Genomic DNA, 184,645 nt, shown 5'->3' with positions numbered 1-184,645 from the left:
CGATTGCTTCGCGGGCGAACTCATCGTCACCCAGGAATGTCGGGATTGACACAGCACCGATCTCCAATATTTTCTAGTTGATAACACAACAACATGCCGCGCCTGAGCAAACGATTCGAACGCGTCGATCTCCGGGTTCCACCTCGAAGCGGACGGCGCTCAACCTGGCAACGCAACCGGTCCTGCCGCGCCGGGCAATACCGGCATGCGCGCCACGTTCATAGACGGCCGCTTTGTTTCCGGGGGAAACACCGACCACGAACCATCGTCGTGGCGGAAGAAAAAAATCGACAGCTCACCGGTCGCCCGCCTCGACGCCACGCACACATAACGCCACCGGCCGGCACGGGAGTGACTGAAAAGCGTCACCCGCGCCCGCATTTGCGATTCAGGTCCAAACCACTTTTCCACGAGGCCGCGCAACGATGTTTCCCGGGTATTCACTGTCTCTCCTCTCATGAAGGCTGACACGGATCGGAACCGCGATCCCGCTCGATACTTCATGGACTCACAGTAAGGCAATGCGCTTCCCGTGCCACCACCCCAGTGGGGTAGAACGCCGTTCCTCCGCGGCAACACCGCATGAATAACGGGACATTTCCCCATCCAGGGCAACAAGGTTTTCCCTAGCCTACCTGTTCCGGGTGGTTGCCCACCCTCGCGCACCCTTTACCGTGGCGCTACAAAGTCCGCATTACCGGCCGGGACAGCGAAGTCCGCCGGGAGCAGGACTACCGGAGACAACCTATGACCGCTTCCCCTGATTTCCAGGCAAAGTCCGCATGGACGATGACCTTCCTGCTGACGGGGCTCGCCCTCATCAATTTCCTGGACAAGATCGTGCTCGGTCTCGTGGCCGTGCCGTTGACGGCCGAACTGCACCTGTCTCCGGAAAAATTCGGACTTGTCGCCGGCAGCTTCTTCTGGCTCTTTTCCATTTCGACTGTTCTGGTGGGGTTTCTTTCGAACCGCGTCCAGACCCGCTGGCTATTGCTGGCAATGGGTCTCAGTTGGGCGGTACTTCAATTGCCGCAGGCCATGGCGACGAGCGCGCTGGGGCTGCTCATCTGCCGCGTGATCCTGGGCGCCGCCGAAGGCCCGGCGTTTCCGGTTTCCGTGCATGCGTTGTACAAGTGGTTCCCCGACCGGAAACGCAATCTGCCCGTCGCCATCATCAACCAGGGCGCGGCTTTCGGCATGCTGCTGGCCGGCCTGCTGATTCCGCTCGTCACGAGACAGTGGGGATGGCGTATGAACTTTCTGCTCCTCGGCGCGATAGGCGCGACGTGGAGCGTACTGTGGGCATGTTTCGGGCGCGAGGGCGGCCTCGGTAAGCAGCAAGCCGCGCCGATCGCGCGAAACCGCGCGTCGCGGCTACCGTATCGGAGAATCCTCACGGACCGTTCGGTCCTCTCGGTGTTCGCGCTCGGATTCACCGCCTACTGGACCTTGGGCCTGAGCCTGACCTGGATCCCCACCTACCTCGAAAAAGGGCTCGGATTCAGCGGTGTCGATGCGGGTCGTTGCTTCGCCGTGGTGGTCGCGACAGCGACTCCGGTCAACGTGGGCCTGAGCTGGTTATCCCAACGCATGCTCGGACGCGGCGTGTCCACACGCAAGGCGCGTGTCCATCTGATCTGTTTGTCGGCGGTTGCCGGGGCTCTGCTGTATATCACCCTCATGCTGCTTCACCTGCCGCCGTTGCAGAAAGTGGCGCTACTCGCGGTGGCCGGCGCATTGCCGACGTTGAGCTTCACGCTGGCTCCCGCGCTGCTCGCCGAAATGGTCCCGGACATTCAGCGCGGGGCGCTCGTCGCCATCCACACGGCACTCGCAAGTCTTGGCGCCGCATTCGCACCGGCCGTGATGGGACGGATCGTACAGGTCTATGGCGGCGGCAACAGCCATGCCTATGAACTCGGCTTCACGGTCAGCGCCGTCCTGCTAATCGCGGCCTCACTCGCAGCCGTGCGCTGGCTTCATCCTGATCGCTCGCACAGAACACTCAATCACTTCGCCACGCAAGCCGCGACTTGATTGATCTGGCTATGGCAGCGGCGACAAAGACAACAGCCGCTGCGCGTGCACACATCCCTTCCAACGAACAGAGGCGCCATGATCAGAACTGGTAACAACGCTCGCAACAGCATGATCGCGGCCGAGTACGACTATATCGTCGTCGGCGCAGGCTCCGCAGGCTGCGCGGTGGCCGCCAGACTGGCGGAGGACACATCGGTCACGGTCGCCCTGCTCGAGGCCGGCCCGCATGACCATCACATGAGCGTATGGGTGCCGATCGGTCTGGCATCGACCGTGCAAAAGGCCGGTCCGCGCAACTATGCTTACCTCACCGAACGTCAGCCCGGCCTTAACGAACGCCCGTCCTTTCAGCCACGCGGACGCGGACTGGGCGGCAGTTCGTCAATCAACGGCATGGTCTACATTCGTGGACATCGCAACGATTACGACGAATGGGCCGCTCTGGGTTGTACGGGTTGGGGCTACGACGACGTCCTGCCCTACTTCCGCCGCAGTGAATGCAACCAGCGCCACGCCGGACGTACTGACGATCCGTGGCACGGTGGCGACGGTCCGCTGCACGTGAGCGACCTGCGCACGCCCAACCCGTTCTCGCATCGTTTCGTCAATGCCGCGCTGCAAGCCGGATTGCCGCTGAACACGGACTTCAACGGCGCGGAGCAGGAAGGCGCCGGCCTTTATCAGGTCACGCAGTTCAATGGCGAACGCTGGAATGCCGCGCGTGCCTACCTGCACAACGGCAATGCGAAAGATCCGGACCTGAACGGCGGCCGCCCGAACCTGCACGTGCTCCCGGACACGCAGGTGTTGCGTCTTGTCATCGAGAACAAACGCGCGCGCGGCGTCAGCGTGGTGCGGGCAGGCGTCGAGCAAACGTTGCGGGCGCGGCGCGAAGTCGTGCTCAGTTGTGGCGCCTTCAATTCGCCGCAGTTGCTGATGGCCTCGGGCATCGGTGCGGCCGGGCATCTGCGCAGCCACGGTATCGAGGTCGTGCAGGATCTGCCCGGCGTGGGCGAGAATCTGCAGGACCACCTCGACGTGATCGTCAACAAACAGGTCAAATCCAACGACCTCTACGGCTACTCCGCAGGCGGCTTTCTGCGGCTCGCGTCCGGCATGTGGCGTTACCGGCGCGATCGCAGCGGCATGGTCAGTTCCAATTTCGCGGAGGCAGGCGCCTTTGTGAAAAGCCGCCCCGACCTGGTCATCCCGGACGTGCAGTTAGCTTTCGTTCTCGCCCTGCTCGGCAATCGTAACGTGGCGAAACGCCGCAAACTCGGACATGGCTATTCCTGCCACGCTTATATTCTGCGCCCGCAGAGCCGCGGTCACGTGCGCCTACGTAGCGCGGACATGCGCGACGCGCCGTCGATCGATCCACGCTTTCTGTCAGCGGAGGCCGACATGGAAGCGCTGGTCGCCGGTGTCAGAATCGTCCGCCGTATTTTCGCGCAGCCGGCACTGGCCGAAGCGGGCGGAAAGGAACTGTTGACGGACGATTTCGGACCGGACGATTCGAACGAAGAAGCGATCCGGGCGTTCGTGCGCAGCCATGCCGACAGCGTCTTTCACCCGGTGGGCACCTGCAAGATGGGAATCGACGCAATGGCCGTGGTCGACCCGAGCCTGCGCGTGCGCGGCATTGAAGGGCTGCGCGTGGCCGACGCGTCGATCATGCCGACGCTGATCGGCGGCAACACGAATGCACCGGCCATCATGATCGGCGAGAAAGCCGCTGATCTGATCCGCGCCGACAACCGCTAGACGGCCGCCCCGCGCGCTGAAGCGGCGCGCAAACGGCGTCGCACGAAACCAGAACCCGGCATACGCGCACCGCGTGCGCCTGTGGAACCGTCCCAACTGCCGCGAGCCCAATGCGCCGCGGCACATGCGGGCCCTGACAAATGGAGACATGACATGCAAGCAACAGAGATCGCGCCCGATTCGACAGCGGTGCACGCCAATTCCGACAACGCCTGGCCGTTCGCCGTCGAACGCTATACACCGACTATCGGCGCGGAAATTCGCGGCGTCGATCTGCGCGATCCGCTTGACGACGACACTTACGCTGCATTGCGCCGCGCACTGCTGAAGTTCAAGGTTCTGTTCTTTCGCGACCAGGATATCAGCCCGGCCCAGCACGTCGCCGTGGCAAAGCGATTCGGTGAACTGGAGATCCATCCCGCGTTTCCGCATCACCCGGAGCATCCGGAACTGGTGATCCTCGGCCGCAACGATACCAAGCGCGGCCGGGAGAACCTGTACCACTCCGACGTATCGTGGCGCGAGATTCCCTCCATGGGCTCCATGTTGCGATGCGTGCAATGCCCCGAGGTCGGCGGCGACACGATGTGGATCAACATGGTCACGGCCTACGAGAATTTGTCCGACGACGTGAAGGCTAAAATCGCCAGCCTCAAGGCGGTCCACGACTTCCTACCGCTATTCGGCATTGCGGTGCCCGTGGACCAGCACGCAACGATGCGCGCGAAGTTTCCGCCCGTCGAGCACCCGGTCGTGCGAGTCCATCCTGAAACTGGCGAGAAGATCCTCTACGTCAACGAAGCGTTTACCACGCATCTGTCGAATTACGGCCATTTGACCGCGAAGGAGTATCGCGTTGGCTTCGACTACAAGCTCGCCGAAATGGAACTGCTGCAGTACCTGTTCCGCCAGGCCCAGGCGCCGGAATATCAGGTCCGCCTCAAGTGGCGCCCGAACACGATCGCCTTCTGGGATAACCGCTCGTGCCAGCACTATGCGGTCCAGGACTACTTCCCGGCGCCGCGCCACATGATGCGTGCGACGGTGATCGGCGATCGTCCGGTGGCAGCCTGAGTTCGACGCGCCCCACAGAATCCCAGGAAACGAAATGAAAACGCTGAACACCTTCTATATCGGCGGCCAATGGGTCGAACCGTCCGCCGGCAGCACGCAGACGGACATCATCAATCCGGCCACCGAGACGCTGACCGGCCAGCTCACGATGGGAACCGCGCAAGACGCGGATCGCGCCGTCGCCGCGGCGCGAGCCGCCTTTCCGGTCTGGTCGGAATCGAGCCGCGCCGAGCGGGTCGCGCTGCTCGAGCGGATCATCGAATGCTACCGCGCGCGGCTCGACGACATTGCCGAGGCGGTCCGCATCGAAATCGGCGCGCCCATTACGCTGTGCAAGCATCTGCAGGCCGCGATCGGCCTCTCGCAGCTTCAGGCCGCAGTGGAGACGTTGCGCCATTTCGAGTTCGAGACTCAACACGACAAGAGCTACGTGCGCCGCGAAGCGGTCGGCGTCGCGGCGCTGATCACGCCGTGGAACTGGCCGTTGAACCAGATCGCCGCCAAAGTCGCGCCGGCCTTGGCAGCGGGCTGCACCGTCGTGCTGAAGCCTTCCGAAATCGCTCCGCTCGACGCTGTGATCTTCGCGGAAATCATGCACGAAGCGGGCACGCCGCCCGGCGTCTTCAACATGATCTTTGGCGAAGGGCGCGTCGTCGGCGCACGGCTGTCGTCGCATCCCGACGTGGACATGGTGTCGATTACCGGCTCGACGCGTGCCGGCGTGGAAGTGGCCGTCAGCGCCGCGCCCACGGTCAAGCGCGTGGCGCAGGAACTCGGCGGCAAGTCGCCTCTGCTGATTCTCGACGACGCCGATCTGCAGGCCGCAGTGACGAGCGGCGTGGCCCAGTGCATGGTCAATTCCGGACAGACCTGTGTTGCGCCGACCCGCATGCTGGTGCCACGCGAACGATACGACGAGGCCATGGCGATTGCCGCGGCGGTCGCCAATGGGATCGTTGTCGGCGATCCCGCGGACCCGGCCACCAAGATGGGCCCGATCTCGAACCGAGCGCAATACGAGAAGGTGCAGCACATGATCCGGGCCGGCATCGAGGAAGGCGCGAGGGTCATTGCCGGCGGCCCCGGCAGGCCCGAAGGAATCGCGCGGGGCTTCTACGCGCGCCCTACTGTTTTCGCGGATGTTCGCAACGACATGAAGATCGCGCGCGAGGAAATTTTCGGACCGGTGCTGGTGATGATTCCGTACGACAGCGAGGAACACGCCATTACGATGGCCAACGACACGGAATACGGACTCGCCGCCTATATCGCCACCAGCAACCCGGAACGCGCCCGCCGTGTGGCCGCGCGCCTGCGCGTGGGGTCGGTGCGGATCAACGGCGCGATGCTGGACATTACGGTTCCCTTCGGCGGCTACAAGACATCCGGGAACGGACGCGAGTATGGTCGAGAAGGGTTGGCCGAGTTTCTCGAATGCAAATCGGTGACAGGCTAAAGCCCTGAACAAAGGGCCCGCTCACACACCGCGAGCGGGCCCCGACCTCACTGCAGGAACGCGAGAAATACGCTTTACAACGTGGATAACGTCAATGCGTTCGTGACTGAGGCCACGCCTTCAACCCCTTCAGCAGCCTGAGTCGCCAGTCCGACCTGCGACTGTTCCGGCACTGTTCCTTCCAGGATCACCACGCCGTTATGCGCCCGCACCGTAATTGTGGTGGCCCTCAGCCCTTTCGTTTTGCTCAGCGCGCGAACCACGTTCTTCTGAAGCGCGCGGTCGGCGGCCTTGACGGCTTTCGCGTCCGACGCATATGAGCGGCCGGATGCAGGGGCCGCAGCGCTGCTCTGCGCGTGCACGTCGAGTGATGCCAGAACGAGCAGCGCGCTGCCTACCAGCGTGAATACCTTGTTTTGTTTCATGGATGTTTTCCTGTTGTGATATCGGACCCGCTGAAAACCGTGACACAGTGCTCACGGACGACGCCGCCTCGCGGCGTCTTTCGTGAACGCATGCTGTCGTCAGAAACGATGTGTCATGCCGAGCACCGCAAGAACCTGCTTCGAACCGCTGGCGACGCCCGTCACACCAGGCCAGCTCATGTTCGCACTGCCGTTGTTCTTCAGGTAGCCCGCGCGCATGTAGAGACTCGTACGCTTTGACAGACTGTGGTCGACGCCGACTTCGATACCCGGCGTATTGTCGTGAACGCCACGCACATCCCGTTCGATGCCGGCGATTTCGATCACGTCCGCGGGTGTGGCCTGGATCGTCGCGCCCAGCTCGATAATGCTGTACGAGTGAACCAGCGAAGCGAGCGGCAACTTGACTGCCGGCGTGATGGTGACGAGCGAGCCGGCAGGTGCATCCTTCGGCCGGTTATACGAATAGTTGAACTGGAAATTCACGATGCCCAGCCGGTATGCCAGCGCGCCGGTGAAGTGCTCCGTTCCCATCAGATCGAATGTGGTCAGCAGCGTCGGCGCGGTGGGCACCAGCGGCGCACTCTCCTGCGATCCATGCTGATACTGGTAGCCAACGCCCGCATAGAAGCCGTAGCCCGAATAGTTCGCGGCCACGTCGACCATCGCGCCGGAGCGCACGGGCACGGGTTGCGTGACGGTGCCTGGCATCGCGTACATGGCGTAGACGTGCACGCCTCGCATGTCGGGTGACGAATAGAAGATCGAATTGCTGGTTCGCCCGGACACGTACTGCGTTGCAAGCGTGGAGCGGTCGGTTGCGCCGGCGAGGTCGGCCGCTGCCAGCGGCGACATGACTTCGTTACCGCGGAACGGGTCGGTGAAGTAGACAGCCCAGAAGCTCGGTTGATACTGACGCCCGAAACTCAGTTGGCCATACGAATCGTGCTTCACGCCCACCCACGATTGCCGGTAGAACATCGCCGTGCTGTCCGCGAAGAAGCCTCCGTTGTTGATGTTGAAGCCGGTTTCGACGTCGAACACCGCCTTCAGACCGTTACCGAGGTCTTCGGATCCCTTCAGGCCGAACAGGGAACCCGTGGAGCCGCCACTTCGTTCGGAAAACGAATGTTTTCCGCCGTTATCCAGGTACTGGACGAATACGTCCGCCACCCCGTATAGCGTCACGCTCGACTGGGCCGCCGCTCCTCCGGCGGCGAGAATCAATGTAGCTCCGCAAATGCTCTGACTCATGAAACGCATGCATGTCTCCTCTTTGTGTTTGCCGTGCCCCACGGACACGGGTAAAGCAAACTCATGCAGATGTCCGACGGGACGACGGCCGGCACCAGCCCGGCCGGTCGTCGCGAGCCCATATTGCAGGGACGTCCGGGCAGATGACCTACCCAAACAGAGGGGGGACGGGAATACCCCGAGCGGTGAAAGATGTAGCGACATGCATCGAACCCTCCCCCCCGATGCAGGGGGCGGCTGGCGTTCTGCGCTCAAATAGGCTCGGTGATATCGATCGCTCGAGGGCCGACGTGCTCCTCTCGCTGAACCACGAGATGTCCGTGTGTTTCGATCGACACCCGGCCTGATTCGTCTTCCATCAATCGAATGACTGCTTCTGTCAACGAGGTACCTATGCCTGCCATCCCATTGAATCCTTCAACGCGGCGGCTCGTTCACACCCGCCGGGTCGAGTGCATGGGCTTCGAACGAAGCGACGGCCTGTTCGATATCGAAGGTCGCATCCGCGATACGAAGGCGGAAGATGCCGATCTGCTCTTCAAGACCGTGCCGGCCGGCTCACCGATTCACGACATGCGCATCGTGGTCACGATCGATTCAAATCTCCTGATCCATCGCATCGAGGCGCATACCGACTCGTCACCGAGCCGCTATTGCACGGAAATCAACGAGGCTTATGCCGGCTTACAGGGCGTGACCATCGGCGCGGGCTTCATGAAGGAGGTCAAGAGCCGCCTTACCGGTCCGAAAGGCTGCACGCATCTGACCGAGTTGCTCGGCCCCATCGCCACGACGGCTATCCAGACGTTGATGGGTTGGCGCAAAAGCGCCCCCGCCAACGGCGAGTCCGCCGACGGGGCAAACAACGTTCAGCCTCATCCCATGGTCGACACCTGTTATGCGTGGCGCGCGGGTGGCGACGTCGTGCAATTCGTGTCGCGGCGCAAGCAGGAATCCGTGCGCGATACAGCACACACCGCCGGCGCGACCCACCTGCCGGACCCAGGCTGATCCGGGAAGACACTCCCCTGTCCAACGTGAAAACGCTGCGAGCGCTGCGCTACAATGTGCCGATTATCATTTCGTCCTTTGGCCCTCGCCGACCCGGCGCGAAGCCAGGGCGCGCAAGGCGCAGGTCACGATGTCGCAGAATTCCCCTCCCGTGGACCCACGCCGCTCCCAAGGCGGCTCCGCGGACTCCCGAGCCGATCCCCGATTGATTCCGCCACGTAATACCGCCCGCGTCGTCGCGCGCGAACGTCTGCTGGCCCAATTACTCGACGCCCGGCGCAACCGTTGCGTCGTGCTTCAGGGGCCGGCCGGCTGCGGCAAGACGAGCCTGCTGATCGCGTGGCGCGAAGCCTTGCTTTCGCTCGGGTTCGACATCGCCTGGCTGACACTCGCACCTGAGGACAACGAACTCGCGCACTTTCTCGACTACCTCGTCGCAAGTCTCGCCCAGGTCGACCCGGCGATGTGCCATGAAGCGGCCTTGCTAGGCGGCCGCGGTATGGACGACGAAGCGGTCGAGCGCACGATCATCGCGCTCGTGCGCGGTATCGCCGCTCATTCGAACGACGTCGTGCTGGTGCTGGACGACCTGCATCACGTTGCCAATGCGCGCAATCACGAAGCATTGCAATGGCTGCTCGACTACGCGCCGGCGAATCTCCATCTCGTGCTCGTCTCGCGTGGCACCGTGCCGCTTTCGCTGGGACGCCCGCGCGACCAGGGCCTCGTCCTGGAACTGGACATGCGCGATCTGCGCTTCACGGCCGCCGAATCCGAGGCGTTTCTCAAAGCGCAGTTGGGCGAGATCGGCCAGCGCGAAGCGCGGCACATGCATGAACTGACCGACGGCTGGGTGGCGGGACTGCAACTCTTCGCCATGCGTCTGAAGAGAAGAAAACAGGGCGCAACGGACCTCGCGCCGTCAGACCCGCTCGCGAACGCACAACTGCTGGACGCCCGCGGTTTTGCAACGTATTTCGAACGCGAGGTGTTGTCGCGCCTTGCGCCCTCCGAAGTGGAAATGCTGGTCCGCATGGCGAGCTGCACGCGCGTCTGCGCGCCGCTGTGCATCGCCTTGATCGGCGACGAGCAGTCGCCTGCCGAAGTGCGTGCGTTGCTGACGAGACTGGAAAACGACAACCTGTTCATCGCCCCGATCGAGAGTTCGGGCAGCGAGACGTGGTATCGGCTGAACCCGCTTTTTCGCGAGACACTGCTCGAGCGTTTTCGCGCGCGCAGCGAACTGCATCAACGCGAGGTGCATCTGGCGGCATGGATCTGGTTTCGCGACCACCGCCAGCACGACGACGCCGTGCGGCACGCCTTACTCGCGGGCGAGTCGGCGGCGGCCGCCGATCTCGTGCTACGCGTCGCGCGGACCATGCAGATTGAAGGCGACCTGCGTAAGCTCGTCGGGCTGATCCGCCTGCTCCCGCTCGCCGAAGTCCAGGCGCGCATCGGATTGCGCCTGTGGATGGTGCACCTGCAACTGTATGCACGCGAATTCGACGCGTGCGCCGCGGCTATCGCGCGCCTGCAAACCGATATCCCCGAAAGCGATGCGAATTCGCGCTATCGCCTCATCCTGTTACGCGCAGCGCTCGCCGTTCAGCGCGACGACACGGACGAGGCGATATCGGTCTTGCCGGACATGCGGCAAATTCCCGCTCACGCCGACAGCCTCACCGTGGGCGGCCGCAACAACCTGCTCTCGTGGATTCACATGCGCCGCGGCGAGTACGACGAAGCGCGGCGTGTTCAGAGCGAGGCGCCGCAACTTCTCGTGGACGGCGCGCCGCTCATGGGCACCTCGGCCGGCACACTGAACGGCCGCTGCATTGCGGGGTTCAGCTATGCATTGGAGGGCAAATTCATCCAGGTCGAGCGCATCAGTCGCGACGTGCTGTTCGAGGCGGATCAACACGGCAGCGCCACCGCCGAAGCGGCATGTTTCGCGGCAGCGCTGCTCGGCGAAGTGCTGTACGAATTCAACGAACTGGACGCGGCCCGCAAACTTCTGGAGGACCGCGTCGACGTGCTCGAACGCGTGTCCATTCCGGACTCCGTATTGCGCGTCCTGACCGTGCTGTCAGCGGTCCATTGGGCCGCGGGACACCGGCTCGATGCCTTCGCCTATCTCGAACGTCTCGAAGAATACGCGACCCAATACGGTTTGCAGCGGCTCATCGCGCACAGTGTGGCCGAGCAGATTCATCGCCATCTGCTGAGCGGTCAGTTCGACGCAGCGGAAGCCGGGCTCGCGCGGCTCGACATGATCGTGGCGCGCGTGGTGAGCACACCGGTGGCCAGCACGGCGGGCACCGCTGCGGAAATCCACGCGATGGCGGAAAGCTCGCACATCAACTGGTGTATCGCTCACGAGGATTTCGAAGGCGCCGCGAGCCGTCTTCAGGCGCTGATTCCGTTCTGCGAGGCGCGCGGCTGGCAACGGCACCTTGCGCACTTCCAGATGCAAGCTGCGGTGGTCGACGCCCGTCGAGGCCGGGCCGAAGCCGCGCGCGAAGCCGTGCTCGCCGCGTTGCGCCGGGGCCACCGGCTGGGTCTCGTCCGCAGCCTGCTCGACGCCGATCCCGGCGCGCTGGACCTCATTACCGCCGTGGTGCAAGGCGAAGCGCACGATCCGGTCTTGTCCTTCTATGTGAGCCGGCTCCACACCGCCCACAAGGCCACCTCGGCAAGCGACGCGGAACCGGCTGTCAAACCCGCCAACCGTAACTCGCAGCCCACCGCCGCCGAAACGCTGAGCGAGCGCGAAGCCCGGGTTGTGGGCCTGCTTGCGCAGGCGTTGCCCAACAAGAAAATCGCCCGCACGCTCGGCATTTCGCCTGAGACCGTCAAGTGGCATCTGAAGAACATCTACGGCAAACTCGGCGTGACCAGCCGTGACGAAGCGGTCGCACGCGTACGCGACCTCGAACTGGGCTCGACGCCCGTTGCCGGCGAAGGGACCGACTGACGCACTCGCGTCTTGACGTGCCCCGCCGGCTCGTCCTTCCTCGTTCGGCTCCATCCCTCCTCGCCACCCACCTCGGGTGGTTCGCTCGTCGCCACGAGCCACTATGCTCTAAGTCAAGGGGTCGCGCGCAGCCGTTCACGGCGTGCGCGCCTCACACAACAAACGCCGGTGCGCACCCTGTCGCGCGCTGAAGCTCAGGAGACAAGCGTAATGAGTACGCTCATGGCTAGTGAATACACGGCAGCCCCTTACCGTCCCGTACGCTTTCCCGAACGGCGTCCGCTCGTCGAACGCCGCGCCGACGGCACGTTGATGCTGAGTTCCGCCAGTCCGCCCCCCGATATCGCACACAACAGCTTTGCCGATTTCATCCCCGAATGGGCCGAGCGCCGCGGCGATAGTCCGGCATTCTGCGAACGCGATAGCAGCGGCGCCTGGCGCACGATCAGTTGGCGCGACCTGTGGCATCAGGTGGAAGCGGTCGCTTCCTGCCTGCTGGAAATGGGCCTCGGCCAGCAGCACCCGCTGGTTCTGCTCTCGGGCAATTCGATCGAGCAGGCCGTGCTTCTGCTCGCAGCCGAGTATGTAGGCATTCCCGCTGCGCCGGTTTCGCCCGCCTATTCCACGCTCAGCAAAAACTTCGCACGTCTGAAGGGGGTGCTCGAACTGGTGCCGCCGGCGGCGGTGTTCGTGCAGGACGCGGCGGCGTTCGAACGCGCGCTCGCGATCACCGAACTGGCGACGACGCCGGTCATCGCGGCACGCAACGCGCAGCCTTCGCAACACGCATGGACCGACCTGCTTGCCGTCGACATGACGCCGCCGCGCGCCGCCGCCGTTGCCGCGGCGCACGCGGCGATCCGCAGGGACGATACCGTGCGCGTCCTCTTCACGTCGGGTTCGACCGGAACGCCGAAAGGCGTGCCGCTCGCTTACAGCAACTTCAAGGCAGTCGCCGCCTATTACGCCGACAATCTCGGCTGGCTGGGCGAATCGCAGCCGGTGTTCCTCGACTGGCTGCCGTGGCACCACGGCCTTGGCGGCGTACTGAACATCGGCCGCTCCGTCCAGTTCGGCGCAACGCACTATATCGACGACGGACGCCCGCTGCCTGGCATGATCGAGCGCACCGTGCGCAACCTGCGTGAAGTGTCGCCCACGGTCTTTACCAGCGTCCCCTCCGCATGGGCCGTGCTGGCCGGCGAACTCGAGCGCGACCCCGTGCTCGCGCGCAGCCTGTTCGCCAATGTGCAGTACTTCGGCTACGGCGGCGCAAGCTTGCCGACGGACGTGTGGCATCGCATCCAGCGCGTGGCGGTGGACACGATCGGCAAGCGCATCGTCTTTTCGACAGGCCTTGCCTGCACCGAGACGAGCGGAATGGGCACCTACTGCGGCTGGCCCGCGACCGATCTCGGCAACATCGGCGGCCCTGTGCCGGGTTCGGAAGTGAAGCTGCTGCCGCTCGAAGGCGGCGACGGCCGCTACGAAATCCGCATGCGCGGCGCGAACGTGTTCGGCGGCTACATCGGCAATGCGGCGCTCACCGCCGCCGCTTTCGACGAAGAAGGTTACTTCCGGCTCGGCGACGCCGTGCGCCTCGCGAATCCGGACGATCCGGCGCAAGGCCTGCTGTTCGCCGGGCGGGTGGTCGAGGACTTCAAGCTGACGAACGGCACCTGGGTTCGAACCGGCGCGGTGCGGCTCGGTTTGCTCGATCAATGCGCCCCGCTCATTTCAGATGCCGTGATCTGCGGCCATGACCATGAATTTCTCGCCGCGCTCGCCTGGCCTAACGTGGCCGCCTGCCGGCGCCTCGCGCCCGAACTCGCCGAGCTCGACGCGGCTGCGCTGGTCGAGCATCCGCTCGTGGTCGCCGCGCTGCGCGAACGCCTCGCCGGCCACAAAGGCGGCGGCGCCAGCCGCACGATCGAACGCCTGATGCTGATGGCCGAGCCCCCTTCGATCGACGCCAATGAGATCGCCGAGAAAGGCTACGTGAACCAGGCCGTGACCCGCGCGCGCCGCGCTCATCTGATCGAACAGCTCTATCACACCGAACCTGCGGCACATATCGCCTGCGCGCGATAACGCCATCTATCCGCTCATGCCGCACTCATCCTCAGGAATTTAGTGATGCAAATTACCCGTACTGTTTTTCGTGACGATCATGAAATGCTGCGCACCACGGTGCGTCGCTTCCTGGAACGGGAGTGCGCTCCCAAACAGGCCGAGTGGGACAAAGCCGGGCGCGTCGACCGCGAGACGTGGCTGAAGGCAGGCCGCGAGGGTCTGCTGTGCCTGACGCTGCCGACCGAATACGGTGGTGGCGGCGGCGACTTCGGCCACGCGGCGATCCTCAATGAGGAAACCAATCGCGCCGGGCTGAGTGGACTCGGCTTCGGCGTGCACTCCGACGTGATTGCACCGTATATCGCGCGCATCGGCAATGAAGAGCAGAAGCAGAAATGGCTGCCGAAAACGTGTACCGGCGAATCCATTCTCGCGATCGGCATGACCGAGCCCGGCACCGGCAGCGACCTGAAGGCGATCCGCACCACCGCCTTGCGCGACGGCGACGAGTATGTGATCAACGGCAGCAAGACCTTCATCAGCAATGGCCTGAACGCCGACCTCATCATTCTGGTGTGCAAGACCGATCCTAGCGCGGGCTCCAAGGGCGTCAGCCTGATCGTCGTCGAGGCGACCCGTGAGGGATTCCGCCGTGGCCGCAAGCTCGACAAGGTTGGCATGCACTCGCAGGACACCGCTGAGCTGTTCTTCGACAACGTGCGCGTGCCGGTTGGCAATCGTCTCGGTGAAGAGGGCAAAGGCTTCGCTTATCTGATGGGCGAACTGCCGCAGGAGCGTCTTTCGATTGCGATCGGCGCCGCCGCAAAACTCGAAGCCTGTCTCGAGCACACGATCAATTACGTCAAGGACCGCAGGGCCTTCAATCAGACCGTGTGGGACTTCCAGAACACCAAGTTCAAGCTGGCCGACATCAAGGCGCAGGCAACCGCGGTGCGCGTGCTGGTCGACCACTACCTCGCCGAACACGTGCGCCGGCGCCTCACTTTGGAGGAAGCCGCGATCGCCAAGCTGTTCGCCACGGAATCGCTCGGCAAGGCACTCGACGACATGGTGCAACTGCACGGCGGTTACGGCTACATGCTGGAGTACCCCGTGGCCCGCGCGTTCGCCGACGCACGCGTCAACCGTATCTATGGCGGCACGAGCGAGGTCATGCGCGACCTCATCTCCCGCAAGCTGTAATTCGAACATTCCATTTCCAAGGAGCAGTGATATGACTCGTAACGTGTTCGTCGCCGGCGTCGGCATGATTCCGTTCAAGAAGCCCGGCACCAGCGACCCGTACGACGTGATGGGCGCGGGCGCCGTGCGCGAAGCACTGGCCGATGCCGGAATCGACTACGCGGATGTGCAGCAGGCCTACGCCGGCTATGTGTACGGCGACTCGACCTGCGGTCAGAAAGCGCTTTATCACGTCGGCATGAGCGGCATTCCCGTCATCAACGTGAACAACAACTGCGCGACGGGTTCGTCGGCGCTGTTCCTCGCGCGTCAGGCGGTGCAAAGCGGCGTGGTCGATTGCGCGCTCGCCGTCGGATTCGAATTCATGCAGCCGGGCGCGCTGTCGTCGAAGTGGAGTGACCGTGCGCCGGCGCTCGAACGTGCGCTGAATCTGGTCAACGAACTGGTGGATCGCACCGATCTGCCGAGCGCGATCCGTCAGTTCAGCGGCGCGGGCCGGGCTCACATGGAAAAGTACGGCACGAAGCTGGAAACGTTCGCGAAGATTCGCGCAAAGGCGAGCCGGCACGCGGCGCGCAATCCGCTCGCCGTGTTCCGCACCGTCGTAACGCCGGAAGAAGTGCTCGCCTCGCCGATGATCTGGGAAGGCGTGCTCACGCGTCTGATGGCTTGCCCGCCGACCTGCGGCGCGGCCGCGGCCATCGTGGTGTCGGAGGAATTCGCCCGCAAACGCGGCCTGCGCACCGACGTGCTGATCGCCGGCCAGTCCCTCACCACCGATCTGCCTAGCACCTACGACTCGCGCGACATGATCCGCGTGGTCGGCTTCGACATGACGCGCGCCGGCGCGAAGCTCGCTTATGAGCAGGCCGGCGTCGGCCCGGAAGATATCGACGTGATCGAACTGCACGACTGCTTCGCGCAAAACGAGCTGCTGACCTACGAAGGTCTGGGTCTGTGCGGAGAAGGCGAAGCGGAAAAACTCGTCAACGACGGCGACAACACGTATGGCGGCAAGTGGGTGGTCAACCCGTCGGGCGGTTTGCTGTCGAAAGGGCATCCGTTGGGCGCGACCGGTCTTGCGCAGTGCTACGAACTGACACATCAGTTGCGCGGCACGGCCGAGCAACGGCAGGTGGAAGGCGCGAAGGTCGCGCTTGCGCACAATCTGGGGCTCGGCGGAGCATGCGTCACGACCGTGTACAAGGCCGCGTAGTGCGCCACCTCTATCGGAGTGTCCGACATGATCGATAAAAAACACATCGGTAAAGTCATTCCCGCGTTTCGCACCCTGACCGACGCGGCCCGGCTGCGGTTCTTCGCCAAGGCAACCGGCGAAACCAACCCGGTCTACTTCGACGAATCCGCTGCCCGCGACGCGGGTCACCCGGGTCTGCCCTTGCCGCCCACGTTCCTGTTCTCGCTCGAACTGGAGCAGCCGGACAAAAGCTGGCGCGACGAGATCGGCATCCAGGTTGCGCGCATCCTGCATGGCGAACAGTCGTTCACCTATCACCGGATGGCCTACGCCGGCGACGTGCTGCTCTTCGAATGCCACATCGCCGACATCTACGACAAGAAAGGTGGCGCGCTCGATTTCGTGGTGCGCGAAACGCGCGTGACCAACCAGAAAGGCGAGCATGTGGCCGACATGCGCAGCGTGCTGGTCCACCGCAACGGCTGAGAGGAGACACGAATGAGCACATTGAGCTTCGACGACGTCAAGGTGGGCGACACGCTGCCGCCGCTGACGCTCGCGCCGATCGACCGCACGACGCTGGCGCTCTTTGCCGGCGCTTCGGGCGATCACAACGCGGTCCACATCGACCTCGACTTCGCGCGCCGCAGCGGCATGCCCGACGTATTCGCCCACGGCATGCTGTCGATGGCGTATCTCGGACGCTTGCTGAACGCCTGGGTCGATCAGCGGCAACTGCGGCAATTCGGCGTGCGCTTTGTCGGCATCACGCATCTCGGACACCGGATCACGTGCAGTGGCCGGGTCGTCGAGAAGTTCGAAGCCGAAGGAGAGCGCCGCGTGAAAGTAGAGATTCGGACGGCCAATCAATATGGCGAACCGCGCGTCCTCGGCGACGCCGTGATCGCCCTGTAACCTGCATCAATCAAGGAGACAACACATGGGAAAGCTTGACGGCAAGGTGGCGCTGGTCACCGGTTCGGGTCGCGGCATCGGCCGCGCGATCGCCGAGAAACTGGCGAGCGAAGGCGCACGCCTCGTGATCAACGACCTCGACGCCGATCCGGCGCACGAAACGGTCGAAGTGCTGAAGAAGATGGGCGCGGAAGCAGTAGCGTGCCCTGGCAACGTAAGCGCACCGGATTTCGCTGAGCGTTTCGTCAACACGGCGATGAGCACGTTCAAGAGCATTGACATCATCGTCAACAATGCGGGCTATACGTGGGACGACGTGGTCCAGAAGATGACCGACGAGCAGTGGTACGCGATCATCGACTGCCACATGACTGCACCCTTTCGCATCCTGCGTGCGGCGTACCCGCACATCAAGGCGCTGCATGCCGCCGACAAGGAAGCCGGCCGCGACGTGTACCGCAAGATCGTCAACATCTCGTCGACGTCCGCGCTTAACGGTAACGCCGGGCAGATGAATTACTCGTCGGCCAAGGCCGGCGTGATCGGCATGACCCGCGCGCTGAGCCGCGAATGGGGGCGCTTCAACGTCAACGTGAATTGCGTGGCATTCGGTCTGATCCACACCCGCATGACCTCGGCTGATGCGAAGGCAGGGGCGACGGTCTCGATCGAAGGCCGGGATATCCGCGTCGGCCTGAATCCCGAATTGCTCAAGTCGCACGCGCAGCGCAATCCGCTCGGTCGCGGCGGCACGCCCGAAGAAGCAGCCGGCGGCGTCTACCTGTTCTGCTCGCCCGAGTCGAACTACATCACCGGTCAGACCATCGCGGTCGCAGGCAATCTGCAGTAATCCCACACGGTCCCGGCACTCGACCGGGCCTCGTCTGCGCTGGCATGTGTCGTCACGCATGCCGGCGTTTGCATTTCAACGACCGGGTGTACGGACTTCGCGCCGTCTACTTACTCGCCCTGTCGACTGGCCGACGTCTTCCGGAGCCAAACCAATCATGACCGATGACACCCGCGTCGCGCCGACCGGTAGCGCGCTTCCTTCCGTGAGCTATCCCTTCGAGTCGCCGCCAACGTCCGGCAACGTGTTGGAGGTTGCGCCAGGTGTGCAATGGATTCGCATGCCGCTGCCCTACTCGCTCGATCACATCAACGTGTGGACGATCGCGGACGGTGACGGCTGGGCTATCGTCGACACGGGAGCACGCACGGATGCCGCCACGGCCTTATGGCGTCGCCTTTGCACCGAGTCTTCCGCGAGCCGCCCTGTCACGCGCGTGTTCGTCACGCACATGCACCCCGATCACGTGGGAATGGCAGGCTGGCTCACGCGGACTTTCGACTGCCGTCTGTGGATGACGCGCCTCGAATACCTCAATTGCCGCGTCGCCGCGTCGGACACCGGCCGCGAGGCGCCCGACGACGGCGTGGCGTTCTACCGCCGCGCCGGCTGGAGCGCGGCGGCGATCGAACTCTATCGCGCACGCTTCGGCCGCTTCGGGCAGCATATTCATGCGCTGCCGGACAGTTTTCGGCGCCTGCATGACGCGGAGGAAATCGTGATTGGCCGGCACACGTGGCGGGTGATCGTCGGCACCGGCCATTCGCCGGAGCACGCGTGTCTGTATTGCCCGGAGTTGAAGGTGTTGATTTCCGGCGATCAGGTGCTGCCGCGAATCTCATCGAATGTCTCGGTGTATCCGCTCGAACCGGACGCCAACCCGATGGCGGACTGGTATGCATCGATCGCAAAACTGAAGGAGCAGGTCCCGGACGACGTGCTCGTGCTGCCCGCCCATAACGACTGTTTCCGCGGCCTGCATGCGCGGCTGGATCATCTGCGACGCAGCCAGGACCGCAGTCTCGATCGGTTGCGGCAAGCGCTCAGCGAACCGCGGCGCGCCGTCGACGTGTTCGGTGCGCTGTTTGCGCGCAGGGTCGGCGAAGAGGATATGTCGCAGATGAGCCTCGCGACAGGCGAGAGCCTCGCGTGCCTGAACTACCTGATCGGGCGTGGTGAAGTTCGGCGCGAACTTCGTAATGACGGGACCAACTGGTATTCGCTGGTGTCGTAAAAATGCAGAAGGGGGCATCGCCGTGCGACGCGGCGATGCCCCCTTCTTGCCTTCCATGCTGCGTTGAGAAGCCTCAGATCGCGCTGACCAGTTGCGGCACGGCATCGAACAGATCGGCTTCCAGGCCGTAATCGGCAATGCTGAAGATCGGCGCCTCCGGATCCTTGTTGATCGCGACAATGACCTTCGAATCTTTCATGCCCGCCAGATGCTGAATCGCCCCCGAGATTCCGCACGCCACATACAGTTGCGGCGCGACGATCTTGCCGGTCTGGCCCACTTGCCAGTCGTTCGGCGCAAATCCCGCGTCCACCGCCGCGCGGCTCGCGCCCAGCGCGGCACCGAGCTTGTCGGCGAGCGGTGTGAGGACTTCGTTGAATCGATCGCTGCTGCCAAGCGCCCGCCCGCCGCTCACGACGATCTGTGCACCGGCGAGCTCCGGCCGGTCGCTTTTCGCGACCACGCGTTCGACGAAGGTGGACAAACCACTGTCCGCAACCGCGTCGACCGTTTCAATGTGCGCCGCGCCGCCTTCGGCCGGCACGGCATCGAATCCCGTCACGCGCACGGTCAGCACCTTCACCGGGTCGCTGCTTTGCACCGTCACCAGCGCATTGCCCGCGTAGATGGGACGCTGGAACGTGTCCGGACTCACCAGCCGAACGATATCCGAGACCTGCGCCACGTCGAGCAGCGCCGCGACGCGCGGCGCGACGTTCTTGCCAGCGCTAGTGGACGGAAACAGGATATGGCCGTAACCCTCTGCGAGCGCGACAACCTGGGCCGCGACATTTTCGGCGAGACCGTCGCCGAGATGCGGCGCGTCTGCGTGAAGCACGCGCGCAACACCTGTGATCGCAGCGGCGGCTTTTGCCGCACCGGTTGCTTCATGTCCGGCTACGAGCACATGAACCTCGGCGCCGCAATGCAGGGCGGCCGCAACCGTGTTCAGCGTGGCGGTCCTGATCGAAATCTGGTCGTGTTCAGCCACGACCAGCACTTGATTGGATGCAGTCATATCGATTCCCTCAGATGACTTTCGCTTCGTTCTTGAGCTTCGCGACCAGCGCCGCGACATCGGGCACCTTCACGCCTGCACTGCGCCCTGCCGGCTCCGTCGTGCTGAGCGCCTTAAGACGCGGCGCGACATCCACGCCGAGTTGTTCCGGCGTGACGACATCGAGCGGCTTTTTCTTCGCCTTCATGATGTTGGGCAGCGTCGCATAGCGCGGTTCGTTCAGGCGCAAGTCGCTCGTGACCACCGCCGGCAGCTTGAGCCGCAACGTCTCGAGCCCCCCATCGATTTCGCGCGTCACCGTCGCGCAATCGTTCGACACCTCCACCCGGCTTGCAAACGTGGCCTGCGGAAAACCAGCGAGCGCCGCCAGCATCTGCCCGGTCTGGTTGCAGTCGTTATCGATCGCCTGCTTGCCGAGAATCACCAGCTGCGGTTGCTCCTTGTCGACCAGCGCCTTCAGCAGCTTGGCGACGGCGAGCGGCTGCAACTCTGCATCCGTCTCGACCAGAATGCCGCGATCCGCGCCGATCGCCATCGCCGTGCGCAAAGTCTCCTGAGAGGCGCTCGTGCCGCACGACACCGCGATCACTTCGCTGACCACGCCTTTTTCCCGCAGACGCACCGCTTCTTCGACGGCGATTTCATCGAACGGATTGATGCTCATCTTGACGTTCGCCAACTCGACGCCAGAGCCGTCCGACTTGACTCGAACCTTGACGTTGAAGTCCACCACGCGTTTCACCGCGACCAGTACTTTCATCTTTTGTCTCCAAACCCAACTTGTCTTTTCTGATGGCGCTTTACGCTTCAGGCCGGTAGCCCAAGCCGTGATCGCGCATGCGTGCAACAGCGGCTTCGTCGAAGCCCCAATCGCGTAATGCGGCCAGGCCGTGTTCACCGCGCTGCGGGGCCGGCTTCGCGATCGTCGAAGGCGTCGCGGAAAAGCGCGGCGCAGGCGCCGGCTGCACGACACCCGCTACCTCGACGAAGCTGCCGCGAGCACGGTGTTGCGGATGCGCCGGCGCTTCCGAGAAGCTCAACACCGGCGCAACACATGCATCGCTGCCTTCGAACACCTCACACCATTCGTCACGCGTGCGCGTGAGAAAGGCCGCTGCAAATCGTTCGCGCAGCACGGGCCAGCCGCTGCGATCGTGCTGTGCCGGCAGGCCCGCTTGCGCGAGGCCGAGCTTCGACAGAAGCTCCGCGTAAAAGCGCGCTTCGACCGCGCCAACCGCCATGTAGCCGCCGTCTTTCGTGCGATAACTGTCGTACCAGGGCGTGCCGCCATCCAGCAGATTGCTGGCGCGCTCTTCCCGCCAGTTACCCGAGGCGAGCAGACCCCAGATCACCGAGCCCAACTGCGCCGCGCCTTCGATCATCGCGGCGTCGACGACCTGGCCCGCGCCGCCGCGCTGCACGTTGAACAATGCCGCCACCACACCCAACGCCAGCAGCATGCCACCACCGCCGTAGTCGCCCACGAGGTTCAACGGCGGCACGGGCGGCTCATCGGCGCGGCCAATGCCCGACAACACGCCGGACAGTGCGATGTAGTTCAGATCGTGGCCTGCCCGCTCGGCTAGCGGACCCGTTTGCCCCCAGCCGGTCATGCGCCCGTACACAAGGTGCGGGTTGCGAGCCAAAGCGGCTTGCGGTCCAAGCCCGAGACGTTCCATCGTGCCGGGGCGAAACCCTTCGATCACGACGTCGGCGCGCGACATCAGATCCAGCGCGGCCTCGACCGCCTGCGGCTGCTTCAGATCGAGCGTGACCGAGCGACGGCCGCGCCCTGTGACGTCCGCACGCTTGCCGTTGGTCTTCGGCCCCAGATCGGCAGGTGGAAGCGGCCGGTCGATACGCAAGACATCTGCGCCCATATCGGCCAGCAACATGGCGCCGAAGGGCCCCGGACCGATCGCCTCGAATTCCAGCACGCGAATACCGCTCAAAACACCCATCGTCCCTCCACTCTGCGTTTTGCATGACGGTGCGCCGCGCGCACCGTTATTGGTTGGCACCCACCGTTGAAGTCGGCCCTGCCTGAGTAGAAGTAAGCCAGAATGCGCGCAAACCGGCACCACCCCGGTCGGGTAGCAGGGCGGGTCAATCTAACGGCCACTGATATAGCGCGAGCTCTTTTGACAAGACGCTGAACCGCCGCTGTCGCTAGCTGACCTGACGATCCTGACCCACCCAGTACTTTGCGCGAATGGCTTTCTTGTCGACCTTGCCGATCGCCGTCAGAGGCAAAGCAGTTTCGAAGAATAGAGTCTTCGGCGCCGACACGACGCCCTTGCGCGCAGCAACGAACTCGATCAACGCGCGTGCGCTCACCGTCGCCTGTGGTTTCAGCACGACCACGGCGGTCACGGCTTCGCCCCACTTCGGATCGGGCACACCAATCACGGCAGACATGGCCACCGCCGGATGGAGCGCGAGACAGTTCTCCACTTCGCTGGAATAGACGTTGAAACCGCCGGAAATAATCATGTCCTTGGCCCGGTCGACCAGATACACATAGCCCTCTGCATCCCTACGTGCCATGTCGCCCGTGTGCAGCCAGCCACCCGCGAAGGCTTTATCGGTTTCGTCAGGCCGGTTCAGGTAACCCGACATGACCAGCGATCCACGCACGCAAAGCTCGCCGACCTCGCCGGCCGGCACTTCCGCGTGATCGGCGTCGAGCAGTCTGACTTCGTTGCCGGGAAGTACACGGCCACAAGAAGCCAGCAGATGCGGCCTCGCAGGATCGTGCTCGTCCGAGCGCAGATAGCTCACCGTCATGGGGGCTTCCACCTGACCATAAATCTGCCCAAAGATCTGACCGAACTTCTGCAGTCCCTCCTGCAGACGCGCGGGCGTGATAGGAGACGCCCCGTACCAGAGGCGTTGCAGACTCGCCAGGTTGTAGTCGCCGAGGACCGGCGACTCGAGCAGCCCGTAGATCTGGCTGGGAACAAGAAACGTGCAATTAATGCCGTGGGTCTGAATAGTCTCGAGGAATCGCTCCGGGTGGTACTTGTCCATAAAGAAGACCGTGCCGCCGCGTAGAAAGGTGGGCAGGATGAACGCGCCCGCTGCGTGGGAGATCGGCGTTGCCGCGAGGAAACGAGGCTGCGCCGGCCATTCCCAGCACGCCAGTTGCTGCAGTGTCATCGTTACGATTGCGCGATGCCGTTGGAGCACGCCCTTGGATTGCCCAGTTGTGCCTCCGGTATAGGAGATCTTGGCAATGTCGTCGGGCTGGGCGTCATATTCCGCTTCGGAAGGGCCCATGCTGGCCGAGGCCACCTGGATATCTGTGCCAAACGCAGACGGACCCAGCGTGAGCACGTGCCCGACGATACCGAGGCGTGCCAATGCGGCCCCGCGCTCGGCATAGCGGGCGGTGTCCACCACCAGCACTTTCATTCCGCTATCGCGCAGCACATACGCATGATCATCCTCAGAGCCAAGCGGATGCAACGGGATAAGACGCAGTCCGAACAGTTGCGCGGCGATCAGCACGACCACCGCATCAGGACTGTTGCCTGACAATAGCCCGATGCCATCCTGGGGGCGAACTCCGACGGACTCGAAATAAGCCACCATACGCTTGCAACGGCAAGCAAGCTCTTCATAACTTAGCCGCACGCCATCACCCACGAGGGCTTCGCACGACGCAAAGGCCTTAAAGACCGAACGGTACAGCGCGCCCACCGTGGCGCCTTCATGGGGGGCAATCTTGCTGGGCATTTCAACGTCCTTTTTGCTGTAGTGCTCGGGCACACGGGAGCTGACCGGTGCCCGGGATCGTTGCGCTGCCTCGCGCGAGGCAGCTTATACAATCGACCCACGCCTGAGCGCGCGACGGTTCACGCGAGGTTCACGCGAGATTCGACGGGTATTCGACCGGTGCGGAGCCGTCGGTTACGGAACGTTTCAGCCACAGCGCCACCGCCTGGATCAACAGTGGAATCGCCAGCAGCGAAAACACCGTGCTCACGTCGAGGTTGAATTTCAGCATCAACCCGCCTGCAACCGGACCCAACATACCGCCGAACCGGCCCATGCCGGTCATCCACGACACGCCGGTCGCGCGGCCGCTGGTTGGATAGAACGACGCAGCCAAAGCCGCCATCGACATCACCGCGCCATTCACGCACACGCCGGCAGCAAACGTACTGACCGCGAGAAGCATGAGACTGCCCTTTTGCTCGCCGAGTAGCCAGATGGCCAGCGCCCCGCCGGCAACGGCAATCGCCACGACGCTGTTCTTCTCGAAGCGCCCCATCAACCACCCCAGGCAAAGGGTGCCTGCCATACCGCCTAGCGAGAACAGCCCGGTAATGAAGGAAGCCTGACTAGTGGTAACGCCGCTGCCCCGAAGCAACAGCGGCATCCAGCCGTTCAACAGGTAATACACAAACGCAGCACAGAAGTAGGCGCACCACAGCATCAGCGTACCGAACCGGAAACCGCGCGACAAAATCACTGACACGCCCTGCTTTCCCCGGGTTTCCACGTCCTCTGAAATCACGAAGTGAGCCCCGTCGAAGGATGTATCGGGGGCGATGCGTCGCAACACAGCTGCCACGCGCTCTGACGGCAAGCCTCGCGATACCATGAATCGCAGCGGCTCGGACAGCACGAATATCGACACTACGGCGAGGACGAGCGGTACCACGCCGCCGACGACAAAAATGCTCGCCCAGCCAAACGCGGGGACCAGGACCGCCGCAATCAGTCCACACGCCGCCGCGCCCAGCATGACGCCACAATTCACAAAATTGACGAGAAGCGGACCGCGGCGAGTTGGGGTGTATTCGTACACAACCGTTAACGCCACCGGCATCGCCGCCCCCAACCCCAAGCCGGTGATAAAGCGCAGTGCCGCGAGTGCGGCAACGCTGCCGGCCAACGCGGTCAGGATGCTCCCGATTGCGGACGTCATCATCATGAGGATCAACACCCGTTTAGGGCTGCTCCAGTCTGAGAGCGCCCCCCCGAGCAGCGCGCCAGCCGTCATTCCCAGCACGCCGGAACTCATTGCAGTGCCCAGTTGGGCTTTCGTGATATGCCACTCGCCAATGAGTGATGGCGCCGCATAGCCGATGGCGGCAATGTCATACGCGTCGACTGTGAGAATCAGAAAACACAAGGCGATGACGAGCCATTGATAGTGCGAGAAGCTTCGGTTGTCGATGAACTGCTTTACGTCTATTGTCTGCGATGGCAAATGCATGCCCGTCTCCTATTCTTACCGGTCCGCAACATTCACGGAGTTTTAGAAATATCGTCATTCATGCCACGCGGAATGAGTGAACTGCCAACCTCATTCGAGTGCTACCGGGAACATCAAGCAGGCAATTCGATTCCGCCTGGAAGGTTTGTCGCATCCTTAGATCCACGCCCGTCGCTCCGCTTGCCATGTCCATCAGCGTCATTGACAGAGCGACTTCCTCACAGATTTTCCTCCTTTTGTATTAGTTATACTTATTTAAAAAATAACAACTCAATCCATTCGGTATGGGTAGTCCTGGTGTCCTCAACCACATCGAACGCCATGGCGCGGGATGGCGAGGCTGGTCAATTAATGTTGCGTTGCCTGCCCGCCCAGTACGGCGCACGGATGTCCCGCTTCAGAACCTTGCCGGCAGCCGACAGCGGCAGTTGCTCCCGGAACTCGACGGTCTTCGGGCACTTATAGGCGGCGATGAACAGGCGGCAATGTCCGCGAATATCGTCTTCGCTGAGCGTCTCGCCAGGCTTGCAGACCACCACGGCATGCACGGCCTCGCCCCACGTGTCGTGCGGAATTCCGATGACCGCGCAGGCGGCGACCGCGGGATGCCGCGCGATCACGCTCTCCACTTCGGCGGAGTAAACGTTCTCGCCACCGCTGACGATCATGTCCTTGATGCGGTCCACGATGTAGAGATAACCCTGCGCGTCCATGTACGCGCCGTCGCCGGTGTGCAGCCAGCCGTCGCAAACGGCCTGCGCGGTCTCCTCAGGCTTCTTCCAGTAGCCGGCCATGACGTTCGGTCCGCGCACGACGATCTCGCCGACCGTGCCGCGCGGCACTTCCTCGCCGTCGCTATCGACCACCTTCACCATCAGTCCCGGCAAGCCGCGACCGATCGAGCGGTACAGGCCGCTTTTGCGGCCCGCTTCATCGTGGTTGGAAGGTGAGTTCGCCGAAATGCTCGGACACGCCTCGGTCATCCCGTAAGAATGCGCGAGCTGCAGATTTGGCAAGGCTTCGATCAGCCGGTCCAATAGCGTTTCCGGGATCGGCGACGCGCCGTAGGTGAGGCGCTTCAGGCTGGTCAGATCGGTGCGGGCAAAGTCGGGATGATTGAGCACCGTCTGGATCATGGTCGGCACGAGCAGCGTGTCGCTTACGCGCTCCTCGCCGATCGCCTTGAGCACCTCGTCCGCGTCGAAGGCCGGAATGACGACGTGCGCCTCGCCGGCGATGAACTGCACGAGCGCGCGTCCGAGCCCGGCGACATGGAAGAACGGCGCCGCATGCAAAACCGCGCTATCGGGTAAGGGCGCGGACTCGGCAATCCGCATGATGCACGACGACCAGACGTTCAGATGCGTCTGCATCACGCCCTTCGGAAAGCCGGTCGTGCCACCGGTGTACATGATGCACGCGAGATCGGCGCCACCACGGCCGGCGTCAGGCATCGGCGCAGCGGCCGCGATCAACGCGTCGAACGAGAGCATGCCGGGCGGCGCCGCGCCGTCGCCGGCATGAATCAGGATCGGCGCGGTCCGGGCGAGCGCGCACACTTCCGGCGCGATATCGGCGAAGTGGTCGTCGACGATCAGGATGCGCGTGTCGCAATCGTTCAGCGAATAGGCGATCTCCGCCACGCTCCAACGAATGTTGACCGGGTTCAACACGCCACCGCCCCACCACACGCCCATTACGTATTCGAGGTAGCGGTCGGAATTGAGCCCGAGCATGCCGATGCGATCATCCGCTGCCATGCCGATTCCACGCAACGCGGCCGCCAGACGCGCGGCCCGATCCGCGAACTCGCGAAACGTCCGCCGACGTCCCTTGAACGAAATCGCCACCCGGTCCGGGTTCTGCTGAAGCGAGCGATGCAGGCCCTGGGTCAGATACATGCTGGTCTCCTTGGCTGTGTATGAGCGTTTAAGGCCGCCGTGCTGCGAACCTCACCGGATCTCGCGCACGCACGCGAGGCAAGAGGTGTTCAGGCCACGGACATGGACGCAGGACACGAGCGCGCGTCCGCGCCGACAACGCGCTGCGCGAACGCGTGTGCTGCCTGCGCCGCGTCGCCGATCAATTGCTCGACGATCTGCGCGGCCGGAACAATCGCGTCCGCGAAGCCGCCTGCCGGTCCGAGCGACACGATGCCGGCCTCCACGTCGCCGTCCTGATAGACGCGTTGCCGCGTCCGCGACGACAGGATCAGATCGCCGAAGTCACTGTGCCGGCGAGCACCCGCGGCTTCGAGCCGCTGGACCTCGCGCGCCGCCTCGTTATCCAGCACGCGCCAGGTGTCGCCGAGCGATGCGAGGATCGCGGTCGAGCAATGCGCGTCGGCGGCGACAATGCGCTGCTTCAACGCATCGTGTGCGGCGATTTCCGAGGCGACCATGAAGCGGCTGCCCATCACCACGCCGTCGGCGCCTAGCGCAAGCGCGGCGGCAATCTGACGACCGTTGCCGATACCGCCGCCGAACACGAGCGGAACATGAATCTTCTCTAGCGCATAAGCCCCGTTCACGAATGCGGAAAGCTGATTGGCGCCGGGATGGCCGCCTTCTTCAAGGCCGACCAACGCGAGTGCATCCACGCCGAGGCGCTGCGCGCTCACGGCATGGCGCACGCTCGGGCATTTGTGAATCAACACACCGCCGCCCTGTCGAATCGGCTCTACCAGTTGCTCGGGCGACGCGCCCGCGCTTTCAAAGTGACGCACGCCCTCTTCGAGCGCGATCCTGATCCAGTCGGCGACGTCACGATTCAGTTCGGCGCGGCGCGACAACGTCAGATTCACGCCGAAGGGTCGGCCCTCGGTCAGCGTTCTGCAACGGCGTAGATCGCTGCGCAGTGCATCCGCACTGCTGAACGAGCGCGCGGTGATAAAGCCCATCGCACCCGCGTTCACCACCGCCGCGACAATGCCCGACTGGCCGAGGTGATGCATGCCGCCGAGCAGGATCGGATGGCGAATGCCGAAGCAATCGGTAATGCGTGTGCGAAAGCGCTGCGTGGTTGCCGGCTCGCGAGCGCCGTCGCATGCCAGACGATCGGCGGTCGCTCTATCCATTGAACGACGGCGACCGTTTCTCGATGAACGCCGCAACCGCCTCGCGATGGTCTGCCGTTTGATGCGAGAGCGCCTGATAAGCCGCCGACATTTCCAGTAGCGTATCCAGCCGGCAATGCATGCCTTCGCGCAGTAAGCGCTTGGCCAGCCGCACTGCGTGAGGCGGGTTGGCGGCGATCGAACGCGCGAGGCCTTGCGCGACGGTGAGGAGTTCGCCGTGTGGCACGACGCGGGAAACCAGGTTCCATTCGAGCGCCTGTTGCGCGTCGATCATCTGGCCCGTGAAGGTCAACTCCGCGGCGCGCGATAAACCGATGATGCGCGGCAGCAGCCACGCGCCGCCGTCGCCGGGAATGATGCCGAGCTTGACGAAGCTCTCGGCGAATTTTGCAAGCTCGGACGCAATGCGGATATCGCACATGCAGGCAAGGTCGAGTCCCGCGCCGATCGCCGCGCCATTCACGGCGGCAATGACCGGCACCTCCAGATTGAACAACGCCAGCGGAAGTTGCTGAATACCGCGCCGGTAGTCCTGGCGAATCTCCATGCCGGGCAGCGTGCCCGACGCATGCCGTTCCATGTCGTGGATATTGCCGCCCGACGAGAACGCCGTGCCGGCGCCCGTCAGGATGACGGCCCGCACGGAACGGTCGGCTTCGATGCGCGCGGTCGCCGTCAGAAACTCCTCCACCGCTGTGTTGCCGGTGAGCGGATTGCGTCGTTCCGGTTCGTTCATCGTCAGCATGACGATGTGTCCGTCCTGTTCGTACTTCAGAAATTGGCTCATAGAATGTCTAATCGTCTCCGCTGCTGTATAGGTTTTCCGCTGACGCCGGAGCGGCGTGAGCAGATGCGCTCTCTGCCGTTCGCCTCTTCATGCGGCGGCGCATGGCGCGGTTCGCGCGAAGTCCGCGAACGTGCCGTGCTGCTGCGCGAGCACCGCGTTCCCCACCATGCGATTCCAGAATGCCTCCGAGCCGTCCGCCATGCGCCATTCATGCAGCCTGCGCGTATAGAGCTGGAGATCGTATTCGGCGGTGACGCCGATTGCGCCATGCAACGCATGCGCCGTCGACGCCACCAGCGGCACCGCCATGCTCGTGCGCGCTTTGGCGATCGCTGTCGCGAGCCGCTCGGGCACGGCGCCCGCGCCTGAGAACGCCAGTTCGGATGCCATCCCGGCCGACGCCACGTGCTGGGCCATCACGCTCAACTGATGCTGCACCGCCTGAAATTTGCCAATCGACTTGCCGAATTGCGAGCGATCGTTGCAGTACTGCAGCGTCATGGCGAACACGCGATCCATCGCGCCGGCGATAGCGGCCGCATGGATCGCAGCACTGAACCGCAGCACCTCTTCGCCGTTCGCGCCGAGCGGCGCGGGCACGGCATCGATGCCCCAACGCAGCGTGCCGCTAAAGCTGCCGTGCACGCCGCAGGGTTTGCGTTCGGCTCGCGCGGCGTCGAGCAGCAGCAAATCACCGTCGACATTGGCCAGTACGTGGTCACAGGTCATGCCGAACGGCACCTGAGGCGCCTCCAACGCGCCATTCTCGCCACTGCGGCAAGCGCCGGCGAGCGTCGTCATGTCGGCAGGCGCTGCGACTCCGGTGCCGCGCAGAAGCGCGCGCGCCGCGATGCTCTGTGCGAGCGGCACGGGGACCGCATAGCGTCCAAGGGCCGTGAAAACCGGCGCGCTTGCCGGCAAGGACAGTCCGGCGCCGCCGTCGCTTTCCGGCGTCAGCAACTCCAGAAAGCCGGCCTCCCCCACTGCGTTCCAGATAGACGCGGGCGCGCCGCCGTTCTCGATCGCGCGGATCGCTTCGGGGGTTGCGCGGTCGCGCAGAATAGCTTCAATGGCTTCGGTGAACATGCAGGTCTCTTCCTCGTCCAGATGGGTTAGCGCAAACCAAGACCGCGCGCGATCATGCCGCGCAGCACTTCGCGCGTGCCGCCGCGCAGCGAGAAGGTCGGCGAGATCTGGCTGAGGTAGGCCACCGTGCGATACAACTCGGGATCGATGGTCTGGGCAGGGTCGGCGCTGATCGCCGCTTCCAGTTGCGCGGGAATGGCCTGTTCGAACTCGGTGCCGATGTCCTTGACGAGCGCCGCCTCGACCACCGGGCTTTCGCCATGCGCGAGTCTCGCGGTCACCGCGATCGACAGGCAGCGCAGCGTGGCCAGTTGCGTTGCGAAGCCGCCGAGCAAGGCGAGGTCGGCGTCGTTCGCGCCGTGGCGGCGCAGTTGCGCGCGCCAGCAGTCGAGCAGCACCACGCTCGAATAAAGCCGCTCAGGGCCGCTGCGTTCGAAAGCCAGTTCGGCTGTGACCTGCTGCCAGCCGGCGCCTTCGTCGCCGATCAACGCATCGTCGGCTAGGAATACGTTGTCGAACGTCACTTCGGAGAAGTGGGCGTCGCCAGTGAGATCCACGATCGGCCGCACGTCGACGCCGGGCAGCGACAGATCGACGATGAACTGCGACAGCCCCTTCTGCCGATCCTCCGGCACGCCCGACGATCGCACCAGCGCGATCATGTACTGGCAATGCTGCGCGTTGGTCGTCCAGATCTTGCGCCCGGTCAGACGCCAGCCGCCGTCGCAGCGCACCGCACGGGTTCGCACGCTCGCGAGATCGGAACCCGAGTCGGGCTCGCTCATGCCGATGCAAAAGAACGCGCTCGCAGCACAGATGCGCGGCAGGTAGAAGTCCTTCTGCGCCTCGGTGCCGTAACGCAGAATCAACGGCCCGCTTTGACGGTCGGCGATCCAGTGTGCCGCGACCGGCGCACCCGCGGCCAGCAGTTCCTCGACCAGCACGAAGCGTCGGAACGCGTCCATGCCCGCGCCGCCGTAACTCGCCGGCAGGGTCAACCCGATCCAGCCGCGCGCCGCGAGACGTCGGCTGAACTCCGCGTCGAAGCCCATCCAGGAACGGGCACGAACATCGTCCGGCGCCGCTGGCAGGTGCTCGTCAAGAAAGTGCTTCACGTCCGCACGGAACGCTTCGGCCGCGGCGGGCAGCGCCGTCAGGTGGAAAGCATCCAACAGGTTGTTCACGTCTCACTCCAGATTTTTGTAGTCGCCTCGCCGCTGCGCGTCTGCGGGTTATGAATCCGCACGCTCCGCTCGTGCGTCATAGCGCTCGCGCAGTGCCTGCTTGTACAGCTTGCCGGTAGGCAGGCGCGGCATCGCGTCGATGAAATCGATCGAGCGCGGCACCATGTAGCGCGCCACTCGCGTACGCAGGTAGGCCAATAGCCGTTCCGCGAGCGCGTCCGACGGCACCACGCCGGGCATCGGTTCGACAATCGCTTTGACCTGCTCGCCCATCTCGGCGTCGGGCACGCCGATCACCGCCGCATCCTGCACATCGGGATGCACGGCCAGCGCGTCTTCAATCGCTTGCGGATAGATGTTGACTCCGCCGGAGATGATCATGAACGCCTTGCGATCGGTCAGATACAGATAGCCGTCGCTATCCACATGACCTATGTCGCCGACCGCCGTCCACGCCGGATAGCGGGGATGTTGTGCGGCACGGGTCTTGTCGGGATCGTTGTGGTAGTGGAACGGCAACTGGTCCCGCTCGAAATAGACGGTGCCGGTTTCGCCGACCGGCAACTCGTTGCCGTCGTCATCGCAGATATGAATGACGCCGAGCAGCGGGCGGCCCACCGAACCGGGATGCGCGAGCCACTCCTCGGTGCTGAGCGTGGTCACGCCATTGCCCTCAGTCGACGAGTAATACTCCTCGATGATCGGCCCCCACCAGTCGATCATCTGCCGCTTGACCTCCTGTGGGCACGGTGCGGCCGCATGAATCGCCACCCGGTGGCTCGACAGGTCGAATGCATCGCGCAGCGAGGGGCCGAGCTTGAGCAGCCGGATCAGCATGGTCGGCACCCACTGGCTGTGCGTGACGCGATAGCGCTCGATCGCCCGCAGCGCTTCGAGCGGATCGAACTTCTCCATGAAGACCACGGTGCCGCCGCCGAACTGCGTCTCGATGCCGTAGCCGAGCGGCGCGGTGTGATAGAGCGGCGCCGGCGACAGATACACCGTTTGCGCGTCAAAACCGTAGCGCTCGAATTGCGGGCGGCGCGCGGAACCGGAACCTTCGGTCACCCGGCCCTGAGGCTGCGCGCGAATAATGCCCTTCGGACGGCCGGTCGTGCCCGAGCTATAGATCATCATGGCGCCCAGCCATTCATCGTCAAGACGACTGGCGGGATAGCGGCCGGTCATGGCTTCATAGCTTTCCCAGCCGGCAATGGTGCCGTCGACCATCAGCCGCAGACGGCACGTCGGCATCATGCTGGTCAGTCCGGCCGCGAGCTCGCGCATTGCATACGAACTGACCACCACTTGCGCGTTGCTGTCCTCGATGATGCCGGCTGCTTCCGCCGCGGTCAGGTAGCGGTTGACCGGCGTGATCATCAAGCCGGAACGCAGCGCCGCCCAACACACCTCGAAGCAGCGCATGTTGTTCTCGAGCACCATCGCGATATGGTCGCCGCGCCGCAGCCCCGCTGCGTACAGACACTGCGCGAAGCGATTCGAACGCTCGTCGAGTTCGCGATAGGTCAACACCTCGCCGCTCGTGCTGTTGATCGCGGCGGCCTTATCCGGTGTCAGTTCGGCATGGTCGCCGAGGTATTTCGGGGTTCCGCTCATGCAGACTCTCCTGCGATGCGTGAAGGTTTCGGGCGCTTACGCTACCGTCTCCGGAATTTCGCCGGAGGTCAGCGCATTCGGCGCGGCCTGCTCCACCAACCCCGGTATCAAAGCACCGAGTTCCGCCGCATCCCAACGCCCGTCCTTCTCGATGCGCGGGCCGGCATGCCAGCCTTCGGCCACCGTGATACGGCCACCGCGCACGCCAAACACACGCCCGGTGATACCGCTCGACGCACTGCTGCCCAGCCATGCCACGAGGGGCGCGACATTGCCGGCATCCAGCGGATCGAAGCCCGGTGCGGCGCCCGCGGTGAATTCGTCGCGCCGCTTCGCGAAGATGTCTTCGGTGAGGCGGCTCATTGCGGTCGGATAGATCGCATTCACGGTCACACCATAGCGCTCCAGTTCGCGAGCCGCAATCACCGACATGGCGGCGATACCGGCCTTCGCCGCGCCATAGTTGGCCTGGCCAGGATTGCAGTACAGACCCGACGACGAACTGGTGTTGATGAGCCGCGCCACCCGCTCGCGACCCGCCTTGGCCTCCTCGCGCCAATATGCGGCGGCGTGGCGTGACGGCGCAAAAGTGCCGCGCATGTGTACGCGAATCACCGAGTCCCAGTCTTCCTCGCTCATGTTGACCAGCGTGCGATCGCGCAGAATGCCCGCGTTGTTGACCAGCACGTCGAGTCCGCCGAAAACGGAAATCGCCGTGTCGATCATGTTCTTCGCGCCCTGCCAGTCGGCCACGTCGTCGAAGTTCGCGACAGCTTCGCCGCCGAGCGCTTCGATTTCGGCGACCACATCAAGCGCGGGGCCGCTCGCCGCGCCCGAACCATCTCCCTTGCCGCCGAGATCGTTGACGACGACTTTCGCCCCCTGACGGGCGAACTCCAGAGCGTATTCACGTCCGAGGCCTCGACCGGCGCCGGTGACGACTACAACGCGATTCTTGCAAAGCTGCTGCATGGGAAATCCTCAGTGCTGTTTGCTATCCAGACGTTTGCGCAGGAAACGACTTGCCGCCGGCCTGCGCTCACGCGTTCAGTGCTTGCCGTACAGCGTCACGACACACGCGCCGCCCAGGCCCAGGTTGTGTTGAAGCGCGAGCTTCGCGCCTTGCACCTGGCGCTGGTCAGCGGTGCCGCGCAACTGGTGGGTCAACTCATAACACTGCGCGAGGCCGGTCGCGCCCAACGGATGCCCCTTGGAAAGCAGGCCGCCCGACGGATTGACCACCACCTTGCCGCCGTACGTGTTGTCACCGTCGTTGACGAACTTCTCGGCGCCGCCTTCCGGGCAGAACCCAAGCGATTCGTAGCAGATGACTTCGTTGTGCGCGAAACAGTCGTGCAGCTCGCACACGTCGATGTCTTCCGGTCCGATACCGGCCTGTTCGTAGACCTTGTTCGCGGCCGAACGCGTCATGTGCGTGCCGACGTAGTTCAGCATCGACGGCGGATCGAACGAAGCCGGCGGATCCGTCGTGAGGGATTGCGCAACGATCTGCACACCGGTGCGCAAGCCATGCTTCTTCGCAAACTTCTCGGAGACGAGGATCGCCGCCGCGCCGCCGCATGTCGGCGGGCAGGCCATCAGACGCGTCATCACGCCGGGTATCAGCACCGTGTCGTTCATCACGTCTTCGGTCGTCACCTGTTTGCGGAACAGTGCGAGCGGGTTGTTGGCCGCGTGGCGGCTCGCCTTCGCGCGCACCGCGGCGAAGGTTTCCATGCGCGTGCCGTAACGCTGCATATGCTCGCGGCCCGCGCCGCCGAACGTGCGCAGCGCCTGCGGAAGATGCGCGAGGTCGGCGGTGAGGCCGTGCATGATCGGCACGAAACGCGCACGCGTCACCGGCCGGTCGTCCCAGTGCGATTTCAATGCACCCGCCTGCATCTGCTCGAAGCCGAGCGCGAGCACGCAGTCGGCGTCGCCGGTCGCGATTGCCTGGCGCGCCAGATAAAGCGCGGTCGAACCCGTCGAGCAATTGTTATTGACGTTGACGATCGGAATGCCCGTCATGCCCACTTCGTACAGCGCGGTCTGGCCACACGTGGAGTCCCCGTAGACGTAGCCCGCGAATGCCTGCTCTACGAGGTCGTACGCAATGCCCGCATCGGCCAGCGCGCGGCGGGTCGCTTCAGCGCCCATTTCGGTGTAGCTCTGGCTCGCGCCGGGTTTGGCGAACTGGATCATGCCGACGCCCGCTACCAGTACTTTTTCGCTCATGATGCTGCCTCAAAAGGTAAGGAGACTTAAAGCTTGCGCGAGATCAGATCCCGCAGAACCTCGCTGGTCCCGCCGAAAATGCGCGTGACGCGCATGTCGGCAAAGGCACGGGCAATCGGATACTCCAGCATGTAGCCGTAACCGCCATGCAACTGGACCATTTCGTCGATGCACTTCCACATCGCTTCGGTCGCGAAGAGCTTGGCGATGGCCGCTTCCTGCAGCGTGAGCTTGCGCTCCATGTGCTCGCGGATGTAGTAATCGACCAGCGTGCGGACCGCGACGGCTTGCGCCTTCACATCGGCCAGCTTGAATTTGGTGTTCTGGAAGTCCCACACGGTTTGATTGAAAGCGCGACGGTCCTTCACGTATTGCAACGTCAGTTCGAGTTGCCGCTCCAGCTTCGCGGCGCAATACACCGCGATGATCAGGCGCTCTTGCGGCAACTCTTCCATCAGGTGAATGAAGCCGCCGTTCTCGTTACCGATCAGGTTGCTTGCCGGTACGCGCACGTTGTCGAAAAAGAGTTCGGCAGTGTCAGCCGCGGCCTGCCCGACTTTCTCGAGCTTGCGGCCACGGCGAAAACCGGCGCGGTCGGTTTCGACCATGATCAGGCTCACGCCCTTCGCACCCGCCGACGGGTCGGTCTTGCAGACCACCACCACCATGTCGCAGTTCAGGCCGTTGGAGATGAACGTCTTGCTGCCGTTGATCACGTAGTCGTCGCCATCGCGCACCGCGGTGGTACGGATCGACTTCAGATCGGAGCCCGTGCCGGGCTCGGTCATCGCGATGGCGAGAATCTTTTCGCCGCGGCAAATGGGCGGCAACCAGTTGCGTTTCTGCTCTTCGGTGCCGAGGCGCACGATGTACGGCGCGGTGATATCGGAGTGCACGGAATAGCTGAAACCCGACACGCCCGCACGATGCAACTCTTCCGCGACGATCGCCGAATGACCGAAATCGCCGCCGCCACCGCCGTATTCTTCCGGGACGGTCACACACAGCAGACCTTCCCGCCCCGCCTTCAACCACGTCTCGCGATCGACACAGCCGGCCTCGTCCCACTGCGCCTGACGCGGCAGGCATTCCCGTTCGAAGAAACGCCGCGCGGTTTCACGCAGCATCTCGTGATCCTCGCGATAGACATTACGTTTGACTTCCACCGCACGCTCCTTATCGATTGAATGCGTTGGCAGCGCGGACCGGGTTTGCCGGCCGGCTGCTTCCATAAACGCATTGTGCGTGGCGGGGGTGGGGAGCGAGCCTACCCCCGTAGAGTGGGGGTAGGCGGATGGAGGACTGCGGATGAGACGGCGTTTATCGCGCGCCCGCGTCGCGCATCCTGGCGACGGCGCCATCGCGGCCCGACACTTCGAGCTTTCTGTAGATGTTCTTCAGGTGCCACTTCACCGTATCGAGCGAAACGTCCATGACCCGCGCAATCTTCTTGTTGGGCAATGCAAGTGCAAGCAGACCCAGTACCTCGTTTTCGCGTTCGCTGAGCGACTGGATCGGCACGTGCATCGCAGCCGTCTGTGGCGCGGCAGGCGCCGTTGCCTGCCCGGCTTCGATCAGCCGTTGGGCATAGAAAGCGAGAACGGGGTCGAAGCCCGGTTCCGACGGCAGCGGGTCAAGAATCTGCCGGCAGGGTCCAAGCTCGTCCAGCAGGCTGCGCATCAGCCCCAGCCGATGCCCGAGACGCAGCGCCTCGACCAGATGCTCACGCGCCGCTCTCTCGTTGTGGCGCCCCATCTCGGCAATCGACATCTGCAACCGCAACCCGGCTACGCGGCACCACCGCCCTCCCGCTTCGGACAGCGCGCTGAGGGGCTTGAGCCGATTCATCGCGCCGTCGAAATCGTTCAGATGCAGGCACATGCGAATGCGCGCAAGATCGGCGCAGACGCTGATTTCCCATGCCGTGCTGCGTGCCGCGCCGGCATAACGCGCCGCGAGCGCTTCGCAGCGCAGCAGCGCCGCCTCGGCTTCATCGAGACTGCCTTCTTCCAGCAGCCAGCGGGAGCGCAAGCAGAGTGCGTTGGCGAGTAGACGATCCACACCATGACGCTTCGCGTAGTCTTCGAGTCGATCGAGATAGTCGCGCGCCTCGAGCCGACGGCCCGCGAACCAGTGCGCGCCGGCGAGCACCACCAGCGCTCGCAACACGGTGTCCGGAATCGACACACGCTCTAGCACGTCGATGCGTTCGTCCAACAGACCGAGTGCGGCATCGACATCGTTCAGTTCGTAGAGCGCTTCGCCAAGCAGCGCCGCGGCCATACACGCAATGCCGACGTAGGCCGGCCCCTGTTTTTCCGCTTCCGCCAGCACGTCGCAAAAGACCCGCTCGGCGAGCAGCACCTGCCCCTCGGCGGCGTGCGTCATACCGCTCATGCACCGGCCAAGCAGGATGCCGCGCGGCGCGCCGCCATGCGGCGCACCTTCCTCCAACACCTTGCGCGCCTGTTCATATTCACCACGATGGATGAACATCCACGAGAGGATATTGCCGCGACCCGCACGGGTGAAATCGTCCGCGTCCGCGGGGACGCGCTGCAGTTCAGGCAATAGCGCGACGACCGAATCCGTGTCGTCGCGCTGTAGCGCGAGGCCACCGCGAAGCAGCGCGAGCGCGTAGCGCTGACGCGGGTCCGGCCGTTCGCTGCGCGACGCTATCTGCTGGATGCTCTGCATGAGCGCATCGGTTTCCCCCGCATACATTTGCAGATAGGCGGTGATCACGCGCAGATCGAAACGCGCGGCGATCTGCGCCGGAGGCAACCGGCGCACCAGGCCCGCCAGCTGCCGGAGTTCGCCGCGCGCGAGCAGATCGTGCGCGCAGCCCTCCACGAGGTCGGCGGCAGCCTGTGCGTTGTCGGCCAGCACGGCGTGGTGCACGGCTTCGTCGACATAACCTTGCTCACTGAGCCACTGCCAGGCCGCCGCATGCAGTTCGCGCAATTCCGCGGCCGGCAGCCCGGCGACCCGGCGCTGCAGCACCTCGCGCAGCAGAGGATGCAGGCGATACCAGGTTTCGCCGTCCTGCCCGACACCAATCTGGCTGATGAACAGATTGTCGCCCTCCAGGCGACTGAGTCGGGAGGCGACGTCTGCAACCGCGTCTGCATGCTGCATCAAGCTCGCGCAAAGGCGTGCGCAAAATCGTTCGCACAACGCCGCGCGAGTGAGCAGAAGCAGATCGTCCGGCGCGAGGCGCACCAGCACTTCGCGTTCGAAGTAGCGGGCGAACGTCTCGGCGTCGCGCACCGTTGCAGGCGCGAAGGCCGCGCCTTTGCGGGTCTTCAGGTCGATCGCGAACAATTGCAGGCCCGCCGCCCAGCCGTCGGTCAGTTCATGCACGACCTGCGCGTCCCGTTTTGCGATGTCGCCGAGTTGCTCGCGCAAGAACCGCTCTGATTCTTCGGCCGAAAAGCGCAGATCCCGTCGATCGAGTTCGGTCGCGAGACCCTGCGAGCGCAGGCGCGCCAGCGAAACGGGCAGCGCCCGCCGCGATGCCAGCACGACATGAAGCTGCGGTGGCGCGTAGTCGAGCAGCCAGCGCATCGCTTCGAGAATCCGGGCGTTCTGAAGGTAATGAACGTCGTCTAGCATCAGCACGAGCTCGCGCTTGCGGCGCGCAATCCCGCGAACGAGCGTGATCACCCAATGCTCGACCGCCGTCTCGTCGCTTTCACGGCCGACCAGCAGTTCCGCTTCGCGCGCGATCGCCGGATCCACGCTGGCAAGGCTCGCGAGCAGACCGTGAAAGAACGCGGTCAGGTCGTCGTCCTCAGGCGCGAGCGACAGCCAGGCCACGTCGAAATCCAGCGTCAGCATGGCTTGCCGCAGGGCCAGCATCGTGCTGGTTTTGGCGCTGCCGGCCGGCCCCTGAATCACCACGCAACGCTGCCGCCGCGCTTCGAGCAGGCGCGCCATCAAGGCTTCGCGCGGCATGAGCTGGCGCGCCGCCCGAGGCGGAATCAATCTCGTACCGGTGACGGGCTCGATAGCGAGTCTGGGGGAGACGCGCACGTCTCCTGAGTGTTCATTGGATTCGGACATACGGGGAAAGCTGAGAGACCGGATAACGTGAGAGAAGTCTCGCGACGCGTACCGTCACGCCGGAACGCGCTTTGCCGAGTATAGGAGTGCGACGCCACCCGTCGGGCAATTTAGCGCCCACCTACCCGATTCGGGTGGGTAAAAGGCGCAGGGAGGGTTCGACTCTATGGAAGCCGTGGGTCGCTTGTGCCGCGCTCAGTGAGCCAGCCATCCGCCGCCGCAGGCGCAATAGCGCACGCTTCTTGCTTCGGCAATGTGCTTGTCGGGAAGGCGACGCGCGATCATCCCGCAACGTGGCCGGACCTCCCCGCCAGTTCAGGGAGAGTCGTTATGCGAGGAATGAATGACACGGTACGCGCTGCAATTTTTGCCGTCGCGGTCTCACTACTTTCGGCGTGCGGTGGGCACGATGGCAGTTCGAATAATGGCAGCACGGCGACGCCGGCAGGCGGCGTCCATCTGCAAATTGTCTCGTTCGGAGACAGCCTTTCGGATGTCGGAACCTACGCGCCAATCGCCGGCGCGGTTGGCGGAGGACGTTTCACGACCAATCCCGGACAGGTGTGGACTCAGAATATCGCGCAATACTACGGCGACACGCTAAATGTCGCGTACACCATCGACATCACGCATAAGCTCAGCGCGCAAGGCGGCCTCGGCTATGCGGAGGGTGGCGCCACGGTGGCGACGCCGGCAAACCAGTCCGATTTTCTGACCAGCGTGATCGGCAACATCGAAATGCCGGTGAATCAGCAGGTTTCGAGCTATCTGGCCGCTCACGGGAGTTTCAACTCGAATCAACTGGTGCTCGTCTGGGCGGGCGCGAACGATGTGCTCCGCGCCGGGGCGCTGCCAGCTGCTGCGCAGACGATCAACACGGCGGCTGCGACCCTCGCTCAGGTTGTCGGTCAGATCGTCCAGAACGGCGCCACGCATGTCGTGGTGGTCAATCTGCCGAATATCGGACTGTCGCCGCACGGCATCGCCTCGTCCGATGGCGGGGCTAACTTGACCCAGTTATCGCAGCTGTTCAACAGCAGCCTGAACGCCGCGTTGCAGACCGATGGCCTGCAGGGCAAGGTCATCCAGATCGATTCCTATACCTGGCTGAATGGAATCATGGCGAATTTTCAGGCCAACGGCTTCGCCGTGTCGAACACCGGCGTTGCTTGCGACCCCAAGAAAACGCCCGACGACACGGCACTGCTGTGCTCGCCGCCAACCTACGTGAGCGCCAACGCGGACCAGACGTACATGTTCGCCGACGACCTTCATCCGACCACGCACCTGCACGCGCTATTCGCGCAGTACGTGGAGCACCAGATCGCCAGTACCGGCCTGGGTCATTGACGCAGCGCCCGGAGGCTGTCGATCTGATGAGCGCGGAGAAGTCCGCCGCGCAGCCCTTTTCGCCGATGCCAGGGGGAAGCCGCTGGCCGCGAGAGACCGTTCCCGGCCAATGTGCCAAAGCGGCCCGGTCGAATCGTTACAATGGCCAGATGACATCCCCTAACAGCATCAAGTGCCGGACATACTGACTTCCCATTTCTGGAGTGGCGACGCCATTCGCAGTCGACGCGTGAGCGACATCGTGCTCTCAGGCTCGCTCGACGTGCCTGTCCCACCTGTACGCCTGCTTGCGGATTGGGAACGGGAGATAGCGTCGCGCATGGTCCTCGAACCCGGGGACGTCGAAACCATGCCTCTCGCGCGAGCGCGGATGCGCTGGCCCGACTATTCGCGCTGCGTGCAGGCCGTGTCCGACTGGACGTCAGCGCTAGGAATGCCCGCGGTGCTTGCCGCCAGCGACGTCGCCCTGATGGCCTGCTGCGGCGCGCGGTATCACCATGACGCCGAGCAATATGGCAGCGCGGCCTTCTGCAATCTCTTCATGAGTCAGGACAAGGGGCTGGACCTGCATTTCCCGTCTTTGGGCCGGCGCATTCCTCTCTCGCGAGGAACGGTCGTGATATTCGACACGGGCCAGCCTCATGGCGTCATTCAGCGCCACAGCAGCGGTTTTGATGCGGCCGAGTTCGCGCCTGATCGGGATTGCACCCAGATCTTCCTGACCTGGGAGCTTCCCATCGAAAATACCCATGTGGCGCATGCACTGGGTGTCACCTTCGACACCGCCCCTTCGACCTCATTGCACCTGGATGCGGAACAAATCCGGGTGAACGGCGAACAGGCCATTGTGTGCCCCGATTCCGGCCGCTGGTGCCGGGCTGACTGATCGTCGGGGCCAGACCTCAGCGGTTTCGCGGCGAATTATTCGACGGCCCCGCCTGGGGCAGCATGCGTTGCAGTACGTGGTCTTTCAGAACAACGCGATGGAACACCGCCGCGGCCACATGCAGCGCAATCAGCGCGAAGAGCACCCATGCGAGAACGCCGTGCACATCACCCATTTCGTGGCCAAAAGCCGAGCCCTGTTCGCTGAGTGCCGGATATGGCACAAGGCCCAGCAAACTGACTGTCCAGCCGCGTGAAGACGCGTTGATCCAGCCAAGCAGCGGCACCACCACCAGCGCAGCGTAAAGCAGAAAATGCGTGATGCGCGAGACGACGCTCAATAGCGGCGGCAACTCGTCCGGCGTCGGCCAGTGAGTCAAACGCCAGATCACTCTAATCACCATGACGGCGATCAGCGCCGAGCCGACGCCGAGATGCCAGGCAATCAGGCCAACGGGCTGTGTGTCCTTGTGTATGTCCGGCATCGTCCATCCGATCACGAACTGCACCGCGATCAACAGGACAGTTAGCCAATGTAGCGTGCGTGCGACTGCGTCATAGGCCGGACGCGTACCTTGCAGAACTTTAGCCACTCCCTCTCCTCGATGTTTCCCGTACCGCATTGAATTGATAAAACGCGTGGCGGCAACCCAGATCGACTGCCGACAAACAGATATCCATTCTAAACAATGCTAACGACCTTATCTTAAGGAAATCTGATGCCGCGCATGGAACCGGGAAATTGGCCAATGCCGCGTCCTGCCACCTGATAGGCAGGCTTCTTGCTGCACAGCTTTGAGCAGCATCCCCAAAGCCGATCGCCAAGAGAAAAAATGCGCCTATTCAAACGTCTGGTAGTTTTACTGATCTTGCCGCTGACCGCGTGCGCGATCGGCCCATCGAGTTCTGCTGATAACGGTTTCGGCGCCTCGCCCGCCATGCCGGCTCCGCAATCGACGCTGCTTCCGATGGTCAACATCGCGCCTGTTCAGGCGCGCCCAGATGGCTCTATGCCGAGCGCCCCCGACGGTTTTTCCGTCACCCGGTTCGCCGGCGGCCTCGCGCACCCACGCTGGATTTACACGCTGCCCAACGGTGACGTGCTCGTGGCGGAAAGCGATGCACCGAAAGAACACGACGAAGGAAGCGGCCTGTTCGGCTGGGTCAGACGGCAGGTAATGAAGCGCGCGGGCGCGGGCGTGAGCAGTCCCGATCGTATCGTGCTACTACGCGACGCGAACAACACGGGCGTTGCCCAGATGCAAACCGTGTTTATTGGCGGCCTTCATTCGCCGTTCGGAATGGCGCTGATTGGCAATGAACTCTACGTGGCCGATACGGACGCTCTCCTGCGTTTCGACTATGCCGAAGGCGCCACACAGATCACCGGCCCCGGGGTCAAGGTCGCCGATTTGCCAGCCGGTCCGATCAACCACCACTGGACCAAGAATATTCTCGCCGACCGCTCGGGCAAGCACCTCTATATCACGGTGGGATCGAATAGCAACGCGGGCGAAAATGGCATCGACGCCGAGCAGGACCGCGCACGGATACTCGAGTTCGACGTGAAAACCGGCGGTTTGCGTCCGTATGCGACGGGACTGCGCAATCCCAATGGCCTCTCGTGGCAACCCGACAGCGGCGCATTGTGGACGGCGGTCAACGAGCGGGACGATCTGGGCAACAACCTCGTACCGGACTACATGACCGCGGTAAAAGATGGCGCGTTTTATGGCTTTCCCTACAGCTACTACGGCCAGCACGTCGACCAGCGAGTCAAACCGCAACGTCCCGACCGCGTTGCTGCGGCGATTGCACCGGACTATGCGCTGGGCAATCATACGGCTTCGCTAGGTCTCGTCTTTTACGACCGAACGCTGTTTCCCGCGCACTATCGAGGCGGCGCATTTGTCGGCCAGCACGGCTCGTGGAACCGCAAGCCGCACGCTGGTTACAAGGTTGTGTTCGTGCCTTTCGTCGACGGAAAACCTGCTGGCGCTCCTGAGGATTTCCTGAGCGGCTTTCTGACCGCGGATGGCCACGCGGTAGGACGGCCCGTTGGCGTCGCACTGGATGCGCACGGGGCGTTGCTCGTGGCGGACGACGTAGGTAACACGGTCTGGCGAATCGCGCCACGTAGCGGCATGTGACGGATGCGCACTTGTGCGAACGGGTTTCGGGAACGGCCAAGGTCGATGCTGACGTTCAGCCGTGCCCGATTTACAGCCCGATCGCATTACCCATGTCAAACCAGTTGATCCTGGTCAACCGCCTCCAGCGCCCAAGGCGCCAAATAGACGTTGATGACCCCATTGCACTGTCTGCCATGTCTCTTTCGAAGATCGGGGCCGGAGATTGGTCGCCAATGGCCGTCAATCCGCGCTACTAGCGGATAGAAACTTTTCTTTGACGCCTTGACCTTCTGGAGGTACCAGCATGAAAAGAATTCTCCCGGCCCTATTGATTGCGCTCGCGTCTGTCGGCACGACGCAGGCTTTGGCTCAAAACGCCGCACCGTCCGGTGCACCGGGCGCTGAATCCAGCGACACCATTGTGCAAATGAGAAGTGAAATCCGTGCCGCAAATGAGACTTACCGTGCGAAAGTACGCGCGGCGAACAAAGTCCGGGATCGCGAAGTTGCCAAGGCGCAAGCCGAGCGGACCAAAGCCATCGAGGCCGCCCACTCGGGAGGAGGTAGTAGCTGAAGTGGCCGGAAGCCGACTCTGGCGTAGGCCACAGTCGGCTCGCAGTCGGCTCGCAGTCGGCTGTTTCCTTGCTCCACTTCTCGTCCAAGCCAACGGAGTTCCCGTGGAAGAGCGGATACAGCATCTCTTGAACCAGATCAGCGTACTGGAATCCGAACTGCAAACGGAGCTGCATCAACGCGAAATCAAGCTTTTCTATCGAATCACCGGCAAACGTGTCGAATTCGACGAAGCGGTGGGCAAGGTCCACCGGGAATTGAAAGTGGGCATTGTTAGCTGGATTCTTTCCAGCCGTCCACAGAACTTCCTCGCGGCTCCGTTCGTCTATGGGCTCGTTTTCCCTTTGCTATTTCTCGATGTTTGCATTTCGGCTTACCAGGCAATCTGCTTCCCGATCTACGGCATCGTCAAAGTCAAACGTGCGGACTATATCGTGATGGATCGCTGGCAACTGCGCTATCTGAACTTTATGGAGCGATTCCATTGCGCATATTGTGAATATGCCAACGGCCTCATCGCTTACGCTACAGAAATCGCCGCGCGCACTGAGCAGTACTGGTGTCCCATCAAACACGCTCGCAAAGTGTTAGGCACTCATGCAAGGTATGAGCGATTTCTGACTTACGGCGAAGCGGAGCAGTATCAGGCACATCTTGCGCAGTTTCGCGACGCACTGCGTAAGCAGGAGTGATAGTGCGTGGTGGACTGGCCTCCTGAATTGTCTGGACGGCTCAGATTGCTTCGAGACCGCCATCCTCAAAGAGGTTGTGGTGCACCGCGTATCGCACAAGGGCCGCGTCGTTAGGAAGGCTCGATTTTTCCAGAATCTTCGTCCTGTGGGTGCTGACCGTTTTCGCGCTCAACCCTAGTTTCTCGGCGATAGCAGTCACGGATTCGCCTGCCGCGATCAGAAGAAATACTTCGAATTCCCTCGCCGACAAACGCTGGTGAGGCAATGCGGAACCCGTATCGGCGAGGCCGTGGGCGAATTGATCGGCCATTGCAACACTCACATATATACCGCCTGTCCCAACCTTTCTCGCGGCGTCGAGGAATTCCGCGGCCGAGCAATTTTTGGTGATATACCCGGATGCTCCCGCTTTGAATGCACGGGCCGCAAACGATTCCTCGGCGCGCATGGTGACAACGAGAATGCGCAGCGCGGGATTTTCGCTCTTGATCAGGGAAATGAGATCGAGTCCGTGGACGCCAGGCATGAGCAAGCCGAGCGTCAAAACGGCCGCATCAGTTGTTCCCGCAAGCAAGAGCGTGCTTGCGCCATCAAAGGCCTCGCCAACGATGCTGAAGTCCCCCGCGCAACGGAGAATCGCGCGTAAACCCTCCCGCACGACGCCGTGCGCATCAGATATTGCCACCTTGATCATGGAAACTCTCATGGAAAGGGAGCGAGATTGCCCTTTCATCATGTTCCGTTGACTGCGCATGTCGAACGCTATTTTGTAACTGTCCGGACCTTCCGGTTTATTTCTTGCAGAGAGCGGATTTCACCTGTGAGTGCCTGGAACTGGGTACTTATGATTTAGAACGTCACAGCTTTGTCCGTGATGTGTTGAAAACACGTCTCGAACGAATCGTATGTCAAAGGCTAATGAACCGCTATCGACCCGGCCAGGACGCTCAACCTGAGCGAGTCGACTGTTCTTCTTCTGCTCATCGGCGACGAGATGCCAGTAAGGTTGCCCCCACGCTACCGCTACTCAATCATCTGCCAGCGGACTGCGCGACGTCTCCTTACTCGCGAGCATCGCCACGAGTGCAACGCCTGCCGCACCTACCAGATACCACGCTGGCGCAAGCTTGTTGCCCGTCACGCCAATCAACCACGTGGCGACCAGCGGCGCCGTGCCGCCGAATAGCGCATTCGCCGCATTGAAGCAGAACGCAAAGCCGCTGTAGCGCACGCGCGTCGGAAAGATCTCGGACAGAAAGCACGGCAGCGTACCGTCGTTCATCGTTAGCAACGCGCCGAAGGCAATCTGAATCATCACAATCGTCACGAAGTTTGCGCCAACCAGGCTCTTGAAAAGCGGCACGGTCAGCACCGCGAACAGAATCGACGCGCCAATCAACATCGTCTTGCGGCCGACGCGATCGGATAGCGCCCCCATCAGGAAGATGAGCCCGATGTATGCGGCAAGCGAAATCGTTGCGGCGATGAACGACTCCGTTTCGCCCACGCCCATTTCCGTCGACAGATACGTCGGCATATAGCTGAGCACCAGATAAAACGCCACCGCATTCAGGCAGGTCACGCCGAAAGCGACCAGCATCTTGCCGCGATGTACGCTCATCAACTCTTTTACGGGTGCGCGCGGAACGTGATGGGACGCTTCCAGCGCCTTGAACTTTGGCGTGTCTTCGAGACGCACGCGAATATATCGCCCAATCAGTCCGAATGGCGCGGCAAGGAGGAACGGCAAACGCCAGCCGAATGAGTGCAGTTGTTCTGTCGTCAGCACGCCGTGCAACACCGCCACGAACACCGAACCGAACAGCAGTCCCGCCGCGGTGCTCGCCGGCACGATGCTCGTATAGACGCCCCGTTTGCCCTCGGGCGCGTACTCGGCGAGGAAGGCGGACGCACCGGCATATTCGCCGGAAGCCGAAAAGCCCTGCACCACTCGAACCAGCAAAAGCAGGACCGGCGCGAGCACGCCGACTTGCGCGTACGTAGGCAGAAACGCGATGACGAATGTCGAGCAGGACATGATCAGGATAGAAAGCGAGAGTGCCGTTCTACGCCCGATCTTGTCGCCGAAATGGCCCCAGACTATGCCGCCAATCGGCCTGACGATAAATGAAATCGCGAACACGCCGTACGCGGCAAGCAGTCCTGTCGCCGAATCCGTCTTCGGGAAAAAGACGACCGCAATGATCGTCGCAAGATAGCCGTACGACGCGTAATCGAACCATTCGACAAAGTTGCCGATAAAGCTCGCCGTCGCCGCGCGTTTAAGCAGACGTCCGTCGGCATGGTTACGCCCCTGCGCGGCGCCCGATCCTTGCAATGGAGCGACGCCACCTGGCGCCATCACGCCGGCACCTGCTGAATGACCTGAAACCGCTTTTCTGGTACTCATCTACGATCTCCAAACGTGAAAGCATGAAACTGCCTGGTTGTGTTGACGACTCTTGCGACGGTCTCTACGGGTCTCGTTTGCTCGACACACGCGTAGGCCGTTTGCGCCCACATCGATAGCCAAGTGCGCTGTGGCGCCTGTCAGCTTGACGCCGAGCGCCCGCATCGGTTGGTAGGGTTGGCGTCATTGAATCCGGGCAGGAGCAAATTCAAAAGTGCTGCCGTTCACGGCTTAAGCTCAGAAACCCGCATACACGGGAAAGCGTGCGCACAATTGCGACACCTGTTCGCGCACACGGTTTTCGGTTTCTGCGTCATTAAGGTTGTCGAGCAGGTCGCAGATCAGCGTCGCGGTCAGTGCCGCTTGCGCCTCTCCGAATCCGCGCGTCGTGATCGCGGGTGTGCCGATGCGGATGCCGCTTGTCACGAAGGGCGACTGCGGATCGTTCGGCACCGCATTCTTGTTGACCGTGATATGCGCGCGCCCAAGCGCGGCGTCCGCGTCTTTGCCGGTGATGCCGTTTGCGATCAGGCTCACCAGGAACAGATGATCGTCGGTCCCGCCGGACACGACGTCGTAGCCGCGCTCGTTGAATACGGTCACCATCGCACGTGCATTCGCCAGCGTTGCCTGTTGATAGGCCCTGAATTCTGGGCCCGACGCTTCCTTGAACGCCACCGCCTTGGCCGCAATTACGTGCATCAATGGGCCACCCTGCGTGCCGGGAAACACCATCGAGTTCAGCTTTTTCTCGATCGCCTCGTTCGCCTTCGTGAGAATCAGGCCGCCACGTGGCCCGCGCAGTGTCTTGTGCGTGGTCGTCGTGACCACGTCCGCAAACGGCAGCGGGTTCGGATAAAGGCCTGCGGCAACGAGTCCCGCCACATGCGCCATATCGACGAAAAGATAAGCGCCCACGCGATCCGCAATCTGCCGGAAACGCGCAAAGTCCAGTACACGCGAGTAGGCGGAGAAGCCGGCCACGATCATTTTCGGCTGATGTTCGACGGCCAGACGTTCAATCTCGTCGTAGTCGATCAGACCGGTTTGCGGATCCACGCCGTATTGCACGGCGTTGTAGAGCTTGCCCGAGAAGGACACCTTCGCGCCGTGTGTGAGGTGGCCGCCATGCGCGAGACTCATGCCGAGAACCGTGTCGCCGGGTGCGAGGAGTGCCAGATACACCGCCGCGTTGGCCTGAGAGCCGCTATGTGGCTGTACGTTTGCATAATCCGCGCCGAAGAGGAGCTTGGCGCGCTCGATAGCCAGCGACTCGACCACGTCCACGTGCTCGCAGCCGCCGTAATACCGCTTGCCCGGATAGCCCTCCGCGTACTTGTTCGTCAGCACCGAACCCTGCGCTTCCAGCACACGCGGGCTCGCGTAGTTTTCCGACGCAATCAGCTCGATATGCGCTTCCTGACGCTTGCGCTCGAGGCGCATTGCGTCGGATAACTCCGGATCGAATCCGGCGATGGTCTGTTCTTTTGAAAACATCGAAACGTCTCCTGCAACATCATGTTTACGCCTGCGGCCCCAGCCGCAGGACCAGGTCGCGACTGATCCGGTTCAGCCCCTAGCGAGCTTTGATGATGTTGTGGTCCGGGCCGTACTTGAAACCAGTGATGTTGGTCGCTTCTTTTTCGCCCACCACCAGGATGTCGTGCTCGCGGTAACCGCCCGCACCGGGCAAGCCTTGCGGCACCATGATCATCGGCTCCATTGAAACGACCATGTTCGGTTCGAGTACGGTGTCGATGTCTTCACGCAGTTCGAGCCCCGCTTCGCGGCCGTAGTAGTGCGAAAGCACACCGAACGAATGGCCGTAGCCAAACGTGCGGTATTGCAGCAGGTTGTACTCCGCGTAAATCTTGTTCAGTTCGTGAGCGATATCGCTGCAACGGGCACCGGGTTTGAGCAGCTTCAGACCCGCTTCATGCACTTCGACGTTGACCTTCCACAACCGCAAATGCGCATCGGAACAGTGATCGAAGAACATGGTGCGCTCGAGCGCCGTGTAGTACCCGGCGATCATCGAGAAGCAGTTCAGGCTGAGAATGTCGCCCTTCTGCACTTTGCGCGTAGTGACTGGATTGTGGGCACCGTCCGTGTTGATTCCGGACTGGAACCATGTCCACGTATCCATCAGTTCGGAATCGGGGAAACGTTTGGCGATTTCGCGCACCATCGCCTGAGTCGAGGCCAACGCGACTTCATGTTCGGGCACGCCTTCGTGTACGGCCGCCGCGAGGGCCGCGCCGCCCACGTCGCAAACGTTGGCACCGTGCTTGATGACTTCGATTTCTTCGGCCGACTTGATCATGCGCATGCGCATGGTTTGCGCGCTGATATCCAAGAACTCCACGGACGGAAGCGCCGCTTTGAGTTTTTCCAGCACCTCCACCGGCACGTGATCGAACTCGATGCCGACGCGCCCCCTGTTAGCGATTTCCTGCTGCACGCCGCGAAAGAAGTTGTCGCGCTGCCAGTCTGTATAGACCACGTTGTAGTCGCCGACCGTTCGACGCCATGGCTGGCCACCGTCGATATTCGCCGAGATGGAGACCACTTTCCCCGGCGTCACGACGAGCCCGTACTTACGGCCGAACGAGCAATACAGGAAGTCCGCGTAGTAGTTGATGTTGTGATACGACGTGAATAGCACGGCGTCGATATTCTCGTTGGCCATCAACGCGCGCAGCTTGCCTTGGCGGTTCGCATATTCCGCATCCGAGAAGGTGTGCTTTACCTTTTCGCCATTCTCGATTCGAATCAGATTTTCCAGTTTCATGCGCTCGCTCCTTGGTGAAAACGCCAGTAGGTGTGAGCGAATGGTAGGAGTTCGGTGGTTTCGAAAGTTTTCTAAAGCGACACTACATTTATTGATTTCGACATCGAGGGTTTACCACGGCGGGGGGCTTTACAGCTTTAGAGTGCGCTCTGGTAGCGCCGGCGGTCCGCCATCGGCGAAATCTGGAACTGCGCCTTGTAGCGCGTCGCGAAGTGCGTCATGGAAGCGAAGCCAGTGCGCGCGCACACTTCTTCGAGCGGCTTGCCGGTGCGATAGAGCAACTGCCGGGCACGCAGCAGCCGAATCTCCAGATACGCCTGAGCCGGTGTCTTGCCGAGCCGCTCACTGAACCAGCGTTCGAGCTGGCGTTGCGAGACGCCCAGATAAGAAGCGACTTCCGCCACGGAGAGTGGCTCTTCCACGTTGCTCTCCATGATTTGCAGCGCCTCGTCAAGCTTGACATGTTCGGCGCCCATGTATTGCCGCAGCGACGTACGTTGCCGTTGCTCGTGACTGCGCCGCTCGGCAACCAGCAATTCGAGCACGCGCGCAGCAAGTGACCGGCTGCCGGGCGGCATGCCGAGCAGATGCACCATCAGGTCCAGTGGCGCGACGCCGCCGCTGCAGGTATAGCGGTCACGATCCACCTCGTAGAGACGGTTGGAGACGATCAGTTTCGGGAATTGCCCTAGCAATACATCCTGATCTTCCCAGTGAATCGTGCAGCGGTAGCCATTCAGCAAACCCGCACGGGCGAGAAAGTAGCTGCCCGTGTCGAGACCGCCTAACGCCGTGCCGCTGCGTGCGTGCAGACGGAGCCAGTCGAGCACCGCGCCAATGCCTTTGCGTGGAATCGGATTGGGGCCGACCACGAACACGGCGTCGAACGACCCCGAGTCGGCGATCGTTGCATCGGGCAGGACCTTGATGCCGTCGCTGGACTGCGCATAGTCCCCGCCCGTTCCGATCAATTGATAGTCGTAGACTCTGCGTCCAACGATCATGTTCGCGATTCGCAAAGGATCGACTGCGGCGCCGAGCGCGATCAGGGAGAAATTGCCTAGCAGCAGAAATCCATATTTTCTGACGCCGAGGTCATGCAGCCCGTTCGGGTTGGATTCTTCAGACGCGACCACAGTGGCTGGCATAAATGGAATGCGGACGGGACGAACAATGGAAGGCGCTTGATGGTGCAGCCACCATCATAACGGCGTTTCCTTCGACTGCCGCAGAGATCAAAATCCCCGCCGAACAAGGCCTCGGCGCTTTCTGTCAATCTTGTAATCAAGCGGTGGGCGTCACGTCACCTTCAAAGTCGCAATATGGTGTCCAGACGTTCACGGAAAGCGAGCCCGGAGCGCCTCTCTCCGAAGACAGTCCGACATGCAGCCCCAAGTATTCTCGCAAAATGCTCGCCAATTAAACATCGCATTTATTTAGGAGTATCAAATCATGAAGAAAGCTCTTGTTTGTCTCGCCCTCGCCGCAAGCGCCCTGTCCGCACCGATGCTCGCCCTCGCGCAATCAAACGCGCCGGTGACACGCGCCGAAGTTCGCAGCGATCTCGTGAAGATTGAAAAGGCAGGCTACAACCCGGCCGAACGTGATGACGCTACCTATCCGGCCGATATCCAGGCCGCAGAAGCGAAGGTCGTGGCGCAAACCAGCCAGCAACAGGCGACGCAGGGTTATGGCGGTTTGGCGCACAGCGGCAGTTCGTCCTCGGGTTCGCGCTCGTACGCCGCGACGCATTCCAACTGCGTCGGTCCGGCCAGCTTCTGTACGCCGTACTTCGGCAGCTGAATGGTGCCGTCTCAGGTCTCTTTCAGGTCTCGAGCCGTCACTGCGCGCACGGGGCCTGACTGGATCCTGATGTGATCTTCGCCATTTGATTTTCACCACCACTCACTCGCTTTAGTCGAAAACGGAGTCTCTCGTGAGATTGATGCCTCTCTTAGCCTCAGCCTTGTCATTGTCAGCCGGTCTTCTCGCGTCGAGCGGCGCAATGGCACAAAGCGCCCCGCCCAAAACCGCTGCAATCAAGAATATCGTTCTGGTGCACGGAGCGTGGGTGGACGGATCCGGCTGGAAACCGGTGTACGACATTCTGACCAAAGACGGCTACCACGTCAGCCTTGTGCAGGAACCGCTGACGTCACTTGAAGACGACGTAGCCGCAACGAAGCGCGTTCTCGATTTGCAGAACGGCCCGACCATCCTCGTGGCTCACAGCTACGGCGGCTCCGTCATCACGGAGGCGGGCGTTCATCCGAATGTGGTCGGACTGGTCTATGTCGCCGCGCATGCGCCGAACATCGGCGAAGACGAAGCGGCGCTCGGCAAAGGCATGCCCAGCTACACGTCGCAACAGGCCGGCGCGATCAGGAAAACCGACGATGGCTACACGTACCTGAACCCCGCGGATTTTCCGAAGGACTTCGCCGCCGACCTGCCGCTCAAGACAGCGACATTCGAATCGAATGCTCAGATCCTGACTGCGGCGAAGGTGTTCTCGACCCCGCTGACGGCCGCCGCCTGGACGACCAAGCCGAGTTGGGGCATCGTGGCCGCCGACGACAAGATCATCAATCCCGATCTCGAGCGCTGGTACTACGCGCGAGCGCATAGCCACACGACGGTCATTCCCGGCGCGAGCCATTCGGTGTATGAGTCGCGTCCGAAGGAAGTGGCGGCAGTCATCGAAGACGCCGCACGGCACGCGCACGACTAACGCGCGACAGGGTCGGGAATCCGCACGCAATAGGCGTCCGGACAGCACGTCCGACCGTCCCTCGCTGCCCGCGTCCCGGCAAGGAACGCGTGCACGCCGCACTCCGCGCCTATACCCCCGCCAGCGCAGGCAGATCTATCTCGAACGAAACGCTGTCGCGTCGGCCGCTTACCTCATGCGGACGTGTCACCTGCGTCGAACGCGGCGCGTCCTCCATACGTCGTGGCAAAGGCGCTGGATAGCGCGCGCGTTTCTTTCCGAGAATGGCCTGACTCAGAAACTCGGCGCTATAGGCGTTCAGCAAGTGCCCATGGTGCGCTTCGATATACGCGGCGATCTGCGCCTGTTCGCCGTCGATCATAGCCAGCGACGCCAGCGTTTGCGCATCCCAGCGGAAGCGCAGGCCGAGTTCGTCGAAAGCGGCGTTGTAAGCGCATAGTTGCGCCTGGATTTCAGCTTCATGCGCGCTGTCGCCAGCGTTAGATTGGGCGGGATTCACGGTCTTCTCCTTCAGGCAGGTAGCAGGACGAAGAGTAGAAGCACGCACGAATAAACAACAGTTAAAGTTATTTCGAAAAACAATAACCTATTGTTTATATTTTGGTTTACCCCAACCCGCAAAAAGCGATCGAAATCCGTCCGTCCGCAGAGGGATTCCCACCCCAGATCGCCCTATGGATAAGGGCTGCGCCCCATCCATTATGAATACCTAATGTAAACCATAAAATGTTTTAACTTTCCCTTATTCCTGTTCTCGCGCAGCATCTTCTCAGACGTGCTGCACCTACGATTAGGGTTTTCATTGGTGCAGTTCTTTCTGGCCGACCATTGGCGCTTCACTGCCTGACAACCAACCGGCGACGAAGCGATTCGATCATGTAAGTCCAGCGTGCCGCTCGAGCGCGACGGAAGAGACAGGAGACGGAGACATGGGACATTCCGACGTATCGGACAGAGGCCGTACCGCGTTCACACATCACCGCTGGGTGCAACTCGCCATCGGCATTGTCTGCATGGGGCTCGTCGCGAATCTGCAGTATGCGTGGACGCTGTTCGTCGTGCCGATGGACAACGCCCACCATTGGGGACAAGCGGCGATCCAGAGCGCGTTCACGATCTTCATCGTTACCGAAACCTGGCTCGTGCCAGTCGAAGGCTGGCTCGTCGACAAGTTCGGGCCGCGCCCGGTTGTGATCGGCGGTTCGGTATGCGCGGCGCTCGGCTGGATCATCGACGCGCATGCCAGCAGTCTGACCGCGCTGTACGTTGCAGCGGTCATTGCCGGCATCGGCGCGGGCTGCGTGTACGGCACGTGCGTCGGCACGGCGCTCAAATGGTTTCCGGACAAACGCGGTCTCGCGGCAGGCTTGACCGCGGCGGGTTTCGGCGCAGGCGCGGCAGTCACCGTGATTCCAATCGCCGACATGATCCAGCGTTCGGGCTACGAGCACACGTTCATGTTCTTCGGCATTTTCCAGGGTGTTTGCATCCTGTTGCTCGCCACCATGCTGATTCGGCCGAAGCCGCCCGCCACCGCGGTCGTCGCCAGGCGCGTGGTGGCAAGCAAGATCGACTACACACCTGGCGAAATGATCCGTTCGCCGCTCTTCTGGGTGCTGTATCTGATGTTCGTGTTCGTCGCCGCCGGCGGCATCATCGCGACCGCGCAGCTCGGGCCGATTGCGAAAGAATTCGGCTTTGCCAAGCTGCCGGTGAGTCTCATGGGCATCACGCTGCCGCTGCTCACCATGACGCTCTCGATCGACAACCTCTGCAACGGCTTCACCCGTCCCCTGTGCGGCTTTCTGTCTGACCGCATAGGCCGCGAGAACACGATGTTCATGATCTTTCTCGGCGAAGGGGTCGCGTTGCTGGGATTGATGCAGTTCGGCCATAACCCCTACGCATTCATGTTCTTCGCAGCCGCCGTGTTCCTGTGCTGGGGCGAGATCTTCTCGATCTTCCCCGCCACCTGCGCCGACACGTTCGGCAGCAAATACGCCGCCGCCAACGCCGGGACGCTTTATACCGCGAAGGGCACCGCTTCGATGCTGGTGCCGATTGCCTCGGTGTTGTCGGCGAACGGCGGGTGGAGCACGGTGTTCATCTCGGCTGCCGTGGTGTCGATCGCGGCAGCCGTGTCCGCCAAGTTCGTCCTCGCCCCCATGAGAAAGCGCTGGATCGAAAACTCGGGTGCGCGAGCCGGCGTGGTCATCGCCGAAGCGCGGCTGCAGCCGTCGTCCGGCGGCTCCCCCGAATAACCGACACCGTGAGCATCCAGCTCGCGACACACCCCACAACGCCCCGCCAACAAGGAGAGATGTCATGGCAGAAGCCGACCAGCCCACAACAGACGAAACGTTGAAACAACAGGCGACCGAAACGACCGACGGATTCCATCTCGTCATCGATGCGCTGAAACTGAACGACATCGACACGATCTTCGGCCTGGTCGGCATTCCGATCACCGACCTGGCGCGGCTAGCACAAGCGGAAGGAATGCGTTTCATCGGCTTTCGCCATGAACAGCACGCGGGCAACGCGGCGGCTATTTCCGGCTATATGACGCAGAAGCCGGGGATTTGCCTGACGGTCTCGGCGCCGGGCTTTCTGAACGGCCTGACCGCGCTTGCCAACGCGACCACCAACTGCTTCCCGATGATCCTGATCAGCGGCTCCAGTGAACGCGAAATTGTCGACTTGCAGCAAGGCGATTACGAAGAAATGGATCAGTTGAACGCGGCCAAGCCTTATGCGAAGGCCGCTTATCGCGTGCTGCACGCGGAGGATATCGGCATCGGCGTAGCGCGGGCGATTCGAGCCGCCGTGTCAGGACGACCCGGCGGTGTGTATCTGGACTTGCCCGCCAAGTTGCTCGCACAAACACTGGATGCCGTGAAGGCGCAGCAGTCGCTGGTACGAGTGGTCGACGCGGCGCCGCGCCAGTTGCCGGCACCGGAGTCGGTCAAGCGCGCAATCGATGTCCTCAAGAGCGCCAAACGGCCGCTGATTCTGCTCGGCAAGGGCGCCGCATACGCACAGGCTGACGCGGAGATTCGCGCGTTCGTTGAAGAAAGCGGCATTCCGTATCTGCCGATGTCGATGGCCAAAGGCCTGTTGCCGGACACGCACGAGCAGTCCGCCTCGGCGGCGCGATCGTTCGTGCTGCAGGAAGCCGACGTCGTCGTGTTGATCGGCGCGCGTCTGAACTGGCTGCTGTCGCATGGCAAGGGAAAAACGTGGGGCGCGGCACCGAAGAAGTTCGTTCAGGTGGATATCTCGCCGACCGAAATCGACAGCAACGTGGCGATTGCCGCGCCGGTGATCGGCGATATCGGTTCGTGCGTAGCGGCGCTGCGCGCCGGCATCGCTGCGGGTTTCACGAAGCCGGCCACGGAGTGGACCGGTGCAATCGCGGAGCGCAAGAACAAGAATCTCGCCAAGATGGCCGCGACGCTCGACAAGAACCCGTCGCCGATGAATTTCCACAGCGCGTTGCGCGCGATCCGCGATGTGCTGAAAACACGCCCTGACATCAACGTCGTGAATGAAGGCGCGAACACGCTCGACTACGCGCGCAGCATCATCGACATGTATGAACCGCGCAAACGCTTCGATTCGGGCACGTGGGGAATCATGGGTATCGGCATGGGCTTCGCGATCGGCGCGGCGGTCACGAGTGGCAAACCCGTCGTCGCGATCGAAGGCGACAGCGCATTCGGCTTCAGCGGCATGGAGCTCGAAACCATCTGCCGTTACGACTTGCCGGTCTGCACGATCGTATTCAACAACAACGGCGTGTATCGCGGCACGGACGTGAACCCGACCGGCGGCAAGGATGTCGCGCCGACCGTGTTCGTGAAGAACGCGCGCTACGACAAGATGATCGAGGCATTCGGCGGCGTCGGCTATCACGCCACCACGCCGGAAGAACTGACGAAGGCGCTGCTCGAATCGATCGCCTCAGGCAAACCGAGCCTGATCAACGCCGTCATCGACGAAGCGGCCGGCACCGAAAGCGGTCGACTGACCAATCTGAATCCGCAAAGCGCGGCAATGAAAAAGTAATCTGGGCAACCACGGAGATTTCAACATGACCAAACCTCTCGAAGGCATCAGGATCATCGACTTCACCCATGTTCAAGCCGGTCCCGCCTGCACCCAGTTGCTCGCCTGGTTCGGCGCGGACGTCATCAAGGTGGAACGGCCGGGTTCGGGCGACGTGACGCGCAATCAGTTGCGCGACATTCCCGACGCCGACGCGTTGTACTTCACAATGCTCAACAGCAACAAGAAGTCGCTGACGTTGGACACAAAGAAGCCCGAAGGCAAGGAAGTCCTCGAGAAGCTGATCCGCGAGTCCGACGTGCTGGTGGAGAACTTCGGCCCGGGCGCGCTGGACCGGATGGGTTTTTCGTGGGAACGCCTGAACGAACTCAATCCGAAGATGATCGTCGCCTCGGTGAAGGGCTTCAGCGACGGTCACCACTACGACGACCTGAAAGTCTACGAGAACGTGGCGCAATGCGCGGGCGGCGCGGCCTCCACTACCGGCTTCTGGGACGGTCCGCCGACTATCAGCGCGGCCGCGCTCGGTGACAGCAATACCGGCATGCATCTGGCCATCGGCATTCTGACCGCACTTCTCGGCCGCGACAAAACGGGCAAAGGCCAGAAGGTCGCCGTGTCGATGCAGGACAGCGTGCTGAATCTGTGCCGCGTGAAGCTGCGCGACCAGCAGCGGCTGGAGCGCGTCGGCTATCTCGAGGAGTACCCGCAATATCCGCACGGCGAATTCAGCGACGTGGTGCCGCGCGGCGGCAATGCGGGCGGCGGCGGCCAGCCGGGTTGGGTGCTCAAGTGCAAAGGCTGGGAAACGGATCCGAATGCGTACATCTACTTCACGATTCAGGGCCACGCGTGGGAGCCGATCTGCAAGGCGCTCGGCAAGCCCGAGTGGATCGATGACCCGGCCTACAAGACCGCGGAAGCACGTCAACCGCATATCTTCGATATCTTCCAGACCATCGAAGCCTGGCTCGCCGACAAAACCAAATTCGAGGCGGTCGACATCTTGCGCAAGTTCGACATTCCGTGCGCGCCAGTGCTGACCATGAAGGAACTGGCCAACGACCCGTCGTTGCGCGCGAGCGGCACGATCGTCGAAGTGCCGCACAAGAAACGCGGCACGTATCTGACTGTCGGCAGCCCGATCAAGTTTTCGGATCTGAAGCCGGAAGTCACCGCGTCGCCGCTGCTCGGCGAACACACTGAGGAAGTGTTGGCGAGCCTCGGCTACAGCCAGCAGCAAATCTTCAACCTGCGCGAAGTCAAAGCAGTTTGATGGTGCTACGCAAGCCCGGCCATCGGCTCGGGCTTGCGGATACGGCGTCGCTGGCGACGCCGTATCCCATTCAGGCATCCGTGTTTTCACAATCGGGGGGCGTCATGCAACATGCCATCGACTTCGAGCAACTTGCCAACGCAATCGGCGACGCGATCGTCATTTCGGATGCTCAAGGCAGCATCACATTCTGGAACCCCGCGGCCGAACGCATGTTCGGGTTTGCGCCAGGCGAAGCGCTCGGCAAGTCGCTCGACCTGATCATTCCGGAACGGTTGCGCGGCCGCCATTGGGACGGCTATCACAAGACCATGGCAACGGGCGAAACCCGCTATGGCAACGACGTGCTGCGTGTGCCCGCGGTGCACAAGGACGGGCGGTCCATGTCGATTGCCTTTACGGTCGCGTTGCTGCATTCGCCGCAACACGAGCTCACCGGCATTGTCGCCGTGATCCGTGACGAAACCAGCCGCTTTCAGGAGGATCGTCTGCTGCGCAAGCGGCTCGCGGAACTGGAGGCGTCCGCCGGCGCATGAGCACGCGCATTGGCACACGCACACACGCATAATCCGATACCCACAGACCCACTGAAGGCCGGCGCGAGCCGCATCACCTGCGCCGGCTTCAAACCGTTCTCGCCGCTGCCCGCGTCCACGCTGTAAACTCTGCCGAATCCCGCTCTCAATCACGCCCGGATCAGGCAACATGGACCGCATCGACGCAATGAAGGTGTTCGTCGCCACGCTCGACGAAGGGAGCCTGGTCGGCGCGAGCCGTCGACTCGGCCGCTCACCTGCGGCGGTGAGCCGGGCTATCGCGTTCCTCGAAGAACATGTCGGAACGGCTCTGCTGCATCGCACGACGCGGACGATCAGACTGAGCGAAGCCGGCGAACGATACGCCGCCGCTTGCCGCCGCATTCTCACCGACCTGGAAGAAGCCGATCTGCTGATCGCCGGCGAGCGCTCCGCACCGCGCGGGCTGCTCACGATCACCGCACCGGTGGCGGCCGGTCAGGACATGCTGCGGGCGATCATCGACGATTTCATCGATCGCTATCCGGCCGTCTCGGTCCGGCTGGATATGCTCGACCGCCCAGTGAGCCTGATCGACGAAGGAATGGACGTGGCGCTGCGCATCGCTCACCTGCCCGATTCGACGCTCGTGGCGATCCCGGTGGGCGAAACGCGGCGGGTCGTCACGGCGTCGCCTCGCTACCTGGCCAAGCACCCGCCGATCGTCGAACCCGCCGATCTTGCCCGGCATCAGATCATCTCCATGAGCCACTTCGGCCTGGATTCATGGAGCTTTCCGCCGCCGAATGGCTCGACGATTCCACGTGTCGTGCAGTTCACTCCGCGCTTTATCGTCAACAGTATTCAGGCGGCCGTGGCTTCGGCCGTCGCGGGACATGGCGTCACCCGCATGTTTTCCTATCACGTCGCCGAGCAGGTCAAGGAAGGATCGCTCGAGATCGTCCTGAGCGACAACGAACCCGCCCCGCTACCAGTCCACCTGTTGACGCCGCAAGGGCGTCTCGCGGTTCCCAAGGTGCGAGAATTCGTCGATTTCGCGGCGCCGCGCCTGCGCCGCCACTTCACGCAACCCCAGCGGACTACGAAGCGCAATTGAATCGACTCCCGGAAGAATGTCTGCCGATCAGCGTGGATTCTCTCTGCAATCGGTTCAATCTAGACTGTGTTCAGCGAGATTGCACAGCTCACGCCTTCGGGCCGTACCGGCGAATTCACTGACACGCCCCTCCCCGCACCCGACTCGAACCGGCATTCCTCGTAACGGGCATCAGCCCACGCATAGACGGCGGCAACGGCGTCGACGCCCAAGGCACTGCTGTCACGTTGCAACTCATTGTGGATTTGATTTGTGATCCTCATGAAATGCATGGCGAGCTGTGAGTTTCGCGCTTATCGCGTCGCGGCCGCCCGGCGGCCGGGTCGGCGCGTAACGGAACAGTGGAGGCAGTCATGCAACGAGCAGTCGCCAATGGATCGATCGCGCCCGCATTCAATGTCTGGCGCGGCACGCTGGCGGGAGCCAGCGCGAGCCTTGTCGGGATAGGCCTCGCGCGTTTCGCCTATACCCCGTTATTGCCGGCTATCGTCAGCGCGCACTGGTTTCCGGCGTCGACTGCAGCCTATCTCGGCGCAGCCAATCTCGGCGGCTATCTGGCCGGCGCGCTCGCAGGCGGCTGGCTTGCGCGGCGATTCGACGCCGCGTCCGTGCTGCGCGCGATGATGCTGCTCGCGACCGTTGCGTTCGTCGCCTGCGCCTTTCCGGTTTCGTTTCTCTGGTTCTTCGTCTGGCGCTTCGCATCCGGCTTGTCGGGCGGTGCACTGATGGTGCTGGCCGCGCCGACGATCCTCGCTCATGTGATCCCATCGCGCAGAGGCTTTGCGAGCGGCGCGATTTTCAGCGGTATCGGTTTGGGTATCGCGGCGTCCGGGACAATCGTGCCGCTCCTGCTGCGTCAAGGTCTGAGCCAAACGTGGCTGGGTCTCGCCGCGCTCTCTCTGGCGCTGACAGCCGTCGCATGGAACGGTTGGCCCGGGCGGGCCGAACCCGCTGTGCAGCACGCGGCGCCTCACGCCGGCCACAGCCGCGCCTATCCGGCGGCCTCGATGCGCGCGCTGTACGCCGAGTATGCGTTGAATGCCGCGGGCCTCGTCCCCCACATGATCTTTCTCGTGGATTTCGTGGCACGCGGTCTTGGCAAGGGCCTCGATGCCGGCGCGCAATACTGGGTGCTGTTCGGACTGGGTGCGATCGCAGGCCCTCTGCTGACCGGTCACCTGGCCGACCGTGCCGGGTTCGGTCCCGCGCTGCGCGTGGCCTATGTCCTGCAGATCGCCGCAGTCGCGTTGCCGGCTGTCGTACCAGGACCCGTCGCGCTGATCGTGTCGAGCGTCGTGGTCGGCGCGTTCGTGCCGGGCATCGTGCCGCTCGTGCTCGGCCGGGTCAATGAATTGCTCGCGCACCATCCCGCTGCTCAAAAAGGCGCGTGGAGCGCGGCGACCACCAGTTTCGCGGTATTGCAGGCCGTCGCGGCGTATGGCCTGTCATTTCTGTTCGCGCACGACGGTGGCAATTACGCGAGCTTATTCCTGATCGGCGCGACCTCGTTGGCGCTTGCGTTGGTGGTCGATCTGTTCACGGCGCTTCGCGGCGCTCCGAAGCAGCAATAGCGTTGGCGTCACCCCGTTTTCAGCCGACGGCATCCCTCACTCGAACTGGGAGAACCCCATGATCCCGACACACGGACCCCGCAAGGACTGCGCACCCGTGAACGAACTCGCCGAAGCAGAGGCTCGGCTGTACGCACATTCGGTGTTGGAGAAGACGATATGAGCGCGCGTCCCAATCTCGCTTTGGAAGCCGCGGCTGACATGCGCGGCCTCGACTATTCGGCGCGACACGAGCGTTACTGGCGCCGTAATCTGGCCGTGTGCGTGTTCGGCTCATTCACCACGCTCGTCAGCCTGAGCATGCTGCTGCCGTTTTTGCCCATTTACGTCCAGCAACTCGGCGTGCAGTCGCAGTCCGCCGTCATTCAATGGTCGGGGATCGCGTTCGGCGCCACGTTTCTCGGTACGGCCGTCACCGCGCCCTTGTGGGGACGCCTCGCCGATCGCTATGGCCGCAAGCCGATGCTGGTGCGCGCGGCCGTCGGCATGGCGGTGGTGATGTCGTTGATCGGCATCGCGCACAACGTGCACGAACTCGTCGGCCTGCGCTTGCTGGCTGGACTCGTGGGCGGCTATTCGTCGGCTTCGACGGTAATGGTTGGCACGCAGGCTCCGAAAGCGCGCGCCGGTTGGGCGCTGGGCGTGCTCTCGACCGGTGCGCTCGCCGGCAATCTGATCGGGCCGCTCGTCGGCGGTTTTCTGCCGGGATGGCTCGGCATTCGCGGCACGTTCTTCGCAGGCGGCGCCATGATCGCGGTGGCCGCTTTGCTGACGATTTTCGTCGTCAAGGAAGATTTCGACCCGGCCACGCATTCAAGCCGGCGAGCCGCGGAACATGCGCCGGCGAGCACGCATCGCAACGACTATCCAGTGGTCGCCGCATTGCTGGTCACGGCGATGATGGTGCTGCTCGCCAACATGTCGATCGAGCCGGTCATCACGGTCTATGTCGGCAGTCTCGGCGTGCCGTCGCTTCATCTCGCCCGCGTCGCGGGTGTCGTGATGGCCTGTTCGGCTTTCGGCAGCATGCTGACGGCCGCGCGCCTCGGCGCGTTGGCCGATCGGATCGGCAGCTGGAACGTGATCGTCGCTTGCCTGGTGCTGACCGGTCTCGTGATGGTTCCGCAAGCGTTCGTTCACGCGTGGTGGCAACTGGCCGGATTGCGCGCGCTGATGGGCATGACGTTAGCCGGCCTCCTGCCTGCGATTGCGAAACTGGCGCGCCACGCAGTGGAAGAACACAAGACCGGTCAGATGCTCGGTTATCTGCAGTCGGCGCAATTCAGCGGACAGGTGGTCGGTCCGATCATCGGCGGCGCGATCGCTGTTCATCTCGGGCTGCATGCCGTGTTCTTCGTGACCGGTTCATTGCTGGTGGCGTGCGCCGCGCTCGCACACTGGGCGCGTACCCGTCAGCGCGCGGTGCTTTGATCGGGGCGATCGCCCACGTCATTGACCTGCGACGGCTCCGCCCGACGGATTCCTGACCCTTGCGTGCAACTGCGCGCGAACCTCGTTCCCCACCGCTGGCGGCAGCGGGATATAGTCCAGGTCCTCTGCGGCCTGGTCGCCGTTGGTTAGCGCCCAGTCCAGGAATTTCAGCGTTGCCTCACCGCGTTCCGGTTTGTTCAGCGTGCCATGTAGCAACACATACGTCGCGCCGACGACAGGCCACGCGTTCGCGCCCGGTTCATTGGTCAGCATTGGAACGAGAGATCTGGACCAGTCCGCGCTCGCGGCAGCGGCCTTGAATGTCTCGGGTCCCGGCTGAACCACGGTACCCGCGGCATTTTCCATGGCCGTGTACGACATATGATTCTGCTTCGTAAAATCCCATGCAACGTAGCCGATTGCGCCTGGCAGATGTTGCACGAAAGCGGCGACCCCTTCATTGCCTCTTCCGCCTATGCCGCGCGGCCAGCGCACTGAACTTCCCTCACCGACCCTGCTCTTCCACTCGGGGTTGACCTGCGCCAGATAATGCGTCCAGATCAGTGAGGTCCCGGAACCGTCGAGGCGACGCACAACGGCGATTGGCGCGTCAGGCAGCTTGAGCCCGGGATTGATGGCAGCAATGGCTGGAGCATTCCAACTGATGATTTTGCCGAGATAGATATCCCCAAGCACACGCCCCGAGAGAACCAGCTCACCGGGCTTGATACCCGGCAGATTGACGACCGGCACGACACCGCCGATCACCATGGGAAACTGGAGCAGGTCATTCCTGGCAAGCTCGTCGTCGCTGAGCGGCGCATCCGATCCGGCGAAATCCACCTGACTCTCCATGATTTCCTTCACCCCTTGGGTCGAGCCGACACCGCGATAGCTCACCGTGCCGCCGCCTGCCCGCTGGTATGCGCTGGCCCATTTCGTATAGATGGGTGCGGCGAAGGTACTGCCAGCGCCGGTGATGTCAGCGCTGTGCGCTGTGACCGACAAGAACGCGCCGATCACACCGGTCAACAGTGTTTGTGTATAACTCACGAAAGACCTCACTTTAGGTTTGTTGTTGAGGCTCATGAAGTGAAGCTCGCCGAGTAACGAAACCAGTTCTCCCCATTACAGGATGCTGAAGCTCAGGAGGCAAATTGAATCGCTCTATCACAGCCGCATTGCTTCCAACGCGATGCCGGCGTGGTTTTGAAAATTGATACGCTGTAGGATTGAAATCGCAGTTTGCAAACCGCCTGACCCGCGCCACCTTACGTTCACCTCACTACCGTCCGCTTCGGGGACTCAATCGATTTGAACCGATGAACTCCACACCACCCATGCGCGACGTTGCTTCTGCAGAAGAGCGGGTTCCGGACGATTCCGGCAAACGCGGCGGGACCGTTTTGCCAGACATGCCGCCGGCCGTGGCCTTCTCGACACTGGTCACGCCAATGGTTGCGCAGGTGGCGCAACGCGTGGGCACTCTATGCGTCAGTGCCGATCCGGAAAGTCTGCACAAACTTCGTGTCGTACTGCGTCGTCTGCGCTCGCTGTGGTGGGCTTACGATCCGCTTATCGACGGATCGCGAGCGAGGCGACAGCGGCGCGAATTCAAGGCGCTGGCCGACTCCGCCGGTCAAACACGTGACTGGGATATCCTGAAACACTTACTGGCAGAGGAGACGGCAATGCCGCGTTCTTTTGCGGCGCTGATCGAAGGTGTCGATTTATTGCGCGGCGATGCGCTCCTGCACAGTCGCGCAACGATCGCCGACGCCAACGTTGAAGCAGTATTGAACCAGGCAATCGCGGGCGTGATGCAGCAACTCGACGCTCGGTCGTTTGACGAGTCGCTTTCGGTATTCGCCGCGAACCGTATTGCAACGGCCAGAAGGGCACTGCGAAAACGGATGAAGCGTTTGCTTAGGGATCCCAATTCCGGATACGCAGAGTTTCACGAGGTCCGAATTTCCGCGAAAAAGGTGCGCTACCTGCTGGAGTTTTTTGCGCCCGTGATCGAGAGCGGAAACGGGATAGGCGTCGTCGAACTCACGCAAATACAGGACGAACTGGGAAAACTCAACGACGTCGTTGCGAGTGAATCGTTGCTTGTTACGCATGCGCTTCGCCTCGGCGAGCGCGGTATTGCAGACGATGCAATCGCGTATCTGAGGGATCTCAAAGGCGATCGCATGCAGAGCGCCGAAGCATTGTTACGCGCGCTCAGCGATAGGCTCGTTGACGAGCGTCCCGGCTTCGGCATCAACTAGCGGTACTGCGCGCAGCGCCACGAACGCAGAAATCGGGCGCATTGCTTCCCTCTGGCCTACCCTACCGTTCCTTGCGCCGGCGAAATGCCCACCATCCGGCCAGCCCTGTAAAACCGGCCACGAGCAACACCATCACCCAGAAGCCGTGCCGGTTTTCAGCGAGCGGAATACCACCCACATTCATTCCGAAAAAACCCGCGACGATATTGATCGGCATAGCCAGTACCGTCACCAATGTCAGCGTGAAGAGCGTGCGATTGTTCTGCTCTTCCAGACGGGAAATGATCTCCTCCTGCAACAGCCTGACCCGTTCGATCAGACCGGCCACATCCGAGAGAACCACCGAAAACTCCTCGGTCGACTCGCGCAGATCCTGCACGTCATCTGAATGAAGCCAGCGCGGCGGTCTCGCCAGCAGCCGGAAGATCGCGCCAGGTTCAGGCGCGAGCATGCGTTGCAAACGCGTCAGCATACGACGCATCGCGCCTAGATCGATGCGGTTCTGCGTCGGCCGTTGCGACAGGAATCGATCCTCTATCCGGTCAACGTCGGCGCTGGTTCGGCGCACGATCTGCACGAGCAGGTCGGCCTGGTCGCGCATCAGGTGAACCAGCAATTCCGCCGGAGACCTGAAAAGCTCGCCTTCCCGAACCGACGCGCGCAATCTGTCGACCGAACGCAGTGGCTTCAGACGCGCGGTCACGATAATCCGCTGGTTCGCGTAAATCCACAGCGTCGCTATTTCGGAGGGAATGAACTCGAGATTGAACATGACGTCGTTGACGACCGCGCGCAGCGCGCCGTCCGCATGCTCGATACGCGTCGAGTGCGAGCCTTCGCGCAACGCGTCGAAAAAAGTCTCGGGTAGATCGAGTTGCGCTCTCATCCAGCGTTCGCTCGCACTATGCGCCAGATTGAAGTGAAGCCAAAGAAACTCGCTCCCTTCTCTTGCGGTGCCGTTCGCGTCGTGCGCCTGTAACCATTCGACGACTTCATCCGCGTCGACGGGCCGGCCGGCATGAGTCGAAGAAAAGAGAAAGCCACAGACCATGCCGGATGAGTCGGCGCCGTAGGTTTGCAGTAGCAGGTCAGATTTCATAGGTCATTCAGCATTTGCTTCTCATGCGGGTTTGGCATATCCAGTAATTGCCGGCCGATAGTGGAAGCGTAACGATCGCCAACCGATACCGCCCTCAGGCGTCGCACGGATTGAACTGGATGCAAAGGCCCGAGCATATCGCGACCCATCAAAAGAAGGTTAACGTGGTCGTTCTCGCTTGATCGACCTGGATGATCCTTATAATTCCGCAGTCGAATCATTTAACCTGAACGGTCACGAGAACGTCATATTTCAGCCTTAAGTTGCAGCCCATCGAAGGCGACCTCATCGCCACAAGGAGTCTCGACATGAAACTCAAGCAACTTACGCTGTTTCTGTGTGCGCTGTGTGCCAGCGCCGCGCACGCCGCCGACATAACCGGCGCCGGCAGTACTTTCGCCGCGCCGATTTACACGAAATGGGCCGATGCCTATCAGAAAACAGGCGGCGGCAAGGTCAACTATCAGGGCATTGGTTCGTCGGGCGGTATCAAGCAGATCATCGCGAAGACCGTGGATTTCGCCGGTTCGGACGCGCCGCTGAAAGACGACGAATTGGCCAGGAACGGCCTGTTCCAGTTCCCCACGGTGGTCGGCGGCGTGGTGCCGGCGATCAACGTGCCGGGTCTGAAGGCCGGCGAACTGGTGCTGTCGGGTCAAGTGGTCGGCGACATCTATCTGGGCAAGATCAAGAAGTGGAACGATCCCGCGATCGTCGCGCTGAACCCGAAAATCAAACTCCCTGATACCGACGTCGCGGTGGTGCGCCGCGCCGACGGCTCAGGCACGAGTTTCATCTGGACGAACTACCTCTCCAAGGTGAACCCGGAGTGGAAAGCGAAAGTGGGCGAAGGCGCTACGGTGAACTGGCCGACCGGTACCGGCGGCAAGGGCAACGACGGCGTGGCCGCATTCGTGCAGCGTTTGCCGGGCGCGATCGGCTACGTCGAGTGGGCCTATGCGAAGCAGAACCACATGACCTACGCCGCGCTGAAAAATGCATCGGGGACTGTGGTCGAGCCGTCGACCGACACATTCAAGGCGGCAGCGGCGGGCGCCGATTGGTCGAAGTCGTTCTATCAGATCCTGACGAACGAGCCGGGCAAGAACGCGTGGCCCGTGGTCGGCGCGACGTTCGTGCTATTGCATACGACGCAGGACAAAGCACCGCAAGGCGCGGAAACGCTGAAGTTTTTCGATTGGGCATTCAAGAACGGCGGCAAGGCAGCCGACGATCTCGACTATATTTCGCTGCCCGAGTCCGTGACGGCCGAAATCCGCTCGCAGTGGAAACAGAAGGTCAAGGACGCGTCAGGCAAGCCTGTCGCGCCCTAGGCTGCGGATAAATTCGGCGCGCGCCGTTCATCAACACGCAACCGCCCATTCGGCGCCCGTCAGGTCACGACCTTCGACATCACCGCCGTGGCCGGGTCATAGCGGTAGCCCTTTTGCGCGAGCTGGTGGCTCATCGTCGAGCTGATCAGCTTCTGCTGCGTCTCTCTGGCGATCAACTCGTGATCCGGCTTGAGGCGCTCCAGTTCGGATGAAAGCCGTCTGACGAGCGCCACCTCACCGGTGCTGCGTGCGTCGATGAACAAGATCCTCTCGCTTGCCAGACCAAGCCGCTGTTTGAGGTCTTTCGCGTGGGCGACCCATTGTTCCGCCGTGCCGCGAAGCTCGCTGAGCGCCTTTGCATGAGCTTTGGCTTGCGCTGATATCTGGCGTTGCAACGCCGCGATCTCCTCCGCGCCCTCGGCCTCGTCGGTTCGAGCTTGTTGTGCAATGGCTTCGGCTTGCGCGGCCAGCCGTTGTTCCAGTTGCGCAACCTGCTGTTCGGCGGCCTCTGCGCGGTCTCTCGCGGCAGACGCATCCTGCGATAGCCGAGCCAGGTCGGCGCTCGTGGCCACCTTCGCCTCGTTCATGCTCTCGATCTGCCGCCGCGTCTCTTCCAGTTCCAGGGTGACGCGCTGCAGTTCGTTAAGGTGAACCGACATTTCGTCGGCCCGCGCCGCAGCTGCCTGATGCTCCGCTGCCAGCGCGGCGCGAGCTTGCTCCAGTTCGCCCTCCAGCGTTGCGAGTTGTGTGAGGCGCTCGCTTGCCTGCGCCTCGGCGGCTTTCGCGTGCGCCAAGGCCGCGTCCAGCTCCGTCGACAACTTTGCCGCTTCTTCCGTTTTGGCTTGATGGGCATCGTTCAAACTGAGGAACTGCTGCTGCGCCTGGTCGCGTTCCTGAGTGGCGCGCGCTATTTCTTCGTTCTTGCTCGACACAGTTGCGGACAACTCCGCTCGCGCCTTGCGCTCTTCGTCCAGCAATGCCGTCGTGGCTTGCTGATCGGCAGCGTGTGCCGTTTCGCGCTGCGTGAGTTCTTCAACACGTGCCTGTGCCGCTTGCGCAAGTGACGTCGCCGCGTTCAGTTCGTCGGCGAGTCGCGTCACTTCTTCTGACTTTGCCTGATGGGCGTCACGCAGAGTGGCGATCTGCTGCCGCGCCTGCTCGTGCTCCTGAGTGACTCGCGTTATTTCGTCGTTCTTGCCGGAGATGACCGCGTTCAGTTCATCACATGCTTTGCGCTCTTCTTCCAGCGACGCATTGACCGCGGTCAGATTGGCCTGATCCACCGCCGCACGCCGCACGAGTTCTTCTACACGTACCTCGGCTGCCTCGGCGCGTGACGTCGCCGCATTCGCTTCCTGTGACCAGCGCGTCGCTTCCTGCGAGCTTGCCTGATAAGCGGCGTCCAACGTCGCGACCTGCTGCAACGCCTGATCGCGCTCGTGCGTGACTCGCGTTACTTCATCGTTCCTGCTCGAAACAATTGCTGCCAATTCTTCACGAGCCTTGCTTTCGGCTTCGAGCGACGCCGTCGTCGCTTCGAGGCTGGCATCTTGCGACGCTACACGCAGCGCAAGTTCTTCCACGCGCGCTTCCGCGACCTGTGCACGCGACGCAGCCTCGCTTGCCTCTTGCGACCATTGCGCGACTTCTTGCGACTTGGCCTGATAGGCGTCGCGTAGAGTGGCGATTTCCTGCTGAATCTGATCGCGCTCCCGAGTGACGCGCGTGACTTCATCACTCTTGCTTGCTACATCCGCCGACAACTCTTCACGAGCTTTGCGTTCTTCTTCGAGCGATGCGTTCGCCGCTTCCAGGTTGGCGTGGTCCACCGACGCACGCTGCGCGAGTTCTTCAACGCGCGCCTCGGCCGCCTCAGCACGCAATGCGGCCGCGCCTGCCTGCTCCGACCAGCGCGTCGCTTCTTCTGTCTTCGCCTGACAGGCATCGCTCAATGTTGCGATCTCCTGCCGCGCCTGATCTCGCTCCTGAGCGACCTGAGCAACTTCATTGTTCTTGCTCGCGAGCGCCGTGGCCAACTCTTCGCGTGCGAGGCGTTCCTCGTCGAGCAATGCCTTCATGGCCGCCAGATCGGCGTCTTGTGCAGACACACGCTGAGCGAGTTCTTCGACATGAGCTTCAGCTGCCTCCGCCCGGCCCGCAGCGGTTGCGAGTTCCGTTTCGAGGCGCAGAGCGGTACTTTCCGAGGCACTTAGCGCATCCGTCAGCGCGACGACCCGATTGCGCCCCGTTTCGACGTCGTCGATCGTTTTCTGATACTCGGCGAGGGCTTCGTCCCGTTCCGCACGGGCCGCTTCGAGGTCCTGGTTCACTGCAGCCAAACGCTGATTGAAAGCCCGTTCGGCGTCGTGCTGGGATGCCGTCCAGATGCGATCCGCCGCGCTCATCACTGTCTCAGCGAGGCCCTCCGGCAACCCGGGCTGGACCTGCGGTGCCGGCGTTTCGGCCTGCCGCGCTTCGCGCCAGCGCTGCAAGGCCGCGACGATCGACGCAAGCGAACCGCCGCGAACCTCTTTCCAGATCGTCACCGGCGAAACTCTTCTGCCTTCTTCGACCATGCGATCGGCGATGGCGGCGATCTCTTCATCGGTGATTGTGTCTGCGTCCGTGGACATAAGCGCCTCAAGAATCAATGTAACGGGGCGAAAGGTTAAATCTTCAATACGTTACTACGTCTGCGGACGTCCGGCGACGTTCGCGATACAAGGTAAATGACAGGTAGCCTGACGCGGATGGCATCTTATAGCTCAATGACTTTTTCGAATGCGGGGAACAACGGACCATAACGCGGCCAAATCGCCGCGCAACGCCTATCGGAGACGGGTACTAGCGATACTGGTAGAAGCTCCCGCCTTGTTGGCCTGCGGCGACGTTGCAACAATGCAGACGAATCGATTGGCCCGCCCTTGGGCGTGAACGCCACGAACCGGCATCGGCACGATGCATCTGATTCACGCAACTTCACCGAGGCATACGGCAATGCGTATTTCGTTTTTGCACACGATGGACGGGAACCGGCAAGTCTTTGAGCAGGCCGCAAAAGCACTCGGCATGCGTGCTGATGATCTTCACCACGAAGTGAGAGCGGATCTGCGCGAGGCGGTCGGTCTGGCAGGGACGTTCTCACACGAATTGAAAGCCGAGACGAACCGGCGTCTTCTCGCGCTGGCAGCCCATTCCGACGCCGTTATTCTGACTTGCGCCACGCTTGGGGCGGCCGTGGCGGATATCGAGAGTCAACCGGTGCCCATCGTCAGGGCGGATATCGCCCTGGCCGCCGCGGCAGCGGAACTGGGCGGGAAAATCGTCGTGTTATGTGCCGCTGACTCTGCAATCGAATCCACCAGAATGCTGTTTGCGGAGCACATACGCGGAACCGGTGCGTCAGTGGAGGTCGTTCACCTTCCTCAGGTTTGGGCACGGTTCAAAGCGGGTGATCTCGACGGTTGCCTCGCTGCAAGCGCATTGGCCGCGGAAGACGCATACGAGGCCGGCGCAACGGTTGTCGCATTCGCTCATCCGTGGATGGCGCCCGGCGCGGAGCTCGTTCGAAAGGGAAGGCGGCCGCTCGATAGTCCGAGCGCGGCGCTTCGCGCTGCAATGCAACGGTTCGGCGAACACCCGAGCGACGCCTGACCACGAGCGGCACTCAATCAGCCATCACAGGCTTAAGCCCGGAATTGCTTCGCCAATCAAAATAAATCTAAAGGCGAAGCGATTATCTCGCCCGGGATATGAAAGAGACGCGCCGCCGAACTGGTCAGGTGACACCTGCAATGCGCGACCCAGTCTGCACTCGCCGAAGTTTCCGATGAGAAAAGCACCCGAACGCTTCTCCGCCACCGGTCAACCTCAACAGCGCCGTCACCCAGGCCATGCACAAGCGATCCAGGCATTTTCCGCGGGCGCGGCGGCAGACGTCCCACCGCCTTCCGATCGGGACCCATCGCGCCAAATGTTATTATCGGAAACAACACCGTCCCCTCAAAGCGTGCATTCGAAGCATCAAGCCCTATGGACACCCATCTCGCCAAATCCGCCGACCCGTCCACCACCGACCTCGGCCGCCGCGTCCGCGCCGCCCGCCAGGCGCAGGACCTGACGCTGGAAACCGCCAGCCGCCTCTGCGGCGTTTCGCGCTCGACGCTCTCCAAGGTCGAAAACGGCCTGATGTCCCCCACGTTCGATGTTCTGCAGAAGATTGTCCTCGGACTGAAGATCGAGATCGGCGAGCTGTTTGGCTCGACGCCGAAAGTCAGCGCCAGCGGCCGCCGCGCGCTCACCCGCAAGGACGAAGGCCAGCGTCATGCCTATCGCGGCTACCAGATGGAACTGCTTGCCACGGACCTCGCGCACAAAGCGATGCTGCCGTTTCGCATCCGCATCTCCGCGCACACGCTCGACGCCTTCGACGACTGGGGCCGTCACGAAGGCGAGGAATTTCTGTATGTGATCAGCGGCAGCGTGTGCCTGTATTCGGAGCTGTATGCGCCGACGCACCTGAACGCCGGCGACAGCCTCTACTTCGACAGCCGCACCGGCCACGCGGCGGTCTCCACGAGCGAAGAAGACGCCGAAGTATTGTGGATGGCCACCAGCGCCGACATTCCGCACACCCCGCCCGCCACCGAATCGACAAAGAAGTGACGCACGGATCCACACCGCGCAGCAACGCGGCCTAACGAGCCGCCAACGCCCGCTGCGCGAGTTGCGCAATATGCATTGCGTGACGCCCCGTGCCTTGCTCGATCTGTTCGCGGCAACTGAAGCCATTGGTCAGCACGATCGTGTCCGCGGCCGCCTCGCGCACCGCCGGAAATAGTCTGTCTTCGCCGATCTTTTCGGAAAGCGCGTGGTGCTCTGCGTTGAAGCCGAACGATCCCGCCATGCCGCAGCATCCTGTATCGAGAAGCTTCCATTTCACGCCGAGCTTGTTCAGCAACGCCGTGTCGCCCTGCATGCCGAACAGCGCCTTTTGATGACAATGCCCGTGCACGATCACGTCGGCGGTCAGCGTCGGCCAATCGAACGGCTGCCGCGCGACAAAATCGGAGAACAGGAACGTCTGCGCGGAGAGCTTCTTCGCTAACGCATGACCGGGCAGTTGCTTCAGCAATTCGTCCTTGAATACCGACAAACAGCCCGGTTCGAGACCGACCAGCGGCACGCCCGCGGCGATATCGTCCGCGAGGTCGTCAAGGATGTGCGCGAGAAGTTCGCGCGCACGTTCGAGCAGGCCAAAGTCATAGAGTGGACGCCCGCAGCACAGCCGGTTCTTCGGCAACACGACGTGCCAGCCCAACTGCTTTAAAACGTCGGCGGCGGCTTCAGCGACCTCGGGCGTGAAGTGATCGTTGAAAGTATCGACCCACAGAATGACCTTTTTCGCTTCGCCGCGAGAGGCGGACGCTGTTTGCGGCGAACGCCGTGCGATCTGCCTGTAAGTGGCGCCTGCGAACGGTGGCAGTTCGCGCGCTTGCGCCACGCCTGCCACCCACTTGCCGAACGAAGCCAAGCCCGGCGCCGACGTCATGAAGTTCGTCAAACGCGGGAAGCGCGCCGCCCACGGCGCCCATTCACCGATGCGCCCCATGAACAGCGCCTGCCGTGGCCGTCGATTCGTCTCGTAGTAATGTGAAAGAAATTCGGCTTTGTATGAAGCCATATCCGTATGCGTCGGGCAATCGGATTTGCAGCCCTTGCACGCAAGGCATGTATCCAGCGCTTCTTTCACTTCGCGGCTTTGCCAGCCATCGACGATCACGTCGCCTTGCAGCATTTCCCAGAACAGATGCGCACGGCCACGGGTCGAATATTTCTCTTCGCGGGTCGCGCGATAACTTGGGCACATCGTGCCGCCTTCAAGCGAACGGCATTTGCCCATGCCGATGCATCGCTCGATCTCGCGCTGAAAGCCGTAGCCTTCCGGGCTTGAAAAGGTGAGCCTGGTTTGCAGCGAGACAGGTTGATAGGCGGGACCCATGCGCAGATTCTCGTCGGCGCGATACGCATGCACGACCTTGCCCGGATTCAGACGATTGGCCGGATCCCAGATCGCCTTGAACTGTTCCATTGCCTGCATCAGCTCGGCGCCGTACATGATCGGCAGAAACTCGGCTTTGGCCTGGCCGTCGCCGTGTTCGCCCGAGAGCGAGCCGCCGAATTCGACCACCAGCTCGGCCGCTTCGCGCAGAAACTTGCGCCACGTCGAGATACCTTCCGCGCTGCGCAGATCGAACGTGATGCGCGCATGCACGCAGCCATCGCCGAAATGACCATAGAGGCTCGTCTCGTAGCCGTAGCGATCCACTAGCGACTGGAACGCGCGCAAATAATCGCCGAGACGCAGCGGATCGACCGCCGCATCTTCCCAGCCGACCACCGGATCAGGCGTGCCGGAATCGACAGACAACGCCACCGCCGAGGCGCCGGTCTCACGAATCGACCATACCTTGGCCTGTAATGCGCGATCTTCGACGAGCATCGCCGAGACATTCGGCCCCGCCTCGCCCGAGCGAAAATAGGTGGCAGCGGCTTGCGCTTGTAGCATCACCGCCTCTTGCGTGTCCGCGCCGAATTCGAGCACGACCCACGCATCGCCTTCGGGCAGCAACGCGATCTCGTCCTTCTTCAACCCGCGCGCCTCCAGCCCGCGAATGATCGCGCGGTCGAGTCCTTCGATAGCGATCGGCCCGCAGCGCATGAAATGCGGCACGGCATCCGCGGCCGTGTAGATATCCGTGAAGCCGACCACCACGATCACGCGCTTCGCAGGACTCTTCACGAGGCGCACTTTCGCCTGCAATGTCACCGCGCAGGTGCCCTCGGTGCCGACCAGGGCACGCGCCACGTTGAAGCCGTTTTCCGGCAGCAGTTGATCGAGGTTGAAACCCGACACGCGCCGTTTGATCTGCGGGAATTTCGCGCGGATCTGGTCAGCGTAGGTATCGCGCAACCGTTTCAACGCGGCGTAGATTTCGCCTTGGCGGCCGCCTGCCGCGATGATGCATTCGAGTTCGCTTTCGGATGTCGGACCGACCCAGAAACGCGCGCCGTCGAAGGTCGCGATCTCAAGCGCCTCGACGTTTTCGACGGTCTTGCCGGCCATCACCGAATGCGCGCCGCACGAGTTGTTGCCGATCATGCCGCCGAGCGTGCAGCGGCTGTGTGTAGCCGGATCGGGTGCGAACGTGAGGCCATGCTGTTCGGCGGCATCGCGCAAGGTATCGCAGACCACGCCTGGCTCGACGATCGCGACGCGCGCGACCGGATCGACCGACACGACACGGTTCACATATTTGCTTGCGTCGACCACCACCGCGACGTTCACGCATTGGCCGTTCTGCGAGGTGCCGCCGCCGCGCGCGAGAAACGGCACGTCGTTGCGACGACAGGCGGCGAGTGTCGCCAATAGATCGTCGACATCGGCGGGCACGACCACGGCGAGCGGCACTTGCCGATAGTTCGACGCATCTGCCGCATACAACGCTTTGGAGCCCTGATCGAAGCGCACTTCGCCGCGCACATGGCTGCGCAAATCGGCTTCGAGCGCCTGCATCACGGCGGCGCTGCCCGCGAAAGGCGTGGCAACACGCGGCGCATTCTTCGGCGCGCGACGGCCGGCGTCGTCCAACCCGTTCAGGCCCGCGCCCTGCTCTTCATCCAATGACGTTCCCACCGCGCTCCCCGTTTCTCGTGCCTGGACCGCCGCCCTGCGCTCAGGCAGCCTGGCTCGCGGTCATCTTGAAGATGCCCTGTGCGTTGCCCGCGTCGAAACGCAGGTCCGTTTCCCAGCGACGCGCGTCCTGATCGAAAGTCCGCTTGCGCGTGATGAACTCGTAGAACGAGCCCGGCACGTCGCGCGTCACCACGCTTGCGTCAGCCGCACGAAACTCGCGCAGCACCGTGTCCGCGCGATACGCTGTCTGAAACACGCGGCCCGAGCGCGAACGCTCCACTTCCGGTTTCATCGGACGGCCCTTGGCCTTCTCGTCGTCGGAGAGTTGAAAGACGTCCGCGACGCGATCGGTGGCGTGGTTGAACGCATTGCCTTCGGTCGCGATCCACGCCATTTCCGGCGATTCCTTCAACAATACTTCGTAATCGGCTTCGCGTGGCGTCTCGTGCTGGCGCGCGAATGCGCCGACGATGACCGGCAGCAGTTCATGGGCCGCCTCGAGCGGCAGCACGCCGTCGCGCTCGAGCTCCCACAACTGGCCGACCGCGCGCGGCGTCAACGGATCGCGCGACTGGCCGATCACGTTGGTCACCGCCTGTTGAAACTCCGCCGAGAACCGCTCGGGATGCAGCTCGCTCACGAAGAACTGGGCGATCTCATCGGGCGCGTCGTCATGCGCCCACGCGCGCCCGGTCATGCCGAGACGATCGAGCGGATACCGTCCGTTGATGCTGAAACCGAGCGGACGCAGAATGCGGGCAAATGCGGCTTCGCCAGTCGGCAGCGCGCCGCTGTGCGGCCAGCGCACCGTGCGCAGCGCGCCGTGGTCGAAGTACACGCTGCCGCCCGCCGCGACCGTCTCTTCCGTGTAGCGGCGGCCATTCGCCGAGCGTGCCAGCAGGTCTTCAAAGAGCGCCATGTTCATCGCCTGCGCGAGTTCGGCGCGCGTGACGATGCCGTCTTCCCATTCGTTGAGGATCTGCGGATGATTCAGCGTCGCAAAGAGCCGGGCGGTTTTGTCGGCGCCGAGCAGCGTCAGCAGCAGTTGTTCGAGATTCGCATTCTTGATGTTTGGCATATCGGTTCTCTAAATGACTCTACGCGCGCTATCTGACGTGCTGGAGTGCCACGCCGGTCGGCGCGCAAGGCACAGAACGGCATGATCAAAGGCGTGATTATTCAAAACGCCAGGGTCGCCGTAAAGAGAGATAAAATCGCCACTTAATGCGTTTTTGGAATCAACGTGCGAAAGTTCAAGATCCCCAACATGGGTGCGCTGCTCGCTTTCGAAGCGGCCGCACGGCACGAGAGCTTCACGCACGCGGCGCGCGAACTCTTCCTGACCGAAAGCGCGGTGTCGCGGCAAATCAACACGCTGGAAAGCAACCTTGGCGTGCGGTTGTTCGTGCGCGTCAAACAGCGCGTGGTGCTGACCAAGGCAGGCAAGGTTTATAGCGCACAGGTGCGGCGCTCGCTGGAACAGCTCGATCGCGACACGCTGTCCATCATCGCGCATGGCAGTGGCGGCGGTTATCTGGAACTGGCTGTTCTGCCGACTTTCGCGTCGCAATGGCTGATTCCGCGGCTCGCGGCATTCAACGCGCAGTATCCGGACGTGCGCGTGAACATGGGCGTGCGAACCGGCACGTTCCCGTTCGCCGAGACCCATTTCGAGGCCGCGATTCATTACGGCAAGCCCACGTGGCCGGGCACGTCGGCGGATTTTCTGTTCAGCGAAGAGGTCGTGCCGGTGTGCGCGGCGAGCCTGCTGAAGCGGCCTGTGCAGAACGCCGCCGATCTTCTCGACTATCCGCTCGTCCACTCCACTACCCGGCCCGACGGCTGGGCAGCATGGTTCGCCAACACGGGCGTCGAGGACAACCGGACCATGCAGGGCGTGCGCTACGAACTCCACACCATGCTGATCAGCGCGGCGGTCGCCGGCCTCGGTATCGCGCTGGTGCCGCGCTTTTTCGTCGACGCGCAGCTCGAACAGCTAGGGCTCGTGATCCCGCTCGATGCCCCCGCGGTCGCCGATTCGGCGTACTACCTCGTCTACCCGACCGAGTTGAGTCACGGCAAGCCGCTGGCGAGTTTCCGCGAGTGGCTGTTGCACGAAGCCGCGGCCTACAGCGCGGTGAATCCCGAGTTGGCAGCCCCTCCCGATACCGATTGACCGCGTATCGGATGAAGCATCACGCGCCGGTTTGTTCGCGCGCTTGGGCCAATGCGCTCAGATTGCCTTCGCCGAAGCCGTGGTGACCCTGGCGCTGCACGATCTCGAAGAAGATTTCGCCGGCTCGGCGGCGCACGAAGGTCTGGAAGAACAGCAGCGGCACGCCGTCGGCGCCGATTTCGCCGTCCACCAGAACGTGCGTGCGCTTGAGCCGCTCGACGTCGAGCCCGTGGCCCGGCAAGCGCGCGTCGAGTTGATCGTAATAGCGCGGCGGCGGTTCGACGAACTCCACGCCGTTCGCGAGCAACTGCTCGACGCACGCGAAAATGTCGTCGGTTGCGAGCGCGATATGCTGCACGCCTTCGCCCGGATGGTCCGGCAGATACTCGTGCATCAGGCTGGTCCGGCGCGTGCCTTCCTCATACAAGGGCACGCGGATCGCGCCGCACGGCGACACCATCACGCGCGATTCCGCCGATACATGCCAGTTGGCGTGCAGCTCGTGAATCTCGCGGAAGTTGAGCAGATCGCGATAGAAGTCGAGCCATTCCTGCATGCGGCCCTCGCCGACCGTTTGCGTCAGATGATCGACGGCGATGAGGCCCGTGCCCGTGTGGCTCAAGTCGGCCTGCGCCGTGTCGATCTCAATGGGCCGGAAGTCGATATCGAAGATCGAGATGTCCCCCAGGCCGCCGCGCTGGCCGCCGCGGCCGCGCCAACGGTCGACGAAATAGATATGCGAGTCGCCTATGCCCTGAATAGCCGGAATCAGCAACTCGCCGGCGCCGGTCTTCTCGCCTTCGAATGCCCATGCGCCGAGTTCGATCGCACGGTCGAAAGCGCGCTGCGCGTCGGCCACACGAATGCCGATCGCGCAGATGCCCGCGCCGTATTCCTCGGCATAGCGCGCGGCGAACGAATCCGGCTCCGCATTGATGAGGAACTGCATCTCGCCCTGGCGATACAGCGTGACGTCTTTGCTGATGTGGCGCGCAATCGCCTTGAAGCCGAGTTTGGTGAAGGTTTCGCCGAGCGCTTGCGGATCGCGCGCGGCGAACTCCACGAATTCGAGGCCGGCGGTGCCGAGCGGATTGTGCTCAGGTGCCGACACGGCGCGCAGCGCGGCGTCTGGAGTGGGCAAGTCGCTGGGCATGGCAATCTCCTTTACAGTCTTTCGACGCTGTTTCCGGCGTTTCCGATGTTCGATGCTGATCTTCGCTGCAAGCCGCCGATGATCCGCATGCGCCGCAGCAACGCGGGCCGCGACGGCTTTTGCACCGTGTTTGTACACCGGCTAGCAGTCCGTTCGCAACCTTCATTTTGTACTGGATAGTTCACAGGGCGCGCAGCGGCTCATCCGGCCGTCCCACCATGCTCGCGCCCGACCACATGCCGACCTGAAGCGGGACGCCCTATTTGCGGCCCCGTTTCCGCACTCCTTTACCCGCTGCCTCGTCAGCCGCCTTGTCCGCATTGGCCACCATGCGCTGCTGCGCAACCTCGCGCACCGCATCGATAAACGCCCGCCCAGCCGGCGACGGCTGCGTGTCCGAGCGCCGGATCAAGCCGACCGGCTCACCGGTGCCGGCAAAGGGCAACGGCAAACGGACCAGCATGCCATGCGCCAGTTCATATTCGACCGCGCTCAGCGGCACGAACCACACCGCGCTGTTCTCCAGCGCCAACGCGCGGCCCGTGGAAACCGACAATACTTCCACGAACGCCGACAAAGGCGGCACGCCCCAAGCGCTCAGCAGACCTTCGGCCGACTGCCGGATCAACGTGCCGAACGGCGGCAACACCACCGGAAATTCTTCAAGCGAGGTGGCCGGCAAACCCGAACCCAGCGCCAACGGATGCCCGGCCCTGACCACCGCGATCAACGGCTCGCTGAACAGTTGCTCGAAACTGAGCCCGACCATCCGCTCGGGATCGGCCAATCGACCGATGGCAAATTCGATCGTGCCCGCTTTCAGGCGCTCGAGCAATTCCGGGTTGGCGCCGGTCGCGAGGCGCACGATCACACGTGGCCAAAGCGCGGCAAACTGCTTCAGCACCGGCGGTATCAAAGCCGCCGCGACGGTCGGCAGAATGCCGATTTCCAGGGTGGCCGCGGCCGCGCCTTCCGCACGCGCGAGCAGATCGACACCCTGCCGCAGCGCGCTCACACAGGCGCTCGCGTGCGGCATGAAGAGCTGGCCCTCGCGGGTCGGCACGGCGCCGTGACGGCCGCGCTCGAACAGCTTCACGCCGAGAATCGCTTCGAGTTCGGCGACCGTCTTGGAAACGGCGGGCTGGGTGATCGACAGGCTGTCGGCGGCCCGCTGGACGCTGCCGAACTGCGCAACGGCCAGAAAGCACTGAAGATGACGGAATTTGACGCGGCTATCCGCGAGACTGCGTTGCATAACGGGAGGTTATACGAAAAGGGCGAAAACGTCATTTTGCATAACCTCTCAGCTTGGATAAAGTCTCTCCATCAATCTGTATTTCACAATTCCTCCAAGGAGACACTGATGGACGATTCCTTTCTCACCGCGCGTGATTTCGCGTCGCATCCCCCGTATATCTATCCCGGCTACGGTTCCTCGGTTAAACGCGGCCCTACGCGTCCGCTGATTCCGCTGAAGGAAAAGCTGCGCGACCAGCATGTGCCGGTCTACGGCACCGAAGACCTCGGCGCGCTCGATCACGATCTGACGCGCAACGCCGTGCGCAACGGCGAGCCGCTTGGCGAGCGCATCATCGTGACGGGCCGTGTGCTCGACGAAGGCAACCGCCCGGTGCGCAATACGCTGGTTGAAATCTGGCAAGCCAACGCCGCCGGCCGTTATGTGCACAAGGCTGACCAGCACGACGCTCCGCTCGACCCGAATTTTCTCGGTGCGGGCCGCTGCATCACGGACAACGAAGGCCGCTACCGTTTCCTGACGATCAAGCCGGGCGCGTATCCGTGGGGCAACCATCCGAACGCGTGGCGCCCGAACCATATCCACTTTTCGCTGTTCGGCGACCACTTCGGCTCGCGCCTCGTCACGCAGATGTACTTTCCCGGCGACCCGCTGCTGGCGTTCGACCCGATCTTCCAGGGCACGCCCGAAGATGCCCGTGACCGCCTGATCGCGAACTTTTCGCTCGACACCACGCAGGAAGCCTATGCGCTCGGCTACGACTTCGACATCGTGCTGCGCGGCCGCAACGAAACTCCGATGGAGCGCTAAGCCATGACCACTCTCAAGCAAACGCCTTCGCAGACGGTTGGACCCTACTTCGCGTACGGTCTGTGTCCGCAGCAATACGATTTCGACTTCAAGAGCCTGTTTACGCCCGTTCTGGCCGACCGCGAAGCGGCCGGCGAGCACATCACGATTGTGGGCCAGGTGTTCGACGGCGACGGCAAGGTAATCGGCGACGCCATGCTCGAAGTGTCGCAAGTGGACGCGAATGGCCGCTTCCCGGAGTCGCGTGAGGAAATTCTGAAGACGGGCTTTCGTGGCTTCGCGCGCGTCGGCACCGGCACGGATCCGCACAAGCGCTTTGTGGTCGAGACGGTCAAGCCCGGCCGCGTCGGCCCGGATGAAGCACCGCACCTCAATGTGGTCGTGACGATGCGCGGCATGCTGCTGCACACCTTCACACGCGTCTATTTCGAGGACGAAGCCGCAGCGAACGAGAAAGACCCGGTGCTGGCAGCGGTTCCGGCGGAGCGCCGCAGCACGCTGATTGCACGCCGCGAGCCGAATGTAGCGAACGTTTACCGTTTCGATATCTACATGCAGGGCGATAAGGAAACCGTCTTTTTCGACCTGTAATACGGTTTTTCTACACTTTCATATTGCTTTCACATACACTGAGCATGATCCTTCTAGCGACTGGATCGCGAAACTCCGAGTAGTTGAGCCCGCCTTGCGCGGGCTTTTTTTTGATCTTTGGATACCGAAGCAATCGGCACGCATACGCCGCGCACGCGCTTAGCAGCGGAAGTGATCGATGTTCTGTCCAGCGTAAATCGCTCGCGCGAGCCAGTCCGGTTTATCGCCGTGACCGTCCCATGTATGGCCGTAGGCGTCGCGATACATCACGGCCCGGGTCGCGGCCGCATCGGCTTCGATCGATTCCGCGAGCGCTTCCATCGTAATGCCGTATTCATCCATTCGCCTGTGGATCCACACGATCAGGCGCTCACGTGCGTTTCCATCGAGGTCGAACAACCGTTGTTCTTCTCGCTCTTTCATCATGTGTCGGTATCGCGGCTATTCATGCTCGCGTTAGAAAAACAAAGGCTTCGCTAAATAACGCGAAGCCTATGCGTGATTCAGATGGCTCGAGTGCGGATCGAACTCACCATACCTCTTCCCATGCGTAAACACTCGCACCTGGAAAACATGCCCGATAAATCTTGGATTATGGGGATTCGCAGGCAACCGGATCAATTGCACTCGTGTCTCGCCCGTCGTTCAGGGCTGCTTCAGCGTATGGAAAGGAATTCTAGCATCCAATTTCTGCTGCTTGCAGCAATGGGCTGTTAGTCCGCGATGCGAGGCTTTTCAATTCCGTCCGGTTTAATCAATGTAATGTCGCAAACCCACGCAAATAGGCCTCGTCATGAAATGAGCTGGCAACAAACTCAAGGCGCAAATCTCCGCGCTCTCATGCTATGTTCCACTGACTAACACGCCTGCACATAGGAGAGAGCCGATCATGTCCGCTTCTACCGCCATCATCACCATCCTCGCCGCACTCCTGTTGGGCGCGATGAGTCCGGGGCCGAGCTTCGTTATCGTCGCCCGCAATGCGATTGGATTGTCGCGCGGCGATGGACTCGCCACCGCGATCGGCATGGGCGTCGGCGGGGTTTTCTTCAGCGGCATCGCGCTGCTCGGCCTCTACACGTTGCTGGCCAGTGTCGAATGGCTCTACGTGGGACTGAAAGTGGCCGGCGGCCTCTATCTGATTTACCTTGCGTCGAAAATCTGGCGCGGCGCCGCCAAACCGCTCGCCTTCGATACGACGCAAGCCGTCCCGGCCAATGCACGCAAATCTTTCTGGATCGGTTTGAGCACACAACTCAGCAATCCGAAAACCGCCGTCTATTACGGCAGTATCTTCGCGGCGCTGCTGCCGCAACATCCGCCGCTGTGGTGCTACTTTGCATTGCCGCCGGCGATCTTCGCTATCGAAGCCGGCTGGTACACCGTCGTCGCGTTGTGTTTCTCGAGCAAGCGCCCGCGCGAAATCTATCTGCAATGGAAAGCCTGGGTCGATCGCGTCGCCGCGAGCGCGGTCGCCGCGCTGGGATTGCGCCTGATCCTGACGGCACACAAAGTGGGCATCTGACACGTGCGGCGGTTTGAAGCGCCCGCCGTGCCGCAAGACACGGCGAGCGGGACAGCCGAGCATTGCCGCCCAACGCCTGCGGCAAGCCATTCATGACGCGCAGCCAAACAGTTACAAGTTAAGTGTTGACGCTGACACCACCCGGCGGTTACTGTGGCACCCGAAGTTCAAGAAGTTCGATTGCTGTTCATCAATGTCTCGCTCCCTAAGCGGTATTCGTTGTCCTCTCCCTCCTTGACGCTTCACGCGCTCTCTCACAGAGCAAAATCTTTCTATTTTTACCTCAAGGATTCTTCATGGATACCGGTACCGTTAAGTGGTTCAACGACAGCAAAGGCTTTGGCTTCATCACCCCGGACAAGGGCGGCGACGACCTGTTCGCGCACTTCTCCGAAATCAGCGGCGACGGCTTCAAGACGCTGGCTGAGAATCAGAAAGTGAGCTTCGAAACGAAGCAAGGCCCGAAGGGTCTGCAAGCGGCTAACATCAAGCCGATGTAAGTTTGAAGGGCTCGGTGTCCGGCAACGGACATCGGGCTGCAGCGACACCCTCGCGGAGCATTTGTCTCCCACAGTTGGCGCGATCGCTTTGAGCTGCATGCCATTCAAGCAGCTTGCCTAAGCGCCAAACGCCTCGTTGCACCTCATTCTCCCCTCCGGCTTCAACGCCCATTTTTCGCTTTCCGACTGCGTCAGGATTCGGCTCGCAATGGCTTGAATCAGCTTGGCCGCGCGACTCGCACATGAGTCCGCAAGGCAGGCGCGCACTCGACAATTATTAAAATGCAAAACAAACATATTCATCACTACAACGGCTATGCCGTCAAACCCTCGGCGCACCGTTTGCCCGATGGCACATTTTCATCCAATCTGCTGCTCGAACGCGCCGACAGCGCGCGTGCCGAAGGGCGCTACCAGTTCTATTCGCTCGATTACTTCACGAACGAAGAACAGGCCTTGCAGCACTCGGCACGCTGGGCTCGTCACTGGGTCGACACGCGCGGCTAAGCTCGCGACAGGCATGCGAACCTGCGCGATGAGGCGCACATCATCCGTGCGCTCATGCGCGTTCGTCTGCGGCATGAACTAACGGCGCTGGCGTGCCATTCGGCACGCCACACCATCGAACGCGCGACTCGGTTACCGGTTTTCTTCGCTCTTGATGCGCGCGCGTAGTTCGAACTTCTGAATTTTTCCCGTCGATGTCTTCGGCAATTCGCCGAAGCGCACCGCTTTCGGCAACTTGTATCCCGCAAGAAATAGCCGGCAGTGCGCAATGATCTCTTCCGCGCTCACCTGAGCCCCTTCCCTGAGCTCGATAAAGGCGCAGGGCACCTCACCCCATTTCGGATCGTCCATCGCCACCACGGCCGCAACCGCGACCGCAGGATGACGATACAGCGTGTCTTCGAGCTCAATGCTCGAGATGTTCTCGCCGCCTGAAATGATGATGTCCTTGCTGCGGTCGCGAATGCGGATATAGCCATCGGGCATCCGTACGCCGAGATCGCCCGTATGGAACCAGCCGCCTTCGAAGGCCGCTTCCGTCGCGCGCTCGTTCTTCAGATAGCCCTTCATGCAGATGTTGCCGCGAAACATGATCTCGCCGATCGTCTCGCCATCGTTGGGAACGGGCGCCAGCGTCTGCGGGTCGAGCACGGTCACCGCTGCCTGCAAGTGGTAGCGCACGCCTTGGCGCGCGTTCAGTTCGGCGCGCTCGGCGTCGTCGAGCGTATCCCACTCTTCCTGTTTCGCGCAGACTGCAGCCGGCCCGTAAGTCTCGGTGAGTCCGTACACGTGCGTGAGATCGAAACCGATCTCCTTCATCTTCGCAATCACCGCCGGCGCGGGCGCCGCACCCGCCACCATGGTCGACACGCGCTGCGTGATGCCCTCGCGCCATTCGGCCGGCGCGTTTGCAAGCGCGCTCTGCACGATCGGTGCGCCGCAGTAATGCGTGATGCCTTCGCGGCGAATCAGATCGAACACCGTCTTCGCATCGAACTTGCGCAGGCAGACATTGACGCCGGCACGCGCGGCCACCGTCCATGGAAAACACCAACCGTTGCAGTGGAAGAGCGGCAAGGTCCAGAGATAAATCGCGTGCTTGGGCATATCCCACTCGAGGATATTGCTCACCGCATTCAGATAGGCGCCGCGATGGTGATAAACCACGCCCTTCGGATCGCCTGTCGTACCCGAGGTGTAGTTCAGCGCAATGGCGTCCCATTCGTCGCGAGGCATGGTCCACGCGAATTCGGGGTCGCCGGATTGCAGGAACGCTTCGTAGTCTGTTGCTCGGATAAATTGATCGGCGTCGGCAGGCATTGCGTCCGCCACGCTGATCACGCGCAGGTTCGGGAATTCGAGCGCGGCGCGATGCGCGAACTCGCCATATTCCGTATCGACGATCAGCGCCTTGGCTTCGCCGTGACGCAGCATGAACAACAGCGACGAAATGTCGAGCCGCGTATTCAGCGTATTGAGTACGGCGCCGGCCATGGGGACGCCGAAGTGTGCTTCTATCATCGGAGGAATGTTGGGGAGCAAGGCCGCGACCGTATCGCCGCGCTCGATGCCGGCGCGCTCCAACGCACTGGCCAGCCGCCGGGCGCGCTCGTAGGTTTCGCGCCAGTTGCGGCGAATCTCCCCATGGACGACTGCGAGCCGCTCACCGTAGACTTCTGCCGCGCGAACGATGAAATCGATCGGCGTCAGCGGGACATTATTGGCTTCACGGCGCTCAAGGCCTGCTTCGAACATATGTTTCATCGCGTTGTCTCCTGAGGCGCTCGCCGCGCCATCAACTATTCTGATTGATAAACTAGGCTAACAATGGTCATGGTGAACTGTCTGTCATTCAAATGACAGAGTGGCACGCCCTGGCGCTTTCGAACCTCGATTCGATCAATAAGTCCCCATCGATCCCGCCATTCGCCATGAACGACGCCCCGCTCATCGCTCCCGCAGATGCCCGTCCGAACCGGCTGGAACGGGTTGCGCGCGCCGACCTGCCGGCCCTGTTCGCCACTTGCGCGTGGTTTCGGGCGCTCGCCGCGGAGCATCAGGCCATGGTGATCGCCAGCGCGCATGCCGAGCATCTGGAAGGCGGCGCGTGGATCGCGCGCCGCCAGGAACCCTCGGATTACTGGATCGGCGTGCATTCCGGCCTTCTCAAGCTGGCCATCTACAACGCTTCCGGACGCAGCTGCACGCTGTCCGGCGTGCCGCCGGGCGGCTGGTTCGGAGAAGGCAGCGTGATCAAGCGCGAACTGCGCAAATACGACGTCGCGGCGATCCAACCTTCGCTCGTCATGTTCGTGCCGTCGGATACGTTCCACGCGCTGCTGGAGTCGAGCCTGCCGTTCACAGGCTTCGTGATCCGGCAGCTGAACAACCGCATGGGCGAGTTCATCGCGTCGATCCAGAATAGCCGGCTGCTCGATGTCGACGCGCGCGTCGCACAGTCGCTCGCGCAGCTGTTCAACCCGGACCTCTATCCCGATACCGGCCGCACGCTGGCCATTTCGCAGGAAGAAGTCGGCTTGCTGGCGGGCGTCTCGCGTCAGCGGATCAATCAGGCGCTGCAAAACCTCGAACGACTGCAGATTTTGCGCCTCTCCTACAACCAGATTCATGTACTCGACCTTGAGCGCCTGAGCGCGTTCGGCCGCGAGCAGATCTAGCGCCAACCTCCGGCCGAACCCGCGGCCATGCCATCTCCGGGCGCCGCCGACGCGCGGCCACCCCGTCTGTCAGCCCATCCGTCAGCCCGTTTTTTGAGCAACCGGATCAAGAAAGCGCCGCGCGCGCCGTTATGCGAGCTATGCAGCGTAGATTGCAGCCCTCCCTATTCCGAGCTCAACGTATTGTCGAATCCGATAATGAACCGTCTGACACTGAAACAGAAACTGTGGGTGCCGTTGCTGCTGTGCTGGGCTGCGCTCCTGATCGTGACCGTCGTGAATGCGTACGAAGCGCGTAACGCGCAAATGGACGCACGGCGCGCGGATCTGGCCGATGTCACCGATATGGCGATATCGATCGTCGCGGACTATGCGAAACAGGCCGACGCCGGCAAGCTCTCCGTCGACGAAGCAAAGCAACAGGCGATTGCCCGCGTCAGCGCGCAGCGCTACGGCGCATCCGGCTACGTGACGATCGTGCGCAGCGATTCGGTCATGATCGACCATCCAATGAGCCCGAAGCTGAACGGCAAGGACATGAGCGGCTTTCGCGACGCCAAAGGCAACGCGCTGTATCAGGACATCGCCCATACCGGCGCCTCGGCGGGCGGCGCCGGTTACCTGCGCTACTGGTGGCCGAAGCCCGGCGAAACGACGCCCAGCGAAAAGATCGGCTATGTGAAGCGCTTCGCGCCTTGGGGTTGGGATTTCATCGCCGGCGCCTATATGGACGACATTCAGGCACAGTTCTACGCGACGCTCACGCGCTCGGCGGGCATGCTGGTGGTATTGGGCGTGATCGTGTCTTTCGTCGCTTCGCGCGTGGTGCGCAGCGTGTCGCGCTCGATTGGCGGCGAGCCCGCCACAGCCGCCGCGATCGCCATGCAGATCGCCCGCGGCGATCTCGCCACCCGCATCGACCTGCGCCGCGACGACACCTCGAGCTTGCTGTTCTCACTGCGTGAGATGCGCAATCAACTTGCGTCGACAGTCGCGCGCATCAAGACCTCGGCGGAGACGATCACCACCGCGTCGAAGGAAATCGCCGCAGGCAATCTGGATCTGTCGAGCCGCACCGAAGAGCAGGCCGCTTCGTTGCAGCAGACCGCCGCCAGCATGGACCAGCTCACCAAAACCGTCACGCAGAACGCCGACAATGCGGCGACCGCATCGGAACTGGCGCGCGACGCGTCGAACATCGCCGCCCGCGGCGGCCAGGTGGTCAACGACGTGGTCGAGAAGATGGCGGGTATCACCGATAGTTCGAGCAAGATCGGCGAGATTATCAGCGTGATCGAGGGTATCGCCTTTCAGACCAATATTCTGGCGCTGAACGCCGCGGTGGAAGCCGCGCGCGCCGGCGAAGAAGGCCGCGGCTTCGCGGTGGTCGCGGGCGAGGTGCGCAATCTCGCGCAGCGCAGCGCGACGGCAGCCAAGGAGATCAAAGTGCTGATCGATCAGTCGGTCGCGCAAGTCGGCGAGGGCTCGGCGCTCGCGGGCAGGGCCGGCAGCACGATCGGCGAGGTGGTCGACGCGGTGCGCCGCGTGACGGCCATCATGAACGAGATCTCGGCGGCTTCGAAGGAACAGAGCTCAGGTATCGGCGAAGTCAATCTCGCGATTCGCCAGATGGACGATGTGACGCAGCGCAATGCCGCACTCGTGGAACAGGCCGCAGCCGCGGCGGGCTCCCTCGATGAGCAGACGGATCGGCTCCGGGATGCCGTGGCGGTGTTCAGGGTCGAACAGCCTGCGTGATCGAGTCACGCACTGACAGACCCGCGGACCTTCAGGCCGGTTGCGTTTCAAAAAGGCTGTCACCGGGAAACCGGTGACAGCCTTTCTGTTTGTCATTGCGAAAACTGCCGTCTACGCGGCACGCACACCGCCTCGGCGCGTGACGGGCCGCTCCAGGAGCGTATCGGTCTCGAACAGCGCGAGAACGATGTTGGCCAGCACGCCAGACTTTTTCCAGCGCAAGTAGTAGCGATGCGCAGTCTGATACGGCGCGTAGCCCTTCGGCATGGCGCTCCATGGCGCGCGCGCGTGCAGCACCCACATCACGCTATTCACCACCCAGCGGATATCGATGCAGGGGCGACCGCGCCGGGGCCCGTGCTCCTTCATTTCGGGCAGCAGCGGCACGATGCGGCGCCATTGCTCGTCGGTGAGATCGTAAGCGGGCGGCGGATGAGGCTGCGACTTCGAAGCGGAAGTATTCATGCGGTTAGAAGGCACCACCGCAGGACGCGTGCTGGCGCCGTCACGAAATAGGGTCTATCCATCAATGAATTTGAGATTACCCCAGGCAGGCTTTCGCGAAGGTTAACTCTTGTCAGATGGCGAGGCGCAATCGTCAGAAAATGCGAGACGAGTCTTGGAACAGCATACGGCCGTCGGGGCCGGGCAAGGTGTGCGGCATCAGGCATTGATACCGGGTGCCGGCCAGCGAATCGCCGGCGCATAAAAAAAGGTGCCGCGAACGGCACCTTTTTGTACAACCGGCTTCTGCTGAAGCTTAGAAGCGGTGACGCAGACCGACCGTAGCAGCCGTCTGGTTCTTCGACGACGACGGCAGTTGCGTGTTGTCGCCGCTGTAGATCGAAGCCACACCGCCGTCGCCCATTGCGTGCTGGTACACGGCTTGAGCGTAGACGTCCGTACGACGCGACAGCGAGTAGTCAGCCTGCACGCCGATCTGGTGGTAACGCACCGACTCCGAACCACCGTTCGCGCCAACGCCGTAGCCCTTGCCGTCCGTGAACGTGTAAGCAACGCCCAGACCCAGAGCCGGCGTCAGGTTGTACTTGCCGTTGACTTCGTAGTTGTTAGCGCGCAGCGATTGCTGACCGCCCACGAAGTTGTCCGAACGCGATTGCGTCCATGCCAGACCGACGGTTGCCGGGCCGAATGCATACGAACCAGCGACGCCGAATTCACGTTGACGGAAGTTGCCGACGTTGCCTGCCAGTGCGTTGACGTACGAGCTATCCGAAGCGCCGTTGTTGCCGGCGCCCGGGTTGTTCTGCTGTGCGTATGCAGCGCCCAGGTGCAGACCCTGCCACTGGTATGCAGCACCAACGCTGTATTCGCGGTTGTTTGCGAATGCGCCAGCCTGGTTCGAGAAGCCATACGTGCCGCCGAACGTGAAGCCAGCGTAGTTAGCGCTCGAGTACTTGATCGAGTTGTTGACTGCGTAGCCGCCGTTCGTGTTCAGGTTGTCGTTGTTGAACGGGTGCGCGAAGTACGTACCGCCCCAGCTGCCCGTTGCGGTCAGCGGTGCCAGGTAGTCTTGAGCTGCGTCGTATTGACGACCCAGCGTGACCGTACCGAATTGCGCGCTCGACAGACCGACGAACGCTTGACGGTTGAACATGCCGTTGTTGTTAGCGAACTTGCCGTTGTTGATGTTGAAGCCGCTTTCCAACGTGAAGATTGCCTTCAGACCGCCGCCCAGATCTTCCGAACCGCGCAGACCGAACATGCTTTGGTTGATGCCACCGCTACCAGCGGCCCACTTCGAGTTGTGGTTGACGTTGCTGGTGTACGTCAGGCCAGCGTCGAGCAGACCATACAGGGTCACGCTGCTTTGTGCGTGAGCGACGGAAGCGAACGATGCGGCGACCGCAACGACGATGAGACTCTTTTTCATGCTGGGACTCCTGTTCGATAAATTTACGCGGGGAGCGGGAACTGCCTCGGCAAAGCGCGCTTTGCACCCATTGCCGCCCTGTTCACCGACCCGTTTCGGATCGGCCGGGCACCCTTGAAACGAAGCGTGAGTGTAGGGGGACACCCTGATAGGGATGTTGGCAATTCACACAACAGGATTTTCCAGATTCAGCAACAATCCATACACCACTGGCGTTAAGTCTTTGTTTATTCACTACTTATCGCAAAATAAAGGGGCTGTCGCACCTGCTTTATTCATAAGTAATTGGCAACTTTTCAATATTGCCAGTTGCGTGTATGCAACAGCGTTTAATAGGCGTGACGTAATCGGGTCGGAACGAAACAAAAAATACAAAATGTTTGAATGCTCGCAAATGAGGCAATAGAAGGTATGCGTGAAAGCAGGAGTAAATTTATTTTAGAAAACCGGGAACTTATTTTAATTAATATGGTCGCGTTTGGTCGCGCTTAATGACTGGCCCTCTGAATTCGGCGATTAACTCTTTCTTGTTGCGAGGGAGTGGATCTAATAGCCCGCTTTTACGCTATACGCTAAAGCGGATCGGTCGCGCCGAGCGCGCGGCTGCTTGAACTGTAGGCGAGTCGGCCACAGCGGGGCGGCATACGTCGTTAGATGGACGTTGTGGCACTCGGTCCAGGCAGAATTCTTCCAAGAGGCCGTCGACACCAAGTCAACCCGACGCTTTCTGGCACGACTTCGCATTCCGTCTCTTGAAGAGGAGGAAAGCCTTCAGCACGGGCGTTGTCCGGAGGTGATATGCGGCGCCGACCGCCGCGTGACAAAAACCCGTGCTGAAAACGGATGGCAAACTTCCGAACCGCCTTCCGTAACCATTAAACGGCACGGCCGTGCGTTTTTTTACACGGAGTTTCCCTAATTACCGCCAACCACGACGTTATGGCGTGTCTCGCAAGGACGCAGCGCCGCTCCGTCCTCGGGCGCCGCGCCCGGTGCGAGCGGATCGGCTTCAGGCGGCACGTCGGGCAATGGCCGAGGCTGCTCGCCGGGTTCATCGAGTGGCTGGTTGGCAGGGTCGGCGACGGGGTCGATGGTGGGCTCGGTTTGCATGATGAGCGTCCAGAGGTTGGGAATGGCTCCCACCCGCTCTCGCGCAACCACTATTCCTGCGACTCGGCGCCAAAGTGACACCTTTCGAGGCCTGCGAGCCCGCCTCGATTCGCCTCTTTCCCGATGTAGAAATTGCCCTGTTGCGTGGCGAAAGTTTCAACGTCTGTTAGGGCGGCCCGGCATGTCGCGCAAACATGTGACGTCAATGGCGATCGAGTCGCGAGCGAGGCCGCTCGTCGACCGATCCCGTCAGGAAAGGCTCAAGCCCGAAAAGCCACGCGAAGCAGAAGGTGACTCGCGCGAAAGCGTTGATCTGCCGTTGCGGCAAGGTTTCGCCGCCGCTTTCCAGCGGCGTGGCGAGCAAAGATGGAGTCTGGGCAAACTCAGTCGCGGTGTGGTCGGGTCGCATGGTCGTTCTCGTTATTGATATGGTCCGGAAGCCGACCTTATGCAAACGATGTGCCACTCCATGGGAAAGCGCCATCAGGAGACTCGGCGCTGAATCGCCCGCGATAACCCGGTCGATCGGAACGGCGACCAGTCGCTGATCGTGCGAGCGGCCACTAGCGGCCTGGCGTCGAATGGGATGAGCGTAGCCGTCGACTAGACTGCTTTTCCTCGGCAGTTCCATTCGGCCATCTTCGTCGCCACGTCGATCCCTGGGATGGCGTGCACGAGTCTGTCATTGCGGCCGAAAGTGAAGTTCAGACTGCCAAAGAAAACAGCCCCCTACTTCGCCCCATGTACAAGCGTCTCGTATTGCTCCGGAGTGATGCCCCTTGCGTCGTAGAGAAATGCGGCCGTTTGCCATATCGTCTGATCAGCTTGCGTCTTTCCGAAGCTCGGCATGGCCGTCATGTTCACGCCATGTTTGATGACCCAGAACATCAGTTTGGGATTGTTGCGGCGACTGGCGGCGAGTAGCGCCGGCGCAGCCGGCTGAATCCCCTGTCCAATGAAGCTCAGCGGCTTTCCTGGCACACCGTGGCAAGCAGCGCAGGTCGAATCGTAGAAGCGCGCGCCGGCCTCGATATTCTTTAGCGACATCAGATCGCCGGGCGGCACGTCTTTACCAGCGTGATGCTGTAGCGACGCTTCATAGGTCGAGTGCAACATCCATGCAATGATCGGGCTGTCTTTCGAGCTTGCGGATACGTCGTAAAGGCCCGAAGAACTGAACAGAAACGCGCCGACTGCCAGCAGGATGAGGGTGACAACGATCGTCGCAGCCACGCTGGCGACGGAATGACGGAGTGGCATGGATAACGCTCCAGGGTCGCGCTGAGCGCGCAGAGTGGTCGGACCGTCTCATCGCCTGTTCAAACGTCGCACGAGCGATGGGGATGAGCGACCGATCGTAGCGCGCACGCCGTTACCGGACTCCGTCGCCTGGATTACCGTCTTGTCATGTTGGCTGGACGGCCTCGCAACACTGCGTTGGCGAGGCCCGGCGCTCGCAGTCGATGAGCGGTTGGCCGACAGACACTCATGCAAGCCGTTCGATTAGCGACTGCAACACTGTTTCCAGCGCCACATTGCCTTTTATCGTCTGGCCGGGCTTCTCGAACTCGATCCAGCCCTCGTTAAAGCCATCCAGCATCTGCATGCGAGGAGTGGGATTTTTCATGCCCTGCGACTTGAAGAGCGCTTGCCACGTATCACGCGGCACCGGCTCCATGCGTACGTCCTTGCCAAGCAACTGCGCGAACGCACTCGCAATATCGTTTGGGGTGACACGCCGCGGACCTTCCAGTTCAACGATCCGCGTACCGGTCCATTGCTGTTGCAGCATGCTGGCGGCGACCCTGCCGACATCGGCGGTAGCCACCATCGGAACCGGTTTATCGAGCGGCTGCAGGAAGCTGGGGATGACGCCCGCCGTGCGTGCGGGGTCCACGTCCCACGCCGCGTTCTCGATGAACCAGCCAGCGCGCAGGAAAGCGACCGGCATGGGCAGCGAACCCAGTTCCTGCTCCATGAGTCCGAGTTGCTGCAAGAGGTTCGGCTGGACAGCCTGAGCGCCAATCGTCGACAGGCAGACCACTTTCGCCGGATTGGCTTGCTTCAATGCGTCGCGCACCGTCCCGATCAGGTGGCGCGACTCCGAAAAGTCCGGCGACGGATCGAAGTTCGGCGGCAGCAAGATAAACACGCCGTCGGCTCCGGAAAACGCGGAGCACAGCGCTTTTGTGTCGGACATCTCCGCGATAGCGACTTCGCAACCTTGGTCATTCCAATCGGCACCCTTCGCGGCGCTGCGAACCACGGCGCGAACGTCCTCTCCAGCCGCTAGCAATGCACGAGCAACAACGCCACCCACCTGACCTGTGATACCAGTAACTGCAAACATTCCACTCTCCGGTTGAATGCGGCACAAACCGCTTGAGGAGAATTGTGGAGGCAAGGCTATACCGCGTGAATAGCATGAATGTCATTTCATATATGCCAATCACGCATGAAGCCGAAAAAAAGAAAGCCACTCCTAAGAGTGGCTTTCTAGAATTTGGTGGGCCTCCCGTGAGTCGAACACGGCACCAACGGATTATGCTTACCAGCTACGGTTTTCACCGTCCCTTTCGGGTTTGTGGTCTGGACTGTCTCTTGTCTTTACGACCTGCCCGTTCAGTCTCTACACGTTCTCTCCAGGAGAGCTTCGCTCGGGATTGCCACGCCGCCAAAGCAGCAGAGGGTTCCCCGAATTTGAGCAGTTCTACCGAGGAGCAGAGCTAACTTACCCCAAGGCAACCCATTCATGACTCACCATGCCATGCTGCGCGGTTTAGGTGAGTCGTTGCTAAGTCCGCTGCTCTAACCAAGCATGAGCTAGAGGCCCTAAAACCTTAATTGGCCGACATACTACACGAAAAAGGAGCCTTCGCAACCGCTTCGATCCGCCGAAACAACCGCGAGGCTCCTTCAAACTACTGCGTCACTACAGTAGTGAATGACCGACCTCGATCAATTCCCTTCGAGGAACGACTTCAGCTTGTCCGAACGGCTCGGGTGACGCAGCTTGCGCAGCGCCTTCGCCTCGATCTGCCGGATCCGTTCACGCGTCACGTCGAACTGCTTGCCGACTTCTTCGAGCGTGTGATCGGTGCTCATCTCGATACCGAAACGCATGCGCAGCACTTTCGCTTCACGCGGCGTCAGCGAGTCGAGCACGTCCTTCACGACGTCGCGCATGCTGGCGTGCAATGCGGCGTCGGCAGGTGCAACCGTGTTGTTGTCTTCGATGAAGTCGCCCAGATGGGAATCGTCGTCGTCGCCGATCGGCGTTTCCATCGAGATCGGCTCCTTCGCGATCTTCATGATCTTGCGGATCTTGTCTTCGGGCATTTCCATCTTCTCGGCCAGCGTTGCCGGATCCGGTTCGAGACCGGTTTCCTGCAGAATCTGACGCGAGATACGGTTCATCTTGTTGATCGTTTCGATCATGTGAACCGGAATCCGGATCGTGCGCGCCTGGTCTGCGATCGAACGCGTAATGGCCTGACGGATCCACCACGTTGCGTACGTGGAGAACTTGTAGCCGCGGCGATATTCGAACTTGTCCACCGCCTTCATCAGGCCAATGTTGCCTTCCTGAATCAGGTCGAGGAACTGCAGACCACGGTTCGTGTACTTCTTCGCGATCGAGATCACGAGACGCAAGTTCGCCTCGGTCATTTCGCGCTTCGCCTGACGCGCCTTCAGTTCACCCGCCGCCATCTGACGGTTGGTTTCCTTCAGGTCTTTCAGCGGCAGCACGACGCGCGCTTGCAGATCGAGCAGACGTTGCTGCTGTTCGCGAATGGCCGGAATGTTCCGCGTGAGGATCGCGCTATACGCGTGACCTTCACCGACGATCTTGTCGGCCCACTCGAGATCCGTTTCGCTGCCCGGGAAACGCGCAATGAATTCCGCACGCGGCATGCCGCACTTGTCGACCACCGTGTGCAGGATCTGGCGCTCGACCTGACGCACTTCGTCCACCTGTGCGCGCAGCGTGTCGCACAGACGCTCGACGGTGCGCGCGGTGAAGCGGATCGTCATCAGCTCGTTCTGGATCGTTTCCTGCGCCTTCAGATACGACTTGGACTTGTAGCCTTCCTTCTCGAACGCGCGACGCATCTTGTCGAACCATTCGCTGATCATCGCGAATTTTTCGAGCGACGCACGCTTGAGCGCTTCCATCTGCGCAGCGTTGGCCGTGGCTTGCGCCGTGCCGTCGTCTTCTTCCTCGTCTTCTTCCGACTCTTCTTCGACTTCCTCGTCTTCGCTCTCGATCGCTTCCGCTTCCTGCGCGGAGAAGCCGTCCGCGTCTTCCGCGTTGGCGTCGATCAGGCCGTCGACCAGTTCGTCGATGCGAATTTCCTCATTCGCGACGCGCTCCGCCATCGCCAGGATGTCGGCGATCGTGGTCGGGCATGCGGAGATGGCCATCACCATGTGCTTCAGGCCGTCTTCGATCCGCTTCGCGATTTCGATTTCGCCTTCGCGCGTGAGCAGTTCGACCGTGCCCATTTCACGCATGTACATGCGGACGGGGTCGGTGGTGCGGCCAAATTCCGAGTCGACGGTGGACAGCGCGACTTCCGCTTCCTCTTCCACTTCGTCGTCCGAAGAAGCCGCCGGCGCGTTGTCGTTCAGCAGCAGCGTTTCAGCGTCCGGGGCCTGCTCGTACACAGCCACGCCCATGTCGTTGAACGTGCTGATGATGCCTTCGATCGCCTCGGTCTCAGTGAAGTTGTCCGGAAGGTGGTCGTTGATTTCAGCGTACGTGAGGAAGCCGCGCTCCTTGCCGAGCTTGATCAGCGCGCGCAGTTTGGAGCGGCGCTCCTCGAGTTCCTCGACCGTGCCAGGCTGTGACGACGCGAAAGCGTCTTTCAGCAGCGCTTTTTCCTTTGCACGACGGTCGCGAGCCTTGGCCTTTTCCACCTTGGCTGGAGCAGCCGTGGGGGTTTCTTCGCTTTGGGTTGCGTCGTCATCGACGGGTACTTCGTTCAGCTTTTTCGTCATGGAGTTCGCCGTACCGGCTGTAGTCTCGACTCGCGGCTGGTGGACGCCAGCCGGTTGAACCGTGGATACTGGAACCTCGCGCACTACCGCATCGTCCTGCGCGGCAGCCGCTTCCCTTGCGCTTCTGACACCCGACCCCTTCGTGGCCGGTACTGCTACAACTTTCGCCGCCCTGACCGGCTCCGCTCGCGCAGCCGAAGTGGTCGTGGACTTCTTCCCTGCACCCGGTGCAATGCTGGCAGAAGACGCTCTTCTGGCGGAAGAAACTAACTTGGCCTCAGTGACCTTTCTGGTCTGCTCCGTGGAGTTCGTGCCTGTTGCTTTCTTGCCGCCCGCAGTTGCGTCTTTAGTCTTTGCCATCGCATCGCCTTTTCGCCTTTGCTAGGAAAACCCTTTTAAAAACAAACCGCTGGAAACTTTTTATTATAGCACCCAGGCTTCCTTCATTCCGCCTACAGCCCGAGCCGGCGCTTCATGTCGGCCCGCTTCCGATTGAGCTCCGACAGCTCCGCGAATTCCTCCGGCGTGTGCCGCGATTGCCGCGAAAGCTGCTCTAGCCGATCGCAGTATGCGTCGTACCGCATCTTCAGGATCGCCGCCTTCAGCTCCTCTCCTACGATCCGTTCCTGCTCGCGCCGTTCCTCGATGACGGTCGCATCCTCCGGGTCTTTCAGCAGCAAATCCCGGACATTTTCATCATAGTCTAGAATTTTGCGAAAGATTTCCTCGAAAGTTGGGGCGTTTGCGCCGTTTCGCAATAGGTCGGACAACAACTGAAACTCCGCCGAATCGCCCAGCGCACGCGCGTGCGTCGTGACTTCTTCGAATAGCTCGCCATGCCGCGTAACCGTAAGGAGCGCCTGTTCGGCCTCCTCGTCCAGTACCGCCACCGTGCGCGGATGCATCACCAGATTGCGCAGCGTTTTTTCCTCGATTCCCGTCACACTGCGCCGGTCTTTTCGGGCCGGCGCGGCGCGGGCGGCCGCCGCGATGCGCGAATCGACTTCGCACAGCGCGGCGACTTCGTCGAAAGGCACATCGAGCCGGTCGGCGAACATATGCATGATCTGCGCGCGCAGCGCATTGGCCGGCAACGCCTGCAGCAGCGGCTTGGCGTCGAACAGCGCGCGGGCCTTGCCCTCCGGCTGGTCCAGCTCCTTGCCGGTCAGCACCTCGTTGAGCATGAACTGCGACAGCGGCATGGCCCGCTCGACCTGCTCGGCGAACGCCTCGGTGCCGTATTCGCGCACGTAGCTGTCCGGATCGTGCTCGGACGGCAAGAAGAGGAACCGGATAGTGCGGTTGTCCGCCGCGTGCGGCAAACAGGCGTCCAGCGCGCGACGCGCGGCACGCCGGCCCGCCGAATCGCCGTCGAAACTGAAGATGACCGTGTCGGTCTGGCGCATCAGTTTCTGCACATGAATCGGCGTACAGGCCGTGCCGAGCGTGGCGACCGCGTTCTGGAACCCTAATTGGGCCAGCGCGACCACGTCCATGTAACCTTCCACGACGAGCACGTAGTGCTGCTCGCGAATCGCCAGGCGCGCTTCGAACAGCCCGTACAGCTCGCTGCCCTTGTTAAATAGAGGCGTCTCGGGCGAATTCAAATATTTCGGCTCGCCACCGTCCAGCACACGGCCGCCGAAGCCAATCACCTGCCCCTTCACATTGCGTATCGGGAACATGATCCGCTCGCGAAAGCGGTCGTACCGGCGGTTCTGACCCTGTGCGTCAGATTTTTCGCTGACGATCACCAATCCCGATTCGACCAGCGAATCGTCACGGTAGTTCGGAAATGCCGCTTCGAGGTTCTGCCAGCCGTCCGGAGCGTAGCCGAGCCCGAAACGGGCCGCGATCTCGCCGGTCAAGCCGCGTTTCTTCAAATACTGGATCGCGACCGGCGCGCTGCGCAGTTGCTTGCGGTAAAAGTCGCAGGCGGTCTGCATGACATCGGAAAGCGCCGTGGTGACCGCTTTGGACGCCGCCGGCGCATAGCCGCCGGAACCGCCGCCATATCCCGGCGAAGGTTCGTTCGGCACGGTCAAGCCGACCGACTGCGCCAGTTCGTTGACAGCTTCCGGAAACGACGAGCCGACGTGCTCCATCAGGAAACCAATGGCCGTTCCGTGCGCGCCGCAACCGAAGCAGTGATAAAACTGCTTAGTCGGACTAACCGTAAACGAAGGGCTTTTCTCGTTGTGGAACGGGCAAAGCCCCATGAAGTTCGCGCCGCCTTTTTTCAACTGCACGTACCGGCCCACCACGTCGACGATATCGACGCGGTTGAGCAGGTCCTGCAGGAATGACGGAGGAATCACAGTAAATGACGCTACCTTAAAGGCTCAAGGCTGCGCACGCCGCCCGTCGAGCGGCGGCGCGCGCAGACCGGAAAAACAGAACTTACTTCGCGAGCGCGGCTTTGACCTGCGCCGAGACGGCGGTCATGTCCGCACGGCCGGCCAGCTTCGGCTTGAGCACGCCCATCACCTTGCCCATGTCCTGCGGACCCGCTGCGCCGGTTTGCGCGACCGCCGCCTGAACTTCGGCGACAATCTCCGCCTCGGACATCTGTTCGGGCATATAAGCCGACAGGATCGCCAGTTCGGCCTTTTCCTTGTCGGCCAGATCCGTGCGGCCAGCCGCTTCGAACTGGCTGATCGAATCTTTGCGCTGCTTGATCATCTTGTCGATCACAGCGGTGATCGCGGTGTCGTCGAGCGTCACGCGCTCGTCGACTTCGCGCTGCTTGATCGCGGCGAGCAACAGGCGGACCGTGCCGAGACGCTCGGTTTCACGTGCCCGCATGGCGGCCTTCATATCGTCGTTGATACGGTCCTTGAGACTCATCACTCACCTGAATGCGTTGGAATTTGAAAAATCGGCCGGGCTAACCGCATCAACACGAATACCCGCTTGGGACTGCTTCCTCAAGCGGGTTGGCACAATGTGCGTTGTGGGTGCGACCCTGCCGACTGGCCCGAAGGGCCGTGTTTTCCGTGATGGCGCCTGCTGTGCCGTCACCGGTTGGATGTCGCCGCTCCGTTCGACCGGAACCGCGGCAACGCCAGAATCAGTAGAACTTCTTTGGCAGCATCTGGCCACGCAGACGCTTGAAATGACGCTTCACCGCAGCCGCCTTCTTGCGCTTGCGCTCAGCCGTAGGCTTTTCGTAAAACTCGCGAGCGCGAAGTTCCGTCAACAAGCCGTTTTTCTCCATGGTGCGCTTGAAACGGCGCATGGCAACTTCAAACGGCTCGTTGTCTTTTACGCGGATGGTCGTCATTTTTCAATAACGGAACTTTGTAAAGGTTCAGGAGTATAGCAGAGCTTTCTCACAAAGCCAGAGCGCCGTCAAGCCCCTCTGGCATACTCCGCAGCCGCCTGGCCGGCGGCCACGCCCGAGGCCCAGGCCCACTGGAAATTGTAGCCGCCCAGCCAACCGGTGACGTCCACCGCCTCGCCGATGAAGTACAAGCCCGGCGCGCGCGCGCTCATCATCGTCGATGACGACAGATCGCGCGTGTCGACGCCGCCGCGCGTCACTTCGGCTTTGCGATAGCCTTCCGTGCCGTTGGGGGTGAGCGTCCAGCGCGACAGGGCCTCACCGACCCGGCGCAGGGTTTTATCCGGTAAATCGGCCACACGGGCTTCGGCCGGAATCTGATGGGCTTCCAGCCAGACATGGGCGAGCCGCTGCGGCACCCACTCGGACAACAGATTGGCGATCTGGCGCTTCGTGCCGGTCTTGGCTTCCAGTAACGCGGTCGTGGCGTCCTGCTCGGGCAACAGGTTGATGTGAATCGGCTCGCCGGGCTGCCAGTAGCTCGAAATCTGCAGCACACCCGGGCCGGACAGGCCGCGGTGGGTGAGCAGCAGATCTTCGTTGAATTGCGCGCCGGTCTTCTTGTCGCCGGTCGCGAGTTGCACTTCCAGTGAGACGCCGGACAGCGCCGAGAACGGCTCCCAGTCCGCCGCGGCGAAGGTCAGCGGGACCAGCGCGGGGCGCGTATCGATCAACTTGTGACCGAACTGCTTGGCAAGACGGTAGGCGAAATCCGTGGCGCCGATCTTCGGAATGGATAGCCCACCGGTCGCGATCACGAGCGCACGCGCGCTGATCGGTCCCGACTGCGTATCCAGCGTGAAGCGCCCTTCCGCGTCTTGCCGCACCGCTTCCACGGACAGCGGCGTACGCCATGCCACACGGCCCGCGTCGCATTCGTTCTTCAGCACGTCGATGACGGCGTCGCTCGACTGATCGCAGAAGAGCTGGCCTTTGTGCTTCTCGTGCCACGTCACATGATGGCGCTTGAGCAGCGCCATGAAGTCGCGCGGCGTGTAGCGCGCGAGCGCCGAGCGGCAAAAATGCGGGTTGGCCGACAGGTAGTTGGCCGGGCCGGCATACAGATTCGTGAAGTTGCAACGCCCGCCGCCGGAGATGCGGATCTTCTCCGCGAGGCGCTGCGAATGGTCGATCAGCACCACGCGGCGGCCGAGCTGCCCGGCCACGGCCGCGCACATCATCCCGGCCGCGCCTGCGCCGATCACTGCGATATCGAAGGATTCCATGCGGTCGCATTGTACCTGTGCGTCTGCGGCCCTTCTGGCGCACTGCTATACTTTCAGGCTTGCTTTTTCACTTTCGGGCGCCGCAGTGTCATTACGCGTGCGTCCGCCCAGGCCCACCCATCATGCTCGTTCTCGGCATCGAAAGCTCCTGTGACGAAACCGGTCTCGCGCTCTACGACACGGAGCGCGGCCTGCTCGCGCACGCGCTGCATTCGCAAATTGCGATGCATCGGGAGTACGGCGGCGTGGTGCCGGAACTGGCGTCGCGCGATCACATCCGGCGCGCGCTGCCGCTGCTCGAAGAGGTGATGGAACGCGCCGGCACGGCCCGCGGCGACATCGACGCAATCGCCTACACACAAGGCCCGGGGCTCGCGGGCGCGCTGCTGGTTGGCGCGAGCGTTGCCAACGCACTGGCCATGGCGTGGGACAAGCCGACCATTGGCATTCATCATCTGGAAGGGCATTTGCTCTCGCCATTGCTGGTGGACGAGCCGCCGCCATTTCCGTTCGTCGCGCTGCTCGTGTCTGGCGGTCATACGCAATTGATGCGCGTGACGGACGTGGGCGTCTACGAGACGCTCGGCGAAACGCTGGACGACGCCGCCGGCGAAGCCTTCGACAAAACTGCCAAGCTGCTTGGCCTCGGTTATCCGGGCGGCCCGGAAGTCTCGCGCATGGCGGAATTCGGCACGCCCGGCGCGGTGGTCCTGCCGCGCCCCATGTTGCATTCCGGCGATCTCGATTTCAGCTTCAGCGGCCTGAAAACCGCTGTCCTTACGCACGCCAAGAAGCTTGGCGGCGCCAACATCTGTGAGCAGGCGAAAGCCGATCTGGCGCGCGGTTTCGTCGACGCGGCGGTCGACGTGCTGGCCGCGAAGTCGCTGGCGGCGCTCAAGAAAACCAAACTCAACCGGCTGGTCGTCGCGGGCGGCGTCGGCGCGAACCGGCAACTGCGCGAGGCGCTGTCTGCCGCCGCGAAGAAACGCAATTTCTACGTGCACTATCCGGACTTGTCGCTATGCACGGACAACGGCGCGATGATCGCGCTGGCCGGCGCTTTGCGCCTGCAACGCTGGCCGGATCAGTCGGGCAAGGACTACGCGTTTACGGTGAAACCACGCTGGGATCTGACGTCCCTCGCACGCTGAGTGCCGTCATCGTTGAATTGAAAAAGCCGCTTCAAGAAGCGGCTTTTTCATGCAGTCGGCAAACACGCGCATCAACCGGCGCGCTTATCCCGCTCTATCACCGCATAGGCGCTGTGATTGTGAATCGACTCGAAGTTCTCGGCTTCGAGCACATAGGCGACGATCCGCTCGTCCGCATTCAGACGCTGCGCGACGTCGCGCACCAGGTCTTCGACGAACTTCGGATTTTCGTAGGCGCGCTCGGTGACGAACTTCTCGTCCGGGCGCTTGAGCAAGCCCCACAGTTCGCACGAGGCTTCTTCTTCGGCGATACGGATCAGCTCTTCCACGGCGACGTCGCCGGCCAGCTCGGCGTTGATCGTGACGTGCGAGCGCTGGTTATGCGCGCCGTACTGCGAGATCTTCTTCGAACACGGGCAGAGGCTGGTAACCGGCACCTGCACTTGCAGGAACAGACGCGTTGCGCCGTTGCGGGTCTCACCCGTCAACGTGACTTCGTAGTCCAGCAGACTTTGCACACCCGACACAGGTGCGGTCTTGTTCACGAAGTAAGGGAAAGACACTTCGATGCGGCCCGCCTCGGCTTCGAGCTTTTCGAGCATCGCGACGAGCATGGTGCGGAACGTTGCGGGCTCCAGCGGCGCCTTGTTCTCTTCGAGCAACGCGACGAAACGCGACATGTGCGTGCCTTTCTGGTCAGCCGGCAAATGCACGTCGAGATTCCATGTGCCGACCGTCGGCTGAACCTCGCCGGCTTGCGTGCGCACTGTCAAAGGATGGCGCACGGCCTTCACGCCAACCCGTTGAATCGGGATCTGGCGGGTGTCGGGCGTGCTTTGCACGTCGGGCATCACAAAGGCGGGATTCATCTGGTTCATTGTCTTGTCCTTTCAGGAAACGCCGGGCCGCCCCAAGTCTTCCGCCCCGAAGAAAATCACTTTGGGGGCTTGCGCCTTCGGGAGCTGCCGCAAGGCAACAGCCTTCGGGGCGCTCAGCGGCCGCGCGAATCCAGGCGCGCAACGGCAAACGCCGGCCCCTGCCGGCGTCGAATAATGGGCCCGAAGGCCCACCGATTCAAGTTGGAGATTGCTATGGCCGCCATAGCATGACGGCCGCGCAGCAAGCAGCGCCGCTTAAGCGACGCGCTTCACCGACGACTGGCCGCCGACTGCGCCACTCAACAGAAAACGCTCGCGGATCGACTTGGCAATACCCGCGGCGTCGAGACCACACGCGGCGAGCAGCTTGGCCGGATCTCCGTGATCGATGAATTGATCGGGGAGGCCCAATTGTAGTACCGGCCGAGTAACCCCACTGGCAAGCAGGGCTTCCACGCACGCCGAACCCGCGCCACCCATCACGCAGCCTTCTTCGACTGTGACGATGGCGTCGTGCGTTTCGGCCAGTTGACGGACCAGATCGGCGTCCAGCGGCTTCACGAAGCGCATGTTCGCGACCGTCGCGTCCAGTTGCTCGGCCGCTGCCAGCGACGGCGCGACCATCGTGCCGAACGCCAGAATCGCAATGCGCTTTCCAGCCGGCTGCGACGTTTCGCGACGAATCTCACCCTTGCCAATCGGCAGCGCGGCCATTTGCTTGACGGTGGCAACACCCGTGCCGGCGCCACGCGGATACCGCACCGCCGTCGGATTCGGCTGCTGCAATGCCGTGTACAGCATCTGGCGGCATTCGTTTTCGTCCGACGCGGCCATCACCGTCATGTTCGGGATGCAGCGCAGGAACGCCAGGTCGTAAGCGCCGGCGTGCGTTGCACCGTCGGCGCCGACGAGGCCCGCGCGGTCGATCGCGAACACCACCGGCAGGTTCTGCAGTGCGACGTCGTGAATCAGTTGGTCGTAAGCGCGTTGCAGGAAGGTCGAGTAGATCGCGACGACCGGCTTCATGCCGTCCGCAGCGAGGCCACCGGCGAACGTCACCGCGTGTTGCTCGGCAATGCCGACGTCGAAGTACCGATCCGGGAAGCGCTTCTCGAACTCCACCATGCCCGAGCCTTCGCGCATGGCCGGCGTGATGCCGACCACGCGCGCGTCCAGCTCGGCGGCGTCGCACAGCCATTCGCCGAACACCTGCGTGTACGTTTTCTTCGACGGCGTGGTGGCCGGCTTGATGCCCTCGGCCGGATTAAACTTGCCCGGGCCGTGGTACAGCACCGGATCGGCCTCGGCGAGCTTGTAGCCTTGGCCCTTCTTCGTCACCACGTGCAGGAATTGCGGACCGCGCAGTTCCTTGATGTTCTGCAGCGTCGGGATCAGCGAATCGAGATCGTGACCGTCGATCGGGCCGATGTAGTTGAAGCCGAACTCTTCGAACAGCGTGGCCGGCACGATCATGCCCTTCGCGTGCTCTTCGAGCTTACGCGCGAGATCGAGCATGGGCGGCGCGACACGCAGCACGCGCTCGACGCCCGCACGCGCGGCGGCGTAGAAGCGGCCCGACATCAAACGCGCCAGATGGCGATTCAGCGCACCGACCGGCGGCGAAATCGACATGTCGTTGTCGTTCAGGATGACCAGCAACGGCACGTCGTCTTCGACGCCGGCGTTGTTCATCGCCTCGAACGCCATACCGGCCGTCATTGCGCCGTCGCCGATCACGGCGATGCCCATGCGGTTGTCGCCCTGCAGCTTGCTCGCGACCGCCATGCCGAGCGCCGCGGAAATCGACGTGCTGGAGTGCGCCGTGCCGAAGGTGTCGTATTCCGACTCGTCACGCTTCGGGAAGCCCGAGATGCCACCCAACTGACGCAGCGTGTGCATCTGGTCGCGGCGGCCCGTCAGGATCTTGTGCGGATAAGTTTGATGGCCCACGTCCCAGACGATCCGGTCGTGCGGCGTGTCGAACACGTAGTGCAGCGCAATGGTCAACTCGACTGTGCCGAGGTTGGACGAAAGATGGCCGCCCGTCTGCGATACGCTGTCGAGCACAAAGGCACGCAACTCGTCGGCAAGCGGTTGCAATTGGCGGCGATCGAGGCGGCGCAGTGCTGCCGGGTCGTCAATGGTTTTCAGCAAGTCGTACATCGTCGTTCCATTGTAGGAAAACTTACGCGCCCGCACTTCATACATGCGCCCCATGACGGAGGCGCGCGGCGGCGGGCTTTCGCGTTCAGCTAACCCGGTTCACCACCAGGTCGGCCAATTCGGCAAGACGCTGTGCGCGTGCGCCAAACGGCGCCAGCGCAGCGTGGGCATCGCTGCGCAGCTGTGCCGCGAGCGCGCGCGACGCGTCGAGTCCAATAATCGACACGTAGGTCGGCTTGCCGTCCTTCGCGTCTTTACCAGCCGTTTTGCCGAGCGTCGCGGAATCGGTCGTGACGTCGAGAATATCGTCGACGACCTGAAACGCGAGGCCGACAGCGGCCGAATATGCGTCCAGCGAACGCATGGCTTCCGCGCTCGGCGTTTCACCCGCGAGCGCGCCCATGCGCACCGCGGCACGCAACAAGGCGCCGGTTTTCATGCGGTGCATGGTTTCGAGTTGCACGCGCGTCAGCGTGTGGCCGACGCTCGCCAGATCGATGGCCTGCCCGCCGCACATGCCGATCGAGCCGCTCGCCAGCGCCAGTTCGCGCACGAGCGCGGCCTGTTGCGCCGGGGCCAGCACGTCCGAGGTCAGCGCGACGAACGCCTGCGATTGCAGCGCATCGCCGACCAGCAATGCCGTGGCTTCGTCATACTTGACGTGTACCGTGGGCTTGCCGCGACGCAGCGCGTCGTCGTCCATGCACGGCATGTCGTCGTGGACGAGCGAGTACACATGAATCATTTCCAGTGCCGCCGCTGCCGCGTCGAGGCATTCGGCGCGCGCGCCGGTCAGCTCGCCGGCCGCGTGGCACAGCAGCGGGCGAACCCGCTTGCCGCCGCCCAACACCGCGTAACGCATGGCTTCATGCAGCGTGGCGGGCTCGGTTGCCTCGGTCGGCAGGTAATGTTCTAGTGCCGTTTCGACGCGCTCCAGCACCGAGCGCATCCATTGTTCGAATGTCATAGGTCGTCCCCGCTCTCAGTAGCGGCTGTGCCTGCGGTATTCATGGGCAGCGGCTTGAGCGTCTCGCCGTCGAGCACGCGCACCTGCTGTTCGACCTTCTCGAGCTGCTGCTGGCAAAACGCCACGAGGGCCGCGCCACGCCGGTAGGCGGTGAGCGACTCCTCGAGGCTGAGATTGCCGCTTTCCATGCGCGCAACCAGCCCCTCCAGCTCCGCCTGAGCGGCCTCGTAATTCTCGGGCAGCGGCGTAGTGTCGACGCCTTCGGCTGGCGTGGCAGCAGTATCTTTCGACGCGGTCTTCGCCATGAATAGTCGCAAAATTAAAACAAGTCGGACATTCTACGGCAAAAGCGACAATTCCGATCCGCTCGCCGCCCTACGCCCCGCCTTCCGGCCCTCCGCTGCCTTACCAGTCTCGCAGAAAAAAAGTGATCGGTCTGCGGCGAAAAGGTCGAACTTACTTGACATTTTTGACCCAAATCAGGCACTTAAGCGCCCCAAGAAAGGGGAAACGGGTATAATCGCGGGCTCCCTAAATCGAAACCTTCGATGGTTGGGTTGTTCACTGCTTTCACGTCTTCACGGGAGTGGGAATGTCCAATCTGAGCAATGCATTGCAGTTGCGGTCTGTCCACAGCCAGCTGCCAGTCACGGCTTACTTTGACGAAGCGCTTCTAACGCGCGAAATCGACACCCTTTTCAAGAAAGGTCCTCGCTACATCGGCCACGATCTCATGGTGCCCGAAGCGGGGAATTATTTTGCTTTGCCGAGCGAGAGCGAAGGGCGTGTGCTCGTCCGTAACCAGCAGTCGCAAGTCGAACTGCTGTCGAACGTGTGCCGCCACCGGCAAGCCATCATGCTCAACGGCCGCGGCCAGACGGAGAATATCGTCTGCCCCCTGCATCGCTGGACCTACGACCTGAACGGCCAGCTCCTCGGTGCGCCGCATTTTGCGGATAACCCCTGCCTGAACCTCGGCGCCACGCCGCTGCAGAACTGGCAAGGCCTGCTGTTCGAAGCGCAGGGGCGCGACGTCGCGCGCGATCTGGCGCGTCTTGGCACCAAAGAACATTTCGATTTTTCGGGCTTCATGTTCGATCACGTCGAAGTCCACGAGTGCAACTACAACTGGAAGACCTTTATCGAGGTCTATCTGGAGGACTATCACGTCGCGCCGTTCCATCCGGGCCTCGGCAGTTTCGTCAATTGCGACGACCTGACGTGGGAGTTCGGCGACTGGTACAGCGTGCAGACGGTCGGCGTGCACAAAGATCTGGAGCAGCCGGGCAGCCCGACGTACCGCAAGTGGCACGACGAAGTGCTGCGTTTTCGCGGCGGCAATCCGCCGGAATTCGGCGCGATCTGGATGGTGTACTACCCGGGCATCATGATCGAGTGGTATCCGCATGTGCTGGTGGTGTCGTGGCTGATTCCGCGCGGTCCGCAGAAAACCACCAACGTGGTGGAGTTCTATTACCCTGAGGAAATCGCGCTGTTCGAACGGGAGTTCGTCGAAGCCGAGCGCGCCGCCTACATGGAAACGGCCCGCGAAGACGACGAGATCGCCGAACGCATGGACGCTGGCCGCCGAGCGCTGATGAATCGCGGCGAATCGCAGGTCGGCCCGTATCAGAGCCCGATGGAAGATGGCATGCAGCACTTCCACGAGTTCCTGCGGCGTGAACTCGGCACGATCTGATTGGCGCCTGCCCGGATTCCTCAGGCAGTACGCACGCATGGAAAGACGGACTTCGGTCCGTCTTTTTTGTTTAGACTAACAACATAGCTCGGCCGCCATCGCCAGTATCGAGGAGACGTCATGCCCCACACTCATTACACCACTCTGATCTCCGCGGCCAATCTCGCGGAACGCCTCGCCGCCGCGCCGGGCAGCGTGTTCGTCATCGATTGCCGTTTCGATCTGGCCGACCCCGAAGCGGGCGAAAAAGCCTATCTGGCCGGGCATCTGCCCGGCGCCCATTACCTGCACCTCGATCGCGACCTGTCGGGGCCGAAGAACGGCCAGAACGGCCGCCATCCGTTGCCGGATCGTGCGCGGCTGGTGGAGACGCTGGAGTCGCGCGGTCTGAAGCAGGGACAGCAAGTCGTCGCCTATGACGCGCAAGGCGGCATGTACGCCGCCCGTGCATGGTGGCTGCTGCGCTGGCTCGGTCACGACGCGGTCGCGCTGCTCGACGGTGGACTGCAAGCATGGGAGGCCGGCGGCCATCCGCTGACGCAGGACGCGCCCGCGCAGAACACCGGCGACTTCAAAGCCGGCGCGCCGCTGTCCGTCACGGTCGATGCGCAAACGGTCGAGCGCAATCTGGGCTCGAAGGAACGGGTCGTGGTCGACGCGCGCGCGGCCGACCGCTATCGCGGCGAGAACGAGACGCTGGATCGTGTCGGCGGCCACATTCCCGGCGCGCTCAACCGCTTCTTCAAGGACAACCTCACCGCCGACAGCCGCTTCAAGCCGGCTCATACGCTGCGCGAGGAATTCCACGCGCTGCTCGCGGACACGCCGCCGGAGCACGTGATACTGCAATGCGGTTCCGGCGTGACGGCCTGTGTGAATGCGCTGGCGATGGAAGTCGCCGGCCTGCACGGCGCGGCGTTGTATGCGGGATCGTGGAGCGAGTGGAGTTCGGATCCGAAGCGGCCCATCGCAACGGGCCCGAATCCTTGAGCGTCAAGGTCAGCGCCCGGTAGGCGAGAAGTTGGAAAAAGGCCGTTCAACCGCACTCAGGCAGCAACGGCCTTCTTGAACCGCGAGCGCGAGGGCTCGTCGGTCAGCGTAAAAAACAGGCGGTTCAGGCTACGCCATGCTGCTTGAACCACGCCAGCGTACGGCGCCAGCCGTCTTCCGCGTCGGCCTTTTTGTAGCTCGGGCGGTAATCCGCGAAAAACGCGTGACCCGCATCTTCATACACGACGAACTGCGAACCGCGTCCCACTTGCGGACCTTGCGCGATGGCCTGCTTCATCTGTTCGAGCGTGTCCTGCGGAATGCTCTGATCCTGCAACCCATAGAGTCCCAGGACCGGCGCATGAAGCTGCGCGACCTCGTCGAGCGGATTGGCCGGCGTTATCGCGTTCTTTGCGCCCGTTACTCGTCCATACCAGGCGGCGCCCGCCTTCAGTCGCGGGTTATGTTCGGCGTACAGCCATGCAATGCGCCCACCCCAGCAGAAGCCGTTCACGCCTAGGCGGTTCAGATCGCCGCCATGCTCGCCCGCCCAGGCAACCGTCGCGTCGAGATCGCCGATGACCTGATCGTCCGGCACCTTGCTGACCAGTTGCTCGTTGAGCTGTTGCATGCTCGTATAAACGGTCGGATCACCCTGCCGCTCGTACAGATTCGGCGCGATCGCGAGATAGCCCTGCTTGGCGAAGCGCCGGCACACGTCGGCGATATGCTCGTGCACGCCAAAAATCTCGTGCACGACGATGATCACCGGCAAGTGCGTCTTACCCTTCGGCTGCGCGCGGTACGCCGGCACCAACGTGTCGCCGGAGCGCACCGCCACTTCGCCGGCTTCGAGACCGTCGCTGTCCGTATGGATAGTTTGCGCGGATACCGGCAGCACGGCGGCGGCGAATCCGGTGCCGAGCGCTGCTTTAATGAAAGTGCGACGGTCGAAGGGGACGTGCGGGACCAGGCTGTCGATCTCGGGTTTCAGCATGCGGCGCTCCTCGGTTGAACGTTGGAGGCAACAGGATACGCCTGACACGCATCCTGTTGCAGAAGCAACGTTTCCGGGCGCCGACCAGGCGCGGCACAGCCCAAGTCAGTGGAGCTTGACCCGCGGCAGCGTTGTCCGGCGTAACCAGTGAGCGAACGTATCGAGCACCATCCGCGCGTAGCCGTGCAGCGCGGCGATGTGCAGCCGGTACAGCGACATGTACATGAAGCGCGCGAACAACCCTTCGATCAGCATATTGCCGCCGATCACCCCGCCCATCAGATTGCCGACGGCGCTGAAATGCCCGAGCGACACCAGCGAACCAAAGTCGCGATAGGTAAATTCCGGCAACGGCTTGCCATCGAGCCGCGCCGCCAGCGCCTTCATCAGGAAGCTTGCCTGCTGGTGAGCCGCCTGCGCGCGCGGCGGCACGTTGCGCTCATTGCCCGGCCACGGACAAGCGGCGCAATCGCCAAGCGCGAAAACGTTGTCGTCGATTTCGGTTTGCAGCGTGCGGCGCACGACGAGCTGGCCCAGACGATTCACCGGCAGGCCGTCGAGCTGGCTCAGCACCGCCGGCGCCTTGATACCCGCCGCCCACACCGTCAAATCGGCGCGCACGGTTTTGCCGCTTGCGGTGCGGATCAGGCCGGGCGCGACTTCGGCCACGGTTTCGCCGATCATCAGCTTCACACCGAGCTTGGTGAGCAGCTCGGCCGTAGCTGTCGAAACCCTTTCCTGCAGAGCCGGCAGAATACGCGGCCCCGCCTCGATCAGCACGATCCCGACGTCATGCCGCGGATCGAGCTTATGCAGGCCGTATGCGGACAGCACCTGCGCGGTGTTGCGCAATTCCGCCGACAGTTCCACCCCCGTTGCGCCGCCGCCGACAATCGCCACCTGAATGCGCGGCTCGCCCGTGGACGACGTGCCCGGACCCGATTCGACGGGCTCGTGCACCTGATGTTCGGCGCGCATGCACGCCGCGATCAGGCGTTTGCGGAAACGCTCGGCCTGGCTGACCGTGTCGAGCGCAAGGGAGAATTCGGGCGCACCCTTTACGCCGAAGAATGCGGTCGTGCTGCCGATCGCGATGATCAGCGTGTCGTATTCAAGCTCGCGTTCGGGTAGCAGTTCGGCGCCGTCGTCGTCGAGCACGGTTCCAAGCGTGAGGCGCTGGTTCGCGCGGTCGAGGCCCGTCAGTTCGCCCTGCTGAAATTCGAAGCCATGCCAGCGCGCTTGCGCCGCATATTCGAGTTCCTGCGTGAAGGGGTCCATGCTACCGGCCGCCACTTCGTGCAACAGCGGCTTCCAGATATGCGTCGGATTCCGGTCGACGAGCGTGACCTGCGCCCGCACGCTGCCCTTGTTCTTGTGGGGTGCGTAGCGATCGCCCAAACGCGTCGCCAGTTCCAGTCCCCCCGCGCCTCCGCCAACGACGATAAAACGATGCATTGAACTCTCCGTGTTTGCCGATGGGTTATGCGTCGCCGCGACGCGCACGAGATCTCACCCGAGCGCGCCGCCTTTGAGCGATTGTCCGCGAGCAACACGGGTTGTCACAAGCCATCAATGCGCATGTGTGACATGCGCACGACGATATCGCGCCCCGTCATACGCAAGTCAATGCGCTTCTTCCCAGTTCAGGCCGGCGCCCACTTCGGCGACCAGCGGCACCTTCAGGTCGGCGACACCGCACATCAACTCGGGCAAGCGCTTGCGCACGTCGGACAATTCCGCGTCCGGTACCTCTAGAATCAGTTCGTCATGCACCTGCATGATCATGCGCGTACCGATCTTCGACTCTTCGATCCATTTCTGCACCGCGATCATCGAGAGCTTGATCAGATCGGCGGCCGTGCCTTGCATCGGCGCGTTGATCGCGGCGCGCTCGGCGGCCTGACGGCGCGGACCGTTGCCGCCGTTGATCTCGGGCAGCCACAGGCGGCGGCCGAACACCGTTTCGACATAACCCTTGGCCTTCGCGCTCACGCGCGTTTCGTCCATATAACGCGCCACACCCGGATAACGCGCGAAATAGCGGTCGATATAGAGCTTGGCCGCGTCGCGCGTGATGCCGAGGTTCGAGGCGAGCCCGAACGAACTCATGCCGTAGATCAGACCAAAGTTGATGACCTTGGCTACGCGGCGCTGGTCGTTCGAGACTTCGAGCGGCGTCACGCTGAAGATTTCCGCCGCGGTGGCGCGGTGAATGTCTTCCCCTTGCGAGAACGAACGCAGCAACGATTCGTCGCCCGAAATGTGCGCCATGATGCGTAATTCGATCTGCGAGTAGTCCGCGGAGACCAGCTTGTGCCCCGGCGGTGCAATAAACGCTTCGCGAATACGGCGGCCTTCGCCGGTACGGACGGGAATGTTCTGCAGGTTCGGATCGTTCGATGCCAAACGTCCCGTCACCGCCACGGCCTGCGCATAGTTCGTATGCACGCGGCCCGTGGTGGCGTTGACCATGCGCGGCAGCTTGTCCGTGTAGGTCGATTTCAGCTTCGACAGGCCACGATGTTCGAGCAGGATCTTCGGCAGCGGAAAGTCTTCCGCGAGTTTTTGCAACACTTCTTCGTCCGTGGACGGTGCGCCGCTCGGGGTCTTCTTGACCACCGGCAACTCCAGCTTCTCGAAGAAGATCTGCCCGATCTGCTTCGGCGAACCCAGATTGAATTCGCCGCCGGCCAGCACATACGCCTCGCTTTCCAGCTGAATGAGACGCGTGGCGATTTCGCTGCTTTGCTGACGCAGCTTCTCCGCGTCGATCAGCACGCCCGTGCGTTCCATCTTCCGCAGCACGCGCGAGGTGGGCAGTTCGATGTCGCGATAGACGTACTCGAGCGTTTTCTCCGCCGCCACCTGCGGGTACAGCACCTGGTGCAGCCGCAAGGTGATGTCGGCGTCTTCCGCTGCGTATTCCGCGGCCTTGTCCAACGCGACTTCGTCGAAGCCGATCTGCCCCGCGCCCTTACCCGCCACCTCTTCGTACTTGATCGTCTTCACACCGAGATGACGCAGCGCGAGGCTGTCCATGTCGTGCGTGCGATGCGATTCGACCACGTACGATTCCAGTAGCGTGTCGTGTTCGATACCGCGCATTTCGATGCCGTAGTTCGCCAGCACCTGCTCGTCGTACTTGAGATGCTGGCCGACCTTCTTGTGCTGCGCGCTTTCGAGCCACGGCTTGAGCTTCGCGAGCACTTCGTCGCGCGGCAATTGCACGGGAGCGTCCGGGCCGCGATGCGCGAGCGGCACATAGGCCGCACGGCCCGCCTCGACCGACAACGACAGCCCCACGATCTGCGCGACCATGGGGTCGAGCGAGGTGGTTTCCGTATCGAAGGAGGTCAACTCGGCCGCGTTGATCCTCTCGAACCACGCGTCGAATTGCTCCCACGTCTGCACGGTGTCGTAATGGCGCTCGTGATCCACCGACAAAGCAGGCGCCACGTCGGTTTCCGGACCTTCCACGGCGTCCGCGATTTCCACTTCGCGCAGCCACGTCTTGAAGCCGTGGCGCGTGAACACCTCGCGCAATTCCTCGCGCGATTCCGGCCGGCTTTGCAGGCTTTCTTCGATCGAGACGATATGGTCGGTCATATCGCAGTTGCGATCCACCGTGACGAGTTTCTTCGCCATCGGCAGAAAATCGAGCGCACGGCGCAAATTGTCTCCTACCGCACCTTTAATTTCGTCCGCATGTGCGACGATGCCATCCAGCGACTCGAATTGCGTCAGCCATTTGATCGCTGTTTTCGGCCCGCATTTCTCGACGCCCGGCACGTTGTCGACGGTATCGCCGATCAACGACAGGTAGTCGACAATGCGCTCCGGCGGCACGCCGAACTTGGCGAGCACACCGGCGCGGTCGAGCGTTTCGTTAGTCATCGTATTGATGAGGGTGACATGATCCGACACAAGCTGCGCCAGATCCTTGTCACCCGTCGACACGATCACATTCATGCCACGCTTTTCCGCTTCGGTGCTGAGCGTGCCGATCACGTCGTCGGCCTCGACACCTTCTATCATCAGCAACGGCCAGCCGAGCGCGCGCACGGCCACATGAATCGGCTCGATCTGACGCGAGAGATCGTCCGGCATGGACGGGCGATTCGCCTTATAGTCGGGATACCAGTCGTCGCGAAACGTTTTGCCCTTGGCGTCGAACACGCACGCGCTATACTCTGCTGTGACTTCCTTGCGCATGCGCCGCAGCATGTTGATCATCCCGTAGAGCGCACCTGTCGGACCACCGTCGGGGCTGCGCAGATCAGGCATCGCATGGTAGGCCCGGTACAGATAACTCGAACCGTCGACCAATAGCAGGGTCTTACCTTCAAGGCTTCGTTCTTCAGGCATTATGACTAAGAGAAAAGTGATTCCGAGTCTGCGATCACTCGCAGATCAAGAGCGCGCAACGGCCAAAAAGGCCCGCGCATCGTGGCAGATGTTCACGATTATGGCAGAGTTTATCGAGGCGACCGAGTACCTCTCGGAGATTCGCCCGGCTGTCAGCATCTATGGTTCGGCTCGCCTGAAACCGAACTCGCCCTACTACAAACTTGCCACGCAAATCGCGCGCAAGTTGTCCGACGCCGGCTTTGCGGTGATCTCGGGCGGCGGCCCGGGCATCATGGAGGCGGCCAACAAGGGCGCTCATGCGGGCAAGGCCCCGTCGGTCGGTCTGAACATCGAATTGCCGCACGAGCAATCGGGCAATCAATGGCAAGACATCTCGCTGCGCTTCCGCCATTTCTTCACGCGCAAGGTCACGTTCGTGAAGAACTCGGACGCCGTGATCGTCATGCCCGGCGGCTTCGGCACGCTGGACGAACTTGCCGAAGTGCTCACGCTCATCCAGACCAAGAAGTCGCGTCATGTGCCGATCATTCTGGTGGGCGCGGAGTTCTGGGAAGGCCTGCTTGCGTGGTTCAAGAACTCGCTCACGCCCATGGGCCTGATCAACCCGGCCGACATGGACCTGATGCAGGTCATCGACGATCCGGACCAGGTGCTCGAAGCGGTGCTGAAGTTCTATGAAGACCGCGAAGAAACCGAGCCGCAGCCGACCAAGTCGGATGAAGACCGGATGTTCTATCTGTGAGTCTGCGCGCTTCGCGCTGCGGCGCGAAGCGAATGCAACTCCATGCGCCATGAACACGCAGATCACTAACGGGTAGCCTCGAGGCTGCCCGTTTCCTTTTCGCGGGTTTGATCGCCTTGCGCCTGCAACCATTCGCAGAACTGCTCGACTAGCGGCGCATGCGCGACCTCGCGCCGTGCGACCCACCAATAGCCGCGTGCATCGATGCGCGGGGCCGCCAGCGGCACCACGAGCCGACCCGACGCCAGCTCATCCGAGAGCAGGGGCAGCGGACCGAGCGCGACACCAAGGCCGTCCACCGCGGCCTGCAAGGCCAGATAGAAGTGATCGAACGATTGCTTCTTGCGGCATTTCACCATCACGCCGGCCGCCGACAACCAGTTGCTCCAGGCATCCGGCCGCGTGTCGGAATGCAGCAGCACGTGCCGCGCGAGATCGTCGGCGACGTTGATCGGCGAGCGCTGCAATAGCGCCGGACTGCACACGGGAATCTCGCTTTCGCCCAGAAAATGGCCGCTCACGCAGTTGGGCCAGTGTGCGGGACCGCGACGAACCGCAACGTCGAAGCCGTCCAGAGTGTCGACCGGCGCGTTCGAGGTCGACAGTCTCAACTCCACATTCGGCACCTTGCGCTGGAACTGATGCAGGCGCGGCAGCAGCCATTTCATCGCGAACGTGGGCAACGCATTCACGCGCAGCACATGGACGACGCCGGTGTCGCGCAATTGGTCCGTTGCACGCGCGATGCTGTCGAACGCGGCCTGAACGGTGGACAGGTAGCGGCGCCCTTCTTCGGTCAGGCGCACGCGTTTGCCGCGACGCTGAAACACCTGCACGCCGAGCCACGTTTCGAAAGCCGCGACCTGCCGGCTGATTGCACCATGCGTCACATGCAGCTCGGTCGCCGCGGCGGTGAAGCTTTCATGCCGCGCCGCGGCTTCGAAGGCGCGCAGCGCCGGAAAAGGAGGAAGGTTACGGGCCATGCTTGTGATTCTAGATCACAAGCCGGCGCTCAAAAATCGTTTTGCCCGCCGCGGGTTCGGCGCTAACCTCCTGAGCTTGAACTGGAAGCGAACCGACATGGACCACGATCTCACCTTGTCCGAGCCCGCGCTGGCGCCCACGCCCACCGTGCGGGAAATCTTCGGCGGCTTTCTCGGCCTCGGGCTGATCTCGTTCGGCGGCGCACTGCCGCTGGCGCGGCGCGCGCTGGTCGAACAACGCCGCTGGCTGAGCGCCGACGAATTCACCGACCTGCTCGGCCTATGCCAGTTTTTACCGGGCGGCAACGTGATCAATCTTTCGGTAGCAATGGGCATGCGCTTTCGCGGCGTGCCGGGCGCACTGGCCGGCCTCCTCGGACTGATCGCGGGACCGTCGCTGGTGGTGATCGGCCTTGGCGTGCTGTACGAACACACGCAGAACGACCCGCACGTTCGCCATCTGTTTGCCGGTCTTGCCGCAGCGGCTGCCGGCCTGCTGATCTCGATGGCCGTGAAAATTCTGTTGCCGTTACGGCATAGTCCGATGGCCGCGCTTATCGCGGCGCTCGGCTTCATTGCGATTGCCATCATGCGTCTACCGCTTCTGCCCACCATGCTCGTGCTGACGCCGCTCAGCATTTACATCGCCTCGCGGAGCGCACGATGAACGACACGCTCATTTCCCTCGCCGTTATTTTCAGCCAGCTTTCGCTACTGGCGTTCGGCGGCGGCAACACGATTCTTCCGGAGATGCAGCGGCAAGTGGTGGATGTGCATCACTGGATGCCGGCCAGCGAATTCAGCGCCCTGTTCGCGCTCGCGCAAGCGGCGCCCGGCCCGAATCTGATGATCGTTACGCTGGTCGGCTGGCATGTGGCTGGTTGGGCGGGCATGCTGGTGACCTCGGTGGCAAAGTTCGGGCCGTCGTCGCTCGTGACGATCCTCGCCATGCATGCGTGGGAGCGATTCAAGGACCGCCCGTGGCGTCGTTACGCGCAATTGGGACTGGTGCCGGTGACTGCCGGCATTGTCGCCGCGAGCGCGGCGCTGATTGCCGAAGCGTCGAACCCGACGGCCATTGCATGGGCGATTACCGCCTTCACCGCCGTGATGGCGATGAAGACGCGCATTCATCCACTGTGGCTGCTGGCAGCCGGCAGTTTGATCGGGCTGACCGGCTTCGGGCAGCTTTGATCGAACAAAGGCGAGCCGAACCTGCGCTCACCTTGCCCGCTTGTGAAAAGGCGTTTACTGGAACGCCACTTCCGCGAAGCTGCGCAGCTTGCGGCTATGCAAACGATGCAGCCCGTTCATCCGCAATAGCTCCATCGCCTTCACGCCGATCTGCAGATGCTGATCGACCTGCGCGCGATAGAACTGATCGGCCATGCCCGGCAGCTTGAGCTCGCCATGCAATGGCTTGTCGGACACGCAGAGCAAGGTGCCGTAAGGCACGCGGAAACGGAAGCCATTGGCGGCGATCGTCGCGCTTTCCATGTCGAGTGCAATCGCGCGGCTTTGCGACAGCCGCTGCACCGGCTCGCGGTGATCGCGCAATTCCCAGTTACGGTTATCCACACTTGCCACCGTGCCCGTGCGCATCACACGCTTCAATTCGACGCCGTCCAGTTGCGTAACCTGCGCGACCGCGCGTTCCAGCGCGACCTGCACTTCGGCGAGCGCAGGAATCGGCACCCACAGCGGCAGGTCGTCGTCGAGCACGTGATCCTCGCGCACGTAGCCGTGCGCGAGCACATAGTCGCCTAGGCGCTGCGTATTGCGCAGGCCTGCGCAGTGGCCGAGCATGATCCACGCATGCGGACGCAACACGGCGATGTGATCCGTAATGGTCTTCGCATTCGACGGACCCACGCCGATGTTGACCATCGTGATGCCGCTGCCGTCGGCGCGCTTCAGGTGATACGCCGGCATCTGCGGCAGGCGCGGCGGAGCGGTGCCTTCCTGCGCCTGCTCGCCGAGGTTCTCGTTGTACGTGACCACGTCGCCAGGCTCGACGAACGAGGTGTATTCGCTGCGATAGGCGCGCAGTTCTTCGTCGTCGGTATGGGCCATCATCGTGCGGCCGAGTTTGACGAACTCGTCGATATAGAACTGGTAGTTCGTGTACAGCACGTAGTTCTGGCAATGCGTGGGCGACGTGGCCGTGTAGTGCTTCAGCCGGTGCAGCGAGAAATCGACCCGCGCCGCCGTGAACAGCGCGAGCGGATGCGGCTCGCCCGGCTGCGGCTCATAGGTGCCGTTGACGATGCGGTCGTCGAGCAGCGCGAGGTCGGGCGTGTCGAACACATCGCGCATCAGGAACAGACGCTCGCGATCCAGATCGCCTTCGAGGTGGATGCCCTCGGCGAACGCGAAATGAATCGGAATCGGCTGATCCGACACGCCGACTTCGATCTTCACGTGATGGTTCTTCGCCAGCAGGCGCAATTGCTCGCGATAGTAATTGCCAAACAGGTCAGGGCGCGTAACGGTCGTCTCGAACACGCCCGGACCCGCGACGAAACCATACGAGCGGCGCGAGTCGATATGCGTGTTGACCTCGGTGCACACGCGCACGAAGGGATAGCAGGCGCGCACGCGGCTCGGGAACAGTTCGTTGCGGCGATAGCGCGCGAAGGCGTCGCGCAAGAACGAAGTGTTCGCTTCGTAGATCGCCGAGAGGCGGGTAACGGCCTCGGTCGCGTCGTCGAAGGATTCGGTCGGGAAGCTGTTGGCGGGAGTCTGCACCGCGCGTTGATTGGTATCGTTGTTCATCTTCATTCGCCTCGATTGATGAGGCGACATTACCACGGAACGCGTGATCGCCAAATGACCTGGCGGCGTCGCAACACACGCTCGCACGCGGCTCGCAAGATTGCGGGCACGCCGCGCGAAAGCGGCGCAAAATAAGGCGATCGCGCCCGATGGGCAGGCTGGATTTGCTAGAATCGGGGCACCCTATCGGAGAATCACCATGAAGCCGCTCCTTCCCGTCGCCGTTGCACTGGCCCTCGCCTTTGGCAACGCCGCGATGGCTGCCCAGCCTGTCGATGACACTCCGCCCCCCGGCGCGCCCCAGTCCGCCAATGAACGGGCGGGTCTGCCGGACCTGGCGAAGATCAATCGTCCGGCCGCCGAGGTCAGCTCGAAGGTCGAAATCAATGTTCCGCGCACGCCGAGCTTTTACGAGCGCAGCCCGAACGGCACCGAAATCACCGAATACCGCGACAAAGGCAAGCCCGTCGAAATCAACGTGCATTCGAACCTCGGCACGCGCTACCAGATGAGCGCGCCGCTCGACACGTCGCCCACCGTGCGCGACAACGGCCGCGCAAGCACGCGCTTGCCGTCGGTGAACCTGACCTATTGATGCATGCCGGCACGGCGGCCCCGGAGTGGGCCGCCGCCCGGATCCACGCCGCCCGCAAGGTGTCGTCCTGGCCTTCGGCCTGCTTGCCGGATTCCAACCTGGGCGGTTCGGCATTGAAAATGCCGCAGCGCTTCACGGTCCCAGAGAACACGTTTCGTACCGCATTTGCCACACATCGCACTGGCCGCACTGCGCCAGCCCGACCAACCTGACTCGACGTTTCCCGCATGGCTGTCTTCACCGCTGTCACTGAACCCCAACTTGCAGAATGGATGCGCCATTACGATCTCGGCGACGTCGTCGAATTTCGTGGCATCTCCTCCGGTATTGAAAACAGCAACTTCTTTCTGACGACAACGCGCGGCGAATACGTCCTCACGATCTTCGAAAAGCTGACAGCCGAACAACTGCCGTTCTATCTCGACCTCATGCGGCATCTGGCCGCGCACCGCGTGCCGGTGCCGGACCCCATGCCACGCGAAGACGGCGCGCTGTTCGGCCTGCTGCAAGGCAAGCCCGCTGCGATCGTGACCAAACTCGAGGGCGCGCCGGAATTGGCGCCGGGCGTCGAGCACTGCATCGAGGTCGGGCAAATGCTGGCGCGCATGCATCTGGCAGGACGCGATTACCCGGCCTATCAGCCCAATCTGCGCAGCCTGCCGTGGTGGAAGGAAACCGTGCCGACCGTTCTGCCGTTTCTGGAAGGCGAGCAACGCGACCTGCTGTCGTCCGAACTGGCGCATCAGGAAGCCTTTTTCGCCTCGGCCGATTACGCCGCGCTACCCGAAGGCCCATGCCACGCCGATCTGTTCCGCGACAATGCCATGTTCGCCCACGCCGATCCGGACACGGGCCACGAGGTACGCCTGGGCGGTTTCTTCGACTTCTATTTCGCCGGCTGCGATAAATGGCTGTTCGACGTGGCGGTGACGGTCAACGACTGGTGCGTCGACCTCGCCACCGGCAAGCTCGACGACGCGCGCACTGAAGCCATGCTGCGCGCTTACCAGACCGTGCGCCCGTTCACCGCAGAAGAAAACCGTCATTGGGGCGACATGCTGCGCGCGGGTGCATATCGTTTCTGGGTCTCGCGCCTGTATGATTTCCATTTGCCGCGCGCGGCCGAGTTGCTCAAACCGCACGATCCCGGCCATTTCGAGCGCATTCTGCGCGAACGCCTGTCCGGCGTTGCACTTCCAGGCATTCATACCTCATGCAACTGATCGAAGTCCCCGCGAAAACCGGCTATGTGTGGTTCCGGCAGGGTATCTGGCTGTTCCGCAAGAACCCGCTCGCGTTTCTGACGCTGTTCTTCACCTATCTGCTGGTAATGACGCTCGTGTCGCAGATTCCAGTGATCGGCGGCGTGTTGCCCTTGGCGTTCATTCCGGGCGTCGCGGTCGGTTTCATGGCGGCGTGCCGCAACACGATCGCGGGCAAGCCGGTCTTCCCCACCATTCTGGTCGACGGTTTTCATTCGTACGGCCCGGTGGTCGCCAAACGGCTGCTGGTGCTCGGTGTGCTCTATGTCCTCGCGATGGCGCTGGTGCTGGCCGGTTCGGCACTCGCCGACGGCGGCATGCTGCTCAAAGTGATGCTCGGCGGCGCCACGATGGACCAGGACGCAATTGCCAACAGCAATATTCCGCTAGCGGTAATCACGGCTTTGGCGCTCTACCTTCCGGTCGCCATGATCTTCTGGTTCTCGCCGATTCTCACGGCATGGCATGACGTGCCGCCCGTCAAGGCGATGTTCTTCAGCATCGTCAGTTGCTGGCGCAACCGCGGCGCGTTCATTGTGTTCGGCGCGCTGTGGTTCGCAGTAGCGATCACGGTGTCGCTCGGCTTGTCCGCGCTGATGCAGGCGCTGGGTGCGGGCGACTTCGCGTTCGCGGTTCTGATGCCCGCCACGATGATCGTGACAACCATGCTGTACTGCTCGTTCTACGCAACCTATCGCGGCTGTTTCGGTGTGCAAACGCCCGAAACACCGGACTTGCCGACCACCCCGGCGGCTTGAATTCCGTTCAGGTACGGCGCGGTTCTAGCGCCGGACCCTGCGCCGCCTTCATCGCGGCGTCTGTCTTTCCCGCTTCAGCCATCCCCAACCGCACTCGTCAACGTGCGTCGATTTGCGGCACAATGGTTTGCGCGCAATCGATTTGCACGCTATTTTTTGCGAGATGCATCATGACCCAGCGCCCCGCTTTGCCCTTCACCCTCGACGAGCAACTCTGCTTCGCCCTCTACTCCACCTCGCTCGCCATGACCAAGGCGTACAAGCCGCTGCTCGATAAACTCGGCCTGACGTACCCGCAATATCTCGCGATGCTGGCACTGTGGGAGAGCGACGACGTCACGGTCAAAGACATGGCCGCGCGCCTGAACCTCGATTCGGCGACGGTCACGCCGCTGCTCAAGCGCCTCGAGGCGCAAGGGCTGGTGGAGCGGGTACGCGGCACCGACGACGAGCGTCTCGTCTACGTCCGGCTCACCAAAGCCGGTTCGGCACTCAAGCGCCAGGCGCGCGAAGTGCCCGCGGAAATCTTCTGCGCAACGCAGCAGACACCCGAATTCCTGCTGCGCTTGCGGGACGACCTGACGCGCCTGCGCGGCACCCTCAACGATTACATGGACCACTAGACGGTCCGCTCCAGATCATGCGCTATCGCCTTCATGCAAAAAATCATTTGCACACAAATGATTTGCACACTATCTTTGTCACATGCCAAGCGATGAGTGCTCTGCCGGAACGGCAGGCCAGCAAAGAGCGGCAAACACGCAAATCCTGATAACCCGGACAAAGGAGCAGCACCATGAACATCCTCTACAAAGCAAGCGCAACGAGCACCGGTGGCCGCGACGGCCGTGCAGTGTCGTCGGACAATGCGTTGGACGTTAAGCTGGCCGCGCCGCGCGAATTGGGCGGCACGGGCGCGGCGGGTACGAATCCGGAACAACTTTTCGCAGCCGGCTACTCGGCGTGTTTCCTGAGCGCAATGAAGTTCGTCGCCGGTCAGCAGAAGAAAACTTTGCCGGCAGACACGCAAGTCACGGCGGAAGTCGGTATCGGCCCGAACGACAAGGGCGGCTTCGCGCTCGACATCGACCTGCGCGTTTCGCTTCCGGGTCTCGACGCAAGCGCGGCCAAGGAACTGGTCGACGCCGCGCATCAGGTCTGCCCGTATTCGAACGCCACGCGCAACAACGTCGCGGTTCGTTTGCAAATCGCCTAAGCTGCCTCTTCGGCGCATCGCCAAAGAAGCGTTGAACAATCGCTGAAGCGACGCTGAAAACCGCGCCACCACTACACACACAGCGCCCGCACCCTGCACAATAGGGGCCGGCGCTGTCCCAATTTGCGGACGCGGCATGCAATGTGCAAAACGGGTCCGTGCCACCGCTTGCCAGGCTTGTTACGCTTGCGGTCGGAAATAGCGCCACCATCCGTCCTGGTCCAACAATCCATATTTCCTGATGACACGCGTCCGACGACTGAACGACACCTTCGATACCGGGCTGGTCTGGCTTCGCCGCGACCTGCGCAACACGGACAACGCCGCGCTCTACTACGCGCTCAAGCATTGCGAGCGCGTGTGGTGCGTGTTCGTGTTCGATACGACGATTCTGCAACCATTGGTCGACGTGTGGCGGGCTCGTCATCCGGACACGCAGCCGCAGGACCGCCGCATCGAGTTCATTCTCGCGGCGCTGGGCGAACTGGACGAGGCGTTACGCGTGAAGGGCGGCGGTCTGATCGTGCTTTACGGCAATCCGGCCGATCTGGTACCGAAGCTGGCCGACGAACTCAGCGTAGACGCCGTGTTCGCCAATCACGACTACGAGCCGGTCGCTATCGAGCGTGACGAGACGGTGCGCGAGCAGCTCACCGATGCCGGCCGCCAATGGCTGACGTTCAAGGATCAGGTGATTTTCGAGCGCGACGAGGTGCTCACCGGCCAGAGCAAACCGTTCACGGTGTTCACGCCATACAAGAATGCATGGCTCAAGCAACTGAACGCTTTCGATCTGAAGCCGTATCCCGTGGAAACGTACGCGAAACATCTGGCCGCGCCGCCATCGAAGCTGGACCGCCAGTTGCCGTCGCTCGAACAACTCGGCTTCGCGCCGAGCAATCTCGGTGAACTCAAGTTGCCCACGGGCATGAGCGGCGCGCAAACCCTGCTCGACGATTTCATGACCCGCATCGACAGCTACGCCGACCGGCGCGACTTCCCCGCAGCCAAGGGCCCGAGCTATCTGTCGATGCATCTGCGCTTCGGCACAGTCTCGATCCGCACGCTCGCGCGCCTCGCCCATGAGATGTCGCTGCAACCCGATGGACAAGGCTCGGCAACATGGCTGTCGGAACTGATCTGGCGGGACTTCTACTTCATGATTCTGGCGCATCATCCGCGGCTGGCTAGCGGTGCGTCGTTCAAGGAAGAGTATGACCGGCTGCGCTGGGAGCAAGGCCCGGAAGCGGACGAGGCGTTTGCCGCGTGGTGCGACGGGCGCACGGGCTACCCGCTGGTCGACGCCGCCATGCTGCAACTGAATCGCACCGGCTACATGCACAACCGCTTGCGGATGGTGACGGCGAGTTTTCTGGTGAAGGATCTCGGCGTGGACTGGCGCCTCGGCGAGCGGTACTTCGCCGAACAGCTCAACGACTTCGATTTCTCGGCAAATAACGGCGGCTGGCAGTGGGCGGCCTCGACGGGATGCGATGCGCAGCCTTACTTCCGGATTTTCAATCCGGTCACGCAGTCTGAGAAATTCGACGCCGAGGGACGCTTCATCAAACGCTATCTGCCTCAACTGGCAAAGCTGCCGTCGAAGTGGATTCATGCGCCTTGGCTAGCGGGCGCGGAGCGGCTCGCCGATTGCGGTGTGGTGTTGGGTAAAGACTATCCGGCGCCGATCGTGGACCATGCCGAAGCACGGGCGCGCACGCTGGCCCGTTTTGGCAAGTGAGCACCTGCTCACGTCGCTTTGCGTGGGTTCAGCACGTAAAAAGAAGACTCGTTGATGAGTCGATTGCCGTCGCTGCTGGCGTTGCCTGAAATGAACGGCCGGGCGGGCGGACTTGTTGATGCGCTACAGAGTTTGGGTGGCGTTCGCCGCGGTGTTGAATCACGCGTGGTGGCAATCGAATCCGGCTGTCTGTGCACGTGTGCGAGTTTGCGACAGCTTGGGCGCTTCACCCAGGACATCGACGTTTCAATGCGCGCCGATGTTTTAATTCGCGCAGCTTAGTGCTGGCTCATCCACGACGGCTGGCGGACATTCGCCTCGCGGTCCAGCTTGCGCATGCGGAATTCCAGATCGTACAGATCCGTTGCTTCAGCGAGGAACGCGTCAGCGCGTTCTTTGGCGAGTTGATCGGGCGACTTGGTCAGAAACAGGAAAAGGCGGCTAAGCAGATACATGGTCAACCTCGAAAATGAATTTAGGCGTTAACGCCTAAGGGATAACCCCTATTATAGGGAAAACCCTAGTTTCGCGCCAGCACTCATTTCGAATTGTTGTTCCTACGTCACCGGGAGCCTGCGGAGGCCGCTGTGGCGGCAGCTTCCGCAATACGGCCCGTGCCCGTGCGGCGCTGATGCTTGAAGAATTCCCACACCATGGCGCTTGCGTCCGGACCTTTGGCGGAATGAAACGGCACCGCCTCGTCGCCGCCGCTCCAGGCATGAGCGAGCCCTTGCACGCGACACAGCCGCACCACGCGCCGCCCGCCGCGCAGGTAGTCACGCATGACCACGCCGCCCTTGCGCTCTTCGCGCACTTCGCCGGATTTGCGCGCGCCGTTCTGGTCGACGACACGGTTCAGACGGAGAAACTGCACCGCCAACTGGTCCGCGTTGACAGGCGAGACCACATGGTCGGCGTCGCCGTGGATGATGATGGCCGGCATGCCGGGATAATTGGCGACGTCGGCGGTCTCGTCGACCAGTTCGGCCGGTTCACGGCGAGCGCCGCGCCGCATCACGTCCATCGCCGCAATGCCGGAACGCGCCTCGCCAAAAGCGGGGCCAGAATGAAGTGCGACCGCCGCGAAGTGCTCCGGATAGTTGACGGCCAGCAGCGCCGTCAGTCCGGCACCAGCGGAGATTCCGGCGACATACACGCGCTCGCTATCGAAACCATGCTGCGCGACCAGCGCGTCCACCAGCGAAACGACTGCGCGCGCTTCAGCGCCGCCGGCGCTATCGCCGGCGTCGTACCAATGCCAGCAGCGATGCGAATGCACGTGCTTCGACTGTTCCGGATAGACCACGGCAAAGCCGAATCGGTCGGCCAGCACGTTCATCCGCGTGCCTTCGGCGAATTCATCGATCGACTGTGTGCAGCCGTGCAGCATCACCACCAGCGGCATGGCCTCGAGCGCATGACCCGTCGGGATGTACAAGCCGTACTGAAGATGATTGACGAGCCGGCCGGGCGCAGCAGGCGCGGAGTGGAACGAGCGCGTCCACGAGCCGCTTGCCCATGCCGACGCCCGTGGGCGCACGCGCGATTCGCGGGCCGTGGCGCGCGGCACTTCGCGCTTGGCGGGCGCGCGCACTGCCGCCGCCGGCTTGAGCGGGCGAACTTTGGTGGACGCCTTGGGAGCGGCGGGCCGGGCCGGTCGTGTCGTGGTGCGCTTGGGGGTTTTGCGAGTTTGCTCGGTTTGGATCGCGAGCAACCGCTTAAGACCGCGCAGCCACAGTTTCGATAAACTTTTTGCCATTGGCGCATAACCTCGCAAAAAGGGACAGGGTCCGTCCGGTAGAACGGCAATTCGTTGTGCATTGCACAATAACACCAATCCTCATGCGATGCTGGAACCTCGGCACGCCATTCTGTAACCAAATTTCCGTTCGGCGAACCTTGCCGCGAGGCTGGCATCAAACCCTTGCACTATTCGTGCGCAGGTCGTCCGCCGAGTGCTCGCCGCTTGTTCGGCAACCCACGTCCGGCGGCAAAAAGCCTCGCCCGCGGCGCGACCGGCCTGCAACACCCGTCTATACTGGCGGCTAGCTCTGTGACCTGCGGGTCCGCTCCGGTCGGCGACTTGTGCCGCTCGCGCGTTAAATTCTCATTACCAACCTGATTCTACGCGGCCTCGGTCGCGCTATTTGCCATGCTCGATTTACCTGCCCACCTTTGGTATTCGATCACCAGCCTCGGCGGCGCCGGCATGACGCTGCCGCTCGCGCTCGCCATCGCTCTGTGGCTGGCGGTCGGCTATACGTGGCGCATGGCTGCGGGCTGGCTGCTGCTTCTGGGTGCGGCGATCGGCGTGGTGACCGTGACAAAGCTCGCGTTTCTCGGCTGGGGCGTCGGCGTGCGCGGGCTGGACTTCACCGGGGTCAGCGGCCACGCCATGCTGTCCACCGCCGTCTATCCGGTCGTGCTGTTCCTGATGCTGTTGCCGGCGCGCCCGGCGATTCGTCTGATCGGTGTCCTGCTCGGCCTTGCGGCGGGGATCGCGGTGGGCTTGTCGCGTGTCGTGCTGAGCGCTCACTCACCTTCTGAAGCCATTACCGGCTGTCTGACCGGCGCCGTGGCGGCGCTGGTGTTCGTTCGTCTCGCCTGGCACGCGGAGCCGGGCCGGCTGTCGGCGCTGCCCGTCGCCCTCAGCATGATGGTCCTCGCGGTGCTGATGCACGGCGTCCATGTGCCGACGCAGCGCTGGGTCACGCACATCGCGCTGAAAGTGTCCGGTCATGACCGGCCGTTCATCCGCGCAAAGTGGAGAGCCGTGCGCGATGTCCGTCCGGCCACCGCGCCGCTGTCGCAGACACTCAACACGCTGGCGCCGCCGCATTCGTCCGACGCCTGAATCCGCGCCTGTACCTTTTCCCCGCTGTTCAACAAGCCGTTTCATGCGCGCGGCTGAATGATTGTCATGGCTCACCGCTATAACCTTTCGTATATTACGATAGCGTTTTAACCCGCCGATCCGGCTCCTGCCGGTCTTCAAAGCCTTCATGACATTCCGCCGCCATTTGAAGCAAGCGCTGTTCGTCGCCAGCGCCATCTCCGTCGTTCTCAGCGCCAATGCGCGCGCCGACGAACTGGTGGTCTCCGCCGCCGCCAGCCTGACCAACGCGTTCAAGGCGGTCAGCGAAGTCTTCGAGCAGCAGCATCCGGGCACCAAAGTGTTGCTGAACTTCGGCGCCTCCGACGTGCTCATGCAGCAGATCGTCAAGGGCGCGCCCGCCGACGTGTTCGCGTCCGCGGATCAGAAGGCCATGGACAAGGCAGCCGCCGAAAAAGTGATCGTGCCGGCCACCCGCAAGGATTTCGCCGCCAATTCGCTGGTGCTGATCGTACCCACGGACAGCCGTTTCGCGCCGACAAGTCTGAACGATCTGGCATCGGCAAACGTGAAGCGGGTCGCGTACGGCGATCCGGCTTCCGTGCCGGTTGGCCGTTACACGCAGGGCGCGATGCAGTCCGCGGGCGTATGGGACGCCGTGAGCGCGAAGGCCGTGCTGGCGGCGAACGTCCGTCAAAGCCTCGACTATGTGTCGCGTGGCGAAGTCGACGCCGGTTTCGTGTTCAGCACCGACGCCGCCGTCATGCCGGACAAGGTCAAGGTCGCGATGAACGTGCCGACGCAAACGCCGATCACCTATCCGATCGCGCAAGTGGAAGGCAGCCGTCACGCGGCGGACGCCCAGGCGTTCATGAACTTCGTGCTGTCGCCGGCCGGCCAGGCCGTGCTCGCCAAGTACGGCTTCAAGCCCGCGCACTAACTTCAGAGGACGGCGCACGCTCATGCAACAGGCCTGGATTCCGCTCCTGCTCTCGTTGAAAGTCGCGGGCTGGGCCACCGCGCTCAATCTGGTATTCGGCGTCGCGGCGGCCTTCGGTCTGTCGCGCTGGCGCTCCGGCGCGCGCGACGTGATCGATTCGCTGCTGATGCTGCCGCTCGTCATGCCGCCCACCGTGCTCGGCTATTACCTGCTCGTCCTGCTCGGACGGCGCGGGGTGATCGGCGGCTGGCTCGACCGTTTCGACATTCAGTTGGTGTTCACCTGGCAGGGCGCGGTGATCGCGTCGACGGTGGTGGCCTTTCCACTCGTGCTGAAGTCCGCGCGCGCCGCGTTCGAAGCCGTCGATCCGCAACTCGAACGGGCCGCGCGCACGCTGGGCGTCAGCGAAACGGCCGTGTTCTTCCGCGTGACGCTGCCGCTCGCCGCGCGTGGCATTCTGGCCGGCGGCCTGCTGGCGTTCGCCCGGGCGCTCGGCGAATTCGGCGCGACGCTGATGATCGCCGGCAACCTGCCGGGACGCACGCAGACGCTCTCGGTGGCGGTCTATTCAGCCGTGCAGGCCGGCGACGACAGCACAGCGAACTTTCTCGTGCTCGTAACTTCGGTGACGTGCGTCGTGATCCTGTTGCTCGCGGGGCGACTCGTGCCGCAGCACACGCTTTTGAAGTCCGGTTGATATGCTGCTCGCCGTCGACATCCGCAAGACCTTCCAGAGCGCCGAGCGCCGCTTCACGCTCGACGTCGCCTTTCAGGCCGCCTCGCAACGCGTCGTGCTGTTCGGCCCGTCGGGCGCGGGCAAGAGTCTGACGTTGCAGGCTATCGCAGGTCTGCTGCGCCCCGACGAAGGCACGATCACGCTGCGTGGCAACGCGCTGTTCGACCGCGCGCGCGGCATCGATCTGAAACCGCAAGCGCGCAAGATCGCGTATCTGTTTCAGGACTACGCGCTATTTCCGCATCTGAACGTGCGGCAGAACATCGGCTTCGGCTTGCAGCACGGCTGGCTCAATCCGCGTGCGCGAATCGCACATCCGCAGATCGATTACTGGCTCGATGCGCTGGAGTTGAAGAGCGTCGCGGGTAATCATCCGGCGCAGCTGTCCGGTGGACAAAAACAGCGTGTGGCGCTGGCGCGAGCGCTCGTCGCGCAACCTCAGCTGCTGTTGCTGGACGAGCCGTTTTCCGCGCTCGACAGCGCGTTGCGTCAGCGCATGCGCCGCGAACTGTCCGAACTGCAAACGCGGCTCGATATTCCGATGGTGTTGATCACCCACGACCCCGACGATGTCGCCGCCTTCGGCGATCAGGTCGTGCAGGTCAGCGACGGCCGCGTGCGCGAGAATCATTCGTTCGCCGGCTACGCGCGCAGCGAGCCTCGAGCCTGAACAGCAAGGCTTCGCACGCTCATTCCCTTCACGCCGAGGCGAGCGCTTGCCGCGCTCGAACTTTCAAAGCGGGCGCGAGCGTTTCGCCCGCTCAGTCTTTCACGCCGAGTATCACACTCGACGCCTTGAACGCCGCGACAGCGCGCCCGCCTTCCACGAGGCCGAGCGTATCGACACTTTCATTGGTGACGACCGCCGTCATCACCGTGCCGCCGTCCAGCACCAGCGACACCTCGGCATTGACCGCGCCGCGCTTCACGCTCTGCACGGTGCCGCTTAACTGATTGCGCGCCGAGAGTTTGAGCGGCGCGCCGCTTTCGTCGCCGACGAGCAGCACGACCCACGACGCCTTGATCAACGCGAACGCCGCTGCGCCCTCGACGAGGCCGAGTGTCTCGGTGCTTTCATGCGTGATGACGGAGACGATCGCCTGGCCGCCGGGCAGCGCCAGCGTGACTTCGTCGTTGACAGTGCCGCGCATGATCGCCGTCACCGTGCCATACAGCTGATTGCGCGCGCTCGTCTTCACGCCAATGCGGCCGATCAGATCCCAGTCCGTCGCAAATCCTTCGATCGCCGCGCCCGCGCGTTCGAGAAAGCGCCGATGCTCGCGCTCCACCGCGCGAAACGTCTCGATCAGCTTCACGGCGCGCGGCGTCAGCGTGGTGCCGCCACCGCCTTTGCCGCCGGTCAGGCGCACCACGAGCGGCTCGCCGGCGAGGTTGTTCATGGTGTCGATAGCATCCCACGCGCCCTTGTAGCTCATGCCGACGGCTTTGGCCGCGCTGGTGATGGAACCGGTCTCGCCGATCGCCGCGAGCAGCGCAATCCGCGACGCGCCGCCCAGCGTCTGCGCGCCTGCCTGAAACCACACGGAGCCGCCGAGTTCGAGGGTTTCGCGGGAAAGATCGGTGCGTTCGAATGACATGGCGGGGAAGCGGTCACTAACCGCAAAAAGAACGACGGATCATTATAGCGACGCCAACCCGCGCCACCGTCCTGGCACCGAGCCGGACTTGCGCGCGGATAGATGGGATACTTTCCGCTCGACGCTTCGAACACCAGGCCCTTTGTATTTTCCGGCGCGGCCAGCCTCGGCCGCTTCGCCGTAACATCAACGAGGAGCAAGACAGTGAACATCGATCTATCCGGCAAGACTGCGATCGTCAGTGCATCCACGGCGGGCATCGGCATTGCGATCGCCACCGGCATTGCCGCATCGGGTGCGCAGACCATCATCAACGGACGCAAGCAGGACGCGGTGGACCGCGCAATCGAAACGATCCGCAAGACGGCGCCGCAAGCGAAATTGCAAGGCTTTGCGGGCGACCTCGGCACGGCGCAGGGCTGCGACGCCTTGATCCAGGCCGTGCCGCAGGCGGACATTCTGGTGAACAACCTCGGCGTCTTTGGCCCCGGCGACATCTTCTCCACCGAAGACGACGACTGGGAGCGCTACTTCCAGATCAACGTGATGTCTGGCGTGCGACTCACGCGCCACTATCTCAAAGGGATGATGGAGCGCAAATGGGGCCGCGTGGTGTTCATCTCGTCCGAGTCGGGACTGAATATTCCGCCGGACATGCTCGCTTACGGCTTTTCGAAGACCGCGCAGTTGAGCATTGCGCGCGGCATCGCCAAGCAGGCGGCCGGCAGCGGCGTCACCGTGAATGCCGTGCTGCCCGGACCGACCCTGTCCGACGGCTTGCGGGCAATGGTGGAAGAGACGGCCAAAGAACAAGGCAAAACGGTCGAACAGGTTGCCACGGAGTTCGTGCGCGCGCATCGCAGCAGTTCGATCATCCAGCGCGCCGCCACCACCGAGGAAGTGGCGAACATGGTCGTCTACGTGTGCTCGCCGCAGGCGTCGGCGACCACCGGCGCGGCGCTGCGCGTCGACGGCGGCGTGGTCGATACGATCGCCTGAGCTTGCCGCGCATCTGACGACCGACGGGCGGCATGGCCGCCCGATTTCGTCTCCGAAGCTCGCGCTAACGGGCCGGCGTGGCGCTCACAGCGCGTACTGCGCAATCCCATTGCCGAACGACCAGTTTTCCTTCAGCACCTCGACGAGATTGATCAACACATCCTCTCGTCGCAGCCCCGGCGATTCCGCCAATTCGTCCGCCATCCGCTTGTATAGCGCCCGCTTCTGCTCGAGCGTACGTGTGTTGTTCAGCGTGATCTGAATCATCACGAGATCGTCGCTTCGCTCCACGTTCAAATACTGGTTGTCGTACACAAAGTTGCCGGCCTCGTGCTCGGTGATCAGCATGAAGATGTCGTCCTTCGGCACGTTGAACGTCGCCACCAGCGCGCGTTGGATGCTGTCGGTCAGCGCCTTCCGGTATTCGACGGGCTTGCCGGCGCGTAAAGCGATTCGTGTGAGCGGCATGATGAACCTCCTTCCCCTGGTTGGGTTGATACGGTAAGGACAGCTTAGGCGCGCTCAGTCATAATAAACAGACATCATTGATGATTTCATCTATATTCATTTGAAATGAAAGTTCTCGATCTCGATGCGGTCCGGGCATTCGTCCTGGTCGCCGATCTGCACAGCTTCACGCGTGCCGCGGACGCGCTCGACACAACGCAATCGGCCGTCAGCCTGAAGCTCAAACGGCTGGAGGCGCATCTGGGCAAGCAATTGCTGGAGCGCACGCCGCGCGTCGTGCGTCTTTCCGCGGACGGCAACGCGTTCCTCGGCGCCGCACGCGACTTGCTCAACGCGCATGAACGCGCGCTGGGGTCGCTGTCGGTCGAGCGTCGGCGGCTCGCGTTGGGGCTCAGCGAGCACGTGGCGGGACCGGACTTGCCGCTTCTGCTCGGCAGGCTCAATGCGCACGATCCGGGTTTGGTGATCGAATTGCACTTGGGCACGTCTTCCGCGCTGCTTGCGCAATTCGACGAACGCCGCCTCGACGCGGTAATCATCCGCTATGGCGCCGACGAACCGCCGCGCGACGACGCGCAGGTGCTGTTCAGCGAACCGCTCGCCTGGCTCGCCACGCCGGCGTGGCTGCCGCGAGTCGGCGAACCGTTGGCGCTGGCGCTGTTGAGCCCGCCGTGCAACGTGCGCGACGTGGCGCTGCGCTCGCTCACGCAGGCGGGCATTGGGTGGCAGGAGGTGTTCGTCGGCGGTGGCGTGGCGGCCGTCGGCGCGGCTGTGGCGGCAGGGCTGGCGGTGTCGCCGCTGGCGCGCCGCGTGGCGCCGCGCGGTCTGATCGACGTCGGCCAACGGTTGGGCTTGCCCCAACTGCCGGAATCGCGCGTCACGCTGCATTCGCGGGTCAGGGACGCGCGGTCGTTGGAAACGTTGCGGTTGGTGACGAATGGGTTGGCGACACAATGACGAAGCGCCTCGTCACGTTGATCCACAAATGAAGGTCGACGCCTTTCTTTTAACCCAGAAAAATCCTCGTCCGCGGCATAAAGGCGGAAGCCGACCAGCCAGCCGAAGCGCGAACGCGCGCTCCGGTTTCGAGATCAGTGAATGATCGGCGGCAGCGAGCCGCTGCTGGCGGTAGCGGGATTGCTCGTTGCGCTCGCCGGATTGGCGCCAATGTTTGCGGATGGCGCCGTATTGACGGATGACGAAGGCGAATTCACCGGGGACGCAGCCGGTTTGGTCGCACCGGGTTTCGCCGCAACCTTGACCTTCTGCGGATGCGTCGAACGGCTCGCGACCAGGTTGGCGTGCATGACCTTGCCGTGTCCCGGCTTCGCCTGAACGACTTGCGCATGCGGCTTTTTACGCTGCGTCACGACCGCCGCTTTCGATTGGGTCTTGTTCGCGCCGGCGGCCTGGGTTCCGCTCTTCGTGGTGCCTTTGGCCGCCACCTTGTTAACGCTGCCATGCGCCGACGGTTTACCGCCGTGTCCCGACGCTGATGCAACGTGCGGCGCGGCATGCTTGGTGCCCGCCACACGCTTCGGAGCAGACCTTGCGGCGGACTTTGAAGCCGACTTCGAAGCGCCTTTCGAGCCAACGCCAGACTGCCCGTTGGCGGCTGCCCCCGTCTTTGTCCCAGCCTGCTTCGTGACATGCCCGTTCTGTTCGGACGGGTTCCACACTTCCGTATAACCCGCGGCCATGACCGGTCCTGACATACACCACACGGCGAACGCCGCTCCCACTGCTACTGCTCGAACGCCCATCTCCTGCCTCTCCTGATCTTCGACTTTATAACGAGCCTGGATTATATTCTCTTGCAAAAATCCACATTTAGACTAAGATTAATTTCAAGTACACATTAGGACTTTTCCACTCATGGCTCACGCTGCTCGTGCCACCCAACCTGAAGAGCCGATTCGCCGGCCGCCTTCAGCACCCACGCTAACGGAAATGTCCGCGGCAGGGCTGCGCGCGTTCTTCAACATCGCCCGCGACTGGGACTTGAGCGCGGAAGAGCAGATCGTGCTGCTAGGCTCGCCGGGCCGCTCGACTTATTTCAAATGGAAGGCGGCGCCTGAAACGGCCCGCCTCGGGCGCGACACGCTCGAACGCCTGTCGCTGCTGCTCGGTATCTATAAGGCGCTGCAAATCCTGCTGCCGCAAGCCAGCATCGCCGACACCTGGATCAAACGTCCCAACAGCGCGCCACCGTTCGGCGGCCGCCGTGCGCTGGACCGCATGCTGGCGGGCAACATTAGCGACCTCGTGGCCGTGCGCCAGTATCTCGACGCAATGCGAGGCGGCTGGGCGTGACACAACCGCATTGGCAGGACCGCTGGCGTACCACGCCACTCGATTGGTCGCCCGCGTATCGCGTGATTCCGACGCGCTTTCCGGCCGTCAATCTGTTCGACCGGGTTGCCTCGCCGGAAGACTTCGACGCGCTCTACGCGCTCGAAGCCATGACCAACGACCGTCTGCGCACCGAAGTCGGCGAACTCGATCTGGTGCCGCGCGAAGAGCGTCGCTTCGGACCGGGCTACGGGCCGATCATGGCCGCGCTGACCCATTTGAACCCGCTCGGCAGCCGCTTCTCTGACGGCACCTATGGCGTGTTTTATTGCGCCCGTTCACGCGCCACCGCGATCGCGGAAACGCGCTATCACACGGGGAAATTTCTGGAAGCAACGGCCGAACCGCCCATGCGCCAGCAGATGCGCCTCTATACCGTCGTCGCGCTAGGCAACGTGGTGGACATTCGCGCCGACAAGTCGGTGGATCTCGCGGTGCTGTCGCCGGATGATTATCTGGCCGGACAATCCCTCGGCCGGGCGGTCCGCGAGGCGGGTGCGCCGGGTATCGTGTATCCGTCGGTGCGGGACGACAAAGGCGAATGCCTCGCCGCGTTCAAAACCACGCTCCTGCGCGACTGTCATCACGCGGCGTATCTGGAATACAACTGGAACGGCAACGAGGTGGATATGGTTTTCGAACTCAACCAGGTGGGCTAGGTTGACAAACCCGCGCGCGGGCCCAAGCCGTCAAGGCAGAGTCAAGGTAGCGCCAGCGCTGCCGCCCCTTCCGCGCGCGCCTCTTCGACCGAGATCGACCAGCGCCGCAGCGCCAGCGGCTCCACGATCGTGAGCTTGCCTTCCGGGCCGAACGCGCCAGTGTCGATAAACACCTGCGAGCCGACCTGCTTGATGTCACGCATCGGCGTGTGGCCGCAGTAGGTCAGCGAGAGACCGCGCTGCCGCTGCGGATCGCCATTGCCCAACGCCAGCTCGCGTCCCCACAGCAATTGCTGGCGGGTTTCGGCGGAGAAATTCCCCGCATCGAGCTCGGCATCCGTACCGAAGAATTCCCCATGCAGCACGTTGAAGCGCTCCTTGCCGCTGCCGATCACGCGCGCAAGCGGCAACCCGCGCAGGATTTCGGCGTAGTGTTGCAGGCGTTCGTCGGATAGTTGCGCCGCCCATAGGCCGCCGATTCCATACCACGACTGACGCCGCAAGCGTCCATCGGCGACGGCGCACAGCATGTCTTCATGGTTGCCGAGCACGGCGAAAAACCACGGCTTGTCGAGCAGAGCCAAAGCGAGTTCAGAATGCTCGCCGCGATCCACCAGATCGCCGACCGAAAAGAGCCGGTCGCGCGCCGGGTCGAACGTAATCACGCGCAGCAGATAGCGCAATGCATCGACGCAGCCATGCAGGTCGCCGACCACGAAGTCGCGACCGCTCCGGTTGGCCGGGTGATGTTCAACGGAATTGACGAGTACGGAAGCCATGGGTCCATGATAATGCGGCATCCGCGACGTGTATGCGCGCTGCCCATCGTATCCTGGCGCCGCAGCGAGCTGAAACGACGCAAATCGACGCAAAACAGGCATATTTCCGGCAGCCCTTACCGGAAATACACACCTAGCGCGGTCACTATTGCTGAGTGCGCAGTTGGGTGACCTGATCGGCCGTTACGGTCGACTGCGGATTGCCGAACTGTCTGGTCACGTAGTTCGTAATGGCGGCCACCTGATCGTCGCTGAGCTGGGTGCCGAATGCCGGCATCAACACGTCCGCCTGTTTCGTCGTACGACTGACGCCGCGCAGGATCACCAGCGCCAGATTGTTGGCGTCGCTCGCGCCCACCGCCGAGTTATGGATCAGCGACGGATACGCCCCGGGCGCGCTCGCGCCCACACCCTGACCCGTCCAGCTATGGCAGCTCGCGCAGTTCGCGACGAACAATTGCGCGCCGTTCACGGCATGAATGGCAGTGCCGCGCAGTGCCGTCACGTCGTCGGCGGGATTGCCCCACTGGTCGCGCGGGCGCGATTCGCCACCGTTGATCGGCGGCACGGCGCGCAGATACGCGACGATCGAGCCGAGATCTTCGCGCGTCAGATATTGCGTGCTGTCGGCCACCACTTCGGCCATTGGGCCGGCCGCGTTGGCACGGCCCGGCGCCGCGCCGGTCGATAGATACGACACCAGCTCGTCGTCGCTCCAGTTGCCCACGCCGCTCGTCTTGTCAGACGTGATGTTGTACGCGTGCCAGCCGGCCTGCACGGCACCCGAAAGACGTGAGCTCGACTTCAAACCCTGCGTGAAGTTGCGCGGCGTATGGCATTCCTCGCAATGGGCGAGTCCTTGCACCAGGTAAGCGCCGCGATTCCATTGCGCGCTTTGCTTCGGATCGGGAACGAAGCGGCCTTCAGTGAAATTGAACAGATTCCAGAACACCATCAACCAGCGCTGATTGAATGGGAATGTCAGGCTGTTGCCCGGCGGCGAATAGTGGATCGGCGTGAGCGTATTCAGATACGCGCGAATGGCCAGCACGTCCTGATCCGTGACCTTGGTGTACTCCGCGTACGGGAAGGCCGGATACAAGCGCTGGCCACTTCTGCCGATGCCCTCATGCATGGCGCGCAGAAAATCGGCGTCGCTCCATTGGCCGATGCCGGTGTCCGGATCGGGCGTGATGTTCGGCGTCACGATCGTGCCGAACGGCGTGTTGATCGGCAGCCCGCCCGCGAACGGCCGCGCTTTGTCCGCCGTGTGGCAGGCCGCGCAATCGCCGGCGCGCGCGAGGTACTCGCCGCGCTTGACCAGATTGCCGCCGGCCACCTCAGCCGGGACGACCTCGCCATTGGCCGACTGCGAGGCGTCATCCGCGCGGGCCTGCGTAATAGGCAACTCGTCGTTGCGTTGCACCTTCGGGCCGTGTGCCTCATACCAGGCGACATAGAGCGCGAACAGCGAAAAGATCGCTGCGAGCGTCGCGACCCCGAAGTGACGGCGTCGGGCGTTCCGCACAAGCGCATCGACCGGCTGCACGCGAGAAGTGTTCTTCTTCATTGTGGTGCTCCGTTCAGGCTCAGATTTCACGCTTGAGCTTGTCGGCCAGTTTCAGCGACAAGGCCGCGATCGTCAGCGTGCAATTCACCGATGCCGCGCTCGGCATCACGCCGCTGCTGGCAATGAACAGATTGGAGTGATCGTGCGTGCGGCAGTCCGCATCCACGACCGAATTCGCCGGATCGCTGCCCATGATCGTCGTGCCCATGATGTGATTGTTGGGAGCGAAGGTGTCGTCGAACGAGACCTCGGCGCCGCCGAACAGCGCGGCGATCTGCCCGTACAGTTCGTGCGTATTGGCTGCGCTTTTCTTCACGTAGTCATTGATCGAGTAATAGATCTCCGGCTGCGGGATGCCGAGCGAATCCTTGTGATCCGCCGAAGGCAGCACGCGGTTCTGCGGCTCCGCCAGATGCTCATGGAAGCTGTTGATACTCAGCGTGCGCGACGCACGGTCGCGAATCTGCCGGTCGAGCTCGGCGCCGGTAAGGCCCTGCTTCAGCAGTGCGGCGGTCACGGCCATGGTCGGCACGCCATTCGACAGATGCAGTTTCTTCGCCGCGTAATCGGAGCGGAACGCGCCGTCGCGGAAGTTCACGATCGAGGTCATTTCCATCGGCCCGCGTCCGGGCCACAGCGGTTCATTGGCAAGAAACGTGACGCCCGTGCCCGGATGATCCATCAGGTTGCGGCCCACCTGATCGGAACTGTTGCCCACGCCGTGCGGGAATTTATCGGAAGTGGACATCAGCATCAGCTTTGGCGTTTCGATGCCGTTCGCGGCGAGCACGAACAGCTTGCCGGTCACGCGCGTGCTGTTGCCGTTCGGGTCCTTGTAGTGAACCGCTGTAATCAGCCCTTTGTTGTCCGCTTCGACGCGGTACACCACCGCCTCGGAAACCAGCCTCGCACCGGCCTGTTCGGCCTTCTCCGCATGCACCACGCCGTTGTACATCGCGGCGATCGGGCAGATCGGCATGCAGTTGTTGTTGCCGCAACAAGTGGGCCGCGCATCGTAAGGACGGCTGTTGCGCGCCACCGGCTCGGGCACGACCTTGAAGCCGTGCGCATTGAGCACGTCGCTAAAGCGCTGATCCATGTAAGAGAGGGGAAGCTGGCTCATCGGATACGGCTTCGAGCGCGGCGAACCGAGATCGATCGAATTGTCGGGACCCGACACGCCGAGTTGTACCTCCGCCGCCGAATACCACGGCTCCAACGTTTCATAGGGATAGGGCCAGTCGCGCCCCACGCCGTACAGCTTGCGCAACTGGAAATCTGACGGCAACAGCCGCCATGCCGCGGCCGCCCAGTGCCAGGTCGTGCCGCCCACCAGCCGGAGATACTGCGAGTTGTACGGATAGTCGCCCTTCTGGATCAGATAATGGTTGGCGGGGGCGTACTCGGGATGCGGAGCGTAAGGCGTCGACGGATAAGGCGTCGCGAAGTCGGACTTGACCGGCGAATTGCGGAAGTTCTCGACGATCTGCCAGCGCGGAATGCGCGGCCCGGCTTCGAGCAGAATCACCGACGCGCCGGCCAGCGCCATCTGATGCGCAACCAGTCCGCCTGCCACGCCCGAACCGACCACGACGATATCGGCAGAGTTTGTGTTTGCCATTGTTGCCCTCTCTCTTCTTTTGTGTCGACCCGAGTTCGCTTGAACGCGTCACGCGGGTCCCGTGCAGAGCACTTATGCTGGCTTGCTGTACGCGCGTGCCGGAGCGGCGTCGAACGATTCGATCGAACGCTGCGGCACACGCAAGAGAAACGACGTTCAGGCATTCACCGGTTTCTTTGTCCAGTAGAACGGCACGTCGCGGCAATAAGACGGAATCGTCAGTACGTCCTTCACGGGCTCGAACATCAGCGCCTTTTCATAAGCGACCACTTCTACATGCGGCGTGTCGCCCACGAGGCCGAGATACCACGCGCGCATGATCGCGCCGACGGATTTCGCGAGCTCAGGCTGATCGGCCTGCAAGGCTTGTGTGACGGTATCCGATGGCACGCCGCCGTGGCCCTGCAGCCATGTGTTGAGCGCGGCGACGTTCTGGTCGAAATGATTGTCGGATTTGGCCAGGGCGTCATAGACGCGTTTGCCGAGCGTGGCGTCGAAGCCGGTGCGGCCTGTGAGGCGCTGCGAGAGCGCGAGGAAGGCATCGAGCCCGGCGCCTGCGGGCGCATCGGCCCATGCCGGGGCGATCCATGAAAGTGAGCGGCCGGCGCCGGCAAATGCGAACGCCGCGGCCGCGGCGCACGCACCGAGCACCCACGCTCTACGCGACGCTGAAAACGAAGCTGATGACGACAAGCCTGCGGGATGCGTCACCTCGTGGTGCGCATCATTATTCTCGGGAACATCTGTCATGGGGACTCCAGATGGTGAGTCGTTCTCAACTTGCCACACGGCCCCGGCGGTGTGCCGTTCGCGCGTGGCGTCGATCTTCTACCCCAAACCTGGCCTGAAGCCGCTTAAGCGGTCTGTCTTGTTAGCCCGCACGAACCCCATGCGAGCCGAGCTACGTTGTGCTGATGACATCCGTATGAAACGGTGCGCACTGCATGGCATGAACGGGCAAAAAACTGCCGCCTGCCAATCGCCTTTCAATTGAAAGCGGCACGCAAGCGCGTTGCGAAAGACTATAGCCTGTGAGCCGCCCATTCGACAAATACAGGTCGAAGCCCGGGTAGAATCCGCGAAACCGAGAGTCCTTCACACGCCATTCCATGCTGACAAAATATCTTCCACAAGTTCTTCGGAATCGGCCACGCATGCTGGTCGGCCTTGCGCTCGGCATCATCGCGGCGCTGGCCGTGCCGGCGCACACGCGCCCGATGGTTCGCGTGCTGGTCGGCTGGGACGCCGCCATCTGGAGTTACCTGGCGATGATCTGGGTCTACATGGCCCTTGCCGACGAAGGCGGCGTGCGCGAATCCGCCCGGCGCGACGACGAGAACGCGGGCGTCGTGCTCATGGTGATCTGCGTGGCGACCATTGCGAGTATTGCGGCCATCGTGCTGGAATTGGCATCGGCAAAGGGAACAGCGGGCGCTTCCACGGTCTGGCACTACGCGCTGACCGGACTGACGATGTTCGGCGCCTGGTTCCTGATCCCGACCATCTTCACCCAGCACTACGCGCGCCTTTACTACGACCCGGATGCCCCGGAGACGCCGCTGCAGTTTCCCGACAAGGGGCTTCACCCGGACTACTGGGACTTCCTGTATTTCTCGTTCACGATCGCCGTGGCCTCGCAGACGTCGGACGTGATGCTGCGCTCGCGTTCGGTTCGCCGCGCCGCCCTCGCGCAATCGGTCCTGTCGTTTTACTTCAACGTCGCTGTGTTCGGGTTGTGCGTGAATATCGCAGCGGGCCTGCTCGGCTCGTGAACCTGCCGGCACGAGCGCGCCCTCGCGCCGCCTCTGCCGCATAGAACTCCGCCTTTTGCGGGCAATCGCGCAGTCCCTCACCCTTCGCGTGTAAATCCCGGGCGCCTCCCGCCCGTTTTACACGCGGCGGCCGTTCGCGGCCTCGCGCCAATGCCTCGCGTCTACCGTCGCATCTTCCGGCGAGGCCCACTGCGGGACGCCCGGCCCTCCCATCCCTCGCTGCGCCCGAGCCGCACTGGCACAGCGTTTGCTGCGTCTTCCGAATCGATCTGGCCAGCCCGTGCAATCGACGCCTGGCGTCAAAGCACCCCTTACTGGCCAGCGGCGTGACGATCTTTGCACTACATTGACCAGTACGCGCCCTCGCTTCTTGCATCGCGCGGTATCCGGCTCTGGAAGCCCAATGAGCGCTGTGATCGCATGCCAATTGCATCCACACCGCAGCAGGACGAATCTGGAAACGACCGATGGAATCTCCAAACGGGTACGCGCCGCGGATTTACTTTTTTCATTCACTTCTGGTTGGGCCACTCGATGCATGGCCTGCGCAGTTCGCGCATGCAGCCGCACTGGGCTTCGATCACGCGCTGATCGGCAGCCTTTTCGAGCCCGGACGATCTGGCCACGGACAGGTGGTCGGCAGCCATGACCGTCTTCATCCGGTATTCGAGGCCCAACAGCCCGCCACCGAGGCAATTCGCACGCTCGCCAACGGCGCCGCGCAGAGCGGGCTGACCTTGCTGGTCGATCTGGTGATCGACCGGATGGCCGCCGATGGCGCGCTGTACGCCGAACATGCCGACTGGTTCCACGCATTCGAGTCTGAAGAGGCGCGGCTCGACCCGCGTCATGTGCATCGCGAGGACAACGTCGCCTATGCCAACTTCAACGACGCCGGCAGCAGCGCCGCGCTGGTCGAATGGTGGACCCGGCAGTTGCTGGCGCTCGCCGACGCCGGCGTGGGCGGCTTCCGATTTGATTCGCCGCACCGCGTACCGAGCGCCGTCTGGCGGCAGTTGGTCGACGCGGTTCGCGCGAAGCATCCCGAGGCGCGCTTTCTCGCCGCCACACCCGGCCTTGCTCGCGCCGATCTGCCCGGCCTCGACGGCGCCGGCTTCGACAGCGTGTTCTCGTCGGTGCGCTGGTGGGACTTCCGCTCCAGCTGGATGGTCGAAGAACATGCCGCGCTCGCGCGCCTCGGCACACCGATCGCGTTTCCGGAAGCGCCTTATGGCACCCGCCTCGCCGCCGAGTTGGGCGATGCTCACGACGCCGCCATCGTCGAGCGGGCTTACCGGCGCGCGCTGTACACGTCGGTTTCGATCGGCACGGGCTGGATGATGCCGATGGGCTTCGAATACGGCATCACCGAGCCCATGTCGCAAACGCGTGGCGATGCTTCGCAGTTCGCCCTCGCTGTTCAGGCCAAACCATTCGATCTCTCGGAACACGTCACGCACGCCAACCACGTTGCGCGCGATACGAAGACGCTGCACGCCAACGGCGAATTGCGCCCGCTGAGCGGGCCCGGCGCACCTGCAGCGGTCCTGTTGCGCGCCGACCAACGCGACCCGCGCGACGCCGACGAGGCCATCCTGATCGCGATCAACCCCGACCTCGGCGCGCCGGTGCGCGTCGATCCTGCGCGCTTCCTCGCGGGCGTGCCGGGCAACTTCACGCGCTTCGTGCCGCTCGACGCCTCCGCCAGCGCTTCGCCCGCCACGCTCACGCCGTTCGCGCTCGTACCCGGCGCGGTTCGCCTGTTTCGCGCCATCACGGAGAAACCGATCCGTCTCGCGCCGCCCATCGACAAAGCGAATAGCAAGCGTAGCGGCCGCAAGACCGTGGTCGAAGCGATCAACGCGCCGCGCGTGGCGATCGAAAGCGTGACGCCTTCGGTCGATAACGGCCGCTTCGCGGCCAAGCGCACCGTGGGTGAACGCGCCGAAATCACCGCCGCGATTTTCGCCGAAGGTCACGACAAGATTGCCGCCGCCGTGATCTGGCGCGCCGCCGACGAAACCGCGTGGCATGAAGTGCTGATGACGCCGGCTCAACCCGCCGGGCTCGACATCTGGAAAGCGCGCATTCCGCTCGACCGCATGGGCCGCCACGAGTTCACCGTGATCGCGTGGCGCGACGACTTCGCTTCACTGGTCGAACATATTCAGAAGAAGCTGAAGGCGGGGCAAACCGTCGAACTCGAACTCGACGAAGCCGCGCATCTGTTCGCGCTCGTGCTTGCAGAAGTGGAAACCTCGGAAGGCGCGCTTACCGCGCCGCTCGAACATATCGTCAAGGAGTTCACCAAAGCCGACGCTGAAACGAAGCTCGCGCTGCTGCTCGCGCCGACCACGGCGAGGGCGATGACCGCTGCGCGCCACCGGCCGTTCCTGAGCCGCGATCCGGTCATCTACAAGATCGACGCAGACCGCACCGCAGCACGCTTCGCGAGCTGGTACGAGATCTTCCCGCGCTCGATGAGCGACGACGAATCGCGCCACGGCACCTTCGCCGACGTGACGAAGAAACTGCCGCGCATTCGCGACATGGGCTTCGACGTGCTGTATTTCCCGCCGATCCACCCGATCGGCGTGGCCAATCGCAAAGGCCGTAACAACACGCTGACCGCGCAGCCCGGCGATGTCGGCAGCCCGTATGCGATAGGCGGAGTCGAAGGCGGCCACACCGCCGTGCATCCGCAGTTGGGCACGCTCGACGACTTCAAGGCGATGCTCGCCGCTGCGCATGAGCACGGCCTCGAAATCGCGCTCGACTTCGCAGTGCAGTGCTCGCCGGATCACCCGTGGCTCAAGGAGCATCCAACGTGGTTCGCGTGGCGCCCCGACGGCACGCTGCGCTACGCGGAAAATCCGCCGAAGAAGTATCAGGACATTGTCAACCCCGACTTCTATGCGCACGACGCCAAGCCGGATTTATGGCTCGCGCTGCGCGACGTGTTCCTGTTCTGGATCGAAGCGGGCGTGCATATCTTCCGCATCGACAACCCTCACACCAAACCGCTGCCGTTTTGGGAATGGGTGATCGGCGATGTGCGCGCGCGCTATCCGGACACCATCTTCCTTGCCGAAGCGTTCACACGGCCGCGCATGATGAACCGGCTCGGCAAGATCGGCTTCTCGCAGTCGTACACGTACTTCACGTGGCGGGAATCGAAGCGCGATTTCATCGAGTACATGACCGAACTCACGCAAACCGGCGCGCGTGATTCGTACCGGCCGAACTTCTTTGTCAATACGCCGGATATCAACCCGCGGCATCTGCAATCGCAGGGCCGCACGGGGTTTCTGATTCGCGCCGCGCTCGCCTCGACGCTGGCCGGGTTGTGGGGCGTGTATAGCGGTTTCGAGTTGTGCGAAGCCGCTGCTCTGCCGAACAGCGAGGAATATCTCGACTCCGAGAAGTACCAGCTACGCGCGTGGGACTGGAACCGGCCCGGCAACATCGTTCCCGAGATCACTGCGCTGAACCGGATTCGCCGTGCGAACCCGGCATTGCAAACGCATCTCGGCCTGACATTCCTGCCCGCGCATAACGACAACGTTTTGTTCTTCGAGAAGGCCACCGAATCACGCGACAACGTGATTCTCGTCGCGATCAATCTCGACCCGTTCAATGAACAGGGCGCGGATATCGAATTGTCGTGGGAGACTTTCCAGAAATGGAATCTGCACGATCATGGCCCGCTGGAAGTCACCGACCAGATGACCGGCGCGCGCTTCGAATGGCACGGCCGCTGGCAGCACGTGCAGCTCGGGTCGGGCCAGCCGTTCTCGATCTGGCGCATCGCGCCGCTCGGCGGCCTGCCCGCCGAACGGCCGGATGAAGCCGACAGCGACTCCGACAGCGTTCATCACGCAGACGCTGGCAACCCAACCCCAACGGAAGGTGCGACATGAAGCGTGACGATCCAGCTCAAACCACCACACAGTCACCCGTGGGCAATGCCCCTGGCAACACGGCCAGGCAGCGCACGAACCGGCGCGGCAAACCTGCGGCGTTGAGCGACGATCCGCTCTGGTACAAAGACGCGATCATCTATCAGGTACACATCAAGTCGTTCTTCGACGCGAATAACGACGGCGTCGGCGACTTCCCCGGCCTGATTGCGAAGCTCGATTACATTGCCGAACTCGGCGTGAACGCGATCTGGTTGTTGCCGTTCTATCCGTCGCCACGGCGCGACGATGGGTACGACATCGCCGATTACCGCAATGTGCACCCCGACTACGGTCAGATCGCCGACGTGAAGCGCTTCATTCAGGAAGCGCACGCACGCGGCATTCGCGTGATCACCGAACTGGTGATCAACCACACGTCGGACCAGCACCCGTGGTTTCAGCGCGCGCGCCGCGCGAAACCCGGTTCGAACCATCGCAACTATTACGTATGGTCGAATACCGATCAGAAGTACCAGGAAACGCGGATCATCTTCATCGACTCGGAGCCGTCCAACTGGACACACGATCCGGTGGCGGGCGCGTATTACTGGCACCGTTTCTACTCGCATCAGCCCGATCTGAATTTCGACAATCCAGCCGTCTTGAAGGAAGTGCTGCAGGTCATGCGCTTCTGGCTCGATATGGGCATTGACGGGTTGCGGCTGGACGCAGTGCCGTATCTGGTCGAACGTGAAGGCACGAACAACGAGAACCTGCCGGAAACGCACGCGGTGCTCAAAAAGATCCGCGCCACCATCGACGCCGAGTATCCGAACCGGATGCTGCTCGCCGAAGCCAACCAGTGGCCGGAAGACGTGAAAGAATATTTCGGCGACGAAGACGAATGCCACATGGCGTTCCACTTCCCGCTGATGCCGCGCATCTACATGTCGATTGCGAGCGAAGACCGTTTCCCGATTACCGACATCATGCGGCAAACGCCGGACCTTGCCGCCACGAACCAGTGGGCGATTTTCCTGCGCAATCACGACGAACTGACGCTGGAAATGGTCACGGATTCCGAACGCGACTATTTGTGGAATACCTACGCGAGCGATCGCCGCGCGCGGCTGAATCTCGGCATTCGCCGCCGTCTCGCGCCGCTAATGGAGCGCGACCGCCGCCGCATCGAGCTGATCAATTCGCTGCTGCTTTCCATGCCCGGCACGCCCGTGATCTATTACGGCGACGAACTCGGCATGGGCGACAACATCCACCTCGGCGACCGCGACGGCGTGCGTACGCCAATGCAGTGGTCGTCGGATCGCAACGGCGGTTTCTCGCGCGCCGACCCTGAGCAACTGGTGCTGCCGCCGGTCATGGGCTCGCTGTACGGATTCGACGCGGTCAACGTGGAAGCGCAAAGCCGCGATCCGCATTCGCTGCTGAACTGGACCCGGCGCATGCTCGCCACGCGCCGCGCGAAACAGACTTTCGGGCGCGGCACGATCCGTTTCCTGAAGCCGGAAAACCGCAAGATTCTCGCGTATCTGCGTGAGATGCCGGGTGAGCCGCCCATTCTGTGCGTGGCGAATCTGTCGCGCGCGCCGCAAGCGGTCGAACTCGATCTGTCCGAGTTCAACGGTTCGGTGCCGATCGAAATGACCGCGGATTCCGTGTTCCCGGCGATCGGCCAGTTGACCTATCTGCTGACGTTCCCGCCGTATGGCTTCCTGTGGTTCATGCTGTGCCCCGGCGGCCAGCGTCCGACGTGGGCTCAGGCGCATTCGGAACCGCTGCCGGAATTCGTCACGATCGTGATTCGCGAAGGCCAGGTTGGCCCGACGCCGGAGAATGTGCGCCTGCTCGAATCGGAAGTGCTGCCTTCGTGGCTGAGCCGGCGCCGCTGGTTTGCGTCGAAGGATCAGAAAATGCATGCCGTGCGGCTGGCGGCATTGACCACGATCCCGAACGGCGGCTTCGCCTTCACCGAGATCGAAGCGGACGTGGGCAATCACACCGAACGCTACGTCGTACCGATCGCGATCACATGGGGCGGCGAAACCACTTTCCCGCTGTTCATGCAGCTGGCGCTTGCGCGCGTGCGGCGAGGCCGCAACGTCGGGCATCTGACGGACGCGTTCGCGTTGCCGATCTTCGCGCACGGCGTGATGCGCAAGCTACGCGAGCGCGCCGTCGTGCCGACCGTGCAGAAGAGCGAAATCAGGTTCCTGCCGACCGAACGTTTCGCCGAACTCGAAGGGCTTGGCGAGCGGCCGGAGATTCGGTGGCTCGCGGCGGAGCAAAGCAACAGTTCGCTGATCATCGCCGATGCCGCCGTGCTGAAACTGGTGCGCCGTCTCGTCAGCGGCGTCCATCCCGAAGCGGAGATCAGCCGCTACCTGACGCAATTGGGCTACGCGAACACCGCGCCGCTGTATGGCGAAGTGGTGCGCGTCGATCCGGAAGGCGTGCCGCACACGCTCTGTATTCTGCAAGGCTTCATCGACAATCAGGGCGACGCGTGGAACTGGTCGCTCGACTATCTGCGCCGCTCGGTGGACGAACTCGCCATCGCCGTCGATACCGAAGCGCAGTCGGCGCCGGACCGTGCCAATGAATCGATCCTGATGGAAGGCTACAGCGCGTTGGCCGGCATTATCGGCAGGCGGCTAGGCGAACTGCACGTGGCGCTTGCCTCGCCGACGGACGACCCGGCATTCGCGCCGGAACCGGCCAGCGCGGAGCAGGTGAAAGCATGGATCGACGGCACGCAGGCAATGCTCGCCAGCGCGCTGGATCTGCTCGCGCCGCGCATCGAGCAGATGAGCGATCCCGAAACCAAGGCACTCGCGCAAAGCCTGATCGACCGCCGCGCTGCGTTGGTTGCCGCCATCGGTTCGCTCGTTTCCGCCAACACGGGCGCGCTGCGCATTCGTATTCACGGCGACTTCCATCTCGGCCAGGTGCTGGTCGCGCAGGGCGACGCTTATCTGATCGACTTCGAAGGCGAGCCGGCACGCACGCTCGAAGAGCGTCGTCAGAAGTCGAGCCCGCTACGCGATGTGGCCGGTCTGCTGCGCTCGCTGTCGTACGCGAGCGCGGCGGCGCAATCCACCACGGAAGCCGCGCCGCAACAGACCGCCGACCGCAAGCGGGCGTTGTTCGAACGTTTTCGCATGCATGCCGCCGAAACGTTCCTCAGCGAGTACCGCACGGCCGCCGCGGAGGCGCCGACGCCGCTCGTCGCGCCCGAAGCCGAACAGGCCTTGCTCGATCTGTTCCTGATCGAAAAGGCCGCCTACGAAATCCGTTACGAAGCGGCCAACCGCCCGACGTGGCTCAGCTTGCCCGTGCGCGGCCTCGCCGCGCTCACCAGCCGCCTGCTCGGCGATACCGGCACGCAGGCACACGATTCCTCAACCCAGGCGCCAGGCGCCGCCACACCGCCTAATCCGGCCGAGGGCGACTATGAGTGAGCATGATCCGGCCGCGGGCCTCCAACCGCTCGATATCGACGCGCTCGTCGAAGCGCGCCACCCCGATCCTTTCTCGCAGCTCGGGTTGCATCACACGGACGCGGGTCCGGTGGTGCGCGCGCTGTTGCCGAACGCCGCGCACGTCAGCGTAATTTCGCGCGCCGACGGTGCGCTGCTCGGCGAGCTCGAACAGTTGCGGCCGGGGCTCTTTGCCGGCCGTGTTACGTCCGCGGCGCCGTATCGTTTGCGGATCGACTGGCATGGCGTGGTCCAAGAAATCGAGGACACATATTCGTTCGGTCCCGTTCTCGGCGACGAGCCGCTGGGGCGCCTCGCCGGCGGCGATCCCTATGCGGTGCTCGAATGCCTCGGCGCCCGTCCGATGGAAGTGGACGGCGTGCCGGGTGTGCGCTTCGCAGTGTGGGCGCCGAACGCGCGGCGCGCCTCCGTGGTGGGCGACTTCAATGCATGGGACGGCCGCCGGCATCCGATGCGGCTGCGGCACCAGGCCGGCGTGTGGGAATTGTTCGTGCCGCGTGTCGGTCCTGGTACGCGCTACAAATACGAACTGCTGTCGCGCGACGGGCACCCGCTGCCCCTCAAGGCCGACCCCTGCGCGATGCAAACGGAGAAGCCGCCGGGCACCGCTTCCGTCGTGGCGCACGTCGACGAGGTCGAGCAGTTTCCGTGGACCGACCACGAGTGGATTCAATCGCGCGCCGACAAGCAGACTCCGCGCTCGCCGATTTCGATCTACGAAGTACACGCCGAATCCTGGCTGCGCGTCGCGGAAGAAGGTCAGCGCGGACTCGATTGGGACGAACTCGCGGAGCGGATGATTCCGTACGTGAAAAGCATGGGCTTCACGCACGTGGAGTTCATGCCGATTGCCGAGCATCCGTTCGGCGGATCGTGGGGTTATCAGCCGCTCGGGCAATTCGCGCCGTCCGCGCGCTTCGGCAAACCCCAACAGTTCGCGCGCTTCGTCGACAAGGCGCACGAAGCCGGACTCGGCGTGATTCTCGACTGGGTGCCCGCGCATTTTCCGAACGACGCGCATGGTCTCGTCGATTTCGACGGCACGCCGCTCTACGAGCACGCCGACCCGCGCGAAGGCTATCACCAGGACTGGAACACGATGATCTACAACCTCGGCCGCAACGAGGTGAGCGCGTTCCTGATCGCCTCCGGGCTCGCGTGGCTCAAGCGCTATCACGTCGACGGTTTGCGCGTCGATGCGGTGGCGTCGATGCTGTACCGCGACTATTCGCGCGCCGCTGACCAGTGGGTGCCGAACATTTACGGCGGCCGCGAGAACCTCGAATCGATTGCGTTCCTGAAGCGCCTGAATCACGAAGTCGGCTATGTGCCTGGCGTGCCGGGCGCGATCACGATCGCCGAGGAATCGACTGCATGGCCTGGCGTGACGGCGCGTGTCGAAGACGGCGGCCTCGGTTTCCAGTTCAAGTGGAACATGGGCTGGATGCACGACACGCTGCACTACATGGAAGAAGACCCGGTCTACCGCCAATACCATCACCACAACATGACGTTCGGGATGGTGTACGCGTATTCGGAGCGCTTCGTGTTGCCGCTGTCACACGACGAAGTGGTGCACGGCAAAGGCTCGTTGCTCGGCAAGATGCCGGGCGACAGGTGGCAAAAGTTCGCCAACCTGCGCGCGTATTTCGGTTTCATGTGGACGCATCCGGGCAAGAAGCTGCTGTTCATGGGCGGCGAATTCGGCCAGATGGCGGAATTCGACCACGATACGTCGCCGCATTGGCATCTGCTCGACGATGCGAACCACCACGGCCTGCAGAAGCTGGTGCGCGACCTGAATCGTCTGTATAGCGACGAGCCCGCGCTATATCTGCTCGACTGCGAACCCGGCGGCTTCGAATGGCTAATCGGCGACGACAGCGGCAACAGCGTCTTCGCCTATCGCCGCACCGATGGCGCCGGCCGCGAACTCGTCGTAGTCTGCAACATGACGCCGGTGCCGCGAGTCGGTTACCGGATCGGCATGCCGCGCGCCGGGCGCTGGACAGAAGTGCTCAATACGGACGCCGGCGTGTACGGCGGCTCGAATATGGGCAACGGCGGGCTGATCCACACCGATCCGCAATCGAGCCACGGCTGGCCGCATTCCGCCGCACTGACGCTGCCGCCGCTCGCGACGATCGTATTGCGCGCGGATTGACGCAGGTGCTGTAAGGCGAGCGCGCGGCGTGCGACATTTCGCGCCGCGCGCTCGTTGCATGAAGACCCACGATAGCGTTCAACAATCAGAACAGGAAGGGGAATCATGTCGCATGCAATGCCCGACCGGCTTCTGCCCGGCTCGCCCTATCCGCTCGGCGCCAGTTGGGATGGCCTCGGCGTCAACTTTGCGGTGTTCTCCGCGAACGCGCAAAAAATCGAGCTTTGTTTGTTTGATCCCACCGGCCGCAAGGAAATCCGCCGTTACACGCTGCCCGAATGCACCGACGAAGTCTGGCACGGCTATCTGCCTAACGCGCATCCGGGCACCGCTTACGGGTTTCGCGCGCACGGGCCGTATCAGCCGCAACATGGGCATCGCTTCAATCCGCACAAGCTGCTGCTCGATCCGTACGCGCGCAAGCTGGTGGGACAGTTTCGCTGGTCGGATGCGCTGTTCGGCTACCGGGTGCATTCGAATCGCGCGGACCTTTCCATCGACCGGCGCGACTCGGCGCCGGCCATGCCAAAGTGCGTGGTGATCGACGAGGCATTCGACTGGTCGCACGACAAGCGCCCGAATGTGCCTTGGGGTGAAACCATCGTCTACGAGACGCATGTGCGTGGTGCGTCCATGTTGCGTGCGGATTTGCGCCAGCACGAACGCGGCACGTTCGCGGCGCTGGCTTCGCCGGAGTTCATCGACCATTTGCTGAAACTCGGCGTGACCGCGGTCGAGTTACTGCCCGTGCATGCGTTTCTCAACGACCGCTTTCTGGTGGAGCGCGGCCTGCGCAACTACTGGGGTTACAACACGGCGGCGTTTTTCGCGCCGGAACCGTCCTACCTCAGCACGCACCGGCTCGACGAAATGCGCATTGCCGTGCGCCAGTTGCACGCGGCCGGCATCGAAGTCATTCTCGATGTGGTCTACAACCACACCTGCGAAGGCAACGAGATGGGCCCGACCGTCTCGTGGCGCGGCCTCGATAACGCCAGCTACTACCGCTTGATTCCCGGCGACGAACGTCACCATATCAACGACACCGGTTGCGGCAATACCGTGAACCTGCCGCATCCGCGTGTGTTGCAAATGGTGATGGATTCGCTGCGTTACTGGTCGACGGCATTCAATATCGACGGCTTCCGTTTCGATCTCGGCGTCACGCTCGGCCGCGAGCAACACGGTTTCGATCCGGGCTCCGGTTTCTTCGACGCGTTGCGCCAGGACCCGATCCTGTCGCAACGCAAGCTGATTTCGGAGCCTTGGGATATCGGGCCGGGCGGTTATCAGCTGGGTAATCATCCGCCGGGCTTCGGCGAATGGAACGATCGGTTCCGCGACACCGTGCGCCGTTTCTGGCGCGGCGACGCCGGCTTGCGGCCCGATCTCGCCGCACGGCTGACCGGCTCGGCCGATCTGTTCAACCGCCGCTTCAGGAAGCCGTGGGCGTCGGTCAATTTTGTCACGTCGCATGACGGATTTACGTTAGCCGACGTCACCGCTTACGAGCAGAAGCACAACGAAGCCAATCGCGAAGACAACAACGACGGCCACAACGAGAATTGCAGCCGCAACTGGGGCGCCGAAGGCCCGAGCGACGACCCGGCGATTCTCGCCACCCGCAAACGCGTGGCCCGCTCGCTGATCGCCACGCTGTTGATGGCGCTCGGCACGCCAATGGTGCTGGCCGGCGACGAATCGCTGCGCACGCAGAACGGCAACAACAATGCGTATTGCCAGGATAACGAAATATCGTGGATCGACTGGGAACGCGCGGAGTCGCCGGACGGACGCCAGATGAGCGCGTTCGTCGCGCGCGTGATCGCACTGCGCAAGCACCATCCGCTGCTGCGTGAAACGCGATTTCTGTTCGGCGATCGTGAAGTGTTGCCGGGCCTGTTCGATGTGGGCTGGTTCGACGAACGCGGCGATCCGCTCACCATCGAAGCCTGGCAGGACCCCGAAGGCCGCGCGTTCACACTGCGTCGCGCGGGGCCGGGCTTAAACGGCGAAACAGAAGTATTGTTGATGATGCTCAACGCCAACGAGAAAACACTGCGGTTTACGCCTCCCGCACCGCATCTGGAATGGCATGTGCTGTTAGACACTGCTGAACCGGAGAGCGCGCCGCATCGGCTGGCGGTTTCAGAGGTCGAAGTGGCCGCGCATAGCCTCGTGATGCTGGCCGCGCAGCCGGTGGGGGAAGCCGACTGGCAGGCAGGCTGGAAACCCGGCCCGCAACATGGGCCACGGCTCCTCACGGCGCTTCCGCCCGATCCGGGTGCGCATCCGCCCAGTAGCGATCCGTCGCCGACCACTTAGGCGGCAGGCAGCGGCGGCGAAGCACGGCGAGGCACGGCAACATGCAGGGCGGCCGCTTCATGGTGCGTCAGATATCGCGGGCGCGATCGACGCGTCACAACGCGGCTCGAAAGTAAAACTGAATGGTGACGAATCATGTCCGAAAGTCCGATTGATCCCCACGCGCATCATCACGCGCATTGTCTGCCGTTTGGCGCGCAACTCATCGGCGCGGCGGGTACGAAGCCGCGCACGCGGTTTCGCTTCTGGGCGCCTTCCTGCAAGCAGGTTCAGGTGGAAATCGAGAACGGACCCGCCCAAGGCGCGCACGACATGACGCCCGCCGGCAATGGCTGGTTCGAAGCAAGCGTCGATAGCGGCGCGGGCACGCTGTACCGCTTCCGGCTGGACGGCGAACATGCGGTGCCCGATCCGGCATCGCGCTTCCAGCCGCAGGACGTGCATGGACCGAGCGAAGTCATCGATCCGCGCGCGTACCGTTGGGAACAAACGGGCTGGCACGGACGCCCTTGGGAAGAAACGGTGCTGTACGAGTTGCACGTTGGCGCCATGGGCGGCTATGCGGGCGTGCAGAAGCGCCTGCCTGCGCTCGCCGCGCTCGGTGTCACCGCCATCGAACTGATGCCGCTGAACGACTTTCCCGGCAAGCACAATTGGGGCTATGACGGCGTGCTGCCGTATGCGCCTGATTCCGCCTACGGCCGCCCGGAAGAGTTGAAAGCGCTGATAGACACGGCACACGGCCTCGGCCTGATGGTGTTCCTCGATGTGGTTTACAACCACTTCGGACCGGACGGCAATTATCTGCACCAGTACGCCCGCTCGTTTTTCCGCGAAGGCACACACACGCCGTGGGGCCCGGCGATCGATTTCGAGCGCAGTGAAGTGAGCGATTTTTTCACGGATAACGCCGTGTACTGGATCAACGAATATCGCATCGACGGTTTGCGTTTCGACGCGGTGCACGCCATCGACAACCATGCATGGCTGCGTGAATTGTCCGATCATATCCGCGCCAAAGTGCAGCACGGCCGGCATGTGCATCTGGTGCTGGAAAACGAGCACAACAGCGCGAGCCTGCTGGAAACGCATTTCGACGCGCAATGGAACGACGACGCGCACAACACCTTGCACGTTCTGCTGACCGCCGAAACGGAGGGCTACTACCACGCATATGAGGACCAGCCTATCCGCCGCCTCGCGCGCGTACTGTCGGAAGGCTTTGCCTATCAGGGCGACGCGTCGCCGATTCATGACGGCAAGCCGCGCGGCGAAGCGAGCGGACATTTACCGCCCACGTCTTTCGTGATGTTCCTGCAGAACCACGATCAGATCGGCAACCGCGCGTTCGGCGAGCGCTTGCGCAAACTGACCTCGGACGAAGCGTTGCGCGCCGCCACCGCCCTGCTCCTGCTGTCGCCGCAAATCCCGCTGCTATTCATGGACGAGGAATACGGCTCGACGCGACCCTTCCTGTTTTTCACCGACTACACGGGCGATCTCGCCGACGCGGTTCGCGAAGGACGGCGCCGTGAATTCGCGCGCTTTCCGTCGTTCAGCGACGAGAAGCGGCGCGCCCAGATTCCCGACCCGAACGACGTAAAGACGTTCGCGGCATCGTCGCCGTTCGCGCCGGATGAAGCGCCACAGTACAGCGAAGACGAAACGAGAGACCGGCTCGACTGGATGCATTTCTACAAATCCGCGCTGGCGGTTCGCGCCAAACTGATCACACCGCGCCTGAAACACAGCAAGGCGTGCGGCGTGACCGTGCTGACCGCCGTGAACGGCGGCGATGCCAATGCGCTCGTTGCCCGCTGGAAACTCGCCGACGGCGAGACGTTGTCGATTGCGCTGAACCTCTCGAAAGAGAATGTCGCGTTGGCCGAGGCGCCAGCCGGCAAAGTCATTTTCGAAACGCCGCCGCGCGTGCGCGAACAGGTCGATGTCAAGGTCTTGCCTGCATACGCGTTCGTCGCATGGCTGACCGGCGACGTCAGCGACTATGCGATCCACCACGACGCGCGCATCGCGGGTCAACAGGAGCGCCACGCGTGACAACCCGACGCCATCACGACACTATCGTCACTCTCGCCTCGCGCGCCGGCTTCGAGGTGGAGTGGCAGGACGCGCACCATACGACGCAACATGTGCCCGAGACCACGCTCGCCGTGCTGCTCGAGCGGATGGGTCTGCCGTGCGGCAACGCTACGCAAATCCGCCAAAGTTCGGCTGCTCTGGAGGCCGAACTTTCGGGCCGCAAACTCCCGCCACTGATGACCGCGGAAGTCGGGCGCGGCATCGCCCTGCCCGCCGCGGCGATCAAGTCGGGCAGCCATTATCGGATCGAGCTCGAAAGCGGCTCGATCATCGACGGCCGGTTCACGGCGCCCAAAGGCGAGGAAGCCTTGCTTGCACCGATCGACGAACCCGGCTACCACACGCTCGTGATCAACGAGCAACGGGTGACGCTCGCCGTCGCGCCGCCACGCTGCTACACCGTCGCCGACGCCTGGCGCACGCTGCACGATCAAGACGCCGGCGACGACACGCCCGCGCCGCCGCTGTGGGGCATCGCCGCGCAGTTGTACGGCTTGCGCCGGATCGGCGACGGCGGCATCGGCGATTATTCCGCGCTGGCGCAGATCGCCGTTGAAAGCGCGAAGCGTGGCGCGCACGCGCTCGCCGTCAGCCCGACTCACGCCATGTTCAGCGCGGAGCCGAACCGCTTCAGTCCGTACTCGCCGTCGTCGCGTTTGTGGTTGAACGTCACGCATATCGACGCCGCCGCCGTGTTCGGCGCGAATGCGGTCCACGCCGCGCTCGAAGCCGCGCAGGCCACCGACACCTGGTCGAAACTCGAAGACCTGCCGTTGATCGACTGGCCGAACGCGGTCGTGTTGAAACTGAAGGTCTTGCGCGCGCTGTACGAGCAATTCTGCGCGAACGATCGCGCGCAGAACACGGCGCGCGCGCTGGAATTTCACGGCTTCTGCGAACGCGCCGGACGCGCGCTCGAAGATCACGCACGCTTCGAAGCGCTGCAGGCGGCGCAGTTGTCGCAGGAAGGCGGCAATGGACATTGGCGTAACTGGCCCGAGGCGTTGCGCGATCCGCGCAGCCCGGAAGTCGAAGCCTTCGCCGAGGCCCATCGTCACGAGGTCGATTTCCATCTGTTTCTGCAATGGCTCGCCGCCAAGGGCTTGTCGCACGCGCAGCATGCGGCGCGCGATGCCGGCATGTCCGTCGGGCTGATCGCCGATCTCGCAGTCGGCTGCGATAGCGCAGGCAGTCACGCATGGTCCTACCGTGACGACATGCTGCAAGGCGTATCGGTCGGCGCACCGCCGGACCTGTTCAACCAGGCCGGGCAGGCATGGGGGCTCACCACGTTCTCCCCGCGTGCCATGCGCATGCAGGGCTTCTCCGCCTTTATCGACATGCTGCGCGCGGCCTTCGCGCATTCCGGCGGCATCCGCATCGATCATATTCTCGGCTTGCGGCGGCTATGGCTCGTGCCGGAAGGCGAAAGCGCGCGTAACGGCGCCTATCTGCGCTATCCGCTCGAAGACTTGCTGCGTCTGATCGCACTCGAATCGTGGCGGCATCGCTCCATCGTGATTGGTGAAGATCTCGGCACCGTGCCGCCCGGCTTTCGCGAGCGGCTCGAAGAGCACGGCATCGCCGGCATTCGTGTGCTGTGGTTCGAGAGCGCGCACGACGGCAAAGGGTTCAAGCCGCCCGCCGCCTGGGATCGCAATGCAGTCGGCACGACGACCACGCATGATTTGCCGACCGTCGCCGGCTGGTGGCGCGGCAGCGACATTACATGGCGCAACAAGATCGGCCAGACGATGGCGCGCGCCGACGGCCGCGATCCCGAGGAAGCCGCCCAGGAAGAGCGCGCGAAAGACCGTGCATTGTTGTGGCGCGCGTTCCAGCAGGCCGGCGTGGCCGCGCACCACGTCTCTGCGCCGCCGCCCGACAACGCGCCGGTGGACGAAGCGCTCGCCTTCGTCGCCGCAACGCCCGGCCCGCTGGTGACATTCCCGCTCGAAGATCTGCTCGCGCAGGTCGAGCAGCCGAACCTGCCCGGCTCGATCGACGAGCATCCGAACTGGCGGCGCCGCGTCGCCTTGCCGGTCAATGAACTGTTCGAGAACGACGCCTTCTGCGACCGCCTGCTCGCGGTCGATCGCGAGCGCCGCGCCGCCACTGCCTCTGTTCCTTCTTCCAACGCTTCTTCGGAGCCTGATACGCCATGACCGTCCCGCGCTCCACGCTTCGCCTCCAGTTCCATCGAGGCTTTACCTTCGACGATGCCGCGAAGCACGTCGAGTACTTCGCCGCGCTCGGCATCAGCCACGTGTACGCTTCGCCCATCACCACGGCCGAACCGGGTTCCATGCATGGCTACGACACCGTCGACTACACCCAGGTCAGCGCCGAATGCGGCGGCGAGGCGGGCCTGAAACGCCTCGTCGACAAATTGCGCGCGCACGACATGGGGCTGATCATCGACACGGTGCCGAACCATATGGGCGTTGGCGGCTCCAGCAACGCATGGTGGCTCGATATCCTCGAATGGGGGCGTCACAGCGCTTATGCGCGTCACTTCGACGTGGACTGGCATTCGCCCGATCCGGCGTTGCGCGGCAAGGTGCTGCTGCCCACGCTCGGTGCGTCGTACGGCGAGGAACTGGCGGCTGGCCGCATTGCGCTGCATTTCGCCGCCGACCTGGGGCGTTTTTATATCGGCTACGGACCGCACGTGTTTCCGGTGTGTCCGACCGACTACGCCTCGATCCTGCAAAGCGCCGACCGCTCCGATCTCAACGCGCTCGCCGAGCGTTTCCACGGACTGACGACCCAGCCCACCGATCATCCGCGCGCAGCTGAAGGCCGCGACATGCTGCGCGAATTCGTCGCGCAGAACGGCGGCACGGCGATCGAGTTCGCACTCGAAACGTATTCTTCGGGCGACCCTGTGACGCGTGACCGCCTGCACCGGCTGATCGAGCGGCAGCATTTCCGCCTTGCGTGGTGGCGCACCGCGTCCGACGAAGTGAACTGGCGGCGTTTCTTCGACATCTCGACGCTCGCCGGTGTGCGCGTGGAACGGCCCGAAGTGTTCGAGGCCGTGCATGCGCTGCCTTTCCGCCTGTATCAGGAAGGCGTGGTGGACGGCTTGCGGATCGACCATGTCGACGGCCTCGCCGAGCCGCGTGAATACTGTCAGCGTTTGCGGCAGCGCCTCACTGAACTGCGCGACACCGCGCCGTATGTGGTGGTCGAAAAGATTCTCGGACGTGGCGAACCGCTGCGCGACGATTGGCCGGTGGACGGCACGACCGGCTATGACTTCATGAACGACGTGGGTGCGCTGCTGCACGATCCGGCCGGCGCCGAGCCGCTCGCGCAAACGTGGGCCGAACTGACTGGCCGCAGCCCGCGTTTCGCCGACGAAGCCCTCGCCGCACGCCGCAAGATCCTCGCGGAAAACCTCTCGGCGGAACTGGACCGCGCGGCGCGTGCCTTGCATCGCATTGCACGCGATTCGCTCTCCACGCGCGATTTCACGTTCACCACGCTGCGGCGTGTGCTGACTGAGCTGGTCGTGCACTTTCCGGTGTATCGAATCTATCCGCAGAACGGTCTGCGCAGCACGGCGGATAACGTCTATTTCGAGCAGGCCTTGGAGGGCGCGCGACGCTCGCTTGCGCGCGCGGACCATGTCGCACTCGAACGCGTGAATGCGTGGCTTGGCGGCAGCGCCGAAGAAGCGCCAGCCGGACGAGGCGGCGTGCCGCAGCAGCAAAGCCCGAACGGCGCGCCGCCCAGTCATGCCGGTTCCGCGCGGCGCACCGCGCAGACGCTGTTTTCGCAGTTGACGGCGCCGGTTGCCGCGAAGGCGGTGGAGGACACGGCGTGCTATCGCTATGGCCGACTGCTGTCGCGCAACGAAGTCGGCGCGGATCCGGGCGAATTCTCGTTGTCGGTCGAACAGTTTCACGCATCGAATCTGGAGCGATCACAGCGCTTCCCACACGCCATGCTCGCGACCGCTACCCACGATCACAAACGTGGCGAAGACGTGCGCGCGCGGATCGCTGTCTTGAGTGAGATCGCGCAAGACTGGAGCGCGACGCTGCGTGCGTGGTCCACGCTGAATGCGCCGCATCGTCGTGCGCTCGACAGCAAGCCCGTCAGCAGCGTCGGCCAGGACACGAGTTACGACTGGGCGCCCGGCCCCGCCGCCGAAGCGATGCTGTATCAAACGCTGGTGGGTTGCTGGCCGCCCGACCTGCAACCGGACGACGAAGCCGGCGTGAAGGAACTGGCCGAACGCGTCGCGCAGTGGCAATTGAAGGCGTTGCGCGAAGCCAAGCTGCAAACCAACTGGCTCGCCCCGGACGAAGCCTACGAAGCTGCCTGCCGTGAGTTCCTGTTCGACATCCTGGCGCCGCAGCGGCGTGACGGATTCCTGAAGGAATTGTCCGCGTTCGTCGCGCGAATCGGCCGCGCCGGTGCGCTCAATAGCTTGCAGCAGACGGTGTTGCGGTTGGCGTCGCCTGGGATTCCCGATCTTTATCAGGGCACCGAGTTGTGGGACTTCAGTCTGGTCGATCCGGACAACCGGCGGCCTGTCGATTTCGCCAAACGCGAGGCATGGCTCGCGCAAACGCCGCCGTCCGAATTCCTGTCGAGTTGGCATGACGGACGCGTGAAACTCGCGGTGGTGCAACGCGTGCTGGCGTTGCGGGCGCATTTGCCCGAGTTGCTGAGCCACAGCGAATATCTGCCGCTCGCCGTGCGCGGCAAGCATGCGTCGAATGTGATCGCGTTTGCGCGCCGCCATGGCAATGCGTGGGCCGTGGTGGTGGCGAGCCGGCTCGCTGCCGGTTTGCTCGGCGAGAAAGGCGATTTACCGATGGTCGATCCCGAGAAATGGGAGAACACGGCGGTAGAGATGCCGCCCGATCTGTCCGCGAGAGCGCTGTTCGATTGGCTAAGCCCCGCGGCGCCCAAGGTCGATGAGAACGGACTGTTGTATCTGCGCGATGCATTGGGCGCCATGCCGATCGCGGTATTGGTGGAGGACGGCGTGCCACGCAGTTGATCCGCGAGATTGGCAGAGCGAAGGAGGTTTGAGCGGACGCGCTCAAACCTCCTTTCTTATGGGTCTTTTATCGGAGGCAGAAGCGCAAGCGGCGTGATTTTCGGAAGCTGTCTGCCGGGCCTAGCGCCCCGCCGCCCAAAGCAGCGACAGCCCCGACGACAGCATCAACCCGTCGACCACCAGTTTGAACGTCGTGGGACTCATCCGAACCACGATTGTCCGAGCGGCAAACGAGCCGGCCATCAACGCGGAGCCGGTGATCAGGCCATCGATCACCACGTGTAAAGGCAAAGCGCCGAAATGATTGAAAACCGCGACTTTGGCGGCATAGACGGTCAGCGAGCCCGCCGCTTCGGTCGCAAGGAAAGCGCCCTTCACGAGACCATAGGACATGAAAACAGGTACCGTAATCGGGCCGGTAGACACGACGATCCCGGTGAGAAAACCCACCGCGCCACCAATCAGGGAAAGCTGCCACAACGAGAACTTGATGGCGCGCCGCGCGAGCCAACGCCGCGTGGGCACCATGGCGACAAAGAACAAGCCCAACGCAATTTCGACCGCGTGCGGCGGCAACGCGAGCAGCGTGCGCACGCCCAGTGCCGCACCCGGCACGGCGGTCACACAGTAGGCGCCGCACGCACGCCAGTCGATCTCGCGCCACCACGCGAGAACCTTGCCGAAGTTGCCCATGATTGCCGCGATCGCCATGATGGGCACTGCCTTTTGCGGACCGAACAGCATCACGAGGACAGGCATCAACATCATCGACGAGCCGGTGCCGACCACGCCGCTCAATGTGCCGGCCAGCAATCCGACGCACAGCACCAGCAGATATCCCATGTCGCCCCCAATGGTGTGGACGCCAATTCTACCTGCGCGACGCTGCGGCGCGCGCCTTCGGATACCGCCTTTCGCTGAGTCACGGGCGGCGCTATTGCGCGTTAACCGCCTTCGTCGTCGAAAGTTTTCGGATAGACGCGCACGAGCACGATACGCGGCCCTTTCATCTTCTTGACCACCACGTCGAAGCGGTCGAACTCGATTCGCTGCCCTTCGGTGGGCAGATCGTTGAGCGCCTGAATGACGAGGCCGCCGACCGATTCGGCCTTGCCTTCGTCGATGTCGATGCCCAACGCACGTTCCAGCGACACCACCGGCAAGCTGCCCTTGCCCATCAAGGTGCCGTCGTCCATGCGGGTCCAGTCGGCGTCGCCCTGACGGAATTCGTCGTGGATCTGGCCGACCAGTGCACCCAGCAGATTGTCGAGTGTCAGAAAACCGATTGGCTTCTCGCGCTTATGGCCGACCAGCGCGAAGTGCGGCGCGCCCTTGCGGAAGCGTCGAAACAGTTCGAGCGCCGGCAAATCCGGCGTGACGTACTGCACCGGGCGCGCGTATTTGGAGAGATCGTCGAGCGTGCTGCCCGCGTGGCGGGCCAACAGCAAGTCCTTCAAATGGATCATGCCGGCCACGCGTTCGCCGGATGCGTCTTCGAACAGCGGATAGCGGCTGAAGCGGTGCCGCGCCACCACCTGCATGTTTTCGCGCAACGGCAGATCACGGCGCAGGCCGATCATCTCGTAGGCCGGACGCATGAGGTCCGATACGGTCATACGCGAAAAATCCAGCGAGTGCGCGATCGTGTTCCACTCGTCCTGGCTGTAGGCGCCGTCCGGCGAACCCAACTCAGTCGCGACGTTGGCGCGCCGGCCGCGCAGGATCAGCTTGAGTTCGTCGGTCGAATAGTGCGAGTCGTGGCCGTGATCGGCGTCGAGCCCGGCCAGTTTGAGCACGGCGTTGGCGCTCGTATTGAGCACCCAGATCGCCGGATACATGGCCCAATAAAAGCCGTACAGCGGCGTGGCGGCCCATAGCGAGACCTTCTCCGCCTCGCGAATCGCCAGCGACTTCGGCGCGAGTTCGCCCACCACGATGTGCAGAAACGAAATGCAGGAGAACGCGAAGAAGAGCGAGATGCCGTGGATCAGTTTCTCCGATTCGACGCCCAGAAGGCTGAAAACCGGCGTGAGCAATTCCGCGAACGCGGGCTCGCCGATCCAGCCAAGCCCGAGTGACGCCAGCGTGATGCCGAGCTGACATGCGGAGAGGTAAGCGTCGAGGCGTCCGTGCACCTTGCCCAGCAGACGTCCGCGCATGCCGTGTTTGGTGGCAAGGCTTTGCACGCGCGTCTGCCGCAGTTTGACGAGTCCGAATTCAGCGGCAACAAAGAAACCGTTGAGGGCGACGAGAAACAACGCACCGATAAGGGCGACAACCTGGATCAAAGCGAAAGGCTCCGGCAACAAAAGTTGTCAGTATAGAGGGTGAAAGCTCGGTGAAAACTTTTCGCGCGGAGCACGCAGCTATGTCGAACCGCTCATTTCGCAGCCGTTGCGTGCAGCGGGACGCGCAGCGCGAGCGTGGCCGTGGTGCCGTCGGTCGCGTCGCCTTGCTCGAAACTGCCGCCGTGCGCTTCCGCAATGCGCTTGCACAGCGCGAGCACCCACGCGATCCGCTTCGCTTCGCGCGGTTCGCGCGCCTGCTTGCGGGCAAACGCTTCGAGAACATGCGGCAGGGAGGGGGCTTCCAACGCGGCGCTGTTGGTTTCGTAGGCGACGCTGGCGTGCCATGCGCTCGTATCCGCTTTCGTGACTAGCGTGACCGTGGCGCCTTCCGCGCTCGTTTCGACCGCGAACGTAAGCATCAGCCACAGCGCGGCCGCGAGGCGTTCGCGGTCGCCATTGAGCTGCTGGGTGGCAAGTTGCGAATCGACCGTGACTTCCACGCCGCGCGCGCGAGCGAGGCCCGAGCGGACTTCTTCGGCGGTCTCATCGAGTAACGGATGCAGGGAAAATGGCGCGTAGGCAAGCGCCAGGGATTTGGTTTCGGCGCGCGTGGCGTCCACGATCGTCTCGAGCAGCTTGACCTGCTGGTCCACGCCATTACGAATGCCGGTGACGGCGCGTTGCGCGTTGGGGTCGTTCGCGTCGAGCTTGCGCTCCAGCACGTAGGCCCAGCTATGAATGGCATTCAATGGACCACGCAGGTCGTGCGACACCAGTGACAACACATGGTCACGCATGAACAGCGCGGTTTCAGCGCGCAGATGCGCGGTGCGTTCGGAGACGGCGAAGCCGGAAGGCACCAGATTTGCGCCAGCATTTCCGGTTGAAGACGTTGTCACGATCGAGCCCTCTCAGGCGGTGCATGATGATTGAAAGAAGCCCCATTATAGGCACGCGATCCGGCGCGATCAGCTTGGCCGGACGACCAGTGTTCACGCAATCCGCGTGCCACGCGGCATTCCTGGGCGACGCGACGTCAACACGCCTACAATGTCGGTTTTTACGTTTTTGATCTAAGGAGCGACACATGTCGACTGTGACTACCGAATCCGGTTTGAAGTACGAAGACATCGTTGAAGGCACCGGCGCCGAGGCAGTGGCCGGCAAGACCGTCAGCGTTCACTACACCGGCTGGCTGACCGATGGTCAGAAGTTCGATTCGAGCAAGGACCGCAACGACCCATTCGCTTTCGTGCTGGGCGGCGGCATGGTCATCAAGGGCTGGGACGAAGGCGTGCAAGGCATGAAGGTCGGCGGCACCCGCAAGCTGACCATCCCGCCGCAACTCGGCTACGGCGTGCGCGGGGCAGGCGGCGTGATTCCGCCGAATGCGACGCTCGTATTCGAAGTCGAACTGCTCGGCGTCTAAGTTTTTTCGCCGTTCTGTTGCCGCGCACCGTCTCGTCTATGAGTCACGCCGCCGTTACCGCACCTAGCGTTTCATTGCGCCGCTACGGCGCAATCGAAGCGTCGGACGTGCACGATTTTCATCAGGTCGTGCTGGGACTCGACGGCGCGATGGTAATGGCGGTAGACGGCGTCGCGCACCAGATCGACGCCGGCTCCGCGTGGCTCATCCCGGCAGGCGCGCGACACGATTACGCGGGCATCGGCGAGAACCGGCAATTGGTTCTGGACTTGCCGGCGTCGTCGCTCGCTGTGCCGGAACGGCTGTTCGACCGCGCGCGGGCCGTCACGGTGGACGCCTCGCTGACGCAGCTTGTACATCGCATCGCCGCGCACGCCACCGGCGGCGCTCAAGGCGACGATCTGGACACACGACGTTTTCATTGGGACGCAGCAGCACGCCTCGGCGCCGCGCTAGTGACAGACGCGGGCACGACGGCGGGCGCCCAGGCGGCCGGCGCCGGTCTCGACTTTGCGCGTATTGACCGCTGGTTGCGCGCGCATTTATCAGAGCCTCTGCGGATCGCCGACCTTGCCGCCCATTGCGGGTTCGGTATGCGGCGCTTTCATCAGCTTTTTATCGAGGCCTTCGGCGAAACGCCGCATCGCTATTTGCAGCGTCTGCGTCTGGATACGTCGCTCACATTGCTCGCCGATCCGCGCCTTTCGTTGACCGATATCGCGTTGGATATCGGCTTCGGCGATCAGAGCGCGTATACGCACGCGTTCACGCGGCGTTTCGGGCTGGCGCCCGGTCAATGGCGCGCGTTGCGCCATTGAGTTTTTAGCGCGGTGGAGTTTGCTGCGCCGGGTTCTGCGGCGTGGCGTCTTAGCGCGCTGGGTCTTCACGCGTGGCGGCGTACCGCGTTGAGTCTTAGCGCGACGAGTCTTACTGCGCTGGGTCTTACCGCGCTAAGTTCTACTGCTCTGAGTTTCAACACACTGAGCCTCACCACACCGAGTCTCAGCGCGCCTATTCACTGCGCGAGCCGCCAGGCAGAGCGGCCCGCCTGTCCCGCATCGAGCATTACGCTCACATCGTCGTTCAACCCGCCAGACCGCGCTCCAGATCGCCCCGGATATCGCCGGCGTTTTCCAGACCGACCGCCAGACGGATCAAACCTTCGCTAATACCGGCCGCCGCGCGCGCTTCCGGCGTCACACGACCGTGCGTGGTCGTCGCCGGATGCGTGATGGTGGTACGCGTATCGCCGAGGTTGCCGGTGATCGAGCAGATCTTCGTGTTGTCGATCACTCGCCATGCATTCGCGCGCATCTGCTCGGGCGTGTCGCCCTTCAGTTCGAACGACAGGATCGCGCCGCCCGCCTTCTGCTGCCGCATGGCCAGCGCGTGCTGCGGATGCGATTCCAGCCCCGGATAGAACACACGATTCACAGCCGGATGCGTCTCCAGCCAGCGCGCAATTTCGAGTGCATTCGCCGACTGCTTTTCAACGCGCAGCGACAGCGTTTCCATGCCTTTGAGCAGCACCCACGCGTTGAACGCGGAGAGCGTCGGCCCGGCGCTACGCACGAACGGAAACACCTTTTCCATGATGAACTGCTTCGAGCCGACCAGCGCGCCGCCCAGCACGCGACCCTGACCGTCGAGGAACTTGGTGGCCGAATGCATCACGACGTCCGCGCCGAGTTTCAGCGGCTGTTGCAAGGCCGGGCTGCAGAAGCAGTTATCGACCACGAAAATCGCGTTCGACGCCTTGGCGATCTTGCTGATCGCTTCGATGTCGGCGACTTCGGTCAGCGGATTCGACGGTGTTTCGAGGAAGAACATCTTCGTCTCCGGGCGCACGGCGTTCTTCCATGCGTCCAGATCGGTCGGATCGACGAACGTTGTCGTGATGCCGAACTTGCTGAAGATCTGCGAGAACATGCCGAGCGTCGAGCCGAACAGCGCCTGCGAACTCACCAGATGGTCGCCTGCCTGCAACGCCGACATCACCACGGACATGATCGCGGCCATGCCCGACGCCGTCGCCATGCAGGCTTCGCCGCCTTCGAGCGCGGCCAGGCGATCCTGGAACATCGAGACGGTCGGATTCGTGAAGCGCGAATAGGTGTAGTTGTCTTCGGAATTCTTGAATTTTTCGGCGGCGTCCGCGGCACTCGCGAATACGAAGCTCGAGGTCAGGAAAATCGCTTCCGAATGTTCGTTGAAATCGCTGCGCACCGTGCCCGAGCGGACTGCCAGCGTATCGAAGTTTAGGGAGTCGTCCATGTTGGTTCTGGTTTCCAATGTTCCATGGCTGCGTTCGGCGTGTGCGTCCCACGTACGGGAGACGCTCGTGCTACCGAACGGCAGCGACAAAAAAGCCCGCTTTTGCGTCGGCATAAGCGGGCTTCATGTGCGGGGGAAAGCTGGAGCGGAGGTAGATGAATGCGGCTTGTCCACCATTCGCTTTAGCTGTTTCGGGTTGCCCCGCGTCCGCAAGCTGAGTTCAAATCGACGCAAGGTATCATGCTAACACGCTCGCGGCGTGGCGTGCAGCGTGCCACGCCGCGAGCGGCATCGTTCAGGCCGCGCTCAACCCACCGACAGTTGCAGATGCAGTTGCGAACGGGCCGGCGCGCCACCGTCGATCGCTTCGCTCGCGGCGTCGCGATCCGACTGCGACGACGGCGCGAGACGCGCGGTCTCGATGCGGTCGAGGTACTCGGTAGTGACGTCGCCGGTCACGTAGTTGCCGTCGAAACACGACGCTTCGAATTCCTTCAGCGCCGGGTTGATATCGCGCACTGCCTGCTTCAGCGCATCGACGTCCTGATAAACGAGATGGTCCGCGCCGATCATGCGCGCGACTTCGTCGTCCGAGCGGCCGTGGGCGACCAGTTCACCGCGCGTGGGCATGTCGATGCCGTAGACGTTCGGGAACTTCACCGGCGGCGCCGCCGAAGCGAAGATCACCTTGTTCGCGCCGGCGTCGCGCGCCATCTGCACGATTTCGTGCGACGTGGTGCCGCGCACGATCGAGTCGTCGACGATCAGCACGTTCTTGCCCTTGAATTCGATGCCCATGGCGTTCAGCTTCTGGCGCACCGACTTCTTGCGCACAGCCTGGCCCGGCATGATGAAGGTACGGCCGACGTAACGGTTCTTGAAGAAGCCTTCACGGTATTCCACGCCCAGCTTCTTCGCGACCTGCATCGCGGCCGGACGGGACGAATCGGGAATCGGCATCACGACGTCGATTGGAACGTCAGGCAGTTCGCGCTTGATCTTCTCCGCGAGGTAGTCGCCCATGCGCAGGCGCACGTTGTAGACCGGCACGCCGTCGAGCACCGAGTCCGGACGCGCGAGATACACGAGTTCGAAAATGCACGGGTTCAGGCTCGGGTTCGTCGCGCATTGCTGCGAGTGCAGATTGCCTTCGATGTCGATGAAAACCGCTTCGCCCGGCGCCACGTCGCGCACGAATTCAAAGCCGATACCTTCGATCGCCACCGATTCCGACGCCAGGATCCACTCGACGCCTTCGGCCGTTTCCTGCTTGCCGAGGCACAGCGGGCGGATGCCGAACGGGTCACGGAAACCCAGCAGGCCGTAGCCCGCGATCAGCGACACGATTGCGTACGAACCGCGCACCCGGCGATGCACGCCCGACACGGCGTTGAACAGCGCGGCCGGATCGAGTTGCAGGCCCGAGCTGGAGAGCTGCAGTTCGTGCGCGAGCACGTTGAGCATCACTTCCGTGTCGGAATTGGTATTGATGTGGCGGCGATCGATGCGGAACATCTCATCTTTCAGCTGCTGCCAGTTGGTCAGATTGCCGTTGTGCGCGAGGATGATGCCGAACGGCGCGTTCACGTAGAACGGCTGGGCTTCTTCTTCGCTCGACGCGGAACCAGCGGTCGGGTAGCGGACCTGGCCGATACCGGTCGTGCCGGGCAGGCTGCGCATGTTGCGCGTGCGGAACACGTCGCGCACCATGCCGTTGGCCTTGTGCATGTGGAAATTGCTGCCGTTCGCTGTCGCGATGCCGGCGGCGTCCTGACCGCGATGCTGCAGAAGCAGCAGGCTGTCATAGATCAGCTGATTGACCGGAGAGTGGGAAACTACGCCTACGATGCCGCACATGGCATGTCCTTCAAAGGTACGAAATTCGTCATGGCGACCGCTGCCTGCAACGGAGTCCCCGAGGGGACCTGCTTCGGAGCGTATGCAAGTTACGCGACCGAACTTAACGGCAGCCGGTTTGCGCCGGAGTCCTGCTGCGTTTCCCTCATCACTCGCCTGATCGTCACACTCGGACGTAGGCAGCAAGCGTCTCGGGAAGCAGCGGTTTCATTACGTGCACGCCCTCGACCGCATAGGGCCGAAGCAAGGCGTTGCGCCAGAATTCCTGTTGGGGCAGTTCGGTCAAGCCAGCCAGGGCGACCAGAATCAGCACCAGAATGACCCCGCGCACGAGGCCGAACATCAAACCGAGCGAGCGGTCCACGCCGCTCAAGCCGGTTGCCTGCACGATGCGGCTCAAGAGGGCGTTCAGCACGCTCGCCACCAGCACCACACCGATCACCACCAGCGCGAACGCCAGCAGCCACTGGGTCAACGCGCCGCCCGGCCAAGTGGACGGGATAAACGGCACGACGTAACCGACAAAGCGGCAAGCAATGAAAAATGCCGCGATCCAGCCGATCAACCCGAATATCTCGGACAAAAACCCGCGCCATGTGCCGCGCAACGCCGACAAACCGATCACCGCCATTACAGCGTAGTCGAAGGCAGTGAACATCGCCGACTTACTGTGCGGCGCCGCTGTTCGCGCCCGACATCAAGCCGGCCTCGCGAACCTTTGCAATGGCGGCGCTAGCCGCTGCACGGTCGGCGAACGGGCCGGCCCGCAGTAACGTAAGCGTGGAGCCGTCTGCCTGCTTCCGATGTTCGGTATATGTGGGCACACCTGCCGCTTTCAACTTGGCAGCCCAGTTTCGCGCGTTGGCGTCGTTCGCGAACGCGCCGAGTTGCACGGCGAAACGGCTGCCAGCCGGCGAGGCCGGCGTGCCGGAATTCGCGTCCGCGCTGGCGGCCGTGTTCGTGTCGTCGGAACTCGTGGCCTGAGCGGTCGGCGCCGGAACGGTCGCGGCGTTATGCGTAACCGGAGGCTTGGCCGGCTTGGCTGGCGCTGCGGGCGCCGCCGGCGTGGTGTTGGCAGCAACGGACGGCGCCTGCGGTTTCGTCGCCGGCTTGACCGCGGAGGCTGCCGCGGCGTTTGCTTCCGCGCTCGATTGTTTCGTGACGCCAGGTTGGGCTTGCTTGGCTGCTGCCGTGGCCGGCGCGAGACCGGATGCGGCGAGTGCTGAGTCTGGCGTGGGATTGTCGGGTGCTACACCGGCCTGCGTGTCTTCCTCGGCTTTGGCGAGCTTCGGCGCGGGACGGCTTGGAATGTCGATGGAGATGTCGTCTGTGACGGGCTTGGGGTGCGAGTCCAGCACCATCGGCAAGATGACGACCGCGGCCACGACCATTGCGATCGCGCCCACGAGGCGGCGACGCGCACGCTGCTTTTCCGGCAACGTAGGGTCGAGCAGCATCGCATCGGCGTCGACGGTGCGCTCCGTGCGGCGGGTTCGCCGCTCCACGCGCTCGCCACGGGCGGCCCGGGTGGAACTGGTATTTGCGCCGCGCCGGTTGGGCGCGTCGTCTTTCTTGCCGAACGAGAAAATTCCCATGAATCGCTTGGTTCGAGCCTGGCGCCCGTTCAGTGTTGCTGCGATTTACGGTAGGCCATGACGCCTGCTACCGTATAGAAACTGCCGAAAACCACGATTCTATCATTCTCTGACGCTCGTTTTAGCGCGTCTTGGAAAGCCTCTGCTGGTGTGGCGTAGCGCGTCACGCTGCTGTCGGCGCCCTCGCCCACGCCCTGCTCGCGCAATGCCGTTTCGAGCTCTTCCGCTGACGCCGCCCGCGGCGTCGGCAAATCGGTTACGCACCAATGGTCGATTTCGCCTTTCAGGTGCGCCAGTACGCCGGCTATGTCCTTGTCGCGCATTGCGCCGAACACCGCGTACGTGTACGGGAAGAAGCCCATGTTCCCGAGGTTTTGCGTCAGCACGGCGGCCGCGTGCGGATTGTGACCGACATCGAGCACGATGGCAGGTTTGCCCGGCAGCACCTGGAAACGCCCAGGCAGCTCTACATTCGCGAGGCCGAGGCGGATGTCCTGGGCCGACACCGGCAAACGGTCACGCAGCGCTTCGAGACCGGCAAGCGCCGCTGACGTGTTGATCAACTGATTCGCGCCGCGCAGCGCCGGATAGGCCAGCGCCGAACGCCGCATGGTCGGGCCGACGTAGCTCCATTGCTGGCGTTCGCTGCCTGCCTGGCCTTCGTATCGAAAATCGCGGCCGAACAGCCACAATTCCGCGCCGATTTTTTCAGCGTAATCGATCAGCGATTGCGGCGGCACCGGGTCCGCGCAGATCGCCGGCTTGCCCGGCCGGAAAATGCCGGCTTTTTCGAAGGCAATTTTCTCTCGCGTATCGCCGAGATAGTCCGTGTGATCGATATCGATGCTGGTGATGATCGCGCAATCCGTATCGAGGATATTGACCGCGTCGAGGCGGCCGCCCAGGCCGACTTCAAGGATCACCGCATCCAGGCCGCGCGAAGCGAACAGGCTCATGATCGCCAGCGTCGTGAATTCGAAGTAGGTGAGCGTGACCGGTTCGGCGAGGCTCAGCCGAGCCGTTTCGACGGCCTCGAAGTGCGGCAGCAGATCCGCGTCGCAGGCCATTTGGCCGTTCACCCGAGCACGTTCATTAAACGACAGCAGATGTGGCGACGTGTGGCAGCCGACCGTGAACCCCGCGCGCAGCAGAATGGATTCGAGGATCGCGCACGTGGAACCCTTGCCATTCGTGCCGCCGACCGTGATGACCGGGCACGCGAACGACAATTGCATGGCGTCGCGCACCTGGGTGATTCGAGCGAGACCCATGTCGATGCCGACCGGATGCGCGGATTCGAGGTGCGTGAGCCACGCGTCGAGGGTGGGGAATGTGGTCATCGGGTGAATCGCGAGTGAATCGATTTGGCAGTATTGCGAATGTGCGCCGCGAGCGGTCGGCTGCGGCTGCGGCTGCGGCTGCGGCTGCGGCTGCGGCTGCGGCCAGAGCCTAGTCTCTGAGGCGGTTTATGCGCGGAAACTCAGCGCCTGCGCCGGCCTTCGTCGGCAACCGGCGCTGCGTTGCGAGACCATAATTATCCCGGAAATGACAGCGCGCCGCTTGATCCCTCACGCGGCGCGCTATTTTTACTGCTTTTTTTGACGGCGGGCGCGCTCGACAAAGCGCGCCACTCCACCGCGCAGCCGGCTTACGCCACCGCGTCAGCCGGCTGATGGCTCAACAGCGCCATCAATTGAGCGATTTCTTCACGCAGCTTGCGGCGGTCGACGATCATGTCGATCGCACCCTTCGTGAGCAGGAACTCGGCGCGCTGGAAACCTTCCGGCAGCTTCTCGCGCACGGTTTGTTCGATCACGCGCGGGCCGGCAAAGCCGATCAGCGCCTTCGGCTCTGCGATCACCACGTCGCCGAGAAACGCGAAACTGGCCGACACGCCGCCCATGGTCGGATCGGTCAGCACGGAGATGAACGGCAGCTTGGCTTCGGCAAGCTTGGTCAGCATGGCCGTGGTCTTCGCCATTTGCATCAGCGACAACAGGCTTTCCTGCATCCGCGCGCCGCCCGATGCGGTAAAGCAGATGAACGGCACCTTCTGCTCGAGCGCGTTCTGAGCGCCGCGCGCGAAGCGCTCGCCGACCACCGAGCCCATCGAGCCGCCCATGAACGAGAATTCGAAGCAGGCCACCACCACCGGCAGCGTATGAATCGCACCGCCCATGACGACCATTGCGTCGGTTTCGTCGGTGTCGTCCATGGCTTCTTTCAGACGATCCGGGTACTTGCGGCTGTCTTTGAACTTGAGCGCGTCGACCGGGACGATTTCCTGGCCGATTTCGTAGCGACCTTCCGGATCGAGCAGGCCGTCGAGCCGCTCACGCGCGCCGATGCGCATGTGATGATCGCACTTCGGGCAAACGTGCAGATTGGCCTCGACGTCGTTGCGGTACAGCACCGCTTCGCACGACGGGCACTTGATCCACAGGCCTTCCGGAATCCCCTTGCGGTTCTTCGGGTCGGTTTGTTTGATTTTCGGCGGCAGCAGTTTATCGAGCCAGCTCATATTGAATCCTTCTGGGGTCTACGATCGCGCAAACGGCGGGACAAGCCCGCCGCTCACACTACAGAAGACAAAAATTAACTGTTATCGGGCAGTCGCGATGCTATCCAGCGCCTCGCGCACCTCGGCGACGAAACGCGTGAGCGTCTCGGCGGCGGTGTCGGGCGCCGCTTGTTCCAGCAATTGCACGATACGGCTGCCGATCACGACGGCATCGGAAACTTCGGCCACCGAACGCGCGGTTTGCGCGTCACGAATGCCGAAACCGACGCCCACCGGCAAGGGGACGCGCGACTTGATGGCCGGGATTTTACTCGCGATGCTGGAAACGTCCAGATTCGCCGCTCCGGTCACCCCTTTCAACGACACATAGTAGACGTAGCCGCTGGCAATTTTGCCGACTTCCGCGATACGCTCGTCGGTGGACGTGGGCGCAAGGAGGAAAATCGGGTCGATGCCGGCAGATCGCATCTGTTCGGCGAAGTTAGCACACTCTTCGGGCGGGTAGTCGACAACCAGCACGCCGTCCACGCCAGCTTCCTTGGCGGCCTTTGCGAAAGCCTCGGCGCCCATGCGCTCGATCGGATTCGCGTAGCCCATCAGCACGACGGGCGTCGTGTCGTTGGTTTCGCGGAAGCGTTTGACGTCGGCGATCACGCGGCGCAGCGTCACACCGTGCGCCAATGCGCGCTCCGACGACTGCTGGATCACCGGGCCATCGGCCATCGGGTCGGAAAACGGCACGCCGAGTTCGATCACATCCGCGCCGCCGGCGGCGAGCGCATGCATGAATTCGACCGTACGGGCAGGATCCGGGTCGCCGGCCGTCATAAACGGAATCAGGCCTTTCTTGCCTTGGGCGGACAGCGCAGCAAACGTGTTCTTGATACGGGACATGGAATATTCTCGAATTGAGTTACCGCGCAGCGTGCTCATTGCACTTCGGTCTGCCGTTGAGTTTTGGCTTTGACCCGGCGCGCCACCGGCGGAGCGGCAGCAGCGCTGACCCGCTCACGCGCGATCGTGCAGTAACTTTCATTGATCTCATAGCCGACGAATTCGCGCTGCTGTCGGGCGCAAGCGACTGCGGTGGTGCCGCTGCCCATGAAAGGGTCGAGCACGCGGCCGCCCTTCGGACAACTTGCCAGCACCATCCGCTCGACAATTTCCAGAGGCTTCTGGGTGGGATGCGCGACGCGCTCGGCATGTTGCCGATGCAGACGCGAAACCGACCAGACATCCTTTGGATTATAGCCAACCTCGAGCCACTTACTGCCTTCGAACAATTTACGCGAACGCGCCTTCTTCGTGGCGGCATCGTACGGGATGCGAACGGGATCGAGATCGAAGAAGTAATCCTTCGACACCGCGAAAAAGCCGATGTTGTCATGCACCGAGGTAAAACGGCGCACCGTTCCGCCCATGCTCGGCACACGCCGGTCCCAGATGATTTCGTTGATCATCGTGAGTTTTGTCTTCAGGAAGCTGAAGATTTCCGGCGCGTACTGCCACGTGCAGAAAATGTAGAGCGAACCCGACGGCTTGAGCTTCGGAATAGCCAGCTCGAGCCAGCCACGCGTCCAGGCGAGAAAGTCTTCGCCCGTACGCATGTCGGAGTCGTTGCCGTAATCCTTGCCGAGCCCATAAGGCGGATCGCACAGGATCAGGTCGATCGACCCGTCGGGAATGTTCGCTACATCGGACAGAAAATCGCGGTTCAACAGCTGAATGCCGGCGGGCACCTGCGGCAACAGCAGTGCAGGCGCCTCGGCCGCCGGGATATCGGCGGCCGGCGTAGTTTCAATTGCCGGCTGCGGCTCGTCGAACTCGTCACGCATCGTCGCGGCGCTCAGAACTGAATGCCCGATCGCTCGGCGACCGTATGCATGTCCTTGTCGCCGCGGCCCGACAGATTGACCAGAAGGTATTTATCCTTCGGCAGCGTCGGCGCGAGTTTTGCGGCATAGGCCAGCGCATGGCTGGATTCCAGCGCCGGAATAATCCCCTCGATGCGGCAGCAGTCGTGAAACGCTTTGAGCGCTTCTTCGTCGGTGATGCCGACATATTCCGCGCGCTTGCTCTCTTTTAACCACGCGTGCTCAGGACCGACGCCCGGATAATCGAGGCCCGCTGAGACCGAATGCGTCTCGATGATCTGCCCGTCTTCATCCTGAAGCAGATAGGTGCGGTTGCCGTGCAGCACGCCGGGACTTCCGCCAATCAGCGAAGCAGCGTGGCGGCCGGTTTCGATGCCGTCGCCAGCCGCTTCCACGCCGATCAACTTCACCGATGTGTCGTCAATATACGGGTAAAAGATACCCATAGCGTTCGAACCGCCGCCAACACACGCGATCACGGCGTCCGGCTGACGGCCGACCAATGCAGGCATTTGAACCTTGCATTCGTCGCCGATCACGCGCTGGAAGTCGCGCACCATCATCGGATACGGGTGCGGACCTGCCACCGTGCCGATAATGTAGAACGTGTCTTCGACGTTCGTCACCCAGTCGCGCATGGCTTCGTTCAACGCGTCTTTCAGCGTGCGCGAGCCGGATTCGACTGGCACGACGGTCGCGCCGAGCAGTTTCATACGGTAGACGTTGGCGGCCTGGCGGCGCACGTCTTCGACACCCATGTAGACCACGCATTCCATGCCGAAACGCGCGGCGATGGTGGCCGTGGCCACGCCGTGCTGACCGGCGCCGGTTTCCGCGATCACGCGCGGTTTGCCCATGCGCTTGGCGAGCAGCGCCTGGCCGATCACGTTGTTGATCTTGTGCGCACCGGTGTGATTCAGATCCTCACGCTTGAAGAAGATCTGCGCGCCGCCGAGCATCTCGCTCCAGCGCTGTGCGTGGTAAATCGGCGACGGACGGCCAACAAAATACTTCAGTTCGCGCTCGTATTCGGCGACGAAGTCGGGGTCTTTCTGGTATTTCTCGTAGGCTTCGCGCAATTCGTGGAGCGCGTGAACCAGCGTTTCAGCGACGAACGAGCCGCCAAATTGGCCGAAATGGCCTCTTTCGTCAGGCAAGTTATACATGGTGATCACTCTTCTCAGTGTGGCGCGCGGCTCTCGTGCGAGAGCATCGCGGCGCCGGAATCATTCAGCGTCCGCTGCGCGCACTGCGCGTACGAACGCCGCCATCCGGGCGTGATCTTTCACGCCCTTGGCGCCCGGCGTTTCGATGCCGCTCGAGACATCGACCGCGTACGGGCGCACGCGATGGATCGCATCACTGACGTTTTGCGCGCTCAACCCACCACTCAAAACGGCCCGACGCGCGAGCCCTGCTGGAATAAGTGACCAATCGAAGACCTTCCCGCCGCCGCCGTATCCTTCGACATGGGTGTCGAACAGAAGGCCGCTGGCTGCTGAATAGCTAAGAGCCGATTTTACCAAATCGGCCGGCTGAGTATCCGCCGCAACGCGTAACGCACGCAACCAAGGCAAACCCGCAACGCCGGCAAGCGATTCGCACTGCTCCGCGGTCTCGTCGCCGTGAAACTGCAAGAGCGTGAGCCCGACGTTGCTCACCACTTCGCGAATCCAGTCCGGCGTAGCGTTGACGAAAAGGCCGACCACCGAGACGAACGGCGGCACGTCGTGCACCAGCTCGACGGCCTGCGCGACGCTGACCGAACGCGGGCTCGGCGGGTAAAACACGAGGCCGATCGCATCGGCGCCGAGGTTGATCGCGTGGGCCACGTCTTCCGGCTTCGACAGGCCGCACAGCTTGATGCGCGTGCGATGCGGCATGGCCTGCTGGTCCACACCGGTATTGGATTCGTTCGCGAAGTTTTCAGTTGATTTCATGTTTGCGCCTGCTCGGTCCATACGGTACTCCACGGCACGCTGCCCGTCTGCGGCGCGGGCACGGCGAATTGCTCAGGATAGCCCACCTGCGCCAGATACAAGCCGTCGGGCATGAAGGTCGGCGCGGCGACCTCGCGATCGCGGCTCGCCAGCACCTCGGCCATCCATTCGACCGGGCGACGGCCACGGCCAATGTAGACGAGACAGCCCATCAGGTTGCGCACCATATGGTGCAGGAACGCGTTCGCCCGAAAACGGAAATGGACGAAGTCGCCCTTCTGCTGCACGTCGATCTGATACAGATGCTTGACCGGCGTTTTCGACTGGCATTGCGACGAGCGGAACGCCGAAAAGTCGTGCTCGCCGATCAGATGAGCGGCGGCGGCCCGCATCGCGTCGACGTCGAGCGCCGCATGCAGCCAGCCGGCGCGCGTCGCCAGCATCGGCGAGCGCACCGGATGGACGTAAAGCACGTAGTAATAGGTCCGCTCGAATGCCGAGAAACGTGCGTGGAACTCGTCGGGCATCGGCTTGGCCCACTGCACCGAGATCGTCTTCGGCAGAAACGAGTTGGTGCCGCGAACCCAGGAAACGTCCGCGCGGTCGAGTTCGGTATCGAAATGCACGACCTGGCCGAGGCCATGCACTCCCGTATCGGTGCGGCCCGCAACCACGGTGGGCACCGGCGTCTGCGCGAACTCACGCAGCGCCCGTTCGAGCTCGTCCTGGACGGTGTTGCCATGCGGTTGCGACTGCCAACCGCAAAATGCCGAACCGTCGTACTGGACGCCTAGAGCGATACGCTTCACGACAACGGGGCGAGCGTCGAGAGCAACGCGCGGGCCTCGGTGCGCGTACCCGGATCGTTCGTCTCGATCACTTCGTTGATGAGCGCGCGCGCGCCGGACAGATCGCCAAGTTCGATGTACTCGGCAGCCAGATCGAGCTTGTTGCGAGCGATGCGGGTGAGATCGGCCGGCGTAAATGCCGGCAACGGCTCGGCCGGGCTGGGCGGCAACTCGAGGTCGAAATCGAGCTTCAGCGCGCCGAAGCCGGACGCGCCAAAGCCGGCACCGAAACCGGCGCCCAAGCCGGCGACGGACGCGTGACCTGCGGTACCGGCTGCAATCTCATCGGCGACGTGCGGTGTGTCGTCCGGGTGGTGCTCGGGGGCGGACTGTTTCGCCGTGGCTTCCGGCGATGCCACCGGTTGCGTCGACAGCGAAGCGGGTGCGTGCACGCGGTCAGCGGATGACTCGACGCGCGGTGGCAACGGCATGTCGAGGCTGCCGAAGGCATCGACGGCGTCGCGCGGAAACTCGGTCGGCACCGACGGCGCGTGCTCAGTCTGCGCCGATTGATGCAGTTCGACCGACGGTTCCTGCGGTTCGGCGGGCACATCGTCCCATTGCAAACGATGAACGGGTTCCTCGTGCGGGAAGGCTTCGTTGAGGGGCTCGGGCGGCGCCAGCGGCAGAGCCTCGGCGCCGAGTTCCGCGGCGGCGGCAAGGCTCGCGGCCATGGTCGCGTCATCGAAGTGATCGAGCGGGGGCGCAGGAAGGGGTTCGGGCGCGAAATCGCTTTGAGCGGACGGCGCGCTGTTCGGCTCGACGTGCGCGGATTCGGCGGATGCGGATGTTGTGTCGTGTTCGTGCCAGACGTGCTGGGCTGCGGCAGGGTCTTGTGCGGGTGCCGCTGCGTGGCTGGTGGATGCGTGGCTCGATGCGGATTGTTCAGTTGCTGCGCGGTCTGCCGCTGCGTGTTCCGCTGCTGGGTGTTCGGCTGCTGCGTGTTCGGCTGCCGCTTGTTCGGCTACCACTTGTTCGGCCGCCGCTTGTTCCGCCGCTGCTTGTTCTGCCGCCGCCGGTTCTGCGGCTGCATGCTCTGCGGCTGCATGCTCTGCGGCTACACGTTCTGCTGCGGCCTGTTCTGCGGCTGCGGGCTCTGCCGCGGTCTGCTCTGCGGTCGCACGTTCCGCCGCGGCCCGTTCTCCGGCCACACGTTCCCCCGCGCCCTTTTCTGCGGCCATACGTTCCGCCGCAGCCTTTTCTGCGGCTGCGCGTGCCAAAGCCTGCTCTTCCGCCTCCCGCGCCGCCGCCCGGCGAAATTCCGCGTCGCGTTCTGCTGCTACTCGCTCCGCCATCTCACGCGCCGCCGCGTCACCTTCCGCGGCCTCACGTTCAGTCGCCGCCAGCGCCGCCGCATTTCGGGCCGCCACCTCGTCGTTCGCGTCCGGCGTTTCGTGTACCGACGGAGTCTGCGCGCGCGTCTCAACAACCTCCTGCGGGCCCACTGACCGCCCGGACGCCGCAAAATCGCTCCCCTCCGACGCAGCTTCAGCCGCCGCGGCGCGCTCGCGCTTCCGGCGCCCCATACGCAACGCCGCGAGCAGCGCAACCAGCGCCGCACCAACCGCAGCCGCCACGCTCAGTTCCGTCTGCGACATGCCGACATCTTTCGACGTCGAAGCTGCCGGCGTACCGACGTGACCAGGCGCAGTCGCCACCGAGGACGCACCGGGTGCCGACGGCGCGACGCCAGTCGACGCGCCGCCCTTAACAGCCGGCGTACCGCCAATGCCATGCTTCTGCAATTCCATCAGCACGCGATTTTTCAATGCGAGCAATTGCTGCAAACTCGAGACTTGCACACGCGGCTGCGAAGCCGGTTGTGCGGCGCTCGCCGCGCCAATTGTTCCGGCACCGGCCGCCGAGGCGCCTTCAACAGGCTCGCTAGCTGAGGGCTGAATCGAGCCGGTCCATTCATGAGCGGTGCTGGCCGGCAATACTGCTGCCTGCGATCCGGCGATCGGCGCAGAGGAAGCCGTACCGCCCGCCGTCGCAGAGCTTGCCTCGGCAACTGCACTGGCCGGCGCCGACACGGCAGGAGTGGCTGTCGTCGCAGACACGGCAGGGACGGCTGGCGTCGCCGCGCTTGACGGCGCTGCATTGACCTGCGCGACGCCGCTCGCCGTAGCTGTGCTCGGTGCCGAAGCAGGCGCAGCTGCTGCAGAACCAGCAGACGCAACACCCGCCGACGACGCAGCCAGCGCCCCCGAGGCGTCCAGCGCCGGCACCGTCAACACCGCACCCACGCGCATCCGGCTCGGATCATGGCTCATGAAGGCGTTAGGATTCGCCTCGAACAACGCGCGCGAGGCGCGTGCGAGGGTCGCCCGGTCGTGCGACTGCGTGACGGCAATCGCCACGTCGTTCAGCGACTGCCCTGGACGAACCGTGAATTGACCACCGTTCGCGTAGGAAACGGAGGCCGCGTCCGGCGCGCTCGCGGCGTCGCCCGGCGCAGCGAGCGCGCTGCCCACGGCGGCGGGACCCAGCGCGAGAGCCAAAGCGGCGGCGGCCGTCAGTCGGCGCGCACCTTGATGAACGAACATAGCCCGAAGGGATGAGAGTCGAAGGTTCATCGGGACTCCTGGCGCGTCAGCGCGCAGCCCTTTTTTGCGGTTGGAGAGAGACAAGATAATCGGAGCACACAATGAAAAAAGCGCCGCGCAAGCGCGACGCTTCTTGAGTTTTCTACGCGTCGTGAGCGCGTAGTTTACTTTACTTGTCGAGCACAATGCGAAGCATGCGACGCAGCGGTTCCGCAGCACCCCACAGCAGCTGATCCCCGACCGTGAAAGCCGACAGATATTCGCCGCCCATTGCCAGTTTGCGCACGCGGCCGACCGGCACCGTCAGCGTGCCCGTCACGACCGCCGGGGACAGATCGCGCATCGACGCTTCACGCTCGTTCGGCACCACCTTGACCCAGTCGTTGCCCGACGCCAGGATGCTGTTCACTTCGTCCAGCGGCACGTCCTTGTTCAGCTTGATGGTCAGCGCCTGCGAGTGGCAACGCATTGCGCCGATCCGCACGCACAGGCCGTCGACCGGAATCGAACCGGGCGTGCCCATGGCCGGCTTGCCGAGAATCTTGTTGGTTTCAGCGCCGCCCTTCCACTCTTCTTTCGACATGCCGTTGCCGAGATCCTTGTCGATCCACGGAATCAGCGAGCCGGCGAGCGGCACGCCGAAGTTGTCGGTCGGCATGCGGTCGCTGTTCATCGCGGCGAGCACGCGGCGGTCGATGTCGAGAATCGCCGACGACGGATCAGCCAGATCTTCCTTGGCCGCACCGTACAGCGTGCCCATTTGCTGCAGCAGCTCGCGCATGTTTTGCGCGCCCGCGCCCGAAGCGGCCTGATACGTCATGGCCGTCATCCAGTCGACGAGGTTTTCGCGGAACAGGCCGCCGAGCGCCATTAGCATCAGGCTGACCGTGCAATTGCCGCCGATAAAATTCTTCTGGCCCTTGACCAGCGCGTTCTTGATCACGTAGAGGTTGACCGGATCGAGAATGATGACCGCGTCGTCCTTCATGCGCAGCGACGAAGCCGCGTCGATCCAGTAACCGTTCCAGCCCGCCGCGCGCAGCTTCGGGAACACTTCGTTCGTGTAATCGCCGCCCTGGCAGGAGATGATCGCTTCGCACTTCTTCAGGTCTTCGATGCTTGTCGCATCTTTGAGCTTGGTCTCGTTTTTGGCGAACGACGGCGCGTTGCCGCCCGCGTTGCTGGTGCTGAAAAACACCGGTTCGATAAGATCGAAATCGCCTTCCTGCTGCATACGTTGCATCAGGACGCTGCCGACCATGCCGCGCCAACCTACGAGACCTACGTTCATGACTTCATACCCTTCGAATGGAAACTTCCCCGCATCTTTGCCCGCAGTGACCGCGCGGGGAAGATGAGCGGGCACGACGGACGATCAGCGCTTCGTGATCGTTTTCGGGGTAATCGTTTTAATGGAAGCTTTGGCGGTAATGGCGAGCTCAACCACACGGGCCGTTTTGCCGTGCAGTGTCGAAATCGAGGAGATTTGAGCTGTGTGCGCCATCGCTACAATATACACGAAAACCGGAATCTGGCGACGTCAATGTCCGCCGCTGTCGCCCGTATTACGCGCGAATCGGCCTCATTCGAGGCCAATTCGCGTTTTAAAGGCCGTTTCACGACCTGACTTCTGCTTGCTTCGCGCGCTTTTTTTACAGTGCTGCGACGACCGCGTCGCCCATGGCAACGGTGCCGACCTGCTTGCAACCCGGCGTGAGAATGTCGCCGGTGCGGAAGCCCTGTTCGAGCACTTTTTTCACGGCATTTTCGATGCGATCGGCTTGCTCGGCCTTATTCAACGAATAGCGCAGCATCATGGCAGCCGACAGGATGGTAGCCAGCGGATTCGCGACGCCTTTGCCGGCGATGTCCGGTGCCGAACCATGCGACGGCTCGTACAAGCCCTTGTTGTTCTTGTCGAGCGAGGCCGACGGCAGCATGCCGATCGAGCCCGTCAGCATGGCCGCTTCGTCGGAGAGAATGTCGCCGAACATGTTGCCGGTAACAACCACGTCGAACGCCTTCGGCGCCTTGACCAACTGCATGGCCGCGTTGTCGACGTACATGTGCGACAGTTCGACGTCCGCGTATTCCTTCGAAACGTCGATCATCACATCACGCCAGAACTGCGAGGTTTCAAGCACGTTCGCCTTGTCCACGCTCGTCAGCTTCTTCTGACGCTTTTGCGCTGCCTGAAACGCGACGTGCGCAATGCGGCGCACTTCGGGTTCCGAATAACGCATCGTGTCGAAACCTTCCTTGGCGCCTTCGAACAGGCCGTCGGGCGACGAACGCACGCCGCGCGGCGCGCCGAAATAGATGTCGCCGTTCAGCTCGCGCACGATCAGGATGTCGAGGCCCGAGACGATCTCTTCTTTCAGCGACGATGCGCCGGTGAGCTGCGGATAGCAGATTGCCGGGCGGAAGTTCGCGAACAGTTGCAGGTGTTTGCGCAGACCGAGAATGGCCTGCTCCGGGCGCAGCGCGCGTTCGAGCGAGTCGTACTTCCAGTCGCCAACGGCGCCGAACAGGATCGCGTCGGCTTCTTTTGCCAGCGCCAGCGTCGAATCAGGCAGCGGATGGCCCTTCGCTTCGTAGCCCGCGCCGCCAACTGGCGCTTCTTCGAGTTCGAATTTCTCGCCGAGTACATTCAGGACCTTGACGGCTTCCTTGACGATTTCGGGACCAATGCCGTCGCCCGGCAACACTGCGATCTTCATGCGAATTCCTTGAGATTTTCTTCGAGACTTTTGAGCTTGAATCCGTAAGCGCGCGCTACGCCCTTACGCCTTCAACCGACGATGCGGTGCGCGAGCCACGGCTGCTTCGCGATCCGTTCTGCTTCGAACTGGCGAATCTTGTCCGCGTGGCGCAGCGTGAGGCCGATGTCGTCGAAGCCGTTCAGCAGGCAGTACTTGCGGAACGCCGCGACTTCGAACGGATACTCCGTGCCGCCGTCCGACGTGCGCACGACTTGCGCTTCGAGATCGACCGTCAGCTTGAAGCCGTTGAACGCATACGTTTCGTTGAACAGGTGATCGACTTGCTGTTCGGTCAGCACGATCGGCAACACGCCGTTCTTGAAGCAGTTGTTATAGAAAATGTCGGCGAAGCTCGGCGCGATCAGCGCGCGAAAACCGTATTGCTCCAATGCCCACGGCGCGTGCTCGCGCGAGCTGCCGCAGCCGAAGTTCTTACGCGCCAGCAGCACCGAAGCGCCTTGATAACGCGGCTGGTTCAGCACGAAATCCGGGTTCAGCGGACGCTTCGAATTGTCCTGACCCGGCTCGCCGTGGTCGAGGTAGCGCCATTCGTCGAATGCGTTCGGGCCGAAACCCGTGCGCTTGATCGACTTCAGGAATTGCTTCGGAATGATCGCGTCCGTGTCGACGTTCTCGCGATCGAGCGGCGCCACGACGCCGGTGTGTACGATGAATTTATCCATGACGCTTGGCACCTGTTTCAAGACCGGGCGATGCGCGCGGCGGCCGCAAAGCCGCTCGGCGCATGGCCGGCAAAAATCAAAAACCGCTTATTTATCAGCGTGATTGCTGATCGAATTGCCGAGGTGCGACATGTCCTCGCCGAATCCGTGCACCGTGTTGCAACCGGCTAGACCGAGCAAAAGCCCAGCCAGGGAACCGAGCGCGAAGCGACGCAATAGAGTGGTGCGATTCATGTTCTTCATCATGCGTGTTTATCCAAGCTTGCGAATATCGACGAAATGCCCTTCGATGGCGGCGGCCGCAGCCATCGCGGGGCTCACGAGGTGGGTACGCCCACCGGCGCCCTGACGACCTTCGAAATTACGATTCGACGTGGACGCACAACGCTCACCCGGCTCCAACCGGTCGGCGTTCATGGCGAGACACATCGAGCAACCTGGTTCACGCCATTCGAACCCGGCGTCGGTAAAGACCTTGTCGAGGCCTTCACGTTCCGCCTGTGCCTTCACGAGACCCGAACCCGGCACGACCATGGCCAGACGGATGTTCGGCGCCACGCGGCGGCCCAGTTTCTTCACGACGTAAGCCGCGGCGCGAATGTCTTCAATACGCGCGTTGGTGCACGACCCGATGAAGATTTTATCCGGCTTGATCGATTCGATCGGCGCATTCGGTTCGAGCGCCATGTATTTCAGCGCACGCTCCATGGCGTCGCGCTTGACCGGATCTTTTTCACGGTCCGGATCCGGCACGCGGCCGTCTACGGCCGTGACCATTTCCGGCGACGTGCCCCACGTGACTTGCGGCACGATATCCGCGGCGTTCAGTTCGACCACGCGGTCGAAGTGCGCGCCTTCGTCCGTCTTAAACTGCTTCCAATACTCGACCGCGTGATCCCACTCCACGCCTTCCGGCGAGAACGGGCGGCCTTTCAGATACTCGATGGTGGTGTCGTCGACCGCGACCATGCCGGCGCGCGCGCCTGCCTCGATCGCCATGTTGCAGACGGTCATGCGGCCTTCCATGGAAAGCGCGCGGATGGTCGAGCCGCCGAATTCGATCGCGTAGCCGGTGCCGCCTGCCGTGCCGATCTTGCCGATGATGGCGAGCACGATGTCTTTCGCGGTACAGCCGCGCGGCAGCGCGCCTTCCACCTTCACCAGCATGTTCTTGCTCTTTTTCTGCAAGAGCGTTTGCGTGGCCAGCACGTGCTCGACTTCCGACGTGCCGATGCCGTGCGCGAGCGCACCGAACGCGCCGTGCGTGGACGTGTGCGAATCGCCGCAGACGATCGTCATGCCCGGCAGCGTGGCGCCCTGCTCCGGCCCGATGATGTGCACGATGCCCTGGCGCAGATCGTTCATCTTGAACTGCGTGATGCCGTAGGCGTCGCAGTTCGAATCGAGCGTGTCGACTTGCAGCTTGGAAACCGGATCGGCAATGCCGTGGCTGCGGTCTGTGGTCGGCACGTTGTGGTCCGATACCGCCAGGTTCGCGCTAATGCGCCACACCGGACGCTCAGCCAGCTTCAGGCCTTCGAACGCCTGAGGGCTGGTGACTTCGTGCAGCAGGTGACGGTCGATATAGAGAATCGTCGTACCGTCTTCTTCCGAGTGGACCACGTGTGTGTTCCACAATTTGTCGTAGAGAGTCTGTGCCATGGTATGCGGGGTAGTAATGACTGCGGGCTGACCGTGTCGGTCGATTATGCCACGCAGAATCCCGCTTTGGGCCGCTCAATCAGGAAGAAAACCGATAAAAAACAGGGAGTTGGGTGGTAGTGCCGATACCTGTATCGACGTTACCCGGCACGCCTGCGCGCGCTTGCAGCTTGCTGCACCGCCGCGTGATCTCATGCTCGAACGCGCGAAATCGAATCCGAAAACAAAATGCCCCGGCGGGAGAACCCGTCGGGGCATTTCTTATCAACCACATTCCGCGTCAGCTCGCGGCAGAACCGACTACTGCGAACGACGCGGACTTAAACCAATCAACGTTGCGCGATCGGCTTGGCTTCACGTTGCGTGTCGCCGATGAACAGCTGACGCGGACGGCCAATCTTCTGTTCAGGATCAGCGATCATTTCGTTCCACTGTGCAATCCAGCCGACCGTACGTGCCATCGCGAAGATACACGTGAACAT

At 62.8% G+C, this 184,645-nt stretch carries 153 protein-coding genes; 70 read left to right on the top strand and 83 right to left on the bottom strand.

Annotated elements, in window-relative coordinates:
* Positions 1–747: 747 nt before the first annotated feature.
* The 4 genes from P0D70_RS06890 to P0D70_RS06875 all read left to right on the top strand — a co-directional run bounded on the left by P0D70_RS06890 (position 748) and on the right by P0D70_RS06875 (position 6,334).
* Complete coding sequence (locus P0D70_RS06890; RefSeq protein WP_408183829.1) at positions 748–2,037, top strand: MFS transporter; 1,290 nt, start codon at positions 748–750, stop codon at positions 2,035–2,037.
* A gap of 78 nt (positions 2,038–2,115) precedes the next feature.
* A complete protein-coding gene (locus tag P0D70_RS06885; RefSeq protein WP_408183827.1) occupies positions 2,116–3,804 on the top strand; it encodes a GMC family oxidoreductase in 1,689 nt (562 codons plus the stop codon).
* 153 nt (positions 3,805–3,957) lie between these two features.
* Positions 3,958–4,878 (top strand): TauD/TfdA dioxygenase family protein, encoded by a 921-nt coding sequence (locus P0D70_RS06880; RefSeq protein WP_408183823.1) that lies wholly within the window; start codon positions 3,958–3,960, stop codon positions 4,876–4,878.
* 34 nt (positions 4,879–4,912) lie between these two features.
* Positions 4,913–6,334: an aldehyde dehydrogenase family protein gene (locus tag P0D70_RS06875; protein ID WP_408183818.1), complete on the top strand. Its 1,422-nt coding sequence runs from the start codon at positions 4,913–4,915 to the stop codon at positions 6,332–6,334.
* A 74-nt stretch (positions 6,335–6,408) separates the two neighbouring features.
* Here the strand turns inward: P0D70_RS06875 and P0D70_RS06870 are convergent, their stop codons facing one another.
* Together P0D70_RS06870 and P0D70_RS06865 are read right to left on the bottom strand one after the other, a co-directional pair.
* A complete protein-coding gene (locus P0D70_RS06870) occupies positions 6,409–6,759 on the bottom strand; it encodes a BON domain-containing protein (protein ID WP_408183816.1) in 351 nt (116 codons plus the stop codon).
* Positions 6,760–6,858: 99 nt separating this feature from the next.
* On the bottom strand, positions 6,859–8,022 hold the full coding sequence (locus P0D70_RS06865; RefSeq protein ID WP_091804492.1) for a porin: 1,164 nt from the start codon (positions 8,020–8,022) through the stop codon (positions 6,859–6,861).
* A 384-nt stretch (positions 8,023–8,406) separates the two neighbouring features.
* Here P0D70_RS06865 and P0D70_RS06860 point away from each other — a divergent pair, with 384 nt between their 5' ends.
* From P0D70_RS06860 to P0D70_RS06820, 9 genes are all read left to right on the top strand, one after another.
* Positions 8,407–9,024 carry a DUF2889 domain-containing protein gene (locus P0D70_RS06860; protein ID WP_091804494.1) on the top strand — a complete coding sequence of 206 codons (618 nt, stop codon included), beginning with the start codon at positions 8,407–8,409 and terminating at the stop codon, positions 9,022–9,024.
* Positions 9,025–9,154: 130 nt separating this feature from the next.
* Positions 9,155–12,001, top strand: a complete 2,847-nt coding sequence (locus tag P0D70_RS06855) for a winged helix-turn-helix domain-containing protein (RefSeq protein WP_408183813.1) — start codon at positions 9,155–9,157, stop codon at positions 11,999–12,001.
* 210 nt (positions 12,002–12,211) lie between these two features.
* A complete protein-coding gene (locus tag P0D70_RS06850) occupies positions 12,212–14,092 on the top strand; it encodes a feruloyl-CoA synthase (RefSeq protein WP_408183811.1) in 1,881 nt (626 codons plus the stop codon).
* A gap of 45 nt (positions 14,093–14,137) precedes the next feature.
* A complete protein-coding gene (locus P0D70_RS06845; RefSeq protein ID WP_091804502.1) occupies positions 14,138–15,277 on the top strand; it encodes an acyl-CoA dehydrogenase family protein in 1,140 nt (379 codons plus the stop codon).
* A 31-nt stretch (positions 15,278–15,308) separates the two neighbouring features.
* Positions 15,309–16,493, top strand: a complete 1,185-nt coding sequence (locus P0D70_RS06840) for a lipid-transfer protein (protein ID WP_091804505.1) — start codon at positions 15,309–15,311, stop codon at positions 16,491–16,493.
* Between the two features lie 27 nt (positions 16,494–16,520).
* Positions 16,521–16,961 (top strand): MaoC family dehydratase N-terminal domain-containing protein, encoded by a 441-nt coding sequence (locus tag P0D70_RS06835; RefSeq protein ID WP_408183806.1) that lies wholly within the window; start codon positions 16,521–16,523, stop codon positions 16,959–16,961.
* Between the two features lie 12 nt (positions 16,962–16,973).
* The gene (locus tag P0D70_RS06830) at positions 16,974–17,390 is read left to right on the top strand and encodes a MaoC family dehydratase (protein WP_091804511.1); all 417 of its coding nucleotides are present in this window, start codon (positions 16,974–16,976) and stop codon (positions 17,388–17,390) included.
* Positions 17,391–17,415: 25 nt separating this feature from the next.
* A complete protein-coding gene (locus P0D70_RS06825) occupies positions 17,416–18,240 on the top strand; it encodes an SDR family NAD(P)-dependent oxidoreductase (RefSeq protein WP_091804514.1) in 825 nt (274 codons plus the stop codon).
* A gap of 157 nt (positions 18,241–18,397) precedes the next feature.
* A complete protein-coding gene (locus P0D70_RS06820; RefSeq protein WP_408183799.1) occupies positions 18,398–19,474 on the top strand; it encodes an MBL fold metallo-hydrolase in 1,077 nt (358 codons plus the stop codon).
* A gap of 73 nt (positions 19,475–19,547) precedes the next feature.
* On the opposite strand, the gene P0D70_RS06815 is transcribed toward P0D70_RS06820, so the two are convergent.
* The 15 genes from P0D70_RS06815 to P0D70_RS06745 all read right to left on the bottom strand — a co-directional run bounded on the left by P0D70_RS06815 (position 19,548) and on the right by P0D70_RS06745 (position 39,769).
* Positions 19,548–20,492: an electron transfer flavoprotein subunit alpha/FixB family protein gene (locus P0D70_RS06815; RefSeq protein WP_408183797.1), complete on the bottom strand. Its 945-nt coding sequence runs from the start codon at positions 20,490–20,492 to the stop codon at positions 19,548–19,550.
* Between the two features lie 10 nt (positions 20,493–20,502).
* Complete coding sequence (locus P0D70_RS06810; protein ID WP_408183795.1) at positions 20,503–21,252, bottom strand: electron transfer flavoprotein subunit beta/FixA family protein; 750 nt, start codon at positions 21,250–21,252, stop codon at positions 20,503–20,505.
* Positions 21,253–21,292: 40 nt separating this feature from the next.
* Positions 21,293–22,453, bottom strand: coding sequence for a CaiB/BaiF CoA transferase family protein (locus P0D70_RS06805; RefSeq protein ID WP_408183792.1), 1,161 nt, complete (start codon positions 22,451–22,453; stop codon positions 21,293–21,295).
* 208 nt (positions 22,454–22,661) lie between these two features.
* On the bottom strand, positions 22,662–24,230 hold the full coding sequence (locus P0D70_RS06800; protein WP_408183790.1) for an AMP-binding protein: 1,569 nt from the start codon (positions 24,228–24,230) through the stop codon (positions 22,662–22,664).
* Between the two features lie 130 nt (positions 24,231–24,360).
* A complete protein-coding gene (locus P0D70_RS06795) occupies positions 24,361–25,719 on the bottom strand; it encodes an MFS transporter (protein ID WP_408183788.1) in 1,359 nt (452 codons plus the stop codon).
* A 344-nt stretch (positions 25,720–26,063) separates the two neighbouring features.
* Positions 26,064–27,620 (bottom strand): acyl-CoA synthetase, encoded by a 1,557-nt coding sequence (locus P0D70_RS06790; RefSeq protein ID WP_408183786.1) that lies wholly within the window; start codon positions 27,618–27,620, stop codon positions 26,064–26,066.
* Between the two features lie 89 nt (positions 27,621–27,709).
* Positions 27,710–28,795: an NAD(P)H-dependent flavin oxidoreductase gene (locus P0D70_RS06785; protein WP_408183783.1), complete on the bottom strand. Its 1,086-nt coding sequence runs from the start codon at positions 28,793–28,795 to the stop codon at positions 27,710–27,712.
* Complete coding sequence (locus P0D70_RS06780; RefSeq protein WP_408183781.1) at positions 28,788–29,582, bottom strand: crotonase/enoyl-CoA hydratase family protein; 795 nt, start codon at positions 29,580–29,582, stop codon at positions 28,788–28,790. Before P0D70_RS06780 ends, P0D70_RS06785 begins: the two co-directional genes overlap by 8 nt.
* Before the next feature lie 87 nt (positions 29,583–29,669).
* On the bottom strand, positions 29,670–30,668 hold the full coding sequence (locus P0D70_RS06775) for an acyl-CoA dehydrogenase family protein (RefSeq protein ID WP_408183779.1): 999 nt from the start codon (positions 30,666–30,668) through the stop codon (positions 29,670–29,672).
* 26 nt (positions 30,669–30,694) lie between these two features.
* On the bottom strand, positions 30,695–31,852 hold the full coding sequence (locus tag P0D70_RS06770; RefSeq protein WP_408183777.1) for an acyl-CoA dehydrogenase family protein: 1,158 nt from the start codon (positions 31,850–31,852) through the stop codon (positions 30,695–30,697).
* A 48-nt stretch (positions 31,853–31,900) separates the two neighbouring features.
* Complete coding sequence (locus tag P0D70_RS06765) at positions 31,901–33,469, bottom strand: acyl-CoA synthetase (protein WP_408183775.1); 1,569 nt, start codon at positions 33,467–33,469, stop codon at positions 31,901–31,903.
* Positions 33,470–33,505: 36 nt separating this feature from the next.
* Positions 33,506–34,441 (bottom strand): SDR family oxidoreductase, encoded by a 936-nt coding sequence (locus P0D70_RS06760; protein WP_408183773.1) that lies wholly within the window; start codon positions 34,439–34,441, stop codon positions 33,506–33,508.
* Between the two features lie 75 nt (positions 34,442–34,516).
* Positions 34,517–35,704 carry a lipid-transfer protein gene (locus P0D70_RS06755; protein ID WP_408183771.1) on the bottom strand — a complete coding sequence of 396 codons (1,188 nt, stop codon included), beginning with the start codon at positions 35,702–35,704 and terminating at the stop codon, positions 34,517–34,519.
* Between the two features lie 26 nt (positions 35,705–35,730).
* Positions 35,731–36,870 carry an acyl-CoA dehydrogenase family protein gene (locus P0D70_RS06750; RefSeq protein WP_091808985.1) on the bottom strand — a complete coding sequence of 380 codons (1,140 nt, stop codon included), beginning with the start codon at positions 36,868–36,870 and terminating at the stop codon, positions 35,731–35,733.
* A 154-nt stretch (positions 36,871–37,024) separates the two neighbouring features.
* On the bottom strand, positions 37,025–39,769 hold the full coding sequence (locus tag P0D70_RS06745) for a winged helix-turn-helix domain-containing protein (RefSeq protein WP_408183768.1): 2,745 nt from the start codon (positions 39,767–39,769) through the stop codon (positions 37,025–37,027).
* Between the two features lie 330 nt (positions 39,770–40,099).
* Between P0D70_RS06745 and P0D70_RS06740 the strand changes: the two genes are divergently transcribed.
* Together P0D70_RS06740 and P0D70_RS06735 are read left to right on the top strand one after the other, a co-directional pair.
* Positions 40,100–41,119: an SGNH/GDSL hydrolase family protein gene (locus P0D70_RS06740; RefSeq protein ID WP_408183766.1), complete on the top strand. Its 1,020-nt coding sequence runs from the start codon at positions 40,100–40,102 to the stop codon at positions 41,117–41,119.
* A gap of 172 nt (positions 41,120–41,291) precedes the next feature.
* Complete coding sequence (locus P0D70_RS06735; RefSeq protein WP_408183764.1) at positions 41,292–42,005, top strand: hypothetical protein; 714 nt, start codon at positions 41,292–41,294, stop codon at positions 42,003–42,005.
* Positions 42,006–42,021: 16 nt separating this feature from the next.
* On the opposite strand, the gene P0D70_RS06730 is transcribed toward P0D70_RS06735, so the two are convergent.
* Positions 42,022–42,597: a cytochrome b gene (locus P0D70_RS06730; RefSeq protein ID WP_177205130.1), complete on the bottom strand. Its 576-nt coding sequence runs from the start codon at positions 42,595–42,597 to the stop codon at positions 42,022–42,024.
* A gap of 240 nt (positions 42,598–42,837) precedes the next feature.
* Between P0D70_RS06730 and P0D70_RS06725 the strand changes: the two genes are divergently transcribed.
* From P0D70_RS06725 to P0D70_RS06715, 3 genes are all read left to right on the top strand, one after another.
* Positions 42,838–44,154: a PQQ-dependent sugar dehydrogenase gene (locus tag P0D70_RS06725; protein ID WP_408183761.1), complete on the top strand. Its 1,317-nt coding sequence runs from the start codon at positions 42,838–42,840 to the stop codon at positions 44,152–44,154.
* A gap of 286 nt (positions 44,155–44,440) precedes the next feature.
* The gene (locus tag P0D70_RS06720; RefSeq protein WP_408183759.1) at positions 44,441–44,710 is read left to right on the top strand and encodes a hypothetical protein; all 270 of its coding nucleotides are present in this window, start codon (positions 44,441–44,443) and stop codon (positions 44,708–44,710) included.
* 103 nt (positions 44,711–44,813) lie between these two features.
* A complete protein-coding gene (locus P0D70_RS06715; protein WP_408183757.1) occupies positions 44,814–45,401 on the top strand; it encodes a hypothetical protein in 588 nt (195 codons plus the stop codon).
* A gap of 40 nt (positions 45,402–45,441) precedes the next feature.
* On the opposite strand, the gene P0D70_RS06710 is transcribed toward P0D70_RS06715, so the two are convergent.
* The 5 genes from P0D70_RS06710 to P0D70_RS06690 form a co-directional block, all read right to left on the bottom strand.
* Positions 45,442–46,095: a response regulator gene (locus P0D70_RS06710; protein WP_091804579.1), complete on the bottom strand. Its 654-nt coding sequence runs from the start codon at positions 46,093–46,095 to the stop codon at positions 45,442–45,444.
* A gap of 333 nt (positions 46,096–46,428) precedes the next feature.
* A complete protein-coding gene (locus tag P0D70_RS06705; RefSeq protein ID WP_408183754.1) occupies positions 46,429–47,811 on the bottom strand; it encodes an MFS transporter in 1,383 nt (460 codons plus the stop codon).
* 237 nt (positions 47,812–48,048) lie between these two features.
* Positions 48,049–49,308, bottom strand: coding sequence for a serine hydroxymethyltransferase (glyA, locus tag P0D70_RS06700; protein WP_408183752.1), 1,260 nt, complete (start codon positions 49,306–49,308; stop codon positions 48,049–48,051).
* Positions 49,309–49,387: 79 nt separating this feature from the next.
* Positions 49,388–50,602, bottom strand: a complete 1,215-nt coding sequence (locus P0D70_RS06695) for a M24 family metallopeptidase (RefSeq protein WP_408183750.1) — start codon at positions 50,600–50,602, stop codon at positions 49,388–49,390.
* Between the two features lie 137 nt (positions 50,603–50,739).
* Positions 50,740–51,750: a GlxA family transcriptional regulator gene (locus P0D70_RS06690; RefSeq protein WP_408183748.1), complete on the bottom strand. Its 1,011-nt coding sequence runs from the start codon at positions 51,748–51,750 to the stop codon at positions 50,740–50,742.
* 304 nt (positions 51,751–52,054) lie between these two features.
* Here P0D70_RS06690 and P0D70_RS06685 point away from each other — a divergent pair, with 304 nt between their 5' ends.
* Positions 52,055–52,405, top strand: a complete 351-nt coding sequence (locus P0D70_RS06685) for a DUF4148 domain-containing protein (protein ID WP_408183746.1) — start codon at positions 52,055–52,057, stop codon at positions 52,403–52,405.
* Positions 52,406–52,547: 142 nt separating this feature from the next.
* Entirely contained in the window at positions 52,548–53,333 is a 786-nt protein-coding gene (locus P0D70_RS06680) for an alpha/beta hydrolase (protein WP_408183744.1), read from the top strand.
* Between the two features lie 109 nt (positions 53,334–53,442).
* On the opposite strand, the gene P0D70_RS06675 is transcribed toward P0D70_RS06680, so the two are convergent.
* Positions 53,443–53,832, bottom strand: a complete 390-nt coding sequence (locus tag P0D70_RS06675) for a hypothetical protein (protein ID WP_408183742.1) — start codon at positions 53,830–53,832, stop codon at positions 53,443–53,445.
* A gap of 430 nt (positions 53,833–54,262) precedes the next feature.
* On the opposite strand from P0D70_RS06675, the gene oxlT reads away from it, so the two are divergent.
* The 7 genes from oxlT (at position 54,263) to P0D70_RS06640 (ending at position 63,311) form a co-directional block, all read left to right on the top strand.
* Entirely contained in the window at positions 54,263–55,594 is a 1,332-nt protein-coding gene (gene oxlT / locus P0D70_RS06670; protein ID WP_408183740.1) for an oxalate/formate MFS antiporter, read from the top strand.
* Between the two features lie 64 nt (positions 55,595–55,658).
* Complete coding sequence (gene oxc / locus P0D70_RS06665) at positions 55,659–57,401, top strand: oxalyl-CoA decarboxylase (RefSeq protein ID WP_408183736.1); 1,743 nt, start codon at positions 55,659–55,661, stop codon at positions 57,399–57,401.
* A gap of 25 nt (positions 57,402–57,426) precedes the next feature.
* Complete coding sequence (gene frc / locus P0D70_RS06660; protein WP_091804609.1) at positions 57,427–58,677, top strand: formyl-CoA transferase; 1,251 nt, start codon at positions 57,427–57,429, stop codon at positions 58,675–58,677.
* 104 nt (positions 58,678–58,781) lie between these two features.
* Positions 58,782–59,213 carry a PAS domain-containing protein gene (locus tag P0D70_RS06655; RefSeq protein ID WP_091804612.1) on the top strand — a complete coding sequence of 144 codons (432 nt, stop codon included), beginning with the start codon at positions 58,782–58,784 and terminating at the stop codon, positions 59,211–59,213.
* Positions 59,214–59,382: 169 nt separating this feature from the next.
* Entirely contained in the window at positions 59,383–60,309 is a 927-nt protein-coding gene (locus P0D70_RS06650; RefSeq protein ID WP_408183733.1) for a LysR family transcriptional regulator, read from the top strand.
* A gap of 353 nt (positions 60,310–60,662) precedes the next feature.
* Entirely contained in the window at positions 60,663–61,880 is a 1,218-nt protein-coding gene (locus tag P0D70_RS06645; protein WP_408183731.1) for a YbfB/YjiJ family MFS transporter, read from the top strand.
* A gap of 201 nt (positions 61,881–62,081) precedes the next feature.
* A complete protein-coding gene (locus P0D70_RS06640) occupies positions 62,082–63,311 on the top strand; it encodes an MFS transporter (RefSeq protein WP_408183837.1) in 1,230 nt (409 codons plus the stop codon).
* Positions 63,312–63,329: 18 nt separating this feature from the next.
* On the opposite strand, the gene pstS (P0D70_RS06635) is transcribed toward P0D70_RS06640, so the two are convergent.
* The gene (pstS, locus tag P0D70_RS06635) at positions 63,330–64,364 is read right to left on the bottom strand and encodes a phosphate ABC transporter substrate-binding protein PstS (RefSeq protein ID WP_408183835.1); all 1,035 of its coding nucleotides are present in this window, start codon (positions 64,362–64,364) and stop codon (positions 63,330–63,332) included.
* Between the two features lie 269 nt (positions 64,365–64,633).
* Here pstS (P0D70_RS06635) and P0D70_RS06630 point away from each other — a divergent pair, with 269 nt between their 5' ends.
* Positions 64,634–65,584, top strand: a complete 951-nt coding sequence (locus P0D70_RS06630; protein ID WP_408183729.1) for a CHAD domain-containing protein — start codon at positions 64,634–64,636, stop codon at positions 65,582–65,584.
* Between the two features lie 61 nt (positions 65,585–65,645).
* On the opposite strand, the gene P0D70_RS06625 is transcribed toward P0D70_RS06630, so the two are convergent.
* The gene (locus tag P0D70_RS06625; protein ID WP_408183725.1) at positions 65,646–66,683 is read right to left on the bottom strand and encodes a transporter; all 1,038 of its coding nucleotides are present in this window, start codon (positions 66,681–66,683) and stop codon (positions 65,646–65,648) included.
* Between the two features lie 308 nt (positions 66,684–66,991).
* On the opposite strand from P0D70_RS06625, the gene pstS (P0D70_RS06620) reads away from it, so the two are divergent.
* On the top strand, positions 66,992–68,017 hold the full coding sequence (gene pstS, locus P0D70_RS06620) for a phosphate ABC transporter substrate-binding protein PstS (RefSeq protein WP_408183720.1): 1,026 nt from the start codon (positions 66,992–66,994) through the stop codon (positions 68,015–68,017).
* A 59-nt stretch (positions 68,018–68,076) separates the two neighbouring features.
* Here the strand turns inward: pstS (P0D70_RS06620) and P0D70_RS06615 are convergent, their stop codons facing one another.
* Positions 68,077–70,650: a DNA-binding protein gene (locus P0D70_RS06615; protein WP_408183717.1), complete on the bottom strand. Its 2,574-nt coding sequence runs from the start codon at positions 70,648–70,650 to the stop codon at positions 68,077–68,079.
* A 364-nt stretch (positions 70,651–71,014) separates the two neighbouring features.
* On the opposite strand from P0D70_RS06615, the gene P0D70_RS06610 reads away from it, so the two are divergent.
* Both P0D70_RS06610 and P0D70_RS06605 read left to right on the top strand, forming a co-directional pair.
* Positions 71,015–71,671 (top strand): arylsulfatase, encoded by a 657-nt coding sequence (locus P0D70_RS06610; protein ID WP_408183714.1) that lies wholly within the window; start codon positions 71,015–71,017, stop codon positions 71,669–71,671.
* A gap of 378 nt (positions 71,672–72,049) precedes the next feature.
* Entirely contained in the window at positions 72,050–72,682 is a 633-nt protein-coding gene (locus tag P0D70_RS06605) for a helix-turn-helix domain-containing protein (protein WP_408183711.1), read from the top strand.
* A 31-nt stretch (positions 72,683–72,713) separates the two neighbouring features.
* Here P0D70_RS06605 and P0D70_RS06600 read toward each other — a convergent pair whose 3' ends face one another.
* Entirely contained in the window at positions 72,714–75,713 is a 3,000-nt protein-coding gene (locus tag P0D70_RS06600; RefSeq protein ID WP_408183709.1) for an FAD-binding and (Fe-S)-binding domain-containing protein, read from the bottom strand.
* A gap of 40 nt (positions 75,714–75,753) precedes the next feature.
* Positions 75,754–76,791 carry a DUF1338 domain-containing protein gene (locus P0D70_RS06595; RefSeq protein WP_408183707.1) on the bottom strand — a complete coding sequence of 346 codons (1,038 nt, stop codon included), beginning with the start codon at positions 76,789–76,791 and terminating at the stop codon, positions 75,754–75,756.
* A gap of 165 nt (positions 76,792–76,956) precedes the next feature.
* Between P0D70_RS06595 and P0D70_RS06590 the strand changes: the two genes are divergently transcribed.
* Positions 76,957–77,889, top strand: coding sequence for a LysR substrate-binding domain-containing protein (locus P0D70_RS06590; RefSeq protein ID WP_408183705.1), 933 nt, complete (start codon positions 76,957–76,959; stop codon positions 77,887–77,889).
* A 19-nt stretch (positions 77,890–77,908) separates the two neighbouring features.
* On the opposite strand, the gene hppD is transcribed toward P0D70_RS06590, so the two are convergent.
* Positions 77,909–79,042: a 4-hydroxyphenylpyruvate dioxygenase gene (gene hppD / locus P0D70_RS06585; protein WP_408183703.1), complete on the bottom strand. Its 1,134-nt coding sequence runs from the start codon at positions 79,040–79,042 to the stop codon at positions 77,909–77,911.
* 259 nt (positions 79,043–79,301) lie between these two features.
* Complete coding sequence (gene pcaQ / locus P0D70_RS06580; RefSeq protein WP_408183701.1) at positions 79,302–80,297, bottom strand: pca operon transcription factor PcaQ; 996 nt, start codon at positions 80,295–80,297, stop codon at positions 79,302–79,304.
* A gap of 108 nt (positions 80,298–80,405) precedes the next feature.
* Here pcaQ and pcaH point away from each other — a divergent pair, with 108 nt between their 5' ends.
* Together pcaH and pcaG are read left to right on the top strand one after the other, a co-directional pair.
* Entirely contained in the window at positions 80,406–81,110 is a 705-nt protein-coding gene (gene pcaH / locus P0D70_RS06575; protein ID WP_091804663.1) for a protocatechuate 3,4-dioxygenase subunit beta, read from the top strand.
* 3 nt (positions 81,111–81,113) lie between these two features.
* Positions 81,114–81,701, top strand: a complete 588-nt coding sequence (gene pcaG / locus P0D70_RS06570; RefSeq protein ID WP_408183698.1) for a protocatechuate 3,4-dioxygenase subunit alpha — start codon at positions 81,114–81,116, stop codon at positions 81,699–81,701.
* A gap of 159 nt (positions 81,702–81,860) precedes the next feature.
* Here pcaG and P0D70_RS06565 read toward each other — a convergent pair whose 3' ends face one another.
* Positions 81,861–82,124: an H-NS family nucleoid-associated regulatory protein gene (locus P0D70_RS06565; RefSeq protein WP_091808990.1), complete on the bottom strand. Its 264-nt coding sequence runs from the start codon at positions 82,122–82,124 to the stop codon at positions 81,861–81,863.
* Positions 82,125–82,590: 466 nt separating this feature from the next.
* Between P0D70_RS06565 and P0D70_RS06560 the strand changes: the two genes are divergently transcribed.
* The 3 genes from P0D70_RS06560 to P0D70_RS06550 all read left to right on the top strand — a co-directional run bounded on the left by P0D70_RS06560 (position 82,591) and on the right by P0D70_RS06550 (position 84,233).
* Complete coding sequence (locus P0D70_RS06560) at positions 82,591–83,226, top strand: LysE family translocator (protein ID WP_091804670.1); 636 nt, start codon at positions 82,591–82,593, stop codon at positions 83,224–83,226.
* 296 nt (positions 83,227–83,522) lie between these two features.
* Positions 83,523–83,726 carry a cold-shock protein gene (locus tag P0D70_RS06555; protein ID WP_007178877.1) on the top strand — a complete coding sequence of 68 codons (204 nt, stop codon included), beginning with the start codon at positions 83,523–83,525 and terminating at the stop codon, positions 83,724–83,726.
* A gap of 282 nt (positions 83,727–84,008) precedes the next feature.
* On the top strand, positions 84,009–84,233 hold the full coding sequence (locus P0D70_RS06550) for a hypothetical protein (protein ID WP_091804673.1): 225 nt from the start codon (positions 84,009–84,011) through the stop codon (positions 84,231–84,233).
* Between the two features lie 132 nt (positions 84,234–84,365).
* On the opposite strand, the gene P0D70_RS06545 is transcribed toward P0D70_RS06550, so the two are convergent.
* Positions 84,366–85,997 carry an acyl-CoA synthetase gene (locus P0D70_RS06545; protein ID WP_408183695.1) on the bottom strand — a complete coding sequence of 544 codons (1,632 nt, stop codon included), beginning with the start codon at positions 85,995–85,997 and terminating at the stop codon, positions 84,366–84,368.
* A 167-nt stretch (positions 85,998–86,164) separates the two neighbouring features.
* On the opposite strand from P0D70_RS06545, the gene P0D70_RS06540 reads away from it, so the two are divergent.
* Both P0D70_RS06540 and P0D70_RS06535 read left to right on the top strand, forming a co-directional pair.
* Positions 86,165–86,911 carry a Crp/Fnr family transcriptional regulator gene (locus P0D70_RS06540; protein ID WP_091808992.1) on the top strand — a complete coding sequence of 249 codons (747 nt, stop codon included), beginning with the start codon at positions 86,165–86,167 and terminating at the stop codon, positions 86,909–86,911.
* Positions 86,912–87,109: 198 nt separating this feature from the next.
* Positions 87,110–88,669 carry a methyl-accepting chemotaxis protein gene (locus P0D70_RS06535; protein WP_408183692.1) on the top strand — a complete coding sequence of 520 codons (1,560 nt, stop codon included), beginning with the start codon at positions 87,110–87,112 and terminating at the stop codon, positions 88,667–88,669.
* 111 nt (positions 88,670–88,780) lie between these two features.
* On the opposite strand, the gene P0D70_RS06530 is transcribed toward P0D70_RS06535, so the two are convergent.
* The 11 genes from P0D70_RS06530 to P0D70_RS06480 form a co-directional block, all read right to left on the bottom strand.
* The gene (locus P0D70_RS06530; RefSeq protein ID WP_408183690.1) at positions 88,781–89,134 is read right to left on the bottom strand and encodes a transposase; all 354 of its coding nucleotides are present in this window, start codon (positions 89,132–89,134) and stop codon (positions 88,781–88,783) included.
* Positions 89,135–89,429: 295 nt separating this feature from the next.
* Complete coding sequence (locus P0D70_RS06525) at positions 89,430–90,563, bottom strand: porin (protein WP_091804688.1); 1,134 nt, start codon at positions 90,561–90,563, stop codon at positions 89,430–89,432.
* A 915-nt stretch (positions 90,564–91,478) separates the two neighbouring features.
* Positions 91,479–91,673, bottom strand: coding sequence for a hypothetical protein (locus P0D70_RS06520; protein ID WP_408183688.1), 195 nt, complete (start codon positions 91,671–91,673; stop codon positions 91,479–91,481).
* Between the two features lie 202 nt (positions 91,674–91,875).
* Entirely contained in the window at positions 91,876–92,304 is a 429-nt protein-coding gene (locus tag P0D70_RS06515) for a hypothetical protein (protein WP_408183686.1), read from the bottom strand.
* 98 nt (positions 92,305–92,402) lie between these two features.
* A complete protein-coding gene (locus tag P0D70_RS06510; RefSeq protein WP_408183684.1) occupies positions 92,403–92,933 on the bottom strand; it encodes a c-type cytochrome in 531 nt (176 codons plus the stop codon).
* 226 nt (positions 92,934–93,159) lie between these two features.
* Positions 93,160–94,023 (bottom strand): NmrA family NAD(P)-binding protein, encoded by an 864-nt coding sequence (locus P0D70_RS06505; RefSeq protein ID WP_408183682.1) that lies wholly within the window; start codon positions 94,021–94,023, stop codon positions 93,160–93,162.
* 608 nt (positions 94,024–94,631) lie between these two features.
* A complete protein-coding gene (gene rpoD / locus P0D70_RS06500; RefSeq protein ID WP_408183680.1) occupies positions 94,632–97,034 on the bottom strand; it encodes an RNA polymerase sigma factor RpoD in 2,403 nt (800 codons plus the stop codon).
* Between the two features lie 92 nt (positions 97,035–97,126).
* Entirely contained in the window at positions 97,127–98,992 is a 1,866-nt protein-coding gene (gene dnaG, locus P0D70_RS06495; protein ID WP_091804703.1) for a DNA primase, read from the bottom strand.
* 82 nt (positions 98,993–99,074) lie between these two features.
* Positions 99,075–99,521 (bottom strand): GatB/YqeY domain-containing protein, encoded by a 447-nt coding sequence (locus P0D70_RS06490; RefSeq protein WP_091804708.1) that lies wholly within the window; start codon positions 99,519–99,521, stop codon positions 99,075–99,077.
* Between the two features lie 223 nt (positions 99,522–99,744).
* Positions 99,745–99,957 carry a 30S ribosomal protein S21 gene (gene rpsU / locus P0D70_RS06485; protein ID WP_028196180.1) on the bottom strand — a complete coding sequence of 71 codons (213 nt, stop codon included), beginning with the start codon at positions 99,955–99,957 and terminating at the stop codon, positions 99,745–99,747.
* A 68-nt stretch (positions 99,958–100,025) separates the two neighbouring features.
* Positions 100,026–101,243 (bottom strand): BaiN/RdsA family NAD(P)/FAD-dependent oxidoreductase, encoded by a 1,218-nt coding sequence (locus P0D70_RS06480; RefSeq protein ID WP_091804711.1) that lies wholly within the window; start codon positions 101,241–101,243, stop codon positions 100,026–100,028.
* Positions 101,244–101,365: 122 nt separating this feature from the next.
* On the opposite strand from P0D70_RS06480, the gene tsaD reads away from it, so the two are divergent.
* Positions 101,366–102,394 carry a tRNA (adenosine(37)-N6)-threonylcarbamoyltransferase complex transferase subunit TsaD gene (gene tsaD, locus P0D70_RS06475; protein WP_408183676.1) on the top strand — a complete coding sequence of 343 codons (1,029 nt, stop codon included), beginning with the start codon at positions 101,366–101,368 and terminating at the stop codon, positions 102,392–102,394.
* A 71-nt stretch (positions 102,395–102,465) separates the two neighbouring features.
* On the opposite strand, the gene folE2 is transcribed toward tsaD, so the two are convergent.
* The 4 genes from folE2 to P0D70_RS06455 form a co-directional block, all read right to left on the bottom strand.
* Positions 102,466–103,272, bottom strand: a complete 807-nt coding sequence (folE2, locus tag P0D70_RS06470) for a GTP cyclohydrolase FolE2 (protein ID WP_408183674.1) — start codon at positions 103,270–103,272, stop codon at positions 102,466–102,468.
* Positions 103,273–103,527: 255 nt separating this feature from the next.
* Positions 103,528–105,435 (bottom strand): 1-deoxy-D-xylulose-5-phosphate synthase, encoded by a 1,908-nt coding sequence (gene dxs / locus P0D70_RS06465; protein ID WP_091804719.1) that lies wholly within the window; start codon positions 105,433–105,435, stop codon positions 103,528–103,530.
* Between the two features lie 85 nt (positions 105,436–105,520).
* The gene (locus P0D70_RS06460) at positions 105,521–106,402 is read right to left on the bottom strand and encodes a polyprenyl synthetase family protein (RefSeq protein ID WP_091804721.1); all 882 of its coding nucleotides are present in this window, start codon (positions 106,400–106,402) and stop codon (positions 105,521–105,523) included.
* Positions 106,399–106,707, bottom strand: coding sequence for an exodeoxyribonuclease VII small subunit (locus tag P0D70_RS06455; RefSeq protein WP_007178839.1), 309 nt, complete (start codon positions 106,705–106,707; stop codon positions 106,399–106,401). The genes P0D70_RS06460 and P0D70_RS06455 overlap by 4 nt, the downstream gene beginning before the upstream one ends.
* Before the next feature lie 287 nt (positions 106,708–106,994).
* On the opposite strand from P0D70_RS06455, the gene P0D70_RS06450 reads away from it, so the two are divergent.
* Together P0D70_RS06450 and P0D70_RS06445 are read left to right on the top strand one after the other, a co-directional pair.
* A complete protein-coding gene (locus P0D70_RS06450; protein ID WP_091804723.1) occupies positions 106,995–108,101 on the top strand; it encodes an aromatic ring-hydroxylating oxygenase subunit alpha in 1,107 nt (368 codons plus the stop codon).
* A 120-nt stretch (positions 108,102–108,221) separates the two neighbouring features.
* Positions 108,222–109,091 carry a sulfurtransferase gene (locus P0D70_RS06445; protein WP_091804726.1) on the top strand — a complete coding sequence of 290 codons (870 nt, stop codon included), beginning with the start codon at positions 108,222–108,224 and terminating at the stop codon, positions 109,089–109,091.
* 124 nt (positions 109,092–109,215) lie between these two features.
* Here P0D70_RS06445 and P0D70_RS06440 read toward each other — a convergent pair whose 3' ends face one another.
* From P0D70_RS06440 to polA, 3 genes are all read right to left on the bottom strand, one after another.
* A complete protein-coding gene (locus tag P0D70_RS06440) occupies positions 109,216–110,088 on the bottom strand; it encodes a dienelactone hydrolase family protein (RefSeq protein WP_091804729.1) in 873 nt (290 codons plus the stop codon).
* Between the two features lie 105 nt (positions 110,089–110,193).
* Positions 110,194–111,543 carry an NAD(P)/FAD-dependent oxidoreductase gene (locus tag P0D70_RS06435; protein ID WP_091804732.1) on the bottom strand — a complete coding sequence of 450 codons (1,350 nt, stop codon included), beginning with the start codon at positions 111,541–111,543 and terminating at the stop codon, positions 110,194–110,196.
* A gap of 168 nt (positions 111,544–111,711) precedes the next feature.
* Positions 111,712–114,453: a DNA polymerase I gene (polA, locus tag P0D70_RS06430; protein WP_408183669.1), complete on the bottom strand. Its 2,742-nt coding sequence runs from the start codon at positions 114,451–114,453 to the stop codon at positions 111,712–111,714.
* 1 nt (position 114,454) lies between these two features.
* Here polA and P0D70_RS06425 point away from each other — a divergent pair, with 1 nt between their 5' ends.
* Positions 114,455–115,198: an LOG family protein gene (locus P0D70_RS06425; RefSeq protein WP_091804736.1), complete on the top strand. Its 744-nt coding sequence runs from the start codon at positions 114,455–114,457 to the stop codon at positions 115,196–115,198.
* Positions 115,199–115,263: 65 nt separating this feature from the next.
* On the opposite strand, the gene P0D70_RS06420 is transcribed toward P0D70_RS06425, so the two are convergent.
* A complete protein-coding gene (locus P0D70_RS06420; protein ID WP_408183666.1) occupies positions 115,264–116,181 on the bottom strand; it encodes a transcriptional regulator GcvA in 918 nt (305 codons plus the stop codon).
* A 97-nt stretch (positions 116,182–116,278) separates the two neighbouring features.
* Here P0D70_RS06420 and P0D70_RS06415 point away from each other — a divergent pair, with 97 nt between their 5' ends.
* Both P0D70_RS06415 and P0D70_RS06410 read left to right on the top strand, forming a co-directional pair.
* Complete coding sequence (locus tag P0D70_RS06415) at positions 116,279–116,848, top strand: chromate transporter (protein ID WP_408183664.1); 570 nt, start codon at positions 116,279–116,281, stop codon at positions 116,846–116,848.
* Positions 116,845–117,375, top strand: coding sequence for a chromate transporter (locus P0D70_RS06410; protein ID WP_091804741.1), 531 nt, complete (start codon positions 116,845–116,847; stop codon positions 117,373–117,375). The genes P0D70_RS06415 and P0D70_RS06410 overlap by 4 nt, the downstream gene beginning before the upstream one ends.
* Before the next feature lie 54 nt (positions 117,376–117,429).
* On the opposite strand, the gene P0D70_RS06405 is transcribed toward P0D70_RS06410, so the two are convergent.
* Positions 117,430–118,956: an AMP nucleosidase gene (locus P0D70_RS06405; protein ID WP_091808998.1), complete on the bottom strand. Its 1,527-nt coding sequence runs from the start codon at positions 118,954–118,956 to the stop codon at positions 117,430–117,432.
* Between the two features lie 199 nt (positions 118,957–119,155).
* On the opposite strand from P0D70_RS06405, the gene P0D70_RS06400 reads away from it, so the two are divergent.
* The 7 genes from P0D70_RS06400 to P0D70_RS06370 all read left to right on the top strand — a co-directional run bounded on the left by P0D70_RS06400 (position 119,156) and on the right by P0D70_RS06370 (position 124,810).
* Positions 119,156–119,551, top strand: coding sequence for a hypothetical protein (locus tag P0D70_RS06400; protein WP_408183661.1), 396 nt, complete (start codon positions 119,156–119,158; stop codon positions 119,549–119,551).
* A 227-nt stretch (positions 119,552–119,778) separates the two neighbouring features.
* Positions 119,779–120,774, top strand: a complete 996-nt coding sequence (locus P0D70_RS06395; RefSeq protein WP_091804746.1) for a homoserine kinase — start codon at positions 119,779–119,781, stop codon at positions 120,772–120,774.
* Positions 120,765–121,571, top strand: coding sequence for a BPSS1780 family membrane protein (locus tag P0D70_RS06390; protein WP_091804748.1), 807 nt, complete (start codon positions 120,765–120,767; stop codon positions 121,569–121,571). Before P0D70_RS06395 ends, P0D70_RS06390 begins: the two co-directional genes overlap by 10 nt.
* Before the next feature lie 170 nt (positions 121,572–121,741).
* Positions 121,742–122,194, top strand: coding sequence for a MarR family winged helix-turn-helix transcriptional regulator (locus P0D70_RS06385; RefSeq protein ID WP_091804751.1), 453 nt, complete (start codon positions 121,742–121,744; stop codon positions 122,192–122,194).
* Between the two features lie 173 nt (positions 122,195–122,367).
* Positions 122,368–122,787 carry an organic hydroperoxide resistance protein gene (locus P0D70_RS06380; RefSeq protein ID WP_091804754.1) on the top strand — a complete coding sequence of 140 codons (420 nt, stop codon included), beginning with the start codon at positions 122,368–122,370 and terminating at the stop codon, positions 122,785–122,787.
* Positions 122,788–123,028: 241 nt separating this feature from the next.
* A complete protein-coding gene (locus P0D70_RS06375) occupies positions 123,029–124,528 on the top strand; it encodes a cryptochrome/photolyase family protein (RefSeq protein ID WP_091804757.1) in 1,500 nt (499 codons plus the stop codon).
* A gap of 54 nt (positions 124,529–124,582) precedes the next feature.
* On the top strand, positions 124,583–124,810 hold the full coding sequence (locus P0D70_RS06370; protein WP_408183657.1) for a hypothetical protein: 228 nt from the start codon (positions 124,583–124,585) through the stop codon (positions 124,808–124,810).
* Here P0D70_RS06370 and P0D70_RS06365 read toward each other — a convergent pair.
* Both P0D70_RS06365 and P0D70_RS06360 read right to left on the bottom strand, forming a co-directional pair.
* Positions 124,807–124,983 carry a DUF3563 family protein gene (locus P0D70_RS06365; protein WP_074766744.1) on the bottom strand — a complete coding sequence of 59 codons (177 nt, stop codon included), beginning with the start codon at positions 124,981–124,983 and terminating at the stop codon, positions 124,807–124,809. The two genes, P0D70_RS06370 and P0D70_RS06365, sit on opposite strands and share 4 nt — an antisense overlap.
* Before the next feature lie 107 nt (positions 124,984–125,090).
* Positions 125,091–126,287, bottom strand: coding sequence for an extracellular catalytic domain type 1 short-chain-length polyhydroxyalkanoate depolymerase (locus P0D70_RS06360; RefSeq protein WP_408183655.1), 1,197 nt, complete (start codon positions 126,285–126,287; stop codon positions 125,091–125,093).
* Between the two features lie 393 nt (positions 126,288–126,680).
* Here P0D70_RS06360 and P0D70_RS06355 point away from each other — a divergent pair, with 393 nt between their 5' ends.
* The 4 genes from P0D70_RS06355 (at position 126,681) to P0D70_RS06340 (ending at position 129,707) form a co-directional block, all read left to right on the top strand.
* Positions 126,681–127,382, top strand: a complete 702-nt coding sequence (locus tag P0D70_RS06355; RefSeq protein WP_408183653.1) for a phosphatase PAP2 family protein — start codon at positions 126,681–126,683, stop codon at positions 127,380–127,382.
* 148 nt (positions 127,383–127,530) lie between these two features.
* Complete coding sequence (gene modA, locus P0D70_RS06350; RefSeq protein ID WP_091804768.1) at positions 127,531–128,301, top strand: molybdate ABC transporter substrate-binding protein; 771 nt, start codon at positions 127,531–127,533, stop codon at positions 128,299–128,301.
* Between the two features lie 22 nt (positions 128,302–128,323).
* On the top strand, positions 128,324–128,998 hold the full coding sequence (modB, locus tag P0D70_RS06345; RefSeq protein ID WP_012428598.1) for a molybdate ABC transporter permease subunit: 675 nt from the start codon (positions 128,324–128,326) through the stop codon (positions 128,996–128,998).
* A gap of 1 nt (position 128,999) precedes the next feature.
* Entirely contained in the window at positions 129,000–129,707 is a 708-nt protein-coding gene (locus tag P0D70_RS06340; protein WP_408183650.1) for a sulfate/molybdate ABC transporter ATP-binding protein, read from the top strand.
* 91 nt (positions 129,708–129,798) lie between these two features.
* Here the strand turns inward: P0D70_RS06340 and P0D70_RS06335 are convergent, their stop codons facing one another.
* On the bottom strand, positions 129,799–130,635 hold the full coding sequence (locus P0D70_RS06335) for a TOBE domain-containing protein (protein WP_408183645.1): 837 nt from the start codon (positions 130,633–130,635) through the stop codon (positions 129,799–129,801).
* Between the two features lie 204 nt (positions 130,636–130,839).
* On the opposite strand from P0D70_RS06335, the gene P0D70_RS06330 reads away from it, so the two are divergent.
* Positions 130,840–131,634, top strand: coding sequence for an SDR family NAD(P)-dependent oxidoreductase (locus tag P0D70_RS06330; protein ID WP_091809000.1), 795 nt, complete (start codon positions 130,840–130,842; stop codon positions 131,632–131,634).
* Between the two features lie 84 nt (positions 131,635–131,718).
* Here P0D70_RS06330 and P0D70_RS06325 read toward each other — a convergent pair whose 3' ends face one another.
* A complete protein-coding gene (locus tag P0D70_RS06325) occupies positions 131,719–132,102 on the bottom strand; it encodes a tautomerase family protein (protein ID WP_091804777.1) in 384 nt (127 codons plus the stop codon).
* Positions 132,103–132,207: 105 nt separating this feature from the next.
* On the opposite strand from P0D70_RS06325, the gene P0D70_RS06320 reads away from it, so the two are divergent.
* Positions 132,208–133,059: a LysR family transcriptional regulator gene (locus tag P0D70_RS06320; RefSeq protein WP_408183642.1), complete on the top strand. Its 852-nt coding sequence runs from the start codon at positions 132,208–132,210 to the stop codon at positions 133,057–133,059.
* 134 nt (positions 133,060–133,193) lie between these two features.
* Here the strand turns inward: P0D70_RS06320 and P0D70_RS06315 are convergent, their stop codons facing one another.
* On the bottom strand, positions 133,194–133,865 hold the full coding sequence (locus P0D70_RS06315; protein WP_408183640.1) for a hypothetical protein: 672 nt from the start codon (positions 133,863–133,865) through the stop codon (positions 133,194–133,196).
* 112 nt (positions 133,866–133,977) lie between these two features.
* Between P0D70_RS06315 and P0D70_RS06310 the strand changes: the two genes are divergently transcribed.
* Both P0D70_RS06310 and P0D70_RS06305 read left to right on the top strand, forming a co-directional pair.
* Positions 133,978–134,415 carry an MbcA/ParS/Xre antitoxin family protein gene (locus P0D70_RS06310; protein ID WP_177205133.1) on the top strand — a complete coding sequence of 146 codons (438 nt, stop codon included), beginning with the start codon at positions 133,978–133,980 and terminating at the stop codon, positions 134,413–134,415.
* The gene (locus tag P0D70_RS06305; RefSeq protein WP_408183638.1) at positions 134,412–135,113 is read left to right on the top strand and encodes an RES family NAD+ phosphorylase; all 702 of its coding nucleotides are present in this window, start codon (positions 134,412–134,414) and stop codon (positions 135,111–135,113) included. Before P0D70_RS06310 ends, P0D70_RS06305 begins: the two co-directional genes overlap by 4 nt.
* Positions 135,114–135,154: 41 nt before the next feature.
* Here the strand turns inward: P0D70_RS06305 and P0D70_RS06300 are convergent, their stop codons facing one another.
* From P0D70_RS06300 to P0D70_RS06285, 4 genes are all read right to left on the bottom strand, one after another.
* On the bottom strand, positions 135,155–135,892 hold the full coding sequence (locus P0D70_RS06300; RefSeq protein ID WP_177205134.1) for a metallophosphoesterase: 738 nt from the start codon (positions 135,890–135,892) through the stop codon (positions 135,155–135,157).
* A 145-nt stretch (positions 135,893–136,037) separates the two neighbouring features.
* Positions 136,038–137,462: a cytochrome c gene (locus tag P0D70_RS06295; protein WP_408183635.1), complete on the bottom strand. Its 1,425-nt coding sequence runs from the start codon at positions 137,460–137,462 to the stop codon at positions 136,038–136,040.
* Between the two features lie 19 nt (positions 137,463–137,481).
* On the bottom strand, positions 137,482–139,083 hold the full coding sequence (locus P0D70_RS06290) for a GMC family oxidoreductase (protein WP_408183633.1): 1,602 nt from the start codon (positions 139,081–139,083) through the stop codon (positions 137,482–137,484).
* A 156-nt stretch (positions 139,084–139,239) separates the two neighbouring features.
* A complete protein-coding gene (locus tag P0D70_RS06285; RefSeq protein ID WP_408183631.1) occupies positions 139,240–139,833 on the bottom strand; it encodes a sugar dehydrogenase complex small subunit in 594 nt (197 codons plus the stop codon).
* 359 nt (positions 139,834–140,192) lie between these two features.
* Between P0D70_RS06285 and P0D70_RS06280 the strand changes: the two genes are divergently transcribed.
* The 8 genes from P0D70_RS06280 (at position 140,193) to treY (ending at position 159,884) form a co-directional block, all read left to right on the top strand.
* Positions 140,193–140,855 carry a DUF1345 domain-containing protein gene (locus P0D70_RS06280; RefSeq protein ID WP_408183626.1) on the top strand — a complete coding sequence of 221 codons (663 nt, stop codon included), beginning with the start codon at positions 140,193–140,195 and terminating at the stop codon, positions 140,853–140,855.
* Between the two features lie 467 nt (positions 140,856–141,322).
* The gene (locus P0D70_RS06275; protein WP_408183624.1) at positions 141,323–144,775 is read left to right on the top strand and encodes an alpha-1,4-glucan--maltose-1-phosphate maltosyltransferase; all 3,453 of its coding nucleotides are present in this window, start codon (positions 141,323–141,325) and stop codon (positions 144,773–144,775) included.
* Positions 144,772–148,236 (top strand): maltose alpha-D-glucosyltransferase, encoded by a 3,465-nt coding sequence (gene treS / locus P0D70_RS06270; RefSeq protein ID WP_408183622.1) that lies wholly within the window; start codon positions 144,772–144,774, stop codon positions 148,234–148,236. The genes P0D70_RS06275 and treS overlap by 4 nt, the downstream gene beginning before the upstream one ends.
* Positions 148,229–150,439 carry a 1,4-alpha-glucan branching protein GlgB gene (glgB, locus tag P0D70_RS06265; protein ID WP_408183620.1) on the top strand — a complete coding sequence of 737 codons (2,211 nt, stop codon included), beginning with the start codon at positions 148,229–148,231 and terminating at the stop codon, positions 150,437–150,439. The genes treS and glgB overlap by 8 nt, the downstream gene beginning before the upstream one ends.
* A gap of 105 nt (positions 150,440–150,544) precedes the next feature.
* Positions 150,545–152,764 carry a glycogen debranching protein GlgX gene (gene glgX / locus P0D70_RS06260; protein ID WP_091804820.1) on the top strand — a complete coding sequence of 740 codons (2,220 nt, stop codon included), beginning with the start codon at positions 150,545–150,547 and terminating at the stop codon, positions 152,762–152,764.
* 135 nt (positions 152,765–152,899) lie between these two features.
* A complete protein-coding gene (gene treZ, locus P0D70_RS06255; RefSeq protein WP_408183617.1) occupies positions 152,900–154,822 on the top strand; it encodes a malto-oligosyltrehalose trehalohydrolase in 1,923 nt (640 codons plus the stop codon).
* Positions 154,819–157,029 (top strand): 4-alpha-glucanotransferase, encoded by a 2,211-nt coding sequence (gene malQ / locus P0D70_RS06250; protein WP_408183615.1) that lies wholly within the window; start codon positions 154,819–154,821, stop codon positions 157,027–157,029. The genes treZ and malQ overlap by 4 nt, the downstream gene beginning before the upstream one ends.
* The gene (treY, locus tag P0D70_RS06245; RefSeq protein ID WP_408183613.1) at positions 157,026–159,884 is read left to right on the top strand and encodes a malto-oligosyltrehalose synthase; all 2,859 of its coding nucleotides are present in this window, start codon (positions 157,026–157,028) and stop codon (positions 159,882–159,884) included. Before malQ ends, treY begins: the two co-directional genes overlap by 4 nt.
* Before the next feature lie 120 nt (positions 159,885–160,004).
* Here treY and P0D70_RS06240 read toward each other — a convergent pair whose 3' ends face one another.
* The 3 genes from P0D70_RS06240 to P0D70_RS06230 all read right to left on the bottom strand — a co-directional run bounded on the left by P0D70_RS06240 (position 160,005) and on the right by P0D70_RS06230 (position 163,071).
* A complete protein-coding gene (locus tag P0D70_RS06240) occupies positions 160,005–160,727 on the bottom strand; it encodes a sulfite exporter TauE/SafE family protein (protein WP_408183611.1) in 723 nt (240 codons plus the stop codon).
* A 101-nt stretch (positions 160,728–160,828) separates the two neighbouring features.
* A complete protein-coding gene (locus tag P0D70_RS06235) occupies positions 160,829–162,172 on the bottom strand; it encodes a hemolysin family protein (protein WP_091809002.1) in 1,344 nt (447 codons plus the stop codon).
* A 92-nt stretch (positions 162,173–162,264) separates the two neighbouring features.
* On the bottom strand, positions 162,265–163,071 hold the full coding sequence (locus P0D70_RS06230) for a sensor histidine kinase (RefSeq protein WP_408183609.1): 807 nt from the start codon (positions 163,069–163,071) through the stop codon (positions 162,265–162,267).
* A 188-nt stretch (positions 163,072–163,259) separates the two neighbouring features.
* On the opposite strand from P0D70_RS06230, the gene P0D70_RS06225 reads away from it, so the two are divergent.
* The gene (locus P0D70_RS06225; protein WP_027803023.1) at positions 163,260–163,601 is read left to right on the top strand and encodes an FKBP-type peptidyl-prolyl cis-trans isomerase; all 342 of its coding nucleotides are present in this window, start codon (positions 163,260–163,262) and stop codon (positions 163,599–163,601) included.
* Between the two features lie 38 nt (positions 163,602–163,639).
* The gene (locus P0D70_RS06220; RefSeq protein WP_408183607.1) at positions 163,640–164,419 is read left to right on the top strand and encodes an AraC family transcriptional regulator; all 780 of its coding nucleotides are present in this window, start codon (positions 163,640–163,642) and stop codon (positions 164,417–164,419) included.
* Positions 164,420–164,684: 265 nt separating this feature from the next.
* On the opposite strand, the gene P0D70_RS06215 is transcribed toward P0D70_RS06220, so the two are convergent.
* The 18 genes from P0D70_RS06215 to P0D70_RS06130 form a co-directional block, all read right to left on the bottom strand.
* Positions 164,685–165,875: an O-succinylhomoserine sulfhydrylase gene (locus tag P0D70_RS06215; RefSeq protein ID WP_091809005.1), complete on the bottom strand. Its 1,191-nt coding sequence runs from the start codon at positions 165,873–165,875 to the stop codon at positions 164,685–164,687.
* Between the two features lie 306 nt (positions 165,876–166,181).
* Positions 166,182–167,732 carry an amidophosphoribosyltransferase gene (purF, locus tag P0D70_RS06210; RefSeq protein ID WP_091804841.1) on the bottom strand — a complete coding sequence of 517 codons (1,551 nt, stop codon included), beginning with the start codon at positions 167,730–167,732 and terminating at the stop codon, positions 166,182–166,184.
* Positions 167,733–167,895: 163 nt separating this feature from the next.
* Positions 167,896–168,390 (bottom strand): CvpA family protein, encoded by a 495-nt coding sequence (locus P0D70_RS06205; protein ID WP_035561040.1) that lies wholly within the window; start codon positions 168,388–168,390, stop codon positions 167,896–167,898.
* Positions 168,391–168,397: 7 nt separating this feature from the next.
* Positions 168,398–169,327 (bottom strand): SPOR domain-containing protein, encoded by a 930-nt coding sequence (locus tag P0D70_RS06200; RefSeq protein WP_408183601.1) that lies wholly within the window; start codon positions 169,325–169,327, stop codon positions 168,398–168,400.
* A gap of 29 nt (positions 169,328–169,356) precedes the next feature.
* Entirely contained in the window at positions 169,357–170,667 is a 1,311-nt protein-coding gene (gene folC / locus P0D70_RS06195) for a bifunctional tetrahydrofolate synthase/dihydrofolate synthase (protein WP_408183598.1), read from the bottom strand.
* A gap of 308 nt (positions 170,668–170,975) precedes the next feature.
* Positions 170,976–171,848 carry an acetyl-CoA carboxylase, carboxyltransferase subunit beta gene (gene accD / locus P0D70_RS06190; RefSeq protein WP_091804851.1) on the bottom strand — a complete coding sequence of 291 codons (873 nt, stop codon included), beginning with the start codon at positions 171,846–171,848 and terminating at the stop codon, positions 170,976–170,978.
* Positions 171,849–171,929: 81 nt separating this feature from the next.
* On the bottom strand, positions 171,930–172,742 hold the full coding sequence (trpA, locus tag P0D70_RS06185) for a tryptophan synthase subunit alpha (RefSeq protein ID WP_408183594.1): 813 nt from the start codon (positions 172,740–172,742) through the stop codon (positions 171,930–171,932).
* Positions 172,743–172,777: 35 nt separating this feature from the next.
* Complete coding sequence (locus tag P0D70_RS06180; RefSeq protein ID WP_408183592.1) at positions 172,778–173,683, bottom strand: DNA-methyltransferase; 906 nt, start codon at positions 173,681–173,683, stop codon at positions 172,778–172,780.
* An 11-nt stretch (positions 173,684–173,694) separates the two neighbouring features.
* Positions 173,695–174,888: a tryptophan synthase subunit beta gene (trpB, locus tag P0D70_RS06175; RefSeq protein WP_408183590.1), complete on the bottom strand. Its 1,194-nt coding sequence runs from the start codon at positions 174,886–174,888 to the stop codon at positions 173,695–173,697.
* A 60-nt stretch (positions 174,889–174,948) separates the two neighbouring features.
* Positions 174,949–175,662, bottom strand: a complete 714-nt coding sequence (locus P0D70_RS06170) for a phosphoribosylanthranilate isomerase (RefSeq protein WP_408183588.1) — start codon at positions 175,660–175,662, stop codon at positions 174,949–174,951.
* Positions 175,659–176,471 (bottom strand): tRNA pseudouridine(38-40) synthase TruA, encoded by an 813-nt coding sequence (gene truA / locus P0D70_RS06165; protein WP_408183585.1) that lies wholly within the window; start codon positions 176,469–176,471, stop codon positions 175,659–175,661. Before truA ends, P0D70_RS06170 begins: the two co-directional genes overlap by 4 nt.
* The gene (locus P0D70_RS06160) at positions 176,468–179,086 is read right to left on the bottom strand and encodes a FimV/HubP family polar landmark protein (RefSeq protein WP_408183581.1); all 2,619 of its coding nucleotides are present in this window, start codon (positions 179,084–179,086) and stop codon (positions 176,468–176,470) included. Before P0D70_RS06160 ends, truA begins: the two co-directional genes overlap by 4 nt.
* Before the next feature lie 139 nt (positions 179,087–179,225).
* On the bottom strand, positions 179,226–180,347 hold the full coding sequence (asd, locus tag P0D70_RS06155) for an aspartate-semialdehyde dehydrogenase (RefSeq protein WP_408183579.1): 1,122 nt from the start codon (positions 180,345–180,347) through the stop codon (positions 179,226–179,228).
* Positions 180,348–180,708: 361 nt separating this feature from the next.
* Complete coding sequence (leuB, locus tag P0D70_RS06150) at positions 180,709–181,776, bottom strand: 3-isopropylmalate dehydrogenase (RefSeq protein ID WP_408183577.1); 1,068 nt, start codon at positions 181,774–181,776, stop codon at positions 180,709–180,711.
* 71 nt (positions 181,777–181,847) lie between these two features.
* The gene (gene leuD, locus P0D70_RS06145) at positions 181,848–182,501 is read right to left on the bottom strand and encodes a 3-isopropylmalate dehydratase small subunit (RefSeq protein WP_091804876.1); all 654 of its coding nucleotides are present in this window, start codon (positions 182,499–182,501) and stop codon (positions 181,848–181,850) included.
* 87 nt (positions 182,502–182,588) lie between these two features.
* Positions 182,589–182,747, bottom strand: a complete 159-nt coding sequence (locus P0D70_RS06140) for an entericidin A/B family lipoprotein (RefSeq protein ID WP_040124161.1) — start codon at positions 182,745–182,747, stop codon at positions 182,589–182,591.
* A 6-nt stretch (positions 182,748–182,753) separates the two neighbouring features.
* The gene (gene leuC, locus P0D70_RS06135; RefSeq protein ID WP_091804879.1) at positions 182,754–184,163 is read right to left on the bottom strand and encodes a 3-isopropylmalate dehydratase large subunit; all 1,410 of its coding nucleotides are present in this window, start codon (positions 184,161–184,163) and stop codon (positions 182,754–182,756) included.
* Between the two features lie 329 nt (positions 184,164–184,492).
* Positions 184,493–184,645 (bottom strand): citrate/2-methylcitrate synthase (locus P0D70_RS06130; RefSeq protein ID WP_408183832.1); only part of this gene is annotated, 153 nt, incomplete at its 5' end.

The organism is Paraburkholderia sp. RL17-381-BIF-C (genome assembly GCF_046026435.1).
Taxonomy (GTDB): Bacteria; Pseudomonadota; Gammaproteobacteria; order Burkholderiales; family Burkholderiaceae; genus Paraburkholderia.
Note: the sequence above shows the minus strand (reverse complement) of the source record. Positions and strands in the feature narration are given on the sequence as shown.

Excerpts from the sequence above, each read along its gene's own strand:
- P0D70_RS06890 (WP_408183829.1), top strand. The coding sequence starts at position 748 with ATGACCGCTTCCCCTGATTTCCAGGCAAAGTCCGCATGGACGATGACC.
- P0D70_RS06885 (WP_408183827.1), top strand. The coding sequence starts at position 2,116 with ATGATCAGAACTGGTAACAACGCTCGCAACAGCATGATCGCGGCCGAG.
- P0D70_RS06880 (WP_408183823.1), top strand. The coding sequence starts at position 3,958 with ATGCAAGCAACAGAGATCGCGCCCGATTCGACAGCGGTGCACGCCAAT.
- P0D70_RS06875 (WP_408183818.1), top strand. The coding sequence starts at position 4,913 with ATGAAAACGCTGAACACCTTCTATATCGGCGGCCAATGGGTCGAACCG.
- P0D70_RS06870 (WP_408183816.1), bottom strand. The coding sequence starts at position 6,759 with ATGAAACAAAACAAGGTATTCACGCTGGTAGGCAGCGCGCTGCTCGTT.
- P0D70_RS06865 (WP_091804492.1), bottom strand. The coding sequence starts at position 8,022 with ATGCGTTTCATGAGTCAGAGCATTTGCGGAGCTACATTGATTCTCGCC.
- P0D70_RS06860 (WP_091804494.1), top strand. The coding sequence starts at position 8,407 with ATGCCTGCCATCCCATTGAATCCTTCAACGCGGCGGCTCGTTCACACC.
- P0D70_RS06855 (WP_408183813.1), top strand. The coding sequence starts at position 9,155 with ATGTCGCAGAATTCCCCTCCCGTGGACCCACGCCGCTCCCAAGGCGGC.
- P0D70_RS06850 (WP_408183811.1), top strand. The coding sequence starts at position 12,212 with ATGAGTACGCTCATGGCTAGTGAATACACGGCAGCCCCTTACCGTCCC.
- P0D70_RS06845 (WP_091804502.1), top strand. The coding sequence starts at position 14,138 with ATGCAAATTACCCGTACTGTTTTTCGTGACGATCATGAAATGCTGCGC.
- P0D70_RS06840 (WP_091804505.1), top strand. The coding sequence starts at position 15,309 with ATGACTCGTAACGTGTTCGTCGCCGGCGTCGGCATGATTCCGTTCAAG.
- P0D70_RS06835 (WP_408183806.1), top strand. The coding sequence starts at position 16,521 with ATGATCGATAAAAAACACATCGGTAAAGTCATTCCCGCGTTTCGCACC.
- P0D70_RS06830 (WP_091804511.1), top strand. The coding sequence starts at position 16,974 with ATGAGCACATTGAGCTTCGACGACGTCAAGGTGGGCGACACGCTGCCG.
- P0D70_RS06825 (WP_091804514.1), top strand. The coding sequence starts at position 17,416 with ATGGGAAAGCTTGACGGCAAGGTGGCGCTGGTCACCGGTTCGGGTCGC.
- P0D70_RS06820 (WP_408183799.1), top strand. The coding sequence starts at position 18,398 with ATGACCGATGACACCCGCGTCGCGCCGACCGGTAGCGCGCTTCCTTCC.
- P0D70_RS06815 (WP_408183797.1), bottom strand. The coding sequence starts at position 20,492 with ATGACTGCATCCAATCAAGTGCTGGTCGTGGCTGAACACGACCAGATT.
- P0D70_RS06810 (WP_408183795.1), bottom strand. The coding sequence starts at position 21,252 with ATGAAAGTACTGGTCGCGGTGAAACGCGTGGTGGACTTCAACGTCAAG.
- P0D70_RS06805 (WP_408183792.1), bottom strand. The coding sequence starts at position 22,453 with ATGGGTGTTTTGAGCGGTATTCGCGTGCTGGAATTCGAGGCGATCGGT.
- P0D70_RS06800 (WP_408183790.1), bottom strand. The coding sequence starts at position 24,230 with ATGCCCAGCAAGATTGCCCCCCATGAAGGCGCCACGGTGGGCGCGCTG.
- P0D70_RS06795 (WP_408183788.1), bottom strand. The coding sequence starts at position 25,719 with ATGCATTTGCCATCGCAGACAATAGACGTAAAGCAGTTCATCGACAAC.
- P0D70_RS06790 (WP_408183786.1), bottom strand. The coding sequence starts at position 27,620 with ATGTATCTGACCCAGGGCCTGCATCGCTCGCTTCAGCAGAACCCGGAC.
- P0D70_RS06785 (WP_408183783.1), bottom strand. The coding sequence starts at position 28,795 with ATGGATAGAGCGACCGCCGATCGTCTGGCATGCGACGGCGCTCGCGAG.
- P0D70_RS06780 (WP_408183781.1), bottom strand. The coding sequence starts at position 29,582 with ATGAGCCAATTTCTGAAGTACGAACAGGACGGACACATCGTCATGCTG.
- P0D70_RS06775 (WP_408183779.1), bottom strand. The coding sequence starts at position 30,668 with ATGTTCACCGAAGCCATTGAAGCTATTCTGCGCGACCGCGCAACCCCC.
- P0D70_RS06765 (WP_408183775.1), bottom strand. The coding sequence starts at position 33,469 with ATGAGCGGAACCCCGAAATACCTCGGCGACCATGCCGAACTGACACCG.
- P0D70_RS06760 (WP_408183773.1), bottom strand. The coding sequence starts at position 34,441 with ATGCAGCAGCTTTGCAAGAATCGCGTTGTAGTCGTCACCGGCGCCGGT.
- P0D70_RS06755 (WP_408183771.1), bottom strand. The coding sequence starts at position 35,704 with ATGAGCGAAAAAGTACTGGTAGCGGGCGTCGGCATGATCCAGTTCGCC.
- P0D70_RS06745 (WP_408183768.1), bottom strand. The coding sequence starts at position 39,769 with ATGTCCGAATCCAATGAACACTCAGGAGACGTGCGCGTCTCCCCCAGA.
- P0D70_RS06740 (WP_408183766.1), top strand. The coding sequence starts at position 40,100 with ATGCGAGGAATGAATGACACGGTACGCGCTGCAATTTTTGCCGTCGCG.
- P0D70_RS06725 (WP_408183761.1), top strand. The coding sequence starts at position 42,838 with ATGCGCCTATTCAAACGTCTGGTAGTTTTACTGATCTTGCCGCTGACC.
- P0D70_RS06720 (WP_408183759.1), top strand. The coding sequence starts at position 44,441 with ATGAAAAGAATTCTCCCGGCCCTATTGATTGCGCTCGCGTCTGTCGGC.
- P0D70_RS06710 (WP_091804579.1), bottom strand. The coding sequence starts at position 46,095 with ATGATCAAGGTGGCAATATCTGATGCGCACGGCGTCGTGCGGGAGGGT.
- P0D70_RS06705 (WP_408183754.1), bottom strand. The coding sequence starts at position 47,811 with ATGAGTACCAGAAAAGCGGTTTCAGGTCATTCAGCAGGTGCCGGCGTG.
- glyA (WP_408183752.1), bottom strand. The coding sequence starts at position 49,308 with ATGTTTTCAAAAGAACAGACCATCGCCGGATTCGATCCGGAGTTATCC.
- P0D70_RS06695 (WP_408183750.1), bottom strand. The coding sequence starts at position 50,602 with ATGAAACTGGAAAATCTGATTCGAATCGAGAATGGCGAAAAGGTAAAG.
- P0D70_RS06690 (WP_408183748.1), bottom strand. The coding sequence starts at position 51,750 with ATGCCAGCCACTGTGGTCGCGTCTGAAGAATCCAACCCGAACGGGCTG.
- P0D70_RS06685 (WP_408183746.1), top strand. The coding sequence starts at position 52,055 with ATGAAGAAAGCTCTTGTTTGTCTCGCCCTCGCCGCAAGCGCCCTGTCC.
- P0D70_RS06680 (WP_408183744.1), top strand. The coding sequence starts at position 52,548 with ATGCCTCTCTTAGCCTCAGCCTTGTCATTGTCAGCCGGTCTTCTCGCG.
- oxlT (WP_408183740.1), top strand. The coding sequence starts at position 54,263 with ATGGGACATTCCGACGTATCGGACAGAGGCCGTACCGCGTTCACACAT.
- oxc (WP_408183736.1), top strand. The coding sequence starts at position 55,659 with ATGGCAGAAGCCGACCAGCCCACAACAGACGAAACGTTGAAACAACAG.
- frc (WP_091804609.1), top strand. The coding sequence starts at position 57,427 with ATGACCAAACCTCTCGAAGGCATCAGGATCATCGACTTCACCCATGTT.
- P0D70_RS06655 (WP_091804612.1), top strand. The coding sequence starts at position 58,782 with ATGCAACATGCCATCGACTTCGAGCAACTTGCCAACGCAATCGGCGAC.
- P0D70_RS06650 (WP_408183733.1), top strand. The coding sequence starts at position 59,383 with ATGGACCGCATCGACGCAATGAAGGTGTTCGTCGCCACGCTCGACGAA.
- P0D70_RS06645 (WP_408183731.1), top strand. The coding sequence starts at position 60,663 with ATGCAACGAGCAGTCGCCAATGGATCGATCGCGCCCGCATTCAATGTC.
- P0D70_RS06640 (WP_408183837.1), top strand. The coding sequence starts at position 62,082 with ATGCGCGGCCTCGACTATTCGGCGCGACACGAGCGTTACTGGCGCCGT.
- P0D70_RS06630 (WP_408183729.1), top strand. The coding sequence starts at position 64,634 with ATGAACTCCACACCACCCATGCGCGACGTTGCTTCTGCAGAAGAGCGG.
- P0D70_RS06625 (WP_408183725.1), bottom strand. The coding sequence starts at position 66,683 with ATGAAATCTGACCTGCTACTGCAAACCTACGGCGCCGACTCATCCGGC.
- pstS (WP_408183720.1), top strand. The coding sequence starts at position 66,992 with ATGAAACTCAAGCAACTTACGCTGTTTCTGTGTGCGCTGTGTGCCAGC.
- P0D70_RS06615 (WP_408183717.1), bottom strand. The coding sequence starts at position 70,650 with ATGTCCACGGACGCAGACACAATCACCGATGAAGAGATCGCCGCCATC.
- P0D70_RS06610 (WP_408183714.1), top strand. The coding sequence starts at position 71,015 with ATGCGTATTTCGTTTTTGCACACGATGGACGGGAACCGGCAAGTCTTT.
- P0D70_RS06605 (WP_408183711.1), top strand. The coding sequence starts at position 72,050 with ATGGACACCCATCTCGCCAAATCCGCCGACCCGTCCACCACCGACCTC.
- P0D70_RS06595 (WP_408183707.1), bottom strand. The coding sequence starts at position 76,791 with ATGCCAAACATCAAGAATGCGAATCTCGAACAACTGCTGCTGACGCTG.
- hppD (WP_408183703.1), bottom strand. The coding sequence starts at position 79,042 with ATGCCCAGCGACTTGCCCACTCCAGACGCCGCGCTGCGCGCCGTGTCG.
- pcaQ (WP_408183701.1), bottom strand. The coding sequence starts at position 80,297 with ATGCAACGCAGTCTCGCGGATAGCCGCGTCAAATTCCGTCATCTTCAG.
- pcaH (WP_091804663.1), top strand. The coding sequence starts at position 80,406 with ATGGACGATTCCTTTCTCACCGCGCGTGATTTCGCGTCGCATCCCCCG.
- pcaG (WP_408183698.1), top strand. The coding sequence starts at position 81,114 with ATGACCACTCTCAAGCAAACGCCTTCGCAGACGGTTGGACCCTACTTC.
- P0D70_RS06565 (WP_091808990.1), bottom strand. The coding sequence starts at position 82,124 with ATGAAAGAGCGAGAAGAACAACGGTTGTTCGACCTCGATGGAAACGCA.
- P0D70_RS06560 (WP_091804670.1), top strand. The coding sequence starts at position 82,591 with ATGTCCGCTTCTACCGCCATCATCACCATCCTCGCCGCACTCCTGTTG.
- P0D70_RS06555 (WP_007178877.1), top strand. The coding sequence starts at position 83,523 with ATGGATACCGGTACCGTTAAGTGGTTCAACGACAGCAAAGGCTTTGGC.
- P0D70_RS06550 (WP_091804673.1), top strand. The coding sequence starts at position 84,009 with ATGCAAAACAAACATATTCATCACTACAACGGCTATGCCGTCAAACCC.
- P0D70_RS06545 (WP_408183695.1), bottom strand. The coding sequence starts at position 85,997 with ATGAAACATATGTTCGAAGCAGGCCTTGAGCGCCGTGAAGCCAATAAT.
- P0D70_RS06540 (WP_091808992.1), top strand. The coding sequence starts at position 86,165 with ATGAACGACGCCCCGCTCATCGCTCCCGCAGATGCCCGTCCGAACCGG.
- P0D70_RS06535 (WP_408183692.1), top strand. The coding sequence starts at position 87,110 with ATGAACCGTCTGACACTGAAACAGAAACTGTGGGTGCCGTTGCTGCTG.
- P0D70_RS06530 (WP_408183690.1), bottom strand. The coding sequence starts at position 89,134 with ATGAATACTTCCGCTTCGAAGTCGCAGCCTCATCCGCCGCCCGCTTAC.
- P0D70_RS06525 (WP_091804688.1), bottom strand. The coding sequence starts at position 90,563 with ATGAAAAAGAGTCTCATCGTCGTTGCGGTCGCCGCATCGTTCGCTTCC.
- P0D70_RS06520 (WP_408183688.1), bottom strand. The coding sequence starts at position 91,673 with ATGCAAACCGAGCCCACCATCGACCCCGTCGCCGACCCTGCCAACCAG.
- P0D70_RS06515 (WP_408183686.1), bottom strand. The coding sequence starts at position 92,304 with ATGGAACTGCCGAGGAAAAGCAGTCTAGTCGACGGCTACGCTCATCCC.
- P0D70_RS06510 (WP_408183684.1), bottom strand. The coding sequence starts at position 92,933 with ATGCCACTCCGTCATTCCGTCGCCAGCGTGGCTGCGACGATCGTTGTC.
- P0D70_RS06505 (WP_408183682.1), bottom strand. The coding sequence starts at position 94,023 with ATGTTTGCAGTTACTGGTATCACAGGTCAGGTGGGTGGCGTTGTTGCT.
- rpoD (WP_408183680.1), bottom strand. The coding sequence starts at position 97,034 with ATGGCAAAGACTAAAGACGCAACTGCGGGCGGCAAGAAAGCAACAGGC.
- P0D70_RS06490 (WP_091804708.1), bottom strand. The coding sequence starts at position 99,521 with ATGAGTCTCAAGGACCGTATCAACGACGATATGAAGGCCGCCATGCGG.
- rpsU (WP_028196180.1), bottom strand. The coding sequence starts at position 99,957 with ATGACGACCATCCGCGTAAAAGACAACGAGCCGTTTGAAGTTGCCATG.
- P0D70_RS06480 (WP_091804711.1), bottom strand. The coding sequence starts at position 101,243 with ATGGAATCCTTCGATATCGCAGTGATCGGCGCAGGCGCGGCCGGGATG.
- tsaD (WP_408183676.1), top strand. The coding sequence starts at position 101,366 with ATGCTCGTTCTCGGCATCGAAAGCTCCTGTGACGAAACCGGTCTCGCG.
- folE2 (WP_408183674.1), bottom strand. The coding sequence starts at position 103,272 with ATGAACCAGATGAATCCCGCCTTTGTGATGCCCGACGTGCAAAGCACG.
- dxs (WP_091804719.1), bottom strand. The coding sequence starts at position 105,435 with ATGTACGACTTGCTGAAAACCATTGACGACCCGGCAGCACTGCGCCGC.
- P0D70_RS06460 (WP_091804721.1), bottom strand. The coding sequence starts at position 106,402 with ATGACATTCGAACAATGGATGCGCTCGGTGCTGGAGCGCGTCGAAACG.
- P0D70_RS06455 (WP_007178839.1), bottom strand. The coding sequence starts at position 106,707 with ATGGCGAAGACCGCGTCGAAAGATACTGCTGCCACGCCAGCCGAAGGC.
- P0D70_RS06450 (WP_091804723.1), top strand. The coding sequence starts at position 106,995 with ATGTCCAATCTGAGCAATGCATTGCAGTTGCGGTCTGTCCACAGCCAG.
- P0D70_RS06445 (WP_091804726.1), top strand. The coding sequence starts at position 108,222 with ATGCCCCACACTCATTACACCACTCTGATCTCCGCGGCCAATCTCGCG.
- P0D70_RS06440 (WP_091804729.1), bottom strand. The coding sequence starts at position 110,088 with ATGCTGAAACCCGAGATCGACAGCCTGGTCCCGCACGTCCCCTTCGAC.
- P0D70_RS06435 (WP_091804732.1), bottom strand. The coding sequence starts at position 111,543 with ATGCATCGTTTTATCGTCGTTGGCGGAGGCGCGGGGGGACTGGAACTG.
- polA (WP_408183669.1), bottom strand. The coding sequence starts at position 114,453 with ATGCCTGAAGAACGAAGCCTTGAAGGTAAGACCCTGCTATTGGTCGAC.
- P0D70_RS06425 (WP_091804736.1), top strand. The coding sequence starts at position 114,455 with ATGACTAAGAGAAAAGTGATTCCGAGTCTGCGATCACTCGCAGATCAA.
- P0D70_RS06420 (WP_408183666.1), bottom strand. The coding sequence starts at position 116,181 with ATGGCCCGTAACCTTCCTCCTTTTCCGGCGCTGCGCGCCTTCGAAGCC.
- P0D70_RS06415 (WP_408183664.1), top strand. The coding sequence starts at position 116,279 with ATGGACCACGATCTCACCTTGTCCGAGCCCGCGCTGGCGCCCACGCCC.
- P0D70_RS06410 (WP_091804741.1), top strand. The coding sequence starts at position 116,845 with ATGAACGACACGCTCATTTCCCTCGCCGTTATTTTCAGCCAGCTTTCG.
- P0D70_RS06405 (WP_091808998.1), bottom strand. The coding sequence starts at position 118,956 with ATGAACAACGATACCAATCAACGCGCGGTGCAGACTCCCGCCAACAGC.
- P0D70_RS06400 (WP_408183661.1), top strand. The coding sequence starts at position 119,156 with ATGAAGCCGCTCCTTCCCGTCGCCGTTGCACTGGCCCTCGCCTTTGGC.
- P0D70_RS06395 (WP_091804746.1), top strand. The coding sequence starts at position 119,779 with ATGGCTGTCTTCACCGCTGTCACTGAACCCCAACTTGCAGAATGGATG.
- P0D70_RS06390 (WP_091804748.1), top strand. The coding sequence starts at position 120,765 with ATGCAACTGATCGAAGTCCCCGCGAAAACCGGCTATGTGTGGTTCCGG.
- P0D70_RS06385 (WP_091804751.1), top strand. The coding sequence starts at position 121,742 with ATGACCCAGCGCCCCGCTTTGCCCTTCACCCTCGACGAGCAACTCTGC.
- P0D70_RS06380 (WP_091804754.1), top strand. The coding sequence starts at position 122,368 with ATGAACATCCTCTACAAAGCAAGCGCAACGAGCACCGGTGGCCGCGAC.
- P0D70_RS06375 (WP_091804757.1), top strand. The coding sequence starts at position 123,029 with ATGACACGCGTCCGACGACTGAACGACACCTTCGATACCGGGCTGGTC.
- P0D70_RS06370 (WP_408183657.1), top strand. The coding sequence starts at position 124,583 with ATGAGTCGATTGCCGTCGCTGCTGGCGTTGCCTGAAATGAACGGCCGG.
- P0D70_RS06365 (WP_074766744.1), bottom strand. The coding sequence starts at position 124,983 with ATGTATCTGCTTAGCCGCCTTTTCCTGTTTCTGACCAAGTCGCCCGAT.
- P0D70_RS06360 (WP_408183655.1), bottom strand. The coding sequence starts at position 126,287 with ATGGCAAAAAGTTTATCGAAACTGTGGCTGCGCGGTCTTAAGCGGTTG.
- P0D70_RS06355 (WP_408183653.1), top strand. The coding sequence starts at position 126,681 with ATGCTCGATTTACCTGCCCACCTTTGGTATTCGATCACCAGCCTCGGC.
- modA (WP_091804768.1), top strand. The coding sequence starts at position 127,531 with ATGACATTCCGCCGCCATTTGAAGCAAGCGCTGTTCGTCGCCAGCGCC.
- modB (WP_012428598.1), top strand. The coding sequence starts at position 128,324 with ATGCAACAGGCCTGGATTCCGCTCCTGCTCTCGTTGAAAGTCGCGGGC.
- P0D70_RS06340 (WP_408183650.1), top strand. The coding sequence starts at position 129,000 with ATGCTGCTCGCCGTCGACATCCGCAAGACCTTCCAGAGCGCCGAGCGC.
- P0D70_RS06335 (WP_408183645.1), bottom strand. The coding sequence starts at position 130,635 with ATGTCATTCGAACGCACCGATCTTTCCCGCGAAACCCTCGAACTCGGC.
- P0D70_RS06325 (WP_091804777.1), bottom strand. The coding sequence starts at position 132,102 with ATGCCGCTCACACGAATCGCTTTACGCGCCGGCAAGCCCGTCGAATAC.
- P0D70_RS06320 (WP_408183642.1), top strand. The coding sequence starts at position 132,208 with ATGAAAGTTCTCGATCTCGATGCGGTCCGGGCATTCGTCCTGGTCGCC.
- P0D70_RS06315 (WP_408183640.1), bottom strand. The coding sequence starts at position 133,865 with ATGGGCGTTCGAGCAGTAGCAGTGGGAGCGGCGTTCGCCGTGTGGTGT.
- P0D70_RS06310 (WP_177205133.1), top strand. The coding sequence starts at position 133,978 with ATGGCTCACGCTGCTCGTGCCACCCAACCTGAAGAGCCGATTCGCCGG.
- P0D70_RS06300 (WP_177205134.1), bottom strand. The coding sequence starts at position 135,892 with ATGGCTTCCGTACTCGTCAATTCCGTTGAACATCACCCGGCCAACCGG.
- P0D70_RS06295 (WP_408183635.1), bottom strand. The coding sequence starts at position 137,462 with ATGAAGAAGAACACTTCTCGCGTGCAGCCGGTCGATGCGCTTGTGCGG.
- P0D70_RS06290 (WP_408183633.1), bottom strand. The coding sequence starts at position 139,083 with ATGGCAAACACAAACTCTGCCGATATCGTCGTGGTCGGTTCGGGCGTG.
- P0D70_RS06285 (WP_408183631.1), bottom strand. The coding sequence starts at position 139,833 with ATGACAGATGTTCCCGAGAATAATGATGCGCACCACGAGGTGACGCAT.
- P0D70_RS06280 (WP_408183626.1), top strand. The coding sequence starts at position 140,193 with ATGCTGACAAAATATCTTCCACAAGTTCTTCGGAATCGGCCACGCATG.
- P0D70_RS06275 (WP_408183624.1), top strand. The coding sequence starts at position 141,323 with ATGGAATCTCCAAACGGGTACGCGCCGCGGATTTACTTTTTTCATTCA.
- treS (WP_408183622.1), top strand. The coding sequence starts at position 144,772 with ATGAAGCGTGACGATCCAGCTCAAACCACCACACAGTCACCCGTGGGC.
- glgB (WP_408183620.1), top strand. The coding sequence starts at position 148,229 with ATGAGTGAGCATGATCCGGCCGCGGGCCTCCAACCGCTCGATATCGAC.
- glgX (WP_091804820.1), top strand. The coding sequence starts at position 150,545 with ATGTCGCATGCAATGCCCGACCGGCTTCTGCCCGGCTCGCCCTATCCG.
- treZ (WP_408183617.1), top strand. The coding sequence starts at position 152,900 with ATGTCCGAAAGTCCGATTGATCCCCACGCGCATCATCACGCGCATTGT.
- treY (WP_408183613.1), top strand. The coding sequence starts at position 157,026 with ATGACCGTCCCGCGCTCCACGCTTCGCCTCCAGTTCCATCGAGGCTTT.
- P0D70_RS06240 (WP_408183611.1), bottom strand. The coding sequence starts at position 160,727 with ATGGGATATCTGCTGGTGCTGTGCGTCGGATTGCTGGCCGGCACATTG.
- P0D70_RS06225 (WP_027803023.1), top strand. The coding sequence starts at position 163,260 with ATGTCGACTGTGACTACCGAATCCGGTTTGAAGTACGAAGACATCGTT.
- P0D70_RS06220 (WP_408183607.1), top strand. The coding sequence starts at position 163,640 with ATGAGTCACGCCGCCGTTACCGCACCTAGCGTTTCATTGCGCCGCTAC.
- P0D70_RS06215 (WP_091809005.1), bottom strand. The coding sequence starts at position 165,875 with ATGGACGACTCCCTAAACTTCGATACGCTGGCAGTCCGCTCGGGCACG.
- purF (WP_091804841.1), bottom strand. The coding sequence starts at position 167,732 with ATGTGCGGCATCGTAGGCGTAGTTTCCCACTCTCCGGTCAATCAGCTG.
- P0D70_RS06205 (WP_035561040.1), bottom strand. The coding sequence starts at position 168,390 with ATGTTCACTGCCTTCGACTACGCTGTAATGGCGGTGATCGGTTTGTCG.
- P0D70_RS06200 (WP_408183601.1), bottom strand. The coding sequence starts at position 169,327 with ATGGGAATTTTCTCGTTCGGCAAGAAAGACGACGCGCCCAACCGGCGC.
- folC (WP_408183598.1), bottom strand. The coding sequence starts at position 170,667 with ATGACCACATTCCCCACCCTCGACGCGTGGCTCACGCACCTCGAATCC.
- accD (WP_091804851.1), bottom strand. The coding sequence starts at position 171,848 with ATGAGCTGGCTCGATAAACTGCTGCCGCCGAAAATCAAACAAACCGAC.
- trpA (WP_408183594.1), bottom strand. The coding sequence starts at position 172,742 with ATGTCCCGTATCAAGAACACGTTTGCTGCGCTGTCCGCCCAAGGCAAG.
- P0D70_RS06180 (WP_408183592.1), bottom strand. The coding sequence starts at position 173,683 with ATGCGTGACGAGTTCGACGAGCCGCAGCCGGCAATTGAAACTACGCCG.
- trpB (WP_408183590.1), bottom strand. The coding sequence starts at position 174,888 with ATGTATAACTTGCCTGACGAAAGAGGCCATTTCGGCCAATTTGGCGGC.
- P0D70_RS06170 (WP_408183588.1), bottom strand. The coding sequence starts at position 175,662 with ATGAAATCAACTGAAAACTTCGCGAACGAATCCAATACCGGTGTGGAC.
- P0D70_RS06160 (WP_408183581.1), bottom strand. The coding sequence starts at position 179,086 with ATGAACCTTCGACTCTCATCCCTTCGGGCTATGTTCGTTCATCAAGGT.
- asd (WP_408183579.1), bottom strand. The coding sequence starts at position 180,347 with ATGAACGTAGGTCTCGTAGGTTGGCGCGGCATGGTCGGCAGCGTCCTG.
- leuB (WP_408183577.1), bottom strand. The coding sequence starts at position 181,776 with ATGAAGATCGCAGTGTTGCCGGGCGACGGCATTGGTCCCGAAATCGTC.
- leuD (WP_091804876.1), bottom strand. The coding sequence starts at position 182,501 with ATGGATAAATTCATCGTACACACCGGCGTCGTGGCGCCGCTCGATCGC.
- P0D70_RS06140 (WP_040124161.1), bottom strand. The coding sequence starts at position 182,747 with ATGATGAAGAACATGAATCGCACCACTCTATTGCGTCGCTTCGCGCTC.
- leuC (WP_091804879.1), bottom strand. The coding sequence starts at position 184,163 with ATGGCACAGACTCTCTACGACAAATTGTGGAACACACACGTGGTCCAC.